198 protein-coding genes, 1 tRNA gene and 2 pseudogenes (1 of these 201 running past the window's edge) are annotated in these 230,686 nt (G+C 59.8%); 97 read left to right on the forward strand and 104 right to left on the reverse strand.

Annotated features, from left to right (window positions below):
- Nucleotides 1–339 precede the first annotated feature (339 nt).
- The 3 genes from zapE to CKW11_RS01115 all read left to right on the forward strand — a co-directional run bounded on the left by zapE (nucleotide 340) and on the right by CKW11_RS01115 (nucleotide 2,736).
- On the forward strand, nucleotides 340–1,458 hold the full coding sequence (gene zapE / locus CKW11_RS01105; protein ID WP_095135664.1) for a cell division protein ZapE: 1,119 nt from the start codon (nucleotides 340–342) through the stop codon (nucleotides 1,456–1,458).
- A gap of 17 nt (nucleotides 1,459–1,475) precedes the next feature.
- Nucleotides 1,476–2,057, forward strand: coding sequence for a DinB family protein (locus CKW11_RS01110; protein ID WP_095135666.1), 582 nt, complete (start codon nucleotides 1,476–1,478; stop codon nucleotides 2,055–2,057).
- 181 nt (nucleotides 2,058–2,238) lie between these two features.
- Complete coding sequence (locus tag CKW11_RS01115; RefSeq protein ID WP_095136747.1) at nucleotides 2,239–2,736, forward strand: GNAT family N-acetyltransferase; 498 nt, start codon at nucleotides 2,239–2,241, stop codon at nucleotides 2,734–2,736.
- A gap of 84 nt (nucleotides 2,737–2,820) precedes the next feature.
- Here the strand turns inward: CKW11_RS01115 and CKW11_RS01120 are convergent, their stop codons facing one another.
- Both CKW11_RS01120 and CKW11_RS01125 read right to left on the reverse strand, forming a co-directional pair.
- On the reverse strand, nucleotides 2,821–3,030 hold the full coding sequence (locus tag CKW11_RS01120; RefSeq protein WP_095135668.1) for a hypothetical protein: 210 nt from the start codon (nucleotides 3,028–3,030) through the stop codon (nucleotides 2,821–2,823).
- A gap of 205 nt (nucleotides 3,031–3,235) precedes the next feature.
- The gene (locus CKW11_RS01125) at nucleotides 3,236–5,482 is read right to left on the reverse strand and encodes a TonB-dependent siderophore receptor (protein WP_095135670.1); all 2,247 of its coding nucleotides are present in this window, start codon (nucleotides 5,480–5,482) and stop codon (nucleotides 3,236–3,238) included.
- Between CKW11_RS01125 and CKW11_RS28545 the strand changes: the two genes are divergently transcribed.
- Nucleotides 5,469–5,639, forward strand: a complete 171-nt coding sequence (locus CKW11_RS28545; RefSeq protein WP_159974156.1) for a hypothetical protein — start codon at nucleotides 5,469–5,471, stop codon at nucleotides 5,637–5,639. The two genes, CKW11_RS01125 and CKW11_RS28545, sit on opposite strands and share 14 nt — an antisense overlap.
- Before the next feature lie 40 nt (nucleotides 5,640–5,679).
- Complete coding sequence (gene gorA, locus CKW11_RS01130; RefSeq protein ID WP_095135672.1) at nucleotides 5,680–7,038, forward strand: glutathione-disulfide reductase; 1,359 nt, start codon at nucleotides 5,680–5,682, stop codon at nucleotides 7,036–7,038.
- On the opposite strand, the gene CKW11_RS01135 is transcribed toward gorA, so the two are convergent.
- Nucleotides 7,035–8,051 (reverse strand): DNA-binding protein, encoded by a 1,017-nt coding sequence (locus CKW11_RS01135; protein ID WP_041067144.1) that lies wholly within the window; start codon nucleotides 8,049–8,051, stop codon nucleotides 7,035–7,037. The genes gorA and CKW11_RS01135 overlap by 4 nt on opposite strands.
- Before the next feature lie 177 nt (nucleotides 8,052–8,228).
- On the opposite strand from CKW11_RS01135, the gene CKW11_RS01140 reads away from it, so the two are divergent.
- From CKW11_RS01140 to CKW11_RS27405, 4 genes are all read left to right on the forward strand, one after another.
- A complete protein-coding gene (locus CKW11_RS01140) occupies nucleotides 8,229–9,167 on the forward strand; it encodes a site-specific integrase (RefSeq protein ID WP_095135674.1) in 939 nt (312 codons plus the stop codon).
- Nucleotides 9,168–9,301: 134 nt separating this feature from the next.
- Nucleotides 9,302–9,865, forward strand: a complete 564-nt coding sequence (gene ahpC / locus CKW11_RS01145; protein WP_003224621.1) for an alkyl hydroperoxide reductase subunit C — start codon at nucleotides 9,302–9,304, stop codon at nucleotides 9,863–9,865.
- A gap of 132 nt (nucleotides 9,866–9,997) precedes the next feature.
- Nucleotides 9,998–11,560: an alkyl hydroperoxide reductase subunit F gene (gene ahpF, locus CKW11_RS01150; protein ID WP_095135676.1), complete on the forward strand. Its 1,563-nt coding sequence runs from the start codon at nucleotides 9,998–10,000 to the stop codon at nucleotides 11,558–11,560.
- A 16-nt stretch (nucleotides 11,561–11,576) separates the two neighbouring features.
- Nucleotides 11,577–11,759, forward strand: coding sequence for a hypothetical protein (locus tag CKW11_RS27405; RefSeq protein ID WP_143499875.1), 183 nt, complete (start codon nucleotides 11,577–11,579; stop codon nucleotides 11,757–11,759).
- Here the strand turns inward: CKW11_RS27405 and gloA are convergent.
- Nucleotides 11,737–12,258, reverse strand: a complete 522-nt coding sequence (gene gloA, locus CKW11_RS01155) for a lactoylglutathione lyase (RefSeq protein WP_007963339.1) — start codon at nucleotides 12,256–12,258, stop codon at nucleotides 11,737–11,739. The two genes, CKW11_RS27405 and gloA, sit on opposite strands and share 23 nt — an antisense overlap.
- 139 nt (nucleotides 12,259–12,397) lie before the next feature.
- Between gloA and CKW11_RS01160 the strand changes: the two genes are divergently transcribed.
- Nucleotides 12,398–12,916 (forward strand): DUF4946 domain-containing protein, encoded by a 519-nt coding sequence (locus CKW11_RS01160; protein WP_095136748.1) that lies wholly within the window; start codon nucleotides 12,398–12,400, stop codon nucleotides 12,914–12,916.
- A gap of 218 nt (nucleotides 12,917–13,134) precedes the next feature.
- Here CKW11_RS01160 and CKW11_RS01165 read toward each other — a convergent pair whose 3' ends face one another.
- The 3 genes from CKW11_RS01165 to CKW11_RS01175 form a co-directional block, all read right to left on the reverse strand.
- Entirely contained in the window at nucleotides 13,135–13,500 is a 366-nt protein-coding gene (locus CKW11_RS01165) for a histone-like nucleoid-structuring protein, MvaT/MvaU family (protein WP_095135678.1), read from the reverse strand.
- A gap of 234 nt (nucleotides 13,501–13,734) precedes the next feature.
- The gene (locus CKW11_RS01170; RefSeq protein ID WP_095135680.1) at nucleotides 13,735–15,270 is read right to left on the reverse strand and encodes an EAL domain-containing protein; all 1,536 of its coding nucleotides are present in this window, start codon (nucleotides 15,268–15,270) and stop codon (nucleotides 13,735–13,737) included.
- A 115-nt stretch (nucleotides 15,271–15,385) separates the two neighbouring features.
- Nucleotides 15,386–16,258, reverse strand: coding sequence for a LysR family transcriptional regulator (locus CKW11_RS01175; RefSeq protein ID WP_095135682.1), 873 nt, complete (start codon nucleotides 16,256–16,258; stop codon nucleotides 15,386–15,388).
- A 78-nt stretch (nucleotides 16,259–16,336) separates the two neighbouring features.
- Between CKW11_RS01175 and CKW11_RS01180 the strand changes: the two genes are divergently transcribed.
- Together CKW11_RS01180 and hppD are read left to right on the forward strand one after the other, a co-directional pair.
- Nucleotides 16,337–17,284 carry a DMT family transporter gene (locus tag CKW11_RS01180; RefSeq protein ID WP_095135684.1) on the forward strand — a complete coding sequence of 316 codons (948 nt, stop codon included), beginning with the start codon at nucleotides 16,337–16,339 and terminating at the stop codon, nucleotides 17,282–17,284.
- 245 nt (nucleotides 17,285–17,529) lie between these two features.
- On the forward strand, nucleotides 17,530–18,606 hold the full coding sequence (hppD, locus tag CKW11_RS01185) for a 4-hydroxyphenylpyruvate dioxygenase (RefSeq protein ID WP_095135686.1): 1,077 nt from the start codon (nucleotides 17,530–17,532) through the stop codon (nucleotides 18,604–18,606).
- Between the two features lie 177 nt (nucleotides 18,607–18,783).
- On the opposite strand, the gene rarD is transcribed toward hppD, so the two are convergent.
- The 4 genes from rarD to CKW11_RS01205 form a co-directional block, all read right to left on the reverse strand.
- Nucleotides 18,784–19,665 (reverse strand): EamA family transporter RarD, encoded by an 882-nt coding sequence (gene rarD, locus CKW11_RS01190; RefSeq protein ID WP_095135688.1) that lies wholly within the window; start codon nucleotides 19,663–19,665, stop codon nucleotides 18,784–18,786.
- A 273-nt stretch (nucleotides 19,666–19,938) separates the two neighbouring features.
- Nucleotides 19,939–20,952, reverse strand: a complete 1,014-nt coding sequence (locus CKW11_RS01195) for an aldo/keto reductase (protein ID WP_095135690.1) — start codon at nucleotides 20,950–20,952, stop codon at nucleotides 19,939–19,941.
- A gap of 68 nt (nucleotides 20,953–21,020) precedes the next feature.
- Nucleotides 21,021–21,920: a LysR family transcriptional regulator gene (locus tag CKW11_RS01200; RefSeq protein WP_095135691.1), complete on the reverse strand. Its 900-nt coding sequence runs from the start codon at nucleotides 21,918–21,920 to the stop codon at nucleotides 21,021–21,023.
- A 177-nt stretch (nucleotides 21,921–22,097) separates the two neighbouring features.
- Nucleotides 22,098–23,408, reverse strand: coding sequence for an MFS transporter (locus CKW11_RS01205; RefSeq protein WP_095135693.1), 1,311 nt, complete (start codon nucleotides 23,406–23,408; stop codon nucleotides 22,098–22,100).
- Nucleotides 23,409–23,580: 172 nt separating this feature from the next.
- Between CKW11_RS01205 and CKW11_RS01210 the strand changes: the two genes are divergently transcribed.
- The 3 genes from CKW11_RS01210 to CKW11_RS01220 all read left to right on the forward strand — a co-directional run bounded on the left by CKW11_RS01210 (nucleotide 23,581) and on the right by CKW11_RS01220 (nucleotide 28,037).
- Nucleotides 23,581–24,699 (forward strand): sugar diacid recognition domain-containing protein, encoded by a 1,119-nt coding sequence (locus tag CKW11_RS01210; RefSeq protein ID WP_095135695.1) that lies wholly within the window; start codon nucleotides 23,581–23,583, stop codon nucleotides 24,697–24,699.
- Between the two features lie 215 nt (nucleotides 24,700–24,914).
- Nucleotides 24,915–26,057, forward strand: a complete 1,143-nt coding sequence (locus tag CKW11_RS01215) for a glycerate kinase (RefSeq protein ID WP_095135697.1) — start codon at nucleotides 24,915–24,917, stop codon at nucleotides 26,055–26,057.
- A 354-nt stretch (nucleotides 26,058–26,411) separates the two neighbouring features.
- On the forward strand, nucleotides 26,412–28,037 hold the full coding sequence (locus CKW11_RS01220) for a methyl-accepting chemotaxis protein (RefSeq protein ID WP_095135699.1): 1,626 nt from the start codon (nucleotides 26,412–26,414) through the stop codon (nucleotides 28,035–28,037).
- Between the two features lie 68 nt (nucleotides 28,038–28,105).
- Here CKW11_RS01220 and CKW11_RS01225 read toward each other — a convergent pair whose 3' ends face one another.
- Nucleotides 28,106–28,840 (reverse strand): hypothetical protein, encoded by a 735-nt coding sequence (locus CKW11_RS01225; RefSeq protein WP_095135701.1) that lies wholly within the window; start codon nucleotides 28,838–28,840, stop codon nucleotides 28,106–28,108.
- Nucleotides 28,841–29,072: 232 nt separating this feature from the next.
- Between CKW11_RS01225 and CKW11_RS01230 the strand changes: the two genes are divergently transcribed.
- Nucleotides 29,073–30,260, forward strand: a complete 1,188-nt coding sequence (locus CKW11_RS01230; protein ID WP_095135703.1) for a pyridoxal phosphate-dependent aminotransferase — start codon at nucleotides 29,073–29,075, stop codon at nucleotides 30,258–30,260.
- A gap of 64 nt (nucleotides 30,261–30,324) precedes the next feature.
- Here CKW11_RS01230 and CKW11_RS28550 read toward each other — a convergent pair whose 3' ends face one another.
- From CKW11_RS28550 to CKW11_RS01240, 3 genes are all read right to left on the reverse strand, one after another.
- Nucleotides 30,325–30,495 carry a hypothetical protein gene (locus CKW11_RS28550; RefSeq protein ID WP_159974157.1) on the reverse strand — a complete coding sequence of 57 codons (171 nt, stop codon included), beginning with the start codon at nucleotides 30,493–30,495 and terminating at the stop codon, nucleotides 30,325–30,327.
- Nucleotides 30,495–31,787 carry an OprD family porin gene (locus CKW11_RS01235; protein ID WP_095135705.1) on the reverse strand — a complete coding sequence of 431 codons (1,293 nt, stop codon included), beginning with the start codon at nucleotides 31,785–31,787 and terminating at the stop codon, nucleotides 30,495–30,497. The genes CKW11_RS28550 and CKW11_RS01235 overlap by 1 nt, the downstream gene beginning before the upstream one ends.
- A gap of 199 nt (nucleotides 31,788–31,986) precedes the next feature.
- On the reverse strand, nucleotides 31,987–33,369 hold the full coding sequence (locus CKW11_RS01240) for an aspartate aminotransferase family protein (protein ID WP_095135707.1): 1,383 nt from the start codon (nucleotides 33,367–33,369) through the stop codon (nucleotides 31,987–31,989).
- Nucleotides 33,370–33,528: 159 nt separating this feature from the next.
- On the opposite strand from CKW11_RS01240, the gene CKW11_RS01245 reads away from it, so the two are divergent.
- Complete coding sequence (locus CKW11_RS01245; protein WP_095135709.1) at nucleotides 33,529–34,134, forward strand: TetR/AcrR family transcriptional regulator; 606 nt, start codon at nucleotides 33,529–33,531, stop codon at nucleotides 34,132–34,134.
- A gap of 99 nt (nucleotides 34,135–34,233) precedes the next feature.
- On the opposite strand, the gene CKW11_RS01250 is transcribed toward CKW11_RS01245, so the two are convergent.
- Nucleotides 34,234–34,905, reverse strand: a complete 672-nt coding sequence (locus CKW11_RS01250) for a DUF3313 domain-containing protein (RefSeq protein ID WP_095135711.1) — start codon at nucleotides 34,903–34,905, stop codon at nucleotides 34,234–34,236.
- 35 nt (nucleotides 34,906–34,940) lie between these two features.
- A complete protein-coding gene (locus CKW11_RS01255; protein WP_095135713.1) occupies nucleotides 34,941–35,264 on the reverse strand; it encodes a hypothetical protein in 324 nt (107 codons plus the stop codon).
- 164 nt (nucleotides 35,265–35,428) lie between these two features.
- On the opposite strand from CKW11_RS01255, the gene CKW11_RS01260 reads away from it, so the two are divergent.
- The 5 genes from CKW11_RS01260 (at nucleotide 35,429) to CKW11_RS01280 (ending at nucleotide 40,834) form a co-directional block, all read left to right on the forward strand.
- On the forward strand, nucleotides 35,429–36,139 hold the full coding sequence (locus CKW11_RS01260) for a response regulator (RefSeq protein ID WP_027614282.1): 711 nt from the start codon (nucleotides 35,429–35,431) through the stop codon (nucleotides 36,137–36,139).
- On the forward strand, nucleotides 36,136–37,464 hold the full coding sequence (locus CKW11_RS01265; RefSeq protein ID WP_095135715.1) for an ATP-binding protein: 1,329 nt from the start codon (nucleotides 36,136–36,138) through the stop codon (nucleotides 37,462–37,464). Before CKW11_RS01260 ends, CKW11_RS01265 begins: the two co-directional genes overlap by 4 nt.
- A 141-nt stretch (nucleotides 37,465–37,605) precedes the next feature.
- Complete coding sequence (locus CKW11_RS01270) at nucleotides 37,606–38,895, forward strand: FAD-binding oxidoreductase (protein ID WP_095135716.1); 1,290 nt, start codon at nucleotides 37,606–37,608, stop codon at nucleotides 38,893–38,895.
- Nucleotides 38,896–38,908: 13 nt separating this feature from the next.
- Nucleotides 38,909–39,466 (forward strand): helix-turn-helix domain-containing protein, encoded by a 558-nt coding sequence (locus CKW11_RS01275; RefSeq protein WP_095135718.1) that lies wholly within the window; start codon nucleotides 38,909–38,911, stop codon nucleotides 39,464–39,466.
- 21 nt (nucleotides 39,467–39,487) lie between these two features.
- Entirely contained in the window at nucleotides 39,488–40,834 is a 1,347-nt protein-coding gene (locus tag CKW11_RS01280; protein WP_095135720.1) for a glutamine synthetase family protein, read from the forward strand.
- On the opposite strand, the gene CKW11_RS28555 is transcribed toward CKW11_RS01280, so the two are convergent.
- Together CKW11_RS28555 and CKW11_RS01285 are read right to left on the reverse strand one after the other, a co-directional pair.
- Nucleotides 40,835–41,077, reverse strand: a complete 243-nt coding sequence (locus tag CKW11_RS28555; protein WP_159974158.1) for a hypothetical protein — start codon at nucleotides 41,075–41,077, stop codon at nucleotides 40,835–40,837. It abuts the gene before it with no gap.
- Between the two features lie 83 nt (nucleotides 41,078–41,160).
- Nucleotides 41,161–41,529, reverse strand: a complete 369-nt coding sequence (locus tag CKW11_RS01285) for a hypothetical protein (RefSeq protein ID WP_095135722.1) — start codon at nucleotides 41,527–41,529, stop codon at nucleotides 41,161–41,163.
- 235 nt (nucleotides 41,530–41,764) lie between these two features.
- Between CKW11_RS01285 and CKW11_RS01290 the strand changes: the two genes are divergently transcribed.
- On the forward strand, nucleotides 41,765–42,133 hold the full coding sequence (locus CKW11_RS01290; RefSeq protein WP_095135724.1) for a hypothetical protein: 369 nt from the start codon (nucleotides 41,765–41,767) through the stop codon (nucleotides 42,131–42,133).
- Between the two features lie 98 nt (nucleotides 42,134–42,231).
- Here CKW11_RS01290 and CKW11_RS28730 read toward each other — a convergent pair whose 3' ends face one another.
- The 4 genes from CKW11_RS28730 to CKW11_RS01310 all read right to left on the reverse strand — a co-directional run bounded on the left by CKW11_RS28730 (nucleotide 42,232) and on the right by CKW11_RS01310 (nucleotide 43,936).
- Complete coding sequence (locus tag CKW11_RS28730; protein ID WP_095135726.1) at nucleotides 42,232–42,483, reverse strand: hypothetical protein; 252 nt, start codon at nucleotides 42,481–42,483, stop codon at nucleotides 42,232–42,234.
- 103 nt (nucleotides 42,484–42,586) lie between these two features.
- Nucleotides 42,587–42,898, reverse strand: a complete 312-nt coding sequence (locus CKW11_RS01300; RefSeq protein WP_095135728.1) for a hypothetical protein — start codon at nucleotides 42,896–42,898, stop codon at nucleotides 42,587–42,589.
- Nucleotides 42,899–43,076: 178 nt separating this feature from the next.
- A complete protein-coding gene (locus tag CKW11_RS01305; RefSeq protein ID WP_095135730.1) occupies nucleotides 43,077–43,535 on the reverse strand; it encodes a hypothetical protein in 459 nt (152 codons plus the stop codon).
- 32 nt (nucleotides 43,536–43,567) lie between these two features.
- Nucleotides 43,568–43,936, reverse strand: coding sequence for an antibiotic biosynthesis monooxygenase (locus tag CKW11_RS01310; protein WP_095135732.1), 369 nt, complete (start codon nucleotides 43,934–43,936; stop codon nucleotides 43,568–43,570).
- A gap of 97 nt (nucleotides 43,937–44,033) precedes the next feature.
- On the opposite strand from CKW11_RS01310, the gene CKW11_RS01315 reads away from it, so the two are divergent.
- Complete coding sequence (locus tag CKW11_RS01315; protein WP_095135735.1) at nucleotides 44,034–44,498, forward strand: MarR family winged helix-turn-helix transcriptional regulator; 465 nt, start codon at nucleotides 44,034–44,036, stop codon at nucleotides 44,496–44,498.
- A 159-nt stretch (nucleotides 44,499–44,657) separates the two neighbouring features.
- Here CKW11_RS01315 and CKW11_RS01320 read toward each other — a convergent pair whose 3' ends face one another.
- Both CKW11_RS01320 and CKW11_RS01325 read right to left on the reverse strand, forming a co-directional pair.
- Nucleotides 44,658–45,089 (reverse strand): VOC family protein, encoded by a 432-nt coding sequence (locus tag CKW11_RS01320; protein ID WP_095135737.1) that lies wholly within the window; start codon nucleotides 45,087–45,089, stop codon nucleotides 44,658–44,660.
- A 179-nt stretch (nucleotides 45,090–45,268) separates the two neighbouring features.
- Entirely contained in the window at nucleotides 45,269–46,186 is a 918-nt protein-coding gene (locus tag CKW11_RS01325; RefSeq protein ID WP_095135739.1) for a LysR family transcriptional regulator, read from the reverse strand.
- Nucleotides 46,187–46,365: 179 nt separating this feature from the next.
- On the opposite strand from CKW11_RS01325, the gene CKW11_RS01330 reads away from it, so the two are divergent.
- The gene (locus CKW11_RS01330) at nucleotides 46,366–47,013 is read left to right on the forward strand and encodes a hydrolase (RefSeq protein WP_095135741.1); all 648 of its coding nucleotides are present in this window, start codon (nucleotides 46,366–46,368) and stop codon (nucleotides 47,011–47,013) included.
- Nucleotides 47,014–47,140: 127 nt separating this feature from the next.
- Here CKW11_RS01330 and CKW11_RS01335 read toward each other — a convergent pair whose 3' ends face one another.
- On the reverse strand, nucleotides 47,141–49,762 hold the full coding sequence (locus CKW11_RS01335; protein ID WP_095135743.1) for an EAL domain-containing protein: 2,622 nt from the start codon (nucleotides 49,760–49,762) through the stop codon (nucleotides 47,141–47,143).
- 351 nt (nucleotides 49,763–50,113) lie between these two features.
- Here CKW11_RS01335 and CKW11_RS01340 point away from each other — a divergent pair, with 351 nt between their 5' ends.
- Complete coding sequence (locus CKW11_RS01340; RefSeq protein ID WP_095135745.1) at nucleotides 50,114–50,833, forward strand: DUF1353 domain-containing protein; 720 nt, start codon at nucleotides 50,114–50,116, stop codon at nucleotides 50,831–50,833.
- Between the two features lie 139 nt (nucleotides 50,834–50,972).
- Here CKW11_RS01340 and CKW11_RS01345 read toward each other — a convergent pair whose 3' ends face one another.
- Nucleotides 50,973–54,224, reverse strand: coding sequence for an ATP-binding protein (locus CKW11_RS01345; RefSeq protein WP_095135747.1), 3,252 nt, complete (start codon nucleotides 54,222–54,224; stop codon nucleotides 50,973–50,975).
- 109 nt (nucleotides 54,225–54,333) lie between these two features.
- Nucleotides 54,334–54,927: a hypothetical protein gene (locus tag CKW11_RS01350; RefSeq protein WP_095135749.1), complete on the reverse strand. Its 594-nt coding sequence runs from the start codon at nucleotides 54,925–54,927 to the stop codon at nucleotides 54,334–54,336.
- A gap of 303 nt (nucleotides 54,928–55,230) precedes the next feature.
- Here CKW11_RS01350 and CKW11_RS01355 point away from each other — a divergent pair, with 303 nt between their 5' ends.
- Nucleotides 55,231–57,090, forward strand: a complete 1,860-nt coding sequence (locus CKW11_RS01355) for an ABC transporter ATP-binding protein (RefSeq protein ID WP_095135751.1) — start codon at nucleotides 55,231–55,233, stop codon at nucleotides 57,088–57,090.
- Between the two features lie 60 nt (nucleotides 57,091–57,150).
- On the opposite strand, the gene CKW11_RS01360 is transcribed toward CKW11_RS01355, so the two are convergent.
- Together CKW11_RS01360 and gabP are read right to left on the reverse strand one after the other, a co-directional pair.
- Nucleotides 57,151–58,242 carry a GlxA family transcriptional regulator gene (locus CKW11_RS01360; protein ID WP_095135753.1) on the reverse strand — a complete coding sequence of 364 codons (1,092 nt, stop codon included), beginning with the start codon at nucleotides 58,240–58,242 and terminating at the stop codon, nucleotides 57,151–57,153.
- Between the two features lie 87 nt (nucleotides 58,243–58,329).
- Complete coding sequence (gene gabP, locus CKW11_RS01365; protein WP_047597273.1) at nucleotides 58,330–59,730, reverse strand: GABA permease; 1,401 nt, start codon at nucleotides 59,728–59,730, stop codon at nucleotides 58,330–58,332.
- Between the two features lie 413 nt (nucleotides 59,731–60,143).
- On the opposite strand from gabP, the gene CKW11_RS01370 reads away from it, so the two are divergent.
- Entirely contained in the window at nucleotides 60,144–60,623 is a 480-nt protein-coding gene (locus CKW11_RS01370) for a GNAT family N-acetyltransferase (RefSeq protein ID WP_095135755.1), read from the forward strand.
- Nucleotides 60,624–60,637: 14 nt separating this feature from the next.
- Here CKW11_RS01370 and CKW11_RS01375 read toward each other — a convergent pair whose 3' ends face one another.
- The gene (locus CKW11_RS01375) at nucleotides 60,638–61,540 is read right to left on the reverse strand and encodes a LysR family transcriptional regulator (protein ID WP_177439962.1); all 903 of its coding nucleotides are present in this window, start codon (nucleotides 61,538–61,540) and stop codon (nucleotides 60,638–60,640) included.
- Between the two features lie 122 nt (nucleotides 61,541–61,662).
- Between CKW11_RS01375 and CKW11_RS01380 the strand changes: the two genes are divergently transcribed.
- The gene (locus CKW11_RS01380) at nucleotides 61,663–63,093 is read left to right on the forward strand and encodes an aldehyde dehydrogenase family protein (protein WP_095135759.1); all 1,431 of its coding nucleotides are present in this window, start codon (nucleotides 61,663–61,665) and stop codon (nucleotides 63,091–63,093) included.
- Between the two features lie 70 nt (nucleotides 63,094–63,163).
- Here CKW11_RS01380 and CKW11_RS01385 read toward each other — a convergent pair whose 3' ends face one another.
- The gene (locus CKW11_RS01385; RefSeq protein ID WP_095135761.1) at nucleotides 63,164–64,213 is read right to left on the reverse strand and encodes a 3-oxoacyl-[acyl-carrier-protein] synthase III C-terminal domain-containing protein; all 1,050 of its coding nucleotides are present in this window, start codon (nucleotides 64,211–64,213) and stop codon (nucleotides 63,164–63,166) included.
- A 455-nt stretch (nucleotides 64,214–64,668) separates the two neighbouring features.
- Between CKW11_RS01385 and CKW11_RS01390 the strand changes: the two genes are divergently transcribed.
- Complete coding sequence (locus tag CKW11_RS01390) at nucleotides 64,669–65,340, forward strand: lipopolysaccharide kinase InaA family protein (RefSeq protein WP_095135763.1); 672 nt, start codon at nucleotides 64,669–64,671, stop codon at nucleotides 65,338–65,340.
- Nucleotides 65,341–65,530: 190 nt separating this feature from the next.
- Here CKW11_RS01390 and CKW11_RS01395 read toward each other — a convergent pair whose 3' ends face one another.
- On the reverse strand, nucleotides 65,531–66,487 hold the full coding sequence (locus CKW11_RS01395; RefSeq protein WP_095135765.1) for a LysR family transcriptional regulator: 957 nt from the start codon (nucleotides 66,485–66,487) through the stop codon (nucleotides 65,531–65,533).
- A 42-nt stretch (nucleotides 66,488–66,529) separates the two neighbouring features.
- Here CKW11_RS01395 and CKW11_RS01400 point away from each other — a divergent pair, with 42 nt between their 5' ends.
- Together CKW11_RS01400 and CKW11_RS01405 are read left to right on the forward strand one after the other, a co-directional pair.
- Entirely contained in the window at nucleotides 66,530–66,961 is a 432-nt protein-coding gene (locus tag CKW11_RS01400) for a GFA family protein (RefSeq protein ID WP_095135767.1), read from the forward strand.
- Between the two features lie 243 nt (nucleotides 66,962–67,204).
- The gene (locus CKW11_RS01405) at nucleotides 67,205–67,447 is read left to right on the forward strand and encodes a hypothetical protein (RefSeq protein ID WP_007967139.1); all 243 of its coding nucleotides are present in this window, start codon (nucleotides 67,205–67,207) and stop codon (nucleotides 67,445–67,447) included.
- A gap of 50 nt (nucleotides 67,448–67,497) precedes the next feature.
- Here the strand turns inward: CKW11_RS01405 and CKW11_RS01410 are convergent, their stop codons facing one another.
- The 4 genes from CKW11_RS01410 to CKW11_RS01425 all read right to left on the reverse strand — a co-directional run bounded on the left by CKW11_RS01410 (nucleotide 67,498) and on the right by CKW11_RS01425 (nucleotide 73,583).
- The gene (locus tag CKW11_RS01410; protein ID WP_095135769.1) at nucleotides 67,498–68,400 is read right to left on the reverse strand and encodes a bestrophin family protein; all 903 of its coding nucleotides are present in this window, start codon (nucleotides 68,398–68,400) and stop codon (nucleotides 67,498–67,500) included.
- A 161-nt stretch (nucleotides 68,401–68,561) separates the two neighbouring features.
- Complete coding sequence (locus tag CKW11_RS01415) at nucleotides 68,562–69,848, reverse strand: carbohydrate porin (RefSeq protein ID WP_095135771.1); 1,287 nt, start codon at nucleotides 69,846–69,848, stop codon at nucleotides 68,562–68,564.
- Between the two features lie 105 nt (nucleotides 69,849–69,953).
- Nucleotides 69,954–72,359, reverse strand: coding sequence for a glucose/quinate/shikimate family membrane-bound PQQ-dependent dehydrogenase (locus CKW11_RS01420; RefSeq protein WP_095135783.1), 2,406 nt, complete (start codon nucleotides 72,357–72,359; stop codon nucleotides 69,954–69,956).
- A 354-nt stretch (nucleotides 72,360–72,713) separates the two neighbouring features.
- Nucleotides 72,714–73,583 carry a LysR family transcriptional regulator gene (locus tag CKW11_RS01425; protein WP_095135785.1) on the reverse strand — a complete coding sequence of 290 codons (870 nt, stop codon included), beginning with the start codon at nucleotides 73,581–73,583 and terminating at the stop codon, nucleotides 72,714–72,716.
- A gap of 148 nt (nucleotides 73,584–73,731) precedes the next feature.
- Between CKW11_RS01425 and CKW11_RS01430 the strand changes: the two genes are divergently transcribed.
- Entirely contained in the window at nucleotides 73,732–74,715 is a 984-nt protein-coding gene (locus CKW11_RS01430) for a hypothetical protein (RefSeq protein WP_095135787.1), read from the forward strand.
- Nucleotides 74,716–74,771: 56 nt separating this feature from the next.
- Complete coding sequence (locus CKW11_RS01435) at nucleotides 74,772–75,539, forward strand: TSUP family transporter (protein ID WP_095135790.1); 768 nt, start codon at nucleotides 74,772–74,774, stop codon at nucleotides 75,537–75,539.
- Nucleotides 75,540–75,589: 50 nt separating this feature from the next.
- Here the strand turns inward: CKW11_RS01435 and CKW11_RS01440 are convergent, their stop codons facing one another.
- The 9 genes from CKW11_RS01440 to CKW11_RS01480 form a co-directional block, all read right to left on the reverse strand.
- Nucleotides 75,590–76,033, reverse strand: a complete 444-nt coding sequence (locus CKW11_RS01440) for a TspO/MBR family protein (protein ID WP_095136749.1) — start codon at nucleotides 76,031–76,033, stop codon at nucleotides 75,590–75,592.
- A gap of 59 nt (nucleotides 76,034–76,092) precedes the next feature.
- Entirely contained in the window at nucleotides 76,093–78,282 is a 2,190-nt protein-coding gene (locus tag CKW11_RS01445; protein ID WP_095135792.1) for a hybrid sensor histidine kinase/response regulator, read from the reverse strand.
- A gap of 157 nt (nucleotides 78,283–78,439) precedes the next feature.
- On the reverse strand, nucleotides 78,440–79,978 hold the full coding sequence (locus CKW11_RS01450; RefSeq protein ID WP_095135793.1) for a cryptochrome/photolyase family protein: 1,539 nt from the start codon (nucleotides 79,976–79,978) through the stop codon (nucleotides 78,440–78,442).
- 14 nt (nucleotides 79,979–79,992) lie between these two features.
- On the reverse strand, nucleotides 79,993–80,298 hold the full coding sequence (locus CKW11_RS01455) for a DUF6482 family protein (protein WP_095135795.1): 306 nt from the start codon (nucleotides 80,296–80,298) through the stop codon (nucleotides 79,993–79,995).
- 14 nt (nucleotides 80,299–80,312) lie between these two features.
- Nucleotides 80,313–81,023 carry an SDR family NAD(P)-dependent oxidoreductase gene (locus CKW11_RS01460; RefSeq protein ID WP_095135796.1) on the reverse strand — a complete coding sequence of 237 codons (711 nt, stop codon included), beginning with the start codon at nucleotides 81,021–81,023 and terminating at the stop codon, nucleotides 80,313–80,315.
- A complete protein-coding gene (locus CKW11_RS01465; RefSeq protein WP_095135797.1) occupies nucleotides 81,020–81,562 on the reverse strand; it encodes a DUF3833 domain-containing protein in 543 nt (180 codons plus the stop codon). The genes CKW11_RS01460 and CKW11_RS01465 overlap by 4 nt, the downstream gene beginning before the upstream one ends.
- Nucleotides 81,563–81,669: 107 nt before the next feature.
- Nucleotides 81,670–82,230 (reverse strand): GTP cyclohydrolase I FolE, encoded by a 561-nt coding sequence (folE, locus tag CKW11_RS01470; RefSeq protein ID WP_027611787.1) that lies wholly within the window; start codon nucleotides 82,228–82,230, stop codon nucleotides 81,670–81,672.
- A gap of 241 nt (nucleotides 82,231–82,471) precedes the next feature.
- A complete protein-coding gene (locus tag CKW11_RS01475) occupies nucleotides 82,472–83,596 on the reverse strand; it encodes an alkene reductase (RefSeq protein WP_095135798.1) in 1,125 nt (374 codons plus the stop codon).
- 95 nt (nucleotides 83,597–83,691) lie between these two features.
- Nucleotides 83,692–84,369 carry a type 1 glutamine amidotransferase domain-containing protein gene (locus CKW11_RS01480; protein ID WP_095135799.1) on the reverse strand — a complete coding sequence of 226 codons (678 nt, stop codon included), beginning with the start codon at nucleotides 84,367–84,369 and terminating at the stop codon, nucleotides 83,692–83,694.
- A 196-nt stretch (nucleotides 84,370–84,565) separates the two neighbouring features.
- Between CKW11_RS01480 and CKW11_RS01485 the strand changes: the two genes are divergently transcribed.
- The 3 genes from CKW11_RS01485 to CKW11_RS01495 all read left to right on the forward strand — a co-directional run bounded on the left by CKW11_RS01485 (nucleotide 84,566) and on the right by CKW11_RS01495 (nucleotide 86,279).
- Entirely contained in the window at nucleotides 84,566–85,150 is a 585-nt protein-coding gene (locus CKW11_RS01485; RefSeq protein ID WP_095136750.1) for a TetR/AcrR family transcriptional regulator, read from the forward strand.
- Between the two features lie 43 nt (nucleotides 85,151–85,193).
- Nucleotides 85,194–85,886 (forward strand): DUF695 domain-containing protein, encoded by a 693-nt coding sequence (locus CKW11_RS01490; protein ID WP_256582007.1) that lies wholly within the window; start codon nucleotides 85,194–85,196, stop codon nucleotides 85,884–85,886.
- 144 nt (nucleotides 85,887–86,030) lie between these two features.
- The gene (locus tag CKW11_RS01495) at nucleotides 86,031–86,279 is read left to right on the forward strand and encodes a CsbD family protein (protein WP_095135801.1); all 249 of its coding nucleotides are present in this window, start codon (nucleotides 86,031–86,033) and stop codon (nucleotides 86,277–86,279) included.
- Between the two features lie 180 nt (nucleotides 86,280–86,459).
- Here the strand turns inward: CKW11_RS01495 and CKW11_RS01500 are convergent, their stop codons facing one another.
- Nucleotides 86,460–87,383 (reverse strand): LysR family transcriptional regulator, encoded by a 924-nt coding sequence (locus CKW11_RS01500; RefSeq protein ID WP_095135805.1) that lies wholly within the window; start codon nucleotides 87,381–87,383, stop codon nucleotides 86,460–86,462.
- A gap of 201 nt (nucleotides 87,384–87,584) precedes the next feature.
- Between CKW11_RS01500 and CKW11_RS01505 the strand changes: the two genes are divergently transcribed.
- Both CKW11_RS01505 and CKW11_RS01510 read left to right on the forward strand, forming a co-directional pair.
- On the forward strand, nucleotides 87,585–87,797 hold the full coding sequence (locus tag CKW11_RS01505; protein ID WP_095135811.1) for a 4-oxalocrotonate tautomerase family protein: 213 nt from the start codon (nucleotides 87,585–87,587) through the stop codon (nucleotides 87,795–87,797).
- 59 nt (nucleotides 87,798–87,856) lie between these two features.
- Nucleotides 87,857–88,570, forward strand: a complete 714-nt coding sequence (locus tag CKW11_RS01510; RefSeq protein WP_095135813.1) for an SDR family NAD(P)-dependent oxidoreductase — start codon at nucleotides 87,857–87,859, stop codon at nucleotides 88,568–88,570.
- Between the two features lie 62 nt (nucleotides 88,571–88,632).
- Here the strand turns inward: CKW11_RS01510 and CKW11_RS01515 are convergent, their stop codons facing one another.
- The gene (locus CKW11_RS01515; RefSeq protein ID WP_095135815.1) at nucleotides 88,633–89,292 is read right to left on the reverse strand and encodes a carbonic anhydrase; all 660 of its coding nucleotides are present in this window, start codon (nucleotides 89,290–89,292) and stop codon (nucleotides 88,633–88,635) included.
- 324 nt (nucleotides 89,293–89,616) lie between these two features.
- Here CKW11_RS01515 and CKW11_RS01520 point away from each other — a divergent pair, with 324 nt between their 5' ends.
- The 4 genes from CKW11_RS01520 to CKW11_RS01535 all read left to right on the forward strand — a co-directional run bounded on the left by CKW11_RS01520 (nucleotide 89,617) and on the right by CKW11_RS01535 (nucleotide 93,292).
- On the forward strand, nucleotides 89,617–90,228 hold the full coding sequence (locus tag CKW11_RS01520; protein WP_095135817.1) for a dTMP kinase: 612 nt from the start codon (nucleotides 89,617–89,619) through the stop codon (nucleotides 90,226–90,228).
- A gap of 238 nt (nucleotides 90,229–90,466) precedes the next feature.
- Nucleotides 90,467–91,909, forward strand: coding sequence for an ATPase domain-containing protein (locus tag CKW11_RS01525; protein ID WP_166495927.1), 1,443 nt, complete (start codon nucleotides 90,467–90,469; stop codon nucleotides 91,907–91,909).
- A gap of 23 nt (nucleotides 91,910–91,932) precedes the next feature.
- On the forward strand, nucleotides 91,933–92,295 hold the full coding sequence (locus tag CKW11_RS01530) for a response regulator (protein WP_095135820.1): 363 nt from the start codon (nucleotides 91,933–91,935) through the stop codon (nucleotides 92,293–92,295).
- 241 nt (nucleotides 92,296–92,536) lie between these two features.
- Nucleotides 92,537–93,292 (forward strand): DUF4239 domain-containing protein, encoded by a 756-nt coding sequence (locus tag CKW11_RS01535; RefSeq protein WP_095135822.1) that lies wholly within the window; start codon nucleotides 92,537–92,539, stop codon nucleotides 93,290–93,292.
- Nucleotides 93,293–93,379: 87 nt separating this feature from the next.
- On the opposite strand, the gene CKW11_RS01540 is transcribed toward CKW11_RS01535, so the two are convergent.
- From CKW11_RS01540 to CKW11_RS01575, 8 genes and pseudogenes are all read right to left on the reverse strand, one after another.
- Nucleotides 93,380–94,192 carry a DUF1206 domain-containing protein gene (locus CKW11_RS01540; RefSeq protein ID WP_095135824.1) on the reverse strand — a complete coding sequence of 271 codons (813 nt, stop codon included), beginning with the start codon at nucleotides 94,190–94,192 and terminating at the stop codon, nucleotides 93,380–93,382.
- Between the two features lie 111 nt (nucleotides 94,193–94,303).
- Complete coding sequence (locus CKW11_RS01545; RefSeq protein WP_317255353.1) at nucleotides 94,304–94,837, reverse strand: SH3 domain-containing protein; 534 nt, start codon at nucleotides 94,835–94,837, stop codon at nucleotides 94,304–94,306.
- 196 nt (nucleotides 94,838–95,033) lie between these two features.
- Nucleotides 95,034–95,365, reverse strand: a pseudogene (locus CKW11_RS01550) (NAD-dependent dehydratase); the annotation flags it as partial.
- A 202-nt stretch (nucleotides 95,366–95,567) separates the two neighbouring features.
- Nucleotides 95,568–96,083, reverse strand: a complete 516-nt coding sequence (locus tag CKW11_RS01555) for a cupin domain-containing protein (RefSeq protein WP_095135826.1) — start codon at nucleotides 96,081–96,083, stop codon at nucleotides 95,568–95,570.
- Nucleotides 96,084–96,217: 134 nt separating this feature from the next.
- Nucleotides 96,218–98,620 carry a TonB-dependent receptor gene (locus CKW11_RS01560; protein ID WP_095135828.1) on the reverse strand — a complete coding sequence of 801 codons (2,403 nt, stop codon included), beginning with the start codon at nucleotides 98,618–98,620 and terminating at the stop codon, nucleotides 96,218–96,220.
- 67 nt (nucleotides 98,621–98,687) lie between these two features.
- Nucleotides 98,688–99,650 (reverse strand): FecR domain-containing protein, encoded by a 963-nt coding sequence (locus tag CKW11_RS01565; RefSeq protein ID WP_095135830.1) that lies wholly within the window; start codon nucleotides 99,648–99,650, stop codon nucleotides 98,688–98,690.
- A complete protein-coding gene (locus CKW11_RS01570; RefSeq protein WP_095135832.1) occupies nucleotides 99,650–100,159 on the reverse strand; it encodes a sigma-70 family RNA polymerase sigma factor in 510 nt (169 codons plus the stop codon). The genes CKW11_RS01565 and CKW11_RS01570 overlap by 1 nt, the downstream gene beginning before the upstream one ends.
- 94 nt (nucleotides 100,160–100,253) lie before the next feature.
- Complete coding sequence (locus tag CKW11_RS01575) at nucleotides 100,254–101,150, reverse strand: helix-turn-helix domain-containing protein (protein WP_095135834.1); 897 nt, start codon at nucleotides 101,148–101,150, stop codon at nucleotides 100,254–100,256.
- A 161-nt stretch (nucleotides 101,151–101,311) separates the two neighbouring features.
- Between CKW11_RS01575 and CKW11_RS01580 the strand changes: the two genes are divergently transcribed.
- The 6 genes from CKW11_RS01580 (at nucleotide 101,312) to arnT (CKW11_RS01605) (ending at nucleotide 109,476) form a co-directional block, all read left to right on the forward strand.
- Complete coding sequence (locus CKW11_RS01580) at nucleotides 101,312–102,670, forward strand: glutamine synthetase family protein (protein WP_095135836.1); 1,359 nt, start codon at nucleotides 101,312–101,314, stop codon at nucleotides 102,668–102,670.
- Nucleotides 102,671–102,850: 180 nt separating this feature from the next.
- Nucleotides 102,851–103,939, forward strand: a complete 1,089-nt coding sequence (locus CKW11_RS01585; protein ID WP_095135838.1) for a polyamine ABC transporter substrate-binding protein — start codon at nucleotides 102,851–102,853, stop codon at nucleotides 103,937–103,939.
- Nucleotides 103,936–105,237, forward strand: coding sequence for an FAD-binding oxidoreductase (locus tag CKW11_RS01590; RefSeq protein WP_095135840.1), 1,302 nt, complete (start codon nucleotides 103,936–103,938; stop codon nucleotides 105,235–105,237). Before CKW11_RS01585 ends, CKW11_RS01590 begins: the two co-directional genes overlap by 4 nt.
- Before the next feature lie 215 nt (nucleotides 105,238–105,452).
- Entirely contained in the window at nucleotides 105,453–107,108 is a 1,656-nt protein-coding gene (locus CKW11_RS01595) for an intermembrane transport protein PqiB (protein ID WP_095135842.1), read from the forward strand.
- Between the two features lie 16 nt (nucleotides 107,109–107,124).
- Nucleotides 107,125–107,676, forward strand: a complete 552-nt coding sequence (locus CKW11_RS01600; protein ID WP_095135844.1) for a membrane integrity-associated transporter subunit PqiC — start codon at nucleotides 107,125–107,127, stop codon at nucleotides 107,674–107,676.
- A gap of 99 nt (nucleotides 107,677–107,775) precedes the next feature.
- A complete protein-coding gene (gene arnT / locus CKW11_RS01605) occupies nucleotides 107,776–109,476 on the forward strand; it encodes a lipid IV(A) 4-amino-4-deoxy-L-arabinosyltransferase (RefSeq protein WP_095135846.1) in 1,701 nt (566 codons plus the stop codon).
- Between the two features lie 12 nt (nucleotides 109,477–109,488).
- Here the strand turns inward: arnT (CKW11_RS01605) and xerC are convergent, their stop codons facing one another.
- Nucleotides 109,489–110,379: a tyrosine recombinase XerC gene (gene xerC / locus CKW11_RS01610; protein WP_095135848.1), complete on the reverse strand. Its 891-nt coding sequence runs from the start codon at nucleotides 110,377–110,379 to the stop codon at nucleotides 109,489–109,491.
- A gap of 435 nt (nucleotides 110,380–110,814) precedes the next feature.
- Here xerC and arnB point away from each other — a divergent pair, with 435 nt between their 5' ends.
- From arnB to CKW11_RS01680, 14 genes are all read left to right on the forward strand, one after another.
- Nucleotides 110,815–111,963: a UDP-4-amino-4-deoxy-L-arabinose aminotransferase gene (gene arnB, locus CKW11_RS01615; protein WP_095135850.1), complete on the forward strand. Its 1,149-nt coding sequence runs from the start codon at nucleotides 110,815–110,817 to the stop codon at nucleotides 111,961–111,963.
- On the forward strand, nucleotides 111,960–112,985 hold the full coding sequence (arnC, locus tag CKW11_RS01620; RefSeq protein WP_095135852.1) for an undecaprenyl-phosphate 4-deoxy-4-formamido-L-arabinose transferase: 1,026 nt from the start codon (nucleotides 111,960–111,962) through the stop codon (nucleotides 112,983–112,985). The genes arnB and arnC overlap by 4 nt, the downstream gene beginning before the upstream one ends.
- On the forward strand, nucleotides 112,982–114,973 hold the full coding sequence (arnA, locus tag CKW11_RS01625; protein WP_095135854.1) for a bifunctional UDP-4-amino-4-deoxy-L-arabinose formyltransferase/UDP-glucuronic acid oxidase ArnA: 1,992 nt from the start codon (nucleotides 112,982–112,984) through the stop codon (nucleotides 114,971–114,973). The genes arnC and arnA overlap by 4 nt, the downstream gene beginning before the upstream one ends.
- Nucleotides 114,973–115,857, forward strand: a complete 885-nt coding sequence (gene arnD / locus CKW11_RS01630) for a 4-deoxy-4-formamido-L-arabinose-phosphoundecaprenol deformylase (protein ID WP_095135855.1) — start codon at nucleotides 114,973–114,975, stop codon at nucleotides 115,855–115,857. Before arnA ends, arnD begins: the two co-directional genes overlap by 1 nt.
- Nucleotides 115,854–117,503 (forward strand): lipid IV(A) 4-amino-4-deoxy-L-arabinosyltransferase, encoded by a 1,650-nt coding sequence (arnT, locus tag CKW11_RS01635; RefSeq protein WP_095135857.1) that lies wholly within the window; start codon nucleotides 115,854–115,856, stop codon nucleotides 117,501–117,503. Before arnD ends, arnT (CKW11_RS01635) begins: the two co-directional genes overlap by 4 nt.
- Nucleotides 117,500–117,844: a 4-amino-4-deoxy-L-arabinose-phosphoundecaprenol flippase subunit ArnE gene (gene arnE / locus CKW11_RS01640; RefSeq protein ID WP_095135859.1), complete on the forward strand. Its 345-nt coding sequence runs from the start codon at nucleotides 117,500–117,502 to the stop codon at nucleotides 117,842–117,844. Before arnT (CKW11_RS01635) ends, arnE begins: the two co-directional genes overlap by 4 nt.
- Nucleotides 117,841–118,254 carry a 4-amino-4-deoxy-L-arabinose-phosphoundecaprenol flippase subunit ArnF gene (gene arnF / locus CKW11_RS01645; protein WP_095135862.1) on the forward strand — a complete coding sequence of 138 codons (414 nt, stop codon included), beginning with the start codon at nucleotides 117,841–117,843 and terminating at the stop codon, nucleotides 118,252–118,254. Before arnE ends, arnF begins: the two co-directional genes overlap by 4 nt.
- Nucleotides 118,251–119,630, forward strand: coding sequence for a UDP-glucose/GDP-mannose dehydrogenase family protein (locus CKW11_RS01650; RefSeq protein ID WP_095135864.1), 1,380 nt, complete (start codon nucleotides 118,251–118,253; stop codon nucleotides 119,628–119,630). The genes arnF and CKW11_RS01650 overlap by 4 nt, the downstream gene beginning before the upstream one ends.
- Nucleotides 119,627–121,225: a glycosyltransferase family 39 protein gene (locus CKW11_RS01655; RefSeq protein ID WP_095135866.1), complete on the forward strand. Its 1,599-nt coding sequence runs from the start codon at nucleotides 119,627–119,629 to the stop codon at nucleotides 121,223–121,225. Before CKW11_RS01650 ends, CKW11_RS01655 begins: the two co-directional genes overlap by 4 nt.
- 80 nt (nucleotides 121,226–121,305) lie before the next feature.
- A complete protein-coding gene (locus tag CKW11_RS01660; protein ID WP_095135868.1) occupies nucleotides 121,306–121,824 on the forward strand; it encodes a GNAT family N-acetyltransferase in 519 nt (172 codons plus the stop codon).
- 142 nt (nucleotides 121,825–121,966) lie between these two features.
- The gene (locus tag CKW11_RS01665; protein ID WP_095135870.1) at nucleotides 121,967–123,145 is read left to right on the forward strand and encodes an MFS transporter; all 1,179 of its coding nucleotides are present in this window, start codon (nucleotides 121,967–121,969) and stop codon (nucleotides 123,143–123,145) included.
- A 154-nt stretch (nucleotides 123,146–123,299) separates the two neighbouring features.
- A complete protein-coding gene (locus tag CKW11_RS01670) occupies nucleotides 123,300–123,986 on the forward strand; it encodes an HPP family protein (RefSeq protein ID WP_095135872.1) in 687 nt (228 codons plus the stop codon).
- A gap of 237 nt (nucleotides 123,987–124,223) precedes the next feature.
- On the forward strand, nucleotides 124,224–125,330 hold the full coding sequence (locus CKW11_RS01675) for an enoyl-CoA hydratase/isomerase family protein (protein WP_095135874.1): 1,107 nt from the start codon (nucleotides 124,224–124,226) through the stop codon (nucleotides 125,328–125,330).
- Between the two features lie 3 nt (nucleotides 125,331–125,333).
- The gene (locus tag CKW11_RS01680; protein ID WP_095135876.1) at nucleotides 125,334–126,485 is read left to right on the forward strand and encodes an acyl-CoA dehydrogenase family protein; all 1,152 of its coding nucleotides are present in this window, start codon (nucleotides 125,334–125,336) and stop codon (nucleotides 126,483–126,485) included.
- 117 nt (nucleotides 126,486–126,602) lie between these two features.
- On the opposite strand, the gene CKW11_RS01685 is transcribed toward CKW11_RS01680, so the two are convergent.
- From CKW11_RS01685 to CKW11_RS01710, 6 genes are all read right to left on the reverse strand, one after another.
- A complete protein-coding gene (locus tag CKW11_RS01685) occupies nucleotides 126,603–127,376 on the reverse strand; it encodes an enoyl-CoA hydratase (protein WP_095135878.1) in 774 nt (257 codons plus the stop codon).
- A 133-nt stretch (nucleotides 127,377–127,509) separates the two neighbouring features.
- On the reverse strand, nucleotides 127,510–128,637 hold the full coding sequence (locus CKW11_RS01690) for an acyl-CoA dehydrogenase (RefSeq protein WP_095135880.1): 1,128 nt from the start codon (nucleotides 128,635–128,637) through the stop codon (nucleotides 127,510–127,512).
- Nucleotides 128,638–128,777: 140 nt separating this feature from the next.
- Nucleotides 128,778–129,971 (reverse strand): acetyl-CoA C-acyltransferase, encoded by a 1,194-nt coding sequence (locus CKW11_RS01695; RefSeq protein WP_095135882.1) that lies wholly within the window; start codon nucleotides 129,969–129,971, stop codon nucleotides 128,778–128,780.
- A gap of 12 nt (nucleotides 129,972–129,983) precedes the next feature.
- Nucleotides 129,984–130,745 carry an SDR family NAD(P)-dependent oxidoreductase gene (locus tag CKW11_RS01700; RefSeq protein WP_095135884.1) on the reverse strand — a complete coding sequence of 254 codons (762 nt, stop codon included), beginning with the start codon at nucleotides 130,743–130,745 and terminating at the stop codon, nucleotides 129,984–129,986.
- Nucleotides 130,746–130,760: 15 nt separating this feature from the next.
- A complete protein-coding gene (locus tag CKW11_RS01705) occupies nucleotides 130,761–132,425 on the reverse strand; it encodes an AMP-binding protein (RefSeq protein ID WP_095135886.1) in 1,665 nt (554 codons plus the stop codon).
- A gap of 600 nt (nucleotides 132,426–133,025) precedes the next feature.
- Complete coding sequence (locus CKW11_RS01710; protein WP_095135888.1) at nucleotides 133,026–134,042, reverse strand: AraC family transcriptional regulator; 1,017 nt, start codon at nucleotides 134,040–134,042, stop codon at nucleotides 133,026–133,028.
- Between the two features lie 294 nt (nucleotides 134,043–134,336).
- On the opposite strand from CKW11_RS01710, the gene efeU reads away from it, so the two are divergent.
- The 4 genes from efeU to efeO (CKW11_RS01730) are packed head-to-tail and all read left to right on the forward strand — an operon-like array spanning nucleotide 134,337 to nucleotide 138,577.
- Nucleotides 134,337–135,191 (forward strand): iron uptake transporter permease EfeU, encoded by an 855-nt coding sequence (gene efeU / locus CKW11_RS01715; RefSeq protein WP_095135890.1) that lies wholly within the window; start codon nucleotides 134,337–134,339, stop codon nucleotides 135,189–135,191.
- 8 nt (nucleotides 135,192–135,199) lie between these two features.
- Nucleotides 135,200–136,399 (forward strand): iron uptake system protein EfeO, encoded by a 1,200-nt coding sequence (gene efeO / locus CKW11_RS01720; RefSeq protein WP_095135892.1) that lies wholly within the window; start codon nucleotides 135,200–135,202, stop codon nucleotides 136,397–136,399.
- 17 nt (nucleotides 136,400–136,416) lie between these two features.
- Complete coding sequence (efeB, locus tag CKW11_RS01725; RefSeq protein WP_095135894.1) at nucleotides 136,417–137,727, forward strand: iron uptake transporter deferrochelatase/peroxidase subunit; 1,311 nt, start codon at nucleotides 136,417–136,419, stop codon at nucleotides 137,725–137,727.
- A 25-nt stretch (nucleotides 137,728–137,752) separates the two neighbouring features.
- Nucleotides 137,753–138,577: an iron uptake system protein EfeO gene (efeO, locus tag CKW11_RS01730; protein WP_095135896.1), complete on the forward strand. Its 825-nt coding sequence runs from the start codon at nucleotides 137,753–137,755 to the stop codon at nucleotides 138,575–138,577.
- Between the two features lie 123 nt (nucleotides 138,578–138,700).
- On the opposite strand, the gene pssA is transcribed toward efeO (CKW11_RS01730), so the two are convergent.
- Nucleotides 138,701–140,044 carry a CDP-diacylglycerol--serine O-phosphatidyltransferase gene (pssA, locus tag CKW11_RS01735; protein WP_095135898.1) on the reverse strand — a complete coding sequence of 448 codons (1,344 nt, stop codon included), beginning with the start codon at nucleotides 140,042–140,044 and terminating at the stop codon, nucleotides 138,701–138,703.
- Between the two features lie 217 nt (nucleotides 140,045–140,261).
- Between pssA and CKW11_RS01740 the strand changes: the two genes are divergently transcribed.
- Both CKW11_RS01740 and CKW11_RS01745 read left to right on the forward strand, forming a co-directional pair.
- Nucleotides 140,262–140,825 carry a TetR/AcrR family transcriptional regulator gene (locus tag CKW11_RS01740; protein WP_047602358.1) on the forward strand — a complete coding sequence of 188 codons (564 nt, stop codon included), beginning with the start codon at nucleotides 140,262–140,264 and terminating at the stop codon, nucleotides 140,823–140,825.
- Nucleotides 140,826–140,881: 56 nt separating this feature from the next.
- Nucleotides 140,882–141,361 carry a nuclear transport factor 2 family protein gene (locus tag CKW11_RS01745; RefSeq protein WP_007963424.1) on the forward strand — a complete coding sequence of 160 codons (480 nt, stop codon included), beginning with the start codon at nucleotides 140,882–140,884 and terminating at the stop codon, nucleotides 141,359–141,361.
- A 123-nt stretch (nucleotides 141,362–141,484) separates the two neighbouring features.
- On the opposite strand, the gene sfnG is transcribed toward CKW11_RS01745, so the two are convergent.
- Complete coding sequence (gene sfnG / locus CKW11_RS01750) at nucleotides 141,485–142,567, reverse strand: dimethylsulfone monooxygenase SfnG (protein WP_095135900.1); 1,083 nt, start codon at nucleotides 142,565–142,567, stop codon at nucleotides 141,485–141,487.
- 334 nt (nucleotides 142,568–142,901) lie between these two features.
- On the opposite strand from sfnG, the gene CKW11_RS01755 reads away from it, so the two are divergent.
- Nucleotides 142,902–143,681, forward strand: coding sequence for a TSUP family transporter (locus CKW11_RS01755; protein WP_007951261.1), 780 nt, complete (start codon nucleotides 142,902–142,904; stop codon nucleotides 143,679–143,681).
- Here the strand turns inward: CKW11_RS01755 and nudC are convergent.
- From nudC to CKW11_RS01770, 3 genes are all read right to left on the reverse strand, one after another.
- Complete coding sequence (gene nudC, locus CKW11_RS01760) at nucleotides 143,649–144,479, reverse strand: NAD(+) diphosphatase (RefSeq protein ID WP_095135902.1); 831 nt, start codon at nucleotides 144,477–144,479, stop codon at nucleotides 143,649–143,651. The genes CKW11_RS01755 and nudC overlap by 33 nt on opposite strands.
- Nucleotides 144,480–144,485: 6 nt before the next feature.
- Nucleotides 144,486–145,298: a crotonase/enoyl-CoA hydratase family protein gene (locus tag CKW11_RS01765; RefSeq protein WP_047602349.1), complete on the reverse strand. Its 813-nt coding sequence runs from the start codon at nucleotides 145,296–145,298 to the stop codon at nucleotides 144,486–144,488.
- A 235-nt stretch (nucleotides 145,299–145,533) separates the two neighbouring features.
- Nucleotides 145,534–146,307, reverse strand: coding sequence for a class I SAM-dependent methyltransferase (locus CKW11_RS01770; protein ID WP_095135904.1), 774 nt, complete (start codon nucleotides 146,305–146,307; stop codon nucleotides 145,534–145,536).
- Nucleotides 146,308–146,482: 175 nt separating this feature from the next.
- On the opposite strand from CKW11_RS01770, the gene CKW11_RS28560 reads away from it, so the two are divergent.
- From CKW11_RS28560 to pncA, 4 genes are all read left to right on the forward strand, one after another.
- Nucleotides 146,483–146,632: a hypothetical protein gene (locus tag CKW11_RS28560; protein ID WP_159974159.1), complete on the forward strand. Its 150-nt coding sequence runs from the start codon at nucleotides 146,483–146,485 to the stop codon at nucleotides 146,630–146,632.
- Between the two features lie 63 nt (nucleotides 146,633–146,695).
- On the forward strand, nucleotides 146,696–147,166 hold the full coding sequence (locus CKW11_RS01775; RefSeq protein ID WP_371917860.1) for a sigma-70 family RNA polymerase sigma factor: 471 nt from the start codon (nucleotides 146,696–146,698) through the stop codon (nucleotides 147,164–147,166).
- The gene (locus CKW11_RS01780; protein ID WP_095135908.1) at nucleotides 147,163–147,921 is read left to right on the forward strand and encodes a transcriptional regulator; all 759 of its coding nucleotides are present in this window, start codon (nucleotides 147,163–147,165) and stop codon (nucleotides 147,919–147,921) included. Before CKW11_RS01775 ends, CKW11_RS01780 begins: the two co-directional genes overlap by 4 nt.
- Nucleotides 147,922–147,970: 49 nt before the next feature.
- Nucleotides 147,971–148,597 carry a bifunctional nicotinamidase/pyrazinamidase gene (gene pncA, locus CKW11_RS01785; RefSeq protein ID WP_095135910.1) on the forward strand — a complete coding sequence of 209 codons (627 nt, stop codon included), beginning with the start codon at nucleotides 147,971–147,973 and terminating at the stop codon, nucleotides 148,595–148,597.
- A gap of 112 nt (nucleotides 148,598–148,709) precedes the next feature.
- Here the strand turns inward: pncA and CKW11_RS01790 are convergent, their stop codons facing one another.
- Entirely contained in the window at nucleotides 148,710–150,011 is a 1,302-nt protein-coding gene (locus tag CKW11_RS01790) for an ATP-binding protein (RefSeq protein WP_095135912.1), read from the reverse strand.
- A gap of 4 nt (nucleotides 150,012–150,015) precedes the next feature.
- Entirely contained in the window at nucleotides 150,016–150,717 is a 702-nt protein-coding gene (locus CKW11_RS01795; RefSeq protein ID WP_047602328.1) for a response regulator transcription factor, read from the reverse strand.
- Between the two features lie 275 nt (nucleotides 150,718–150,992).
- On the opposite strand from CKW11_RS01795, the gene CKW11_RS01800 reads away from it, so the two are divergent.
- The 8 genes and pseudogenes from CKW11_RS01800 to CKW11_RS01835 all read left to right on the forward strand — a co-directional run bounded on the left by CKW11_RS01800 (nucleotide 150,993) and on the right by CKW11_RS01835 (nucleotide 161,597).
- On the forward strand, nucleotides 150,993–152,150 hold the full coding sequence (locus CKW11_RS01800) for an efflux RND transporter periplasmic adaptor subunit (protein WP_095135914.1): 1,158 nt from the start codon (nucleotides 150,993–150,995) through the stop codon (nucleotides 152,148–152,150).
- Between the two features lie 15 nt (nucleotides 152,151–152,165).
- Entirely contained in the window at nucleotides 152,166–155,264 is a 3,099-nt protein-coding gene (locus CKW11_RS01805) for an efflux RND transporter permease subunit (protein WP_095135916.1), read from the forward strand.
- A 176-nt stretch (nucleotides 155,265–155,440) separates the two neighbouring features.
- A complete protein-coding gene (locus tag CKW11_RS01810; RefSeq protein ID WP_095135918.1) occupies nucleotides 155,441–156,082 on the forward strand; it encodes a DUF1345 domain-containing protein in 642 nt (213 codons plus the stop codon).
- Nucleotides 156,083–156,247: 165 nt separating this feature from the next.
- On the forward strand, nucleotides 156,248–157,273 hold the full coding sequence (locus CKW11_RS01815; protein WP_095136753.1) for a LacI family DNA-binding transcriptional regulator: 1,026 nt from the start codon (nucleotides 156,248–156,250) through the stop codon (nucleotides 157,271–157,273).
- A gap of 154 nt (nucleotides 157,274–157,427) precedes the next feature.
- On the forward strand, nucleotides 157,428–158,210 hold the full coding sequence (locus CKW11_RS01820; protein ID WP_095135920.1) for a sugar phosphate isomerase/epimerase: 783 nt from the start codon (nucleotides 157,428–157,430) through the stop codon (nucleotides 158,208–158,210).
- Entirely contained in the window at nucleotides 158,203–159,210 is a 1,008-nt protein-coding gene (locus CKW11_RS01825; protein WP_095135922.1) for a sugar kinase, read from the forward strand. Before CKW11_RS01820 ends, CKW11_RS01825 begins: the two co-directional genes overlap by 8 nt.
- A 96-nt stretch (nucleotides 159,211–159,306) precedes the next feature.
- Nucleotides 159,307–160,598 (forward strand): annotated as a pseudogene (locus CKW11_RS01830) (MFS transporter); the annotation flags it as partial.
- Between the two features lie 21 nt (nucleotides 160,599–160,619).
- Nucleotides 160,620–161,597 (forward strand): D-glycerate dehydrogenase, encoded by a 978-nt coding sequence (locus CKW11_RS01835; RefSeq protein WP_095135926.1) that lies wholly within the window; start codon nucleotides 160,620–160,622, stop codon nucleotides 161,595–161,597.
- A 206-nt stretch (nucleotides 161,598–161,803) separates the two neighbouring features.
- On the opposite strand, the gene CKW11_RS01840 is transcribed toward CKW11_RS01835, so the two are convergent.
- The 7 genes from CKW11_RS01840 to fdnG form a co-directional block, all read right to left on the reverse strand.
- A tRNA-Sec gene (locus CKW11_RS01840) sits at nucleotides 161,804–161,899 on the reverse strand.
- Between the two features lie 7 nt (nucleotides 161,900–161,906).
- Complete coding sequence (gene selB, locus CKW11_RS01845) at nucleotides 161,907–163,823, reverse strand: selenocysteine-specific translation elongation factor (protein ID WP_095135928.1); 1,917 nt, start codon at nucleotides 163,821–163,823, stop codon at nucleotides 161,907–161,909.
- On the reverse strand, nucleotides 163,820–165,232 hold the full coding sequence (selA, locus tag CKW11_RS01850) for an L-seryl-tRNA(Sec) selenium transferase (protein WP_095135930.1): 1,413 nt from the start codon (nucleotides 165,230–165,232) through the stop codon (nucleotides 163,820–163,822). The genes selB and selA overlap by 4 nt, the downstream gene beginning before the upstream one ends.
- Before the next feature lie 189 nt (nucleotides 165,233–165,421).
- Nucleotides 165,422–166,348, reverse strand: a complete 927-nt coding sequence (fdhE, locus tag CKW11_RS01855; RefSeq protein ID WP_095135932.1) for a formate dehydrogenase accessory protein FdhE — start codon at nucleotides 166,346–166,348, stop codon at nucleotides 165,422–165,424.
- A gap of 3 nt (nucleotides 166,349–166,351) precedes the next feature.
- On the reverse strand, nucleotides 166,352–167,017 hold the full coding sequence (locus tag CKW11_RS01860) for a formate dehydrogenase subunit gamma (protein ID WP_095135934.1): 666 nt from the start codon (nucleotides 167,015–167,017) through the stop codon (nucleotides 166,352–166,354).
- Entirely contained in the window at nucleotides 167,014–167,949 is a 936-nt protein-coding gene (gene fdxH, locus CKW11_RS01865; RefSeq protein ID WP_095135936.1) for a formate dehydrogenase subunit beta, read from the reverse strand. Before fdxH ends, CKW11_RS01860 begins: the two co-directional genes overlap by 4 nt.
- Nucleotides 167,950–171,015 (reverse strand): formate dehydrogenase-N subunit alpha, encoded by a 3,066-nt coding sequence (gene fdnG, locus CKW11_RS01870; RefSeq protein ID WP_143499879.1) that lies wholly within the window; start codon nucleotides 171,013–171,015, stop codon nucleotides 167,950–167,952.
- 301 nt (nucleotides 171,016–171,316) lie between these two features.
- On the opposite strand from fdnG, the gene CKW11_RS01880 reads away from it, so the two are divergent.
- The 5 genes from CKW11_RS01880 to CKW11_RS01900 all read left to right on the forward strand — a co-directional run bounded on the left by CKW11_RS01880 (nucleotide 171,317) and on the right by CKW11_RS01900 (nucleotide 176,109).
- Nucleotides 171,317–172,471 carry a MalY/PatB family protein gene (locus CKW11_RS01880; RefSeq protein WP_095135942.1) on the forward strand — a complete coding sequence of 385 codons (1,155 nt, stop codon included), beginning with the start codon at nucleotides 171,317–171,319 and terminating at the stop codon, nucleotides 172,469–172,471.
- A gap of 217 nt (nucleotides 172,472–172,688) precedes the next feature.
- Complete coding sequence (locus CKW11_RS01885; RefSeq protein WP_095135944.1) at nucleotides 172,689–173,546, forward strand: glucose 1-dehydrogenase; 858 nt, start codon at nucleotides 172,689–172,691, stop codon at nucleotides 173,544–173,546.
- Between the two features lie 87 nt (nucleotides 173,547–173,633).
- Nucleotides 173,634–174,245, forward strand: coding sequence for a Yip1 family protein (locus CKW11_RS01890; protein WP_095135946.1), 612 nt, complete (start codon nucleotides 173,634–173,636; stop codon nucleotides 174,243–174,245).
- Between the two features lie 36 nt (nucleotides 174,246–174,281).
- Complete coding sequence (locus CKW11_RS01895; RefSeq protein WP_095135948.1) at nucleotides 174,282–175,625, forward strand: sodium:proton antiporter; 1,344 nt, start codon at nucleotides 174,282–174,284, stop codon at nucleotides 175,623–175,625.
- A gap of 187 nt (nucleotides 175,626–175,812) precedes the next feature.
- Entirely contained in the window at nucleotides 175,813–176,109 is a 297-nt protein-coding gene (locus CKW11_RS01900) for a hypothetical protein (protein WP_007967009.1), read from the forward strand.
- A gap of 54 nt (nucleotides 176,110–176,163) precedes the next feature.
- Here the strand turns inward: CKW11_RS01900 and CKW11_RS01905 are convergent, their stop codons facing one another.
- The 4 genes from CKW11_RS01905 to CKW11_RS01920 all read right to left on the reverse strand — a co-directional run bounded on the left by CKW11_RS01905 (nucleotide 176,164) and on the right by CKW11_RS01920 (nucleotide 182,706).
- Nucleotides 176,164–176,700, reverse strand: coding sequence for a hypothetical protein (locus CKW11_RS01905; protein WP_047597231.1), 537 nt, complete (start codon nucleotides 176,698–176,700; stop codon nucleotides 176,164–176,166).
- 66 nt (nucleotides 176,701–176,766) lie between these two features.
- The gene (locus CKW11_RS01910; protein ID WP_095136754.1) at nucleotides 176,767–178,689 is read right to left on the reverse strand and encodes a PAS domain-containing sensor histidine kinase; all 1,923 of its coding nucleotides are present in this window, start codon (nucleotides 178,687–178,689) and stop codon (nucleotides 176,767–176,769) included.
- 76 nt (nucleotides 178,690–178,765) lie between these two features.
- Nucleotides 178,766–181,057 carry an ATP-dependent DNA helicase gene (locus CKW11_RS01915; RefSeq protein ID WP_095135950.1) on the reverse strand — a complete coding sequence of 764 codons (2,292 nt, stop codon included), beginning with the start codon at nucleotides 181,055–181,057 and terminating at the stop codon, nucleotides 178,766–178,768.
- Nucleotides 181,054–182,706 (reverse strand): VRR-NUC domain-containing protein, encoded by a 1,653-nt coding sequence (locus CKW11_RS01920; RefSeq protein WP_095135952.1) that lies wholly within the window; start codon nucleotides 182,704–182,706, stop codon nucleotides 181,054–181,056. Before CKW11_RS01920 ends, CKW11_RS01915 begins: the two co-directional genes overlap by 4 nt.
- 205 nt (nucleotides 182,707–182,911) lie before the next feature.
- Between CKW11_RS01920 and CKW11_RS01925 the strand changes: the two genes are divergently transcribed.
- Complete coding sequence (locus CKW11_RS01925) at nucleotides 182,912–183,136, forward strand: YgdI/YgdR family lipoprotein (protein WP_041064149.1); 225 nt, start codon at nucleotides 182,912–182,914, stop codon at nucleotides 183,134–183,136.
- 121 nt (nucleotides 183,137–183,257) lie between these two features.
- Here the strand turns inward: CKW11_RS01925 and CKW11_RS01930 are convergent, their stop codons facing one another.
- From CKW11_RS01930 to CKW11_RS01995, 14 genes are all read right to left on the reverse strand, one after another.
- Nucleotides 183,258–183,632: a hypothetical protein gene (locus tag CKW11_RS01930; protein WP_095135954.1), complete on the reverse strand. Its 375-nt coding sequence runs from the start codon at nucleotides 183,630–183,632 to the stop codon at nucleotides 183,258–183,260.
- A gap of 237 nt (nucleotides 183,633–183,869) precedes the next feature.
- Nucleotides 183,870–185,723 (reverse strand): polyurethanase, encoded by a 1,854-nt coding sequence (locus tag CKW11_RS01935; RefSeq protein WP_095135956.1) that lies wholly within the window; start codon nucleotides 185,721–185,723, stop codon nucleotides 183,870–183,872.
- Between the two features lie 216 nt (nucleotides 185,724–185,939).
- Nucleotides 185,940–187,628, reverse strand: coding sequence for a polyurethanase (locus CKW11_RS01940; RefSeq protein WP_095135958.1), 1,689 nt, complete (start codon nucleotides 187,626–187,628; stop codon nucleotides 185,940–185,942).
- 56 nt (nucleotides 187,629–187,684) lie between these two features.
- A complete protein-coding gene (locus tag CKW11_RS01945) occupies nucleotides 187,685–190,771 on the reverse strand; it encodes an autotransporter serine protease (RefSeq protein WP_095135960.1) in 3,087 nt (1,028 codons plus the stop codon).
- 302 nt (nucleotides 190,772–191,073) lie between these two features.
- Nucleotides 191,074–194,025 (reverse strand): autotransporter serine protease, encoded by a 2,952-nt coding sequence (locus CKW11_RS01950; protein ID WP_095135962.1) that lies wholly within the window; start codon nucleotides 194,023–194,025, stop codon nucleotides 191,074–191,076.
- 189 nt (nucleotides 194,026–194,214) lie between these two features.
- Nucleotides 194,215–195,585, reverse strand: coding sequence for a TolC family outer membrane protein (locus tag CKW11_RS01955; RefSeq protein ID WP_095135964.1), 1,371 nt, complete (start codon nucleotides 195,583–195,585; stop codon nucleotides 194,215–194,217).
- A 2-nt stretch (nucleotides 195,586–195,587) separates the two neighbouring features.
- The gene (locus CKW11_RS01960; RefSeq protein ID WP_095135966.1) at nucleotides 195,588–196,937 is read right to left on the reverse strand and encodes an HlyD family type I secretion periplasmic adaptor subunit; all 1,350 of its coding nucleotides are present in this window, start codon (nucleotides 196,935–196,937) and stop codon (nucleotides 195,588–195,590) included.
- Nucleotides 196,934–198,709, reverse strand: coding sequence for a type I secretion system permease/ATPase (locus CKW11_RS01965; RefSeq protein WP_095135968.1), 1,776 nt, complete (start codon nucleotides 198,707–198,709; stop codon nucleotides 196,934–196,936). Before CKW11_RS01965 ends, CKW11_RS01960 begins: the two co-directional genes overlap by 4 nt.
- Nucleotides 198,710–198,881: 172 nt before the next feature.
- Complete coding sequence (locus CKW11_RS01970) at nucleotides 198,882–199,304, reverse strand: AprI/Inh family metalloprotease inhibitor (RefSeq protein WP_159974162.1); 423 nt, start codon at nucleotides 199,302–199,304, stop codon at nucleotides 198,882–198,884.
- 92 nt (nucleotides 199,305–199,396) lie between these two features.
- Nucleotides 199,397–200,863 (reverse strand): serralysin family metalloprotease, encoded by a 1,467-nt coding sequence (locus CKW11_RS01975; protein WP_095135970.1) that lies wholly within the window; start codon nucleotides 200,861–200,863, stop codon nucleotides 199,397–199,399.
- A 462-nt stretch (nucleotides 200,864–201,325) separates the two neighbouring features.
- Entirely contained in the window at nucleotides 201,326–202,411 is a 1,086-nt protein-coding gene (locus tag CKW11_RS01980; protein ID WP_095135972.1) for a polyamine ABC transporter substrate-binding protein, read from the reverse strand.
- Between the two features lie 56 nt (nucleotides 202,412–202,467).
- Nucleotides 202,468–202,812, reverse strand: coding sequence for a cupin domain-containing protein (locus CKW11_RS01985; RefSeq protein ID WP_095135974.1), 345 nt, complete (start codon nucleotides 202,810–202,812; stop codon nucleotides 202,468–202,470).
- 31 nt (nucleotides 202,813–202,843) lie between these two features.
- Complete coding sequence (locus CKW11_RS01990; RefSeq protein WP_095135976.1) at nucleotides 202,844–204,250, reverse strand: FAD-binding oxidoreductase; 1,407 nt, start codon at nucleotides 204,248–204,250, stop codon at nucleotides 202,844–202,846.
- Between the two features lie 52 nt (nucleotides 204,251–204,302).
- A complete protein-coding gene (locus CKW11_RS01995; protein ID WP_095135978.1) occupies nucleotides 204,303–205,118 on the reverse strand; it encodes a nuclear transport factor 2 family protein in 816 nt (271 codons plus the stop codon).
- Between the two features lie 263 nt (nucleotides 205,119–205,381).
- Between CKW11_RS01995 and CKW11_RS02000 the strand changes: the two genes are divergently transcribed.
- Nucleotides 205,382–205,654 carry a DUF1652 domain-containing protein gene (locus CKW11_RS02000; RefSeq protein WP_095135980.1) on the forward strand — a complete coding sequence of 91 codons (273 nt, stop codon included), beginning with the start codon at nucleotides 205,382–205,384 and terminating at the stop codon, nucleotides 205,652–205,654.
- Nucleotides 205,655–205,712: 58 nt separating this feature from the next.
- Here the strand turns inward: CKW11_RS02000 and CKW11_RS02005 are convergent, their stop codons facing one another.
- A complete protein-coding gene (locus tag CKW11_RS02005) occupies nucleotides 205,713–208,187 on the reverse strand; it encodes a UvrD-helicase domain-containing protein (protein WP_095135982.1) in 2,475 nt (824 codons plus the stop codon).
- A gap of 279 nt (nucleotides 208,188–208,466) precedes the next feature.
- Between CKW11_RS02005 and CKW11_RS02010 the strand changes: the two genes are divergently transcribed.
- The gene (locus tag CKW11_RS02010) at nucleotides 208,467–209,162 is read left to right on the forward strand and encodes a pirin family protein (RefSeq protein WP_095135984.1); all 696 of its coding nucleotides are present in this window, start codon (nucleotides 208,467–208,469) and stop codon (nucleotides 209,160–209,162) included.
- Nucleotides 209,163–209,336: 174 nt separating this feature from the next.
- Here CKW11_RS02010 and pgm read toward each other — a convergent pair whose 3' ends face one another.
- The 4 genes from pgm to CKW11_RS02030 form a co-directional block, all read right to left on the reverse strand.
- On the reverse strand, nucleotides 209,337–210,983 hold the full coding sequence (gene pgm / locus CKW11_RS02015; protein ID WP_095135986.1) for a phosphoglucomutase (alpha-D-glucose-1,6-bisphosphate-dependent): 1,647 nt from the start codon (nucleotides 210,981–210,983) through the stop codon (nucleotides 209,337–209,339).
- 96 nt (nucleotides 210,984–211,079) lie between these two features.
- The gene (locus tag CKW11_RS02020; protein WP_095135988.1) at nucleotides 211,080–212,480 is read right to left on the reverse strand and encodes a PLP-dependent aminotransferase family protein; all 1,401 of its coding nucleotides are present in this window, start codon (nucleotides 212,478–212,480) and stop codon (nucleotides 211,080–211,082) included.
- A gap of 48 nt (nucleotides 212,481–212,528) precedes the next feature.
- On the reverse strand, nucleotides 212,529–213,998 hold the full coding sequence (locus tag CKW11_RS02025) for a hypothetical protein (RefSeq protein ID WP_095135990.1): 1,470 nt from the start codon (nucleotides 213,996–213,998) through the stop codon (nucleotides 212,529–212,531).
- A 547-nt stretch (nucleotides 213,999–214,545) separates the two neighbouring features.
- Complete coding sequence (locus CKW11_RS02030) at nucleotides 214,546–215,568, reverse strand: zinc-dependent alcohol dehydrogenase family protein (RefSeq protein WP_095135992.1); 1,023 nt, start codon at nucleotides 215,566–215,568, stop codon at nucleotides 214,546–214,548.
- A 269-nt stretch (nucleotides 215,569–215,837) separates the two neighbouring features.
- On the opposite strand from CKW11_RS02030, the gene CKW11_RS02035 reads away from it, so the two are divergent.
- Nucleotides 215,838–216,767: a LysR family transcriptional regulator gene (locus CKW11_RS02035; RefSeq protein WP_095135994.1), complete on the forward strand. Its 930-nt coding sequence runs from the start codon at nucleotides 215,838–215,840 to the stop codon at nucleotides 216,765–216,767.
- A 16-nt stretch (nucleotides 216,768–216,783) separates the two neighbouring features.
- On the opposite strand, the gene CKW11_RS02040 is transcribed toward CKW11_RS02035, so the two are convergent.
- Nucleotides 216,784–217,962, reverse strand: a complete 1,179-nt coding sequence (locus CKW11_RS02040) for a sugar transporter (protein ID WP_095135996.1) — start codon at nucleotides 217,960–217,962, stop codon at nucleotides 216,784–216,786.
- 400 nt (nucleotides 217,963–218,362) lie between these two features.
- Between CKW11_RS02040 and mexE the strand changes: the two genes are divergently transcribed.
- From mexE to CKW11_RS02055, 3 genes are read left to right on the forward strand one after another with little or no spacing between them, the layout of a single operon-like run.
- Nucleotides 218,363–219,616, forward strand: a complete 1,254-nt coding sequence (mexE, locus tag CKW11_RS02045) for a multidrug efflux RND transporter periplasmic adaptor subunit MexE (protein WP_095135998.1) — start codon at nucleotides 218,363–218,365, stop codon at nucleotides 219,614–219,616.
- 15 nt (nucleotides 219,617–219,631) lie between these two features.
- A complete protein-coding gene (locus CKW11_RS02050; RefSeq protein WP_095136000.1) occupies nucleotides 219,632–222,823 on the forward strand; it encodes an efflux RND transporter permease subunit in 3,192 nt (1,063 codons plus the stop codon).
- Complete coding sequence (locus CKW11_RS02055) at nucleotides 222,820–224,241, forward strand: efflux transporter outer membrane subunit (protein WP_095136002.1); 1,422 nt, start codon at nucleotides 222,820–222,822, stop codon at nucleotides 224,239–224,241. The genes CKW11_RS02050 and CKW11_RS02055 overlap by 4 nt, the downstream gene beginning before the upstream one ends.
- A 58-nt stretch (nucleotides 224,242–224,299) precedes the next feature.
- On the opposite strand, the gene CKW11_RS02060 is transcribed toward CKW11_RS02055, so the two are convergent.
- Genes CKW11_RS02060 through CKW11_RS02070 form a run of 3 tightly spaced genes read right to left on the reverse strand, consistent with a single transcriptional unit; the run spans nucleotide 224,300 to nucleotide 227,610 of the window.
- A complete protein-coding gene (locus CKW11_RS02060) occupies nucleotides 224,300–225,280 on the reverse strand; it encodes an HlyD family secretion protein (protein ID WP_095136004.1) in 981 nt (326 codons plus the stop codon).
- 4 nt (nucleotides 225,281–225,284) lie between these two features.
- A complete protein-coding gene (locus CKW11_RS02065) occupies nucleotides 225,285–225,485 on the reverse strand; it encodes a DUF1656 domain-containing protein (protein ID WP_016774855.1) in 201 nt (66 codons plus the stop codon).
- Nucleotides 225,475–227,610, reverse strand: a complete 2,136-nt coding sequence (locus CKW11_RS02070) for an FUSC family protein (RefSeq protein WP_095136006.1) — start codon at nucleotides 227,608–227,610, stop codon at nucleotides 225,475–225,477. The genes CKW11_RS02065 and CKW11_RS02070 overlap by 11 nt, the downstream gene beginning before the upstream one ends.
- Nucleotides 227,611–227,782: 172 nt before the next feature.
- On the opposite strand from CKW11_RS02070, the gene CKW11_RS02075 reads away from it, so the two are divergent.
- The 3 genes from CKW11_RS02075 to CKW11_RS02085 form a co-directional block, all read left to right on the forward strand.
- The gene (locus CKW11_RS02075; RefSeq protein WP_095136008.1) at nucleotides 227,783–228,838 is read left to right on the forward strand and encodes a tetratricopeptide repeat protein; all 1,056 of its coding nucleotides are present in this window, start codon (nucleotides 227,783–227,785) and stop codon (nucleotides 228,836–228,838) included.
- A 141-nt stretch (nucleotides 228,839–228,979) separates the two neighbouring features.
- Complete coding sequence (locus tag CKW11_RS02080; RefSeq protein ID WP_095136010.1) at nucleotides 228,980–230,482, forward strand: ATPase domain-containing protein; 1,503 nt, start codon at nucleotides 228,980–228,982, stop codon at nucleotides 230,480–230,482.
- Nucleotides 230,479–230,686, forward strand: partial view of an ATP-binding protein gene (locus tag CKW11_RS02085; RefSeq protein ID WP_095136012.1) — the beginning only. It continues 1,463 nt past the right edge of the window; 208 of the gene's 1,671 nt are visible here — the first part of the coding sequence; the start codon lies at nucleotides 230,479–230,481; its stop codon lies beyond the right edge, outside the window. The genes CKW11_RS02080 and CKW11_RS02085 overlap by 4 nt, the downstream gene beginning before the upstream one ends.

Raw genomic sequence — 230,686 nt, forward strand, 5'->3', positions numbered from 1 at the left:
GATGATGTTGGCTGACTTGACGCCTTCGCGAGCAAGCCCGCTCCCACAGGAGGTTGTATTCCAGGCAGTTGCTGCACGCTGTTTTGAGGTCGCGAGATATACAGTCGATCTTTGCCCCCCACAAAACCCATGTGGGAGTGGGCTTGCTCACGAAAGCGGTGTGTCATTCAACGATGATGTTGGCTGACTTGACGCCTTCGCGAGCAAGCCCGCTCCCACAGGAGGTTGTATTCCAGGCAGTTGCTGCACGCTGTTTTGAGGTCGCGAGATATACAGTCGATCTTTGCCCCCCACAAAAGGGCACCTGTTTTTCAGGGACATCGTGGCATACTGCCGCGCATGACTTTCGACTCCCCCCTTAGCGCCTGGCAACACGCGATCGAGCACAAGGGTTTCATCCAGGATGAAGCCCAGGAGCACGCGGTCTGGGCTTTGCAAAAGTGCCATGAAGCCTTGCACACCGGTGCCCGTTCGGTCACTGGCGTGTACTTGTGGGGCCCGGTGGGGCGCGGCAAGACCTGGTTGATGGATCAGTTCTATCAGAGCCTGCGGGTACCGGCCCGACGGCAGCACTTTCATCATTTCATGGGGTGGGTGCACCAGCGCTCGTTCCAGTTGACCGGGATCGCCGATCCGCTGCGGGCGCTGGCCAAAGAGCTGGCGGCGGAAGTGCGGGTGCTGTGTTTCGATGAGTTGTTCGTCAATGACATCGGCGACGCGATCATCCTCGGTCGGCTGTTTCAGGTGATGTTCGACGAAGGCGTGGTGGTGGTCTGCACCTCCAACTTGCCGCCGGATGAACTGTATGCCGATGGCTTCAACCGCGACCGGTTTGTCCCGGCGATTGCCGCGATCAAGGCGCATATGCAAGTGGTGGCGGTGAACGGCGCCGAGGATCATCGCCTGCATCCGGGCGCGGGTCTGCAGCGGTATTTTGTCGCGACGCCGCGGCAGGACAGTGCGCTGCAGCAAGTGTTCCAGTCGCTCAGCGCCGGGCAACCCGCCAGCGCGGAGCCGGTGCCCGTCGGCCATCGCCTATTGAACGTGGTGCAGGCCAGCGAATCGGTGCTCTGGTGCCGCTACGCCGATCTCTGCGAGCAACCGTTTGCCGCGATGGACTTCATCGCACTGTGCGACAGCTATCGGTCTATTCTGTTGAGCGACGTGCCGAACCTCAGCGCGCAGAAACGCGAAGGGCGCATCGCTCGCGGCACGGAGGACGGCTCGGCGCAGGTGGTGGCCGGCGACCGTGAGTTGCCGCAACTGTCGGTGCACGACGACGGCGTGCGTCGCTTTATTGCCTTGGTCGACGAGTGCTACGACCGTAAAGTCCCGCTGTACATTGAGGCGCAGGTGCCGATGAACGCGCTGTACACCGAGGGTTATCTGGAGTTCCCGTTCCGGCGTACCCTCAGCCGTTTGCAGGAGATGCAGCTGCAGCGTTTTGCCGAATCCTGAGCGAAGAGGGCGCGAGTATGAGCCAACCGCTGTCGCATCATTTACTGACCATGGCCTACCAGAACGCGTGGGCCAATCATCGCCTGGGCAAAGCCTGGAATCAGCTCGACGCCACTGAGCTGGCGGCGCCGCGAACGAGCTTTTTTCCGAGCATTCGCCTCACCCTCAATCACATCCTGACGTGCGACTGGTTCTACGTCGATGCACTGGAACGCGAGTTGCGCGGTGACGAGCCGCATCCCGACTGCTATGTGTTTTTCAACCATGACGAGCCATTTACCGAGGCCGCAGCACTGGGTGACGAGCAGGCGCATGTGGATCGGCGCTTGATCGCCTACTGCGAACAACTGCGCGATGCCGATCTGGGGCGGATCGTCACCATCGCCCGGGAAACGCCGCAGCATGACAGTCGCTTGCGTATGCTTTCGCACCTGTTCGAGCATCAGATCCATCACCGGGGGCAGGTGCATGCGATGCTCAGCGCGACCTCGGTAAAACCGCCGCAACTGGATGAGTTTTTCTGCGTCGGCGAGAGCGGGTTGCGTGCTCAGGATTTTGCCGAGTTGGGCTGGACGGAAGAGCTGATCTGGGGGCGTTGATGTTTGAAAGTCAAAAGATCGCAGCCTGCGGCAGCTCCTACAAGTATTGTGGCGTCGCCTGAAAACAGTGATCCGACGATCTTTTGAATTCTCGGGTTGTGGCCCGCAACATCCTCGCGGTAAGGTCGAGCAGCCTTTCAGGTGCGCACCTTGCTCGCCGGGGCCATGATCGGGGATGGAAATGGATTCCGCAGAAATTCTTGTGCTGCAAGCCAGTTACAGCAATCCAGTGCATGCCGAGGCCATCGGCATCGTGCTCAATCACTACGCAGAAGATCCCATGGGCGGCGGCCATTCGCTTGACCCCGAGCTGCTGCGCCGCCTGCCTGAAGAACTGGCCCGCAGGCCTCACGCGTTCAGCGTGCTGGCGTTCGTCGGTGGTGAGCCGGCGGGGCTGGTGAACTGCTTTGAAGGCTTCTCGACGTTTGCCTGCAAGCCGCTGGTCAACGTCCATGACGTCGCGGTGATTTCGAAATTTCGCGGCCTCGGCCTGAGCCAGAAAATGCTGCGCAAGGTCGAGGAGATTTCCCGCCAGCGCGGCTGCTGCAAGATCACCCTGGAAGTGCTCGAAGGCAACGAGGTGGCACAGAACTCCTACCGCAAGTTCGGCTTCGCCCCCGGCATGTTCGACCCGGAACATGGCCGCATGCTGTTCTGGATCAAGGATCTGCAGGCATAAAAAAAGGCGCCCCGGACAGGGCGCCCAACTGTCGTCTCCGAGGCCAGAGCGGAGCCATCGGAGGTCCATCGGTTGCTCGGTGAATCAGTTGCGATAAGTCTCGGTGACTTGCGCGGTCTGATCGTCCGGAACCTTCAGTTCCGTGGCTTTGCTGTCGGTCGGCTGTTCGCTTGGCGCTTGATGGACCGGGAAGTTGTCGTAGTAATGCCGCATGCGTTCGGCGCCGCCCTCGGCAAAGGCGCTGGCGGAACCGAGGGCGAGGAGCCCGGCGAGAATGATGGTAGTGGTTTTCATGGTGCCTCCTACTGAAAAACGTGGGAGCCGTTCGTCCATGAAGCAGATCTCGGGGCACAGTGTCCCGTCGGGGAATTAACTCGGGGTTAACAGCAGTGGTGAGGGGATTGGTGACGCATTGCGCGTCACCTTGCGAGTGGGGCCGCTTCGCGACCCATCGGGGATGAATCCCCTCACTACAGGGGTTTTGTTTGAACCGGTGCGCTCAGAGTTTCCAGTCCAGGCTCAGCGTCACTGTGCGCGGGTCGCCCCAGTACACGCCGTTGTAGAAGCCGACGTTGTCGTAATACTTCTTGTCGAACAGGTTATCGACGTTCAGCGATGCCGATAGATGCCTGTCGAATTCATAGCGCGACATCAGCTTGACCACGGTGTAGGCCTCTTGATTGATCCGCGACCGCTCGGTGATGATCCTGCCGTTGGCGCCGCGCCCGACCGGGCGGTTGGCCGCGCCGTAGACATCGCTCTGCCAGTTCACCGCGCCACCGACGGTCAGTGCGTGCCAGTTGCCCGGCAGGCGATAGGCCGTGGACAGCCGCAGCATGTTCAGTGGTTGAGCGGTGTTGCTGCGCTGTTTTGCGCCGTCGACTGAGTGGGTGTAGGTGTAGCCGGCGGTCATGTTCCAGCCGCTGAGAATTTCGCCGGACACTTCGGCCTCGAAGCCATTGACCTTGTTACCCTTGCCGCCGGACTTGAAAAACTCCTCGCCGCTCACCGGGTCGGGCGGTACCGAGTTGTCGCGCTCGGCGACGTTGTCCTGCTTGCTCCAGAACACTGCCGTCGCCAGGTTCAGGCGTTCGTCGAGCAGGCTGCCCTTGAGCCCGACTTCGTAGTTGCTGCCAACCACCGGATCGAGGTAATTGCGGTTGCTGTCGCGGCTACTCTGCGGTTTGAAAATGTCGGTGTAGCTGGCGTAAACCGTGTACTCCGGCGTCAGGTCGTAAAGCAGGCCGGCGTAGGGTGTCCAGATATCATTCTGGCGTTGATGGGTAGCATCGGTGCTGGTCAGTTTTTGCTGCGCGTCATAGTAGTAATCGGTGCTGGATTCGTCCCAGCTGCCATAGCGGCTGCCGAGTACCGCATGCAGCTCATCAGTCAGGCTCAGACGTGTCGCGAGATAACCGGCTTTCTGCCGGGTGATGCCTCGCGCGCCCGGCAGGCTGGTGACAGTGTCGGCGAATTTGCCGATATCGCCCATGTATTTCCAGTCGCGGATCTTGCTGTAGTCGGCGGCTTGCGCAGCGTTGAAAGCATGGGGCGAAGTCGAGCGGTTTTCCGCCTCGCCATAGCCGAACATCATCTCGTGTTCGCGGCCGAACAACTGGTACGGCCCTGACAGGTTGAAGTCGTAGACGGCCATTTTCTGCGTGCCGAGCATGTGTCCCATGTAGGCCGTCATGCCGCTGCGGTCGTCTTCGGGATAACCGGCGCCGCCGTAATAGACCTTGCCGTCGGTATCGCTTTCGCGGTGGGTGTAGGCGGCCTTCAGCTTCCAGCCGTAACCCAGTTGCTGGTCAAGGGTGACGAACGCGGTCTTGTCCTTCAGCGGCCAGGAACTCCAGGACGTCGCCATGTTCGTCGACCGCCCGAGGCCGGCCTTGCTGCCGTCGGCGTTCCAGTACGGCACGGTGCCCCAGGAGGTGCCCTGAACCTGCTTGTCCTGATAGTCGTAGCCGACGGCAAGCACGGTGGAGTCGGTCAGGTCAGCTTCGAGAATGCCGTAGCCGACCTCGCGTTGCAGCGCGTATTTGTCGCGGAACGACTGGCTGTCGCGATAGGCCAGCACCGTGCGCCCGCGCAGCCGACCATCGAAGGCCAGCGGCCCGCCGACATCGACATAGCTGTAGTAATTGTCGTAACTGCCACCGCTGACCCCGGCCAGGGCTTGCCACTGAGCAGTCGGGCGTTTGCGCACCATGTTGATCGTCGCTGAAGGATCGCCGGCACCTGTGGTCAGGCCGGTAGCGCCGCGTACGACTTCGATGCGATCGTAGATGATGGTGTCCGAATCCGACTTCATGCGCCCGAAGGTATTGAGCATCCCGTCGATCTGGAAATTGTTGATCGGGTAGCCACGCGCCGAATAGCTGACCCGATCCGAATCGTTGTGCTGCACGACGATGCCGGTGGTCTGGCGCATGGCTTCGGATAATGTACCGAGCTTGAAATCATCCATTTGCTGGCGCGTGACCACCGACACCGATTGCGGGGTTTCCTTGATCGACAGGTTCAGCCGCGTCGCGGTGCTCATCGCGCCAGTGGTGTAGGAATCAGTGTTTTCGGTGTTGAGGCCGAGGCCTTCGGCGCTGACACTGGTGGCGCCCAGTTCCAGCGCCTGGGCGGCGGATTGTGGCGCTGTTTCAGGATCGGTTTCAGCCAGCAGATCGGGACTCAACGCCATGCTGAACAAGCCGACAGTCAGGGTCATGGAACGGGTAATGGGCGCGAACATCGCAGCCGACTCCTTGTCTTCGAGGGAAAAAATCCGTTGGTTCAAAGACGAGGTGCAGGCCGGCGATTTAGTCGCAAACAAGAAATATTATTATTTGGAGATGTTTCCCGACTTCGCCGAGACGGGCGAAAAGCTTCTCACGGCGCTTGCCCAATAGACGGCGGCGGGTATGCTGTTGGCCTGCCGAGGAGATAGCAATGGCCTACGATTTTGACCTTTATGTGATTGGTGCCGGTTCCGGCGGTGTACGTGCAGCGCGCTTCGCCGCCGGTTTCGGTGCGAAAGTGGCGGTGGCCGAGAGCCGTTACCTGGGCGGCACCTGCGTCAACGTCGGCTGCGTGCCGAAGAAACTGCTGGTGTACGGCGCGCATTTCGCCGAAGACTTCGAACAGTCGTCCGGTTTCGGCTGGAGTCTGGGCGAAGCGAATTTCGACTGGGCGACCCTGATTGCCAACAAGGATCGCGAGATCAATCGCCTCAACGGCATTTATCGCAACCTGCTGGTCAACAGTGGTGTGACCCTGCACGAAGCCCACGCGAAGATCGTCGGCCCACACGAGGTCGAGGTCAACGGTGAGCGCTTTACTGCGAAAAATATTCTGATCGCCACCGGTGGCTGGCCGCAGATTCCGGAAATTCCGGGGCACGAACACGCGATCAGCTCCAATCAGGCGTTCTTCCTCAAAGAGCTGCCGAAACGGGTGCTGGTGGTCGGTGGTGGTTACATCGCGGTCGAGTTCGCCGGGATTTTCCATGGCCTGGGCGCGAACACCACGCTGCTGTATCGCGGTGATCTGTTCCTGCGTGGTTTCGATGGCTCGGTGCGCAAGCATCTGCAGGAAGAACTGACCAAGCGCGGCATGGATCTGCAGTTCAACGCCGACATCGCGCGCATCGACAAACAGCCAGACGGCAGCCTCAAGGCAACCCTCAAGGATGGCCGCGTGCTGGAAGCCGACTGCGTGTTCTACGCCACAGGCCGGCGTCCGATGCTGGACAACCTGGGGCTGGAAAACACCGATGTGCAGCTCACCGACAAGGGCTTCATCAAGGTCGACGAGCAATACCAGACCAGCGAACCGTCGATTCTGGCGCTGGGTGATGTGATCGGTCGGGTGCAACTGACGCCAGTGGCACTGGCCGAAGGCATGGCGGTGGCGCGGCGCTTGTTCAAGCCTGAGCAATACCGTCCGGTGGATTACAAGATGATCCCGACGGCAGTGTTCAGTCTGCCGAATATCGGCACTGTCGGCCTGACTGAAGAGGAAGCGCGGGAGGCGGGTCACGAGGTGGTGATTTACGAGAGCCGCTTCCGCCCGATGAAGCTGACGCTGACCGAATGCCAGGAGAAAACCCTGATGAAGCTGGTGGTCGACGGCAAGACCGACAAAGTCCTCGGTTGCCACATGGTCGGTCCAGACGCGGGGGAGATCGTTCAGGGGCTGGCGATCGCGCTGAAGGCTGGCGCGACCAAGCATGACTTCGACGACACGATCGGGGTGCACCCGACGGCCGCCGAAGAGTTCGTGACCATGCGTACGCCGGTCGGCGCTTAAGCGTCCTTCGCTTTGGCTGTGTCTGGCGCTGCCGCAACGGTAGCCGCCAGACGCAGGCTGTCTTCGAGGCTGGCCTGAGTCTTGGTCAGTTCCTTTTCCAGTGACTGATTGAGCTGCCGCTGTTCGTCGGCATCCTGTTTCAGCGTCTGACTTTCCAGCAGGGCCACGCGCAGGCGTTCCTGGAGGAGGGTGCGTTCGTTGTCGACGCGAGTCGCTTGTTCCAGCAACTGATCCTGACGCTGGTTGCTGTGCTTGAGCTGATCCTGCATCAGACTCAGCTCGCGCTGAGTGCCGCGGTTTTCCGTGAGCAGGCGTTCGTTGTCGCGATGCAACTGAGTGATCTCGTCCTGACGCACCAGTGCACTTTGTTGCGCCTGGCGCAATTCCATCTGCAACTGCTGCAGCTGTCCTTCGTGACGGGCCTGTTCCTGCTCGCGCTGCTCTTTGGTGGCGTTGCGGTAATGCTCAAGCGCATCGCGGGCGTGCAGGTGTTTCTCTTCCAGCGAGCGGATCTGCTCGTCCTTGTCCTGCAGGCGCAACTCGAAATCGGCAAGCGCCTGATTGAGTCCGGCGTTGCGGGTTTGTTCGGTCTGCAGCATCGAACGGGTTTCTTTCAGCGCCTCGGATTCCTTGGCCAGCGCCGCGCCTTGAATGTCGTGCTGTTGTTCCAGTTGCTCAAGTGCCTGGCGCACCTGCTTGAGTTCCGCTTCCAGGGTTTCGCGCTGCTCTTCGAACTGCTCGCGCGCTTGTTCGATCGGCTCTTGCGCCTGTTCTTTCAGGCGCTGGGCGAGACGCGAGACCAGTGCGGTCAGCTCGTCATTGATCGGTTCTGCGGACGCTTCGACCGGTTGGCTGCCGTCATCCAGCTCTTTCAGATAGCGATGGATCGTGGTTTTCGAACCGGTGTTGCCCAGTTCGATGCGTACTGCATCGATGCTGGGGTGTTCGCCTCGGGCCAGAATCGCTGCGCGCGCGATCTGCACCACTGCTTTGTTTACGCCACCACGGGCCATGTGAACTCCTACCATTACGTACTGTGGTACATGCCACTAAAGTACGCAGTGTACCACGCTGAAAATAAAGTTAAATGCTTGAATAATCACAGGCGGGATATACTGGTATTACCCAATGTCAGACCCCTGAATCGGTTTTTTCATCCAGCAATCAGTACGCCTGCGAGAACATTGCCCATGAGCGAGATCGATCGCTACCTGCAAGCCGCCACCCGTGACAACACCCGCCGCAGCTATCGCTCGGCGATCGAACATTTCGAAGTGAAGTGGGGCGGCTTCCTGCCAGCGACCGCCGACAGCGTGGCGCGGTATCTGGTCGAGCATGCCGGCGTGCTGTCGATCAACACGCTGAAACTGCGGCTGTCAGCGCTGGCGCAGTGGCACAACAGTCAGGGTTTTGCCGATCCGACCAAGGCGCCGGTGGTGCGCAAAGTATTTAAAGGCATTCGCGCACTGCATCCGGCGCAGGAAAAACAGGCCGAACCGTTGCAATTGCACGATCTGCAGCAAGTGGTCGACTGGCTGGAGCAGGAAGCCAGTAGCGCCAGGCAGAATCAGGATCGTCCGCAGTTGCTCAAGGCCTATCGCGATCGGGCGCTGATTCTGCTGGGCTTCTGGCGGGGCTTCCGCAGTGACGAGTTGTGCCGTCTGCAGATCGAGCATGTGCAAGCGCACTCCGGCAGCGGCATCACCCTCTACCTGCCGCGCAGCAAGGGCGATCGCGACAATCTCGGGCAGACGTATCAGGCGCCGGCGCTGCTCAAGCTGTGCCCGGTGCAGGCTTATATCGACTGGATCACCGAGGCAGCGCTGGTGCGCGGCCCGGTGTTTCGCGGCGTTGACCGCTGGGGCCATCTGAGCGAGGAGGGCTTGCACGCCAACAGCATCATTCCGCTGCTGCGTCAGGCGCTGGAGCGCGCCGGCATCCCGGCCGAGCGTTACACCAGCCATTCCCTGCGCCGCGGCTTCGCTACCTGGGCGCACCAAAGCGGTTGGGATCTGAAATCACTGATGAGTTACGTCGGCTGGAAGGATATGAAGTCAGCCATGCGCTATGTTGAAGCCAGCCCCTTTCACGGGATGGCTCGGATTACGGATAAACCGGCTTCGTCGTAGATGGTTTTCTTCTATTAATAGAGTCTGCTAATAGCGAAAACAAATCAGCAGCATCAGGTTTGCCAATGAGCCATCCGTCGAGTGAGTGGGTAGGATTCACCCATCGAATTCACAACCCTGACGGAGAGTCATCAATGCCTATCATCAACAGCCAAGTAAAACCGTTCAAAGCTACCGCGTTCAAAAACGGCGACTTCGTACAAGTCTCGGACGCTGACCTGAAAGGCAAATGGTCCGTAGTGTTCTTCTACCCAGCCGACTTCACTTTCGTGTGCCCAACCGAGCTGGAAGACCTGGCCGATAACTACGCTGCGTTCCAGAAACTGGGCGTGGAAATCTACAGCGTTTCGACCGACACCCACTTTGCCCACGCTGCCTGGCACAACACTTCGCCAGCCATCGGCAAAATCGAATACACCATGATCGGCGACCCGACCCACGTCATCTCCCGCAACTTCGACGTGCTGATCGAAGAAGCTGGCCTGGCTGACCGTGGCACCTTCGTGATCAACCCTGAAGGCCAGATCAAAATCGTTGAACTGAACGATGGCGGCGTTGGCCGTGACGCTTCCGAGCTGCTGCGCAAGATCAAGGCTGCTCAGTACGTTGCTGCTCACCCAGGCGAAGTTTGCCCAGCCAAGTGGAAAGAAGGCGAGGCTACTCTGGCTCCGTCCCTGGACCTGGTCGGCAAGATCTGAGTCTGTGAGACACGCAACACAGGGCGGGACTCCGCACCTACTTCAGTAAGCTGCACCGCCCATTGAAAAAGCCCGGGCGAGATTCGCTCGGGCTTTTTTTCGCCTCGAATAAAGACACAGGAGATCGCCCGTATGTTGGACGCCAATCTTAAAGCCCAGTTGAAATCGTACCTGGAACGGGTCACCCAGCCGATCGAGATCGTTGCTTCCCTCGACGACGGTGCGAAATCCCGGGAAATGCTTGACCTGCTCAAAGACGTTGCCAGTCTTTCGAGCCAAATTACTTTGATCGACAGCGGCACCGATGCCCGCAAGCCGTCGTTCTCGATCAATCGCCCAGGTGCAGACATCAGCCTGCGTTTCGCCGGCATCCCGATGGGCCATGAATTCACATCGTTGGTGCTGGCCCTGTTGCAAGTCGGCGGCCACCCATCGAAAGCCAGTGCCGACGTGATCGAACAGATCCGCTCGCTCAAAGGTGAGTTCAGCTTCGAAACCTACTTCTCGCTGTCGTGCCAGAACTGCCCGGACGTGGTCCAGGCGTTGAACCTGATGGCGGTGCTGAATCCGAATATCCGTCACGTCGCCATCGACGGCGCGCTGTTCCAGGACGAAGTCAACGATCGCAAGATCATGGCCGTACCGAGCATCTACCTCAACGGTGAAAACTTCGGTCAGGGTCGCATGGGCCTGGAAGAAATCCTCGCCAAACTCGATACCGGCGCCATCGAGCGTCAGGCCGAGAAAATCAGCGCGAAAGAAGCTTTTGACGTGCTGGTGGTCGGCGGTGGCCCGGCCGGTGCTTCGGCTGCGATTTATGCGGCACGTAAGGGCATCCGCACCGGTGTTGCGGCTGAGCGCTTCGGCGGTCAGGTGCTGGACACCATGGCCATCGAAAACTTCATTTCCGTGCAGGAAACCGAAGGCCCGAAACTGGCCACGGCGCTGGAAGAACACGTCAAGCAGTACGACGTCGATATCATGAACCTGCAGCGCGCCGACAAGCTGATTCCCGGCAAGAATGGCGAGTTGCACGAAGTCCATTTCGCCAGCGGTGCGACCCTGAAAGCCAAGAGCGTGATCCTGGCGACCGGCGCACGCTGGCGTGAAATGAACGTGCCGGGCGAACAGGAATACCGTAACAAGGGCGTGGCGTACTGTCCGCACTGCGACGGTCCGCTGTTCAAAGGCAAGCGCGTGGCGGTGATCGGTGGCGGTAACTCCGGCGTGGAAGCGGCCATCGACCTGGCCGGTATCGTTTCCCACGTGACGCTGCTGGAGTTCGACGTGCAACTGCGTGCCGACGCGGTACTGCAACGCAAACTGCACAGCCTGCCGAACGTCACCGTGATCACCAGTGCGCAAACCACTGAAGTCACTGGCAACGGCGAGAAGGTCAACGGCCTGCGCTACAAGGATCGCAATACTGACGAACTGCGTAGCGTCGAACTGGAAGGGATTTTCGTGCAGATCGGTCTGCTGCCGAACACCGACTGGCTCAAGGGCTCCATCGAGCTGTCGCCGCGCGGTGAAATCATCGTCGACAACCGTGGCGAGACGTCGATCCCGGGGATCTTCGCGGCCGGTGACGTCACCACTGTGCCGTACAAGCAGATCGTGATTGCAGTGGGCGAGGGCGCCAAGGCTTCCCTCAGCGCGTTCGATCACTTGATCCGCACTTCGGCGCCGGCGTAAAACGGCAGTCGCTGAAATGAAAAAACCCATGAGCGATCATGGGTTTTTTTATGCCTGCCACAATCCAATTGTAGGAGTGAGCCTGCTCGCGATGGCGGCTGCACATTCAAAACATCATGGCCTGACACACCGCTATCGCGAGCAGGCTCACTCCTACAGAAGAAATTTGCAGTCAGTTACAGCGGCGCAGGCTGAATGATTTCAACCCAGTAGCCATCCGGGTCCTTGATGAACGCCAGGCTTTTCATGCGGCCATCGGTCAGGCGCTTCTGGAAATCACAGCCCAGCTCTTCAAAACGTGCGCACGCGGCAACGATGTCCGGCACCGAGATGCAGATATGACCGAACCCGCGCGGGTCGGTATTGCCGTTGTGGTAGGCGAAGTCGGCGTCGTTTTCGGTGCCGTGGTTGTGGGTCAGTTCCAGAATGCCGGGAATCGACTTCATCCACTCGGTGCGGGCAGCGGCGTCGGCCGGGATCTGTGCCTTGTCGACCAGCGCGAGGAAGTACAGGCTGAATTCGGCTTCCGGGAAATCACGCTTCTCGACCAGCGAGAAGCCCAGTACGCGGGTGTAGAAGTCCAGCGATTTGGTGATGTCCTTCACACGCAGCATGGTGTGGTTGAAGACGAAGTTGCGGGTTGCGCTGTCTGGAGTGGCGGTGACGCCAGGGAAAGTGTTCAGTTCGTGCAGGCTCATAGGCCCTCCGTAACAATGGGGCGAGTGAATGGGCGCAATGATACGCATGCGGGGCGACATCGCCAAACCGAATGCGCGGCTTGCTCTGTGGGCTGCCGGGCCTCAGACTTTGCTGCTCAATCTGCGAGTGCCTCTGGTAATGATCCGACCGTTCAAAGCGCTGTTCGTTTGCCTTTTCTCATCGCTGCTTGCCGTTCCGGCGCTGGCGGATCAGCCCAGTATCACCTGGCCTGCAGGCTGGGAAGTGGAGGCGCTGCCTGATCAAGCCCCTCAGGTTTCGCGCCAGCGCGCGGTGAAAAACGATGCTGACGGCAATCAGGTGATGGTGATGGAGTTGACCATGAGCCAGGTTGAGGCAGGACATCAGGTCAATGTGCGGGGTGTCCTGCTGGAAATGCGCAAGTCTATTCAGAAAGACTTCTTCCAGGGCGGCTATCAAAGTGTTTGCAACAAGGTCCACCCGGCGACGCTCGGCTCTTTGGCTGCGCTGGAAACCACCTGCACGATCACTGAAAACGGCCGACATGTGTTGTCGCAAACATTGGTCGCAGCGGCCTCGGCGGGTAAGGCTTATGTACTTTCCTGCGCGGGTCGGGCGGAGGTTTATAAGGCCAGCACTGACGAAATAGAAGCGGTGAGAAACAGCTTGAAACTTTAAGTGGCTGTTCGCTCTCTGGCAGGATTAGATACCCGAAGGAATTAAGCACAAAGTTTAGCAGCGGTTACAGCTGCAACATCCCGGCGCAAATTGTTTGGCCTCACGTCTTGTGGGTGTTAAAGCGAATTGATAACTAGCGCGGGGGAAATCGTTGCTTTTGTTAGATATTGTCGAAAAAAAAGCCCTGCATACAGCAGGGCTTGTTTATTGACGCAAGATTAACCGCGCAACCAGGAATCGACGGTGGCAGCACCGTACTGTTCCTTCCAGGCTTTCAGGCCGCGGTGGTTGCCGCCCTTGGTTTCGATCAGTTCACCGGTGTGCGGGTTGTGATAGACCTTGACCACGCGAGCGCGGCGGGTTTTCGGTGCGGCAGATACTTGCAGGCCGGACTTGGACGGGTTCGGATCGAGGATGGCGATGATATCTTTCAGGCCTTTGCCATAGGTTTTCATCAGCCCCTGGAGCTTTTCTTCGAATTCGATTTCTTTCTTGAGCCCGGCATCGTTCTTCAGCGATTCCAACTGCTTGAGCTGTTCCTGAAGGGCCTTTTCAGCTGCACGAAATTCAGCGAGTCTGGACAATATCTTTACTCCAATAGTGTGTTTGGCTGATACCAACCGCAAACAAAGCTATAAGCCAAGAGCCTTGAAGCGACTCGGTGATAATGGCTCACCTGCCAATCTTGCACAGGCTGAAAAAATTGTAGTAGTTAATGCGCCAAGAGTAAATCCTGATCTTGTCGTCATGTAACAACAGTGGTGTTTTGTATCAATTTGGTGCGTCCGGTCGCAGCGCCGGGCTTAATTTATTTTTAGTTAATGGTGACTTAATGCATCGATGAAGTCGGCGCCGGGCATGGGTTTTCCGAACAGATAGCCCTGCAGGAAGTTGACGTGGTGTGCGGTCAGATAGTCAGCCTGTGCCGGAGTTTCTACACCTTCGGCAACAATACCCAGATCGAGCTTGGCGGAGAGTTCGATAATCGTGTCCAGAATATGCCGCGACAGCGCATCAATGCCGATCATCGCGACGAAACTCTGGTCGATCTTGAGAAAATCGACATTGAATGTCCGCAGGTAGCCCAGGCTTGAATGGCCGGTACCGAAGTCGTCGATGGCGATCATCACCCCCAGCGTGTGCAACTGCTCGAACAACTGGTGCGTGATATCGGTTGGTTCAATCAGCTCGCGCTCGGTCAGCTCCAGCACCAGGTTGATACTGCCGGGGGCAAATACGGCGAGAAACTTGCGACAGTCTTCGACCAGTTGCAGATCCTGGCAGTGGCTGGCGGTGATGTTGATGCCGATGTGGAACGGTTTGTCGAAGTCCGCCGACAATGGACCGAGCAGGGCGGCAGTCTGCTGCATCAGCGAACGGGTCATGGGCACGATCAGGCCTGAATGTTCGGCAAACGGAATGAACAGGTCCGGACGCACCAGACCTTCCTTGGGGTGATTCCAGCGCATCAGCACTTCAGCACCGGACCATTTCCGGCTGTCGCCATGCACCACCGGCTGGAAGTAGGGAATGAATTCGCCCGCCTCCAGCGCGCGCAGCATTTCATGGCTGGGCGAGGTGGCGCGCCGTTGCAGGACGTGGGCGATAGCGCCCGCAATTACCCCGAAAAACATCAGCAGGCTGAACAGCGGCGGGTATTCGCCGGCCATGTAGCGCCACGTCTGCCCCTGCGGGAAGCCGGCACTGACACTGAAGGCATAGCGCGAAGACGCGAGCATGCTTTGCGCCACCGGCAACGGCGGCAGGGCGCCCTGATGCACTTTGCCATCGGCGGACAGCCAGTTATCGCCGACTTGCAACAACAGCAGCGTCTGCCGGCCGATCAGTCGCAGGATGTTGCTCAGGTGATAACCATCGAGGGTGGTCAGCGCGCCACCGCGACCTTCGCTGAGCCGATACACCAGCAGCGCGGTGTTGGGCGTGACGGGGTTGCCATTCATCAACCACAGTTTGCCCTGCGCATAGTCGCCCGGGTTCACGGCCTCCTTGAACTCCCCGAACAGCGAGCTGCAATAGAGGTTGTTGTCCCACACCAGATTGGTCGAGCGCACAAAAGGTCGACGCGTCACCTGTTCACGCAAGGCCAGTTTCACGCTGTCGCAGGGCTGGCCAGCCAATGGCAACAATTCGCTGGCGGCCTGGGCGGTGTTGTCGAGCATCAGTTCAAACTGGCGCAACGCCTCCTCGGCAGTATTTTGTGTGCTCTGTTGCAAAGCGCGTCCGGCTTGCAGATACAGAATCCCGCCGCCTAGCAGGACGGGCAAAACACCACAAAGCAGGCTCACAAAAATGCGTACGCTGCGTTTGCGGCGGGGTCTGACGGTCAAGGGCATTGGCGCATCCTGTCGCGATGGGGTGGAACTCTCGAATGCAGGCCTGGCAACGGCGCACCGGTGAAAAACAGCGAAGTCAGAAGGGATGATAGATGGCCGTTGGCGCTTGTGCCGCTCACGGCTGGTTGATCTGCGTGGCGAGTTCGATAAATGCCCGCGTGGCGGGCGAAGCCTGACGCTGATCGAGGACAGCGAGGCCGATCAGGCGTTGTACCGCCGGCAACAGCGGTTTCCTCAGGTAACGCGGCGCTGGATCGTCCGGCAATGAGCCTTCGGCGACGACGGTGATGGCATCGCCCCGGCTGACGACGTCCAGCGTACTGAGCAATTGCGAGCAGCGGTAGCGAATGTTCGGTTGCAGGCGCGCGGCAGTGAACAGACGTGAAACCAGTTCCGATGACCCGGCCTCGGTCAGCACAAAGGGGTCGGCACTCAAATCCCGGAGGCTCAGCGCCGCACGTGCGGCCAATGGGTGATCGAGCGGGAGCAGGGCAACCATCTGGTCTTCGACCAGAGCAAAAGTATCGAAGCGCTCCTCGGGCAACACCACAAAACCGACGTCGATTCGCCGCTCCTCCAGCCACTGCAGCACCTGCCGATCCGGTCCCTCATCAATGTGCACTTCAATGCCCGGATGCACTTCGCGATAGCGCTGCAGAATCTTCGGCAGCAACTTGATCGATGACGTCGGGCCGAATGAGCCGATACGCAACGTGCCGGTTTTCATGCCTCGCGCATCGGCCGCTTCCTGGCGCAGGGTGTTGGCCAGACCGAGCATGGCCCGTGCGCGCTGCAGCAGTTGCTCGCCGATGTCGGTGAGCTCCACCTGCGACTGGTGCCGCCGCAACAACTCCACGCCCAACTCCTGTTCCAGCGATTTCATCGCGTGGGATATCGCCGACTGCGAAATCCCCAGACGATGGGCGGCGAGGGTAAATCCGCGCAGTTCGGCGACCAGCGAGAAGATCTCCAGTTGCGTGAGGGTCATGAGTGTTTGCTCATTTTACGATGAGAGGGCATGAGGGGGATGATACGCCATCCTTCAACTTCTTTCGTTTGGAACATCATGCGCAACCTTGAGCAAACCCACCTAACGGCCTCCGACCGGCCGGTTTACCTGACGCTGGCAGCGGTTACCATGATTTGGGGCGGGACCTTTGTCGCCGGGCGTTTTCTGGCGGGCAGCCTCAGCCCGTTGTTCGCCGCCAGCCTGCGCTTTCTGCTCGCCAGCGTGGCGTTGCTCGGGTTTCTGTGGATAGCGCGTATCCCGTTGGCACGACCGACACCCGGGCAATGGCTGCAACTGACGTTGCTCGGGTTCTTCGGGATTTTCTTCTACAACCTGTGCTTCTTTTATGGTCTGCGGTACATCAACGCTTCACGGGCTTCGTTGATTGTCGCGTTGAACCCGGCCGTGATCGGTCTGGCCTCGTGGTTGTTGTTCAAGGAGCGCCTGGGTCGGGCGAAAGTCGCCGGTATCGCGATCTGCATCACGGGCGCCGGCCTGGTGATTGTCAGCCGTGACCCGCGACTACTTGCCGTGACACCCGATACGTGGATCGGTGATCTGTTGATTTTTGGCTGCGTGTTGAGCTGGGGTGTTTACTCGCTGTTTTCCCGGGGGCTGAACCAATCCATCGGCCCGCTGCAGACCGTGACCTTTTCCGTGTTGATCGGCAGCGCGATGCTGTGGACGCTGGCAATGTTGCGTGGCGAGGTCAGCGGAGCAGCCTTGATCAACCTCGGCACGGCACAATGGCTGAGTCTGATTTACCTCGGCGTGTTCGGCTCGGCGCTGGCCTACATCGGCTACTACAACGGCATTCGCAAAATCGGCGCGACCCGATCCGGCGTGTTCATTGCCCTGAATCCGCTGACCGCGGTGGTGCTCGGCGCGCTGCTGCTCGGCGAGCAACTGACGTTGAGCATGTACCTGGGCGGCGGGTTGGTGCTGACCGGGATTTACCTGTGCAACAAACCCCTTGCACCGATGCGAAAAAGGCGGATTTTATAGAGAGGGCAGACAACCCTATTTACGCTGTGTAGAATCCGGTTACGCATACAATAATAAACGTCTTCTGGCAGCAGAAGCCTCGCCCGCAAGAGCCTTGGGTCGACAATGAAGATATTCGGGTTTCAACTGATCTACGGTGACTTCCTCGCCCGCAGTGTGCGAGGCATCTCCTGCGCACCTCCCGCCGGTCTCAGCATTACTGACAACTAACTCTGGTTAATTGATAAGAATGATGAGGCGTCACCATGACCGATTTATACGAAAACCCAATGGGCCTGATGGGCTTTGAGTTCATCGAGTTCGCATCGCCGACTCCTGGCACCCTGGAGCCGATCTTCGAGATCATGGGCTTCACCAAAGTCGCGACCCACCGTTCCAAGAACGTGCACCTGTATCGCCAGGGCGCGATCAATCTGATCCTAAACAACGAACCCAACAGCGTCGCCTCGTACTTCGCCGCCGAGCATGGCCCGTCGGTGTGCGGCATGGCGTTCCGCGTCAAGGATTCGCAGAAAGCCTACAACCGTGCCCTGGAACTCGGCGCCCAGCCGATCCACATCGAAACCGGCCCGATGGAGCTGAACCTGCCGGCGATCAAAGGCATTGGCGGTGCGCCGCTGTACCTGATCGACCGTTTCGGCGAAGGCAGCTCGATCTACGACATCGACTTCGTGTTCATCGAAGGCGTTGACCGCAACCCGGTCGGTGCCGGCCTGAAGATCATCGATCACCTGACCCACAACGTGTACCGCGGCCGCATGGCCTACTGGGCCAACTTCTACGAGAAGCTGTTCAACTTCCGCGAGATCCGCTACTTCGACATCAAGGGTGAATACACCGGCCTGACCTCGAAAGCGATGACCGCACCGGACGGCATGATCCGCATCCCGCTGAACGAAGAGTCGTCCAAGGGCGCCGGGCAGATCGAAGAATTCCTGATGCAGTTCAACGGCGAAGGCATCCAGCACGTGGCGTTTCTCACCGACGACCTGGTCAAGACCTGGGATCAGTTGAAGAAGATCGGCATGCGCTTCATGACCGCGCCGCCGGACACCTACTACGAGATGCTCGAAGGCCGTCTGCCGAACCACGGCGAGCCGGTTGATCAACTGCAATCGCGTGGCATTCTGCTCGACGGCTCGTCGAACCCGGACGACAAGCGCCTGCTGCTGCAGATCTTCTCGGAAACCCTGATGGGCCCGGTGTTCTTCGAATTCATCCAGCGTAAAGGCGATGATGGTTTCGGCGAGGGCAACTTCAAGGCCCTGTTCGAATCGATCGAGCGTGATCAGGTGCGTCGTGGTGTGCTTGCGACTGAGTAATCCGCCACCAGAATGAAAAAATCCCGGCTTGCAGTCATGCACAGCCGGGATTTTTTTGCGTCAGCAAAACTGTGGGAGCGGGCTTGCTCGCGAATTCGGTCTTTGGTTCAAGGTCTTTGTTGACTGAACTGACGCTTTCGCGAGCAAGCCCGCTCCCACAGTTGTTTTGTGGTGCGATTAAGGGCGGCGTTGCCGCATCAGGTGCTTGAAGCCTTCGAAGACCAACACCACCACCGCCAGCCAGATCGGAATGTACGTCAGCCACTCACCCGCCTTGATGCTTTCACCGAGCAACAGCGCCACGCCGAGCAGCAATACCGGCTCGACATAGCTGAGCAGACCAAACAGGCTGAACGGCAGCAAGCGGCTGGCAATGATGTACACCACCAGCGCCGAAGCACTGATCAGACCGAGCAGCGGAATCAGCCAGAGCAAGCCCGGGTACTGATCGAACACGCCAAAGCCTTGCTCACCACCGCGCACGAACCAGTACGCCACCGGCAGCATCAAGGTCATGTCGACCCACAGACCGCCCAGGTTGTCGGTCTTCAGGCGTTTGCGCAGTACGAAATACAGCGGATACCCGACCACGACCACCAGGGTCGCCCAGGAAAACCCGCCGACCCGATACAGCTCGTTGGCCACGCCGAGAATGGCAAAGAACACCGCGATTTTCTGCAGGTACGACAGGCTGTCGCCGTACACGATGCGTCCGGTCAATACCATCGCCAGCGGCAGCAGGAAATAACCCAGCGACACGTCGAGGCTGTAGCCGTTGAGCGGCGCCCACATGAACAGCCACAACTGCACGCCGAGCAATGCCGCCGAAACGATCAGGCCGCCGATCAGCTTTGGGGTGCCGGCCACGCGGCGCAGCAACTCCAGCACTCTCCGCCATTCCCCCGACACCAGCATGAACACGGTCATGCACGGCACGGTCAGCAGCATCCGCCAGCCAAAGATTTCCACGCCGCTCAATGGGGTGAGCAGCGAGGTGTAGTAATACATGACGGCAAACAGCACCGAGGCTGAAACCGATAGAGCGATACCTTTAGACAAACTGTCCTCGCGGGTGGGTGATCAAACAGGGCGCGCAGGATACGTGGTTTTTGTGCTGAATATTGGCCGAGTGATCAATATTTCCCACATCTTGAAGATAAGCACAAAACCTGTGGGCGTGATTGAGTTCGCGAAGAAGGGGCAGACTCCAAATTTTTAGTGACGGAGCCAACGCTTTCGCGAGCAAGCTCGCTCCCACAGTGTATTGGTGTCGAATACAAGGTTTGTATCCGGCGACAATCTCTTGTGGGAGCGGCCTTGCTCGCGAAGCTTTCAGGCCGAACGCGGTTTACGGCCCGACACAAAATGGCTCACATCGTTGAATCCCGGTGTCGAAGCATGCCCCGGTGTCACCAGCGAGTCGATAAACGCTTCATCCTCCGCCGTGATCTGCACCGCCTGCGCCTTGGTGTAAGCGTCCCACTGCTGTTCGGTACGCGGCCCGACAATCGCCGAGGTCACCGCGCTGTTGTTCAGCACCCAGGCAATCGCGAACTCGACAATCCCGACCCCACGGCCTTGGGTGTACTGCTGGATCTGCTGGGCGATGCGCAGCGATTCCACCCGCCATTCGGTTTCCAGAATGCGTTTGTCCTGACGCCCGGCGCGGCTGTTGGCGTCCGGCGCCGCATCCGGTGCGTACTTGCCGCTGAGCACGCCGCGAGCCAGCGGGCTGTAAGGCACCACACCGAGGCCATAGGTTTGCGCGGCACTGATCTGCTCGGTTTCGGCCTGACGGTTGACGATGTTGTACAGCGGCTGGCTGATCACCGGACGGTCGACTCCGAGCTTGTCAGCGATACGAATCACCTCGGCAATCCGCCAGCCGCGATAGTTCGACAGGCCCCAGTAACGGATCTTGCCCTGGCGAATCAGGTCGCCGATCGCCGACACGCTGACTTCCAGTGGCGTGTTGTGGTCTTCGCGGTGCAGGTAATAGATGTCGAGATAGTCGGTGCCAATACGGCTCAGGCTGGCCTCCAGACCATTGAAGATGTGCTTGCGGCTCAGCCCGCTGCGGTTCGGCACACCGTCCACCGGGCCGAAACCGACCTTGGTCGCCAGCACCCACTCATGCCGATTGCGGGCTATCGCCTCGCCGACGATCTCTTCCGAGCGGCCGTTGGTGTACACGTCGGCGGTGTCGATGAAATTGATGCCCTGATCCCAGGCCTTGTCGATGATGCGTAGCGAATCCTCGGCGCTGGTCTGCTCGCCAAACATCATCGTGCCGAGGGTGAGGGTGGACACCTGCAACCCCGAGTGCCCCAGTGTGCGATAGCTCATGCCGAAATCCTTTTATCGGAGGGAAAACTCCAATCAAATACCAGAAGCATCCGACGCCGCAAAGTGAATTATCGGCTCAGCGCTGCGCAACGAGTCTGCAAAAACGCCTGCAACACCCGAACGCGTTCGGACACCTGCACCCGATGCGGACACAGCAGATTGAACGGCACGCTCTCGCCATGCCAGTCATCGAACAGTGTCAGCAGGCGCCCGGCGCGAACGTCTTCGGCGACGTCCAGCCAGGCTTTGTAGGCGATGCCATGCCCGGCCAGCGCCCAGCGCCGTGCGACTTCGCCGTCATCGCTGAAGTAGTTGCCATGGACTTCAACTTCCAGCGTTTCGTCCTCGCGACTGAAACGCCAGGTGTTGTAGGGCCGACCATTGCGCAGGTAGAGCAGGGCGCTGTGTTCGCGCAGTTCGCCGGGATGTTGCGGTGTGCCATGGCGATCCAGATAGTCCGGACTGGCGCAGGCAACACGGCGATGTTCGGGCAGAATCGGTATCGCCACCAATGTCGAATCACTGGGCACGCCAAAACGCAGAGCGACGTCCACGGTTTCGCGGAACAGATCGGCGTGGCGATCGTTGAGCAACAGTTGCAGCTGAATATTCGGGTGTTCACGTTTGAAGTCGTCCAGCCACGGCAACAACACGTTGCGCCCGAAGTCCGAGGGCGCGGCCAGTTGCAGCACACCGTTGAGCCCTTCGCCGTGTTGCCTGAGCGCTTGTTCACCTTCGGCCAGTGCGCCGAGGGCAATGCGCACACTGTCGAGATAGCGCCGACCTTCTTCGGTCAGGCGCATGCTGCGGGTGGAGCGCGCGAGCAAGCGGGTACCGAGACGGGTTTCCAGCCTCTTCAGTGCAATGCTGGCAGCGGCCGGCGTCAGTTCCAGCGCGCGGGCAGCGGCGGAGATACTGCCGGAGTCGGCGACGCGGGCGAAGATCTCCAGATCGAGAATCGAGCTCATTGGTAAAAATCCTTTAAAGATCAGTGCGTTTTTGCGGGATTTTTCCGTGATTGGCAAGCACGGGCGCGGCAATCAATGAGCAAAAAAAGAACGCAGCCTGCGGCAGCTCCTACAGGGAAACGCGTATTTGCGTGTAGGAGCTGCCGCAGGCTGCGATCTTTTGATCTTGAAGCGTGATTAAGCCCGCAGCGTCCGCGTCATGCGCAACGCCAGCAAGCTGCCGCCGACAATCACACCGGCCAGCAGATACAACGCCGCATCGGTCGAACCGGTGCTGTCCTTGACCCAACCCACCAGGTACGGGCTGAGGAAACCGGCCATCTGCCCCATCGAGTTGATCAACGCCAGACCACCGGCCGCGGCACCCGCTCTCAACAGGGCGGTCGGCACCGGCCAGAACATCGGCAGACCGGTCAGTGCGCCCATGGTGGCGATGGTCAGGCCGAGGATGGCGATGGCCGGGTTGGCGGCGAAGTTCACCGCAATCAGCAGACCGAGCGCGCCCATCAGCATTGGCACAACTAAATGCCAGCGACGTTCTTTGCGCAAGTCCGCCGAACGCCCGACCAGCAGCATGAATACCGCCGCCAGCAGATACGGAATCGCGCTCAGCCAGCCGATCACCAGGTTGTCGCTGAAGCCGAGGTTCTTGATGATCGACGGCAGCCAGAAGTTGATCGCGTACACGCCGCTCTGGATGCAGAAGTAGATCAGGCCGAAGGCCCAGATCGCCGGGTTCTTGAACACCGCGAGCAGCGAGTCCGAGGTGGTTTTCGGTTTGTTCGCCAGGTCTTCGGCCTGATCCGCCTCAAGCACCGCGCGCTCGTGCGGGCTCAGCCACTTGGCATTGGCGAAGCTGTCGCTAAGCAGGAAATAGGCGAGGGCACCGAGGATCACGGTCGGAATGCCTTGCAGCAGGAACATCCATTGCCAGCCGGCCAGTCCACCTTGCCCGGCGGCGAAGTGATTGAGGATCCAGCCGGAGAACGGGCTGCCAAGCAGGCCCGAGACCGGAATTGCCGACATGAACAGTGCCATGATCCGTCCACGGCGGAACGTCGGGAACCACTGCGAGAGATACAGCACCACACCGGGGAAGAACCCGGCTTCGGCGGCGCCGGTGAACAGGCGCAGGGTGTAGAACTGAGTCGGGGTGGTGACGAACAACAGGCAGGTCGACAACGTGCCCCAGGTGATCATCATCAGCGCGATCCAGCGGCGCGGGCCGAATCTGGTCAGGGCCAGATTGCTCGGCACGCCACACAGCACGTAGCCGATGAAGAAGATCCCGGCACCGAGGCCGTACACGGTTTCACTGAACTTCAATGCGTCGAGCATCTGCAGTTTAGCGAAGCCAACGTTGACCCGGTCGAGGTAGTTGAACAGGTAGCAGATGAAGATGAAGGGGATCAAACGCAGGGTGATGCGTTTGTAGACGGCGTCTTTACCGTCATCGATGGTCTGGGTAGCTGCGGCGCTCTGCGACATAGCGGCTCTCTCTTTATTATGATTTTTTGCGATGCACAGGTTAACGTTGATCGCCGTGAGAGTCTCGGCCACCTGTGGCCGGATTGTCTTTGTGCCTGAGCACAGGGTTTGCCGCCAGACCCTGTGCGGGTGAACAACCGTCCGCCGCCGTTGCTTAAGGATTTTGCCGATCATGTTCGAACTCGATCACGACCTCGCTCAGGATATCGTCGACCGGGCCATGGCCATTTTGCCCTACAACGTCAATGTCATGGACAGCCAGGGCCTGATCCTTGGCAGTGGCGAGCCGGAGCGTATCAACACCCGTCACGAAGGCGCGCAACTGGTGCTGGCCAACGGGCGGGTGGTGGAGATCGACGCGCAAACCGCGGTGCATTTGAAGGGCGTGCAGCCGGGGATCAACCTGCCGCTGCTGCTCGATCAACGCCTGATCGGCGTGCTTGGCATTACCGGCGAACCGGAGCAACTGCGCACCTACGCCGAACTGGTGCGCATGACCGCGGAAATGCTCGTCGGCCAGCGCAATCAACAGGCCGAGCAGCAATGGCGGCGCCAGCGTTGCGATGACCTGCTGGCGTTGCTGTTGAGCGAAGCCGGGGATTCGCCGCGACTGGTCGATGAGGCGCAGCAATTGGGTCTCAAACCGCAATTGACCCGGGTGCCGTATCTGTTCGAACTCGGTCTGGAACATGGGCCGGGGCAAACCGTCGAGGCCTTGAGCGCCTGGTTGACTTCGCGCTACCCGGACAGCTGGTGCGTCAGTTCGGCCAAGTCATCGCTGCTGTGGTGCCGGCCCGCAAGTCAGACGGTTGAGCATGATCGTTTGCTGGAAAAGCTTGATGGCCTCGGCTGGAACATTCTGCGCATCGCCGTCGGCGGGCAGGCGGATGGCCTGGCCGGTTTACGCCGCTGTTATCGGCGCGTCGGCGATCTGCTCGCCTATGGCCGGGATGTGCTGCCGCAGTCGCGACTGCTGACGCTCAATCGTTATCGCCTGCCGGTGATGCTCTGGCGCCATCGCAACGATGATGCGCTGGATGAACTGCTCAAGCCGTTGCGCAAAGTCATCGCCAAGGACGGCAATGGCCAGTTGCTCGCGACCCTGCGCAGTTGGTGTGAACACGATGGGCAGAGCCAGGCGTGCGCCGATGCGCTGGGCATTCATCGCAACAGCCTGCGTTATCGGATGGAGCGGATTGCCGAGTTGAGCGGGGTAGATCCGCTGAAGCTCGACGGGATGCTGGCGCTATATCTCGGGGTGCAATTGCTGCCGCAGATTGATCCGGGCTGATCGGGTGTTTTCACCGACGCCTTCGCGAGCAAGCTCGCTCCCACATTTGAAATGCATTCCTCTGTGGGAGCGAGCTTGCTCGCGAAAGCGTCGGTACATTCGACATAGGCTTTTGTAGAAATGAACAACAATCGCCAATCCCGCTTGTGCAGCGGACAGGCGTCAATGCGCAGGCCGACTGGCAGCATGATGAGCATTGGAACTGGAGAATTCGCATGAAGATCGTCATCGCCCCCGATTCGTTCAAGGACAGCCTGAGTGCTCAAGGCGTTGCCGAGGCTATTGCCTTGGGGCTGGCGCAAGTCTGGCCGCACGCGACGCTGGTCAAATGCCCGATGGCCGACGGCGGCGAGGGCACGGTGGAGTCGATTCTTGCCGCTTGCGAGGGCGAACTGCGCCGCACCCGAGTGCGCGGGCCGCTGGGTGCGCCGGTCGACGCCGCGTGGGGCTGGCTGCCGCACAACCACACCGCGATCATCGAAATGGCCGAGGCCAGTGGTTTGCAATTGGTGCCTACGGGGCAGCGCGATGCCTGCATCACCAGCACCTTCGGCACTGGCGAGCTGATTCGCGCCGCGCTGGATGCCGGCGCGCAACGGGTGATTCTGGCGATTGGCGGCAGCGCCACCAACGATGGCGGTGCCGGTGCGATGCAGGCGCTCGGGGTGAAATTGCTCGATGCGCAGGGGCAGGCGCTGGTGCCGGGTGGTCTTGCCTTGGCGCAATTGGCCCGTCTTGATCTGAGTGATCTGGATTCGCGTCTGGCCCAGGTACGCTTCGACATCGCCGCCGACGTCAACAATCCGCTGTGTGGCCCGCATGGCGCCTCGGCGATTTTCGGCCCGCAAAAGGGCGCGTCAGCTGCACAGGTGCAGCAACTGGATCAGGCGCTGGAGCACTTCGCCGGGCTCTGCGCGCAAGCGTTGGGCAAGGACGTTCGCGATGAGCCGGGTAGTGGTGCGGCAGGTGGCCTGGGTTTTGCGGCGAAGGCGTTTCTTGGCGCGCAATTTCAGGCTGGCGTCGAAGTGGTTGCCGAGCTGGTGGGCCTGGCCGAAGCCGTCAACGGCGCCGATCTGGTGATCACCGGCGAAGGGCGTTTCGACGCGCAGACCTTGCGCGGCAAGACTCCGTTCGGCGTGGCGCGGATCGCCAGGCAGCACGGTGTGCCAGTGATCGTCATCGCCGGGACTTTGGGCGAGGGCTATCAGGAGCTTTACGGCCACGGCATCGACGCGGCATTCGCCGTCACCAGCGGCCCGATGACCCTGGAACAGGCGTGTGCCGAAGCGCCGCGCTTGTTGCGCGAACGGGCGACGGACATCGCCCGGGTCTGGCAGATGGCTAAACTCAATAGCTGACGCCCTGAAGATGTTGTGGCGAGGGAGCTTGCTCCCGCTCGGCTGCGCAGCAGTCGTCAATCCGGCTGATGCGGTGAGACTTATGATACGTGGTGGCAGGTTATAGGGCCGCTTCGCAGCCCAGCGGGAGCAAGCTCCCTCGCCACAGAAGTAGGCCAAGCTTCACGGTGTTTCAGTGGTGAAACACCTTGAAAAATACTTGAGATTTGCACGAAACCTTCCTGAAGAGCCGCCGATACAGAGATCAGGCGCACACAGATTCCCTCGAACAGTGACGCCGTACTGGCCCCGCCCCCCAAGGGCCAGTGATGACGGCAAGGACGCTCGCAGCTACCTCTATCCGAGAGTCCAACCATGTCCTTGCGTAACCTGAATATCGCGCCCCGTGCCTTCCTCGGTTTTGCCTTTATCGCCTTGTTGGTGATTGTCCTTGGTGTGTTCGCCGTCAACCGCATGTCGACCATCCGCCAGGCCTCCCTCGACATGGATACCAACCAACTGCCCAGCGTCACTTACCTTGGTGTGGTGACGGAAAACGTTCTGCGCCTGCGGATTCTGTCGTTCCGGATTCTGGTCAACCGCGACCCGGCAGGTCTGCAAGAAGCGCAAACGCGCATCGGCGTGCTGGTGGACAAGGTGCGCAGGGCTCAGGCCAGTTACGCCGCGTTGCCGGCAGAGAGCGAAGAGCGTGCGTTGTATCAGACGTTCGCGACCACGCTCGACAACTACCTGCAAGCGCAAAACCAGATGATGGAGCTGTCGCGTCAGGACAAGGTCGACGAGATGCGTACGTTGATCAACACGCGGATCAAGGACGGCACCGACCAGATGGGCGAACAGCTCAACAAGCTCATCGCCATCAACGCGGCGGGGGCGAAAGTCGCCTCCACTCAGGCCGGCGAGTATTACGACAGCGCCATTACCGGTATCGTGATCGTCGCTGTGGTGGCGGCACTCGCCACCGTACTGCTGGCCCTGCTGCTGACTCGCAGCATCGTCACCCCGTTGAACCGTGCGGTACTGGCAGCGCAAACCATCGCCGGCGGCAACTTGACCCAGTCCATCGAAGTCGACGGCAAGGACGAAGCCACACAGCTGTTGCAAGCGCTGGCGACGATGCAGACCAACCTGCGTCAAACCATCGAACAGATCGCCGGTTCCGCCACTCAGTTGGGCGCGGCTGCCGAAGAGCTGAGCGCGGTCACCGAAGAAGCCTCCCGTGGCCTGCAACAGCAGAACAACGAGATCGAACAAGCCGCCACCGCCGTCAACGAAATGACCGCCGCCGTGGAAGAAGTCGCACGTAACGCGGTGTCGACGTCCGAAGCCTCGAACCAGTCGACCCAGGCCGCCCGCGAAGGTCGCGATCAAGTGGTGAAAACCGTCGACGCGATCCAGACCATGACCCATGACGTGCAGAGCACCGCGCAAATGATCGAAGGCCTCGCTGCGCAGGGTCGTGACATCGGCAAGGTGCTCGATGTGATCCGCGCTATCGCCGAACAGACCAACCTGCTGGCCCTCAACGCGGCGATCGAAGCGGCGCGTGCCGGTGAGGCCGGACGCGGATTTGCGGTGGTGGCGGACGAAGTGCGTGCCTTGGCACATCGCACCGCGCAATCGACTCAAGAAATCGAAAAAATGGTCGCCGGTATTCAGAACGGCACCGGCGAAGCGGTTTCGTCGATGCAGCAAAGCAACCAGCGTACCCAAACCACCCTGGAAATGGCCCGCGCTGCCGGCGTGGCGCTGGAGCAGATCACCCAATCGATCCATCAGATCAACGAACGCAACCTGGTGATCGCCAGTGCCTCGGAAGAACAGGCGCAGGTCTCGCGTGAGGTCGACCGCAACCTGGTCAACATCCGTGATCTGGCCACGCAGTCCGCCGCCGGGGCCAACCAGACCAGCGCTGCGACCCATGAACTGTCGCGTCTGGCGGTGGATTTGAATGCAATGGTGGCGCGGTTTGTGATTTGAGAAATACGCAGTTGCCTGAAGTGGGACGAACCAGATGAGTGTTCGGCCCACCTCGAAGAGTCAGCGCTTCAAGACAGGTCCACTTTGACTTGCTTAAACGAAGATTGTTGCCCAAGGTTTCCTGCACGATCGCGCAGCCTGTAAAACGCGAACATCGTGCCGGAGCCTATCTCACGGATAATCGCGCCACTCAGTTTGATAACGGTAGGTGAAGTTGCGTCATGCACCGTTTTAATGATGACTGGCTCCGCCGCAAGTGAGCCAAAGTGAAATTCGATGCTGTCGCAGGCTCGCTGCTGCATATAGGTGGCAATGGTTACCAGAACTTCATCATTGTTGGCGGCGAGATACTGCTGGGTGATCCCCTCAATGTCGATTTCTGGTGGAAATTGCGGAGGTTCTCCCGGATTGCCGAAGTTGGGAGCCGTTAGATCGACCGTAATCGGCGTGCTCGCGGCCATGGCTTCATTCCCGCCAATATTGACGATATATGAAACCTCGTGCTCGCCTTCCTGTGCCAGGTAGGTCTCAGGAATATGGGCCGCAAATGGGAAAAGCGCCGGGTCGATGGGTGTCGTAAAAGGATAGTCCGCCACCGGTTTCTCATTTAACAACAGCGTCAACAGTACTTGCACTGGCACTGGTTCAGGAGGTGAACACTGCCAGTCTGGAATCAACACCTTTAGTGGCGATACCAATGCACTCAATGGCAACAGGTTAACCTGACTGCCAGGGAAATCGGGTAGCGCATCGGGGATTTCCGGTGCGTCCAATAAGAGGATTTTTTCATTCAGATTCGTCATCGTTTCAACACTCCGTCGTTTCGATTAGAGGGGGCCGCAGTTGTTTCCTCATGTTGATTAAGCGAGCGTTTGTGAAGTGAGTCTACTGTCAGCTCTGACAGGTAGTCAGCGGTCTGCTAATCGACCACAGTACGAAGTTCTTCTTTAAATTCATCCAAAGGACAAAGCGGCTGGCGCGGTTTGTGATTTGACCTAGGGTGAAGGCTGGAGACCGCGCAATCAGGAGACGTGCATGCGCTATTCAGCCTTGACCCAACGCATCGCCGGGGACGGAGCCGCTGCCTGGCAGATTCATGACCGAGCGCTGGAGCTGCGCGCCGAGGGGGTCGATATCCTGCTGCTGAGCGTGGGCGATCCGGATTTCGACACGCCGTTGCCGATCATCCACGGCGCCATCGACAGTCTGCTGGCCGGCGATACGCATTATTCCGACGTGCGCGGACGTTTGGCGCTGCGCAAGCTGATCGCCGCCCGCCATCAGCGGCGCAGCGGTCAGGTGGTGGATGCCGAGCACGTGATCGTACTGCCCGGCGCGCAATGTGCGGTGTATTCGGTCGCGCAATGCCTGCTGGATCCGGGTGACGAAGTGATCGTCGCCGAGCCGATGTACGTGACCTATGAAGGTGTGTTCGGTGCCTGTGGTGCCACGGTGGTGCCGGTGCCTGTGAAGCCGGAGAACGGTTTTCGCGTTGATCCCGCCGATGTTGCCGCGCGGATCACGCCGAAGACCCGCGCGATGTTGCTCAACAGTCCCAATAATCCTTCCGGCGCGAGTCTGTCCCTGCTGATCTGGCAAGAGCTGGCGGCGCTGTGCGTGCGTCACGATCTGTGGCTGATCAGTGACGAGGTTTACAGCGATTTGCTCTACGAGGGCGAACACATCAGTCCGGCGAGTCTGCCGGGCATGGCCGAACGCACGGCGACCATCAACAGCCTGTCGAAATCCCACGCCATGACCGGCTGGCGCATTGGCTGGTCGATCGGGCCAAAAGCCTTGGCTGAGCATCTGGTGAATCTGTCGTTGAGCATGTTGTTTGGCCTTCCGGACTTCGTGCAGAAAGCCGCGCAAGTGGCGCTGGAAAGTGATCTGCCGCAGGTGACGCAGATGCGCGAGGAATACCGTTTGCGCCGCGATCTGGTCTGCGAGCGCTTGCGCGGCTGCCCGGGGCTGCAACCGATTCGCCCGGATGGCGGGATGTTCGTGATGGTCGATGTGCGCCAGACCGGGTTAGGCGCGCAGGCGTTTGCCGAGCGCCTGCTGGAAGGTTACGGGGTTTCGGTACTGGCCGGTGAGGCATTTGGGCCGAGCGCGGCGGGGCATATTCGCATCGGATTGGTGCTGGATCGGGTGCAATTGGCAGATGCCTGTGCGCGGATTGCGTTGTGTGCGGTGCAGCTGTTGCAGGCGCGCAGTGCCTGAGAGATGGGTGTTGTTTGAGCCGGCCTTTTCGCGAGCAAGCCCGCTCCCACAAGGGACTGGGTTTTCAGGCGGGCGAGTCGAGGTTGTCGAGGGCGCGGTTGCCGGTCAGTTCGCCGAGCATCACGACTTGCTGAGTGCCTAGCAGGGTCTCGCTGTCGGCGGCGTCGTGAAGTTTTTTGAGTCGATGGATTCGTAGGGCGACGTCGGGTCTGAGTCCGGGTTTAATCACGGCCATCAGAACCCCAGCGGGTACTGAATCACCACATAAATCCGGTCGATATCATCTCCGGCCTGCACCTCGTTGGCCCGGTGCGAGACGTGCGACAACTGCACCGACAGATCCTTCGCCGCACCCGACTGCACGATGTATTTCAGATCAATATCCCGTTCCCAATGTTTGCCGTCTGCGCCTTGCTGCGGCTGATAGTCACCAGTTTCGGCATCGAACGGGTTGTACGCGCCGCCCTTGGGCGCGTGAGTGCCGTCGATGTGGTCGCCGGAGACGTAGCGGGTCATGAACGTCAGGCCAGGGATGCCGAGAGCGCCGAGGTCGAGGTCGTAGCGTGCTTGCCAGGAGCGTTCGCCGGCGCCGTTGAAGTCGGCGTATTTGATCGAGTTGGCGAGATAGATCGAGTCGCCACCCACGAAGTCGAACGGTGTGTCGCCGTTGATGCGTTGCCAGCCGAGCATGACCGCGTGCGGGCCGAAACTGTACTTGCCGGACAGGCTGAACGCGGTGTTGTCGATCGCCCCGGCTAGCGCGCGACCGGTATCGCGGGTGTGGTAGAGGTTGGCGTCGAGCAACAGGCCGGACTGTTTGAAATGCAGATTGGCGTAGTACTGATGCCAAGTGTCAGTCAGGTCTGAGGCGTAAAGCGATCCTCCCACCGGACTGTCGCAGAACAGATCGGCGCCGAAAAAACTGATTCCGCCGGCCTCGGTGTTGGCGCCGTAACCATAAAAGTCGCCGCGGCCTGAGGAGCTGTCCTGATTCTTGAATGCGGTGAAGCGGCCGGCCGTGAAGTTAACGTTGTCGATTTCTTGGCTGTTGAGCAGCAGGCCCGTGGCGTATTCCGGTTGCAGGCGTTTGTCCGAGGTGTCGAGCACCGGCGTTTCCACGGTCATCTCGCCGAACGCGAGGATGGTGCGCGAAACTTTCAGTTTGAACGCGCCGCCCGCGCTGGAGTAATTCGGTTCACTGCGACCACTGCTGTCGACCGGCAACAGCCCCGTGCCGGAATGTCCTTTGCCGCCATCGAGTTTCAGGCCGAGAAAGGCGTGGGCATCGATGCCGAGTCCGACAGTGCCCGGCGTGTAGCCAGAGGTGAACGTGCCGATAAAACCCTGGGCCCATTCCTGTTTATAGTTCTTGCCGGAGGGAGAGAGCGAGCGGTAGTCGTTGCTCAGGAAGAAGTTGCGGCTGAGCACTTCGGTTTTGGCGTCGTTGAAGAAGTCGCTGGCGAAAACAGTATCGGTCGCTGCGCACAGCAGGGCCAACAGTGCAAAGCGTGGTGTCGAGGGAGCCATCGTGAGTGACCGACAATCAGGGAAAGTCTCCGATGATGGGCACGATCAACCGGGCTGGATTGAGCTGATGTGCTGAGTTCAAGGCATACCTGATTCCGTTGTAGGCCTTCGCCTGCTCGCGATAGCGTTCGATCAGTTTAGATCGATGTTAATGACACACCGCTATCGCGAGCAGGCGAAGGCCTACAAGGGTTATGCGTTACAGCACGCCATACTCGCGAGCCGTGCGATCCACGGCGATTCGTGTTTTGTCGACCAGTTCATCCAGCTCCGCCCGCGTGGCGATCAGCGCCGGGGCCATGATCATCCGGCCCAGCGTCGAACGAATGATCAAGCCTTCTTCAAAGCCAATGGTGCGGCAGCGCCAAGCGATGTCGTTCTCGTTGGCGAAACGCTTGCGGGTGGTTTTGTCCTCGGCGAACTGCAACGCCGCCACCAGCCCGACGCCTTGGATCTCGCCCACCAGCGGATGGTTGCCGAACACTTCGCGCAGGCAGTTCTGCAAGTACGGGCCGGTGTCGTTTTTCACCTGGGTGACCACGCCCTCATCGCGTAGCGCCTTGAGGTTGGCAATCGCCACCGCAGCCGCCACCGGGTGCCCGGAGTAGGTCAGGCCGTGAGCAAACACGCCGCCTTTTTCCACCAGCGCCTCGGCCATGCGTCGCGACAGGATCAACCCGCCCATGGGGATGTAGCCGGAGGTCAGGCCTTTGGCGATGGACAGGGTGTCCGGTTCAAAACCGAAGGCCTGGTGCGCGAACCATTCGCCGGTGCGACCGAAACCGCCGATGACTTCGTCGGCGCACAGCAGCACATCATATTTGCGGCAGATGCGCTGGATTTCCGGCCAGTAAGTGGCGGGCGGAATGATCATGCCGCCGGCACCCTGGAACGGTTCGGCGACGAACGCGGCGACCTTGTCGGCGCCCAGTTCGAGGATCTTGTCTTCCAGTTGCCGAGCCGCCTGCAGGCCGAATTCTTCCGGGCTGAGGTTGCCTTCGTGGGCGAACCAGTACGGTTCGTCGATGTGCGCGACGTCAGGGATGGTGCCGCCCATTTCGTGCATGAATTTCATGCCTCCCAGCGCCGTCGCGGCCAGGGTCGAGCCGTGGTAGCCGTTCCAGCGGCCGATCATGATTTTCTTTCCGGGCTGGCCCATCACCTGCCAGAACTTGCGCACGGTACGGATCAGCACTTCGTTGGCTTCCGAGCCGGAGTTGGTGTAGATCGCGTGACTGTAGTGCTGGGGCAGCAGGCTGAACAGCAGCTCGGAGAGCTCGATCACCTGCGGGTGAGTGGTGTGGAAGAACATGTTGTAGTAGGGCAGTTGTTGCAGCTGCGCAGAGGCAGCGGCGGCCAGATCCTTGCGTCCGTAACCGAGGTTGGTGCACCACAGGCCGGACATGCCGTCCAGGTAGCGATTGCCGTCGTTGTCCCACAGCGCCAGGCGATCACCGCTGACCATCACCCGCGGGCCTTCCTCGTTGAGGGCCTTCTGATCGACGAACGCGTGAATGTGGTGGGCGGCGTCGGCGGCCTGGTAATCGCGGGTGCTGCGGGTCGGATCGAATTCGGCGGACATGGCGGTTCTCCAGAGAAACGGGGCAAGTGGGTGCGCGTTCATTCCAGCGGTGCACGGTTAATATTTGTCACTTAAAAATATTTTTGTAAAGAAAATATTTGTCGGAGAAAAAAGAAATCCGTAGGCTGACGCCGATCAGCAAGACAGGACATCAGCACCATGAGCGGGCTCAGAGAACGGCAAAAGGAACAGCGCAGAGAAGTCATCGCGCAGGCAGCGCTGGAGTTGTTCAAGACCAACGGTTTTGCGGCCACCACGCTGGAACAGATCGCGGTCCAGGCTGGGGTTTCCGCGCCGACGGTGGTCAATTATTTCGGTGGCAAACAGGAGATTCTGCTGGCCTTGCTCAAACAGCCGGACGAGCAGGCGATGCGCGAGGCGCGGGCCAATCTGGATGACGACAGCGATCCGCTGGAGGCGTTGTGCGAGTTCGAAGGCTTGATGACCGACTATCAACTGCAAGCGATGCCGGCCTCGTTGTGGCGTGAACTGGCGCCGTTTCTGCTCACGGGTGAACTGGCTCAGGCGTTGAGTCCGTGGAATGCGGCGGTGATCGAAGAGACCAAGGCGCTGCTCGGGCATTTTCAGGCGCAGGGCAAGGTGCGGGCGACGGTAGATCTGGACGTGGCGGCGACGTTGTTCAACCAGTACGCGAACATGGCGTTTATTCGGCTGGCCACCCAGGAAGTGCCGGACCGGCCTGCGCATGCCTCGCACATGCGCGGGGTGTTGCAGCTGTTGTGTCACGGCATGCTGGAGGGGTGAGCCTGGGGCACTGGCCTTGAGGCCTCATGACTTGCTTTGTCCAGGCACCGGCTCTTCATTGGCCTAGTCAATCAACCGTCCGCCGCTGCTTGCGCTGCGTCACCTGCGAATCGCCGCGTACGACTTGCCCAGATCACTCGCCCAACCATCCAGCACGCCTTTGACGTCATCGGCGGTCAGCACCTGTTGGTCGTTTTCCAGCGGCAGCCCGATGCCCTTGCGTACGACTTCGGCGACCACTTCGCCGGTTGAGCCGTCTTCGAACGAGACTTCGGTGGTGATTTCACTGTCCTGGTCACGGATGCCGCTGGCGGTGCTCACGCCAGCGGCAACCAGGGTCACCGGGAGCCATTCATAAAAGCGCAGGCCCTGGGTGCTGGCGGCGACGCGGGTGATCGCCGGTCTGACGGTCAGGGTGTTCGGGCCGGGTTGCGATACCAGGTGCATGACCTTGCCCAGTTCCAGCCTGAGCGCGGCGTCGTAGTAGTCGGTGACGCCGGACAGTGTGCTCAGCGGGATCCGCTCGGTTGGCGCGGCGCTGGGGTAGAACTGGCTGGGCGCCAGATAGGCCTGGGTGTAACGCCCCCGCGCCAGCGCCGGGCTGACCCAACCCAGTACCGTCTGCCCCGATGGCGACTGGCGCTCGCTGAGCACACTGTAATCGTGCAGAAATCCGGTGTACTTCTGCGGTTCGACGGTTTTGCTGCTGCAGGCCGACAGGCTGAGGGACGCGGTACACAGCACCGACATCAAGCAATGGCTTCTGATCATGCGAATCCTCGTTTTGCGCTTTTGCTCCGCGTCGTTCAAGCGCGGGCAGTGATTGGGGAGGAGAGCGGCGGGGTGTTGTCCGAGCACTCGATGTGCAACTGGCCGTGGCTCATGATCCATTGGATGAGGTCGGCGGTCGGAATCGAATGCACGTACTCCACCCATTGCGAATCGCTGGGGCCGTACTGCTCGAAATAGCGACGCAGGACGATACGGCTTTGGTCATCTGACAGGCCCAGGCAAAACTCCTGGAACAACAGCGGCGTATCCTGCTCAGGCGCGCTGGTGCGCTGGCTGAGAATCAACGGATAGCGGGCGTCGTGGCCCTCGGCGGTATAACGGTTGTGCAATGCGCTCATTGAAGGCCCCCCGGTTTCGATGGCGTGCAGGGTGCCTGAGGGGTTTTGCCGCAGAATGTCCGCTTGATGTCCGGGACGACGGAATGTTGCTCGATTGAAATATATGACCCGCCCGCCAGAATAGTTTTAGATGCGTTCTTTTTTGGCCTGAGGATCCTGTGCCCGTGAGCAGACTGCTGATCGTCGACGATGACGTGGAAATTCTCGCCCTGCTGAAGAAGTTCTTCGTCCAACACGCCTACGAGGTCGATGTCGCCGCCGACGGCGCAGCGATGTGGGCGGCGATTGCCCAGCAGCGCCCGGACACGATCATTCTCGACCTGATGCTGCCCGGCGAGGGTGGCCTGAGCCTGTGTCAGAAAGTCCGGGCGCAAATGGGCATTCCGATCATCATGCTGACCGCCATGGGCGAGTTGAGCGACCGGATTGTCGGCCTCGAACTGGGCGCCGATGACTACGTGACCAAACCGTTCGCCCCGCGTGAACTGCTGGCCCGCCTGCGTGCCGTGCAGCGTCGCGCCGGTGAGCAGGTCAGTCCTGCGAGTGAACCGTCGCGGCCGGTGATCGCCTTCGCCGGTTGGCATCTGGATATCACTTGTCGCGAGCTGCGCTCCCCGGAAAACGTGATGATTCCGCTGTCCGGCGGCGAGTTTGATCTGCTGGTGGTGTTTCTCGAACACCCGCAGCGCATCCTCACCCGTGAGCAACTGATCGACCTGTCTCGCGGTCAGGGCCACGACGCCTTTGATCGCAGCATCGACGTGCAGGTCAGCCGCCTGCGGCGCAAGATCGAGCCGGACAGCAAACGCCCTGACCTGATCCGCACCGTGCGCAACGGCGGTTATATGTTCACCGCCAAGGTCACGCGTTCATGATCCGTCGATTCCTGCGCCGTGATCCGCTGAGTCGACGGATCGCGCTGACCATCGTCGCGGCCATGCTCGCTTCGCTGGCGCTCAATTTTTTGTTCGTGGAGGTTGCCGGAACCTGGGCGCGACCACCGATTGAACGCACCGGGCTGCTGGAGCAGATCGCGGCCACCGTAAAGGTGATCGAGGCTGCACCGGCGCCTTTACGCCCGAATCTGGCGCACGCGGCAACCGGCCCGACGCAGGAGGTGACGTGGAGTGCGCAACGCGACGAACTCGGATTGCCAGCGGGAGGTACGCAGCTCGTCGCCAACAAGACGTCGGGGTTGCATCAGTTGTTGGGCGATGAGCGAGACATTCGGGTGTTCAATCCCGCTGACTGGCCAAGCGACAGCCCGTTGGGCCGCTATGCGGCGCTGATTCAACTGCCGGATGCCAGTTGGTTGCTGTTCTCTTCGCCCGAACGTTCCTGGGGCCTGGACATCGGCACGCGCATCGCAATCATCATCGCCCTCGGCCTGATCGCCACCGTGCTGGTGGCCTGGCTGGCCACGCAGCAACTGGCCAAACCACTGCAACGCTTTGCCAGCGCCGCCCGGCGTTTTGGCGGTGATCTGCGTGCGCCGCCGATCAAAGTCGAAGGCCCGGACGAGATCCGCCAGGCGATCATCGCCTTCAACACCATGCAGGCGCAGATTCAGCACTACATCAGCGAGCGCACGCACATGCTCGCGTCGATTTCCCACGACTTGCGCGCACCGCTGACCCGCATGCGCCTGCGCAGCGAGTTCATGGAGGACTTTGATCATCAGGGCAAACTGATCCGCGACATCGAGGAAATGCAGTCGATGATCAACGCGGCACTGGCGTTCTTTCGGGAAGACACTCAGCCGGAGCAAAGCACCGCGTTCGACCTGTCGGAATTACTGCAGACGATCATCGACGACTATCGCGACCAGAACATCGCCATCGACTTCCACGGCCCGGCGCATCTGGTCTACGAGGGCCGGCCGCTGGGGATCAAGCGCGTGATCGTCAACCTGCTGGAAAATGCCGAAAAGTACGCGCAGCAGCCGGCCATTGCCCTGAGCAGCGACGGTTACAGCGTCTGCATCGACGTCAGCGACAACGGGCCGGGAATTCCCGAAGCGTCGTTGCAGCGGGTGTTCGATCCGTTTTTTCGCCTGGAAACCTCGCGCAACCGGGAAACCGGTGGCGTCGGGCTCGGGCTGTCGGCGGCGCGGGCGATCGTGCGCGAGCAGGGCGGCGAACTGACGTTGAGCAATCGCAGCGGCGGTGGTTTGCTGGCTCGGGTTGAACTGCCGCTGTAGCACCTCAAGCCTGAGGTGCGAGACATCCAGCTGTTACGGCGGCCCTGATAACGGGTGAAAAACACTTTGCTGCTTGTCGCTATGAAATTTGTTCTGTAGATTTTCATGAAATTATAAGAAATAAATTTCATGAGGCCGCGAATGTTTCAGCAATCCCAGCAGCATGTTGCCAGCTATTACGCCCACAGTTGCGCCGATATTCTCAGCACACGGCCGGCGCTGGAAGGTGCGCACGACGCTGAAGTGGTGATCATCGGTGCTGGTTTCAGCGGGCTGCACACCGCGCTGCGTCTGGCATTGGCCGGCAAGCGCGTCACCGTGCTCGAAGCCAGTCGGGTGGCGTGGGCCGCGTCCGGGCGTAATGGCGGGCAGGCGATTTTGGGCTGGTCGTGCGACATGCCGCCGCTGGAAGCCGCGCTCGGATATGAGCGCGCCCGGCGTCTGTGGGACGGCATGCGTTGGGCCGCGCAGGAGCTGCGTGAATTGCCCGGGCGGCATGGTTTCGATTGCGACTATCGCCCCGGCCATTTGTGGACTTCGGTGATGCCGCGTCGAGTCCGCCTGCTGACTGAGTGGCAACACGAGGCCAGCCACAAATGGGGCTACGACGGTCTGCAGTTCATCCCCCGTGAAGACCTGCCGCAATGGGTCGCCAGCGAACGCTATCAGGCCGGCCTCTTTGACGCCGAAGGCGCGCACCTCAATCCGTTGAAACTCGCGCTCGGGCTGGCCGCCGCCATCGAACGTGCCGGCGGGCGTATTCATGAGCAAAGCAAAGCGTTGAGTTATCAGCAGGAGGGCGACGGTTTCCGCGTCAATACCAAGCGCGGTTCGGTGAAGGCCGACGTGCTGGTGCTGGCCTGCAACGCCTATCTCGATCAGCTTGATCCGCAACTCTCCAGCTGCATCCTGCCGGTCGGTACTTATCAAGTCGCCACCGCGCCACTGACACCGGAGCAAGCCACTGCGCTGCTGCCGAGCAACGTCTGCGTGACCGACAACCAGTTCGTCCTCGATTACTTCCGTCGCACGCCGGACAACCGCTTGTTGTTCGGGGGCGGCTGCACCTATCTGGGCGGTATGCCCAAGGACATTGCGGCGGCGACCCGGCCGTTTCTTGAACGGGTGTTTCCGCAGCTCAAAGGTGTCGAGGTGGAATTCGCTTGGGGCGGGCATATCGATCTGACCGTGAACCGTACGCCGGATGTCGGCGGCGCGGGCAATCGTTATTGGCTTCAGGGTTATTCGGGGCACGGCGTGTTGCCGACGCTGGCCGCCGCCCGTGCGGTGTCCGAGGCTATTCTCGGCGAGGCGGATGAATTGGCGTTGTACCAGGGCCTGAGCAATGGTCGTTTCCCCGGCGGCAAGCACTTCGCAGCACCGCTGGAGGCCATCGGAAAGGCCTGGTATCGGCTGCGCGACAGCATTTGATGAGATTTTGACCATGAACAAGCAAGAAGAAATCGCCGCGCTGGCGATCCTGATCCACGATCTGCGCAAGCACAAGAAGTACACCCTCAAAGAGCTGGCCGACAAGATCGGTCGTTCGGTGGGTTTTCTCTCCCAGGTCGAGCGCGGCCTGTCGCGCCCGACCGTGGCCGACCTCACCGCGATCAGCGAAACCCTCGGCGTGCCGACCACCTATTTCTACAGTCTGCCCAAGCCCAAGGAGTTGCCGTGGGTCACCCGTCCTGACGAACGCCGCACGCTGTATTACGCCAACGGCATCACCGACATTCTGGTGTCGCCGCAGATGCGCGCCTCGTTCTCGATGCTCGAAAGTCATCTGGAACCGGGCGCGAGCAGTGGCGACCGGCACATGAGCGACAGCTCGGAGCAGGGCGGCTACGTGCTCGAAGGCGAACTGACCTTGTGGCTGGGCAACGACGACGAGCCGGTGACCTTAAAGGCCGGCGACAGCTTTCAATTCGACAGTCACACCCATTGCCGTTACGGCAACCTCACCGGGCAGCTCACCCGCGTGCTCTGGGTCTACACCTGACAACAACAAAGGATGAACACGATGGACGCTGTCTGCTCTGACCTGCTCGCCGAAGTGCGCGCGTTTCGCCAACGCTACCCCGAGGTGCGTTATGTCGACCTGATTTCCCTGGACATTCCGGGGCATTTTTACGGCAAGCGCTATCCGGTGGACATGCTCGAAAAAGTCGCGGCGGGCAGCGCACTGAAGCTGCCGCAGAACTGCGTGTTGCTCGGCGTGCAGGGCGGTCTGTTCAAGATTGGCGATTACTGCTTCAACGACGGCGACCCGGACGCCGTGCGCCGCTTAGTCCCGGGCACACTCAAGCCCGTGACCTGGGAAGCACAACCGCTGGGGCAGATGCTGATTACCTCCGACGGCACCGCCAAACCGATCGAATTCGAACCCCGCGAGGTGTTGGCAAAGGTACTCGACCGACTCGCGGGCAAAGGCATTCATCCGGTGGTGGCCTTCGAACTGGAGTTCTACCTGTTCGACAAAAAACTGCGCGACGGCCTGCCACAATTCCCTCGGGACGAACTGACCGACGATGCCGATGATCAGCCGAACATGCACATCGAGCGTCTGTCGCGTTTCGCTCCGGTGCTCGACGAAATGGTTGAAGCAACGCGAGCTCAGGGCATCGACGCCACGGTGATTACCGCCGAGTTGGGGCCTGGGCAGTTCGAGATCAATTTCGGCCATCTGGACGACGGCTTGCGCGCTGCGGACTGGGCGGCACTGTTCTGTCGCAGCACCCGTGGAGTCGCGCTCAAGCACGGCTATCGCGCCAGTTTCATGGCCAAGCCGTACGTGGAGCATCCGGGCAGCGGCATGCATGTCCACGTCAGCCTGTATGACGCGGCCGGCAACAACCTGCTGGCGGCCAATCACCAACAGCCGCTGCGCCACGCGGTGGCCGGGTGTCTGGATCTGCTGCCGCACAGCATGCCGATCTTCGCCCCGAACCAGAACGCCATGCGCCGCCTGAGCGGCACGGTGAACACCGCGACCAAGGCGAGCTGGGGTTACGAAGATCGTGACGCCTGCCTGCGCATCCCCGAATCGGACACGAAAAACCTGCGCATCGAATACCGTCTGGCCGGCGCCGACGCCAACCCGTATCTGGTGCTGGCGGCAATTCTGGTGGGCCTGGAACATGGTCTGGAATCAGGCAAGGAACCGATCCCGCCACTCAACGACGATCGCAACAGCGGCATCGATTTTCCGACGGAAATCCTCGACGCGGTGCGCGCCTTGCAGCATCAGCCACAACTGCGTGCGGGACTGGGTGCCGAGTTTGTCGACGTTTATTGCGAGAACAAACGTCAGGATCACCTGGCATTCATGCAGGAGATCAGTGCGCGGGAGTATCGCTGGTATTTGTGATCACTGGTTCAGCACACCACATGAATCGGGTGCAGGGGCCGCGATGACCGGATGGAATTCAGTACCGGTGAATTCCATCCGGTCATCAAAATTGATGATCGAGCCACGAGGGATTTTGAAAACCGGACGTGAAGATGGCGAAAGAACGGCTTCGAATGACGTCTGGAGAAAATCCAACGCCATCCCTTGAAATGTCTGCGCTGAGTTGGAAATAGTTGACTTTGGCTGGCAGCTATCGGCCAAAAGCAGTCGTTCACGGGAGACAGCTATCGACCCACAGCAGTAATCTGAACCGCATTGATCTAAAGCAATGCCTCCTGCCCATTCTAAAATCGTGATGGCAGTTGATTTCCGGCCTGGGCATCCGAAAAGACCTCATCTGGATCTGCCTGACACCAATATCTGAAAAGTAGGCGAGGCTCGATATTTCCGAAATATTGATCCACGATGCTCTCGGGGCGCACGACCAATTTAGGTTCTGGCCATTGCTGGGCTAAAACACCTAATGGTTTGCCAGATGAATAAACAACCCAAGTGGCCTTGCCTCCACTGATACGAGGTAGGTAGTCCATATCTTGTATCACTTCGATCAAGGTGCGCAGTGTTGCTGATTGATCGAGTGTGATCGATATTGCATGACTTTCCAGATCATCTCCCGCATGAACGCTATCTCGATCAATGGCAACTACCAACATGACTGCTCCTTTTAGTGGTGTGCTTTCACCAGATCGATCAGCGTAGAGACATCAGCGGCTAGCTGTCGAGTGCGCTTCTAGCCGAAACCTGCCGTACCAGGCTACCGCTTTCGGCCAGAAGCGGTCATTCCACCTGCCTGCCAAATTAGAGCGCGTTAGACCTCGGTGCGCGCGCTCGCAGTGCGTCGTAAGCGTGCGACTACACTCTGTGTAGTGAGCACCTTAAGGACAGCACATGGACATCACCATTCAGCGCAAGAAAGGAATGTTTGACAGCGCCTATGGCCACGCTATCCCGCTGGCAATTTTGTTTGATGGAACATTCGTGGGCCGCCTGGAAACGGGTGAAACATTATCTTTGAACCTTCCGGACGCTTGCGGGACGTTGCAAGTCGGTATGCTTGACCCCAGAAACTCGCCTTACATTGGAAGCGCGTCTGGTGAGGTCATATCGACCAGCAATGCACAGAGGGTTACCCCCGGACAAGCCGTTCAGTCTTTTTCGGTAAAGACTCGGAAATGGGTGTTCTTTGACGTGCTGGGTTTGGCGGGCTCAGCGCCGTTCAACCGCTGGGTACTGGCGCTTGAGACAGATCAACTTTAGGAAGCTTCTGACAGGCGTCAATCGGCCAATAGCTGCCTCTCATTTCAGCAGCAATGGGCAGGTGAAGACTGCATCTTATGACTGAGTATTGGTTCAATTCAGAGGGGGCATTTCTTCATTGAGAGCCGTAGTCGCTGCCATTCATTCCAGCAGTCTTCGGCAACTAAGTCCCGGAAACCACGTTCGTTCTCCATATCCAGGGCGACGTCGAATGGAACTGCAACACACGTCGCGTGATCACGGATTTTGAGTGCCTCGGACTCTGTAAGTGGGAAGCCTTTGTTCGTTTCGGCGCTTTGCAAAGCCACCGAAAGCGCCGGAATGAATACAACGCAAAGCTGTTCCGTCATCTGTTGCTTGCCTCAATTGTGCGAGAAGGCCGAAAGATTACGCTCGTTGCTTAATCACGGTTATTGGCCAGAAGCTGCCTCCCAGGAAGCTAACGCTGAGTGGTCACTCGTCAAACAAGGTCCAGCCATGGCAAATGCTGGCAAAGTCTTTTGCCGTAAAAAATAATGTCAGTTCCTTTGGGTCAAATTCTTTGTAGAGCCAATTTCCAGAAATCGGTCCTCTCTTTATCACGTATTCCAAGCGGTATTTTTGAACAGGTCCAAAACTGAAGGAGCGTGAATTCAACTCAAACCTGTCACCTCTGTTGAGCGCCCATAGCTTTTCAACAAGGCAGTCATCAAGCACCACCTCTCCCGCTACCTCAACGAGATACTTTGAATGAAGTTTCTGTTGAAGCCTAACGCTTCTGGCCATACATCAACCTACCTGTGAAAAATCCGAGCATCGGCGCAATAATACTTGAACACGATGATGACCGCTTTGGGTTGAAAAAAAGTTGGCCTTGGGCGTCCGCTTCTGGCAGATAGCTGCCGGTCTCGAATGGGAGATTTCGGCCCAGCTTTTCAAGATAATACGGAAGCAAGTATCCAACTTACTGCCTGTGAGGTTCGACCCGCATCAGTCGGCCGCTGAGGCGCAGGCCGTCACGCATATTCAGCCCCATTAATGCGATATTGGTGGCCCCTGCGATCAGTTCGATTACCTGTACGAAGTAAAAACGCGTATCGAAGCTCCCCGCTGACGCCCATTGGTTGAGCACAATGGCGCACGGCATCAGAACCAACAGACCATTGGCGGCAATGAATGGCATGCGTTTCTTCTTCAAAGCGATCAGTCGACCTTGTCGTTTCCGACTCATTAACACTCCACTTGCACCGGTCGCAATGATTGCCGGTACCAGTATCCAAAGCCCGGGACTCACGATCAGCTGCTTATGTGAGGCTATCGAGTGACGGGATCCGATAACCTCAACACAAATGGTCGACAGAAAGAAGGTGGCGATGCACAGCAGTGCCAGTGTGCTGAAGATCAAATGTAATCGTTTGAGCATTTATCTAATACCGTGGGACAGTTGGTTAATAATCAGGCCGTGCAGATATTCGACACAGCTACCTTGGTAAACAAATGCGGCATGGCCAAGGCGCTTGAGGGATACCGACTCAGGGCGTTGGCGAACTCCGGATGATTGAAAGCATCGCGAAACCGCTCTACCGATTCCCATACGGCGTAATTCAAGAACATGTTGCTGCCACCGATGGCCTGATGGAGCTGCGTGGAGATGAAACCGGCACGTTGCTTCATCCAGTTGGCATCCAGTTCCCACGCGCAAAGCAGGTCAGGTATATCGTCTGCGTCGACAGTGAAGAGGTTGATCAATACCACAGGAGCTTCGCTGCACTGCAGCTGTTGAGTGATGGGAACGATCGGATCAAGGGGGCGAATAGAAAGCATGGCGGCCTCTACATTGTAATCATGATGACAGTTTGGGTTTCACGCTCCAAACCTACTGCGTTTGACAATATGGTGTCAACGTGGAAGGATTCACGCCATGCAAAAGACAAACTACACACCCGCAGGGCGCGCCACGAGCGATCTGGTTCTTGAAATCTTTAGAGCAAGCGCGCGCCTGCTTACTGCAGGCGATCGACTCGTCGCAGAGCTAGGTCTGACAAGCGCCCGCTGGCAACTCCTGGGTACGATTGTGTACGCCGAACGAGCACAACCGGTTTCATGGATTGCTCGCGACATGGGGGCAAATCGGCAAAATGTTCAGCGGATCGTCAACGATCTGGTGAAGGAAGGGCTGCTTGAGTTTCAACCCAACCCACATCACCGCAGGGCGCAGCTGGTTGTCCTGACTGAAGCTGGGAGAAAGGCATTCGATCTGGCGATGCAGCTACAAACGCCTTGGATTAATGAGCTGGCGGAGGGATTGGACATGGAGTCTATCCAGACTGCCCATCAGGTTCTAAAGCACCTGCGCAATAGGCTTGAGGAGGACCCGGCCGAATGACCTGGCCAGCGTCAGCATCATCCAGCTACTCAAAAGTTCAGGCAACAAAAGACTGGGCCAGGTTGTAAACGGTGGTTCGTGGACGTCCGCTTCTAGCCGATTGCTGCCTGGTGTGAGGGGTTGCACCGGTCCGAAGCTGACGGACGGCCTGGCTCAGTTTCAGATTGGGCAAGCCGGTCTCTCCCCCAACCGCTCTACCAACCTTACGAGATAACCGTCGGGATCCTGGACGATGAATTCGCGCTGGCCTATTTCTACATTGTCAGCCCGATACCAGGTGTCTTTGCATTCTCGATAAAGTGGACATCCAGCCTCATCAAGTTTTCGGATGACGGGTGCGACAGCCTCAACATCAATCTGTAAGTTGATGCCTCTTCCAAACGGCTTGGCCAACGGCGCAGTCAGCCACTGCCCCGCGTCGGAATCAATCTGCTCAAGCATTACTTGAGCACCGTTCAAATCAAGATAAGCAAATCCATCTTCCGGGCGTTGATAAGCGACTTTGTACCCCAGACAAGAAACCCAAAAAGCCAGGCTGCTATCCAGGTTGGTGACCATTAACTCCGGAACCAGTTTGTTACGTTTGAACATGAGATGACTTCCGTTTCAAAAGGCTCGTTTTTGCGGACGGGCAGGTTCTGCACTGATGGCTTCGATACCACGACGGGATCGTGGCGAGCGCGATGATGCACGCTCGGGTGGGAATTATCGAGTCGCGTTGACCGGAAGCTGCCCGACGCGAACGTCTGTCTCTTTCGCTTAACCCAACCTCACGCCAGCGCATCATCCTGATGTGACAGCGGTGGCACCGCCAGGTGTGGCGTTTCGCCGAAGAACTCGATCAGCAGTTCAGTGAGCACACGAATTTTGCGCGCAGGATGCGGACCCGGCGGCCGGATGATGTAGGCACCGGCCGGAGGGGGAGGATGGTTTGTCATGATCGGCACCAGTGCGCCGGATGCCACGTGTTCATGGGTGAGGCAGTCGGGCAGGTAGGCGACACCGAGGCCTGCGGTCGCGGCGGCGACCAGGGCGATACCGTTGTCGGCCTTGAAGCGGCCTTGCGGACGGACCGTGATGACTTTGTCGCCATCCATGAATTGCCAGGCTTCGGTGCCCTGCATGAGCGCCTGATGGGCAATCAGTTCATCCGGCGCCTGGGGTTCTCCATGCGCGTTGATGTAGGCGGGGCTCGCGACGAGCTTGGTGTAGACCGGGCCAATCCGTCTGGCGATCAGATTGGAGTCCTGCATATAGCCCACCCGGATGGCGCAATCGTACCCCTCGGCAATGAGGTCAACGAAGCGATCGCTGTAACAGGTCTGGATGTGCAGCTGCGGATGCCGACGCGCCATTTCTGCCAGCATCGGGGCGAAGTGACTCTGGCCGAAGGACAGCGGCACCGCCACGCGCAAGCGGCCGCGGAGGGCGCCGGCGGGCAGGATCGTTTCCTTGGCGATGTCGATCTCAGTGCAAACCCTGGCGGCGTAGTCCCGGAACGTCGCACCGGCCTCGGTAAGCGCCGCCCCGCGAGTGGAGCGTGCCAGCAGTTGCACACCCAATTCGGTTTCAAGCCGAGCCAGGCGGCGGCTGACGATCGATTTCGACACGCCAAGACGCAGGGCAGCCTGCGAAATGCCCCCGGCATCAGCCACTTCCACGAAGGTCTGCAGTTCTTCGATATCCACTCTTGCGTTCCTCTTTTCGCGACACAGCACGTCGCGCAATGCTACTACTGCGTCGAACATGGGAACAGCACAATGGATTTTCCGGGCATGGCGTCATTCGCATGTGTCTCGGAATCCATCACCCGCACAGGCTCCGGCCTGATTCACAAACGTGCGTCACCCATGAAAAGGATTTACCAATGGCAAGCGAGACTCTCCGCAACCCCCATACCGATCAGCTACTGACCCCGGAAAATTCGGCATTGATCATCATCGATTATCAGCCGGTTCAGGTTTCTTCGATCCGCTCGATGCCGCGTGATGAACTCGTCTTCAACATAACCAGCGTCGCGAAGGCGGCGGTCAACTACAACCTTCCGATCATCCACTCGACAGTCAATGTCGCGACCGGCCGCAACAAGCCGCCGATTCAGGAGCTGCAAAAGGTAATCGGCCATCTGCCGACCTATGACCGCACATCGATCAACAGTTGGGAGGACACGCAATTCAAGCAGGCCGTCAAGGCGCTCGGGCGCAAGAAGCTGATCATGACTGCACTCTGGACCGAAGCGTGCCTGACATTCCCGGTGCTCGACGCGATTCAGGAAGGTTATGACGTTTATGTGCCGGTCGATGCGGTCGGCGGCACATCGCTCGCCGCGCACGAAGCGGCGTTGCGCAGAATGGAACAGGCGGGCGCGAAGCTCATCAGCCGCGTGCAAATGTACTGCGAACTACAGCGCGACTGGGCGCGAGAAGTGACCGTGCCGGGCTTTCTGGGCGTATTCAAGAACTTTGACGGGTTCAACGCTGAAAAAGCGCTGGAAGAGGCGGACAAGAAGGCCTGATTAGCGGGCAGGGGATGAAGGTGTCGCTCGCGAAAGCGGGCGCCACCTGCCTTACGCGGCGGTTGGCGGCCAGCGTTACTCCAGTGCCAGCTGCTATCAGACAGCCCGGTCAGGGATGCCCAACCGGTTAAATGACACGCCCTTTCTTCGGTGATGGGTGAGTGGCAGGCTCGGCTCTGGCGCTTTTCAACAATTGCGCAAACGCCGTCTTGTCGATCGGTCGACTCATGAAATAGCCCTGCACCTCGTTGCATTGATCCTTGCCGAGAATCTCCAGTTGCTCCTCGGTTTCCACGCCTTCGGCTGTGACGGTCAGGCCCATGGCTTTGCCCAGACCGATGATCGCCTGGACCACGGCGCGATCGTTGGCGCCGTTACTGATCGAGGCGATGAAGCGTTTGTCGATCTTGATCCCGTCGAACGGGTAGGCGCGCAGGTAGCCGAGGGACGAATAGCCGGTGCCGAAGTCGTCCATGTTCAGGCGCACGCCAAGTTCCTTGAGCGCATTCATCGTGGCCAGCGCGCCGTCGGTGTCGACGAGCATCACGTTTTCAGTGATTTCCAGTTCCAGGCGACTGGCCGGGAAACGGGTCTGGATCAGCGCTTCGCGGACGTCTTCGACGACATCGCTGAGGGCAAATTGCGCCGGGGACAGATTGACCGAAAGCAGAATGTCCGACGGCCAGCTCAGTGCGGTTTCACAGGCTTCGCGCAATACCCAGCGCCCCAGCGCCACGATCAGGTCGGTCTGTTCCGCCAGGCCGATGAACAGGTCCGGCCCCAGCAGGCCCTTGGTCGGGTGTTGCCAGCGCACCAGCGCTTCGACCGAAACGATGTGCTTGCCGTCGACGGTGTAGCGCGGCTGGTAATGCAGGATGAATTCGTCGTTTTTCAGCGCACCGCGCAGATCGCTTTCCATTTGCCTGCGGGTCTGGATCTGGTCGTTCATGTGCGCTTCGAAATAGCACCAGGTGTTCTTGCCCTCGGACTTGGCCTGATACAGCGCGATGTCGGCGCAACGGATCAACTCGCTGGGCACGAAACCCTGGCGGCGGCTCAGGGCGATACCGATGCTTGCGCCGACGTGCAACGGGTGATGCTCGAAGACCATCGGTTGATGCAGGCTCTCGACCAGCCGGGTACAGAACCTGTCGACCTCTTGCCGAGTGTCCATGCCATTGAGCACCACGACGAACTCATCGCCGCCCAGGCGAGCGACGATATCGTGCTCACGGGTGCATTCGCGCAGGCGACTAGCGATTTCCTGCAACACCGCATCACCGGCCGGATGGCCGAGGGAGTCGTTGATCGGCTTGAAGTTGTCCAGGTCAATCACCAGCAGCGACAAAGGCGCGGCATGTTCCTTGAGCAACAACGCCTCATCCAGATAACGCGCTAACTGGTTGCGATTGGGCAGGCCGGTCAGGGCGTCGTGCATCGACAGGTGCTGGATCTGCGCATGGGCGGCGACTTCGTCGGTGATGTCGCTGGCAGTGCCGCGATAGCCGACTACGGTTTGCTTTTCGATAATCGGCCGCGCTGATAGCCGACAGTGGCGTTGCTGCCCGGCGTGATCGCGGTAGGTGCAGCGCAGGTCGCTGGCATTGCTGTCTTCGGTGAGTTTTTTCAGCCACAGCTCCAGCGGCGTGGTATCGCATGACACCAGTTGCCCGATGCCTTGCCCCAGCCACTCGGTTTGCGGGTAACCGGTCACCTCGCTGAAGCGCGCCGAGAGATAGGTCAAGCGCAACTGGTTGTCGACTTCCCAGATCCAGTCCGATGCCGCTTCGGCCACCGCGCGAAACCGCTCTTCACTGGCTTCAAGTGCATGGTTGGCCGCCTCCAGCGCCTGATTCGAGGTCTTCAACGTGCTGAAACTGTGGTCGACGTAGGTCGACGATCGCACGGCGTGACGCAGGAAATAGGCGGTCAACAGCATCAGCACGGCCAGCACGCTGCCGAGTGTTGGCAGCAATGACCACAACAGTTGCTGCCCGGGGCGCTTCAGATCCGCCGTCAAGCTGAAGCCGGTGCTGTCCAGCGGCACGCGTGGTTGCTCCCCGCTGAGCTGGTTATCCGGCATCAGGGTCAGGTTGTTCAGGCCATAGGCCACGCCAAGCGCTTGCAGTTTGGCCGGAGTCAGCTTGTCGACGAATACCAGCACCGACGTCTGTTGCGGATCGCTTACCGGACGCTCATCGTTGGGCAGAATGGCCGCTGCCGTGACCAGCGCCGGCCAGCCGTCGAACAGCGAGTAAGTGCTGACAGGCACGGTCAACTCGGACTGGTTTTGCACCTGCTCAATCAGCGACGCGGCAGGCACTGCGAGCCAGCGCGCGATGTCCGCGTCTTCCTGCTGTCCTTGCACCACGGCGTATTTTGTGCCCTGCCGATCCAGCACGAACACGCCGTCATAACCGTCAGTGGTGAACAAAGTTTTGCCAATGTTCTGTTGGGTGTACGCCCAGTCGGTATCGACCTGGGTATGCAGGTGCTCATAGGCGGTGGTCCAGTCGGCGTAACTGGTGATGTAGCTCTTTGAGGTGCTGATGCGGTTTTCCAGGGCGCGGGCCGTGTAGAAACGGTTTTGCTCGACATCCTCGCGATCCAGGCGAGCGGCAATGCTGAGCAAGGTGCCGATAGCGGCAATCACCCCGACGATAAACAGCGTGCCGACCGCAAACGCCAGGCGGCGGGTGATTGCACTTTGCTGAGGCGGAACCGGCGTGGCAGGAGCGAAACTGTCCATATGCTCGTCCTTGGTAGCTTGGGTTTGCTCATCTGGAACAGCGGCCTGGGCGCAATGTTCAATCTGCTGTTGGCGATTGCGCTGCGGCGGATTTCTATAGCGTAGTGAATGTGTGGGGATTTTGCCTTTGAGGCAACGCTACTGCGTTCTGAGCAACTGCGCCAACGCCTGCAGCTCAGCTTTCTCCACATCCGACACCAGCACGACACGAAACGCATATGGCCGGCCTGCCACGAGACCACATGGTGTATTCGCAGGAGAACTCAATGCAGAAACGTTGACTATCCTGGGTGAAGGGTGCAGCTGCTCACCGCCACGGGGTCGGCTTACATCGCATAAGGAGAGGCCGATATGCTTAGGACTGCCGTATTTTGGATGCTACTGATAGCTCACTTGAGCCCAGTCTGCGCGAGTCAGTTTACAGGTGAGCTGAAGTTACTTCCTGAGGGCTGTCAGTACACGAAGGAACGTAAGTGTCAGCTGGGATCAATGCTTACGTTCAAGTCGCCAGATGGACTGGTTTGGCAGACTGATATTTGGAAGGCGGGCAATCTGGAGTCTGGAACAACCGATGGCGCATCGATCCCGAAATGGGCTCAACCTATAATAGGTGATGCTTATGATCCGTCTTTCTTGAAGGCCGCAATTATTCACGACCACTATTGCTATAAAGAGAACCGGGTAAGGCCATGGCTTAAAACTCACAGAATGTTTTATTACGCCTTGATCGATCTGGGCATTGATAAGGTAAAAGCGAAAACGATGTATTTTGCTGTATTCACTTTCGGACCGCATTGGCGGGATGTTGTCGATGGGGAGAAATGCGGAGAAAACTGCATCAAAACCGTTGCCCCTTCCGGATTGGTTTCAGAAGAAAGCCAGCTGAATGCGCAAAGCTCGATTACAATCACCAATAATTTCAAAGCCGCTGTTGAGGCGGAGCCCGGCATGAGTCTCGAAGAAGTTGAAGCTTACGCTAAAGCAATCAAACCCAAGGATTTCTACATCGGGCAAGGAAGCACGTATGTCGCCAAAGGTGTGAATGATCCAAACCTGTTGCCGAAGTATTAGCTGGAATGGTTCCTGGTCACCCAACTGTTCAGCGCATTGCGAGCAGGATGCGCAGAGGTGGAAGCGATGGACAAGCAGTGCCCCTCGCCGATATCGGTCAAAGGGGCACATGCGTACGTCTGTATTTCGGAACAGGCTGTCAGGCGTTTAGCAAGGCAGCGCTGCAGACGGCCATCTCGCGATGGTCGGGCAGAAACTCCATGACATCACAAAAGAGTTTGCGCTGCTGCCAGTCATTGCGATCACCAATCACGTACAGCCGGCGTTTGGCCCGCGTGGCTGCGACATTGAGCAGATTGGGTTTTGAGACTGCCCATTCACGAGCACCAGCGTTTTCACTGCTGCCGCCCAGTACAAGAATGATCACCGCCGCCTCTTTGCCCTGCATCGTGTGAATGGTGCCGCGCACTATCCTGGCATGCAGGCGTTCCTTGAGCTGGTTGCGCACATCCTGAAACGGTGTAATGACGGCAATGCTGTCCAGCGGTACGCCGTCAGCTTTGAGCTGCGCCAGCAAACGCTCCAGTGCCTGACCCTCACTATCGACCCAGTTGCCGGAGGAGCGTCCACTTGCATGCACCCACCCGGTGAGTAAAGAGGCTGGTGTTTCCTTGGCAGGTGAGGGTGCAATTGTTCCGTAGACCATCGCACCGTCGTAAGCGATGCGGTTGGCCAGGTCGAACATCGGTCTGTCGCAGCGACGGTGAACGACCAAGGGCAGGCCAACCCAGCATTTTTTGTCCCTCGGTCCGGCCATGCGCCCCCAGGGCGTGGCTTCATCGGCAAGGGTCTGCGCGGACTGGCGGTTCGGTAGCCAGTGAGCGTCGACTTGATAACGGGTGCGCATGTGTTCGAGCACCGCATCGGAAACCGTGACGATCGGTTCCAGTTGCAGTGGATCTCCAACCAGTATCGCTCGGCGCGAGCGCCAGAGCGCACCCACGGCAGCCTGTGGTGTGGCCTGACCCGCCTCATCCACCAACAACCAGCCAATTTCGCCGCACCCGAGGCTGCCGAACGAGCGGGCGAAAGAGGCGAATGTACTGCTGAGCACCGGTACAACCATGAACAGCGAAGCCCACGCGGAGCGCACTACGGATTGAGAAACGCCACCATAACGACTGCCGGTCAGCGTGCTGGTGACGAAAGTCAGGTTGTAGCTCATGCGCGAGGCTTCAATCTGGAAGAACGTACGGTGCAATTTGAGTGCTTCGATGAAGACCTTCGCTCGGGCCTGACGCCAGCCTGCGACGATCCACGGCTCGGCCAGTTCTATTTCGCTGCCTCTACCGATTTGGCCATGTTCGAGCCAGAACAATAGATGATCGGCCTGCCCGGCCTGGGCAACGCCGCGTGCCTTGTCGACCTGTACGCACGCATGTCGTACGGCTTCGTCGATCTCCAGATCATCAGCGGCCAGTTGTCGATCGAGTTCGTTGAGTCGGCCAATGATGCGCTGCAGCTGGCGCTGGACGACATCGAACGCGTCCTTGGCCAAGGCATGTGTTCCCTCAAGCAACCGCTGTCGGGCAACCCAGATCCGATGAGCCCCCCACAGGCTGAACAGGTTGGCGAGAAAACCGGGTTTTTTTATCAGGTGTGATTCAAGCATCTGGAGTTCGCGTTGCAGTTGCTCGCGCGCAGGCGCGAGCTGCAGTGTTTCCAGCGTCGTTTGTTCCTTATCGAGTTCACTGCGCTGGACGCGACGGATCTGGAGCTGCTCCTGCATCTGTTTGACCCTGGCCCTGGCGCTGATTACTGCCTCAATCCGCGCCAGGATATCGCTAACATGGGCACGCAAAGTCTGTTCTGCATCCTTGACGTCGTTGTACCGCTTGACCGCGTCGCGCCAGAGACTGGCTTTTTCAGTGGAGGTGAACGTCTTCATCAACACAGCTTGTTCGGCCAGCCATTCGTGCATGCCCTTGGGCGGTGCCTTGGGTTCGTTGTCGTCCATCTCGCGGGGCGCATCCAATGGTCCGCCGTCGCAAGGGGCCTCATCCTGGCCCCGGATGTCGAGCGCTTCCGAGTCAGGAGTATCCGCGTCGTCTTTGGCCTTATCCGCTTCAGGCGGAATTTTCCCGTAGAAAAAACGGTCGACGAATTGAGTGCGTTTGGCTTTGCTGCCCAACGCCGCAGAAATCATCGCCCATGCAGGCTTCCCGCTGGTCAACTCGCCCAGTTCGCTGAAATACTCGGCGTCGGGCAACCAGGACGGATCGACCTTGTCCTTCTGGGGTAACTCAAGGGTTACGTTCTCGACGGCGCCATTGTTGGAGGAGGCGACTACCATCTCGAAACCGAACAGGCGCGGGTCGAGTTGATAGGCGTAGCGGTCGCGACCACCGTCGTTGGCGGTTTCACGACCATCCTTGATGAATGCCTCTGAGGCTCTATCCAATGAGGCCAGCACGTCGGCCCGCTGGGTGACTACCGCTGCGATCAGGTCGCGCAGCAGGGTCGTCTTGCCGGTTCCCGGCGGTCCGTTGACCCCCATGATGCCTGGGGCGTTGCTGAGGTTTTGCAGCAGACTGTTGATGGCCAGTTGCTGGGAATGCACCAACCCCAGATGTCGGTCAGCGGGCCAGCAGCCGGCTGAATAGCGCGAAGGGGACAGGCGATCGATCAGGCTCATATCGGCTTCGGGCTTGTCGAGGTGCAGTCGCTGGGTGGCGTCGTGATGGCTCAGGTAGCGGTCCAGTGGCGCGCTCGTTTCGCCTCGGGACAGGGCATCGGCCATATCGGCCAGGTCGCTGAGCAGGAAACTGTTTAGCGGGTCATCTTCCTGTTCCGGCTTGTTCGGGTTGATGGGGGCCGAGCGAAAGCGATGCCTGCGGGGCACGTCGCCAAAAAACTCTTCGAGTCCCAAGGTCTTGCGGATGTAATCAGTCAGGTATGCCAGATCGGCGGGCTGGACTACCCCACCCAGCATGCTTCTGGACTGTTCACGAAGGAAATCCTGGGTTTCCTCGAAACCGCGTGTCCAGTCCCTGTGATTGATGGCGCAACCGACGAACCATGCCTCGCTGGACAGCACCAGACTGTCGACCAGCATGAAGCCCTGATCGTTGAACTTGAGCGCGTACAGAGCGGAGACCCGTTGTTGTGGTTCCTTGTAGCCCTGATCTGCACCGTACAGTGCCGCTAACCGGCGGGAGACATCCAGGTTGCTGTAAAGGTGTGCGTAGAGCGTGTGACTCCATACGCGTTTTTTCGGTAGAGGTTGCCGGCTTAACGGGTTGGCTGGCATCCACGGCAGGATTTGCGCCGAAGTGGGCATGTCCTGAAAAAAAGGCTGGTAATCGCCATCACGCTTTTTCAGCTTGGGAACTGCCTGGGGTTGCAGCAGTTCGACAGCGTGCCAGTAACGCACGATATTTTGCGAATTCATTACTACGTCCTTGAAAGCCTTGGGCTTGTATTCCTGACAGGGAGGATATCAGGCATGGCGCATCGCTTCCGAGCGGGATGCGCGGAAGCGATGCTGATCATGGGTTGAATCACTTGCCCGAGGGATACCAGGTGGCGTAGTTGTGGGAGTAGTCCTCCTCCAGGTCGATCTCGTCATTGCGGATTCCGGGTACTACATCTCGCTCGCGATCGAAGGCGGGGTCCAACTCGCGTTCTGCCAGTTCCTGGACCACGTATGCCATACCCTGCCATTTGTAGCGCCAGGCTCGCAGTTGGGTGCGGGTTTCGATGACATAAACCGGCGCATCGAGGCGTTCGCGCAGGTTCGGAACACGGAAGGAAGCGTTCATAAGACTAGGGACGCGAACTTCCTGGCCACGCTTGTCCCAGCCGATCCAATGGCTGTAGAAGCGCATGCGGCGGTCTTTGTGAGCGATGAACTCGAAGTAGGCCTGACTGGATTTGGGCATGGCTCGGGCGCACGCCATTCGCATCAGCTTCGTATCGATTTTCCCAATGCGGTCATCGCTGAGCTTGGCCAGTGAGAGGAGAAAATGCTGATAGTTGTTGAAGCCGATTTCCTTGGCATGGAAATCCATACGTTCGGAATAGCTCCTTCCCTGAGGAGGGGAGCGACGGACAAGGTTCTTGAAGTTTTCGATGCAGCCGACTGATGCAGACATGACTTTCTCCACAGGCCTATATCGGTTGAACCGATACCCGCATTGCTGCTTGCTTGGCCTTTACTGGCGAAAATCCGGAAGAAGAATTAGAAGGGTGTTCCCCAACGCAGCAGGGTGCCTCCCGAGGCATGGCGCGATCCTAATTGGCCAATAACGAATCTGTCAACTTTTGCGCGGAAGGCTCTGTACCGGGCCTGTCAGGCAGCGAAAGGGTGTTGGTAAAACCTCAAGTCGTTCACAAATCCCCCCCCGACAACCCTTAGATGGCAGAATCTCCCTGACTTGAAAGTTCAGGAGAACATCATGCTTCGTGTGTTTGAACGAAGACTCGACCCTTTCCCGCCTGACGAGGTGCCACCGCCACCCAATGGTCTGGCTAAATTTCTCTGGGCCTGCACTCGCGGGGCTCGCGGGTACATTCTGGCGCTGGCGTTGCTCAGTGCCGCTGTATCGGTTTATGAAGCGTGGCTGTTTTCCTTCCTCGGCCAGGTCGTCGATCTGCTCTCCACGTGGCAGGCCGGCGGCGAAGCGGGGGTGCAGGAGAGCCGTGTGTTGTGGGGCATGGGCATTGTCATGGTGCTCAGTGTCGGGCTGGTCGCGTTGCGCACCATGGTCCAGCACCAGATTCTGGCGATTAACCTGCCGCTGCGCCTGCGCTGGGATTTCCATCGACTGATGCTGCGGCAAAGCCTTTCGTTTTTCTCCGACGAGTTCTCCGGCCGGGTCACGACCAAGGTGATGCAGACAGCACTCGCCGTGCGCGACGTGCTGTTCACCATGGTCGAGATCCTGCCGGGGATCGGCGTGTACTTCATCGCGATCATCGCCCTGGCTGGCGGTTTTGCGTTGAAGCTGATGCTGCCGTTTCTCGCCTGGGTTGTGCTGTTCGGCCTGGCCATGTGGTACTTCGTGCCGCGCTTGGGTAAGGTCGGCCAGGAGCAGGCCAATGCGCGGTCGATGATGACCGGGCGTATCGCCGATGCGTACACCAATATCACCACGGTGAAGCTGTTCTCCCACTCCAACCGCGAAGCACATTTTGCGCGGGCGGCGATGGAAGATTTCAAGCAGACCGGCTTTCGCCAGATGCGTCTGGTCAGCCTGTTCGAGATCGTCAATCAGGCGTTGGTGGTGGGGTTGATCATGTCCGCCGGGGGCTACGCCCTGTGGCTGTGGCATCAGGGCGATGTCGGCGCCGGTGCGGTGGCGGCGATTACCGCCATGGCCTTGCGGATCAATGGCATGTCGAACTGGATCATGTGGCAGATGACCTCGCTGTTCGAAAGCATCGGCACGGTTCAGGACGGCATGGCGACGTTGACCCAAGGCACCAAAGTGCAAGACGCACCGGATGCCGGCGTGCTGGTCACTTCCGGCGGCGCGGTGACGTTCGACAAGGTGAAGTTCAACTACGGTGGCGAGCGTCAGGTGCTCGATGGCCTGAGCCTGAGCATTCGACCGGGTGAGAAAATCGGTCTGGTAGGGCGCTCCGGTGCGGGCAAATCGACGCTGATCAACTTGCTGCTGCGCTTCTATGACGTCGACAGCGGCGAGATTCGTATCGACGGCCAGAACATTGCGCACGTGACTCAGGACAGCCTGCGCAGCGCGATCGGTATGGTCACTCAGGACACCTCGCTGCTGCACCGCTCGATTCGCGACAACATCGCCTACGGCCGGCCCGATGCCACCGACGATCAGATCCGCCGCGCCGCTGCCAACGCTCAGGCTGATGAGTTCATCAGCCAACTCAGCGACCGTCAGGGCCATACCGGCTACGACACCCTGGTGGGTGAACGCGGGATCAAACTCTCCGGCGGCCAGCGGCAACGGGTGGCGATCGCCCGGGTGATGCTGAAGAACGCGCCGATCCTGCTGCTGGACGAAGCCACCAGCGCGCTGGACTCGGAAGTCGAAGTGGCGATTCAGGAAAGCCTCGATGAGATGATGCAGGGCAAAACCGTAATCGCGATCGCGCATCGACTGTCGACGATTGCGGCGATGGATCGGCTGATTGTCATGGATGACGGGCGCATCATCGAGCAGGGCACCCATTCGGAGTTGCTTGAGAAGAACGGCGTGTATGCGCGGCTGTGGGCGCATCAGAGTGGCGGGTTTCTTGGGGAAGACAAAGGCGTGGTGGAGGCTTTGGATCAGGCGTAAATGGGCAGGGCGCATGGCCGGGGCATCTTGGGTGTCCCCGGCCGATTTGCCTCGGTTTGGTCAAGCCAGATCGGCACTCGCCATCATTCGAAGACTGGCAAACGTCGATTCGTTTCTCGCCTGATCAAGCGTTGTCAGTGTGTTGATCGATGACGGCGGCGTTACCCGTTTACGACTCATTGCAGAACCTGAACGCTCGTCGCTCGGCGGCACCCCAAACTGCTCGCGATAGCATTTTGAGAAATGCGGTGTGGAGGCAAAACCGCAGATATACGCGAGTTCCACGATCGACAGCGAGGTTTGCTTGAGCAGTTGTCGCGCGCGAATCAGCCGCAACCTCAAGTAGTAGCGTGACGGCGTGCATTGCAGGTATTTCTGAAACAGCCGCTCCAACTGTCGGCGTGACAGATCGACGTACTCGGCAAGGTTGTCCAGCTCGATCGGCTCCTCAAGATTGGCCTCCATCAACGCAATGACTTCTTGCAGCTTGGGTTGATGCGTCCCGACCACATGCTTGAGTGGTACGCGTTGATGGTCCTGCTCGTTGCGGATGCGCTCGTATACAAACATCTCGGAGATGGCGGCGGACAATTCACGACCGTGATCACGGGCGATCAGATGCAGCATCATGTCCAGCGGCGCTGTTCCTCCGGAACTGGTAAAGCGGTTGCGGTCGAGAGTGAAGAGGCTGGTGCTGACGTTTACGCGCGGAAAAGCTTCCTGCATGGCCGCCAGAAATTCCCAATGCACGCTGCACTCATAGCCATCGAGCAATCCGGCTTTGGCGAGTGCCCAACTGCCGGTGCATACGCCACCCAAGCGTCTGGATTGGCGCGCCAGGGCTTGCAGCCAAGTGGTGTGCTCACGGGTGATCGCGCTCTGAATACCGACCCCGCCGCAGACAATCACCGTGTCCGCCACGCCGGGGTTGTTCCACGAGGCGTCCGGCGTGATCGGGACTCCGTCGCTGGCCCAAACAGCCGCATCATTGGCGCTGAAGGTATGCCAGCGATACAGCGTTCGCCCCGACAACTGATTGGCCATGCGCAGCGGTTCGACGGCGGATGCCAGCGACATGAGGGTGAATTTATCCAACAGCAGAAACCCGACGGATTGGGTCGTACCGTCGGCCACGGAGGGGGTCGATGACATCGTGTCCTCACAGGAATCGGTCTGAGATGCAGGCGTCGGTCATTCCCTTGGTCTTCGCCAAGGGAATATCAGCTTCGGCGTGAGCGCCTAGCCCACCGACGTTGCGCGTGCCGCCGGGGCAGGGTGACGCGACGTCATCAGGCCGATAAAGGAGATTGCTAGCGCCAGGCCAATGGTGGTGGTGACTTCGGTGCGGTGCTGCGGGGTGATCATCATGACCGCCAGCGCCGCGCAGATGAAGCCGATCACCAGCCACGTCAGCCATGGAAACAGCCACATGCGGAAGGTCAGCTCGACCTTGCGCTGTTGCAATATCCGCCGCATGCGCAGCTGCGACACCGCAATGGCGAGGTACACCAGAAGGGCAATCGCCCCGGAACTGGCCAGCAGGAACTCGAACAGCCCGGCGGGCATGAAGTAGCTCCACACGGTGATCGACGCCCCCAACACAGTGCTGGCGATCACGGCAGCCCGTGGCACACCGGCCGCGGAAGTCGCCTTCAGCGCTTTCGGTGCATCGCCGCGACGACCCAGCGAGTACAGCATGCGCGAGGCAATGTAGATCGAGGAGTTCATGCAACTGGCCACGGCGATCAGCACGACGACGTCGACCATGAACTTGGCGTTTGGAATATTCATGATTTCCAGGGCGCGCTGATACGAGCCCACCGAAGCCAGCAACGGGTCATTCCAGGGCACCACGGAAATCACCACGAAGATCGACAGCAGGTAGAACACGCCGATGCGCCAGATCACCGAGCGGGTGGCCTTGGCAATGTTCTGCGCCGGGTTATTCGATTCGGCGGCTGCGATGGTCACCGCTTCCGTACCGATGAAGCTGAACATGATCGTGATGAAAGCACCGACCACCGCCGACAAGCCGTTGGGCGCGAATCCGCCGTGCTCGGCCATCAGGCCGCTCAAGCCGCTGACTTCGCGGTCGGGCACCCAGCCCATCAACACGGCAAAGCCGACCCCGATGAAGCCGATGATCGCCACAACCTTGGCCATGGCGAACCAGAACTCGAACTCACCGTACTTGGACACGCTGAACAGGTTGGTCACCACCAGCGCAATGATCGATCCCAACGCGAACAGCCAGGCATCGACCTGCGGAAACCATTGGTGCAGCACATGCCCGGCCGCCAGTGCCTCGATCGGAATCACCAACACCCAGAACCACCAGTACAGCCAACCGATAGTGAAACCGGCCCAGCGGCCGATGGCCTGGTCGGCATAGGTGGAGAACGAACCGGTGTCCGGGTTGGCCACCGCCATCTCGCCGAGCATGCGCATGACCAGCACGACAAGCAGACCTGAAAACAGATAGGCGAGAAGCACCGCAGGCCCTGCTGCGGCAATCGCGTGTCCTGAACCGACGAACAAACCGGCGCCGATAATCCCGGCGATGGACAACATTGTGACGTGACGAGGCTTGAAGCCCTGCGCCAATTGGCTACTCGAATCCATGGAGTTCGGGCTGATCATCGGTATTTTTATTCTCTGCTGATCGACATTTAAGCAATTGAACGGGCACACGATCGGTCACCATCGTTGCCTGCTGAACTCCCGAGAGAAGCCCGTCCAACCGCCGCAGTTCTTATCAACCCCATGATCTGACCGGGATTGTTTTGATAGGAAGACACGGCACCTTAGCCGGCCTTGTCGCTGATTCAGTAGCCTGATTGCGCCATGATCGTGTCTGATATCGACATGTGAAATACCATGAGGTGGTATTGGAGACCTGTCGGTCACGCACGGCTCTGGCAATCAAAATCCAGATTGACCCAGTCATGTTCGTTTTTGAGAGGGGTGCCTGAATTCGACGGTGAAGCCAAACTGGGTCCCACAAGTCAGGCTCTCTATACTGGCCTTCCAGGATGGTAAATAGAGCACAACCTATGCCCGTCGCACCTAATCAAAATTCCCCAGTCATTTTGGTCCCGGCTCAACCAAGCGACCTGGAAAATCTTGTAGCCATTCGAATTGAGGCCATGCGCGAAAGTCTGGAGCGTGTCGGGCGATTTGATCCGGTGCGTGCGCGAGAGCGGTTTCTTGGCGGTTTTGACGCTCGCAACACACGCTATATCGAGGTATCTGGAGAGAGAGTTGGTTTTGTAGTGGTCAAGTATCACCACAATGAACTCTTGCTCGACCACTTGTATGTGAGACCGAGCGCGCAAGGATCAGGTGTAGGGGCTGCTGTTCTCACTCAGATTTTCAAAGAGGCGGATGCGGCTGCGCTCCCTGTTAAAGTTGGCGCTCTCAAAGAAAGCGCTTCGAATCGCTTTTATACCCGCCATGGCTTCCAATTCACCGAAAGCAGTGAATTCGACAATTATTATGTTCGTCAGAGTGTTCCGGCGAATGGCCCGGCTTAGTGGGCAAAACAGGATCAAATCACAGTTGGCCGCAACTCCTGCGCCAGTTCAATCAATGCGCGTAACCGCGCGGGCACGAAGCGATGGCCCGAGTAGTAAAGCCTCAGTCCGCCAAATGATGGGCACCACGGCATCAACACCGGCAGCAGGGCGCCGCTCGCCAGCTCTTCCTGGATGAACCATTCGGAAATGAAACCAATGCCAAGGCCCAACAACACGGCCTGTTTGATTGCCAGCATTTCGTTGGAGGCGAAGCTCACCGGCAGATCCATCTGCAGCTTTTGGCCATCGCGCTCCAATTCCCACTGGTAGAGGCCACCATGGGCCATGCGCATGCCGATGCTCCGGTGGGTGAGCAGATCTCGCGGATGTTCGGGCACGCCCTGGCGTTCGAGGTACTCGGGCGTTGCGACCACAAGCATCCGAATGTCACCTGACAGTGCCACGGCAATCATGTCTTGCGGCACGGACTCCGCCAGGCGAATCCCGGCGTCGAAGCCGCCGGCGATGATGTCGACCATGCTTGATTCGCTGACGATGTCGATACGTACGTCGGGATAGCGTTGAGCGTACTGCTTCAATAGCGGATCCAGCAGCAGGTAGGCCGCGCCATGCGGTGCATTGATGCGCAATGTGCCGCTGGGCTCGTCGGGGCCGACGCTGGCTTCTTCGCCGGCACTTTTGATCTGTGCCAACGCAGGTGCGATGCGTGCCACATAGCGTTGGCCGATGTCGGTGAGGGCAACGCTGCGCGTGGAGCGATTGAACAGCCGCACTTTCAGGCGCGCTTCCAGACCGGCCACCGCGTTGCTAGCGGCAGTAGTGGACATGCCCAGTTCCTGTGCAGCGCCGCGAAAACTGCTGCGCCGCGCCACGGCCAGTACCACTTCCAGCTCGGTCATTCCTGTTCTGTGCATGGATCGTCCTGAATATAAGGATGCTTCATCAGCCAAAGGATGGCTTATCGGAATAATGCGCCCTTCTTAGACTTCATCACAGAGGCCCGATTCAGACGAGTCGTTTTGAGCGAGGAGTCGCCATGCAACGCATTGAACATATCTATATCAACGGCGAGTTCGTTCTTCCACACGGTCAGGAATGGTTCGACCTTCATAACCCGAGCACCGAGGAAGTCATCGGTCAGGTTCGGCTGGGCGATGCACTGGACGCACAGCGTGCGATCGCAGCCGCCAAGGTTGCATTCCCGGCGTGGGCCCGCACTGGCCGGGAGGAGCGCATTGCGGCACTGCACCGCATGCACCGGGCTGTGGCGGCAAAGGAGGAAGAGCTGCTGGAAGCCATCGTCACGGAATACGGTGCACCTGCGGCTCGCGCGCGCTCGATGGCGACTTATCCGGCCGACGTGATTGCGCAGGCAATCGAAGCTCTGGAGGCGTTCGATTTCGAGGAACAGGTCGGCATGGCCAGGGTCATTCTGACGCCCGTGGGGGTGGCCGGTCTGATCACGCCATGGAACAGCAATGCGGGCTTCATCTGCAACAAGCTGGCCACCGCGCTGGCGACAGGCTGCACCGCCGTCATCAAGCCTAGCGAGATGAGCGCGTTGCAGACGCAGGTCGTGGTCAGTGCGTTGCACGAAGCGGGGCTGCCACCGGGTGTATTCAATGTCGTCAACGGACGGGGTGATGTGGTTGGCGAGGCGATCGCCGGTCATCCCGACGTTGCCAAAATCTCGTTTACGGGATCGTCCGCTGTCGGTAAGCATCTCGTCAGAACCGGTGCCGACACCATGAAGCGTGTGACGCTGGAACTCGGCGGCAAGTCGCCCACCGTGGTGCTTGATGATACTGATCTGCAGGCGGTCATGCCGATGGTGCTGCAAGCCGGATTTCTCAACAGCGGTCAGGCGTGCATCGCGGGCACTCGTATCCTTGTGCCGCGCGGCCGGCTGGCAGAGTTTGAGCGGATTGCGAGGGAGGGCGTCTCACAGATCCGATCGGGCGATCCGCGTAACACCGACACTGATATCGGTCCGATGGTGAGCCAGAAACAATGGGAACGGGTGCAGCGCTACATCCGTATCGGCCAGGAAGAAGGCGCAAGGTTGCTGGCGGGTGGCGAAGGTCGCCCGGAAGGCTTGCATGCCGGATGGTTTGTGAAACCCACGATCTTCACTGATGCCAACAACCGGATGCGCCTCGCTCGTGAGGAAATCTTCGGGCCCGTATTGGCGATCATCCCCTACGAGGATGATGCCGATGCGATCAGCATTGCCAACGATACGGACTATGGGCTGAGCGCCCTGGTACTGGGAAATAGCGCTGAACGTTGTATGAACGTAGCCCGTCAGATCAATGCGGGACGCGTGCTCATCAACACCCTGACCCACGAACCGCTTGCCCCCTTCGGTGGATTCAAACATTCAGGCCTTGGGCGCGAAATGGGCAAGTGGGGGATGAGCGCGTATTTGGAGCCGAAGACGTTGATCAGCCATGACACGTTGAAATGACTGGGTCAGATTCCTGTTGCCAACAGGTTCGAGCAACTTGCCGCCTCACGACGGCAAGTTGCTTCAGGCCTTACAAGGTAAACGACAGCGCGGAGAAAACCATCCCGCCACTGCCTGCCCAGCCCATGCAAAACTGGCCGTTCTCGGCTTCGCCTCGACTCATGGCATCGAAGATGCCGTAGGGGATGGACGCGGTAATGATGTTGCCGGTCTTATGCCCGACGTGGTGCAGTTTGTGATCAATACCGATCAGTTGCCCAATGTGCTCCCACATCTTTGGCGAACCGGTATGAATAAACACTTTATGAACATCTGCTGCAGAGATGTTCTGCAGATTGAAGACTTTGATCGCTTCATTGCGACCATCTTCATGCAAGGCTGCCGCGTAGGAGTTGAATTGATACTGCCCGCCGGTCGGTGAAATACGGGGAATATCCTCCTCATTGCAGAACAGTTTCCAATCCGGCAGGGAGATGGTCGACAAGTCACTCAAGTCCGGCCGGTTGATGTACGAGAACTTGAAGTTGCCGGGGGCCTCATGACTGAGGATGGTGACCGTGACGGCTTCGCCAATGGTAAAACTCGGGAACTTGTAAGCCAGTTCCGCCGACGACTGCAAAGAGAAGTTCTTGGGCATCACCGGCCCGCCAGCAGACATGCCAAACTCCATATTGACGATTGCCGCATAGCGAATCTCGCCGGCCTGCATTTTGCTGTTGATGACATCCATGGCGGTCACCCAGCCATTGCAGGCGTCCACCACATCAAAGTTTCTGCAGCTCAGGCCCAGCGCCTTGGCGATGAACGTACTGTTGGCGGGTTCGATAAACCCGCGAGTGACGTTCGGATAGATCAACAGATCCAGATCGGCTTTGTCGATATTGGCCTGAGCGAGCGCCGAGTTGAATGCAGTCTCCATCAATTGCATTGGCGTTTCGTTGGCACCCAGCCAATGACGCGTTCCGCTGCCACTTTTTTCAAGCAACTTGCTGATGGTCTTCAATGTTTTCGGCAAGTCTTCCTGGAAGGTATCTTTAGAGTGTTCCTCGACCAGGTTTATAACGTCCTGATTGCTGACAATGCGTGACGGGAGAATCCCGGACAGCCCAACTATTTTCATATGACTTCCTTGTTGAAAGTATGCATCCGTGGGCAATGGCTGCGGATGAGCAAACCCTTACTCATCCCTGTAAGGAGCCACTGGCGGCAATACTTTTAGCACAAAGAAAACGCGGATCAAGGACGTTGCTCGTTATTTGCCTCAATCGAATTGAATCATGACCTGGGTCAATTTAACGGCTTTCAAGTTAATCGAAAAAACAGTCGGGCGGACCCTCGCGACGCGGTTGGCATCTGTGTTTGATGTCGTCAGCTATCGGCGAAAAGGACACACCAGAAGGGATAAACACCCCTCAATAGCCAATTTTCGTCACGTGGTTGCGTAAAAGCCCCAAGCTGGCCCTAAAATCCTCGAAAACCGAGGGAACTATTAACGTCCACCAACAGACTGAGCTGCTGGTGCGACCCTCATGCAAACGTCGCACGAAACGATTTCTACAATAAATGGAGCGCGCAATGGGCAGGGCAGGCGATGAGTTTGATTTCTGGTGGGGTACGTCTGGATCGTGGGTTGAACCGCCGAATGTGCGCCGAAGCGGTACCAGCGGTGTCCAGCTGGTTGTTCAAGGTGGCAAGACGTTTTTCGTCAAGCGTCAGACCGGCCATTTGTTCCGCAGTCTCCGTTACCCCACTGGCCGACCCACCGCATTGCGTGAAGGCGTTGCCCTTTCAAGACTCGAAGAGCTGGGCGTGAATGCGCCGAGACCGGTATTTTATGGCGCGAGAAAAGTCGCCGGCGTATGGCAGGGTGTCTTGGTTACCAAAGATCTGGGCGGCTTCATCGATCTGGATACTTGGTATAGCCAGGGCGCTGCAAGCCTGTTGACCACAGAGCAACATTTGCGACTTTTTGAGCGTTTGGCGCAAATGCTGGCACGGATGCACTCGGGCAGATGGCAGCACGGTTGCATGCGTTCCAAACACGTCTTTATCAAGGCGTCGATTACCGACACAGACTTCGATTTCGAACTGGCGCTGCTTGACCTGGAGAAATCTCGCGGTCGGGCTACGGCAATGGGTGCGGCGCGTCACGACATTCCGCAACTCAGACGGCATTCTTTCTGGGATGAATCGCAGTGGCAGCATTTTCTTGCGTGCTATGAGCAAGCCAGTGGTAGAACCCTGTAGGTAGGTGTGCATTCCGCCGGGGCCTTACCGACCTGTTGGCGGATTGTTAAACAGCCACAAGCCATTGGTACACGGCGGGGGCAGCCCCCCAAATTGAACGTCAACTAATGGCTGAAGCGGACGTTTGACTTCATCCACTGACGTACCCTCATTACCAGCGGATCAAACAGCGGACGCTCAAACACTTCCCTCAATGGTCGTTCGAGCGCAGATAGTGATGCAGTTCCTCACCTATCACTTCGAACGCCTTGGCGATCCGCTTGATTTTGCGCAAGTCACTGTGCATCGCGATCCACACTTCGACCTCGAAGCCGAAGCTGTCTGGCAATACGTGAATCAGCCCATGGCTTCTGGCGATAGGTATCGGGCAAAGACCGAAGCCCAATCCCGCTTTCAATGCAGCCAGTTGCGCAAGGTGATGATCCGTGGCAATCGCGAAATGCTGATCAGCTTCACACAGCCCGGCGTCGACCAAGCGACGCAAGTCGGCTGAGCGACGGTCTGGCCCGATCAGCGGCCGCTGGCGCAGCGACGTCAGGCTGACGGGATCACCATAACGCTCCAGGCACTCGGCACTGGCATGGACGCCGATCCGCAAGCTGCCGACCCGCCGCACCACGATATCAGCCTCCATCGGACGCATCAGGCGTACGGCTATATCCGACTCCAGCCTGGCGATGTCTTCCAGTGCGTCGCCGATGCTCAGTTCGAGCTTCAACCCAGGATGGTTGTAATGGAAGTTCCGCAGTAAAGCGGGCAACACCTCAACCCCCAGCAGCTCGCCACAGGTCAGCCGCACCGTGCCGTGGTCCACTGACGTTTCAGCGCTGGCCGCCCGGTTGAAGGCTTGCGCGGCGAGGTCCATGGCTTCGACATGATCGATGAGGCGCTGCGCCCCACTCGTAGGTGTCAGGCCTGAGGGCGTGCGGGTGAACAGGCTCAAGCCGAGTGTCTGCTCAAGATGATCGAGGCGTCGGCGCGCGGTGGCCTGCGCAATCCCCAGCAACTTCGAAGCACCGCTCAGGCTGCCGGAGCGCAGCACCGCAAGGAACACCTGCTGGCTTTCCCATTCAAGACCGCTCATACATTCTTGACCAACAGTTGCTCCTTTTTTGCTCTTCTGCTCGGGCGAGTGAAAAGGGATCATGCGCGCCGAACTTATCCGGGCGTCATTGTAAGGAGTCAACGCATGAGATTCACCGGTCAATGTCTGTGTGGGCACGTCAGTATCGAAATCGAGGCGCAGCAACTGCCACCGCTGTATGCCTGTCATTGTCTGAACTGTCAGCGTTGGAGCGGCAGCGCGTTCGGCCTGCATATGCTATGCGCGGCTTCGGCAGTGCAGGTGACGGGCGAAACAGCGACCTTTGCACACGAGCACCAAGGGCATACCTCCACGCAATATGCCTGCGGCGAGTGCCATACCCGACTGTTCAACGAGACCAGCGCCGCGCCCGGCATGCGTGTGGTGCGGGGCGGCGTATTGGAAGGTTCGGAGCGCTTCACGCCGGTCGCGCATATCTGGACGCGCCGCAAGCAACCCTGGCTGGTTCTGCCGCAAGGCGTTGCACAATGGGAGGAGAGCCCGACGCCCCAGGCGTTTGCCAGCGCACTCGGGTAAAGGAGCGTACTCCTGAAAAATCCGGAACAAAGGGGCAGATTTTTCAGAGTACCAAGGTGGCTTAACAATGTCCGTTATCAATAGTCTGCGGACGTAATCGAACGTCCGCCTTTGGCTTTCGCCAAGTCGCTCGATCGAGTCAAATAATCTGAACCCCGACCGAACGCCCACGCCTAACGATCAGCTTGTGTTCATTCGCACAGGCCCGGTGCCAATACCGGCACATTCCGAGAGGTGGTCAACGTGGCTAAAGACGAGAAGAAAAGTAAAAAAGACGATGCTTCGAAAGCCAGCAAGGACTTGAAAGACAAAAAGTCTTCGCCGGAAAAGAAATCAGCGGCAGCTTCGGCGCTTTCCAAGTCCTCCGACAAGAAAGACAAGAAGAAAGACGCCGAACCGAAAAAGTCAGCCAAAAAAGCCGATAGCAAGCCGGAAAAGGCCAAGGACTCAAAGAAGGCTGACAAGCCGGCGAAAAAGAAGAAGTAATACCTGCAACTGGCCAGGGCTTTACGCCCTGGCATCCCTCAGATCGTTGTTCAAGCGGTTTCTTCAACCCTGTGCACATCCCCCAACGAATCACGCTGCATCGACTGCAGGTTTTTCTCGATGGTTTCGCACAGGGTTTCCATCTGGATCTGGTGCTCGCTGTGGCGAAACGGGCTTTGCAGGTCAGTACCGATGCGTTCGATGGCCAGCAGCATGAAGCCCACCACCGTCGAGGCCAGCGGGGTGAACCAACCCAGCGACTCCACCAGGCCCACCGGCACAATCAGGCAGAACAGCGAGATAAACAGGCGTGGGAAGTACACGTAAGGGTAGGGCAGCGGGGTATTGGCGATCCGCTCCATCCCGCCCTGGCTATTGGACAGATCGACCATCGTCGATTCCAGCCGTGCCAGACGAATACTGTCCAGGCGCCCGGCCTTGTATTCCCGGGCCAGCAACGCCGCGGAACCGGTGAGGATGTCGTTGGCAAAGTTGTTGGTGGTGCCGCTGCGGGCGAATTCATCCGCCGGGATGAACGCGCGGACTTCCTCCGGGCAAGGCTGACCTTGCAGATGCGCCGCGAGGCAATTGACGTAGGCCACATGGCGGCGCAACAGCGTCGCCTTCACCGGGTTCACTTCGTTGTCGGGATCATCCAGCAGCGTCAGCACCTGCCGGGCAAAGCTGCGCGAGCTGTTGATCATCATGCCCCACAGGGTGCGCGCCTCCCACCAACGGTTGTAGGCGCTGCTGTTGCGGAAACTGATCAGCACCACCAGAGCAGAACCGAGCAAAGTCAGAGGCATCAGCGGCAGGTTGATCTTGGCGTTGAGGAACAACATGAAGTCGACGGTGACGGCAATGTCCCAGAGCAACAGCCAGAACAGCGACCAGCCCACGTAACCCATGGTCTTGATGATCAAGCGGTATTTTTTGACGATGGTGGCTTTCAAACGGAAACCTCGTGGCGAGCGGTAAGCGTTAACGCCCTAGCTCCGACGCTGGTTTGGGGGTAAAGGTTCGGTGTCGAGTGAGCATCTTGGTTACGACAATTTTCAGGCAACAAAAAACCCGGTCATTACGCCGGGTTTTTTATTGCCTGCAGCCTGAAGACTCAGAGCGAGGCTTTCACCTGCAAGCCAAACACCAACGCATTGTCGATGTCCTGCCCGGAAAACGCGCCCGGTTCGATGATGTATTGCATGTTCGGGCGCAACGTCAGCCACGGCGTGGCCTGGTAGCCGTAGCCGAGTTCGATCAACTGCTCGCCACTGTCCAGGTTCGGGAACTGCGTACCGTTGGCCATGGCGGCGTCCTGTTGCACGTCGCGGCTGCGCGGGTTAGGCACGGCGCGGCCGTAGCCCAGAGCAACGGTGTCGCGCGGGCGACCTTCGAACGGTTTGTACAGCACCAGTCCGGTGCCGTACCACTTGCTGAATGGCGAAGCCGCTTCGCTGGCCGCCGAGTATTGGCCGAACGCATGCAGGCTGCGCCCCTCGGACGTTGGCGAACTCCATACGGCTTGATCGATCAGCAAGTAGTGACCGCCACGGCCGGAGACTTCTTTGTCGCTGCCGATGCGTTTCACGTCGGAGCTGTCGTAGTAGTAACCCAGCTTGTATTCGCCGGGCAATGGGCCCGCGTGCTTGTACACCAGCTCGATCGGCACCACGGTGCCGGTGGTGTGTTTCGGGCCCAGATGCCAGGCGCGGCTGGAGTTGCCGTTGCTTTCCGGGTCGACGTTGAACGCCGCTACGCGCAGTTGCCATGACGGCGACAAGTCGTACTTCACCCGCACACCCAGGTGCGCGTTGGGATAGTTGGTCCAGCCACTGCCGCCGGACATGTTCAGCGGATGGCCGCAGAAACCGGCGTTCATGAAGTTGCACAGAATGCCGCTGTCCAGACCACCGAGGTCGTTGCCCATGGCCATGTAACCCAGCTTCACGTTGAGCGCTGGAGTGAACAGGCTGCGCTCGTAGCTGAGTTCGGTCAGGCGGGTGTAGAGACCACCGTAGTTTTCCTGGATCGGCAGGCGGTTGCCAACCAGGTCTTCCGAGGCGCTGTTGCCGCGGCGGTCGTTGATGGTGAGCTGAACCTTGCCGGCGTTCTCTACGCCATACAGCTTGCTCAGGTCGAACTGGGCACCGAGCTTGATGTTCTGCGAGTAACGGCCGGAGCGATGCAGGCCGCCATCGGCGTTGTAAGCCATTTCACCGGTGTAATCGCCGGTGAATTTGATGCCGTCCTGGTCCATCTGGTGGCGCAGACCGCCCCAATCGCCGGTCAGGGTGTTGCGGGTCAACAGGTTTGAATCGGTATCGGCGTAGGCGGGCAGGGTGGTGCAGGTCAGGCCCAACAGCACGCCGTTGACCCAGCCGTTACGAGTAAAACCAAACATGGAGATCTTCCTGCTCAAAGCTGTAGCGATATCGGAAAGCGGCGCGGCACCCTCAGGTGCCGCGCGCAAAAAAGAAGCGCCCGTGTTCAGCACGGGCGCTGCGGCTTACGGCAAGGCGTAGGCCATCACGTAGTCGCCGCGATCGGTCGACTGACGTGCACCACCGGCGGTAACGACGATGTACTGCTTGCCGGTCTTCGGCGACACGTAGGTCATCGGGCCGCCCTGACTGCCAACCGGCAGGCGCGCTTTCCACACCTCTTCACCGTTACCGCTGTTGAAGGCGCGCAGGTAGAAGTCCTGGGTGCCGGCGATAAAGATCAGGCCACCCTGGGTCGACAGGGTGCCGCCGAGGGTTGGCAGACCGATCTTGATCGGCAAGTGCATGCGGATGCCCAGCGGACCGGTGTCTTCAACGGTGCCGACCGGAACCTGCCAGGCAACTTTCTGAGTCTTCATGTCGATCGCAGTCAGCGTACCGAACGGCGGAGCCTGGCAAGGAATGCCGGCCACCGACAGGAAGCGGTTTTTGTTCACCGCGTAAGGCGTGCCTTTGAGCGGTACCGCGCCCATGCCGGTGTTCAACGCTTCGCCACCGGAGGAGGCCTGAGCCTTGTTCTGCGACGGGATCATCTGAATCCACAGACCCAGGCGCATGTCGTTGACGAAGATGAAGCCGTGCACCGGGTCAGTGGAGATGCTGCCCCAGTTCATGCCGCCCAGCGAACCCGGGAAGCTCAGCGATTTGTCGGTACCCGGCGCGGTGTACAGGCCGTCGTAACGCATCGATTTGAAATCGATCCGGCACAGCAACTGGTCGTACGGGGTGGCGCCCCACATGTCCGACTCAGTCAGATGCTGCGCACCGATCTGTGGCATGCCCACCGATTTTGGCTGGGTTGGCGAGTACGGTTCGTTCGGGATGTTCGCGGCTTTGACCGGGACTTCTTTAACCTCGGTCAACGGTTTGCCGGTGGCGCGATCAAGCACGTAGATCTGCCCGGCCTTGGTGCCGATGACCAGCGCCGGAACGCTTTTGCCGTCCTTGGTGAAGTCGATCAGGCTCGGCTGCATTGGCAGGTCGAAGTCCCAGAGATCGTTGTGCACGGTCTGGAACACCCAGCGTTCATCACCGGTGGTGGCGTCCAGCGCGAGGATCGAGGCACCGTAGGTGTGATCGAGTTTGCTGCGCTCGACACCATAGATGTCGGTGGACGAGCTGCCCATCGGCAGGAACACGGTGTTGGTCGCCGGATCGTAGGACATCGGCGCCCAGCTGTTCGGCGTGCTGCGCACATACGTGCTGCCGTCGGCCGGTGCCTGTTTGTCCTGCGGGTTGCCCGGGTCGAACGCCCAGCGCATGGCGCCGGTGATCACGTCGAAACCACGGATCACGCCGCCCGGCATGTCGGTTTGTACGTTGTCGGCCACACGACCGCCGACCACCACAGTGGTACCGGCCATCAGCGGCGCGGAGGAGAGCTGGTAGTAGCTGTCCGGCACGTCACCGAGGCCGGCCTTCAGATCAACCTGACCGTTGTTGCCGAAACCCTGACAGAACTCGCCGGTGTCGGCATCGACCGCGATCAGGCGGGCGTCGATGGTGTTGGTCAGCAGACGGCGCTGGCAGTTGGCGGCCGGTGCCGGTTTGGCTTCGATGATGCTCGAATTGCTTGGCTGAGCGATGCTCTTGGTCGCATCGAAGTAGGCCATGCCACGGCAACGCTGCCAGACTTTCGACTGGGCGTTGATCGCGTTCTTCCACAGCTCTTTGCCGGTGTCGGCATCCAGCGCGATCAGGTTGTTGTGCGGGGTGCAGATGAACACTTTGTTGCCGATCTGCAACGGGGTGAGCTGGTCTTCGGCACCGTTGCCATCGCTCTCGGCGACGTCACCGGTGTGGTAGGTCCACGCCACTTTCAGCTTGTCGACGTTGTTGCGGTTGATCTGGTCCAGCGCAGCAAAGCGGCTGCCGCCTTCGGTATTGCCGTAGTGCGCCCAGTCTTTTTGCGCCTTGTCTGGCTCAACCGGGGTCAGGCCCGGGCCAGTGCCGGTGGCAGCGACGGTCGGGTGCGCAACGAACATGTTGCCGGCAGCCACCGCCAGCCCTACGGCCAGGACAGCGGCAACGCCGTAAGCGCCACGACCCGGCACGCCACCGTTGGCACGCTTGAGCAGCGGGTAGACCAGCGTCACCGCCAGACCCACGGCGCTGAACATGAACAGGCGCGAGAACACCGGCCAGAACACCAGCCCGGCATCGCTCACCGCCCAGATCGCTGTCCCGACCAGAAATGCTGCGAACAGCCAGGCGCCGGCCGTCTTGAAGCGAGCAATCAGCAGACCGGATACGGCCATCACCAGACCACCCACGAGGAAGTACCACGACCCTCCCAGGCTGACCAGCTTCACTCCGCCAGCCGCAAGTGCCAGGCCGAGCAGGGCGATGATCACCCCCAGCCCGACCAGAATGAATTTTGATATGCCCGAGAGGCGTTGACTCTGCTTCACGTTGAATGTCCCGTTGAAATGAGGCGTGCATTATATAGATAGGTAACTACCTAGTTAAATCACTAATTCAGCATGAAGCATAGATCACCGTGCCTGTGCGGGTTTGCGAGCAGGCACCAGCGCTCGCGGGACGGACAAGGACTGGTCTTGCGTCAGCTAAAGTCGCGCTTTCGTCTGGATAAATGGGATTTTTGACAGGTGGGGAGGGTGAGTCGAAAAGCGCGATTTCGAAATGCCAGCCATCAACCGACATACGGGTGCACCCTTTTCGGCTGCGCAAGGACGATGCTCAGTAAGGTCAACGCGCCGCGCGCGCACTGAATTCAATGAGCATGCCGTACTGCAGACATGACCTCAGACGTTCTTGAATTCCTCTACGAGCAGCTCCGCAAATTTCTCTTTTGCTCGATGAGGCCCGCTGTTTTTATTCCCTATAAAATAATTTTGTATTGGGAGGAGGTCGTCAAATACATATCCGCTTATGTCACCAATCCGCCGAAACTGTTCAAATACGCCTCTGGGAACTAACGAAACACCCGCTTTGGAGCTGACGCAACCGAGAATGGTGCCATAGCTGGCGATGCTGGTAATGGAACCAGAGACATCGTGCGCGTCCAGCCAGGTTTCCAGCGCTCTTCTATAAGGACAGCCTTCAGGCCACATGAATATGTCCGTGCCACTCAGGTCTTGCGGTTTATGCATTTGCCCCGCGGCTGAAGAGGCAATCAATACCAGCTCTTCCTTGTAGATTTCGATACTCTCGATATCCGGATGATCCTGATTGACGGCAATGATGGCACCGTCCAGTTTATGATCAACCACATCATTCAATAACTGCGACCAGTCACCCGTGCCGAACTGCATTTGCACAGACGGATAGAGTTGATGAAACTTTGAGAGCAGCTTGGGCAGTCTGCCAGTGGCCGATGACTCTATTGCCCCGATCTTCAAGAGTCCTGACGGCGCCGCCGCAGGATCGAGCGCTCTTTGTGACTCTTGGCATAAAGACAGTATTTTGTTTGCGTAGCCGAGAAATAATCTACCGGAAGGGCTGATAACAAGTCCCCGGCCTTTCCTGATAAATAATGGAACACCGAGCTCCTTCTCTAGAAGTTTGATTCTATTGGTAATGTTTGATGGGACGCAGTGCAGTAGTTCAGATGCGCGAATGATACTTCCGTGATCCGCGACCGCCTTGAACATAGTAAGTTGAGAAAGCTCCATGCTATTGCTCACTTATAATGAATGGTTTGATCATTATAATTCACTTGTCGCCACCCATCAAGTGACATACTGTTCAAGGCCTGATTTGATTATGGACGTTTAAATCAGGGGACCAACTCGACATATCTTTAGGGAGAAGGATAAGCTCATGAACTCAACCATGTTGCAGAGTCGCCTTGACGCGTTTGACAGTTACAGGTCTATGCAAGAGTTTGGTGAGGTTTTTATTGATGCGCTGCCAAAGCACATAAAAAATCTGAAAATACCGGGTCGAGTCATATTGCAAAATCAGCGCAGACAGCCAGTAATGGCAAATGTCACGCACATTGCTGATATTCAGGATTCCATGCTGGAGGTGCTCAATCATTCCATTACCCAGGAAGCCCAACGCCATGCGGAGAACGCGTTCAAAGCGTTTCTTCAAACAGACACAGTGAGTTCAGCTGTTCTGAAATTTTTTAACGGATGGAATGAAACGCATAAAACCACTAGCCTGGTCTCTGCAAAGATAATTATGCGGCTTTCAGCAGATGCAATGTCCGTACCTGCTGAAAAACAAATTGAATATCTCAATGTAATGGCACATATGCATGAAGTTGCAAAAGACGACTTCGGGCTCGGACACCCAGGGCATGACGGTATGTACGAATACATGACTTCGGCTTTTGCCGCGACTGCCTGGGTTGAAAGTCAATACAAGGTTCGGGAGTGCAATGAGTTTTCAGACTTCCTTTACAATACGGGCATCGCAGAGCATAAGTCAGCTCTGAACTCGCTTGAGCACAAAAGCTCAATTATGGATGCGATGATGGTTTCTATTGCTTCTGAACTCTGGAATGGTCGTGAGTATAACTTCATCGCTCAGTACATTGAGGGCAAGTTGCTTGAAGTCAATCCTTTGTTGAGAAACAATGTGCATGCACTACGTAACGCCAAAGGTTACGTGATGGGCCACTCGGGGGAAGTCGAAAACAAACATGGCCTGCATGCTTTGGCCGCAGCGCAAGCGTATGGCCGAACGATGGATCTACCCTTTAAACTCGGCCGCCTGAAAGGCATCATGCTCAACTACAATGAGCGCGTAGGCAGAGCTTTCGAGGCCATGTACCGAAATCTGAATACGGAAAAATAGCTTAGAGGATGTTGTGATGCTTTACGGAGAATTACAGTTCCGAAAGGATCCCCTGAATGGATTTTGAACAGGCGTTGTTCGCCTTGGGTTTTTTTGCTTTCTGCGGTGGTTTGATAGATGCGGCGGTCGGTGGTGGCGGGCTTGTACAGCTGCCAGCACTTCTACATGCCCTGCCTCAGTATAGTTTGGCCACTGTTTTTGGAACCAATAAGCTGGCGGTTCTGGCGGGCAACCTTTCTTCGATATACAGCTATACCAAAAGAATAAAAATCGTCTGGAAATTGATGCTGCCTACCATGCTTTCAGCATTTGTTTTTGCGTTTCTTGGTGCGTTTTCCGTTTCAATTGTTCCAAAGAAAATCATGGAGTTTGTAGTTTTTTTTATTTTGATAGCCATGGCCATATATACCTTTGCGGAAAAAAGATTAGGCCTGGTCAGCACTGACTTTCATTGCGGAACAAAAGAAATTGCCTGGGGCATTTTTTTTGGTGGCTTGATCGGGTTTTATGACGGCGTCTTCGGTCCGGGCAGCGGTAGCCTACTGTTATTCATCTTCGTCAAATACTTTGGTTTTGATTTTTTGAACGCATCCGCCTCTGCAAAACTGGTCAATCTGGGCACCTTCAGCGCAGCACTCCTGTTTTTTGTGCCAACCGGAAATGTACTGTGGGCTGTAGGTGGAGTCGTAGCGCTGTGCAACATCGCCGGTTCCCTCACCGGAGTATTTCTGGCACTGCGTTACGGAAGTGGCTTTATTCGGATCTTTTTCCTGATTCTGCTGGTTTTTCTGATTGGCAGAATGGGGCTGTCTCTATTTTCATAGATCAAAACGAGCCCCTTCGACACTTGAAAATCACTGGACGTCAGTCTTGCTCACCTTGGGTTATTGCGCAGAATCGAGAAATTCAACGCGGCCGCCACACACAACCAGGCCAGATAAGGAAACAGGATCAACCCGGTGATCAAATCCAGGCGCAACGCCATAAAAACCATCACCGCGACCACCAGCCACAACATCACAAGGATGACCATGGCAGCTGCCACCTGATGCGCGCCGAAGAACACCGGCGTCCACAACGTGTTCAGCGCAATCTGCGCCGCCCACAGCGCCAGTACCGTCTGACTGCCAGGAATCAGGCTCAAGCGGTAACCGGCCCAGGCCAGCAATAGATAGATTATTGTCCAGGCCACCGGAAACGCCCAATTGGGTGGAGTAAATCCGGGTTTGTTCAGCCCTTCGTACCATGGCCCCGGTTTGAAAATCACCCCGGTAGTCGCCGCAGCGCCGCACGCGATCAGAAAAATCAGAAACGTCACCATTTATCACTCCTTGGCCGCAGCCACTCTCTCTGGGATTACAGCGCCGCAACGGTCGCTCATTCGTATTTCACCGCCATCAGGTCGCTGACCCGCGCCACCAGCGTGTCGACGGCAAACGGCTTGGTCAGCACCTGCATGTCCGGCCCCAATTGACCGGCACCAATCACCGCGTTTTCCGCATATCCGGTAATGAACAGGGTCTTCAGATTCTGGCGGATTTCCCGGCCGGCATCGGCCAGTTGCCGACCGTTCATGCCTCCCGGCAAGCCGACGTCGGTGATCAGCAAGTCGATGTGAATGTCCGAGCGCAACATCTTCAGCCCGACCACACTGTCAGCGGCCTCTATCAAGGTGTAGCCGAGATCGCCGAGCACGTCAGTCAGCAGTGCTCGCACCGTAGGCTCGTCGTCCACCACCAGAATCGTCTCGCCAGACTTGGGCAAGGCTGCCGGCGTGTTGTCCTTGTCATCCTGATTCGGCACGGGCTCGCCATGGTAGCGCGGCAGATAAATGCACATCTCGGTGCCCTGACCGACCTGCGAATGCACGCGCACCTGGCCACCGGACTGCTTGGCGAAACCGTAGATCATCGACAACCCCAACCCCGTGCCCTGGCCCAGCGGTTTGGTGGTGAAGAACGGATCGAAGGCCTTGGCGATCACATCGGCGGTCATGCCGGTGCCGGTATCGGTCACGCACAGGCACAGGTATTCGCCCTCTGGCATGTCCAGCGTGCGCGCCGTCTCGCAGTCCAGCGCACGGTTGGCCGTCTCGATGGTGATGCGCCCGCCGTCCGGCATCGCATCGCGAGCGTTGATGCACAGGTTGAGCAGGGCATTCTCCAATTGGCTGGCATCCACCAGCGTTGGCCAGAGCCCCGGCGCGCCGAGGGTTTCCAGGACGATGCTGGGGCCGACCGTACGCTGGATCAGCTCGGTCATCCCGGTCATCAGCGTGTTGACATCGGTTGGTCGTGGATCGAGGGTCTGGCGTCTGGAGAACGCCAGCAGGCGGTGGGTCAGGGCGGCGGCGCGCTTGACCGCGCCCTGGGCGGTCACCATGTATTTGTCGACCTCGTTCAGCCGGCCCTGACTTATGCGCGCGCCCATCAACTCCAGCGCGCCGGAAATGCCGGCCAGCAAATTGTTGAAGTCATGCGCCAGGCCTCCGGTCAGTTGGCCGACGGCTTCCATTTTCTGCGACTGACGCAGTTTCTCTTCGGCCTGCATCAACTCTGCGGTGCGCGATGACACGCGCTGCTCCAGCGTATCGTTGAGCGCGCGCAACGCGGCGATGGCGCGGTCGCGCTCCGCTTCGACATTGCGCCGTTCCTCGACATCGATCAGCACGCCGGGAAAGCGCAACGGCGTTCCATCATCGGCACACTCAACACGGCCGTTGGCCTCGATCCACTGGTATTTGCCGTCGGCGCGGCGCACACGGTACTGGTGGGAGTAGGCGCCACCGCGGCCGATGGCTTCGTTGATCGCGGTGGTCAGTCCATCCTGGTCCTCGGGGTGCACGCTCACCATCACCTGTTCGAGGCTGAGCCCTTCGCGGCCCAGCGCCGGGTCGAGCTCAAACACCCGGGCGAACGCTTCGTCCACGGCGAAACGATCGGTGGGCAGGTCCCAGTGCCAGGTGCCAATGATCGCCCCGGCGGCGAGCGCCAGTTGCACGCGCTCGACGTTCTCCCGCGCAATGGCCTCGCTGGCTCGCAAGCGCTCCTCGGCGTCGCGCCGCTCGGTGACGTCGTTGAACAGAATGGCGATCTGCCGGTCAGCCGGATCGCCGACACGCACCGCGCGTACGTCGAACCAGCGTTCGAAGGTGTTGGCGTAGCTCTCGAAGTTCGCCGGCTCTCCGGTCTTGGCCACGTGGCCATAGGTTTCGAACCAGAATCTTTCCAGATTGGGCGCGAACTCGGTCACCCATTTGCCGCGCAGGTTGACCCCGCACTGGTGTTCGAACGCCGGGTTGGCTTCGACGAAGTAATAGTCGACGGGCTTATCCTCGGCGTCGAATTTGACCTTGACGATGGCGAACGCCGACTCGATGGTTTCCAGAATGGTGATGAAGCGAGCCTCGCTGCGTGCGAGCGCATCCCGACTGGCTTGCAGTTGCGCCGCCATGTCGCGATCGAGGTCAACGACCTGTGTGTCGACCTGAGGGCACTGAAGCGCCGCGCGCAATCGCCTTACCTCTGACTCAAGCGCTTCGCGGCTAAGGTGTTCAAGGGTATCCATGGGACCTGCTTATTGAATTTTCAGGGTCTGGCTTCATACAGCGCGTAGGCACACACGAGCAGTGAAAGTTGCGCTCGCAAGGGATTCGACCGCCAATCATCCGTTGACCGGGCGCGCTGTGCTTAAGTTTCACCACCCGCGCAAGCGAGCGTTCATTTCAGATCGATTCGCCGTTATCCAGACGCGCCAACAGGTTCTGCCCGCGTTGCCACAGCGCCTCCTGTTTGGCTTGCGGCATGCGGTCGAGGTTCTTGTACATCATCGCCATGCGCTGATTGCCGCGCAGTTGCTCACCGTGGCGCATTAGAAAGTGCCAGTACAACGAATTGAACGGGCAGGCATTGTCCGCCGTACTTTCGCTGACCTTGTAGGCACAACCTCGGCAGTAGTCGGACATGCGATTGATGTATTGGCCACTGGCGCAATAAGGTTTGGAACCGAGATAGCCGCCATCGGCATGCATGACCATGCCCAGCGTGTTGGGCAGCTCGACCCAGTCAAAGGCATCCATGTAGATCGCCAGATACCACTCGCAGATCTGGCTCGGCGCGATGCCGGCGAGCAGGGCAAAATTGCCGGTGACCATCAGCCGCTGGATGTGATGCGCGTAGGCGTGCTGCAGACTCTGGCCGATGGCCTGGCGCATGCAGTTCATTTGCGTAGCACCGGTCCAGTAGAACTCGGGCAGTGGTCGGCTGTTGCCGAATGCGTTGCCCAGTGCGTAGTCCGGCATTTTCAGCCAGTACACGCCGCGCACATATTCCCGCCAGCCGATCAGTTGCCGAATGAAGCCTTCGGCAGCATTCAGGGCAATCCTGCCGGCCCAATAAGCCGACTCGACGTCGCTGCACAACTGCCGCAAATCCAGCAGGCCTATATTGAGCGCAGCGCTGATGCGCGCATGAAACAGGAACGGTTCGTCACTGGCCATGGCGTCCTGATAGTCGCCGAATCCTGCCAGGCCATAATCCAGAAAATATTCCCATAGCGCTTGCGCGTCGGCGTGGGTGACCGGGTAGTTGAAGTCGTCGAGTGCACCGTAATGCTGACTGAAGCGCGCCTTCACCAGATCCAGCACTTCGCCGGTGATCGCGTCATTACTGAAACGGATCGGGTAGGGGGCTTTCACGCCTTTGGGCAGGGCCTTGCGATTCTCGGCATCGAAATTCCACGCGCCGCCCACCGGCGTGCCGTCGCCATTGAGCAGCAAGCGACTCTTGCGGCGCATCTCGCGATAGAAAAACTCCATGCGCAACTGCTTTTTGCCGGCAGCCCAGGCGGCGAACTCGGCGCGACTGCACAGAAAACGCGTATCGGCGTGCCAATGGATGGGCAGGCCACAGTCCCTGATCGATTGCTCCAGACGCCAGTCCCCGCATTCGGTGACGTGCACTTCCTCGGCGTGCAACCGCTGTTGCCAGCGGCGTAACTCCCCCGGTACCGAGCCGCTGTTGTGCGGATCATCCAGGGTCACGTATTCGACGCTGACTCCTTGGTCTCGCAGTGCCTCGGCGAAATGGCGCATGGCACTGAAGATCAGGGCAATCTTTTGCGGATGGTGCGGCACATGGCTGGCTTCTTCCATGACCTCGACCAGCAGCACAGTGTCGCGCTCGCTATCGAGCGTCTGCAATGAAGCCAGATCGAAGGACAACTGATCGCCCAGCACCAGGCACAACCGACGTTTCTGGTTCATTCACAGCATCCGTTTCATAGCGGTGTGGCCAACGAAAACGGAATCCGCAGCTCTTCGACGGGCCCGGTATCACGCCCGCACATTTCATCGTGCACGCATTGCTGCACCAGCACGCAGGGGAATGCCGGCACGGTCTGCAGCAAGTCACGCAGATGGGTGATCGAGCGCAGGTGCATCGGTTTGGCCGCGTCGTCGAGCAAGGTGAACTGGCCGTGATCCAGGCGGATGCGGGCCAGATAAAAACCACCTTCGAGTGACAGCAGCTCCAGCTCACGTATTTCGCTGTTGGCCGCACGTTCGGTCAGGGTTTGCAGATTCATGCTTCACTCCTTGCCTACCAGGGCAGGCGTTGTCCATCGTAGGCAAAGAACTGGCCGCTGTCGGCCGGGGTCAATTGGTCAATCAGGTTGAGTAACTGGTCAGCGGCAACGTCTGCCGGACGGGCGCTGGAAGCCCCGCGAAAAGGTTGCGACAAACCCGACACGACCGTGCCCGGGTGCAGACTCAGCAAGCGGCTTTGCGGGCGGGTGCGCGCCAGTTCGATCGCCGCGGTCTTGATCAGCATGTTCAGCGCAGCCTTGGAGGCGCGGTAGGCGTACCAGCCGCCCAAACGGTTGTCGCCAATGCTTCCGACCTTGGCCGAGAGCATCGCCATCGCCCCTTGGGGATCGAGCAGCGGCAGAAAATGCCGCAACACCATTGCCGGTCCCAGCGTGTTGACTTGAAACACTGCCTGCAGCGCATCCGCCTCGATCGCGCTGTAGCTCTTTTCTGGCTTGATCCGCTCACGATGCAGCAGACCCGCAGCGTGCACGATCAACTGATAGGGCGCTTCTGCGGCCAATTCGGTGGCGGCGCTGGCGATGGTTTCCGGTTGCTCCAGATCCAGCGCCGGAACGGTACGACGCCCCAGCTCACGAACCCCGGCACAGCGCGGATCCTGACTGAGCTGCTGGCAAAACGCGCGACCGATAGCACCACTGGCACCAATCACCAGTGCGCGATAACCGTTGCCCAGGGAAGCCATGCTGAACGGGCTGCTCATTGGTTTTCTCCCGCGCCCTGGCGACGGAAGAACAAGGTCACCTGGCCAACTTCAACCCCGAGCTTGGACATGCTGGTGCGATTGATCAGCGTGTCCTCGTCCATCTGGTACATCCAGTCGTCCATGCTCATTTCATAGGTCGTGCCGTCGACCGGCAGATTCAGGCGATAACGCCAGTGCAGCGCATTGCCAGCGACCTGACCTGTGGCGACACCCACCACATCACCCGCACGCCCGCTCCAGCGCCCCTGGCCCTCGGGCGTCAGGGTCCAGACGCGGCGTTGGCGCGTGCCGTCGCTGTACAGGAAGTGCTCATCGAGAATCAGGTTGTCGCCTTCACGATGGCTGACGATGTTGACCTCAAAGCGCTTGACCACTTCCCCGGAGCGCTTTTGAAACATCCCCCAGGCTTTCACGGGTTTGCTGAAAAAGCGCTGCAGATCCAGCGCCGGTTGCTGATCGGCATAGTGGCTGACATCCACGCTGCCGCAGCTCGCAACGCCGAGTACCAGAGCCAGTAAGAGCACAAATCGGGCCATTGCCGTTCTCCCTGAGTGCACAGGTATGGGGGGTGAGATTAGGAGTATCGTGCTTGTACAGTGGGGTTGCTGTGTACAGGTTTATCGCACCTGTCGAAGATCGGAAATCAACTTCGCCGCCCGATCAGTTGCAGAAACTCCTGACGCGTCGTGGAGCTGTCGCGAAAAGCACCGAGCATCACCGAGGAGGTCATGATCGAATTCTGCTTTTCGACGCCGCGCATCATCATGCACATGTGCCGGGCTTCAATGACCACGGCCACGCCGGCGGCATCGGTGATCTGCTGGATCGCCTCGGCGATTTGCCGGGTGAGGTTTTCCTGGATCTGCAGACGCCGGGCGAACATGTCCACCACGCGCGCCACTTTCGACAGTCCCAGCACTCTGCCGGTGGGGATGTACGCCACGTGCGCCTTGCCGATGAAAGGCAGCATGTGGTGCTCACACAAGGAATAGAGCTCGATGTCACTGACGATGACCATCTCATCGCTTTGCGATTCGAACAGGGCACCGTTGGTGACGTCTTCCAGGCTCATCGAGTAGCCGTTGCACAGATACTGCATTGCTTTGGCCGCACGTTTGGGCGTGTCGAGCAGACCTTCGCGCTCGGGGTTTTCACCGACGCCGACAAGAATTTCACGGTAATGGCTGGCTAGTAGTGGGTTCATTCAGAGTGCTCGCGGCAGTGCTGTGCGTGAGGGCCAATCCATAGCGGAAGAGTTGTACGCAGACAAGTGCTTTGTATAGGTTTTATTCAAGATAGGCTGAAAAAATTCAACTGACAATCAATCGGCAACTTTTTTTGTGCGGATGCGAGAACCTCGCGGCGCAGCGCGCGAGGTTGCGGGTGTAGCGGGGGAGAGGAGGAAGCGCTCCCGGTGAGTGGGAGCGCTGTGCGAAATCGCGGAATTATTCGCTGTAGGTCGGGTAATCCACGTAGCCTTCGGCATTGCCGCCGTAAACCGTTGCGGGGTTCAGCGGATTGAGCGGCCAGTCATTGGCGATGCGCGCCGGCAGGTCCGGGTTGGCCATGAACGGACGGCCGAAAGCCACCAGATCCGCCAGTCCCGATTCAAGTAATTGCGCACCGGATTCTGCGTTGTAGCGTCCGGCGTAGATGATCGCGCCACTGAAGGTATCGCGCACCGCACGGCGGAAGGTTTGCGGCATCACAGGCGCGTCGTCCCAGTCCGCTTCAGCGATGGACAGGTAGGCAATGCCCACATCCTCAAGCACCTTGATCGCTTCGATGTAAGTGGTATGCGGGTCTTCCTCGACCATGCCCAGATAGGTGCGCGCCTCATCGGTGGTGGTGAATAGCGGCGCGAAACGCACGCCGACTTTCTCCTTGCCGATGCACTCGGCGACACCCGACACCACTTCGCGCAGAAAACGCAGGCGGTTGTGCAGCGAGCCACCGTACTGATCGGTGCGCACGTTGCTGTGGGCCGAAATGAACTGGTTCACCAGATAGCCGTTGGCGCAGTGCAGTTCGATTCCGTCGAAGCCGGCGTCCATCGCATTGCGCGCCGCCTGTATATAGAGCTGAACCAGTTCCTGGACTTCATCGGTGCTCAGCGCTCGCGGCGCGGATGGCGTAACCAGCTCGCCGGCGCCCGGCGCAGTTTCGATGAACACGCTGACCCGCTCGGTGGCGATGGCGGACGCTGAAACCGGGGCCGCCCCATCGGGTTGCAGCGCGGTGTGGGACACACGGCCGACGTGCCAGAGTTGGGCGAATATCACGCCGCCCTTTGCATGAACCGTTTCGGTGACTGTGCGCCATCCGGCAATTTGTTCAGGGGTGTGAATGCCGGGAGTCCAGGCGTAGCCCTGACCGCGAGGCTCGATCTGCGTGCCTTCGGTGACCAGCAGACCGGCGCCGGCGCGTTGCTGGTAATACTCGGCCATCAATGCGTTGGCGACATTGCCCGGTTGTGTGCTGCGCTGGCGGGTGAGGGGCGGCAGGACGATGCGGTTCTTCAGGGTGTGCAGGCCCAGTTTGACGGGGGTGAAGTAAGGGCTGTTTTTCATGTGATTCCTGTTTTGGCCTTATTAGACCAGTCGACTAGCAATGCGGTAAAAAAACACCGTGCGGGATGCGCACGGTGTCTGGAGCGGTGGAGGGCTCAGGCCAACAGCTTCAGCAGTTTTTCGGCGACGGCTGCCGAGCTGGCAGGGTTTTGACCCGTCACCAGTTGGCCATCGGTCACCACGTGAACCTGCCAGTCAGCCACTTTGGAGTAACGCCCGCCGAGCCGCTGGAATTCATCTTCGATCAGGAACGGCACGACATCGGTCAGACCAACGGCGGCTTCTTCAGCATTGGTGAAACCGGTGACGTCTCGGCCTTGAATCAACGGTTTGCCATCGGCAGCCACCACGTGACGCAGAACGCCCGGCGCATGGCAGACGAAACCGTGAGGTTTGTTGCTGCGGTCGAAGGCTTCGATCAACGCGATCGAGTGTTGGTCTTCGGCCAGATCCCACAGCGGGCCATGGCCACCGGGATAAAACACGGCATCGAAATCCTCAGCGCTGACATCCGCCAGGCGCCCGGTATTGGCCAGTGCCTGTTGGGCTGCAGGGTCCTTGCGGAAGCGGTCGGTTTCAGCGGTTTGCGCATCGGGCTCATCGCTTTTCGGATCGAGCGGTGGCTGGCCGCCGGCCGGCGATACCAGAGTGATCTGCGCGCCGGCATCCTTGAAGGCGTAGTAGGGGGCCGCGAACTCTTCGAGCCAGAAGCCGGTTTTCTTGCCGGTGTTGCCAAGCTGATCGTGGGAAGTCAGAACCATCAAGATTTTCATAGAGCGCCCTGTATTGGTCTGGTGTCCTCGACGGGTTCGTCTGCGACACCTCGGAAGGAGTGACGGGCACAGAATAGATTCATATTAGACCGGTCGTCTAGTAAATTTTTACGCCCGTGTTTCCAAGCCATCACTGTGGCAAACTCCTGCTCATCAGAAATATACGACTGGTCTAATGTTTGGTATTTTGCGCCCCATGAAACCGACCTACGACGATACCCGCCAACACCTGCTCGACACCGGCCACCGCATGATGGCCGAAAAGGGCTTCACCAGCGTTGGCCTGAGCGAGATCCTGCAGACCGCCGGTGTGCCCAAGGGCTCGTTCTATCACTACTTCAAATCCAAGGAACTCTACGGCCAGGCGCTGCTGGAGGACTATTTTGTCGGCTATCTCGCGGACATGGAGCGACGCCTGACCCTGCCCGGCCTCAGTGCCTATGAGCGGCTGATGGATTACTGGCAGGGCTGGCAGAACCGTTGCACCCTGGAAGGCCATGGCGATGAATGCCTGGTGGTGAAGTTGAGCGCGGAAGTCGCCGACCTGTCCGAGTCGATGCGCCTCACTCTGCGCGACGGCGCCGAGCGCATCGTTACGCGAATTACGACGTGCCTGGAAGAAGGGCAGCTGGATAAAAGTTTGCCGCAGACTGACGCTCGGCAACTGGCAGAAACCCTGTACCAACTTTGGTTGGGTGCCAGTCTGTTGAACAAACTGCAGCGCACGGGGCAGTCGTTGCAGACGTCGATGGTGATGACCAAACAGCTTTTGCAAAGCTGAGGACACCCACAACCCTTTCTCCCGACCCGCCAAGGAAGCGTCAATGGGCGTGCGACATACTCCTTTTTTTCACATGCCAACAGGTTGCATCTTGGCATTGGCCGGCGTGCTTCTCAGCGGCTGCTCCAGCCACACGTTGCCCCGACCGGTCGAGCGCGACCCTTGCCTCGACGCAGGCCCGGTAAACAGTGTCGGTTACGATCACTGTGTGGCTGAGCGGGATCGCCAAAGGAAGGAAGCACTTGAAGCGCTGCTTGACGATGACCCGGCTCATCTGCAGCACTTGCAAATCATCGAAATGCCCGAGAGCAAGTACCAATCTTCTGATTTCCCGGATACGCCCATCCCCATGTCCTACAGGGGAGTGGATTCGATTTCGCTGGCTGAAAAGCAAGCGCTGCCGTTCAAAGCCCGGATAGTCTGGAAATATTCTTCATCGAGTCTTCAGCCGCAGCGCCGAGACGTCCTGCAGATGGAGAAAATGCAGGTGCTGATCATGGCGGCGGTGCAGGAAAACGGGCTGGCGAAGTGGGTATGCACGGCCACCGGTGGGCAACAGCGGGAGTGGATCTTCTATACGCAAAGCGATGAGGCTTTCATCACCAAGGTACGAGCCACTCTGGCGCAGACCGGTCCATACCCCGTCGAGTTGAAGGTACAGAGGGACGCGGCGCCCAGCGTCGGGAGGCAACCAGCACAGGACATCCGTGTCACCCCTAAATTGTGTATGGAATGAAGCGCGTGCCGCGGGCGCGGCGATTACCTTTTTGAGCACCACTGACGAGCGGCAGCCATAAAAAGTGGAACTCCAACTCACAGCCACCAGTCAACTTTTCTGTCGAGACTCAGAGCTTCCCACTTACACGAAGGTTTATGAATCATGAAGAGTGAACAGGTAGAAGGCGTAGCGGAAAAGTTGGCTGGCAAGGCGCAGAGCGCGGTCGGGAAACTGATGGGTGATTCGAAGATGGAAGCTGAAGGTGCCGGACATCAGGCAGCTGGACAGCTGACTAAATCCTACGGCGATGCACTGGATAACGTGTCGACCTTCGTCAAAGAAAAACCGATAGCTGCACTCGCGATAGGTGCTGCGGCATTGATCCTGATAAACCGAATTTTTCGTCGCTGAGTGAGTGACCGGGTTTTTCACCAGACGTTGAAAGACAGGAAAATTGAATTAAAGGAAAGGGCCCTTAGGGGCTCTTTTTTTTAACCGGCCTTTCATGGACGTTATGGATTCAACGACAGACCGCCGAATGCGCGGGAATGCAGCGTTGCTCTCACTGATATTTGATGATGCTCTGGAGGGTCAGTTCGCCGCCCAATCGGCTCGATACTGCAACAGGAAGTCGACGAATGCCCGAACCCGCTGAGGAACATAGCGGCCATGGGGGTAGAGCAGGGTGTAGGGCCTGGAGCGTCCATTGTAGGGCTGGAGTACCTCGACGAGGCTGCCATCGGCCAGTTCGCGCTCGACAATGAATCTGTAAGTCTGGAACAGACCCGCACTGTGTTTGGCCAGGGTAACGCCACCCAGCACATCATCCGAGCAGCAATAGCTGCCCTCAGTGAAGATCTCCCGGTGTTTGCCCTCGACGTCGAACAGCCATGAGATGCGTCGACCGCTGCTGGGCAGTTCAAATTGAATGCACTCGTGAGCGACGAGGTCATCCAGTGTCGTTGGTGTGCCGGCCTTGCTCAGGTATTCAGGTGTTGCGACCACGACCAATTGTGCGTCTTCGAGCAACCGCGCAATCAGGGTCGAGTCCGGTTGAGCGCGGACCCGAATCGCCAGGTCATAGCCCTCCGCCACAAAATCGATATTTCGGTTACCCAAGTGGATATCTACGGTGACGTCTGGATAAAGCGCTCGAAACTTCGGCAGAAGCGGCAAGATCCGGTGATGCCCATAGGTGGTCGGAAGACTGACACGCAGCCGCCCTGAAGGCTTCGATTGAGCGCCCATGACTTCTTGCTGCGCTTCCACCAATTGAGTCAGGGCTTGTCGGCATTGTTCGTAGAACACCCGTCCCGGTTCAGTCATCCGGATGCTGCGCGTGGTTCTCACGAACAGGCGTGATCCCAAACGCTCCTCAAGACGCAAAATCGATCGGCTTACTGCCGCAGGCGTCACACCGGCGACCTGCGCGGCTGCGGTAAAACTGCCGGTTTCCGAGGCGAGGCAAAACAGCTCGATGCTGCCTAACTGCAGGTCATCAAAATGGCGCTTCATATTAATCACACCGGGTCTTCGCGAAGTGCCCGAAAGCATACCGATGTCGATGATGCAGTGGCGAGGGCCGCGGATCGATTCATTACACCGCGTCACAAATGAAGTAACCGCACCCGCATTTATTCATTGAAGGCAACCTCCTAGAGTTCACTCCACTTGCCGCCTCCTCATGCCGATGAGGCGCGAACTGGAGACTCTCCCGTGCCTTTCATCAGCGTTCGTATCACCCGCGACGGCGTTACCAAAGAACAGAAAGCCCAGGTCATCGCCGAGATCACCAAAACCATGCAGACGGTGCTCAACAAGGATCCGCACCTGACGCACATCGTGATCGAGGAAGTCGATACCGATAACTGGGGCTACGCAGGAATAACCACTACCGAGTACCGCCAGTCGCTGGTGGAGCCCAAGTAATGACGCCATCAGGCTCGTCTGTGTGTGAAACCCCTTTCGTAAACTATTGAGGAATTATCATGAGCCATTCAAAAAAAGTCGTTGTGGTCACTGGCGCATCCCAGGGGCTGGGCGCAGGCATCGTCGAAGGTTTTCGCAAACTCGGCTATCAAGTGGTGGCGACTTCGCGCTCCATCAAACTGTCAGCGGATCCGGACATCCTGACCGTCGCCGGCGACATTGCCGATCCGGCGACTGCCGAGAAAATCATCCGCGAAGGCGTAGCGCGTTTCGGCCGCATTGACACGTTGGTGAACAACGCCGGGATCTTTCTCGCCAAACCGTTCACGGCCTATACCCGCGAAGAGTATGTAAATACCGTAGCCACCAACATGGGCAGCTTCTTCCACATGTCGCAGCAGGCGATTGCCCAGATGGAGAAACAAGGTGAGGGCGGGCATGTGGTCAGCATCACCACATCGCTGGTCGATCATGCCATCGATGGGGTGCCGTCGGTGTTGGCGTCGCTGACCAAAGGTGGTATGAACGCCGCCACCAAATCTCTGGCGATCGAATACGCCAAGCGCGGCATCCGCGTTAACGCCGTATCGCCCGGGATCATCAAGACCCCGATGCATGGCGAGGAAAGCCACGCCGCTCTGGGCAGCCTGCATCCGGTCGGACACATGGGCGAGGTGCAAGACATCGTCGCAGCGGTGTTGTACCTGGACAGCGCCAACTTCGTCACCGGTGAAATTCTGCATGTCGACGGCGGCCAAAGCGCCGGTCACTGATGAAGACAGCGAGTCGACAAGAAGCCGCCACAGGCGGCTTCTGCCTTACTTATCTGTCGCCATCACATCTGTTTGCCGTTACGCGCAGCGATCGCAACGGTGGTCGGCGAATCAGCCAGTGACACGAATTTGCGGGTCGCGCCATCCAGAGCATCGATGCATCCCGCCTCGATGTCGTAGACCCAGCCGTGCAGATTCATCCGTCCCTGCTCAAGCGCCAGGGCCACCGATGGATGCGTCCGCAGATTCGCCAGTTGCGCGATCACGTTTTCCCGCACCAGACCATCAAGCTTGGCGCGGGGGGTGTCGAACTCATGTGCTGCGTTAATCGCTTTCGCGGCGTCCGAGTGACGTAGCCAGTTAGCGACCGCCGGAAGATGATCCAGACACGTGCAGCGTGAAATCGCGCCCATCGCCCCGCAGTCCGAGTGGCCGCAGATCACGATGTCCTGAACCCCAAGCACGGCGACCGCATACTCGACGGTGGCCGAGACGCCACCCGGTTCAGGGCCGTAAGACGGCACAATGTTGCCGGCGTTACGAATCACGAACAGTTCGCCCGGCTCGCGCTGCGTAAGGAGTTCCGGCACCACACGGCTGTCCGAGCAGGTGACGAACAACGCCTTTGGATTCTGTTCTGTCGCGAGCTGCTTGAACAGCTCGACGCGTTGCGGATAAACCTCGCGCTGAAAGCGCAGAAAGCCGTCAATAATGTCCTGCATGAAGTCCTCCAAACCCGAATAGCAAATGTGGGCACGAGCACTCTATATGCCTTCGCGCCGCTGTGGTCGGCATTATTGCAGGAGTTGCAGGTATTGGCTGTACTCGATGTCTGCAACATGAAGCTGATGACAGCCGGGCGCTTGGGAAAATAGCGGGGCGGCCGGGTGAGGGCAGGGCCATGCCATTGGAAATGGCAGTTCAGCCACTGGAATGCCCAATATGCGGTTACAGTGGTTCTCCATGTCTGTTTTCGCGCAGCTGTACCAAGCGGTACCCGCGAACGTACAGAGGCAGAAAACCGCAAATCCATCGTTATGTGAACAATGAATCGTCCGCTGTTTGTTTCTCTGGATGGGCCCAAAGGCACCGGCAAAACCACGCTGTTGGAGTCCGTTACGAAGGTACTGAGGGCCGGCAACAGGAAAGTCATCCGGCTCTGCGAGAGAAAAAGCGATCCTTTCCGGGGTGAAACCATGGCCCTGATCAACACGCTTGCCAGAAATCCTTCTCAGGATCTGGAATGGGCTGTGTGCCAGCGCCTGGCTGATAGTCGGCGCTGGATTTCCCGAAACGTGCTGACGGAGCAGCCGCTGGACAGCATTATCCTGATTGATCGCTGGTATCCGTCGGATGCAGCGTTTCGCCGAACCATCCCGTTTGCCGAGATTCTCCAGTTGAACCTGGATCGAGACGTGCGAGTGCCGGACCTGCATGTCGGCGTCGTCACCGATCCCAATACTTCATGGGCAAGGGCTGCAACAAGATCGCGAGGATTGGGCGGCACTGTGATTCAGAAGTACGCAGAGCATGTGGCGTGTACGGAGATGTTCGAGCAAGCGGTCAAGGAGCACGGTTGGGTTCTGTGCCGTAATGAGGGAGCGGTTGACGACGCTACGATGCAGGTGGTTTCTGAGATTTATAGGGTGCTGGGGTGATTGTTGGAATGAAGACAGGCGTTGGTTACTTGCTGCCCTAAACACCGCTCAGCCGTAGTTGATATCCAGGATGAATAGCGATCACAGCAAGATGCGTTTAGTCCTGCCTGTCAGCACTTTTCTTTACAGCCTGACAATGAAAAGACGCGTATTTATCAAGGTGTGAATGGCTCTCAGGAAAAAATGGCGTTAGCATTCGAGTCACTGCATATTACAGTTCGTTTCGGATCAGGGTCGCATTGTGGAAAAGCTAAAACGCCTCGAAAGCGGAATTGAAGGGCTCGACGCTCTGCTCAAGGGCGGATTGGTAGCAGGCTCTTCATACATAATCCAAGGGCGCCCAGGGTCTGGAAAAACGATCCTCGCCAACCAGCTTGGGTTCCATCATGCGAGCAACGGAGGCCGGGTTCTGGTCGCGACGTTACTCGCCGAGTCACACGACCGTCTTTTTCAATTCCTTTCTACTCTGAGCTTTTTCGACGCTTCCAAAGTAGGCGCCGAAATTCAGTTTGTCAGCGCGTTTGACACTCTGGAAAACGAAGGACTGGACGAGGTGGTGAAACTGCTTCGACGAGAGATAAGCCGCCAGAAAGCCACAGTGATGGTGGTAGATGGCTTGCTCAATGCGCGCTCAAAAGCCGATTCGCATATCGATACCAAGAAATTCATTTCAGAACTGCAAGGGCACGCTGCTTTTGCTGGTTGCACGGTGCTGTTTCTCACTAGCTCCCGCCTCGACGATGGCAGTCCTGAGCACACCATGGTTGATGGTGTGATTGAGATGGGCGAGGAGCTATACGGCACTCGTTCAGTACGTCGAATTCAGCTTCGTAAAACACGCGGAAGCCCAGCAATGACAGGTCTTCACGAGTGTGAAATTACCGAAAATGGCTTGGTGGTTTACCCGCGACTAGAAAGTCTCTACAGTCACCCATCCTCTCCCGACAGCGCGGATATGACGCGTATCCCCAGTGGTATTGAATCACTGGACGACATTTTAGGCGGAGGTCTGCACAGTTCCAGTGTGTCTCTCGTAATAGGCCCCTCCGGGATTGGTAAAACTACCCTTGGCCTCAAATTTCTGGCTGAGTCGACTGTGGAAGCTCCTGGCCTGCATTTTGGTTTCTACGAAAGCCCGCAACGATTGCGACTCAAAGGCCAATCGCTGGGTATTGATATCAAAGGCATGGAAGACAGGGGCGCCCTCTGCATCGCTTGGCAGCCTACAACTGAAGGCCTGCTGGATGGTCTAGGGGCACGACTTCTGAAGATCGTCGAGGAGAAGGGCATCAAGCGCCTGTTCATCGATAGTCTTAGCGGTATGACACGAGTTTCGACAAATCCGGCGCGGATCACTGACTTCTTCAGTGCCCTGATGAACGAGCTGCGATCCAGAGGGGTTACGGTATTTGCCTCTTGGGAAATGCGCGATCTGTTCGGCTCCGAGGTAAGTGCACCAAACTCTGACCTGTCCAGCATCGTCGACAACCTGATGCTGATGCGATTCTCTGAGAATTACTCTGAACTAAGCAGAACGCTTTCCATTCTTAAAGTAAGAGACAGCTCTTACGATCCCTCACGATTTGAGGTCGTCATCCGTGATCATGATGTTTTCCTGAAAAAGGCTTCAAGACATGAACCTTCAGTCCCCACTGAGTCATCGCCCGGTTCAAGATCTTAAACCTTTGTGCGGGTTGAATTAACATGACCACCATTCTGGTCGTCGACGACGAGTATTTGATCGCTGACATCCTAAGCTTTGCGCTGGAGGATGAGGGGTTCATGGTGGTGACGGCCAGCAACGGTCGAAAAGGGCTCGAGGTACTCGAGAGAGAACGGCCTGCCTTGATCATCACCGACTTTATGATGCCGGTGATGGACGGCCTGGAATTCGCCACAGCCGTTCGTGCTCTCCCTTCCGCTAATCAATTGCCGATCATCTTGATGAGCGGTGCTCAGGCACACATCGGTATGCAGAGATCGGATCTGTTTGATGCAGTATTGGCGAAGCCATTCAATATCGACCTGATCATTGCCGAGGTTAAGAAGCTCTTGGCGGCTGAGTAGTGGCTGCTCCATCTATATACCCAGATCAGCCTCAAGCCTGGCGAATACCTGGCTGCTGGTAATATCTGCAATAGCTGGAGCTTTTCGACGTTCGGCCAATACCTGCTAATGACCAGCGAAGAATTCCATTCCAATATTGTGGTCACTCCCAAAGTCAGCTATGCATAAGTCGAGCAAGATCCTGCGAGCCGTCGACTGACAATGCTTACAGACTTGAATCAATCGGTCAGAGCACTAATGCATGAATTCACTCTGGATCGCACTGGTCATTTTCGGGTGCCTGGTTGCAGCGTCGCTTCTCATGATGCACTGGTACCCAAGACTGGCAGCCCATCATAGGGATGACGACACCAACACCGTCATTCGCTTGGTAGCCAACATTTTTGTGGTCATGACATCGCTGGTGTTCGGCCTGATGATTAATTCTGCCAAAAATACCTTCGAATCCATTGATGCGAACTTCCATGGGTATGCAACCAGCCTGATCATTTTTGACCGGACGCTACGTGGCTACGGAGAAGCTACACAAGACACGAGGAATCGCCTGATTACTTACCTCGAGCGAGCTATCGAAAACCCGTACCGAGGTGACGAAGCACTGCAGCATCGCAACAGTGAGGCGGCTAAATACTTGGATGACATCGGCAAGTCGTTAACCGGTATCAAGCCCCCGGATCGCTTCCATGAAACGATGCTTCAGGATATCCGTCAGCAATATCACTCGCTTATCGAGCAACGCTGGAGGATTGTCGAGCAGTCGGAGGGAGCGATTCCGGGCCCTTTGATCGGAATGCTGGCCGCCTGGTTGACACTCATCTTCGCTAGTTTTGGTTATCGCGCACCACGAAACTCGATGGTAATTGGAATGTTCATAATCTCGGCATTGCTCATCGCAGCTTCTGTTTACCTTGTATTGGACATGGATGTTCCTTTCCACGGCCCTATCCAGATATCCGACGAGCCCCTGCGCAGGGCGCTTGCCGTAATGCAGCTCTAGGCGGTTTGTTGCGTTAGCCCATTCGCCTGCCACGCCATGCCGACGTGATTGCAAAGTTCAGAACTTCGCCTTTTGAAATGCGGTAACCTACGGCCTCGATACTCCCGGCACATCCATATTGATCTTGCGCCAGAAAGCCTCAGAGAAACTGTAAGCCGAGAAGGCAATCAGACCTAGGGCCATCACAATCAAAATCAGCCATCCAGCGGGTAGATTCTGAAGAGCGTCGAGCGCTTCTTTCATACCAGGTGGATCCATAGCCTGATAAGTGGAACCGCTAATTGCCAGAAGTAAGGCAATTTCTATAAACACAACTCCACGGGCTATTAGACCGAACCGAGACACTGGCCGGACGTACTGCATGACGTCCTCGTCGGCCTCGAAATATTTCTCGAACGACGCCTTCCATCCTTTGATGATGTGAGCAATTCCAACACCAAGCGGAATGACAGCGATCAGGTACACCAACAAATTCGAGTGATCCCACGACAGAAGATGCGCTAGCCAGTCTTTAGTCTGCCCTCCGGAATCCCCCGACCTTCTGATACCGCTAACGAGTAGACCGACTGCAAAAAACGCCAGAGCAGCGTTGACCAAACCTCCGGCAAACAGACCAGTGCGAATCACCACTCCTTTGATTTCTTTGCCGTGATGATCGACATCTCGCGTAGCTTGCAAGACACGCCAAGCCGAAAATGCGAGCAGACCTGCCACCACAAGGCCAACTAGAAAATATCCGAATGGCTGGCTTAGTAAAGCTTCCAGGCTCTTGTGGCTGTCCTTTGGTTTTGTCGAATCAAGTGCTGCCAGCAGCGCGAAGATGCCGATGATCAAATAAAGCACTCCTCGAGCGGCGTATCCTCCCCGAGCGAGTATTACAAGGCTATGTTGCGCAGACATTGAATCTATTCCCGAGAGTAGTACAAAGCAGACCGCGATCGCTGGGAGGGGTTCGATACCAAATCGAAGACGCACTGACCGGATCTTGAATGTACTGCCCCCAACAATCGCTTAAACACCGTAACGCTTATTGCCATCTGAAGTGATGCAGTACCGACCGCCTCGTGGCCCGATACAAATGTGTCCCGAAGAACAAGGGCAGGAGGATCCGTATTCTGGAGTCTGTCTCCGGATTGGTTGTACTGGCGAAGGCGACTGTTTCGGTTTAGAGGCGGTGTAGCAATTCGATCCGGTACAAAGGCTTTTGGAAGAAAGCCACTTTGCAGGTTGGCCATCGACGCTTATGCGCACCCAATCATCCCGTTTTTCGAATACCTGAACCTTGGCTCCCCGGCTCAACTTGGAGATTACTTTTCCGCCTGGTTGATCTCGGATATTTAGCTTGTCTGTGCTTACGTATTGATCAACTAAGGGGGCAGGTGGCGGTGATGGAACCGAGCTGAATGAGACCAGAGTATTCGGAGGGGGAGTGGGGCTCGGTTGCACCTGAACGGGAGGCGTATCTTTTTTGCCTATTGCCCAAAGGACAGCGAAAAGAATAAGAAGTGGGACAAACCATGACTGAGATTTCTTGCGCATTTCCATTGTTCTCGCTCAGAAAGCATTGCCCAGCCTGTCCTTATGACCAACCCGGCTTCATAAACCTATTGCGAGCTTAGCCAGGCTTCCATTTTCTGCAGCCCTCCTAGCTATAAAAGCTTGAGTTTTGCCCAAGTAAGTATCAAGCAATCGCTGTATTTCTTACTGGACGGGAGCCACTCAGCTATCAGTTTGGAACAACCTAGGGTATCAAGCGCATCACACGTAGTTTGTCGAACACGTCGAAAAATGCCTGATCGCTCGCCTGATAGGCAGTGAAGCCCATGGCTCGGCTTTTCGATATATCCGTGACAACTTCGATGGGGCGACCGAGCTCTGCATCTGTGTGCCATGGGGACACCAGACGATCGATATCGGATTCTTTCAAACCGTGTTCCGCAACCATTTGCGTCCATATTGCTTGGTCGTTATCCATCTGCTTCTCAAGCGGTGAAAGCTGATCAACGCAGGATAATCGGCAGCAGGCAGAACGAAGTAGTCGGCAATTCGACTCCACATCCATTTCCAGCGAAAGGTGATTCGCATGTTCAGTTCTGAGCACAAGACAGTCGTTGGGTACAGAAGGCGCGCAGCGTAATACATCGTTTAACATAATATACATTACACGTAACAAGATATTTCAGGATTTGCCCGGTTGCGCGCCAGATTTCAATCCAGCGTATTCCCCCAAAACCTGACTTTTCAAAACCGCGGCCTTGCCTGAAATTGGCGACCTTCAATCAGCATCCCGCGTCAGCTTTTCAATCAGCGTGCGATGCTGTGGAAATCGCGCAATCAGTTTGCGTCGATCACCCATCTCCATGTCGGCAAAATCGAATCCCGGCGACACCGCTTCGCTGATCAATCCAAATCCGTGCTCACCCTCAAGCAGTCGCGAAGCTTTCCAGATTCCACCAGGCACGTGCATTTGCAAATGCTGGCCTGCAAGAACGTTGCTACCCATCACCAGCGTTCGTAACTCACCATCACTGAGGATCATGCTGTACTCGACAGGATCGCCCAGATGGTAGAAATGCAGGATGTCCGATTGGTTGAAATGAAATTGACCCACCGGCGAATCTTCAGTCAGCAAGTAATAGATCGAGGTCATCAGGTAGCGTGGGCCACTGGCGGTTTGCAGCATGGCGCGCTGATCTGCTTGAAGAGTCCTGCGAAAATAGCCGCCCTCGACATGAGGCTGCAGATCCAATGCCGCAATCAAATCCATGACGCTTGTTTTCCCTCGATTCATGGCCCACTCCATTGATTTAAGGATAGATGCGGCGATAGCTCTACTAAACGGCTATTTAGTGGAGTTAACAGTAGATCGGCGGATTTATAAGCAAATACCCTTCTTTTGAGCACCTGTTTATTCAAGAAGACCATTCAGAAATCCACCGTTGCCGATAGCAGATAAGTCCTTGGCGTCGAAAGCGTCAACCCGGGTTCGCTGTCATCTGATGCGCCTGCCGAACTCCAGTAGCGTTTATCCAATACGTTCTCGACATTGGCGCGTACGGTGATGGTCTTGTCGTCCAGTTTAAAGGCGTAGCGCGTCCCCACGTCGAATCGCTCCCATGAGTCGATTTCCTTCTGGTTGGACTGATCCAGATACTGCGAACTCGAATAGATTCCGCGCCCTGTCAGCGTCAGCCCTTGCACACTTGGGACATCCCACTCTGCGCCGAGATTGACGTTGTATTTGGGGGTCGCGGGTGCGCGGTTCCCGTCAAAGGTTCCATTGGTGGTCTGGGTCAGTTCGCTGTCGATGTACATCAGGCCGCCGAGCAATCGAAACCCTTTGTATGGCTCGCCGAACACACTCAACTCCACCCCGTCGTTCTGTCGTTTGCCGTTCGGGCCAAAGACTCGTGTCGTGGCGTTGGTTTCGTACGCAGGCTGTTTGATCCGAAACACGGACGCTGTCAGCGCATACGAACCCGCGTCATATTTGGCCCCGACTTCGACTTGTCGGCTGATAAAAGGCGGGAAGATTTCATCCTCGTTGACCGACGTCGATGGCGCGATTTTCCCCTGGCTGAGGCCTTCCATGTAGTTGGCGTAGAGCGATAGCTTGTCCGTCGCCTTGAACAGAATGCCGCCGGATGGCGAAAGCTTTTCTTCGTCATAGGCTGTGTCGCCCTTCACATCATCGCTCCAGTCGTCGACTTGAACCCTTTGCCAACGGGCGCCGAGGGTCAGCAACAGGCGATCATCGAAGAGACCCAGCGTATCGGACAGTGCGACGCCGCTGAAGCGGTTTTCCGTGTAGACCCTAGCGTCGTAGCGTGTTGGCGTGCGCGGTTTTGCGGTTTCCACCGGGTCATACAGATTGCTGCGCCCTGCCGCATACCGCGCGCCGCCATTTTCGAAATCCATGTAGAAGTAGCTGGCCGCCAGGTTGACCTCGTGGCTGACCGGCCCGGTATGGAACCAGTTGCGTACACCCGCCGTGGCGGTCCGGACATTTTCGTCACGGGTGAAATCCCGCGGTTGAACACTGAAGTCGCCGGCGTCGTTGGTCACCGACACCGCATGCCGAAGGAAATCGTGGTTACTTTTACGGGCGCCGACGCCGCCATACAACATGACCGAATCGCTGACGTCGAACTCGCCATTGAGCGTGCCAAACGTATCCTTGGTTCGCGCCTGGCTCCAGGGTTGCGCGTAGTTGTCGCGCACATCATCTGCATCAGGAACTTTAGCGTTTGCACCGACCTGCACACGTTCTTGCGGCGCATCGGTATCGCGCTCGGTATGACCGATATCGGTAGAAAGTCGCAGGCGCTCACCGCGAAAATCCAGGCCCAGCACGGCCATGTCGCGATCGACGCTCTGGTGATCCCATTCGGTGTCACCCGATTGTTTGACGCCGTTGAAACGCAGGCCGAACTGGTTGTCCTCACCAAAGCGACGGCCGATGTCGACGGCGCCGCCGAGCTGATTGTTCGAGGCGTAACTGGCCGTCAGCGACGTATTCGGCTGATCGCCGGCACGCTTGGGCACCACGTTGATCCCCCCTCCTACACTGCCCCGCGGCGAAATCCCGTTGATGAGTTGGCTCGGGCCCTTGAGGATGTCGACGCGATCGGCCATTTCCATGTCGATCGTGTAAGTCGGCAAGACACCGTAGAGGCCGTTATAGGCCACGTCGCTGTTGAACAGACTGAAACCGCGGATGGTGAATTGCTCATAACGTCCGCCTGCCGGGTTGGTCGCACGAACCGAAGGGTCGTTGGCGATCAGATCTCCTAAAGTGCGAGCCTGCTGGTTTTTCACCGTTTCGCTGGTGTAGGTGGTCATGCTGAACGGGGTCTCCATGAAATCCCTGGAACCCAGCAGCCCTTGCGAGCCTCGGCGCGCCACCTGGCCACCGGCAAAAACCTCGGAATCCGTGCTCCCCGTCGATCCAAGAATCGAAGTGGGCGCCAGTTCCAGGCTGCCGCCGTCCGGCGCCGGAATGACTGTGTAAGCACGTTCGCCCGCCGGTTGCAGCTGTAGACCGGAGCCCAGCAACAACCGGGTGAAGCCCTCCTCCACGCCGAACTCACCCGACAAACCATTGCTGTTGCGCCCGCTGACCAGTGCAGGATCTACCGACAGATTGACCCCGGCCAGTCCGGCAAAACGGGTCAGCGCAGCACCCAGGCTGCCGGCAGGCACCTGATAAGCGCGGCGGTCGGGGCTTTCCGCCCAACTGCAGGGGATCAACAGGGGGTTGGCACTCAGGCTCAACAAAAGGCTCAACTGCAACAACGGACGTAAACGACCTGGGAATACTGCAGGCATAGGAAAAAGCTCTCGATTTGGTTCACTTGCCTGGAATGACCAGCGAGGCGAAAAAAAGGGACAGGTCTCAAGCTGTTTTTTTAGACTGAGAGGGATTTCGCGGAACGAGAGAGACCCAAAAGCGCGAGCGCTTCTGCACGTCGATCGGCAGGCTGGCCGCCAACAGTGAGAGCACTTGATCGGTGTTATCCAAACGAAAACTGCCGGTGATACGCAGCGCCTCCAGCTCCGGGTCCCAGCGCAGCACGCCTGGGCGATAACGGCTCAATTCGCGCAGAAAATCCCCCAGCGGCTGGTTTTGCGCCATCAATACACCGTCGCGCCAGCTCGGCATCGAGGCGTCAAACGCTCGGACAGCACCCGCGCCAGACGCCTGCAGCCTGATCTGCTGGCCCTGATTGAGGATCAGCGCCGGCCCACTTGACGGTTGCAACTGCACCGAGCCACGGACCACCGACACATTGCAGTCACGCTCATTGAGACGCACGCAAATCTCACTGTGACTGACGATGATCCGCCCGTACGGCACATTGATGATCAGGGCTGAGCCGCCTGGCACGTCGAGCGCCATCTCGCCACGCACCAGTGTCAGCTGACCGGCAGTAAGATCCACATTGACGGCGCTGTCAGTGTTCAGCTGCAACGCACTGCCATCCGCGAGCCGCAATCGCTTATGTTCACCAGTGCTGGTGTGCAAATCCGCGCGCCAGACATCCAGCGGCAGTTGCCGACTGATCAGCCAGGCCGCCGGCACCAGTGCCGCGATGCCGAGCGCGCGTTTCAGCGCGGCCCGACGCGCAGGATCCGGACGATCCAGCGTAGCCATGGCCAACGCAGAAGGCAGTGCGGAAAACCGTTCGCGCAAGCGCTGGATTTTCTGCCAAGCGTGTTCATGCCGGCTATCGCTGTTACGCCAGGCCTGCAATTGCGCATGATCGTCAGCGCCCGCTTCGCCGGACTCAATCAACGCCAGCCATTGCGCGGCGGCGCGGGCGACCTCGCGGGCTTCATCACTGGGGGCAACGCGCATCAAAGTTCCACCAGCAGACAATGCTCGTAGGCCTGCGCCATATAACGTTTGACGGTGCGTTCGGACACCTGCAAGCGCTCGGCGATTTCGCGGTAACCGAGGCCTTCAAGCTGACTCCACAAAAACGCCCGGCGCACTGCTCGGGGCAAACCATCGAGTAACTCATCCAGTGCTTGCAGGGTCTCCAGCAGCAGCCAACGCTGCTCGGGCGACGGCACGCACTCCTCCGGCAGTTGCGCGAGGGCTTCGAGGTAGGCTTTTTCCAGACTGCGGCGGCTGTAGAAGTTGCTCAACAGGCGTTTGCCCACGGTCAGCAGATAAGCGCGGGGCTCACGCATGTCGGCAATCGGTTGCGCGCTGCACAGCACACGTAAGAAGGTGTCCTGGCTCAGATCCGCCGCATCCCACGCATTGCCCATGCGTCGACGCAGCCAGGTTTCCAGCCAGCCCCGGTGATCGCGGTACAGCGCGTGCAGGCTCTGCTCCGATGGCGTGGCGGCTTCAATCATCTCGGGAGACCCTGCGCGAAGTTAGATTCAAATGAGACTGATTCTATTTAACTTCGCTCGGGACACAAGATCTTTTTGCCCGTTACTGCAATCTCTAGCGTTTCAGCGTCTCGCTCGGCAGCTCTTTGAACAGCGCCCGATAACTGCTGGAAAACCGCCCCAGATGCCAGAACGACCAGTGCATCGCCACCTCGGCCACGGTGGTTTCGGTAGGCCGGCGCTTGAGCAATTCGCGGTGTGCACTGTTCAGCCGGCGCAGGCGCAACCAGTGACTCGGGGTCATCCCGGTGTAGGCCTTGAATGCCTGCTGCAATTGTCGCAACGGCACCCCTGCGACCTTCGACAGTTCGAGCAGATTGACGGTGTCTTCCGGCGAATCCGCTGCCCACTCCCCTACTCGCTTCATGATCATCCGTTCTTCGCTACGCCGCTGTAATCCGCCGCGATCAAGACGGGTGTGTGCGTTGTCGAGGATGAACAGGCAGTCTTCAAGTAACTGTTGAGTCAGTGAGTCTTTATCAAACGGATCAACAGCTTGCGACAACTTCGTGAGAGTTGAGCTTAACCAGCGACTGAACAAGGCGTTCTGCCCGCAGTTAAGCGGTGCCATGAACAATCCTTCAAGTCGCGCCACCTCCAGACCGTGTTGACGGACGAATTCCGGGCCGAACACCACGGCGATTTCCTGGTAGTTCTCCGGGGTGATCCAGATGTTGCGGCTGTCTTCGTTGAGCAGATACAGCGCGTTATCGCTGCGATCGAAACAGAACGCCAAGGCACCCGACGGCGCGCTGAATGTCTGCTCGACGCGGGTGTTCATCTGTTCTTCGTAGACCTGCACGCCCTCCAGATCCAGATAGCGGATCTGCCCGGCGAAATGGCCGGGAGACATCTGCTGGTAATGCTGGACCCAACCCGGCGTGGCGCGGATTTGTTCGGTGACATCAGCGGTATTGAAAGCCTGAACCTGAAGCGGATTACACGTTGTCATGGGAGACCTTGCGCACTCTTTTGGTGCGCTTTGGTGCTGCTTAAAGTGGATAGATGGAACGGCAAGGCACGCCCAAGATAGTCGCCAACGCGCCACAGGGGAAGGGGCGGAAGATGAAACCCGCCCTCCCCGGCGTCTATAAAACCAATAACGAGGTCTTTATGAATGCCCCTTTCGATCAGCTGTTCACGTGGCTGAAAGATCACAAGATTACCGAAGTTGAATGTGTGGTCAGCGACCTGACCGGCATTGCCCGCGGCAAGATCGCACCGACCAACAAGTTCCTGCATGAGCGAGGCATGCGCCTGCCGGAAAGTGTGCTGCTGCAAACGGTAACCGGGGATTTTGTCGACGACGACATCTACTACGACCTGCTCGACCCGGCCGACATCGACATGGTCTGCAAACCGGTGAGCGACGCCGTGTATGTGATTCCATGGGCGATCGAGCCGACCGCCATCGTCATCCACGACACCTTCGACAAGTTCGGCAACCCGATCGAACTGTCGCCGCGCAACGTGCTGAAGAAAGTCCTGCAGCTGTACACCGACAAGGGCTGGAAGCCGATCGTGGCGCCGGAAATGGAGTTCTACCTGACCCAGCGCTGCGAAGATCCGGACCTGCCACTCAAGGCACCATTGGGGCGTTCGGGCCGGGCTGAAAGCGGCCGGCAGTCGTTCTCGATCGATGCCGCCAACGAATTCGATCCGCTGTTCGAAGACGTCTACGACTGGTGCGAGCTGCAAGGTCTGGATCTGGACACGCTGATCCATGAAGACGGCCCGGCGCAGATGGAAATCAACTTCCGCCACGGCGACGCACTGGATCTGGCCGACCAGATCACCGTGTTCAAACGCACCCTGCGCGAAGCGGCGCTCAAGCACAACGTCACCGCCACGTTCATGGCCAAACCGATTGGCGACGAGCCCGGCAGCGCCATGCACTTGCACCAGAGCGTGGTGGAGATCGCCACCGGCAAGCCGATCTTCGCCAATGCCGACGGCACGATGAGCGAGCTGTTCCGCCATCACATCGGCGGCCTGCAGAAGTACATACCGAAAGTGCTGCCGATGTTCGCGCCCAACGTCAACTCGTTCCGCCGCTTCCTGCCAGACACTTCGGCCCCGGTGAACGTCGAGTGGGGCGAAGAAAACCGCACCGTCGGCCTGCGAGTACCGACCTCCGGGCCGGAAGCCATGCGCGTGGAAAACCGCCTGCCGGGCGCCGATGCCAACCCGTATCTGGCGATCGCCGCGAGCCTGCTGTGTGGCTACATCGGCATGGTCGAAGGCATCGAACCGAGTGCCGCCGTCGAAGGCCGCGCCTACGAACGCCGCAACCTGCGCCTGCCGATCACCATCGAAGACGCGCTGACGCAAATGGAAGAGTGCGACACCGTTGCCCGATACCTGGGCAACAAGTTCGTGCGCGGCTACGTCGCGGTCAAACGCGCCGAGCATGAAAACTTCAAGCGCGTGATCAGCTCCTGGGAGCGCGAGTTCCTGCTGCTTAGCGTCTGATCCATCCCACAAAGCCCCTTCACCTCTGTGGGGTGGGCTTTTGTGGGAGGGGGCTTGGTCCCGAAAGCGGTCTGTCAGTCACAGAAATGTTGAATGTGCCGGCCTCTTCGGGAGCAAGCCCCCTCCCACAGGGATTAGCGAACCACCTGAAAAATCCAAAAAAATCGAAGAGGTGTCGATATGCGTTTATTGAAATCCATGGTTCCCGCCGCACTGGCGCTGTTGTGCAGCACCGCAGCACTGGCCCAGCCACAGGTCAGCGTCTACAACTGGACCGACTACATCGGTGAAACCACCCTCGCCGACTTCCAGGCCAAGACCGGGATCAAGGTGATCTACGACGTTTTCGACTCCAACGAAACCCTGGAAGGCAAACTCCTCGCCGGCCGTACCGGCTATGACGTGGTGGTGCCGTCTAACCACTTCCTCGCACGTCAGGTGAAGGCCGGCGCGTTCCTCAAACTCGATCGCGAGCAGTTGCCGAACTGGAAGAATCTCGACCCGAAACTGCTCGAATTGCTTGAGAAGAACGACCCGGGCAACCAGCATTCGGTCCCCTACCTGTGGGGCACCAACGGCATCGGCTACAACGTCGACAAGGTCAAGGCTGTGCTCGGCATCGATCACATCGATTCCTGGGCGGTGCTGTTCGAGCCGGAAAACCTGAAGAAACTCACCCAGTGCGGCGTGTCGATGATGGACTCGGCGGACGAAGTGTTCCCGGCGATCCTCAACTACATGGGCATGGACCCTCGCAGCGAGAACCCGGAAGACTATAAAAAGGCTGAAGCGAAACTGCTGAGCATCCGCCCGTACATCACCTATTTCCACTCCTCGAAATACGTTTCCGACCTGGCCAATGGCGACATCTGCGTAGCCTTCGGTTACTCCGGCGACGTGCTCCAGGCGGCCAACCGCGCCAAGGAAGCCAACAACGGGGTGAACATCGCCTATGCGATTCCCAAGGAAGGCGCCAACCTGTGGTTCGACCTGCTGGCAATCCCGGCCGACGCCAGCAACACCAAAGAAGCTCACGCCTTCATCAATTACCTGCTCGATCCGCAAGTGATCGCCAAGGTCAGCGCTTCGGTCGGTTACGCCAACCCGAACCCGGCTGCCAAGCAGTACATGGATCAGGCGCTGGTGAACAATCCCGAGGTCTATCCGTCGCAGGCCGTGCTGGACAAGCTCTACATCTCCTCTACCCCGCCACAGTCGATCATGCGTCTGATGACCCGGTCCTGGAGCAAAGTGAAGTCGAACAAATGAATCAGTACAGCGAAGAACACGCCCGCTCCTATTACGCAGCTTCGGCCCGGGCCAGCACGCCCTGGCCGGCACTCGACGCTGATCTCAGCGCCGATGTCTGCGTGATCGGCGGCGGGTTCACCGGGGTTAACACCGCGATTGAGCTGGCGCAGCGCGGGCTGTCGGTGGTGTTGATCGAAGCCCGGCGCATCGGCTGGGGCGCCAGCGGGCGCAATGGCGGTCAATTGATTCGCGGTATCGGACATGAGGTCGAAGGCTTTGCCCGTTACGTCGGCAATGACGGCGTGCGTTACTTGCAGCGCGCCGGCATCGACTCGGTGGAACTGGTGCGCCAGCGCATCACCGAGAACGCCATCGAGTGCGACCTGCGCTGGGGCTTCTGCGAGCTGGCCAACACCCCGGCGCAGTTCGCGGCGTTCAAGGACGAACAGGTCAGCCTCGACGAACTTGGCTATCAACATCAGACCCGCCTGGTCAGCCCGGAGCTGATCCGTCAGCAAGTGGTCAACGCCGACGGCTACGCGGGGGGGCTGATCGACATGGGCTCCGGCCATCTGCACCCGCTGGACCTGGTGCAGGGCGAAGCGCGTCTGGCGGCGTCCCTCGGTGTACGCATCTTTGAGCAAAGCCCGGTGCTGCAGATCATTCATGGCGAAACCGTTGAAGTGCGCTGCGCCACCGGCAGCGTGCGCGCCGGCAGTCTGGTGCTCGGTTGCAATGCGCATCTGGATGAACTCGAACAGCAACTCAGCGGTAAAGTACTGCCGGCCGGCAGTTACATCATCGCTACCGAACCGCTGTCCGAAGCACGTGCCGCGCAACTGATCCCGCACAACCTCGCGTTGTGCGACCAGAAAGTCGGCCTCGACTACTACCGGCTCTCGGCGGACCGACGCCTGCTGTTTGGCGGCGCCTGCCACTATTCTGGGCGCGATCCGGCGGACATCGCCGCCTACATGCGCCCGAAGATGCTCAAGGTCTTCCCGCAATTGGCGGACGTGCGCATCGACTATCAATGGGGCGGCAAGATCGGCATCACCGCCAACCGTTTCCCGCAGGTCGGCCGGCTCAAGCAGCAGCCGAACGTGTTCTACGCTCAGGGTTACTCCGGTCACGGCCTCAACGTCACCCATTGGTGCGCCAAGCTGCTGGGCGAAGCCATTCACGCCGGCCACAGTCAGGGCATGGACGTGTTCAGCGCCGTGCCGCACATGACCTTCCCCGGCGGCCCGGCCTTGCGTTCGCCGCTGCTGGCACTGGGTATGTTCTGGTATCGCCTGCGCGAAATCCTCGGCTAACGCTGCCCCCCTATGTAGGAGCTGCCGCAGGCTGCGATCTTTTGATCTTAAAAAATCAAAATCAAAAGATCGTCCGATCGCGGCCCGAGCCTGCGGCAGCTCCTACACAAATCCACATAAGCCCGTGAATTTGCTCTATCGCCAAGCACTTCTATATTGATGAAGTGCTTTTGCGTTCCTGACGCTCAGCATCCACCAAACCGAGGAGGACATGGATGAAGTCGTCAGCCGCCGATGAGCCACGAGCACCGGGTCAAGCGCCGATCAAGACGCGTCGCTTCGGTATTTCACTGGTGTGGATCGTGCCGATCGTCGCGGTTCTGGTCGGTATTTCGCTGGTGGTGCACAACCTGATGCAAGAAGGCCCGACCATCGTCGTCAACTTCAAGACCGGCAGTGGCCTGACCGCCAACAAGACCGAAGTCAAATACCGCAACGTGGTGATCGGTCAGGTGACGGATGTCGAGTTGAGCGGCGATCAGAAAAGCGTCGACGCCACCATCAAGCTGTCCAAACAGGCTGAAACCTTTACCCGCGAAGACTCGCAATTCTGGGTCGTGCGCCCGCGCATCGGCGCCGGTGGCGTTTCGGGCATCGACACCCTGCTCTCCGGCGACTACATCGGCGCCGATATCGGTCAGGCCGACAGCCGCGCCAAACGCTTCAAGGGCCTGGAGAATCCACCGCCGATCACCTACGGCGAACCGGGCAAGCGCTTCATGCTGCACGCCCCGGACCTGGGCTCGCTGGACATCGGTTCGCCGGTTTATTACCGCAAGATTCCAGTCGGCCAGGTCGTGACCTACACCCTCAATCCCGAGGGCAAGGGCGTGGACATCGAAGTGTTCATTCACTCGCCGAACGACGCGTTCGTCACCGAAAACACCCGGTTCTGGAACGCCAGCGGCATCGACATCAATGTCGGCGCCAACGGCTTTGCGGTGAAGACCGAATCGCTGTCCACCATGCTGGTCGGCGGCATTGCCTTCCGTGCGCCGGATTACAGCCCCAACGATGTAGCCGCTGCCGACGACAAGGACTTCGAGCTGTTCGCCGATCAGCAGACCGCCCTCGCCCCGCCCAACGGCAAGGCGCAATACATGGTGCTGCGTTTCGAACAGTCCTTGCGCGGGCTCAAGGTCGATGCGCCGGTGGAATTTCTCGGCATGGAGATCGGCCGGGTGGTCGGCATCAATCTGGATTTCGACGCGAAGAAACGCACCTTCCCGCTTAACGTCGGCATCGTCATTTACCCGCAGCGCCTGGGTCAGGCCTACAAAAAGATGCTCACCGAATTCAAGCACGATCCTAACGACGAAGCGGCCGGCATTCGTCTGCTCGGTACCTTCGTCGACAACGGCCTGCGCGCCCAGGCCCGCAGCGGCAACCTGCTGACCGGGCAGTTGTACATCGCGCTGGATTTCTTCCCGAAAGCCGAGAAAATCGCCTTCGACGCGACGGCCCGGCCGGTGGTCTTGCCAACCGTGCCCGGCAGCCTCGAACAGTTGCAGGAAAAACTCGAAGCGGTGGTCGACAAGCTCAACAAACTGCCGGTCGAGCGGATTGCCGGCAACCTCGACAGCAACCTCGTGGAGCTACGCAAAGGCCTGACCCAGTTCAACGCGAAAACCCTGCCGAGCGTGCAGACCACCCTGGCCGACGTCAGCAAGACCCTGCAGTCCGCCAGCTCGACCCTGGCCGAAGATTCGCCGCAGCGCGAGAAACTCACCGAGACCCTCGACGAACTCGGGCGCATGTCGCGTTCGCTGCGTGAGCTGTCGGATTATCTCGGCCGGCATCCGGAATCGCTGATTCGCGGTCGTCCCGATAACGCGGCGCCGCTGGATCTGAAAGGACCGCCACGCAATTGAGCACAGGAGCTACCCCATGGCTTTACCGCTGAAGATCACCGTGCTCGCTGCGTTCATGCTGCTTGGCGCCTGCCGCAGCGAGCCGATCAACTTTCACACCCTGACCCCGGTGCAACTGCCGCCGTCCCGGGCCGGCGCGCAGATTCCAATCGAGGGGATCAGCGTGCCGCCGCAGGTCGACCGTCCGCAAATCGTCATCCGTCAGGGCAACAACGGCCTGGCGATTCTGGAAACCCAGTGGTGGGGGGCGAGTCTGGCGGATGAGCTGCGCAGTGCCTTGAACGATCAACTGAGCAATACCGGCGGTCGCGGCAATGTCTCGGTGCGCATCGATGTGCAGCGGTTTGATTCGATACCCGGACAATACGGGCTGATCGACGTCAAATGGCGCCTGCGCCCGAGCGGTGCGGCGGACAATGCTCTGCTGACCTGCCATTCAACCTTGCAAACTCCGTCCGGCCCGAGCATCGACGACCTGGTGGCCGCGCAACAGAACAACGTCAAACGCCTGGCTGCCGTCATCAGTCAGGCGGCGGGCAACCCGCGCGGGTGTCCGCCAGCGTCCTGAACAGTTGACCGCCTCCCCCTGAACAGAGTGTTCAGCGACCATTCAAACAGACCATCGTAAAGTGGCTCGCGTCATCAACCATACGTTGCGCTGAATGAAATGTTGCGGTTCAAAGGTTTAGCACTGTGTGTCGGGTCAATACAGTCTTGTCTATTTAAGGCGATTCCCGGGCTGGTACTGGCTTTCGTGGTGTTTTATCTGCTGCCACTGATGAGCCACGGGCTTTGGATTCCCGATGAAACCCGTTATGGCCAGATCAGTCAGGAAATGCTCCTGAGCGGTAACTGGGTCGCTCCGCACTTCATGGGCATTCGCTACTTCGAAAAGCCGATTGCCGGTTACTGGATGATTGCCATCGGTCAGGCCATTTTCGGTGACAACCTGTTTGGTGTACGTATCGCCTCGGCGTTGAGTTCCGGGCTCAGCGTCTGGCTGGCGTATCTGCTGGCCCGCCGGCTGTGGAACAACCCGCGTACCAGCGCGACTTGCGCCTTGCTGTACATGAGTTTCGGCCTGATTGCCGGTCAGGCCGGATACGCGAACCTCGATCCGCAGTTCACCTTGTGGGTCAACCTGAGTATGGTCGCGGTGTGGTTTGCGATCGACAGCAAAACCCCACGTGCACGGCTCGGGAGTTGGACTCTGCTGGGCATCGCCTGCGGCATGGGGCTGATGACCAAGGGGTTTCTCGCCCTGCTGCTGCCAGTGCTGATCGCCCTGCCCTACATGATCTGGCAGCGTCGCTTCGGTGAACTGCTACGTTATGGGCCACTCGCGGTGCTGGTGGCCACGCTGATCAGCCTGCCGTGGGGGCTCGCTGTTCACTCTCGGGAAGCGGATTTCTGGCGTTTCTTCTTCTGGCACGAACACATTCGCCGTTTTTCCGCGGGTGAAGATGCCCAGCACGCCCGGCCATGGTGGTTCTACCTGCCGTTGTTGTTCGCCGCTACCCTGCCATGGGCAGTGCTGCTGCCGTCGACGCTGATGCGCACCTGGCGGGAAAAACGCGAGCCGAAAATCGCCTTCCTCGCCCTGTGGTTCCTGCTCCCGCTGGTATTCTTCAGCCTCAGCAGCGGCAAACTGCCGACCTACATCATGCCGTGCCTGCTGCCACTGGCGTTGTTGATGGGCCACACCTTGATCAACTGGCTCAATACGGGCGACGGCCGCGCCTTGCGCGCCAATGGCGTGACCAACACCCTGCTGGCAAGCGCGGCGCTGGTCGCGCTGCTGTATGTACAGGCAACCCGGGAGATCTACCAGAACAGCGAGATGTTCAGCCTGTCGCTGCTGTACATCGTGCTGGTCGGCTGGATCATCAGCAACGCCTTGCAAGTGCTGCGCCCGCTGACGCTGTGGGCGATGCCGGCGTTGGGCATCGGCCTGCTCGTCGCGTTGCTGCCGGCGGCGATGCCAGCGACCATCGTCAACAGCAAGATGCCGGATCAGTTCATTGCCGAGCATCAGCAGGCACTGAGCGAAACCAGCTCGTTGCTGAGTAACGACCTGGGCGCAGCCTCCGCGTTGTCATGGCGCTTGCGTCGCCCGCAGGTGGACCTGTTCAACACCGTCGGCGAACTCAAATACGGTCTCGATGACCCGGCCATGACGTCACGCAAGGTCAGCCTCGACGGCGTCAGCGAGTGGATGACCCAGGCGCGCAAAAAAGGCTCGGTGGGGGTGGTGATGCGCGTCAACAGCACCTCTGACGAGCAACAACTGGCGCTGCTGCCGGTCGATGGCCGGCACTGGCGGCGTGGCAACCTGGAAATCTTCATCTTTGCCCGGAGCCAACCATGACCGTCGAGTTGATCAGAGATCGAAACGATCCACCGCCCGCCGCCGCTCGTTGTCATCGCGCACATCGTAATTGGCGGTGGTCTGGATGTTGCTGTGATGCGCGAGTTTCTGCGCGATCGACAGGTCATGCTCCTCGATTACCCGAGTGATGAACGAACGACGGAAGTCGTGCGGCATGATCTTCACCCCGACCTGCGTGCCGCGCTGGCGAGCGATGTAGTAGATCGCGTGCTTGGTGATGCGCTCGCGGGTGATGTGGCTGCCACGGCGAATACGGTTGAACAGGAAGGCATCGTCGCTCTCGCCTTCTTTGAGCTGTGAACGGCGCAGTTCGAGCCACGCATCAAGTTTGCTGAACGCCCATGCCGGTGCATATTTGATCAACTGTTTGTTGCCTTTACCGGTGACGCACAGGCTGCGTTCCGTGAAGTCGACCTGATTCAAGTCCAGATCCACCGATTCCGACTTGCGCATACCGGTGCCGTACAGCAACGCAATGATTGCCGCATCACGCAGGCCCTGTGGGCGCGGGTCGGCGGCGCAGACTTCCATCAACTCGTGAATCAATGTGCGCTTGAGATTGCGCCCCTGAGACAACCGCGTGCCGGCAATGCCCTTTACCGAACGCATCTTTAAAAGATGTTCCTGAGTGATCAGGCTCATGCGCCAGGCCTCATTCATGACCCCGCGCACCGCATTCACATACAACGAAGAAGTGTTGGGTGCGTAGTTGTCTGCGCGTAATGCAGCGACCAGCGCTACAACATCTTCCGGTTGCAAGGCATGCCAGGGAATCTCCTCGACATTCATGTCTTCAAACCCCAGGCGATCGGCCGCGTCTTGCAGCACGTAGCGCATGGTCAGTTGGCTGGAAGGCGCCAAACGCGCGAGGTACAGGCTCATCGGGTTGGTTTTTGGTGCGTCGGGGTTTGCAGCAACTAAATCAATCAAACGTTAAACCTTAAGTAAAAAACGTACAGCACTACAACAACTAAAAAATGCAATGTACTTGAAGTAAAGAAGGTACTTGAACCGCACTGGCTGACTAAAAACCACGATGAACGGCAGAAGTCTGAACGGCGGCTGTATAAGTCACAGATAAACGATTCGCCCACCGGTTTTTCATATTCCTTTCACAAAAACCGGCATAGCCTTAGTTCCCATAGGTGCGGTACCGGCTATGCCCAACCTGCCGGGCAAATCGTGAAAAGTCAATCAATCGCCGACGTCATGCTTTTTGCCAAGTTATTGATGCAAGGTCAGTTTTCTGTGTCTGCGCTGAGGCTGGATCGAATAACTGCGTGAATCCATCCTTTATTTTCTTGTAATGAGGTGCCCATGAGTCAGGCGTTTCTCCCCTTCTCCCGCCCAAGTATTGGCGATGAGGAAATTGCCGCTGTCGAGCAAGTATTGCGCTCGGGCTGGATCACCACCGGGCCGAAAAACCAGGCACTCGAAGAGCAGTTTGCACAATACGTGGGTTGCAAACATGCGGTGGCCTTGTCTTCGGCCACCGGCGGTATGCATATCACGTTGCTGGCCCTGGGCATCGCCCCGGGCGACGAAGTCATCACCCCGTCGCAGACTTGGGTCTCGACTGCCAACATGATCTCCCTGCTGGGCGCCAAACCGGTGTTCGTCGATGTCGATCGCGACACGCTGATGACCGACGCCGCGCGCATCGAAGCGGCCATTACCCCTCGGACCAAGGCGATTATTCCGGTGCACTACGCCGGCGCCGCGTTCGATCTCGATCCGCTGTACGCCCTGGCTGACAAGCACGGCATCGCGGTCATCGAAGACGCCGCTCACGCTGCCGGCACTCGCTACAAGGGGCGTCATGTCGGTTCGCAAGGCACGGCGATTTTCTCCTTCCACGCGATCAAGAACATGACCTGTGCCGAAGGTGCGATGTTCGTCACCGACGACGAAGCCCTGGCCAGCCGTGTGCGCATGCTCAAGTTCCACGGTCTGGGCGTTGACGCCTATGACCGTCTGACCGGTGGCCGTAAACCGCAGGCGCAAGTCATGGAGCCGGGCTTCAAGTACAACCTGGCCGACATCAACGCCGCGATTGCCCTGGTGCAACTGCAACGCCTGGACGACATCAACGCCCGCCGCACCGAGCTGGCCGCCACCTATTTGCAAAAACTCGAAGGCCTGCCGGTGCAACCGCTGGCCCTGCCCGCCTATGCCCAGCAACACGCCTGGCACCTGTTCATCCTGCGCATCGACAACGAGCGCTGCGGCATGGACCGCGAAGCCTTCATGAAGGCGTTGCAGGATCAGGGCATCGGCACTGGCATCCATTTCATCGCCACCCACCTGCACACCTGGTATCGCCAGCGTGACCCCGACCTCTACCTGCCCGACACCGAATGGAACTCGGCGCGGCTGTGTTCGATTCCGCTGTTCCCCGACATGACCGGTCAAGACCTTGACCGGGTGGTCGGTGCCATCGCACAAACCCTGGAAAATCGCCTGTGAAACCTTATCCAATCCGTAGCGTGTCGATCGTCATCCCGATCTACAACGAACAGGAAAGCCTGCCCGAGCTGCTGCGTCGTACCGAGGCAGCCTGCCGCCAGTTGCATCACGATTTCGAAATCGTGCTGGTCGACGACGGCAGCCGAGACGAATCGGCAAACCTGCTCGAAGAAGCCGCCGGGCGTGAAAACAGTCCGTTCGTGGCGGTCATTCTCAACCGCAACTATGGTCAGCACGCCGCGATCATGGCTGGTTTCGAACAGTGCAAGGGCGACGTGGTGATCACCCTCGACGCCGACCTGCAGAACCCGCCGGAAGAAATTCCGCGGCTGGTGGCCGAGGCCGCAAAAGGTTACGACGTGGTCGGCACCGTGCGCGGCAACCGTCAGGATTCGGCCCTGCGCCGCTACCCGTCGAAGCTGATCAACCTCGCCGTGCAACGCTCCACGGGCGTTGCCATGAGCGACTACGGCTGCATGCTGCGCGCCTACCGCCGCACCATCATCGACGCGATGCTCGCCTGCCGGGAACGCAGCACGTTCATCCCGATTCTGGCCAACAGCTTCGCCCGTCACACCACCGAAATCGTTGTGGCCCACGCTGAGCGTGAACACGGCGACTCGAAATACAGCCCGATGCGTCTGATCAACCTGATGTTCGATCTGGTCACCTGCATGACCACCACCCCGTTGCGTCTGCTGAGCATCGTCGGCTTCGCCATGGCCGGGCTGGGCGTGCTGTTCGCGATTGCGCTGATCGCCCTGCGTCTGACCTTCGGTGCCGGTTGGGCCGGTGACGGCATGTTCGTGCTGTTCGCCGTGCTGTTCGTGTTTACCGGTGGCCAGTTCATCGGCATGGGCCTGCTGGGTGAATACCTGGGCCGCATGTACAGCGATGTGCGCGCCCGTCCACGTTTCTTCATTGAAAAGGTGTTGCGTAACCAACCGGCCCATCCGGCGCCTGCCATCACCGTTGATGGTCTTTCTTCTACTTCCTCTACTCCCGATCAGGTGCTCTCATGAGTGCAAAAACTGTTGTTTTCGCTTACCACGATATTGGTTGCACCGGCATTGAAGCCTTGCTCGACAGCGGCTATGACATTGCAGCCGTGTTCACTCACGCCGATGATCCGAAAGAGAACGCGTTCTACGCGTCGGTTGCACAACTGTGCGCCAACAAAGGCATCCCGGTGCACGCCCCGGAAGACGCCAACCACCCATTGTGGATCGAGCGCATCGCCAAGCTCGACCCGGACTATATTTTCTCCTTCTATTACCGCCACCTGCTGAGCGAGCCACTGCTGGCCCAGGCAAAAAAAGGCGCGTTCAACCTGCACGGCTCGCTGTTGCCACGCTATCGCGGTCGTGCTCCGGCGAACTGGGTGCTGGTCAACGGCGAAACCGAAACCGGCGTTACCCTGCACCGCATGGTCAAACGCGCTGACGCCGGCGCCATCGTTGCCCAGCATCGCGTTGCCATTGAGCGCAGCGACACTGGTCTGAGCCTGCACGGCAAATTGCGCACGGCTGCCAGCGACCTGCTGCGCGACATCCTGCCGAGCATGCTGCAAGGCAACATCACTGAAACCCCGCAGGACGAATCGCAAGCCACCGTGTTCGGTCGCCGCACCCCGGCAGACGGCAAACTGGTCTGGGCCAAACCCGCCGAAGAACTGTTCAACCTGGTGCGCGCCGTGACCCGCCCATACCCCGGCGCGTTCTGCGCCGTGGGCGAGCACAAACTGATCGTCTGGAGTGCAGAGGTTGTCGGGGGCAACGAAGGCCAGGCGCCGGGCCGCGTGATCAGCGTTGATCCGCTGCGCATTGCCTGCGGTCAGGATTCGCTGGTGATCAACGCCGGTCAGCGCAACGACAACGGTCTGTATCTGAGCGGCCCGCAACTGGCCAACGAACTGGGGCTGGTCGATGGCTCGCTGCTGCGCGGCGCTGAATCCGGTCGTGCGCCACGTCGCACTCGTGTGCTGATTCTGGGGGTCAACGGCTTCATCGGTAACCACTTGTCCGAGCGCCTGCTGCGTGACGATCGCTACGAAGTCTATGGCCTGGACATCGGCTCCGACGCCATCGACCGTCTGCGCAGCCACCCGCACTTCCACTTCGTCGAAGGCGACATCAGCATTCACTCCGAGTGGATCGAGTACCACATCAAAAAATGCGACGTGGTCCTGCCGCTGGTGGCCATCGCCACCCCGATCGAATACACCCGCAACCCGCTGCGCGTATTCGAACTGGACTTCGAAGAAAACCTGAAACTGGTGCGCTACTGCGTCAAGTACAACAAACGCGTGATCTTCCCGTCGACTTCGGAAGTCTATGGCATGTGCCAGGACAAGAACTTCGACGAAGACAGCTCGAACCTGATCGTCGGCCCGATCAACAAGCAGCGCTGGATCTACTCGGTCTCCAAGCAACTGCTGGACCGCGTGATCTGGGCTTACGGCGCCAAGGGCCTGAACTTCACCCTGTTCCGTCCGTTCAACTGGATGGGCCCGCGCCTGGACCGTCTGGATTCGGCGCGTATCGGCAGCTCCCGCGCCATCACCCAGTTGATCCTCAACCTGGTCGAAGGCACGCCGATCCGTCTGTTCGACGGCGGCGAGCAGAAGCGTTGCTTCACTGATATCGCTGACGGCGTCGAGGCACTGGCGCGCATCATCGATAACGACAACGACGTCTGCAACGGCCAGATCATCAACATCGGCAACCCGGACAACGAAGCCAGCATCCGTCAGTTGGGCGAAGAGCTGCTGCGTCAGTTCGAAGCGCACCCGCTGCGCCACAACTTCCCGCCGTTCGCCGGTTTCCGCGACGTGGAAAGCAAGGCGTTCTACGGTGCCGGTTACCAGGACGTCGAACACCGCAAGCCAAGCATTGCCAACGCCAAGCGCCTGTTGAACTGGGAGCCGGGCGTGGAAATGCGCGAGACCATCGGCAATACCCTGGATTTCTTCCTGCGTGAAGCCATGCTCGAAATCGCGGACAAGAAATAATGCAGGCAGGTCTTCGTATCGACGTCGACACCTACCGTGGCACCCGGGAAGGTGTGCCGCGGCTGCTGGAAATGCTCGACGAGGCGCAGGTCAAGGCAACGTTTTTCTTCAGTGTCGGCCCGGACAACATGGGCCGGCATCTGTGGCGCCTGATCCGCCCGCAGTTCCTCTGGAAAATGCTGCGTTCCAACGCTGCCGGCCTGTACGGCTGGGACATTTTGCTGGCCGGCACCGCCTGGCCGGGCAAACCGATTGGCCGTGATCTCGGGCACCTGATGCGTCAGGCCCGGGACGCCGGTCACGAAGTCGGCCTGCACGCCTGGGATCACCATGGCTGGCAGGCCAACGCCGGACGCTGGAGCGACGCGCAACTGATCGAACAGATCCGGCGCGGCGTCGACACCTTGAGCGACATCCTCGGCGAAAAGATCCAGTGTTCGGCCGCCGCCGGTTGGCGTGCGGACGAGCGCGTGATCGAGGCCAAGCAGACTTTCGGCTTGCGCTACAACAGTGATTGCCGTGGGCAGAGCCTGTTCCGTCCGCTGCTGGCGGACGGCACGCCGGGCACCCCGCAGATTCCGGTGGATCTGCCGACCTTCGACGAAGTCGTCGGCCCGCGCGTGGCAGCGAAGGACTTCAACGCCTTCATCCTCGACCGGTTCCGGCCGCAAGCACTCAACGTCTACACCATTCATGCCGAAGTCGAAGGGATTCTGATGGCTCAGGATTTTCGTCAATTGCTGGCCGATGCACGCCAGCGCCACATTGACTTCCAGCCCTTGGGCGACTTGTTGCCCGAGTATTTCAATACCTTGCCCGTGGGCCGTGTACAGCGTGGCGCGCTCGAAGGCCGTGAAGGCTGGCTGGGAGTGCAAGGCGCATGACCAGACGCTGGGCACTGCCGTTGTTGGTCGGTTTCTGTCTGCTGGCCTATCTGTTGCCGTTGAGCACCCATGGCCTGTGGATCCCCGACGAAACCCGTTACGCACAGATCAGCCAGGACATGCTGCTCAGTGGCAATTGGGTCTCGCCGTATTTCATGGGCCTGCGTTATTTCGAGAAACCGATTGCCGGCTACTGGATGATCGCCCTCGGCCAGGAATTGTTCGGGCAGAACCTGTTCGGCGTGCGCTTCGCCTCGGCCCTCAGCACGGCTTTGAGTGTGCTGCTGGCCTACCTGATTGCGCGCAGGCTGTGGAACGACACGCGCAAGAGCTTCGTCTGCGCCCTGCTCTACATGAGCTTCACGGTGGTTGCCGGTCAGGCCGGGTACGCCAACCTTGATCCGCAGTTCACCTTTTGGGTCAACCTGAGTCTGGTGGCGCTGTGGTTTGCGCTCGACAGCAAAAGCACCGCGCAGCGCCTGGGGGCCTGGGCGATATTGGGGCTGGCCTGCGGCATGGGTTTCCTGACCAAGGGGTTTCTCGCCTGGTTGCTGCCGGTGTTGATCGCGTTGCCGTGGATGCTCTGGCACAAACGCTGGCGCGAACTGCTGATGTTCGGCCCGGTGGCAGTCGCCATCGCGCTTATCGTCAGCCTGCCGTGGGTACTGGCGGTGCATGCACAGGAACCGGATTACTGGCGGTTCTTCTTCTGGCACGAACACATTCGGCGCTTTGCCGGTGACGATGCACAGCACGATGCGCCGTGGTGGTTCTACCTGCCACTGCTGGTGGCGTTCTGTCTGCCGTGGGTGGGCCTGCTGCCGACCACGTTCAGGCAAGCCTGGCAAACCCGGGCCGAGCCGAAGATGGTCTTCCTGCTGTTGTGGCTGCTGCTGCCGCTGGTTTTTTTCAGCCTGAGCAACGGCAAGCTGCCGACCTACATCCTGCCGTGCCTGTTACCGATGGCGTTGCTGCTGGGCAATGCGCTGGCCGATCGCTTGCGTCTGGAGCAAGGTCGGGCGCTGGCGATCAATGGCTTGCTGAACCTGCTGCTGGGTGTGCTCACGCTGATTGCACTGGTTTACCTGCAATTGAACAAACCGGTGTACGACCACGAACTGCACAGCCTGGTGTTGGTGTTCATCGCCCTGATCGGCTGGATCATCGCCAACCTGGCGCAAGCGTTCCTGCCGCTGCAATGCTGGGCGGCACCGGCGCTGGGCAGCCTGTTGCTGGTGGGGATCCTGCCGGCCGCATTGCCCGAGTCGGTGGTGGCCAACAAAACCCCGGATCAGTTCATCCGGCAGCACGTCACCGAGCTGTCCGGCGCCACGCATCTGCTGAGCAATGATCTGGGCGCCGCAGCGGCACTGGCCTGGCGCATGAAAGACCCGCAGGTCGCGCTGTACAACACGGTCGGCGAGCTCAAGTACGGTCTTTCCTACCCGCAAGGCGCTGCACGCCGAATCACCAAGGACACCGTTCAACAATGGGTACGTGACGCGCGCCGCAGCGGCTCGGTGGGTGTGCTGATGCGCGTCAAGGGACAGGGCGAACTCGAAGAGCTGGACCTGTTGCCCAAGGACGGTACCCGTTACGAGTCGGGCAATCTGGTGATCATGGTGCTGCCGGAGGATCCGGCATGAGCTGGTTTTTGTTACTGACGGCGTGCCTGCTGACCTGCCTGGGGCAAGTAGCGCAGAAATTCGCCGTGGAGAGCTGGCGCGGCGTCGCTTCATCGTGGGCCGACAAACTGCGTTCGCCGTGGTTGTGGCTGGCGCTGGTTTCGCTCGGCGCCGGGCTGCTGGTCTGGCTGCTGGTGTTGCAACGCCTTGAAGTGGGCATCGCTTACCCGATGCTCAGCCTCAATTTCGTGCTGATTACCCTGATCGCCCGCTTCATCTTTCGCGAACCCATCGACCGTCGGCATTGGCTGGGCGTGGCGCTGGTGATCGGCGGCGTGGTTCTGCTGGGGCAACCGTCATGAACCAGGCGCAAGGTATCGGTTTCGCTCTCGCCAGCGTGGGGCTGGTCAGCAGCGCACAACTGGGCATGCGCTGGAGCATGACGCGCCTGCCGCAGCCGGAACAATGGCTGGCGGCGCTGAGCGCCGGCCGTGTCGATCTGTCGGCATTGGCCGTGGTTGTGGCCGCGATTTTCGCCTACGCCCTGTCGATGCTCTGCTGGCTCGCGGCATTGCGCGATCTGCCGTTGGGGCGGGCCTATGCGCTGTTGAGCATCAGCTACGCGCTGGTGTACCTGCTGGCGGCCAGTCTGCCGCTGTTCAACGAATCGTTCAGTTTCACCAAGTCGCTGGGCGTGGCACTGGTCATGCTCGGGGTCATCACTATTAACACTCGTCCCTCTCGTGCGCCCGAACTCAGGAGTGCTCCATGAAAATCACAGTTTTTGGTAGCGGTTATGTCGGTCTGGTGCAGGCCGCCGTGTTGGCCGAAGTCGGTCACGACGTCGTGTGCATGGACATCGATCAGAAGAAAGTCGACCTGCTGCGTCAGGGGCACGTCAGCATCTTCGAACCGGGCCTGTCGAGCCTGGTGCGCGAAGGCCTGGACTCCGGTCGCCTGCATTTCACGTGCGATGAAAAACTCGCCGTGCAGCACGGTCGCGTCGCCTTCATCGCCGTGGGGACGCCGTCTACCGAGAATGGCTCGGCTGATCTGAAATATGTGCTGTCGGTGGGCGACGCCGTGGCGCGGCATCGGGAACAGCCGCTGATTCTGGTGGAGAAATCCACCGTGCCGGTCGGCACCGGCGACACCCTGCGTGCACACATTCAGGCCGCGCTGGACAAGGCCGGTCGAGCGTTGCGGTTCGATATCGTCTCCAACCCGGAATTCCTCAAGGAAGGTTCGGCGGTGGCCGATTGTCGTCGTCCCGACCGCATCGTCATCGGCTGTGAAGGTGACGACGTGCAAGACGTGATGCGTGATCTGTACTCGCCGTTCAACCGCAACCATGACCGCATCATGTTCATGGATCTGCGCAGCGCCGAGCTGACCAAATACGCCGCCAACTGCATGCTCGCAACCAAGATCAGCTTCATCAACCAGATCGCCGAACTGGCCGAGCACCTTGGGGCCGACATCGAGTCGGTGCGTCAGGGTATCGGTGCCGACTCGCGCATCGGCTATCACTTCATCTACCCGGGTTGCGGCTACGGCGGGTCGTGCTTCCCCAAAGACATGCGTGCGCTGATTCACAGCGCCGAGCAGGCGCACTGCTCCAGCGACCTGCTGCAAGCGGTCGAGGCGATCAACGAGCGGCAGAAGCACAAGTTGTTCGACCGCATCAATGCGTTCTACCAGGGTGACCTGCGCGGCAGAACCTTCGCCCTGTGGGGCCTGGCCTTCAAGCCGAACACCGACGACATGCGTGATGCACCAAGTCGCGTACTGCTCGAATCGCTGTTCGCCGCCGGTGCCCATGTTCGTGCGTTTGACCCGGAAGCCATGCAGGAAACCCAGCATCTGTACCTGAACGAAGAGAAACTGATGCTGATGGGCACCCCTGAATCGGTGCTGGCCGGTGCCGATGCGCTGATCATCTGCACCGAATGGCAGCAGTTCAAGGCACCGGATTTCGACCTGATCCAGCAACGCCTGAAAGCCCCGGTAATCTTCGACGGGCGCAACCTGTACGACGCCGAGCGTCTGGCGCGCAATGGCTTCCAATACTTCCCGATCGGCCGTGGTGATTCACGCAAACTGCCAATGCCGCTGCAGCAGTGGTCTGACAAAGCGAAAGTCGCTTGATCAGCTTGTCGCCTGTCATCCGCCGGCAGTCCCTGATCGCAGGGCTGCTGGCACTGCTGCTGTTTATCGCCGGGGTTTACGGGCAGGCGCCCGTTGGCTTCGATTCACGTTTCGTACTGTTTGCCCAAGAGATGTTACGACACGGGCCAACGGTATTCCCGACCACTTACGGTGAGCCGTACGCCGACTATTCGGCGCTCTCGACCCTGTTCATCTGGTTGTTGGCGTTGCCCTTCGGCGCGATCAACACTCTGACAGCATGGCTGCCGAGCGCCATTGCCGGCGGTGTGATCGTGACGTTGATGTACCGCTTGCTGGCGGTGCATTCGCAGCGCTGGGCACTGATCAGCATTGCGTTGCTGATGCTCACCAGCACCTTTGTCACCGAAGTGCGCGCGGTGTCACAAGACCTGATGCTGGCTGCCGTGGCGCTGTCGGTGTTTTACCTGGGCTACGCACACGACCACTTCGGTTCGCGCCGGCGCTGGCCGCTGATCTTCGTCCTGTTGTTGCTGGGCTTCGGGATTCGCGGGCCCATCGGTCTGGTGGTGCCAACCGGCATGCTCTGCAGTTACTACTTGCTCAATCGCGAGTGGCAACGCTTGTTGGTGTTCGGTGTGCTGGCGACGATCCTGCTCGCCGCGTGCGTCGGCCTGCTGCTGTGGCTGGCCCGGCGCAGTGGTGGCGAAGCGTTCCTGCAGGACGTGATCCGCATGCAATTCATGGGGCGCATGGACGGCAGTGAAGGCGTCAGCGGCTCGCTGTATTACTTCACCAGTTCCATGGGCAACTACGCGCTGGCGTATCCGCTGGCGATCCTGGCGCTGGCCGCGACCTGGCTGAGCAAACCGCATCAGCGCGGGCCGGCCTTGCGTCTGGTGCAGTACTGCGCGGCCGCCGGGCTGATCGTCATGGTCGGCTTGTCGATTCCACAGGCAAAGAAGGCGCGTTATCTGCTGCCGATGTTGCCGATGGCGGCGATCATCGCCGCGTATCCGTTCCAGGTGCTGCATGGGCGGGTGTTCCGCGTATTGCGTGGGATGATTCAAGGCATCTGGCTGGTGACACCGGGACTGTTGATGGTGGCCCTGCTGGTTGCCAGGCGCCGCTTTCCCGAGCAACTCGACGGCATCACTGTGGTACTGATCGTACTTGGTGTTGTGCAATTGCTCGCGTTGTCGCGACTGATGATCCCGCGCTGGCGAGCCGAAATGTTGGCGCTGTGCGCGGTGCTGGCGTTGTGGACGGTGTATGTCGCAGTGTTCGAACCGGTAGAGCGACGCCTGTACGACACGCAGACCTTCAGCCGCGCTGCCTTCGCGCAGGTGCAACAGCACCCGGCACCGCTGGTGCTGCACGGCATGGGCAAAGACGCCAAGGCGATCAAGTTCATGGTCAACGTCGAGCAGGATCTGCAACCGCAGTTCACCGAAATGGTGCAGCAACTCGAAGCCCTCAAGGGCCCGGCCTGGCTGATGATGGACAGCAAGGACCTGCAATCGCTGCAAGGTACTTCGCTGGCTGGCCTGCAACCGGTGCTGAGGGGGCGTTTCGACAACAACGATTACGTGCTGTTGTATCTGAAGCCCTTGTAGGAACTGATTGAGGCTGCGATCTTTTGCGCTTTCAGGAAAAAGATCGCAGCCTGCGGCAGCTCCTACAGGGACTTTTTACCATGAGTTTTGTTGTACGCCGGGCGCGGCAGAGTGATGCCGCCGCCCTCCCCGCCATCGAGCGCTCGGCTGCCGAACTGTTTCGCACAGATCCGACCCTCGCCTGGCTTGCCGACACCGACGTGGCCAGTGCCGCGCAACATCGTCAGGCCATCGACACTGCCCATGTCTGGGTCGCCGAAAACACCTCGGCGCAACTCGCCGGATTTATCCGCGCGCAGGATGTTGGCAAGCAACTGCACATTGAAGAGCTGTCGGTCAGCCTCGCGTTTCAGGGTCAGGGCGTGGGCCGGCAACTGGTGCTGGCCGCGATTGAACATGCCCGCCGTCAACAAATGCGCGCCGTGACCCTGACCACGTTTTGTGACGTGCCGTGGAATGCGCCGTTTTATCAGCGGATGGGGTTTGTCGTGATCGCACCGGGTGAGCAGGAAACGCACTTGCTCGATGCTCTGCAGAAAGAGATCGAGCATGGCTTTGCTGCCGAGCGACGCTGCGCCATGCGCCTGAGATTGCCCTGACAGGACAAATCCCTTGTAGGAGTGAGCCTGCTCGCGATAGCGTCCTGTCAGTCAACTGCGTTGGCGCCTGACACTCGGTATTCGCGAGCAGGCTCGCTCACAAAAGGTTTCTCATCATAAAAATAAGGACATTTGCACCGCCGTGGCCACCTACTCCCGCCTGATCCGCCGACTGATGATCACCTCGCTGAGCATCGTCATCAGCCGTGCCCTGATCAGTCCTCTGCTGACCCTGTTCCTCAGCAACAAACTGGGCCTCAACCCGCAGGATGTCGGTCTGCTGTTGGGCATCGCCGTGTTCAGCGCCACGCTGTTTTCGCTGTACGGCGGCTACATCATCGATCGTCTCGACAAGCGCCAGCTGTTGATCCTGACCATGCTCTCCAGCGGTGTCGGCCTGATGCTGCTGACCTTTGCGCAGAATCTGTACCTGGTCACGCTGGTTCTGATCATCAGTGAAACGGCGTCGGCGCTGTTCCTGATCTGTTCCAAAGCGATGCTCAGTGAAAACCTGCCGGTCGGCCAGCGGGTCAAGGCGTTTTCGCTGAACTACACGCTGACCAACATTGGCTACGCCGTTGGCCCGATGATCGGCGTGGTGATTGCCGGGGTTCAACCTTCTGCGCCGTTTATCGTCGCGGGGCTGATTGCCGCTGGCAGTGTTTTCCTGCTGTTGGGCGTCTCTCGTGAGGCCAGTCCGGTTGCGCCGGGCAGCCCGCCGCAGAGTTTCCTGAACACCCTGATCATCCTGAAAAACGACCGCACGATGATTCTGTTCACCCTCGGTTGCCTGCTCAGCACTCTGGTTCACGGGCGCTTCACCCTGTACCTGTCGCAATACCTGCTGGCGACTCACACCCAGCAACAAACCCTCGACACCATGGCCGCCCTGCTCGCCTGCAACGCGATCACGGTGATCCTGCTGCAATACCAGATTGGGCGCTTTCTCAAGCGCGAGCACCTGCGGTTCTGGATTGCCGGCGGCACCGCGCTGTTCATCGTCGGCCTGATCGGCTTCAGTCTGGCCGACAGTCTGGTCGGCTGGTGCGTGGCGATGTTCATCTTCACCCTCGGCGAGATGATCATTTACCCGGCGGATTTCCTCTTCGTCGACACCCTTGCACCCGAAGAGCTGCGCGGCAGTTACTACGGCGCGCAGAACCTCGCGGCGCTGGGCGGCGCGCTGAGCCCGGTGATGTGCGGGTTCCTGCTGATGCACACGCCGGCACCGAGCATGTTCTATGCCTTGAGCGCCCTGGCCGCGCTGGGTGGGTACTTGTGTTTTGTCAGTGGACGCCGCGTGGCGACAATTCAAAAATAATGCACTGAAACTGCATTTATATGAATTTGTCAGCATCGAATTTGCCCGGCACACTGTGCGCGTTCCTCCCCCAATAGTTGGAACGCTTCGAGGACTTTCCGAAACGGACAAGTCCTTTTTTTTGCCCCGAATTTACCGCAAGGACCCGATTCACATGCTCGCTCGCTGGTTGCCTGCCGCCATCAACACCCGCCCCACCGAATGGAGCCGCGCCGCGATCGGCATGGCCTTGGGCACTTTGTTCAGCGTCTGGGCGTGCAGTCAGGTGTTCGGTATCGAGGTCGCGTACCACCTGATCGGGCCGTTGGGCGCCTCGGCGGTGCTGCTGTTCGCCGTGTCCTCCGGCGCACTCGCGCAACCGTGGTCGATCATCGGCGGCTACCTGTGCGCCAGCGTTGTCGCACTGTTGGTGGCCCACGTGTTGGGCCGAACCCTCGGCAGCGCCTGCCTCGCGGCGGGCATGGCACTGATTCTGATGTGCTGGCTGCGTTGCCTGCATCCACCGGCCGGCGCCCTGGCGCTGACGCTGGTACTGGCCGATCCGGCCACCATCGCCATGGACTGGAAAGCCATGGAACCGGTGATGCTCGCCGCCGCCTGCATGCTGCTCAGCGCCCTGGCCTACAACAACCTGACGCGCATCCGCTACCCGAAACGCGCGGCCGAGCCAGCACCGGCACTGGTGCCGGTGGATAGCCAGGCAATTACCGCTGAGGATTTGAAACTGGCACTGGCGGACATGGAAGCGTTTATCGACGTCACTCCCGAAGACCTTGAACAACTGATCCACGCCAGCGAACTGCACGCCAAGCGCCGTAGCATCGGTGAAGTTTTCTCCTGACACCCAACACTCCCTGTAGGAGCTGTCGAGTGCAACGAGGCTGCGATCTTTTCAAGATCAAAAGATCGCAGCCTTCGGCAGCTCCTACACCAACACCCAGCGATTTTTTCTTAAGGCAAAAACGCAAACTCCCCCTGCACATATCCCGGTTGTACACGGCAAATTTGCACTGTTACGATCCGTCAACGCTCGCGCGCGAGCTTCTCGAATAAAGACAATAAAAGCAGGGAGTTAGTGATGACTGCTCAGGCTTCATCCCCGCGGACGCCGTCCATGGATGCCACGCAAAACGAAGTGCTGGCCGAGGTTCGCAATCACATCGGTCACCTGACCCTCAACCGCCCCGCCGGTCTCAATGCCATCACCCTCGACATGGTTCGTCAGTTGCAGCAGCAACTCGATGCCTGGGCGACTGACACCAACGTGCGTGCCGTTGTTTTGCGCGGTGCCGGTGAAAAGGCTTTTTGTGCCGGTGGCGATATCCGTTCGCTGTACGACAGCTTCAAAAGCGGCGACACGCTGCACGAAGATTTCTTCGTCGAGGAATACGCCCTCGACCTGACGCTTCATCATTACCGCAAACCGGTGCTGGCCTTGATGGACGGTTTCGTCCTCGGCGGCGGCATGGGCCTGGTGCAGGGTGCGGATCTGCGGGTGGTCACCGAAAAGAGCCGGCTGGCGATGCCGGAAGTGGCGATCGGTTATTTCCCCGATGTCGGCGGCAGCTATTTCCTCTCGCGGATTCCCGGTGAACTGGGGATCTATCTGGGCGTCAGCGGCGTGCAGATTCGTGCGGCCGACGCGTTGTACTGCGGGCTGGCCGACTGGTTTGTCGACAGCAGCCAACTGCCGAGCCTCGACGATCAACTCGACCACCTGGAATGGCGCGATACGCCGCTCAAGGATCTGCAGGGCCTGTTGGTGAAAAACGGCGTGCAAACCCTCGCCGATGCACCGCTGAAGAAACTGCGTCCGGCCATCGACCATTTCTTCGCCCTGCCGGACGTGCCGAGCATCGTCGAGCAACTGCGCGCGGTCACCGTCGCCGACAGCCATGAGTGGGCGACCACCACTGCTGATCTGCTGCAGACCCGCTCACCGCTGGCAATGGCCGTGACCCTGGAAATGCTCCGGCGCGGTCGCCAACTGAGCCTGGAACACTGCTTCGCCCTCGAACTGCATCTGGATCGTCAGTGGTTCGAGCGCGGCGACCTGATCGAGGGCGTGCGCGCCCTGCTGATCGACAAAGACAAGACCCCACGCTGGAACCCGCCGACCCTCGCCGCGCTGGACGCCGGGCATGTCGCGAGTTTTTTCCACGGTTTCACTGAGAGCGGGAGCTGAGCCATGCACGATCTCGAACTGACTGAAGAACAAGTGATGATCCGCGACATGGCCCGGGACTTCGCCCGTGGCGAAATCGCGCCGCATGCGCAAGCCTGGGAAAAGGCCGGCTGGATCGACGACGCGCTGGTGGCAAAAATGGGCGAACTCGGCCTGCTGGGCATGGTGGTGCCCGAAGAATGGGGCGGCACCTATGTCGACTACGTAGCCTATGCGCTGGCGGTGGAAGAAATCTCTGCCGGCGACGGCGCCACCGGTGCGTTCATGAGCATCCACAATTCGGTGGGCTGCGGCCCTGTCATGAATTACGGCAGCGAAGAACAGAAAAAGACCTGGCTGGCCGACCTCGCCAGTGGGCAGACAATTGGCTGCTTCTGCCTGACCGAACCGCAGGCCGGCTCCGAAGCGCACAACCTGCGCACCCGCGCCGAACTGCGCGACGGCCAGTGGCTGATCAACGGCGCCAAGCAATTCGTCAGTAATGGCAAACGGGCGAAACTGGCGATCGTGTTTGCAGTGACCGATCCGGATCTGGGCAAGAAAGGCATTTCCGCGTTCCTCGTACCGACCGACACCCCGGGGTTCATCGTTGATCGCACCGAACACAAAATGGGCATCCGCGCCTCCGATACCTGCGCAGTGACCCTGAACAACTGCAGCATTCCCGAGGCCAATCTGCTCGGCGAGCGCGGCAAGGGTCTGGCGATTGCGCTGTCCAACCTCGAAGGCGGCCGCATCGGCATCGCCGCGCAGGCCTTGGGCATCGCCCGGGCAGCGTTTGAAGCGGCGCTGGTGTATTCCCGCGATCGCATCCAGTTCGGCAAGCCGATCAACGAACACCAGAGCATCGCCAATCTGCTGGCCGACATGCACATGCAAATCAACGCGGCGCGCTTGATGATCCTGCACGCGGCGCGCCTGCGCACAGCGGGCAAACCCTGCCTGTCGGAGGCGTCACAGGCCAAGCTGTTCGCCTCGGAGATGGCCGAGAAAGTCTGCTCCTCGGCGATTCAGATTCATGGCGGGTATGGGTATCTGGAGGACTATCCGGTCGAGAAGTACTACCGCGATGCGCGGATTACCCAGATCTACGAAGGTTCGAGCGAGATTCAGCGGATGGTGATTGCGCGGGAGCTGAAGAACTACCAACTGTAAAAGCATCGCGAGCAGGCTCACTCCTACAGGGTCTTCGGGTGCACACCCAATCCGGGGTCACCGCAATTCCACTGTAGGAGTGAGCCTGCTCGCGATGAGGTCAGCTCAAATGCTGCTTTACTTGCCCTGAAACTCCGGCGCACGCTTGGCGACAAACGCCGCCATGCCTTCCTTCTGATCCTGCGTGGCGAACGCCGCATGGAACACCCGGCGCTCGAAGCGCACGCCTTCAGTCAGGTTGACCTCAAAGGCACGGTTGACGCTTTCCTTGATCATCATCGCAATCGGCAACGATTTGCTGGCGATCACCGCGGCGACCTTCAGCGCCTCGTCGAGCAGTTCATCACTCGGCACGATCCGCGCGACGATGCCGCAGCGCTCAGCCTCCACCGCATCGATCATCCGCCCGCTGAGGCACATTTCCATGGCCTTGGCTTTGCCCACGGCGCGGGTCAGGCGCTGGGTGCCGCCCATGCCCGGGAGCACGCCGAGGTTGATTTCCGGTTGGCCGAATTTGGCGTTGTCGCCGGCGAGGATGAAGTCGCACATCAGCGCCAGTTCGCAGCCGCCGCCAAGGGCGAAGCCGTTGACCGCAGCAATGATCGGCTTACGGCGGTTGGCCACACGGTCGCTGTCGCTGAACAGATCATCCATGTAGATCTGCGGGTAGGTCAGTTCGGCCATTTCCTTGATGTCGGCGCCGGCGGCGAAGGCTTTCTTCGAACCGGTGATGACGATGCAACCGATGTTCACATCAGCCTCCAGCGCATCCAGGGCGTGGTTCACTTCGCTGACCAGTTGCGCGTTCAGGGCGTTCAGCGCCTGTGGGCGATTGAGGGTGATCAGGCCGACGCGGCCGTGGTTTTCCAGCAGAATCGTTTCGTAGCTCATACATGACTCCTGAATTTGTACCCTGTAGGCGCTGCCGCAGGTTCGGGCCGCGTTCGGACGATCTTTTGCTTTTGATTGTTAAAAACAAGATCAAAAGATCGCAGCCTGCGGCAGCTCCTACACAGGTTTGGGTTTAAAGGTTTCGTGAGATGACCATGCGCTGAATGTCGCTGGTGCCTTCGTAGATCTGGCAGACGCGCACGTCGCGGTAGATGCGTTCCAGCGGGAAGTCGTTGAGGTAACCGTAACCGCCCAGCGTCTGCAACGCCATCGAGCAAACCTTCTCGGCCATTTCCGAAGCGAACAGCTTGGCCATCGAGGCCTCGACCAGTGCCGGTTGACCGCTGTCACGCAGGGCCGCGGCGTAATGCACCATTTGCCGGGCGACGGCGATCTGCGTGGCCATGTCGGCGAGGCGGAATGCGACAGCCTGGTGTTCGATGATCGGCTTGCCAAAAGTGTCGCGCTCGCGGGCGTAATCGCGAGCGGCTTCGAACGCAGCGCGGGCCATACCCACCGCTTGCGAAGCGATGCCGACGCGCCCGCCTTCAAGGTTGGCCAGGGCGATCTTGTAGCCCTCGCCCTCTTCGCCCAAGCGGTTGGCGACCGGCACTTTGACGTCTTCAAACAGAATCTGGCAGGTGTCCGACGCATGCTGGCCGAGCTTGTCTTCGACCCGCGCGACTTTGTAGCCCGGCGAATCGGTGGGCACGATAAACGCCGTGATGCCGCGCTTGCCGGCACTCGGATCGGTCACCGCAAACACGATCACGATCCCGGCGTTCTGCCCGGAAGTGATGAACTGTTTGCAGCCGTTGAGTACGTAATGATCACCTTCCAGACGGGCGCGGGTTTTCAGGCTGCTGGCGTCGGAACCTGCCTGCGGTTCGGTCAAGGCGAAGGCGCCGAGCATGGCGCCGCTGGCCAAAGGTTTGAGGAAGCGTTCGCGCTGGTCGTCGTTGCCGAACTTGAGGATCGGCACGCAGCCCACCGAGTTGTGCACGCTCATGATGGTCGAGCAGGCGCCATCGCCGGCGGCGATTTCTTCCAGGGCCATGGCGTACGCCAGGTAGCCGGTGTCACAGCCGCCCCACTGCTCCGGCACCAGCATGCCGAAAAAGCCCAGTTCGGCCATTTCGCCGATGGCTTCCTTGGGGAAACGATGCTCGCGATCCCACTCGGCGGCGAACGGTTTCAGCCGTTCCTCGGCGAACTGCCGGGCCATGTCGCGGATCTGGTTTTGGTCTTCGTTGGGAATCATGGTGAATCCTTAAATTCAAGTCGACCCGCTTTCCCTTGTAGGAGTGAGCCTGCTCGCGATAGCGGTGGGTCATATAAATCAGTGTTGACTGACACGACGCCATCGCGAGCAGGCTCACTCCTACAAAGGGATTGCGTGAATCAATAAACGCATTCCACGGCCATGGCCGTGGCTTCACCGCCGCCGATACAGATCGCCGCAATCCCGCGCTTCAGGTTTTTCTGGCGCAGGGCCGAGAGCAAGGTCACCAGAATCCGCGCACCGGAGGCTCCGATCGGGTGGCCCAGCGCGCAGGCGCCGCCGTGCACGTTGAGCTTGTCGTGGGGGATTTCCAGATGGGTCATCGCCGCCATCGCCACCACGGCGAACGCCTCGTTGATTTCAAACAGATCGACCTCGTTCAACGCCCAACCGGTCTTCTTCACCAGCTTCTTGATCGCGCCAATCGGCGCCACCGGGAACAGGCCCGGGGTGTCGGCAAACGCCGCGTGACCGTGAATCACCGCCAGTGGTTTCAGACCGAGTTTCTGTGCTTGCGACTGGCGCATCAGCACCAGCGCCGCAGCGCCGTCGGAGATCGAGCTGGAGTTGGCCGCAGTCACCGTGCCGCCTTCGCGGAACGCCGGTTTCAGCGAGGCGACCTTGTCCAGCTTGGCTTTCGGCGGCTGCTCGTCGTTGCTGATCAGCACCTGCTCCTTGCCGACGGTCACGGTCAGCGGAACGATCTCGGCCTTGAAGCTGCCGTCCTTGATCGCCTGCTGGGCGCGGGTGGTCGAAGCGATGGCAAAGGCATCCTGGGCTTCGCGGCTGAAGTCGTTGGTTTCGGCGCAGTCTTCGGCGAAGGTGCCCATCAGCCGGCCCTTGTCGTAGGCGTCTTCGAGGCCGTCGAGGAACATCGAATCGAGCACCCGGCCATGGCCCATGCGGTAACCGGCGCGGGCACGATCCAGCAGATATGGCGAGTTGGACATGCTTTCCATGCCGCCGGCGATCACCACGTCGGCGCTGCCGGCCAGCAGCATGTCGTGGGCGAGAATGGTGGTTTCCATACCCGAGCCGCACATCTTGTTGACCGTGGTGCAGCGCGTCGATTTATCCAGCCCGGCGCCCAAAGCTGCCTGCCGCGCCGGCGCCTGACCGAGGCCGGCGGGTAATACGCAACCGAACAACACTTCATCGACCGCATCGCTGGCGACACCGGCGCGCTCAACCGCAGCCTTGATCGCGGCGGCGCCGAGTTGCGGCGCGGTGAGGCTTTTCAGTTCGCCCTGGAAACCGCCCATTGGGGTGCGGACGGCGCTGACGATAACAATCGGATCGTTGGAAATAGTCATGACAATTCCTCCTTACTTGGCGGCCATGCGCAAGGCGCCGTCGAGACGGATCACCTCACCGTTGAGCATGCTGTTTTCGATGATATGCCGAACCAGCGCGGCGTACTCGGCAGGTTTCCCAAGACGCGGCGGGAACGGGACGCCGGCGGCCAGCGACTCGCGCACTTCCGGGGTCATCCCGGCCATCATCGGCGTTTCGAAAATGCCCGGGGCAATGGTCATCACGCGGATGCCGAAGCGCGCCAGTTCACGGGCGGCTGGCAGGGTCAGACTGGCGATCGCGCCTTTGGAGGCGGAATACGCGGCCTGGCCGATCTGGCCGTCGAACGCCGCGACCGAGGCGGTGTTGATGATCACCCCGCGCTCACCGTCGGCGTCGGCTTCGCTCTCGGCGATGGCCGCCGCGGCCAGACGCAGCATGTTGAAGCTGCCGATCAGGTTGACGTTGATCACCTGGGCAAAACTCGACAGCGCATGCGGGCCGTTCTTGCCGAGGATCTTTTCGCCGCGGACGATGCCGGCGCAGTTGACCAGGCCGTTGAGGCTGCCAAAGGCTTTCACCGTCGCCTGCACCGCCGCTTCGGCAGCGGCTTCATTGCTGATATCGGCCACCACACTTTGCGCGCCAAGGCGCTGGGCCTGAGCGGCTACCGCTTCGGCGTTCATGTCCACCAGCATCACTTTGGCGCCGGCACTGACCAGCAATTCAGCGCTGGCCGCACCCAGGCCGGAGGCGCCGCCGGTGACGATAAAAACCTTGTTCTCGATCTGCATGACTGACTTCCTGATTCAAGCTGAAACGTGGTGCGCCGCGGCCTCTTGAGCCTTGGCGATTTCCTGGTTGCGCAAGATAAAGCGCTGCAATTTGCCGCTTGGGGTTTTCGGCAATTCGCTGACAAATTCGATTTCACGCGGGTACGAATGCGCGGCCAGACGTTTGCGCACGTGTTGCCGCAACTCCTCGGCCAGCGCCGGTTCGGCGCGGTATTGCGGGTTGAGCACGACGAAGGCCTTGACCAGCTCGGTGCGCTCCGGATCAGGCTTGCCGACCACGGCCGCTTCGACCACCGCCGGGTGCTCGATCAGCGCGCTCTCGACGTCGAACGGGCCGACGCGGTAGCCAGAGGTGGTGATCACGTCATCACTGCGGCCGACGAAGCTGATGCTGCCGTCCGGGTTCCACTCCACGGTGTCGCCGCTGAGGTAGTAATTGCCGACGAAAGCTTTGGTCGGTACGCCTTCGTAGCCGCCGAACCAGCACATCGGCGACTGGGTGCGGTCGATGGCGAGGATGCCCGGCTGGCCGACGCCGAGTTCGTTGTACTGCTCGTCGAGCACCACGATGCGATGGCCCGGCGAGGCGAAACCGGCGGCGCCGAGGTGGATCGGATGCTGCAGGCCGTGGTGGTTGCACAGAACCATGCCCAGTTCGGTCTGCCCGTAGTGGTCGTGAATCACCACGCCGAGGTTGTCGGCGAACCAGCGGATCACTTCCGGGTTGAGCGGCTCGCCAGCGCTGCTGACGATGCGCAGCTTGCCCTTGATCGACTTGGCGAACTCGTTGCCGCCGGCAATCAACAGGCGATACGCGGTCGGCGAGCCAGTGAGGTTGGTGATGCCGTATTTGTTGATCACCCGACAGGTGCTTTCAAGGGTGAACGGGCCATCGTAAAAGGTGATCGGATGTCCCATCGCCATCGGCCCGGTGACGCCGAAATAGATGCCGTAGGCCCAGCCCGGATCGGCGACGTTCCAGAACGAATCTTCGGGGCGCAGATCCACCGCGTCGCGGGTGTAACTCTGGAACGCGACGATCGCCTTGAGCGGCACAGACAGTGCTTTTGACGGGCCGGTGGTCCCCGAGGTGAACATCAGCAGGAACGGGTCTTCGCCCGTCAGTAATACCGGTTCGCAGACGCTGGAATGATTAGGCAGCTCGGCCCAGAAACTGAAATCGCCACGGACGATGCCCTGGCCCTTGGCGCCGCCGACGGTAACGATGGTCGGGCATTCGCTGACTTCGGCGAGTTTCGACCGGTTGACCGCGTCGGTGACCACCACTTTGGCGCCGGAACTATTCAGGCGATGTTCGATGGCCTTGGGGCCGAACGCGGTGAATAACGGTTGATACACCGCGCCGATGCGCCAGGTGGCGAATACGGTGATGAGCAATTCGATGTTGCGTGGCAGCAGGCCGGCGACCTTGTCGCCCTTCTGCACGCCTTGTTCGAGAAGGAAATTGGCGAAACGCGCGGCTTGGTCTTGCAGCTCGCTGAAGGTGTACGTGGCGCTGGCGCCGTCGCGGCCCTCCCAGAACAACGCAATGCGCCCCGGCAACGCGTGGCGGTCGCAACATTCGACGCAGGCGTTGAGCGCCTCGAGCGTGCCGCTGAGCGCAGCGTCCACGGTGTGCTGATAGTTGAACTGTTCGGTGGCAGACAGGTAATCGCGCATTGCCAGAATCCCTCGGTGTTTTTATTAGGCTGGGAACCGTAAACAACACAGGGATAGTCGCGCTGCGGCGGCGAGGCGGCAATGGTCAAAGCCATCAAAGTGGCTGACTGGTTTGGCCAAGGTTCGCGAGATGTACAGGCTGGACTGACGCCTTCGGGAGCAAGCCCCCTCCCACAGGAGATTGCATTTCACAATGAGGGATCAGCCACAAAAGCAAGGGAGGCTGCAATCACAGAAGGGATGCATTTCAAATGGAAGGCCACCTGGGTAAGCCAGGCAGGCTGCAAATCACAGGAACAATGCATTTCAAATGGTGGGCCACCTGGGCAAGCCAAGCAGGCTGCAAATCACAGGAACAATGCATTTCAAATGGAGGCCCCCCTGGGCAAGCCAAGCAGGCTGCACATCACAGGAACAATGCATTTCAAATGGAGGCCCCCTGGGTAAGCCAAGTAGGCTGCAAATCACAGGAACAATGCATTTCAAATGGTGGGCCACCTGGGCAAGCCAGGCAGGCTGAAAATTACAGGAACAATGCATTTCAAATGTGGGAGGGGGCTTGCTCCCGAAGAGGCCTGATCAGGCTACAAACAGTCCGGATCAGACCGCTTCGTTGAGGATCAGCGTGCGGTAATGCCCAGGATTGGACCCCGACCACTTGCGAAACGCCTTGTAGAACGAACTCGCATCGGCAAACCCCAGCCGTGTCGCGATCTCGACGAAGCTGATCGACGGCTCCGCCAGCCAGGTGATCGCCAATTCCTTGCGCACGCTGTCCTTGAGGCCCTGATAGGTCTGCCCTTCCTCGGACAAACGCCGGCGCAGGGTCGAGGCGGACATGCACAGCTGTTGCGCCAGAGCCTCGGTCTCCGGCCACTGTTCGGCGGGTAGCTGCCGCAGATCCTGTTTGATCCGGCTGGCCAGGCTTTCCGGGTCGCGGTATTTCACCAGAATGTTCGCCGGCGCATGGGCCAGAAAGCGTTTCAGTTCTTCGGCCGTACGCTTGATCGGCAGATCGAGGCAGTCAGCAGCAAAGATCATCCGCGTGCGCGGACGCTCGAAGCGCAGGTTTTCCGAGAACATCACCCGGTAGTCGTCGCAGAAATCCGGCTCGGCGCAGCGCAGCTCGATCGCCAGAATCGGGATCCGCCGCCCCGCCAGCCAGCAGGCCACGCCGTGGACGATCATCCAGTAGGTGAAATAGGTAAACGCCCGACGCGGTTCGGGGTCGTCTTCGAGCAGGACGATTTCCGCCAGACTTTGCTGATGCGCCAATTGCGCGGGCATTTTTTCCAGCATCAAGGAAAGAAAATTCAGGCCCATGCTCAGGCCGGCGGCCAGGGTCGGTTGCGCCATGGCGCTTCGACAAAGGAACTCAAGGCTGCCGGACTTGAGCTTGCGTGGATCCATGCCGAAGAACTCGTCATCGCCACGCCGGGCCAGCAAGCGCCAGAGTTTCGCGTATTGCGAGGCCGGCACCCGGCCGTGTTCGCTGTGCAGCAGGCCCGGAGCAATCCCGACCTTGTTCAAGACTTCATCCGTGGCCACGCCCGGGGCACAACTTTGCAGCAGCGCTTCACGCACCAGTTGCACGGCGATGGTGTCTTTTTCCGACATGGAGCGAGGCAGACCTTGTTGTTTTGGAGTGACCGGCATCTTAACGCAGGATGCGAATTCAACACGAATCCCCTGTGGGAGCGGGCTTGCTCGCGAAGGCGGCGTGTCAGTCGATAAGGATGTTGCTGACACATCGCCTTCGCGAGCAAGCCCGCTCCCACAGTTGGAGATGAGCAAGGCAAAGATAGGTACCGTTCAGCTTGTGTTCAGGTAAATGTCAACCATCCCCATTTGGGAATGAGTGTCATTATGTTACAACTTAGCCACCTATCTAAATCACTTGTGGTTGCCTGAATGCTCGTTCCCTTTCTGATCATGCTGCGCGAAGGCATTGAAGCTGCGCTGATCGTTGGCATCATCGCCAGCTACCTGCAACAAACCGGACGTGGCCAATGGATGCCGGCGGTGTGGATCGGTGTGTTTCTTGCCGCTGCGCTGGCGTTGCTGGTCGGAGGCGGTCTGGAACTGATCAGCGCCGAATTCCCTCAGAAACAGCAGGAATTGTTCGAAGGCATTGTCGGTCTGGTCGCGGTGGGCATTCTCAGCTCGATGGTGTTCTGGATGCGCAAGGTCGCGCGTTCGATCAAGCATTCGTTGCAGGCCTCGCTGGATCACGCCCTGACCTCGTCAAAGCATCAGGTAATCGCGCTGATCGCCATGGTGTTCTTCGCCGTGGCCCGCGAAGGCCTGGAAACCGTGTTCTTCCTGCTCGCCGTGTTCCAGCAGAGCGAAGGCCCGGGCGCGCCGATCGGTGCCCTGCTCGGCCTGGTGCTGGCAATCGTCGTCGGTTTCCTCATCTACAGCGGCAGCATGCGCCTGAACCTGTCGGCGTTCTTCAAGTGGACCGGGCTGTTCATTCTGGTGGTCGCCGCCGGGATCCTCGCCAATTCGGTGCAAGCCCTGCATGAAGCCGGCGTGTGGAACCACCTGCAAACCGTGCTGTTCGACTTCAGCGCGACGCTGCCGATGGACGGCCCGCTCGGTTCGGTGCTGGCCGGCATGTTCGGTTATCAGGATGCGCCGACCGTCAGCACCCTCGGTGCGTACCTGATCTATCTGGTGCTGGCGCTGGTGATGTTTTTCTACCCCGCCGCGCCGGCTTCCAGCGCTGACGCAGCCGGCAAATCGTCTTCCGTTTCCAGCCAATAAGGGCCCCCATGTCAAAGCCTAATACTCCCCAGGCCTCGCCTCCCCGCGCCTTGCGTTGGGCGGTGGCCGGTTCGGTGGTCGTGATGATCGCCGCCGGTGGCCTGTTCTACTACGCCTCGAAAATGGCCGCGGCCAAGCGTCAGCACAACCATGATGAAGTGGTGGTCAACATCAACGCGCACAGCTGCGAGCCGAATGAGCTGACAGTTCCCGCCGGCCGCGCCAGTTTCCGCATCGTCAACCGTTCCGACCGGGCGGTGGAGTGGGAAATTCTCGACGGTGTGCTGGTGGTCGAAGAACGCGAAAACATCGCCCCGGGCCTGAGCCAGGTGATCAACGCCAACCTGCAACCCGGCGACTACGCGATCACTTGCGGTCTGCTGAGCAACCCGCGTGGCGTGCTGCACGTAACGCCAACTGCGGCTTCCGACGCTGCCGCCAAGGCCAAGCCGTCGATGGTCACTTTCGTCGGGCCGCTGTCGGAGTTTCGCGTGTATCTGGCGACGCAGGGCAGCGCGCTGATCAAAGCCGTGACCGCGTTGAATCAGGCAATTACCAGCGGCGACCTGGCCCAGGCGCAAGCGCTGTACCTGCCGGCGCGTGCCGCTTACCAGCGTCTGGCGCCTGCCGCGCAACGGCTGGCGGAACTGGACAACAGCATCAATGCCCGCGCCGATTACTTCGAAAAACGCGAGCAGGATCCAGCCTTCGTCGGCTTCCACCGCGTCGAATATGCACTGTTCCAGCAACGCAGCCTCGACGGCTTGAACCCGGTCGCCGAGCGCCTGCTGGCCGACGTCACCACGCTCAAGCAACAACTGCTGGCCCAATCGCTGCCGCCGGAACAACTGGTGAGCATCGTGGTGCGCAACCTCAACACCCTGGCCGACGTGCGCGCCGCCAGCGGTGAAGAGGAACGCTACAGCCACGCCGACCTCAATGGCTTCGCCAGCAACCTGGAAACCGCGCACAAAGTGGTCGAGCTGCTGCGGCCGATGCTGAGCAAGTCGGCGCCGGATCTGCTGCCGAAAATCGACGCGGCGCTGAGTGATTTCGACAGCGTACTGAACAGCTTCAAGGTCAAGGACGGCTACGCCACTTACGACACGGTCAGTGGCGAACAACGCAAACAGATCGCCGACAAGGCTCAGGCCCTGGCTGACGCTCTGGATGGCATCGATCCCGCCCTTGGCCTCTCCGGCCTGTAAGCAGAAGACGAATACCGATGAAAGAATTGCAAAACCTCGATCTGCAACGTCGCCGCCTGCTGATGGGCATGGGTGTCGCCGGTGTCGCACTGGCCGGTTCCGCCCTGAGCTGCCCGGCCATGGCGGCGGCCCCGGCGCAAGTCACCGAAGCGCCGAGCAGCGACAAAACCGAAGACCGCCACGACTTCCACGGCGTGCACCAGACCGGCATCGTCACCCCGCGTCCGGCGTCCGGCATGTTCGTATCGTTCGACGTGCTGGCCAGTGATCGCGAAGACCTTGAGCGGCTGTTCCGCACCCTCAACGAGCGCATCGCGTTCCTGATGAAGGGCGGCCCGGTGGCGCAGATCGACCCGAAACTGCCGCCGCCAGATTCCGGCATCCTCGGCCCGGTGGTGACTCCGGACAACCTGACCATCACCGTCTCGGTAGGCGAATCGCTGTTCGACGAGCGCTTCGGTCTGGCCGCCGCCAAACCGAAGCGCCTGCAACGCATGGTCGGCTTCCCCAACGATGCGCTGGAGGCCGATTGCTGCCACGGCGACTTGAGCCTGCAATTCTGCTCGAACACCGCCGACACCAACATTCACGCCCTGCGCGACATCGTCAAGAACCTGCCAGACCTGCTGCTGGTGCGCTGGAAACAGGAAGGCAGCGTGCCGCCGCAAGCTCCGGCGAAACCGGGGGTGCCGGCGCAATCGGCGCGCAACTTCCTCGGTTTCCGCGACGGCTCGGCCAACCCCGACTCCAACGACGCCAAGGCGATGGACAAGATTGTCTGGGTGCAACCGGGCAGCGATGAGCCGGCCTGGGCCGCGCACGGCAGCTATCAAGCGGTGCGGATCATCCGCAATTTCGTCGAGCGTTGGGATCGCACACCGTTGCAGGAACAGGAAAGCATCATCGGTCGGGTCAAGACCACGGGCGCACCGATGGGCGCACCGATGGGCGCGCAGCATGAGACCGAAGTCCCGGATTACAGCAAAGACCCGGAAGGCAAACTGACCAAGCTCGACGCGCACATTCGCCTGGCCAACCCGCGCACCGCCGCGAGCCAGGCCAACCTGATCCTGCGCCGGCCGTTCAACTACTCCAACGGCGTCAACAAGAACGGCCAGCTCGACATGGGCCTGCTGTTCATCTGCTATCAGGCCGATCTGGAAAAAGGCTTCATCACCGTGCAGACCCGGCTCAACGGCGAGCCGCTTGAGGAATACCTCAAACCGGTCGGCGGCGGTTACTTCTTCACCCTTCCGGGTGTCACCGGCGACAAGGATTTCATCGGTCGCTCGCTGCTCAACGCCACCCAACCCAAAACAGCTGCCTAACCATAAAAAACCTCGGAGCCGCTCCATGAAAAAGTCGCCACTCGCGTTACTGCTGACCCTCGGTTTGCTCAACACCCCGCTGTCGGCGTTCGCCGCGACGGCGCCACTGGATCTGGTCGGCCCGGTGTCGGACTACAAGATCTACGTCACCGAGCAACTGGATGAACTGGGCAGCCACACCCAACAATTCACCGATGCAGTGAAGAAAGGTGATCTGGCCACTGCGCAAAAGCTCTACGCCCCGACCCGCGTCTACTATGAGTCGATCGAGCCGATTGCCGAGCTGTTCAGTGACCTCGATGCGTCCATCGACTCCCGCGTCGACGACCATGAAAAAGGTGTGAAGGCGGAAGACTTCACCGGTTTCCATCGCATCGAATACTCGCTGTTCTCGGAGAAAAGCACCGAAGGCCTGACGGCCCTGGCGGACAAGCTCGATAGCGACGTGAAAGACCTGCAGACCCGCGTCGCCGGCCTGACCTTCCCGCCGGAGAAAGTCGTCGGTGGTGCTGCTGCACTGCTGGAAGAGGTTGCCGCGACCAAGATCTCCGGTGAGGAAGACCGCTACAGCCACACTGACCTTTATGACTTCCAGGGCAACATCGACGGCGCGAAGAAAATCGTCGACCTGTTCCGTCCGCAGATCGAGAAGCAGGACAAGGCGTTCGTTGCCAAAGTCGACAAGAACTTCGCCACTGTGGACAAAATCCTCGCCAAGTACCAGACCAAGGATGGTGGTTTCGAGACGTATGACAAGGTGAAGGATAACGACCGCAAGGCGCTGGTTGGCCCGGTCAACACTTTGGCTGAAGATCTTTCCACGTTGCGTGGCAAGCTCGGTCTGAACTGATTGATGTAGAGGCCTTAAGTGCCCCATCGCGAGCAGGCTCACTCCTACAGTTGGAATGCATTCCCCTGTAGGAGTGAGCCTGCTCGCGATAGCGGTTTTAACCGCACCGAATAATCTGAAGGTTTACAAAATCCTGTAGAGCAACCGCTCGATCCGCACCCGGCTCACGCGCTTGAGAAACTTCGCCACCCCCGCCGGGTACTCCGGCAAGGTCTCCAGGTTCTGGAAGCTGGCAATCCGCGTGGTGTTGCGGAAGATCTCTTGCTGCTCCTTCGCCCGTGGCTCAAGCCACTCGCCTTGCGGATCATCGATCAGCAGCGCGTTTTCCAGGTCGAGGCGGAACGCCCGTGGATTGAGGTTGTTGCCGGTCAGAAGCGTATAGCGCTGGTCGACCCACATGCCCTTGAGGTGATAGCTGTTGTCGCCGTCACGCCACAGGTGCAGGTTCAACTGGCCGCTGTCGATGTTGCGCTGATGGCGCTTGGCAAACCGCCGCAGGCTGATTTCGTACAGATACGGCAGTGCCGCAATCACCTTGAACGGCTCGCTCGGCGGAATGTAGAAATCGTTGGCCGTCTTGTCGCCGACCACGATGTCGATCTTCACCCCACGGGCCAGCGCACGGTTGATCTCGCGGATGATCGGCAGCGGCAGATTGAAGTATGGCGTGCAGATGGTCAGCTGCTGTTGCGCACTGGCGATCAGCTCGACAATCACCCGGTTCAACGGGTTGTTCTTGCCCACGCCCAGCAGCGGACTCACCGACAGGCCGCTGTGCGCCGTGCTGCCGGCACTGGTGTCGTACGCCGCATATTTGAGACGGCTGCGCAGGTCGCCGATGTCGTTGCGCAGGCTGCGGGTAGTCGGCAGATTCGGCAGGTCGAGGCGATGTACAGCCTTGGATTCGATCAGACCGTGCTTGACCAGATGATGCATCGAGTCGGCCAGTTCACGGCTGTGCAGCACGTGGTAACGATCGAACCGATACTTGTCGAACTTGTGCAGGTAGACGTTGTTCAGGCTCGCACCGCTGTAAATCACGCAGTCGTCGATCACGAAGCCTTTCAGATGCAGAACGCCGAACAGTTCGCGGGTCTGCACCGGTACGCCGTAGACCGGCACTTCGCTCTGGTGCGTGCGGGTCATTTCCTGGTACCACGCCGAGTTGCCTGGCTGTTTGCCGGCACCGATCAACCCGCGCTGGGCGCGCAGCCAGTCAACCACCACGACGATCTCCAGCTCCGGGCGCTTGAGCTTGGCGGCGTGCAAGGCATCGAGGATTTCCTGACCGGCCTCGTCGTGCTGCAGATACAGCGCAACGATGTAGATGCGCCGGGTCGCCTCGGCGATTTTCTCCAGCAGGCAACGACGGAACTCGGCGGCGCCGGACAGAATGGTCACGGCCTCGGGAGTCAGCGGAAAGCTGCGCAGTTTGGGCAGCAAAGAGCGTTTGAAAAGCAACGGCATAGGGCTCGCAATGGGTCGAATCCGAAGAACCCGAGAGCTTACACCATCAACCGGTTCGGGTCTTGTTACTGTCTGTAATGTCCCCTTCGCGAGCAAGCTCGCTCCCACAGTGGATCGCATTTCAAATGTGGGAGCGAGCTTGCTCGCGAAAGCTGTATGGCAGACACAAAAAAATAAGCGCTTGACCAAGGAGAACGATCGTTCTACTGTTAGCCACATGAACGAAATCACTGACACCTCGACCCGCGACATCATTCTGGATGTCACCGAAAAGTTGATCTACAAAAGTGGCATTGCGGCCACCGGCATGGATCTTCTGGTGAAAACCGCCGGCGTCTCCAGAAAAAGCATCTACCGCTACTTCGCCAACAAGGAGGAGCTGACCGTCGCCGCCCTGCAACGCCGCGATGTGCGCTGGATGCACTGGTACCGCAGCGCCGTCGATCAGGCCGAAACCCCGGCCGACCGCCTGCTCAACCTGTTTACCGTACTCAAGGGCTGGTTCGCCTCGGAAGGCTTCCGCGGCTGTGCCTTTATCAATACCAGTGGCGAGACCGGCGATCCTGAAGACCCGGTGCGCCAGGTCGCCAAAGACCACAAACAGAAGCTGCTCGACTACCTGTGCGAGCTGTGCACCGAACATGGCACCGAGGACCCGCAACGTCTGGCCAGACAGTTGCTGATCCTGATTGACGGCGCCATTACCGTAGCGCTTGTGATGGGTGATCACAGTGCCGCTGATAATGCGCAATGCATGGCGCGTAAGTTATTGGACCTGTAACGCCTTAAATAAGCCTCAACCGTTGTTTAATCGTTAATTAGATCGGGAGACTGACAATGTCGACTGCTGCCCAAGTGCGTCCACCGCTACCGCCATTCAATCGTGAATCGGCTATCGAAAAAGTACGTCTGGCCGAAGATGGCTGGAATTCCCGCGATCCCGAGAAGGTGTCGCTGGCCTACACCCTGGATACGAAATGGCGCAACCGCGCCGAGTTCGCCAACAACCGCGAAGAAGCCAAGGCCTTCCTGACCCGTAAATGGGCCAAGGAACTCGACTACCGCCTGATCAAGGAACTCTGGGCCTATTCGGACACGCGTATCGCCGTGCGCTACGCCTATGAATGGCGCGACGATTCGGGTAACTGGTTTCGTTCCTACGGCAATGAAAACTGGGAGTTCGATGAGCACGGGCTGATGTTCCAACGCTATGCCTGCATCAACGACATGCCGATCAAGGAAAGCGAGCGCAAGTTCCACTGGCCGCTGGGTCGGCGTCCGGATGATCATCCGGGGCTTTCCGATCTCGGTCTGTAAGCTCACATAGTTCCAATTGTAGGAGTGAGCCTGCTCGCGATAGCGGTGTGTCAGTCAACCTAAATATTGAATGTTCATACGCAATCGCGAGCAGGCTCACTCCTACAGGAGATTTGTTGGTGGTCAGGCTACTGCGGCAGTCCTTTCAGCCTCCAGTTCCCGCACCAGCGGCAACACCCGCTTGCCGAAATACTCCACCTCCTCTTGAAAGTGCAGAAACCCCGCCAGCACCAGATCCACTCCCACCGCTTTCAACGCCACAATCCGCTCGGCAATCTGCTGTGGCGTGCCGATCAGGTTGGTCTTGAAGCCATCGTTGTATTGCACCAGATCCTCGAAAGTCGATTTCGCCCAGTTGCCCTCACCTTCCGGCGACGCCCTGCCCGCTTGCTTCGCCGCATCGCCAAACGCGTTCACCGCCTCAGGGTCGGCCTGGTCGATGATCTGCGCCAGTACAGCGCGGGCCTCTTCTTCGGTGTCGCGGGCGATGACAAAGGCGTTGACGCCGATCTTCACCGAATGATTGTTGGCCGCCGCTTTGGCGCGGATGTCATCAACTTGCGCCTTGATTCCTTCGACGCTGTTGCCGTTGGTGAAATACCAGTCGGAGACTCGCGCCGCCATGTCTCGTGCCGCGCGGGAACTGCCGCCCTGAAAGATTTCCGGGCGGCCCAGCGGTTTCGGTTTGAGGGTGTAATTGTCGAAGCGGTAGAAGTCGCCGCGAAAGCTGAAGTTGTCCTTACTCCAGATCCCGCGCAGCGAGCGGATGAATTCTTCGGAGCGCCGGTAGCGCTCGTCGTGCTCCAGCCAATGTTCGCCGATGGCCTGGAATTCGCCCTTGAACCAGCCGCTGACGATGTTCACGGCGATCCGGCCGTTGGTGAGTTGATCGATGGTCGCCAGTTGCTTGGCTGCCAGCGCCGGCTGCCATGGCCCGGGCAGAATCGCCGCGATCACCTTGAGCTTGGTGGTAGCCGCCAGTAGCGCATGGCTGAACGCCACCGATTCGTGCTGAAACTCGGCGCCGTAACCGGCGGTAAAGCGGATCTGTGTCAGGGCATACTCGAACCCCGCCGCTTCGGCGAGTTGCGCCAGTTTGCGGTTGTAGTCGATGCCCCAGTCGGTGCGCTGCTCGATCTTGCTGACCACCAAGCCGCCACTGACGTTCGGCACCCAGTAGGCGAATTTCACGGCTTGCTTGCTCATTGGCGTGTCCTCGGGAGATTGGGAAGGTCAGTTGGGACAGAGCAGCAAGCGTGCCAGGGTTCAGGTACCCGGTTTTATCGGGCTTGAGACTGATGGAGTTGCATTGTTGGAGGGTGATTTGTTGTCGAGGTGTTGGGTGGGCAACAGTTGGGTTTTGAGTTGAAAGGGCTGACCCCATCGCGAGCAGGCTCACTCCTACAGGGGGAACGCATTTCAAATGTAGGAGTGAGCCTGCTCGCGATGAAGCTTTACGGGTCGCCGCAACACCTGGAAATGAGTAACATGTCAGCCCTTCCCCGCAGCCCTTCTGCGCCCTGCCGAATAAGCCGATTCCATGCCTTTCGAACTCAGCGTTGACCTCACTACCCTGGCCGTTCTGGCCCTCGTCGCTTTCATTGCCGGTTTCATCGACGCCATCGCTGGCGGCGGAGGTCTGTTGACCACCCCGGCGCTGCTCACTGCCGGCCTGCCACCTCACCTGGTGCTGGGCACCAACAAACTGAGTTCGACGTTCGGCTCGGCCACCGCCAGTTTCACTTTCTACCGCCGCAAACTGTTCCACCCTCGACAGTGGATGCACGCGATCGTCGGCACCCTGGTCGGTGCGCTCACTGGTGCTGTCGTCGCGCACTACCTGCCGGCGGAATGGCTGAACAAGATGCTGCCGGTGATCGTCTTCGCCTGTGGCCTGTATCTGTTGTTCGGCGGCACGCCAAAAGCGCCGCTGGACAGCGACGCCCCGATCAAGAAGAAATGGCAATCGACCCAAGGCTTCAGCCTCGGTTTCTACGACGGCGTGGCCGGCCCCGGCACGGGCGCGTTCTGGACCGTCAGCAGCCTGCTGCTCTACCCGATCGACCTGGTCAAGGCCAGCGGCGTGGCGCGCAGCATGAACTTCGTCAGCAACATCGCGGCGCTGTCGGTGTTCGTGTTTTCCGGGCAAGTGGACTGGATCATCGGCCTGAGCATGGGCCTGTCGGTGATGGTCGGCGCGTTCTTCGGGGCGCGCACCGCGATCAGCGGCGGCGCCAAGTTCATTCGTCCGGTATTCATCACCGTGGTACTGGGTTTGACCGTGCGCCTAGCCTGGCAACACTGGTTCAGCGTGGCCTAAACGGCGCGCCACGTAGACGTCGATCAGGTAACGGGCAATCGATTTTGACGCCGGCAACGGCGGCAGATCGTGCACGTTGAACCATTGGGCGTCTTCGATCTCGTCTTCCTGACAGACGATCTCGCCCCCGGCATATTCGGCATGGAAGCCGAGCATCATCGAATGCGGGAACGGCCAGCACTGGCTGCCCATGTACTGGATGTTCTTCACCTCAATGCTGACTTCCTCGCGCACCTCGCGAATCAGGCAGTCCTCCGCCGATTCGCCCGGCTCGGCGAAACCGGCCAGCGTGCTGTAGACCCCGGTGACGAAACGCGGTGAGCGCGCCAGCAGGATCTCGTCTCCGCGGGTGATCAGCACGATCATGCTCGGCGAAATCCGTGGATAGCTGCGCAAATCGCACGGCTGGCAATACATCGCCCGTTCGCGCGGCACCTGCGTCATCACCTGCCCACAGTTGCCGCAAAAGCGATGTTCACGCGCCCAGGTGCCGATCTGCGCGGCATAACCCAGCACTTTGTAGACGGTGTGATCGCCATCGAGCATGAACGCCCGCAGGCCTTTCCAGTTGCAGCCCGGCACGTCACTGGAACTGCGCAGCTCCAGCAGATACACCGGCTCGCCATCGAGATGGCCGATGCCGTGTTCGGCGAGGACTGACAGGTCCTGACGCTTGAGCCACTCCCGCGGGAACAGCGCGCCGTTGTCATCGAACAAAAAGCCTTCGGGGCTACGCGCCACGGCCCAGCCGCCGGGTTGATCGGTGTCCAGTACTGCAGTGGTCCAGCGAGCTGTCATGGTTTCTCAATCCAGAAATTCGGGTTTCTGTTTACTCATATGGGCGGCCATGGCCACGCGCAAGTCGGTGGATTGCAACATGGCGGCGTTCCAGGTGGCAACGTATTCGAGGCCGTCGTCGATGCGATGGTCGCGCATGTAGCTGATCATTTCCTTGGTGCCGGTGACCGCAATTGGCGATTTGCTGGCGATGTCGCGAGCAATGTCCATCACGCCTTCGAGCAGCAGATCCTTGTCAGCGTAAACGCGATTGACCAGGCCGATGCTGCGCGCTTCTTCTGCGCCGAAAGTACGCCCGGTGTAAGCCAGTTCACGCAGCATGCCGTCACCGATGATCCGTGGCAACCGTTGCAAAGTGCCAACATCGGCGGCCATGCCGATATCGATTTCCTTGATCGAAAATTGCGCATCTTCGGCGGCGTAGCGCATGTCGCAGGCGGCGATCAGGTCGATGGCGCCACCCAGGCAATAGCCTTGAATCGCCGCCAGCACCGGTTTGCGGCAGTTGTCGACGGCATTGAACGAGGCTTGCAGGGTGAGAATCTTGCGCCGCAGCAGGCGCGCGTTACGGCCGACGTCCTTGCCCAGTTCGTTGGCGACGCCGGCGAGCATCATCAGGTCGATGCCGGAGGAAAAGTGTTTGCCGTTGCCGCTCAGCACCACCACCCGCACTTCATCGGTGTCATCGATCCACTGGAAAATCTCGACGATCTCGCTCCAGAACGCGGCATTCATCGAGTTGATCTTTTCCGGACGATTGATCTGCACATGAGCGATGTTGTCGGCCAGTTCGACGCTGAAGGCGGTGTATTGAGTCATGGCAGTGATCCTTTACCGGGCAGAAAATGAGGCCCGAACTATAACAAGGCATCACGATGGCGGTTCGGCCAAATGCGGGACTGAATGAAATCGCCAGCAGGCTGGTTTCCACTTTTTGCATCGGATACAAAACCCTGTAGGAGCTGCCGAAGGCTGCGATCTTTTGACTTTGAAGATCAAAAGATCGCAGCCTGCGGCAGCTCCTACAGGGTTTTGTATGTGCAGCAAAAAATTCCTAACCGCTCTTCACCGCCACATACGCCGCTGTCACATAAGGCACCGTCAGCTCGTGTCGCCCACGCAACGCCGGTTCCGAGACAATCAGCGCGCGAATCTGCTCATCAACCTTGTCGCGCTGCGCCTGCGGCAATGCTGCAATGAAACTGGTGGAGCGCACCCGATTGAAAATCACGTCCTCGGGCGAGCCGGTGTGTCCGTGATGAAACTGCTGCAACTGCAGCGCCCCGAACGCCGGATGCGGAAACGCTTCGCGCCATTGACCGGTGTAGTAACGCGGCGTGTCCCCCTCCAGCGCGTTGACGATTGCGTCGAGCTTCGGCACCCAACTGACCTGCGTATCGCGCAGGTTCCAGATCAGGCCAAGCTTGCCGCCGGGCTTGAGTACCCGGGCAATTTCGCTCAAGGATTCTGCGGTAGCGAACCAGTGAAACGCCTGGGCGCAGACCACCACGTCCACCGACGCGTCGGGCAATGGCAGATCGGTCGCGGTACCGCTCACGGCCAATACATCGGGCCAGGCAGCGGAGAGTTTTTCCAGCATCTGCGCCACCGGTTCCACAGCGATCACCTGCGCGTCGGTCGCCACCAGCCGTCCGGTGAACTTGCCGGTACCGGCGCCCAGATCGATGACAGTCTTGTGACTGTCCAGACCCAGCGTCTGCGTCAGCCACTGACTGACCTGCGGCGGATAATCGGGGCGGCCTTTGACGTAGGTATCGGCGGCAGTCTTGTAGCCGGCAGCAGCGGAGTGATGAACCTGATCTTTCATGGCAGTTCCTCATGTGTCAGCGCGGCAGCATGGCAAGGCGCTGGATGGACGGCTGGCATTGCTGAGCATAACGCCGGCATTTGCGCGTTCCTTGAACAGAGCCTGACAAAACAATGAATCAAATGCCGTACGGTGTTGTTCAAAGTGAAACATAACCCTCTGTGGAACCTTGCCCATGACTATCCGTTCCGTTATGTTCGCCGCCCCGTGGCGGCTGGTGACCGCGCTGTCTGCGTCGATGGCGTTTGCCAACGGTGATGAAAGCGCCGCCTGCGAGGAATACCAGGACCTGGCTGAAGCCATCAACGATTCATCGAAAACCTGACATAGATAAAGGAACGCCATCATCGTCAGCGATCAGGCATTCAGAGCGGAACTCGGACAGCATCTGGCGCGGCTGTGGCGCTACGGTTTGCTGCTGTCGCGCAATCGGCACGTGGCCGAGGATCTGGTGCAGGCCACGTGTGTGCGGGCGCTGGAACGTGCCGGCCAATATGTGGCCGGCACGCGCATGGATCGCTGGCTGCTGAGCATCCTGCATTCGATCTGGCTCAACGAAGTGCGCGTGCGTCGGGTGCGTCAGGGTGCGGGACAGGTTGATGCCGACGGGCAACTGGCCTTCGCGCAGACTCATGTGCTGGCGGCGCAGGTGATCCGTCGGGTCGATGCGTTGCCGGAAACCCAGCGTGAAACCGTGTACCTGGCGTATGTCGAAGGCTTGTCCTACCGCGACGTCGCCGAGATCCTGCAAGTGCCGATCGGCACGGTAATGAGCCGTCTGGCCACCGCGCGCCTGAAACTGGCCGAATACCCGCCGCTGCAAGCCGTGCCGCAAACCACCGGAGGTGACCGCTCATGAACAAGCCCTCCGACGAACAACTGACGGCTTACCTCGATAACGAGCTGGACCCGGCGTATCGCAGCCAGCTCGACAGCGCGATTGCCGACGACCCGTTGCTCAGCCTGCGCGTGCAATGGCTTGACCGCAGCAGCCTGCCGTACAAGGAAGCCTATGACGAACTGGCGCAACAGGCACCGCTGGAACGTTTGCAGGCGCGTCTTGATGCCATTCCCGCCTCTCAGCAGCCAGGCCTGAGCCGGCGCTGGTTCATCGGTGCCGCCGCCGCGAGTCTGCTGGCGGGCGGTGTGTTGGCCGATCGTCTGTTTCTCGCCTGGCAAACCCGGCAAACACATAACTGGCGTGCGCTGGTGGGTGACTACATGGCGCTGTATGTGTCGCACACTCTCGATCACCTGCCGAGCGACGAAGCCAGCCAGCGCGCGCAACTGCGTGCGGTGGATGCACGCTTGGGGCTGAATCTGTCGCCGGCGCTGGTGAGGTTGCCGGGCGCCGAACTCAAGCGTGCACAAATGCTCGAGTACGACGGCGTGCCGATTGCACAACTGACCTATCTCGATGCGAAACATGGGCCGCTGGCCTTGTGCGTGACCCGCTCCAACAGCGGCAGCCGGCCATTGGCGCACGAACGCCGACACGAGATGAACGTGGTGTACTGGACCGAAGGTGAACATGCCTGGATGCTGATCGGCCACAACCCGGCGCCGGCGCTGGAAGACCTGGCAAAACACCTGGTCGACAAGCTGGGCGCGTGAGTGCCGCTCCACTATGCTGAGCGGGTGATTATCCAAGGAGGAAGCCCCGATGCAGATTTCACCCCGCACCGCCCTGCTGGTCATTGACGTGCAGAACGACTTCATCCCCGGCGGCCAGTTGGCCGTGCCCGAAGGCGATCAGATCGTGCCGCTGATCAATCGCCTCGGTAGCCGGTTCAAACAGGTGGTGATTGCCCAGGACTGGCACCCGAGCGGCCACGCGTCCTTCGCCTCAAGCCACCCCGGACGCCAGCCTTACGAGGTGATTCAGTTACCCTACGGCGAGCAGGTACTCTGGCCGGAGCATTGTGTGCAAGGCACATCCGGTGCCGAGTTTCACCCCGGGCTGGATCTGCCGCACGCGCAGCTGATCATCCGCAAGGGCTGCAATCCGGACATCGACAGCTATTCGGCATTTCTCGAAGCAGACCGGCACACCACCACCGGCCTGGCCGGTTATCTGAAGGAGCGCGGTATCGACACGGTGTACATGGTCGGTCTGGCGCTGGACTTCTGTGTGATGTTCTCGGCGCTGGATGCGCGGGCGGCGGGGTTCAATGCGTTCGTGGTGCTGGACGCCTGTCGTGCCATTGACAGGGATGGATCACTGGCAGCGGCGATGGAGCGGATGCAGACGGCCGGGGTTGGCTTGATTCAATCAAACCAACTCCTCTGACCAACACAAATCCCTGTGGGAGCGGGCTTGCTCGCGAAGGCGGAGTGTCAGTCGACATAAGTTAATCTGACACACCGCTTTCGCGAGCAAGCCCGCTCCCACAGGTTTCGGGTCAAGTCATGTCAGGCAACCACAACCTGAACCGCGCCCCACCCAACGGCGAACTTTCCACCGTCAGCGTCCCGCCCTGCGCCTCCAGCGCCCGACGGCTGATGGCCAGGCCCAGACCAAAGCCGCCGGTAGCCCGATCACGACTGCGATCAAGTCGATAAAACGGTTCGAAAATCCGCTCCCGCTCGTCATCCGGGATGCCAATGCCATCGTCGTCGACCCAGATCTCGCAACCATCGGGGCTGACCTGCACACCAATCTGAATGCGTTTTTCGCAATAGCGCATGGCATTGCGCAGCAGGTTCTGAATCGCCCGGGCGGTCAGGCGCGGATCCAGCGTGAAGCGTTCGAGCTGACCGTGCAGCAGCACGTCGATAACGATGTCCGGTGAGTCCAGCTCTTCATCGACACTGCCCAGAATGCTGTCGATGAACTCATCCAGCGAAACCTCGACCTGCTCCGGCAACTGCGCCGGGTTCTGCAAACGGCTGTAAGACAGCAGTTCCAGCACCAGCTCATCCAGTTCCCGAATGTGTGCGACCAGCCCTTGCAGGCGCTCGCGACTGGTCACCGGCAAGTCATCGGACAGCGCCAGGGCCAGACCGAAGTCCAGACGGGTCAGCGGCGTGCGCAATTCGTGGGACACCGCATTGAGCAGGTCGCGCTGCTGATTGAGCAGATCCTCGATGTCGCCAGCCATGGTGTCGAACACGTTAGCCAGGCTGCCGATGTTGGAACTGGCCGGAATCTGTGTGCGCTCGTTCAGATGCCCCTTGCCGAAGCGTTCGGCGGCGCCCTTGAGGCGCTCCAGATCGCGCCAGTGCGGACGAATCCACAGCAGCAGGCAGGCGAGCATGCTCGCGCCGATCAGCACGTTGATGCTCCAGTACAACAGATTGACGTCCAGCGGATCCGGCGGAACCACCATTTGCACAGCGACGTCATCGTTCAGTGGGGTGACCGCCAAGGTGCGCCACCCCCAATCGCCGATACGCACCACGTTTTCCCCGGCGCGCAAACGCGCCTGCTCGGCGGCGGTGAACCCGGCGTCGTCGATGCGCGCCAGGACGATGTGGAGCGGCTGGAAGTCCTTGTCCATCGACTGCGCCAACGCTGGCCACTGCTCCTGCGGCACCGCGTGAAACTGTCGGGTGATCAGCGATTGCAGGCCGCGCGAATAGTCGAGGTTGTAGGTGATGAAGCGCTCGCGGAATGCCATGACCACCAGATCCGGCACCAGATAGATCGCCGCGCTGTAGGAGACGATCGTCACCAGATACAGACGAAAGAGGATTCTGAACATCAGCTCAGCATTCCCATTCGGAACGGCTGAACAGGTAACCCTTGCCCCACACGGTCTTGATCTTGCGCGCCTCGCCCGCATGGTCGTCAAACTTGCGCCGCAGCTTGGAAATCGCCACGTCCACCGAACGATCGGTGCCATTGAACTCGATGCCGCGCAGACGCTGCAGGATCTGGTCGCGGCTCAGCACTTCCCCGGCATGCCGGGCCAGCACCACCAGCAAATTGTATTCGCCGCTGGACAGCTCCACCGGTTGCTCACGCCAGGTCACGGTGCGCTCGGACAAGTCGATGCACAGATTGCCCATCACGATCCGGTCATTGACCGTCATCGGTTCACCGAGGCTGCTACGCCGCAACAAAGTACGCACCCGGGCCAGCAGAACCCGTGGCTCGCAGGGTTTGGTGACGTAATCGTCGGCGCCCATTTCCAGTCCGAGTACCTGATCGTGACTGTCGTCGCGGGCGGTCAGCATCAGGATCGGCAGCGTCGCCGAATCCGCCCGCAGCAAGCGGCAGACCTGCAAGCCATCGAGGCCGGGCAGCATCAGGTCGAGGATCACCAGATCCGGCGGATTGATCCGCGCCCGTTCACGCACATGGTCGCCACGCCCGATCACGCAGACGGAATAGCCGTTGCGCTCCAGGTAGCTGGAAATCAGTTCGGCGAGGGCGGTGTCGTCTTCGACCAGGAGGATGTTGGGCATGGGGTGTTCCAGGAAAGTGCTGTGGCGACTGTTTGGGCCTCATCGCGAGCAGGCTCATTCCTACAAGGTTCGTGTCTGGCACAGTTCCAATGTAGGAGTGAGCCTGCTCGCGATGGCGGTTTATCTGTCGCAATAAATTTCAAGGCGTAAAGGATATACGGCCTCGCCCGTCCCTGAGTAAAACCCTTACACAATTTCACACAGCGCCTACAAAGCTTCACCGCTACCCTCGGCGTCTGGCCTTAGGATGCGGGCTTCAATATTGGGGGTGGTACATGTCGAAAAATCTGCTGGCCGGGCTCGGCCTGATCGCCGTTGCGCTGTTGCTGAGCGCCTGTGATTCGTCCTCGAAGGCCGAAGAAGAAGCGCCGCCAGCCACCGTGCGCATCGAGACCATCGAGGCCCGCCCCCTGTCGATCAGCAGCGAACTGAGCGGGCGTATCGCCGCGCCACGCATCGCCGAAGTGCGCGCCCGGGTGGCCGGCGTGGTACTGCAACGGACCTTCCGTGAAGGCAGCGACGTGAAAAAGGGCGACGTGCTGTTTCGCATCGACCCGGCGCCGTTCAAGGCTGACCTGGACAGCGCCGAAGCCGCGCTGCGCAAGGCCGAGGCCAATGCCTTCCAGGCCAGGCTGCAGGAGCAACGCTACGCACAGTTGATCGATGACAAGGCCATCAGCGCTCAGGATTACGACAACGCCCGTGCCAATGCCCGGCAAACCGCCGCCGACGTGGCAGCCAATAAAGCTGCGGTAGAACGGGCGAAGCTGAACCTCGGCTACGCCACCGTCACCGCGCCGATTTCCGGGCGTGTCGGTCGTGCTCTGGTCACCGAAGGCGCACTGGTCGGGCAGAATGAAACCACGCCGCTGGCGCTGATCCAGCAGCTCAACCCGATCTACGCCGACCTCACCCAGTCGACCCGTGAGCTCAATGAGCTGCGCCGCGCGTTCCGTTCCGGGCAGTTGCAGGAAGTCGGTCAGGATCAGGTCAAGGCCACGCTGATTCAGGATGACGGCAGCCTCTACCCGTTACCGGGCAAATTGCTGTTCAGCGACATCACGGTCGATCCGGGCACCGGCCAGATCATTCTGCGCAGCGAGTTCCCCAATCCTGACCTCGACCTGCTGCCGGGCAGCTTCATCCGCGTACGTCTGCAACAAGCCACCGTACAGAACGGCATCACCGTGCCGCAACGTGCGGTACAGCGTGACAGCGCGGGTATGGCCCAAGTGCTGACTGTCGACGAGCAAATGCGCGTGGCCCAGCAGCCAGTGCAACTGGGCGCGGTGCAGAGCGATCGCTGGATCGTCAGCGGTGGCCTCAAGCCCGGCGACCGCATTGTCATTGAAGGCCTGCAGCACGCCCGTCCCGGCGAAAAAGTGCAGATCGACGACACCCCTCTTCCACTTGCCCAGACCTCTGGTCAGTAAGCAGGACGCTTTTATATGCCGCAGTTCTTTATCGATCGCCCGGTGTTCGCCTGGGTTGTCGCCCTGTTCATCCTGTTGGCCGGTGCGCTGGCCATCCCGCAATTGCCGGTGGCGCAGTACCCCGACGTTGCCCCTCCGCAGATCGAAATCTACGCCGTCTACCCCGGTGCCTCGGCGCAGACCGTCGATGAAAGCGTGGTCAGCCTGATCGAGGAAGAGCTCAACGGCGCCGATCATCTGCTGTACTTCGAATCGCAAAGCAGCCTCGGCAGTGCGACGATCAAAGCGACGTTCCAGCCGGGCACCAACCCGGAGCTGGCCCAGGTCGATGTGCAGAACCGCCTCAAAGTGGTCGAGTCACGCTTGCCGCAAGCAGTGAACCAGCAGGGTTTGCAGGTGGAGAAAGTCTCTGCCGGCTTCCTGCTGCTGATCACCCTGACCTCCAGCGACGGCAAGCTCGATGACGTGGCGCTCAGTGATTACCTGGCGCGCAACGTGATGAACGAGATCAAACGCATCGACGGTGTCGGCAAGGCGCAGCTGTATGGCGCCGAACGCGCGATGCGGATCTGGATCGATCCGCAGAAGCTGATCGGTTTCAACCTGACCCCGGCCGATGTCAACGCCGCCATCGTCGCGCAGAACGCCCAGGTGTCGGCGGGTAGCATTGGCGACTTGCCCAATCCGTCCTCGCAGGAAATCACCGCGACCATTCTGGTCAAGGGTCAGTTGTCGACGCCAGAAGAGTTCGCCGACATCGTGCTCAAGGCCAATCCTGACGGCTCCACCGTGCGCATCGGCGATGTGGCGCGGGTCGAAGTAGGCAGTCAGGAATACCAGTTCGGCACGCGCCTGAACGGCAAGCCGTCCACCGCCGTCGGCGTGCAACTGGCGCCGGGGGCCAATGCCTTGGCGACCGCCACTTTGATCCGGGCGAAGATGGACGAGCTGTCGCGCTATTTCCCGGCCGGTGTCGAATACAAGATTCCGTACGACACCTCGCCGTTCGTCAAAGTCTCGATCACCAAAGTGGTTTACACCTTGGGCGAGGCGATGCTGCTGGTGTTTGCGGTGATGTTCCTGTTCCTGCAGAACATCCGCTACACGCTGATCCCGACGCTGGTAGTGCCGGTGGCCCTGATGGGCACCTTCGCCACCATGCTCGCACTGGGCTTTTCGATCAACGTGCTGACCATGTTCGGCATGGTGCTGGCGATCGGCATTCTGGTGGACGACGCCATCGTCGTGGTGGAAAACGTCGAGCGCATCATGGCCACTGAAGGACTGTCGCCGAAAGAGGCGACGCGCAAGGCGATGAAGCAGATTACCGGGGCGATCATCGGCATTACCCTGGTGCTGGTGGCGGTGTTCATCCCGATGGCATTCATGCAGGGTTCGGTGGGGGTGATTTACCGGCAGTTCTCGCTGTCGATGGCGACCTCGATCCTGTTCTCGGCGTTCCTGGCCCTGACTCTGACGCCTGCACTGTGCGCCACGCTGCTCAAGCCGATCGCCAAGGGCGAGCACCACGAGAAAAGCGGATTCTTCGGCTGGTTCAACCGCCGCTTCGAGCAACTGACCGATCGTTATCAAGGCTGGGTCGGTTACGCGCTGAAGCGCAGCGGGCGTTATCTGCTGATCTACGGCGTGCTGCTGATCGGCATGGGGTTGTGCTTTGCGCGTCTGCCCTCCTCGTTCCTGCCGGTCGAGGATCAGGGTTACACCATCACTGATATTCAGTTGCCGCCGGGTGCGAGCAAGAACCGTACGGTGCAGGTGGTCGAACAGATCGAAGCGCACAACGCCAGTGAACCGGGGGTGGGCGACAGCACGGTGATTCTCGGCTTCAGCTTCTCCGGTAGCGGGCAGAATGCGGCGCTGGCGTTTACCACCCTCAAGGACTGGTCGGAACGCGGCAGCGACGACTCGGCTACTTCGATTGCCGACCGCGCCAACATTGCCCTGAGCCAGATCAAGGACGCCATCGCGTTCGCGGTGTTGCCGCCACCGGTTGACGGCCTCGGTACGTCGAGCGGTTTCGAATTCCGTCTGCAGGATCGCGGCGGCCTCGGTCACGCGACATTGATGCAGGCGCGCACCGAACTGCTCGCCGCCGCCGAGAAAAGCCCGGTGCTGATGAACGTGCGCGAAAGCGCGCTGGCCGAAGCGCCGCAGGTGCAACTGGAGGTAGACCGCAAGCAGGCCAATGCGCTGGGCGTGTCGTTCGCTGATATCGGCAGCGTGCTGTCCACCGCCGTGGGTTCTTCCTACATCAACGACTTCCCCAATCAGGGGCGCATGCAGCGGGTGGTGGTCCAGGCCGAAGGCGATCAGCGCAGTCAGGTTGATGACCTGCTGAAAATGCACGTGCGCAATAACGCCGGGCACATGGTGCCGCTGTCGGCGTTCGTCCAGGCGAAATGGACGCAAGGCCCGGCACAACTGACCCGATACAACGGTTACCCGGCGATTGCGATTTCCGGCGAACCGTCGCCCGGGCACAGCACCGGTGAAGCGATGGCGGAGATTGAACGTCTGGTCGCCCAAGGGCCGAAGGGTCTGGGTCAGGAATGGACCGGGCTGTCGTTGCAGGAACGGTTGTCCGGCAGTCAAGCGCCGATCTTGCTCGGTCTGTCGTTGCTGATCGTGTTCCTGTGTCTGGCGGCGCTGTACGAGAGCTGGTCGATTCCGACTTCGGTGCTGCTGGTGGTGCCGCTGGGTGTGCTCGGCGCAGTGCTGGCGGTGACCTTGCGCGGCATGCCCAACGATGTGTTCTTCAAGGTCGGGCTGATTACCATCATCGGTCTGTCGGCGAAAAACGCGATCCTGATCATCGAGTTCGCCAAGAGCCTGTATGACGAGGGTCACGATTTGATCGATGCGACGTTGCAAGCCGCGCGCCTGCGTCTGCGGCCGATTGTCATGACTTCGCTGGCGTTCATCCTCGGCGTAGTGCCGCTGGCCATCGCCACTGGCGCCAGTTCGGCGAGCCAGCAAGCCATCGGCACCGGAGTGATCGGCGGCATGATCACGGCGACGCTGGCGGTGATCTTCGTGCCATTGTTCTTTGTAGTAGTGATGAAGCTCGTACAACGCTTCAGCAAACACCACTGATCCCTGTGGGAGCGGGCTTGCTCGCGAAGGCGTCGTGTCAGTCAATACTGATGTAGCTGACACACCGCTTTCGCGAGCAAGCCCGCTCCCACAAAGTCATTCGAACAGTCACGTCAGTGGTCATCCCGGACGTCGCTGGGCTAAGGTGTAAAGACATCCTGGCCCATCGAGTCCCCATGCGTTTTCTCGCCCGCACCCACCCTCGCCTGTCCGCTGCCGCTCTGGTTGGCCTTGCCACTGGCCTGCTGATCCCTGCCGACTCCATCGTCAGCAAAATCCTCATCGGCTGGAATGCCGGCGTCTGGACTTACCTGATCCTGATGTTCTGGCTGGCCACTCGGGCCAAGGCACCGGACGTCAAACGCATCGCCGTCGTTGAAGACGAGAACGCCGGACTGGTGCTGTTCGTGGTGTGTATCGCAGCGTTGGCAAGCCTGGCCGCCATCACCCTGGAACTGGCCGGCACCAAGGATCTGGATACCCATCGCAAACTTCTGCATTACGCGTTCACCGCCGTCACCGTGGTGGGTTCGTGGCTGGTGATCGGGGTGATCTTCTGTGTGCACTATGCGCGCCTGTTTTACACCTGGGACGGCAAGGAACCGGCCTTGCGTTTTGCCGAAGGCCTGACCACGCCCAATTACTGGGACTTTCTGTATTTCTCGTTCACCATCGGCGTGGCGGTGCAGACTGCCGATGTCGGCGTTGCTACTCGCGATATTCGCAAGATCGTGTTGGCGCAATCGTTGATTGGATTTGTGTTCAATACGGCGATTCTGGGGTTTTCGATCAATATTGCTGCCGGCCTGTTTGGCTGAGCTTTGCGCAGATACTTCTGTAACGCTGAGCACCGCCCGTCGGCGCCAAGTTGAAGTACCACGCGCATTCACTTGACGGAGCGTCGGCTTCTGGTGTTTCCTGAAACCGGTTTCAGCGCCATCGCGGCGCACGAAACGAATAAATCCAATAATAGGTTTCAGACCATGAACGACTTCTCCGCCGCCCAGCGCAGCCGCGTGACCATGCTTGATGTTGCCGAACGCGCCGGCGTGTCCAAGGCCAGCGTCTCGCGCTTTATCGGCGACGACCGCGCCCTGCTCTCCGATGCCATCGCCTCGCGTATCGAGCAGGCGATCAGCGAGCTGGGTTATCGCCCGAACCAGATGGCCCGTGGCCTCAAACGTGGGCGCACCCGCCTGATCGGCATGCTGGTGGCCGATATCCGCAACCCTTATTCGATTGCCGTGATGCACGGGGTGGAAACCGCCTGCCGTGCGCACGGCTACAGCCTGGTGGTGTGCAACACCGACCGTGATGACGAACAGGAACGCCAGCACCTGGCGCTGTTGCGCTCGTACAACATCGAAGGGCTGATCGTGAACACCCTTGGCCACCACCGTGACGAACTCCACGAACTGCACCGGGAAATGCCGCTGGTGCTGGTGGATCGCAAGGTCGATGGCCTCGACAGCGACATGCTCGGGCTGAACAACCCGCAGGCGGTCGAGATGGCCCTGACGCACCTTGAGCAGCGCGGCTATCGCGATGTGTTGCTGGTGACTGAGCCTTTTGACGGCACCAGTTCGCGGATCGAGCGGGTCAGCAGTTTTCAGCAGCAGATGGCCCAGCGTTCCGGGCTGACCGGGGCGGTGCTGGAAACCGGCGCAGAACTTGCCACTCAACTTCAGCACTTCTTGAAGCAACCGGCGAATGGGCCGAAAGCGCTGTTCTGCGCCAATGGCGTGGCAGCGTTGGCCTGCACCCTCGCCTTGCGCGAAATCGGTTGCCGATTGTTCGAGGATGTCGGGCTGATTGCCCTGGATGATCTGGATTGGTACCCGTTGGTCGGCAGCGGGATTACCGCCCTCGCTCAGCCCACAGCCGAGATTGGCGCGCGGGCGTTTGAGTGTTTGCTCAAGCGTTTGCGGGGGGATGTCGAGGTAGCGCGCAGAGTGGATTTTGCGCCGGTGCTGGTTGAGCGCGGGTCTACCCGAGGATCTTTGCGGTGACTGTTATGGCGCCATCGCGAGCAGGCTCACTCCTACAGGGGGAGCGCATTCCAAATGTAGGAGTGAGCCTGCTCGCGATGGCGCCCGAACGCCCGACGAAGATCAATCAGATTTTTTTGAACAAAAATGAAACCGGTTTCAGAGGTAGATAACAATGAATAAACCTGCCGTTTCCATCAGCCTGTCCAGCTACGGCGCCGAGCTTGTGCGCCAACGCGGGCAGGACTTCTTCATCGATGTGCTGGCCGCTGCCGGCGCTGATCGCATCGAGTGGCGCGAAGAGTTGCTGACCCGCGAAGTGCCCGAGCAACTGCACGCCGCCGCCCGGGCGCAGGGCCTGCAAAGCATTTATTCGTCGCCCAGCGAACTGTGGCTCGCCGGTCAGGCGCGGCCCAATCCCGAGTTGATCAGCGCCCTGCAACATGCAGAGGCGTTTGGCTCGAAATGGCTGAAGGTCTCGCTCGGTTACTTCACCGACAACTGTGATTTGCAGGTGCTGAAACAACTGCTGGGCAACAGTCCGGTGCAGTTGCTGGTGGAAAACGATCAGACCTTGCATGGCGGCCGCATCGAGCCGTTCCAGCGTTTTTTCGCGGCGGTCGAGCAGCATGATTTGCCGATCAAGATGACCTTCGACATCGGCAACTGGCAGTGGCAGGACCAGTCCGCCGCCAACGCCGCGCGCCTGCTCGGACGCCACGTCGGCTACGTGCATTGCAAAGCGGTAGCGCGCCGCGCCGACGGCAAACTGGTCGCCGTGCCACCGGCCGTCAGCGACCTGCATTTGTGGGAACAACTGCTGCGGCACATGGCCCAAGGCGTCATGCGTGCCGCCGAATACCCATTGCAGGGCGATGACCTGGTGGCACTGACTACCGAGCACGTCGCCGCCCTCGCCTGCCTCGGCCAATCGCGTCTGGAGCCTGCCCATGTCTGACATCGATATTCTGTCGTTCGGCGAAACCATGGCGATGCTGGTCGCCGAGCAGACCGGTGATCTGGCTGCGGTCGAGCACTTTCACAAACGCATTGCCGGCGCCGACAGCAACGTGGCGATCGGCTTGTCGCGCCTGGGTTTCAATGTGGCGTGGCTGAGCCGGGTCGGCAGCGATTCCCTCGGACGGTTTGTGGTCGAGACCTTGATCAAGGAAGGTCTGGATTGCAGCCATGTCGCGGTCGATCACCAGCACCCGACCGGTTTCCAGTTCAAGTCGCGTAACGACGACGGCAGCGACCCGCAAGTCGAGTATTTCCGCCGTGGCTCGGCGGCGAGTCATTTGTCCGTGCAGTCGATCAGCGACACCTTGCTCGGCGCCCGTCACCTGCACGCCACCGGAATTCCGCCGGCGCTGTCGGCAACCGCCCGGGAAATGTCGTTCGAGCTGATGACACGCATGCGCCATGCCGGGCGCAGCGTGTCGTTCGACCCCAACTTGCGCCCGAGCCTGTGGGCCTCTGAGCAAGAAATGATCCGCGAGATCAACCGCCTCGCCGCCCTCGCCCATTGGGTGCTGCCGGGGTTGAGCGAAGGACGGCTGCTGACCGGGTTCGAAGATCCGGCGGACATCGCCGCGTTTTATCTCGATCAGGGTGCCGAAGCCGTAGCGATCAAGCTTGGGCCACAGGGTGCCTATTACCGCACGCAACTGGATCAGGGGTTTGTCGCCGGGGTGCCGGTGGCCAACGTGGTCGACACCGTGGGTGCGGGTGATGGCTTTGCGGTCGGCATGATCAGTGCCCTGCTTGAGCATCAGAGTTTTGCCGAGGCGGTGCAACGCGCGAACTGGATTGGCAGTCGGGCGGTGCAGAGTCGCGGGGACATGGAGGGGTTGCCGACCCGGCCCGAACTCGTCGCTGAATTCGAGGCCGCTGATCGCGAGCAGGCTCACTCCTACATTGGATCTCCGCCAGTCACAGCTGCAGCGGCAAACACATAACCCTTGTAGGAGTGAGCCTGCTCGCGATGAGGCCCGCTCAGACAACCAATTCATTGAACCTGCTGCGACAAAAACAACAAGCTCAGGAGCAACACCATGAAAACCGCAACCCTCGCCGCCCGCCGCTGGTGGTACATCATGCCCATCGTGTTCATCACCTACAGCCTGGCGTATCTGGATCGCGCCAACTACGGCTTCGCCGCCGCGTCCGGTATGGCCGCGGACCTGATGATCACCCCGGGCCTGTCTTCATTGCTCGGTGCGCTGTTCTTCCTCGGCTACTTTTTCTTCCAGGTGCCGGGGGCGATCTACGCGCAAAAGCACAGCGTGAAAAAGCTGATCTTCTTCAGCCTGATTTTCTGGGGCGGCCTCGCCACCCTGACCGGGGTGGTGTCCAACGCTTACTGGCTGATCGTGATCCGCTTCATGCTCGGCGTGGTCGAAGCCGCAGTGATGCCGGCGATGCTGGTCTACCTGTGCCACTGGTTCACCCGTGCCGAGCGCTCGCGAGCCAACACCTTTCTGATCCTCGGCAACCCGGTAACGATGCTGTGGATGTCGGTGGTTTCGGGCTATCTGGTGCAGCACTTCAGCTGGCGCTGGATGTTCATCATCGAAGGTTTGCCGGCGGTGCTCTGGGCGTTTATCTGGTGGAAACTGGCCGACGATCGTCCCGCTCATGCCAAGTGGTTGAGCGAGCAGGAAAAGCATGACCTGGAAAGCGCCCTTGCCGCCGAACAGGTCGGGATCAAAGCGGTGAAGAACTACGCCGAAGCCTTCCGTTCGCCAAAGGTGATCATTCTGGCGCTGCAGTTTTTCTGCTGGAGCATCGGCGTCTACGGCTTCGTGCTGTGGCTGCCGTCGATCCTCAAGGCCGGTGCACAAATGGACATGATCGAGGCCGGCTGGCTGTCGGCGCTGCCGTATCTGGCGGCGGTGATTGGCATGCTCGCGGTGTCGTGGGGCTCGGACAAACTGCAGAAGCGCAAACGCTTCGTCTGGCCGCCACTGCTGATCGCCTCCGTCGCGTTCTACGGTTCCTACGCCCTGGGCGCGGAACATTTCTGGTGGTCTTACACGCTGCTGGTGATCGCCGGCGCCTGCATGTACGCGCCTTACGGGCCGTTCTTCGCCATCGTTCCGGAGATCCTTCCGGCCAACGTTGCCGGCGGCGCGATGGCGCTGATCAACAGCATGGGCGCGCTGGGCTCGTTCGGCGGCTCGTATCTGGTCGGCTATCTGAACAGCTCCACCGGTTCGCCCGGTGCTTCGTACTTGCTGATGAGCGGCGCGTTGCTGCTGTCGGTGGTGCTGACGATTTTTCTCAAGCCCGGCGCCAGTGATCGCGTCGTGGCCAAAGCCGTAGTCACGCGTCCCGTGCCGGCGCATTCCTGAAGAGATTTTTGCTCATGAAAAAGCAAGTCGTGCTGTACAAGAAACTCTCGCCGGCGCTGATGTCGCGTCTGCAGCAACAGTGTGAAGTGACGCTGATCGAAAGCCTCGACGCCGACGGCTTGATGAAACTGCGCGACGCCCTGCCCGGCGCGCACGGTTTGCTCGGCGCCAGCCTGAAACTCGACGCCGCGCTGCTCGATCTGGCGCCACAACTTGAGGCGATTGCCAGCGTCTCGGTGGGTGTCGACAACTATGACATCGACTACCTGACCCGGCGCAAGATCCTCCTCAGCAACACCCCGGACGTGCTCACCGAAACCACCGCCGACACCGGTTTCGCCCTGATCCTCGCCACCGCCCGGCGCGTGGTCGAGCTGGCGAATATGGTGCGCAGTGGCCAATGGCATCGCAACATAGGCCCGACGCATTTCGGCACCGATGTGCACAGCAAGACCCTGGGCATCATCGGCATGGGCCGCATCGGCGAGGCGTTGGCCCAGCGTGGACATTTCGGTTTTGGCATGCCGGTGCTTTACCACAGTCAGTCGCGAAAACCGGCGGTCGAGGCGCGCTTTGACGCGCAGTACCGTAGCCTTGAGGCGCTACTGCAAGAGGCGGATTTCATCTGCCTGACCCTGCCGCTGACCGCGCAGACCGAAGGCCTGATCGGCGCCGAGCAGTTTGCGCTGATGCGCCCCGAGAGCATCTTCATCAATATCTCGCGGGGCAAAGTGGTGGATGAAGCGGCGCTGATCGACACGTTGCGCCATCAGCGGATTCGCGCAGCGGGGCTGGATGTGTTCGAGCGTGAACCGCTGAATCATGATTCGCCGTTGTTGCAGCTGAATAATGTGGTGGCAACGCCGCACATGGGTTCGGCGACGCATGAGACGCGGGAGGCGATGGCCAGGTGTGCGGTGGACAATCTGCTGGCGGCTCTGGCTGGGGAGAAGCCGGTGAATCTGGTGAATCCGTCGGCTTGGCAGGGCTGAAAAATGCGCTGAATGGCAGATTGCATTCGCGAGCAAGCCCGCTCCCACAGGGTTCGGTGTGTACAGAAAATTTGTGTGCAACCCCCATCCACTGTGGGAGCGGGCTTGCTCGCGAAGGCGGACGACCAGTCGACATAGATGTTGAATGACATACCGCTTTCGCGAGCAAGCTCGCTCCCACAGGGGATTGGGTAAAGTTGCGTAATTGGCGGAAGGCAGCCGGAGTCGAACCTGCCCGGGAACGGATGCCGTCCCCAACCGGGTTTGAAGCCCGGCCGCGCCACCGGGCGCGATTGCCTTCCTTTGAACTCAGGGTGCGTCGGCACTGGCCAGCGCGTTGTCGTGGCGGATCATCCGGGATTCGCCGATGCGCCGGGTCAGGCCGAGGCGGTCGAAGTATTCCAGGTACTGAATACAGCGTTTGCGTCCCAAGCCTAGCGCATCCCGGAAGGTTGTCACCTGGATCGACGGATTTTCCTGTGCCAGTTGCAACAGAATGTCGGCCATACGCCGCAGTTGCCCGTCAGGCAGAAACAGATCGCGCACCACTTGGTGCATCAGCCCCAGGCGCGCCAGTTTGCGCAGCAGCAGGCGCACCACGGCATCTTCCGTACCGAGCACTGTGGCGACGGCGCGCACCCACGGCGGATCAAACCCGGCCTGTTCGAACAGCGGTTGCATGCGCTGCCACAGGGTTTGGTCTTCAGCATTCAAACGCACCTGATGATCCGGCAGATGCAACCACGGCCCGCTGGCGTTGATCGATCCGGCGGCGCGCAGTTCTTCCAGCAGGCTGCCAAAGGTCGAGCGCTCCAGCGCCAGACCACTGAAGCGTCGCAGGCGATCGCGATCCGGTCCCATCTGGTCCGGTTCCAGCTCGTGCAATTTCGCCAACTGCTGCAACAGGGTGAACTTCAACTGACCCCAGCGCTGCACGTTGAACAGCACCGGCCCTTGGCGGGTGTCGATCAAGCGCACGTTGGCCGGTAGTGCCCAGTGTTCACGCGGGCGATTGAACTGACGCTCCAGACGCTGCGGATCGAGGCCGCCAGCGCTGTGGTCGAGCAGCAGCGGCAGCGCCTGTTCAAGACTGTCGCCGCTGACCAGCGCCTGCAGTTGTGCCAGCCGGTCCGGGCTGCGGCGTTGTCGGGCCGGGGCGAACGGGTCGAGCACCTGACCGCCACCGAGGGTGCGTTGCGCGCTCTGGTCACGCAGGATCAGGCGATCGCCCTTCACCGCGTGGACCGGGGCGTTGATCAGCAATTGCGCGAACATGCGCTGACCGGGGCTCAAGCGCGAACCTTCGAGCAACGCCACACGGGCGATGACGTCCTGAGTGCCGAGATGTACATGCACCGGGTGAAAATGTTCGAACGTGCGCTCGCCGGGCAGCAGTTGAAACTCGATATCGAGCCGTTGCGTCGGTGCGTGCAGCCACTCCGCCACCAGCCATTGGCCGCGATGGATCTGCTCCAGGGTCAATCGATCGCCACTGATATTCAGTGCCACCCGTTGCCCGGCGAAGGCCTGTTCGGCGGGCTGATTTTGCGCGTGCAGGCCTCGCACCCGCACCGATTTTCCGGACGGCCCGAGGACCAGTTTGTCCCCGACAGAAACCGTCCCCGACAATGCCGTGCCAGTCACCACAATCCCGGCGCCCGCCACACTGAATGCGCGGTCGATGGCCAGGCGAAAACCACCATCGCGACTGCGCTCATGCACTTCACGTTGAATCTGCAGCAATGTCTGGTGCAGTTCATCGACACCCTGCCCGGTCACGCTCGACACGGTCAGCGTCGGCGCATCGGCGAATGGCCCGGCTTCGAGCAAATCCAGAACCTGGCGCTGCACCTCTTCTACCCTGCCCGCTTCAACCCGATCGCATTTGGTGATCGCTACCAGCGCCCGGGGAATGCCCAGCAACTGGACAATCGCCAGATGCTCGCGGGTCTGCGGCATCACCCCGTCGTCCGCCGCCACCACCAGCAACACCAGATCGATGCCCTGCGCACCGGCGAGCATGTTGTGGGTGAACTTCTCGTGGCCCGGCACATCGATGAACCCGGTCAGCCCGGCACCGGCTTCCAGTTCCGCGTAGAGATAACCGAGGTCGATGGTCATCCCGCGCTCGCGCTCCTGCGGGCGGCGGTCGCCGGCTTGCCCGGTCAGCGCTTGCAGCAGCGAAGTCTTGCCGTGGTCGATGTGCCCGGCGGTGCCGACGATCACGACTCGACCTGCAACTGCGGCAACTGCGCCAGCCACGCCGGTTCATCGTCGAGCTGCCGCAGATCGAGCCACAGCGCATCGTCGTCAATGCGCCCGAGCACCGGGATCGGCAACTGGCGCAATGCCGCTTCCAGATTCAGCAGACAACGCCCGCGCATGCGTTTCGACACCTGCGGGCGCAGACACAGCGCCGCACTCGGCAACCGCGCCACCGGTTGGCTGCCGCTGCCGATCATGCCCAAGGTCTGCACGGCGCTGACCTGCCAGGGTTCGCCCAAGGCTTCAGCCATCGCCGGTTGCAAACGGCAAGCCTGGCCGAGGATGTCGGCTTGCGGGCGAGTCAGCAGGCGCAAACTCGGCAGACGTTCGGCGAGACGATCCGGATCGCGATACAGGCCCAGCACTGCCTCCAGCGCCGCCAGGGTCAACTTGTCGACCCGCAAGGCGCGCTTCAACGGATTCTTCTTGATCTTCGCGATCAGCTCTTTGCGCCCGACAATCAACCCGGCCTGCGGCCCGCCGAGCAATTTGTCGCCGCTGAAGGTGACGATGTCCGCGCCATCAAGCAGCGCCTGCCTTACCGTCGGTTCCGCTGGCAGCCCCCAACGGGTCAAGTCCAGCAGACTGCCGCTGCCCAGATCCTCCAGCAGCGGCAAGCCGTGCCGATGGGCCAGCTCGGCCAGTTCGGCGGTGGGCACCCGGGCGGTAAAGCCTTCGATGCTGTAGTTGCTCGCATGCACGCGCATGATCAAGCCGCTGCGCGGGCTGATCGCCGCTTCGTAGTCGCGGGCGTGGGTACGGTTGGTGGTGCCGACTTCGTGCAGACGCACACCGGCGCGGGCCATGATGTCGGGAATGCGGAACGCGCCGCCGATCTCGATCAGCTCGCCACGGGAAATGATGCCTTCCTTGCGCGCACCAAGGCTGTTCAGGGTCAGGAGCACCGCAGCGGCATTGTTGTTGACCACGGTGACGGCTTCAGCGCCGGTCAGTTCGCGGATCAGGCCTTCGATCAGCTCATCGCGATCACCGCGTTTGCCACTGGCCAGATCGAATTCCAGATTAAGCGGATAACGTGCGGCCATCTGCACCGCGTCGATGGCTTCGTCCGGCAGCAAGGCGCGGCCCAGATTGGTGTGCAGCACCGTGCCGGTCAGGTTGAACACCCGCCGCACGTTGCTGCGCTGTTGCTGCGCCAGACGCTCGCCAACCCGCCCGGCGAGCACGTCGGGGCTGATTTCGACGGCTGACAATTGGCCGTTCAACACGCTGAAACGCAACTCATCAAGCAACTGACGCAAACTGGCCAGCAACGACTCACGCCCGTAACGCTCGGCCAACAGCAGGCAGGCCGGGTGACGCAACAAACCATCAATGGAAGGCAACCGCAGGGCAACGCTCGAAGACATCAGCCACTCCCGAAAACAAGACTCTCCGGCATAACCTGACGCAACGCGTCTAAATACAGCACACCGGCCCCCAATTGTGGGAGCGGGCTTGCTCGCGAATGCGGTGAGTCGTCACAAATAATCTGACTGACACGGCCCCTTCGGGAGCAAGCCCCTCTCACAAGTTTTTCAGGAGTGTAGACGCTCTGGTCATTCGTCTCCCGGCGCCAGCAACAGATTCGGTGCCAGACGCTGATAACCGTCCTGCGCCAGACGCATGTCTAGCAGCAGGCTGGTGAGGTCAGCCGACAACGCTTCGCCTTCGGCATCGTTCTCCAGATAGACCAGTTTCAGGTAGCTGTTGCAGCCCGGGCAAACCTCCGCCCGAATCGGCGCCTGATTGGCCGCATGCCGATCATCCTCAAGACTCAGGTAATCCAGGCCTTTGCTCGACTCGCAATACACGCACTTGACCCGCACCACGTGCCATTCGCAGGCGCACAACGAACACACCAGATAGCGCAGACCGTTGTGTTTGCCACGATGGCGGATCACCCCGGCCATCGCTGGCGAACCGCAACCCGGGCACTGGCTGAGACTGTCGCCGGGTTTCAGTTGCAGGTTCGGGGCGCTGAGCAGCCAATGGCTCCACGCCGCTTGCAGGCCAGCGCCGAGAAACGGCACCAGCGCCGCCGGCACCATTGAATACTGGCCGCTGACCAGCGCCACGGCCCACGCACGCAACTGCCCGGCGCTGGCGCCGCGTAATGTGGCGAGCGCTTCGACTACGGCGGGTTGATCGGGCGCCACATAACGTTGCAACAAAGCACCCAGATAAGCCTGCCAGCCCTCTTCGCGCACCAATGTGTCGGCGGCGAACGGCGGTAAGCCATGTTGCTGACAGGCTTCGATCCTTTGCTGATCAAACGGTGCCGTCAGCGGTGGATCGTCGAAAACCTGCTGCTGAGCCCGGCACAATCCGGCGATCAGACGCAGGTAATCGGCCAGCGGATGCCCCTGAGCCAATTGCTCCAGACGCTGGGCGCGCAAGGTGAAAAGGTTGTTCGGTGGCAGGTGCAGAAACGGCGGCGAGCTGGCCGCCGCTTCGATTTCCCCGGGTTCAAGAATGGTTGCCAAAGGTCAGCCCTTTTTGGTGATCGGTCGCTCCGGCACGTCCGGATTGCGTTCATCGCGGGTGATCTCGCGATACCAGAGTTCGTGGTGTTTCCTCGCCCAGGCGCGGCTGACCCAGCCATGCAGCATCGCGTCCACCGAGCCCTTGATCCACAGGCCCGCGTAGATGTGAATGATGATGCTCAGCACCAGAATGAACCCGGCCAGCGCATGCAACAGCATCGCCCAGCGAATCACGGTGATGCCGAAATACGCACTGAACCAGGCGCGCCAGATCACGAGCCCGGTAAACAGCAACCCGAGCATGCACAGCAGTAAAGTCCAGAACAGCAGCTTTTGCCCAGCGTTGTACTTGCCCACTGGCGGTACGCTTTCTTCGTCGTTGACCAACACCCGATCAATGCGGCGCATCCACTTGCCGTCGTTGCTTATGAAGAAGTTGGCCCGCCAGAAACTCAGCACCAGACCGAGGAACAACACTAACATCGCTATTCCCATGTACGGATGCAGAATCCGCGTCCACGGCCCGCCGCCGAACAGGTTGGTCAGCCAGAACATCGATGGATGAAACAACGCCAGTCCCGACAGCCCGGCCATGAAGAACAGAATCGCCACCAGCCAGTGATTGGTGCGCTGGTTGGCGGTGTAGCGCAGGATCGTCTTGTTGCTCATGGCCGGTCCTCCCCACGTGGATCGAAGGTGTGCACCGCCGGGTCGACAACATGCACCGAAGTATCCGGCGGCGTCGGATGTTCATCTTCCTCGACGCGATTCGGCCCGATACGCACGTAATGGAAGAACCCGGCCAGCACCGCCGCGCCCATCGCCAGCAGGCCCAAGGGTTTGCTGATGCCTTTCCACAAGCCCACCAGCGGACTGATGGCCGGCGCCTCCGGCAACCCGGCGTAGATCTTCGGCGTGTCGGCGTGGTGCAACACGTACATCACGTGGGTGCCGCCGACGCCTTCCGGGTCGTACAGACCGGCGTTGTCGAAGCCACGGCTTTTTAAATCGACGATGCGTTCGGCGGCATGTTCCTTCATGTCTTCCTTGGTGCCGAAGACGATGGCCCCGGTCGGACAGGTTTTCACGCAGGCCGGCTCCAGCCCTACCGCGACGCGGTCGGAACACAAGGTGCATTTGTAGGCCTTGTGATCCTTCTGCGAGATGCGCGGAATGTTGAACGGGCAACCGGTGATGCAGTAACCGCAGCCGATGCAGTGATCCTGATCGAAATCGACGATGCCGTTGGCGTGCTTGATGATCGCCCCGGGACTCGGGCATGCCGCCAGGCAACCCGGCTCGGCACAATGCATGCAGCCGTCCTTGCGGATCAGCCACTCGAGGTTGCCGGCGTCGGTTTCGTGTTCGGTGAAACGCATCAAGGTCCAGGTTTCTGCGCTCAGATCCTGCGGGTTGTCGTAGGTGCCGTGGTTGTGGCCGACCTCGTCGCGCAGCTCGTTCCATTCCGAGCAGGCGACCTGGCAGGCCTTGCAGCCAATGCATTTGGTGGTGTCGATCAGCTTGGCCACCGCCTCCTGATTCCTCACCGAAGGCGGCACCGTGGTGGTGGCCGAGCGGGCAATGATGTCTTGGCTGGCCATTTACAGTTTCTCCACGTTGACCAGGAATGACTTGGATTCCGGGGTCTGTGTGTTGCCATCGCCGAGGAACGGCACCAGGGTGTTGGTCAGGTAACCGTGGCGCGTCTGACCGGTGAATCCCCAGTGCAGCGGGATGCCGATCTGATGCACCACCTGGCCGTTGACCTGCAGCGGCCGGATGCGTTTGGTCACCACCGCCACCGCCTCGATGAACCCGCGCTTGCAACTGACCCGCACCCGATCTCCCGCCGCAATGCCTTTCTCCTTCGCCAACACTTCGCCGATCTCGACGAACTGCTCGGGCTGGGCAATCGCATTCAACTTGCAATGCTTGCTCCAGAAGTGGAAGTGCTCGGTCAACCGGTAACTGGTGCCGGCGTACGGGAAATCCTTGGCTTCGCCGAGGCTTTCCCAGACCGAATCGAAGATCCGCGCCGCCGGATTGCTGATGGCTTTCTTGTTTTGCGGGTGCAGCGGGTTGATGCCGATCGGCGTTTCGAACGGCTCGTAGTGCTCGGGGAATGGCCCTTCGTTCATCTTGTCGACGGCGAAGAACCGCGCCACGCCTTCCGGGTTCATGATGAACGGGTTCATCCCGGCTTCCGGCGGCACATCGGCCTTGTAGTCCGGCACATCGGTGCCGCCCCAGGCCTTGCCGTTCCACCATACGAGGCGCTTTTTCGGATCCCACGGTTTGCCGGCGACGTCCGCCGAAGCGCGGTTGTAGAGGATCCGCCGGTTGGCCGGCCACGCCCAGGCCCAGCCCTGATGCTGATGCATGCCATACGGGTCGGCATTGTCACGTCGGGCCATCTGGTTACCGGCCTCGGTCCAACTGCCGGCGAAGATCCAGCAACCGGACGCGGTGCTGCCGTCATCCTTGAGCAGACCGAACCCGGCCAGTTGCGAACCGGCTTTGACCACCACGCCGCTGGCATCGGTGAAGTCGGCCATGGCGCTACCGTTGATTTCCTTGGCCAGCTCCTCCGGCGATGGCTCGTCGGGGATCTTGTACGGCCACGACAGGTTCAGCAGTGGATCGGGGAACTTGCCGCCCTCGGCCTGATAACGCTTGCGCAGACGCAGGAACAGTTCGCTCATGATGCGAATGTCGGTCTGCGCTTCGCCGGGGCCATCTGCGCCTTTCCAGTGCCATTGCAGCCAGCGACTGCTGTTGACCAGCGAGCCGTCCTCCTCGGCAAAGCAAGTGGTCGGCAGGCGAATCACTTCGGTCTGGATCTCGGCGCTTTTCACATCGTTGTACGGCCCGACGTTCTGCCAGAACTCCGAGGTTTCGGTGGCCAGCGGATCCATTACCACCAGCCATTTGAGCTTGGCCAGTGCGCCCATCACCCGGTTTTTGTCCGGCAGCGCAGCGATCGGATTGAAGCCTTGGCAGAAGTAGCCGTTGACCTTGCCCTGGCTCATCAGGTCGAACATCTTCAGGACGTCGTAATTCGGGATATCCAGTTTCGGCAGGTAATCGTAATTCCAGTTGTTCTCCAGCGTGGCGTTGGCGCCGTACCAGGACTTCATCAGGCTGACGTGGAATTTGCTGTAGTTCTGCCAGTAGGACAGTTGCCCCGGACGCAATGGCACTTGTGTGCGTTTTTTAATGAACGCGGGGTAGTCCTGCTCGGCGTCACTGCCCAAAGTCAGATAGCCCGGCAACGCGTTGGACAACAACCCGAGGTCGGTCAGGCCCTGAATGTTCGAGTGCCCACGCAAGGCATTGACACCGCCGCCGGGCATGCCGACGTTACCCAGCAGCAGTTGCACCATCGCCGCGCTGCGAATGATCTGCGCGCCGATCGAGTGTTGCGTCCAGCCGAGCGCATACAGGATGGTCATGGTCTTGCCCGGCGTGGAGCACGTGGCAATCTCATCCCAGATTTTCTGCATGGCATCGACCGGCATCCCACAGATCTGGCTCGCCAGTTCAATGTTGTAGCGGCTGTAATGCTGCTTCATCAATTGATAGACGCAGCGCGGATCCTGCAGGGTCGGGTCGACTTTGACGAAGCCGTCCTCGCCCAGCTCGTAACCCCAGCCGGATTTGTCGGTGTAGCTGCGTTTGGCCGCGTCATAGCCGCTGAAGATGCCGTCCTCAAAGCCATAACCGGCTTTGACGATGAACGAGACGTCGGTGTAGTTGCGCACGTATTCGTGCTGGATCTTGTCCTGAGTCAGCAGGTAATTGATCAATCCGCCCATGAAGGCGATGTCGGTACCGGTGCGGATCGGCGCGTAATAGTCGGCCACCGAAGCGGTCCGGGTAAAACGCGGGTCGACCACGATCAGCCGGGCAGCGTTATGCGCCTTGGCCTCGGTCACCCATTTGAAGCCGCAGGGATGCGCTTCTGCTGCGTTGCCACCCATCACCAGGATCAGATTCGCGTTGGCGATATCGGTCCAGGTGTTGGTCATGGCTCCACGGCCGTACGTCGGGGCAAGACTTGCCACCGTCGGGCCGTGTCAGACACGCGCCTGGTTATCGAACCCCAGCATGCCAAGACTGCGAATCACCTTCTGGGTGATGTAACCGGCTTCGTTGGACGCTGCCGACGCGGCGAGGAACCCGGTGGTCAGCCAGCGATTCACCGTTTGCCCGCTGTCGTTCTTCTCGATGAAGTTGGCGTCACGGTCGGCCTTCATCAGGTCGGCGATGCGATCCAGCGCCTCGTCCCAACTGATGCGGGTCCATTCGCTGCTGCCGGGTTTGCGCGTTTGCGGATACTGCAAGCGGCCCGGGCTGTGAATGAAGTCCAGCAGGCCCGCGCCTTTCGGGCACAGGGTGCCGCGGTTGACCGGGTGGTCGGCGTCGCCCTCGATGTGAATGATATTTTGCGCGACGTTCTTCGAGGTATCGCCCTGGCTGTACATGATCAACCCGCAACCGACCGAGCAATACGGGCAGGTGTTGCGGGTTTCATGGGTGTGGGCAAGCTTGAAGTGGCGCACCTGCTCGGCGAAGGCCTGCGTCGGGGCCATGCCCAACGCGCCCAGGCTAGAGCCTGCAAGGCCGATACCGGCGACCTTGAAGAATTGACGACGGCTGAGATCCATCGTGCACTCCTGATCAGGTGGAACCCGGTACTTGAGCCGGGCTTTTTCTGGACAAACACGGTTACGGCAGAATGCCTGCCGGCTTTTTCACTGTAGACAATGACCACACACTCTGTGTGAAAACCGACCGTCGGCCGTTTGTCGGCTAACCCCATTCCTCCTGTAGGAGCTGCCGCAGGCTGCGATCTTTTGATTTTGGTTTTTTAAAACAAGATCAAAAGATCGCAGCCTTCGGCAGCTCCTACAGGGGTTCCGGGTTTATCATGACGCCCATGAACAACCCGCCTTCACGAGACCGCGCATGACTTTCGATTTTGATCAGGTATTCGACCGCCACCACACCGGCAGCACCAAGTGGAGCCGCTACCCGGCCGATGTGTTGCCGATGTGGGTCGCTGATATGGATTTCGCCGCGCCGCCGGTCATCATCGAGGCACTGCAGCAACGCCTGTTGCACCCCCTGGTGGGCTACAGCGTGGCGCAGGACAACCTGCGTGAAGCCATCGTCGCCGACCTGTGGAGCAAGTTCGCCTGGAAGGTGAAGCCGCAGGAGCTGATCTTCCTGCCGGGTGTTGAATCCGGTTTCAACATGGCTTTGAAAGCGCTGGTGCAGCCGCAGCAGAATGTTGTGGTGCAGGTGCCGAACTACCCGCCGCTGCGGCATGCACCGGGGCATTGGGGGCTGAACAAGGTCGAGCTGGAATTCGTCGCCCAGGCCGATGGCACTTATGCCACCCCACTGGAGAACCTGCGCGAATCGCTGAACGGTGGCGGCGCCCTGCTCCTGAGCAACCCGCACAACCCGATCGGCAAGGTGTTTGCCCGTGAGGAGCTGCAAGCCGTGGCCGACATCTGTGCGGCGCAGGACGCCTGGATCATCTCCGACGAGATCCACGCCGAGCTGTGCTTCGACGGCCGCGTGCACATTCCGACCGCATCTCTCAGCCCGGAAATCGCCAAACGTACGATCACCCTGATGTCGGCGAGCAAGGCCTACAACATCGCCGGCCTCAAGACCTCGTTCATGATCATCCAGGACGCCGCCCTGCGCGAGCGCGTCAACCACGCCCGTTGCGGCATGGTCGACAGCGTCAACCCGCTGGGCATGGAAGCCACCCGCGTCGCCTACAGCGAAGGTGCGCCGTGGCTGGCCGAACTGAAAACCTATCTGCAGGCCAACCGCGACTGGCTGGTGGATGCGGTGCGCAGCCGCTTGCCGGGCGTGACGATCAATGTGCCGCAGGGAACCTATCTGGCGTGGCTCGATTGCTCGGCGCTGGACCTGGACAATCCGCAGCAGTTCTTTCTTGAGCAGGCCAAAGTCGGCCTGAGCGCCGGGCTGGATTTTGGTGATCAGCACCAACAGTTCGTGCGCCTGAACTTCGGCTGCCCGCGGTCGTTGCTGGAAGAGGGCATCCGCCGCATGGAGCGAGCCCTGACCCAGCGCAATACCTGAATCCACAGTAGATCCCCCTGTGGGAGCGAGCTTGCTCGCGAATGCGGTGGTTCAGTCAACATTGATGTCGGCTGACACTCCGCCTTCGCGAGCAAGCTCGCTCCCACAGGGACATGCATTGTCATCGCCAAAAAATCCAGCGCAAATCCGATCGAACTCACGGCAAACCGTCCGGGTCAACCACCCATACTTGCCCTGAGAACCTCGGAGATTTGTGATGACCGACTATCCAAAACCACCCTTCCCCGCACAAGCCCAAGCCGTCCCCGGTGCGCAAAGCAAAATGCAGCCTTACCCCGATTGCGGCGAGCAAAGCTACGTCGGCTCCGGGCGGCTGGCCGGCAAGATTGCGCTGATCACCGGCGCCGACAGCGGCATTGGCCGCGCCGTGGCGATCGCCTTCGCCCGCGAAGGCGCAGATGTGGTGGTGGCCTATCTCAATGAGCATGACGATGCCAAAGAGACCGCGCGCTGGGTCGAACAGGCGGGCCGCCAGTGCCTGCTGCTGTCCGGCGACCTCGCGCACAAGGCCCATTGTCAGGAACTGGTGGACAAGACCGTCGAACGCTTCGGGCGTATCGACATTCTGGTGAACAACGCCGCGTTCCAGATGACCCACGAGACCTTCGAAGAAATCCCCGACGAAGAATGGGTGATGACCTTCGACGTCAACATCACGGCGATTTTCCGGTTGTGCCAGGCAGCGATCAAACACATGCGTCCCGGTGCCTCGATCATCAACACCAGCTCGGTCAACTCGGACATGCCCAAACCGACCCTGCTCGCCTACGCCACCACCAAGGGCGCGATCGCCAACTTCACCGGCGGTCTGGCGCAGATCCTCGGGCCGAAAGAGATCCGCGTGAACTGCGTGGCCCCCGGGCCGATCTGGACGCCACTGATCGTCTCGACCATGCCCGATGAAGAAGTGCAGAACTTCGGCGGCAACACCCCGCTCGGCCGCCCGGGGCAACCGGTGGAAGTGGCGCCGATTTACGTGCTGCTGGCCTCCGATGAAGCCAGTTACATCACCGGGCAGCGCTATGGCGTGACCGGCGGCAAGCCGATGCTCTGAGCGGCGCGAGAAAAACTGAACCTGGCGGCATGACGTCCCTCCATACCTTTAAGAGCCCCAACCGGTCCGCAGGATCAGGAGGTCGTCATGTCCGCCCCGCTCATCAAACTCTTCACCCAGCCCAACTTCGTCTGGACTGACATCCGCCGCGAAGAAGAGGCCCATCCCCGCCACTATCTGGCACATCTGCTACTACTGGCGTTGATTCCCGCCGTGTGCCTGTTCCTCGGTACCACCTATGTCGGCTGGAGTCTGGCAGCCGGCGAGACCGTACGTTTGAGCACGGCCAGTGCACTGCAACTGAGCATTCTGCTGTATGTGGCGATTGTCGCCGGGGTCGCGATTATCGGCGGGTTTATCCGCTGGATGTCACGGACGTTCGACGCACGCCCCACGCTTAACCAGTGCATCGGTTTCGCCGCCTATACCGTGACGCCGTTCTTCGTCGCGGGGATCGCCGGTCTCTATCCGAGCCGCTGGCTGGCGATTCTGGTGCTGGGTGCCGCGTCGGTGTATTCGACGTTCCTGCTGTTCGTCGGCCTGCCGACGTTCATGCATGAACGCAAGGAACAGGGCCTGCTGTACTCGGCCTGCGTCTGGGGCGTCGGCCTGCTGGTGATGGTGACCATTTTGGTGTCGATGATTCTGCTGTGGTTCAACGTGCTCTCGCCCGAGTACCTGCGAACTACCGTTGGTTAACCCGGTGCCAACGCTGTCGTCGATGGGCGACCGGAGATGAGCTTTGTCGTGTGGGTCGCGGTGCTGGGCGCCGTGTTGCTGACCCTTGCACTGACCTCGTCATACCTGCGCTGGATGCCGGTCACCACGTCGGCGGTGTGCCTGCTGCTGGGGATCGGCATCGGCCCCAGCGGTCTGGACTTGCTGAAGCTTTCACTGGAAAACGCCTCGGTGTGGATGGAGCACCTCACGGAAGTGGCGGTGCTGTTTTCGCTGTTTGTCTGCGGGCTGAAGTTGCGTCTGCCCCTGCGCGACAAGCGTTGGCGGATTGCCTTCGGGCTGGCAGGCCCGGTGATGGTGCTGACCATTGCCGGGGTCAGTATATTGCTGCATTGGGGCCTGCAATTGCCTTGGGGGCCGTCGCTGTTGATCGGGGCGATGCTGGCGCCGACCGACCCGGTACTGGCCGCGCTGGTGCAGGTCAACGATGCACGGGATGTTGACAGTGTGCGCTTCGGTCTGTCCGGTGAAGCCGGGCTCAACGACGGTATCGCTTTTCCGTTCGTGATTCTCGGCTTGCTGCTGTTGCAGGCCGATGCGCAACCCGGTGCCTTGACCGATTGGGTGCTGCACGGTTTGCTCTGGGCGGTGCCGGTGGGTTTGCTGACCGGTTACTGGATGGGTCGCGGCATCGGTCGATTGACCCTGTCGCTGCGCATCCGCAACGACGACAGCACCCTGAGCCCGAACGACTATCTGGCGCTGTCGCTGATTGCCCTGGCCTATGTCGGCGCAGATGCGATTGGCGGTTACGGTTTTCTGTCGGTATTCGCCGCCGGCCTCGGCTTGCGCCAGGAAGAAGTCAAATCCACCGGCGCCAGCCAGCCGCCGGCCGAACATCTGGTGCAACCGGTGGTGGGCCATCAGAACATCGAACCGCAGGACGCGGTGCACGGTGATACCGAACGACTGGAAAGCAGCCAGGTCGCCGCCGGCATCATGATGGGCGACATGCTCTCGTTCGGCGGTCTGGTGGAACGAGCCATGGAAGTGTTTCTGGTGACCCTGCTCGGCGTGGTGCTGGTACCGCATTGGGACTGGCGGGCATTGGTGATCGGCGCAGTGCTGTTCTGCGTGGTGCGTCCGCTCTGCGTCGCGCTGATGCCATGGGGCAGCTTGCTCGACGGTGATCAGCGCCTGTTGATCGGCTGGTTTGGCATTCGCGGGATCGGCAGCCTGTTCTATCTGTTTTATGCCTTGAACCACGGGCTGAGTCCTTCAGTCGCGACGTTGTGCACCAACATCACCCTGTCAGTGGTGGCATTGAGCATTTTGCTGCATGGCATCAGCACCCAGCCGCTGCTGGCGCGCTACGAACAACGGCAAAAACGAAAAAACTGATTTTTCAGACGGGAATCACTTGGGTAATTCATCGAAGTTTTTTCTGAAAATAAATGGATCCCTCGACCAAAGCGGACAGTCACAAGCATAACCCCTCGCTGGAAGCACTCGGCGGGGTCCGGCAGGTTCGGTTCCCCTGCGGCTTGCAGCCCATGAAAAGGAATCTTTGGATAACAAGGTCACGGTCATGAAAGAATGCTCGACTCCTGCACAAATCAAGGCCTGCAGGGCTTTGGCCCTGGAACGCAATCGTCAATTGTTCGAAGACGCCCACGCCCTCAACCGAGCGGCTTACGAGCTGCTGGAAGCGGATAATCTGGACCTCGAACAGTTTGAGCACTATCGAGCACTGCGCCGCAAAGCCGATGCGAAGTTCGAAGAAGCCATCGATCACTTGTGCGTCCTCAACGAAGACTTCCCGCCGATTCCGATGTCGCCGCATCACTCGCAGGAACTGCGTCGGCAGCTTGAAACCGTCGAATAAAGCGCGCAAGAAAAAGCCCGGCAGCGATGTCCGGGCTTTTTCTTTGGGCGGCGTTCAGCCCCCTGGGTTGGTTACCTGAATGAACACCGCGTAAGCCCCGAGCAGGATCCAGAACGTGGCGAAAATCCAGGGCGTGCGCACCGAAAACAACAGCGACTTGCGATAGCCCTTGTGGCTCGACTCCATTTCACTGAACAGCGGCGACTCGTCGTAAGCCATGCCCATGATCGGCTCGCTGCGCAACAACTCGCTCTGCTTGTAGTGCCAGTGATCGATGATGTCGTACGCCGCACGAATCCCCGGCCAGGCGTTGAGCGAACTGAGTAGCCCAAGCAGTGCGAGAAACGGCGGCACCACCAGCGTGAACAGCTTGCCCCACTCAGGGTTGAGGTTGGCCATGCACGAAGCGAAGGCAATCACCAGAAACGACTGCGCCGCCAGATAGGCGTCGGTGCGATTGGCGAGGATGCTGGTTTCGTACTGGATTTCCTTGCGATAGAAATCCAGCCGCTCCTTGGGAGAGCCGAACATCTTGGCGTCGTGTTCGGTCAGGTGCTCTTCAGCGCTGGGCTGAGTCAGTATGCGAGGCAAGGGACGCGCACTCCATGGCGGGGAAACCTTTTAGAAGGCCCTCGCCACGGACAAGTTCAGGCGGATTCATTTCATCGACTGCGCGATGATTTCTACCAGGTTGAGCTGAGTAAACGGCTTGGGCAGACGCGGCAGTTGCGCGGCAAAGCCTTCAAGACGCTCGGCGTAACCGGTGGCCAGAATAATCGGCAGATCCGGCTTGAGCAGGCGCACCGCATGCGCCAGTTGCGCGCCGCTCATCTGCGGCATGGCCATGTCGGTGATCATCAGATCGATGACTTCACCCTGCTCGAACAACGCCAGCGCCCTGGCACCGGACGTGGCGCTGATGACACGATGGCCAAGGTCTTCGAGCAGCAGCGTGGTGCTGGTCATCACCAGCGAATCGTCGTCCACCACCAACACACTGAGGCGTGGCACGGTGAGCGGTTCGCTGCCCGGCTGCACCGTTGGGGATCGTGCACCATGCGCCGCTACCGGTAACCAGAGTTCTGCTGCCGTGCCCTGCCCCTTCTCGCTCTTGAGAATAAAACGGCCACCGAGCTGCTCGATGAAACCATGCACCATCGACAGCCCCAGCCCGGTGCCTTTGCCCAGGCCTTTGGTGGTAAAAAACGGATCCCGGGCCGAGGCCAGCGTGTGCTCGTCCATACCTTCGCCGGTGTCGAGCAGACTCAGGCAGACATAACGTCCCGCTGCCATGGTCGAGTGGCTCTGTTCAAGGACGACTTCCGCCCGGGCGCTGATCACCACTTTGCCGCCATCGGGCATGGCGTCGCGGGCATTGGTCGCCAGATTGAGCACCGCCAGCTCCAGTTGGTTGGTATCGGCCAGCACCGGTTCCAACCCTTCGGGCAGCGAGGTTTCGATGCTGATTCCCGGCCCCAGCGAACTGCGCAGCAGCCCGGTAATGCCTTGCACCAGTTGCGCGATATCGACCGGTTCGGTCTTGAGCTCCTGACGTCGGGCAAACGCCAGCATGCGTTGGGTCAGCGATACGCCGCGCAGCGCACCTTGTGTGGCATTTTCCAGCAGGCGATTGAGTTTCGGGTTGTCACCCACGCGCTTGCGCACAATTTCAAGGTTGCCGAGGATCACTGTCAGCAGGTTATTGAAGTCATGGGCGATGCCGCCGCTGAGCTGACCGATAGCCTGCATCTTCTGCGCCTGGAACAGTGCCTCACGGGTCTTTTCCAGCGCCACTTGCGACTCATGGGCTTCGGTGACGTCGCGGGTAATCTTGGCAAACCCGAGCAGCGTGCCGGTTTCGCCGCGAATGGCATCGACCACCACGTGGGCCAGAAACCGCGTGCCATCCTTGCGCATGCGCCAGCTCTTGTTCTCGAAACGGCCCTCACGGGTGGCAATCTCCAGTGCCCGTTGCGGTTCGCCGGCCACACGGTCTTCCGGGGTGTAGAAAATCGAAAAATGCTGGCCGATGATTTCTTCCGGCTTGTACCCCTTGATCCGCTGGGCGCCCTGATTCCAGTTGCTCACACGACCTTCGGGGCTGAGCATGTAGATCGCATAATCGGTTACACCCTGCACCAGCAGACGAAACTGCTGCTCGCTTTGCTTGAGGGTTTCTTCGGCCATCTTGCGGTCGGTCAGGTCACGGGTGATCTTGGCGTAGCCGAGCAGTTTGCCGTTGGGATCGATGATCGGATCGATGACCACGTGGCACCAGAAGCTGGTGCCATCCTTGCGCACCCGCCAGCCTTCGCCTTCGAACCGTCCTTCGTGCAGCGCTGTGTCGAGCGCGCGTTGCGGCAGGCCCGCCGCACGATCATCGGCGGTATAGAAGCGCGAGAAATGCTCGCCGAGAATCTCCGCCTCTTCGTAGCCCTTGAAGCGTTTCGCGCCGGAGTTCCAGCTGGTGATGATGCCGTCCGGATCGATCATGTAAATCGCATAATCGACCACCGCATCGATCAGCAGACGGAAACGCATCTCCTCGATCGCGGCAGTTTTGCTCGGGTTGTCACTCATCAGGTTCACCGCTGGTTTTCGTTAGTGCAAGTATGCGGCAATCCGGCGCCATGGGAAGGTGCAAACGCGCGTCAATTCACGACGTGATCAAAGTGCTCGCTGCACACGAGTCTGTACCGAGCGACCACCAGCGTGGCAGCAGTTGCTGAATGCGCGGTTCGGCGAAGCGGTCATCGATCAGCATTACCACGCCACGATCTTCACGGGTGCGGATCACCCGCCCGGCGGCCTGCACCACTTTCTGCACGCCCGGATACAGATAGGTGTAGTCGTAACCGGCGCCGAAAATCGCCGCCATGCGCCGCTTCAACTGCTCGTTGATCGGGTTGAGCTGGGCCAGCCCCAGGGTCGCAATGAACGCGCCGATCAGCCGTGCTCCGGGCAGGTCAATGCCCTCGCCGAACGCACCGCCCAACACGGCGAAGCCGATGCCCTGGCTGTCGGCGGTGAACTGGTCGAGAAAGGCCTGCCGCTGTCCTTCGGCCATGCCCCGGGATTGCTGCCACAGGTTTATCTGCGGATGGCGTTCAGCGAGCAGCGTCAGCACTTGTTGCAGGTAATCGAAGCTGCTGAAGAACGCCAGGTAATTGCCCGGGCGCTCGCTGAACTGGCGGGCGATCAGCTCGACGATCGGCTCCAGCGACGCCTGCCGATGATTGAAGCGCGTGGAAATCCGGCTGACGATCTGCACCTGCAGCTGTTCGGCACTGAACGGTGATTCGACATCGATCCACACCGTGTCGGCGGGTGTGCCGAGCAGATCGGCGTAATAGCGCCGCGGGCTTAGCGTCGCCGAGAACAACACGCTGCTGCGCGCCGCTTTCAGGCGCGGGCCGATGAACGCCGCCGGCACCACGTTGCGCAGGCACAACTGCGACAGCGGCCGCTTGCGCTCGAGGTCGCGCTTGCTGATGTCGAACAGGTAATGCTCGTCAAACAGCTCCGCCACCCGGCCGAACTGCAGCATGTCGAAATAGAAGGTTTGCAGCGCGCTGTCGAGCCCCTGCGGATGATCATTGAGGTAGTCACCGATGGCCGCGCTGCACAGGGACACCGCTTGCAGCAGTTTCTCCGGGGCCTTGTCGTAGGCCTGATATGGCGCCAGTTGCGGCTGATGCAGCGCGTTCCACTCGCGATTGACCCGTTGCAGGGATTTTTTCAGCACCTCGGGGGCCGTCTTGCGCACACTGGCCAGCGCGCCCTGGTCGAGACTGGCGCTGTACATCGAACGCCCGCGCTCGACCAGGTTGTGCGCTTCATCGGCCAGCACCGCGACTTTCCACTGATTGAGCTGGGCCAGACCGAACAGCAGCGCACTGAAATCGAAGTAATAGTTGTAGTCCGCCACCACCACGTCGGCCCAGCGGGCCATTTCCTGGCTCAAGTAATACGGGCACACCGTGTGCTGACGGGCCACTTCGCGCATCGCCGCCTGATCGAGCAGATTGATCCGGCTCGCCGCTTGGCGGGCGGCGGGCAGGCGATCATAGAAGCCCTGGGCCAACGGACAGGATTCACCGTGACAGGCTTTGTCCGGGTGTTCGCAGGCCTTGTCGCGGGCGACCATCTCCAGCACCCGCAGCGGCAGGTTTTGCGATTGATCGAATAGCACCTGACTGGCATCCAGCGCCAGCTTGCGCCCCGGGGTCTTGGCGGTCAGGAAGAACACCTTGTCCAGTTGCTGTGGCGCCAGCGCCTTGAGCATCGGGAATAGCGTGCCGAGGGTTTTACCGATCCCGGTGGGCGCCTGGGCCATCAGGCAACGGCCGGTGCTGACCGCTTTGAACACCGATTCGGCCAGATGTCGCTGGCCGGGGCGAAAGTCGGCGTGAGGAAAGCTCAATTGCTGCGCGGCCAGATTGCGCGCCTCGCGGTGGGCCATTTCCTGCTCGGCCCAGTTCAGGAACAACCGGCATTGCTGTTCGAAAAAGGCCTGCAAGGCGGGTGCATTGAAGGACTCGACCAGACAGGTTTCCTTTTCGCTGACGATGTCGAAATACACCAGTGCCAGATTGATCTGCTCAAGTTCAAGCTTGCGGCACATCAGCCAGCCGTAGATCTTCGCCTGCGCCCAATGCAGCTGCCGATGGTTGGCCGGTTGCTTGCTGAGGTCGCCGCGATAGGTTTTGACTTCTTCCAGACAGTTCTGCGCCGGGTCGTAGCCGTCCGCCCTGCCCCTGACTTTCAATTGCAGAAACTCGCCTTCCAGCGCCACTTCGCTCTGGTACTTGTCGCTGCGCCGCGAGGCCACAGTGCGATGCCCGAGCATGCCTTCGAGGGCTGTCGGCGATGGGGTAAACCGCAGGTCGAGGTCGCCGGTCTTGGCGGTGAACTCGCACAGCGCACGCACCGCAATGCTGTAGCTCAAGCGCTCTGCTCCGCCCATTGCACGTAGCACACGGCGACCGGCATCTGGTGTTGGTGACAGAACTCCAGCCAGCGCAGCTGGTTGTCCTGCAAGCGGTCACCGGGGCCTTTGACTTCGATCATCCGGTAGGTCTTGTGCTGCGGCCAGAACTGGATCAGATCGGGCATACCGGCGCGGTTGGCCTTGATGTCGAGCAGCAGCCGATTGAACCAGTGCTTGAGGTGTTCGGCCGGCAAGCACGCCAACGCCTGTTCCAGCAATTGCTCGTTCAACGCGCCCCAGAACACGAACGGTGACTGCACGCCCCATTTGGCGATGAAGCGCTCACGAATGGTCTCGGTGTAACGGCCGTCGTCGAGTTGGTCGAGACAGGCCTGGAACAGTTCGGCCCGGCGTTGCTGAAAGTCTTCGTTGAGCAGGTCCACCGGCCCGCGCTGGAACGGATGAAAGAACGCCCCCGGCAACGGCGCAAAAATCGCCGGCCAGCACAGCAGGCCGAACAGCGAGTTGATCAGGCTGTTCTCGACGTAATGCACCGGGCCGCTGTCTTCGTGCAGATGCGCCTGCACGTAGAACTCCACCGACAATCCCGGATCAGTGCGCGGCAGTTGCAGATCAAGGCGCTCGACCGGGCGTGGCGTTGCCCGTTTGAGCGGTGGCCCGCCGAGTTTGCGGCGCAGCCGTGGCAGCATCCGTTGCAGGCTCTGCTGTTCGGCGGCGCTTTCCGGCGCCTGTTCGGCGAGGCTGGCGAGCTCCAGCGCCAGTGCGTATTCGCCGCAGCGCTCCAGCACGCGGATCATTCGCTGACGAGCGCCGGGGTAGGCACAGTTGCGGTAAATACTCAGGGCCAGGGCAAACTCGGCGATGCGCTCGCAATACTGGCCGATCTGGAACAGCACCTTGCCGCGCCGCCGTTGCAGCCACGGGTTGTCGAACTGCAACGCGCTGACCTGCTCGACGATGATCTCCAACGGCTCACCGGCCTCGAAGCGTTGCTGGCACTGATGCAGGAACAGACAGGCGTCAACGTCTTCACGGCTGCGCAGGCCACGGGAGTCAGCGCAGAACTCGACTTTTTCGTAGGTAAAGATCCCGAGGTCGGCGAGGACGAATTCCGACCAGTCCTGGTACAGGTTGCCGAAGAACATCAGACGCAGGCGGTCGCACAGGTCCATGATGGTCAGGCTGAGCAAGCGGTCGCCGAGCGTCGGAGCCCAATCGCAGAGGCTGCGCGACTCGCTGAATTGCTCGGCGAGCACCGGCAGCCAGTCGTCCTTGCGGCCCTTGGGTTGCTCGATAAAGCTGCCGAACGCCTGCAGCAGTTCAGCCTTGAGCAACACGTCGAACACTTCGGCCACGCTCAACAGAGCCTGATCGTCGAGCCAGCCGTGACTGAGCAACGGCTGCGCGGCAGCGCTGATGTCCCCGATTTCCGGGTAATTGAGTTTGCCGAGGCGGAAATGCACGCCCTTGCGCATTATCATGCGCACCAGCAAACCCTGCGAAGTGCGTGGCAAGGCCTTGAAGTCGCGGATAAAGCCGTGCTCGGATTCGCTCATCACATCGGCATAGCGAAGCTCAAGCCAATCAAGCACTTGCCGAAAGTTGTTGAGGTAATAAAACGGATCGTCGAGCGGGTTGGCAGTCACGGGAATTCAGGGCCATGGCGAGCGAATACTGGTTATGCGTACAGATACCAGCTCTGCCCTGTTTCCTGCAAACGGAAAAAGATCAGTGGCAGCGGCAATCGGGATTTTTTCAGGGTGCCATAGAACTTTTCCCGGTTCGACGGCACCAACCGCGTTAGAGACCGGATACGGTCAATTGATATGGAATGAGGTATTTGAGGTGGGTATGAACATCAAGACTCTGGGTCTTCCCCTGGCGGTAGCAGCCTTCCTGGCATTGGGCGGCTGCTCGACACCGACGGTGGTGACCTTGCAGAACGGCACTCAGTATTTGACCAAGGACATGCCGAAAACCAAGAACAAGGACGGGTTCTACGAGTTCGAGGATATTTCCGGAACCAAGGTGAAGGTCCGCTCTGACGAAGTCGCGACGGTCCGCAAGGAAGACTGACCACCCGATAACCCTGTAGGAGCTGCCGAAGGCTGCGATCTTTTGACTTTGTTTTTCAAGATCAAAATCAAAAGATCGCAGCCTGCGGCAGCTCCTACAGGGGAAGTGTCATCCGCCTGGGTTATTCGAAAGCAGGCAAACCCACAATGCTGTTGTCACAGCTGAAATAATGCTCGCCCCGCCGCGCCAGCTCGGCTTGCAGACGCCGGCAGCGCTCCAGATCCTGTTGGGTCATGCGGTCGATGCTCAGGTTACCGGTGGCTTGCGCCTGTTTGTCGTCACCCCGCCGAAACGTCACGAACGGCTGTTCGGGCTGGATCTGAAACAGGCTTTTCTCTTCGACCGGCTCGGCTGCTTCGGTCTTCGCCGGTTTCGGCAATTGGTCACTGCTGATGCCATAGCGGCTCAGAATCGAGGTTTGAGGCAGATCGGCCCAGGCATTGGCCGATAACAGCGCCAGTCCGACAATCCCGACATACCCCTTGAACCTTTTCACGTGTGCATCTCCTGTACTCAATGGCGGCTGGCTATAGAACGTGTGTGCACGTGCTGGCTTTAGGCCGCTTCTGCTGTTTGCAGAGCTTTTGAGTCAGGGTGTGGCTGTTGAGTCACTTTTGATACCAGGTTGTGGCGAGGGAGCTTGCTCCCGCTTGAGCGCGTAGCGCTCACAAAATCTTCAGGGCCGCTTCGCGACCCAGCGGGAGCAAGCTCCTCGCCACCGGTTACGGATGCATCAGGCGATCACAATTCCATCGGCACTGAGGCTATTCAGCGCCACCCCAACCAGCGTCACCGAATCACCACCAAACTTCAGCACCGTGTCCTGCCCCACCATCGAGGCATGCGCGCGGAAGTCATCATTGGGCAATACACCCTGCACGCCAAGGAACACCAGTTTGTCGTTGGCCGTAAAGCCAACCACCCGGTCCTGACCGAACGCGCCATTGAACAGGAACGTATCCGCCCCGCCCCCGGACTCCATCAGGTCATTGCCGGCGCCACCGACAAACACGTCGTTGCCCGCGCCGCCGATCAAGTGGTCGTTGCCATCCAGGCCAAACAACCAGTCACCGCTGGCATTTGCCTTGAGCGTGTCGGCGCCGCTGGTGCCTTTGACGCTGGACTCATACTGCGTGACGTTGCTGCCGACCTTCAAGCCGCTGGCCGTGACGCTGTGGGTCACGTCGTCCTTGAACAGCCCCCAAAGAAAACCCGGCTCCTTGGTGACGATGCTGCCGATGTCGCGGGTGATGCTGATCCCGCCGTTGGCATCGCGCACGTACAGGTTGCCGGCGCCGTCGTTGGCGAAGTCGAAAGTGTTCACCGATTTCTGCAAGTCGAGGGTGTTGTTGCCGGCGCCACCGAGAATCACGTTGTAGCCGCCACCGTCACGGAACGTGTCGTTGCCGGCGCGACCTTCCAGATAGTCATTGCCGCTGCCGCCCTGGATCAGGTCGTTGCTGTCGCTACCAATGATGAAGGTGCTGCCCTTGTGGGTTTCGGCGTTGCGGTTGAGGTCCTGCACCCAGGTGTTGGCCCGCGCCGGATCCGACAGGTTGGCGACGATGATCGTCGAGTCCTTGCTGGTCAGGTCGTAGAACTTCGACTCGATGATGCGGTTCATGCCGTCGCCGTAAGCGGTCGGCAGGTGCGAGATCCAGGTCGGTATGTTGAGGATGGAAAACGGCAGCAGATTCCACGCGGTCGAGGCGTAGTGATCGTTGAAGCTGACGATGTTGTCGGTGGCCGATTCCTTGGGTGCGTCGTGCACGCCAACCGAGGCGCCGGTAAAGGTCGAACCGTCGAGGGCGCGGAACACCGGATCGTTTTCGTAACCGACGTTGAGCACTTTGTCGGTGCTGCTCTGGGTCGGCGAAGCGTAGGCGATGTAGTTGGAATCGGCGAAGAATCCGCCCCACTTGCCGCCGCTCAGATCGGCCATGCTGTTGACCGCCAGCCCACCGAGACTGTGGCCGCTGACCAGCACATCCTTGCCGCTGAGGCCGTTGGCCTTGGCGAACGCCACTACATCGTTGAGCAGATTGCCGAATGCTTCGCCGACGTAGTTCTTGGCGTAGTCCTTGGGACCGAAGGCTGCCAGCAGATCGTTGATCACGTCGCCGATGGAGTCGATGATCAGGTTTTCCCGAGGGCCGCTGGTGCCGCGAAAGGCGATACCGATTTCGGTGAGATGGCCCTGAGCGTCGTACTTACCGAGGATCTCGACCTGAGCGGTGGTGTAACCGGCCTTCTCGCCGAAGAAGGTTCCGCGCGCGTCGGTCTTGCCGTCGTAGCCCAGCTGCGAGGCGGTGATTGGTGTCCAGCCAGCCTTTTTCACGGCGTCGAGGGCGAGTTTTTCCGAATCGGGGTTCCACGGAATCCCGGGAATCACCCCTTGCGAATCAGTACCGCCGAGCAGCGCGGTGACCAACGTGGCGGGCAGGCCGAGACCGAAACCGTTGTGCTGATAACCGGCGGCAAAACCGTTATCGAGGTTGTGATAGGAATACAGCGTGATCGCCATGGCATCGCTGAACAGCGCCTTGGAATCGGCTGTGCCGAAGTTCTTGTAGTCATACACACCCATTGCTATTGCCTCTCTTTTGTTGGAATTGTCAGAGATAGCTCACAGCCAGGGCGCCCCTCACGGGCACGCCCCGGAGCATTTCAGTACTACTTGCATTGCTTTTAACTGTAGGAGTGAGCCTGCTCGCGATGAGACCGTGTCAGGCAACATGGATGGAGACTGACTCACCGCGATCGCGAGCAGGCTCACTCCTACAGGGTTTGTCTTAACAAGGAGCTAGGCGAAAACGAACGCCGAGTCCGACAGGTTAGCCACTCCCACCCCGACCAGGGTCACGGCATAGTCGCCAATCTTCAGCACGGTATCAGCCCCTGACTGCGCAGCATGCTGCTTGTAGTCGTAGCCCTGCCCCGCGCCTTCGACGCCCATGAACACCAGTTTGTCGCTGCCCTGATAACCATTGATCGCGTCGAAACCGAACGCGCCGCTGAACAGGAAGGTGTTATTGCCACCCACTGCCGTCATCACGTCATTGCCGGCGCCGCCGACGAAAGTCACATGGCCCTTGTCGCTGATCAGTTTGTCATCGCCACCCAGCCCGAACAGCCAGTCACCGTCGGCGCTGGCGTGCAGCGCATTGCCGTACGCATCGCCGTTGAGCGAATGGGTGTACTGGGTCAGTTCGCTGCCATTGGTCAAGCCCTTGGCCGTGACGCCCCAGGTGATTTCCTTGCTGCCCCACCACGACCCCGACTCCTTGCTCACCAGCGCGCCGATGTCGCGGGTCATGCTGATGCCGCCGTAGGCATCGCGCACGTACAGCGTGCCGTCACCGTCATTGGCGAAGCTGAAGTTCTGCAGCGGTTTCTGCAGCTCGAAGGTGTTGTGGCCCTGGCCACCGAGGAGGATGTTGAAACCACCGTCATCGCGGAACCGGTCATCGCCGCCCAGGCCTTCGAGGAAGTCGTTACCCGCCCCGCCCTTGAGCCAGTCGTTGCTGTGGGTGCCGATGATGAAGGTGCTGCCGGTGTGCGGCTCGCCGCTACGCCCCAGATCCTCGACCCAGGTCTTGCCCCGGGAAGCTTCTTCCAGGTTGGAAACGATGAGGGTCGAGTCCTTGTGCGTCAGGTTGTAGAACTTCGAGTCGATCACCCGGTTCAAGCCATCGGCATACCCGAGCGAGCTGTGGGCCGACCAGTTCAGCGGATTGACGATGCTGAACGGCACCAGGTTCTGCGCGGTGGACGCATAGTTGTCGGTAAAATTGACGATGTTGTCGGTGGTCGACTCATGCGGCCCGTCGTGCTTGCCCAGCGACCCGCTGCTGAACGTGGTGCCGTCCAGCGCGCGGAACACCGGATCGTTTTCGTAACCGATGTTCAGCACGTTGTTGCCGGTGCTGCTCTGGGTCGGCGAGGCGAACGCGATGTAGTTGGCGTCCTTGAAGAACCCGTTCCAATTACTGCCGCTCAACTCGGCCACGCTGTTGACCCCAAGGCCACCAAGGCTATGGCCGCTGAACAACACGTCCTTGGCGGCGATGCCGTTGGCCATGGCGAATGCAGCGACAGCCTTGAGCAGGTTGTCGAAGGCGTTTTTCGCGTAGTTGCTCGCATAATCCGATGGCCCGATGGCGGCCAGCAGGTTGTTCTTCATGTCGCCGAAAGTATCGCTGTAACCCAGCCCGCCGGTGCCGCGAAAGGCCACGCCGAGGCCGATCAGCTTGCCGCCGGCGTCGTACTTGCCGAGCACTTCGGCCTCGGCGCTGGTGAAGCCATCCTTCTCGCCGAAGAACGTACCTTGCGCGCCGACCTTGCCCTGATAGCCCAACGCCGTGGCGCTGAGCGGTTTCCAGGCGGTGGCCGGCAACGGCTGGCCGGTTGGCGTGTAGGCATACAGCGTCAGTGCGATGGCATCGCTGTACAACGCTTTGCCGTCGGCATTTTTATAATCGAACAATCCCATGTTGTACTCTCTCTTCCTTCAAAACCGGCAGCCCGCGAGGGACTGCCGGCACGCTTTTAGAACTGCCAGTCGAGGGTCAGACCCACACCGTGGTCTTTCTCGTTGTTACCGATCAGTCCGTTGTAATCCAGGTTGACCCGGACATCGCGATTGAGCGCCAGCCCGGCGCGCACGCCGACCACGGCTGCATCACGATCCATCGACACACTCTGTACGGTGAACGCGCTGTTGCCATTGGCGAAGGCCAGGTGGCTGTCAGCATCGACATTGCTCAGGTTGTGCTGCCAGCCGAGGGTCGCGCCCAGTTCCAGCTGACGTTTGTCCGACAGCGCGAAGCTGCGCTTGGCGCGCACGCCAAGGGTCGACAGCACCACATCGCGGTTGTCTTCGCCGCTCTTGAGCGCCGCAGCATCACCCTTTTCGGTGAAGCTCTCGGTGTTCAAGTGCACGTATGACAGATTGGCGAACGGCTCCAGGTTCATCGGTTGCAGACGCAGATCGTAAGCCGCTTCGGTGAACACCTGAGTGGTCGCCGCATCGTGCTTGGTTTTCTCTTTGCCATTGACGCCCGCGAACTGCAGATCACGCTTCACGTCCACGCGATGCCAGCTATACGCCGCACCGGCGGTCAGACGCAGCGCATCGACCTGATGCCCGAGGTACGCGCCCAAATGGTAGCTGTCGACCGAGGCCGAAGAATGCGTACCGCCGCCCATATTCAAAGAACTGTCGCTATAACCGGTAACGAAACCCAGACGGGTATCTTCAGCAATCAGGCCGTCGACACCGGCCAGCAGGCCGCCGATGGAGCTGTTGGAGTCGGCGTTTTCGTGGCCGCCATCGCTCTTGCCCCACGACCCCAGCACCTTGACCCAGGCATTGCTGCGATCGTCAGTCGGTGCGTCGGCATTGAACAGGTCACGCTCGCGCAGACGCTCGCCCACTGCCTCACGCAGGTAGCGGCTGTCGTTGATCAGCATCGTGCTTATGGCCGGGTGAATCTCGCCGGACAGTTGCTGGAAGGCTTGTTGCGCCGACGCCGCGTTCGGCGACAACAGCAGGGTTTCGAACAGCGCATTGCCCGCGCCCAGCCCTTCGGCAGCCGCACCAACCGCACGCTGGTTCGGCGTCAGACCGACACTGGCGAACGACGCGCCGTTGCGCCCGACGTCCAGTTGCACACCGCTCGCCGAGTACACCAGGGTGCCGCCGAGAAACGCGTAGTTCGGCAGCACTTGCCCGAACTGGCCTTGAATGCCACCGGCCGCTTGCAGGATGTTGAACTGCGAACCCAGCAGGCTCTGCACTTCGGTGGTGCTGAGCAGGGTCGGGCTGTTTTCCAGCGACAGACTGACCGTGGCGCCATCGATCACCGCTTTGCCACCGGCAACGATCTGGTCGCTGCTGGTCGGTGAAACCTCTACCGCGTAGGTCGAACCGCGCTCGAAGGTCACGTCACCGGCCACGTTCAGCGTGCCGATCGAGTTGCCCGGCGCGACGGTACCACCGCTTTTCGCAGTCAGCGCGCCGATGCGGCCGTTACCACCAAGGATGCCGCTGTCGTTGACCGTGACTGCCGAAGCCAGCGCCCCATTGATCGCCAGACGCCCCTGATTGACCAGGGTCGGGCCGCTGTAGGTGTTGTTGCCGGTCAGCACCAGTGTGCCGATGCCCTGCTTGGTCAGGCCGCCGTGACCGGAAATGTCGTTGCGCCAGGTATCGAGGCCGCAGGTGATGTCGTTGCACACGCGCTCGGTGGGTTTGCCCTTGTCGAGGATCGCGCCGATGCCCGGCAGGTCCGCGACGAACTGCCCGGAACCGTAGGCTCCCTGGATGCGGAATTCTTCCGGGATGTCCTGCTCGGTGACGAACATCGACGGGCCATCAATGCCTTTGCGCAGGTTGATCATGCCCCAGCCGTACAAGGCGTCGATGCCCGGTGCGCCGAGGTCGGTGGCGGTGGTACGCAGTACCGTGGCGACCTGATCGCCAGTCATGTACGGGAAGCGTTCCATCAGCACCGCCATCGAGCCGGCCACGTGCGGCGCGGCCATCGAGGTGCCGTTGTAGTTTTTGTAGGCGGTGGTCAGGTTGTCAGCGTTGGTACCTTCGATAATCGAACTGAAGATTTTCGTGCCCGGCGCCGAGACGCAGAGACTCGCGGTGTAGCCGCAGCGCGAGGAGAACGTACTCATGATGTACGGGTTGGCGCTGGCCTGATCCGGGTTCTGCTGCAACGCGGCGACGGTGATCCAGTTCGGCGCGATGTCCGGCACGAAGTAGCCGAGGCCGGCGATGGCGTCCGGGTTGTTCAGGTTGTAATCGTTACCGGCAGCGAAGATCGTCACGATACCGCTGCGGGCGGCGGCAATCGCACCGTCGTAGGCTCCGCCGGGCTTGGTGCCGAGCAGTGTGCGGATCTCGTTGAACTGCACTTGCGCGTCGTTGACGGTGAAGTGCGGATACGCCGGGTCGCGGCCACCGAGGTCGAATCGGTCAGTGATGCCGATGCCCCAGCTGTTGTTGATGATCCGCGCGCCACTGGCGATCAGCGCATCCCAGCCAGCCTTGTACACCGCACCGTCGTTGCCACGGACAATGCCGTCTTCCGGGCCCGGGTCGCCGTTATCCGCGCTGATGATCTGCGCACCGAACGCCACGCCGTGCATCGGCCCGCCATCGCGGCTACCGGCAGCGATGCCACCGACGTGGGTACCGTGGGCGCCGAGCTTGCCGTCGGAGCCGACCGAAGGTGAACCGTCATAACGGAACGCATCGCCGGCTTTGACCGGGATATACGGGTCGGTGTATTCGCGGATCCCGCTGGTGACCAGGGTGATGACTTTATTGGTGCCGGAGAACTCCGGGTGTGCGGCGTACACCGGCTGGTCGAAGATCCCCAGTTTTACGCCTTTACCGGTGTAACCGGCGGCGTAGGCGTGATCCGCGCCGATGGCGCCCAGGCCCCAGTCAGCCTTGAATTCGGCACTGCGCCAACTGGCGGGATCGCCGCTGCGGCCGCTTTCCACATAAGGCGCCGCGTGCGCGGAGCCCCAAGTGGCCAGTGCGCAGAGTACGGCGCAATTGAGGGTTTTCATGGCGAAGCGACCGCCCGTTTGCGCGGGGGTTTTGTTGTTATTCATCCAGCGACCTTCCTTAGTGTTGTTGCGAAAAAACCGTCTACCAGGCCCACACCTGGGCCTGGGAAATAACGCTTGTGGCGAGGGGATTTATCCCCGATCGACTGCGCAGCAGTCGCACACCCGGACGACTATCGGGGCCGCTTCGCGTCCCATCGGGGATGAATCCCCTCACCACAGGTGTGTGCTCACATCCCCCTGTAGGAGCTGCCGCAGGCTGCGATCTTTTGATCTTGTTGTTAAAAAATCAAAGTCAAAAGATCGCAGCCTTCGGCAGCTCCTACAGGGGATGTATTCACCCTCCGTCAGAACTGCCAGTTCAGGCTCAGCCCCACGCCGTGGCTCTTCTCGCGGTTGGCCAGTTGCCCGTTGTAATCGAGGTTGACCCGCACGTCCTTGCTCAATGCCAGGCTGGCTTGCACGCCGACCAGCGCCGCGTCACGCACCAGTGCCGAACTCTCGACCGTGTACGGAGTGCTGCCGCTGGCGAAGCGCAGATGCTGTTCGGCGTCGATGTCGCTCAGGCTGTGCTGCCAGCCGAGGTGGCCGCTGACGTCCAGTGCCTGTTGCGCCGACAAATTGAAGCGCTTGACCGCGCGCACACCGAGCGTACTCAGCACCGCATCACGCTGGTCGCCAGCGCTTTTCAGCGCCGCCGCGTCGCCCTTTTCGGTGAAGCCGTCAGTGTCCAGATGCACATAAGCGAGGTTGGCGAACGGTTCCAGCGCCAACGGCTGCAGGTTCAGCCGGTAAGCCGCTTCGCCGAAGACCTGCGTGGTGGCCGCATCGACCTTGGCTTTCTGTTTGGCGCTGACGTCGCCGTATTGCAGATCGCGCTTCACATCGGCGCGATGCCAGCTGTAGGCCGCGCCGGTGCTCAGGCGCCAGGCGCCGATGTCATGACCGGCGTAAGCGCCGAGGTGATAGCTGTCGACCTTGGCCGACGAGTGCGTGTCCGAGCCCATGTTCAGCGAGCTGTCGCTGTAACCGGTGACCAGACCGATGCGGGTCTGCTCGTCCAGTGCGCCGTCGACGCCGGCGAGCAAACCGCCGATCGAGGTGCTGTAGCGCGAGGTGTAGTTACCGGAGTTGGTCGAACCCCAGGCGCCGAGGGCCTTGATCCAGCCATTGCTTTGCGTGGCATTTACATCGTGCAGACGTTCGCCGACCGCGTCGCGCAACTGGCGACTGTCATTGATCAGCATCGAGCCGAGGGCCGGGTAGATTTCGCCGCTCAATTGCTGGAAGGCTTGCTGCGCCGATGCAGCAGACGCCGACAGCAGCAGGCTTTCGTACACCGAATTGCCGGCGCCCAAGCCTTCGACCGCACTCGCCACCGCACGCTGATTCGGGGTTTGCCCGACGCTGGCGAACGAGGTCGCATTGCGCTGGATGTCCAGTTGAATGGCATTGGCCGCGTAGTCGAGGTTGCCACCGATAAACAGGTAATCCGGCAGCACCGCGCCGAACTGGCCTTGAATGCCACCGGCCGCTTGCAGAATGTCGTACGAATGGCCGAGCAGGCTGCGGGTTTCAGTGGTGCTGAGCAGGGTCGGACTGTTTTCCAGCGACAGGCTGACCGTGGCACCGTTGATGCTCGCGGTGCCGCCGGCAACGATGCGGTCGCTGCTGGTCGGCGACAGCTCGACCGCGTAGGTCGAGCCTGGGGCGAAGGTCACGTCACCGGCCACGTTCAAGGTGCCGATGGAGTTGCCCGGCGCTACGCGGCCGCCGCTGTTGGCGAGCAACGAGGCGATCCGCCCGGAACCGCCGAGGGTGCCGCTGTCGTTGACGGTCACCGCCGAGGCCAGCGAGCCGTTGACGCTCAACAAGCCGCCATTGACCGTGGTCGGGCCACGGAAAGTGTTGTCGCCGGTCAGCAGCAAGCGCCCTGCCCCGGACTTGATCAGGCTGCCCTGATAGACCCGCGTCGCCGCTGCGGCATCACGCGCCATGCCCACCGCGTAGTCAGTCTGATCCTGCTGACTGGCGCCGGCCGCAATGCCGTTCTGCCAGCCCTTGTCCTGCAGGGTTTGCTGCCAAGCGCTGTGTTCGGCGAGGTCTTCGCGCTGACGCTGAATCAGCGCCTTGTCGGAGATGTCATTGCTCCACACATCGCTCTGCCCGGCGGCCAGATTGGCATCGAACGCGCCGAGCAATTGCCCCGGCCCGCGCATCGCCCGATCGAGGTTGGCCACGCCCCAGCCGACCCGTTCGGTCGGCGCATCGGTGACCGCGCCGTCGAGTTGCGTGGCGGTGGTCAGCAGCACTTCAAGCGCTTGCTGGTTGTTCATGTACGGGTAGCGTTCCATCACCAGCGCCAGGGCCCCGGTGGCGTGCGGCGCGGCCATCGAGGTGCCGGACTTGATCGCGTACCCGCCGTCCGGAATGGTGCTGTCGATCTTCGCCCCCGGTGTGGTGATGCACCAGTATTTGGCGATGCCGCACTGGTTGTACTTCTGCTGATTGCTCTGATCCAGCCCGGAAACTGCCAGCCAGTGGCCTTCGAGGTCCGGCTGAAAGTACGGCAGCGCCGAGCGCACGCTGGCGTTCGGGTAGCCGCTGTTGCCGGCGCTGAACACGTTGATCACGCCACGGCGCGAGACATCCGCCGCCGCGTCGAGCCAGGTGCCCTGATTCCAGTGCTGAGCGTACGCGGCGTGCAGATCGGCCAGGGTGCGATAGCTGACATCCGGCGGCTGGCTGCCCCAACTGTTGTTGATCGCGCGCACACCGGCATCGGCCAGAGCGTCGTATACCGCTTTGAAATAACGCGGATCGGGTTTCGGGCCGAACAGGAAGCTGTCGTTGTTGTTGGTGTTGCCGACGTAGATCTGCGCGTTGTACGCCACGCCGTGCATGCCGTTGCCGTCACGGCTCGCGCCCATGGTGCCGACCACATGAGTGCCGTGGGAATCGTTGTTGGGATTGAGGGTGCCGTTGACGATGAACAGCGAGCCATCGACGTAACTGCCGGAGGCCAGCACCGGGTGATAGCGCTCGCTGGCGAACTCGGGATGGGCGGCGTCGAAACCGGAATCGAGGGCGCCGATTTTCACGCCTTTACCGGTGATCCCGGCGGCGTAAGCCTGATCGGCCTGCATCCGCGCCAGGCCCCAGTCGCGCTGGAATTCGGCGCTGCGCCAACTGGCCGGATCGCCGGGCTTGCCGGTTTCAAGGTACTGCGCATTGGCTTGCGCGATGGAAACTGCGAGCAACAGGCTGCCGACCGCTGCCGGCTTGATGCGTACTTCCATGTTCACCACTCACTTTTCTTATGTTTTTGTTATGACCCGGTTCGCCGGGCGAGCACTTCTTGAACTATCGAGCGAGTCTATTTGTGGCGAGGGAGCTTGCTCCCGCTGGCTGCGCAGCAGCTCAAATCTGGTGAGCGCTACGCACTCAAGCGGGAGCAAGCTCCCTCGCCACAGGTTCGGTGCCAAGCATTAACGCGAGTTGCTTTTCGGACCTTGTCCGAACGCCTCATCCACCCGTGCCAGATCCTGTTCGTTCAATGTCCCCGCGTAGTAATGCAGCTTGGTCCAGGCCATCAAATAGTCGTAGCGCGCCTGGGCCAGATCGCGGCGGGTGGTAAACAGTTGTTGTTCTGCGTTCAGCGCATCGAGGTTAGTCCGCTCGCCGCCGAGAATGCTTTGCTTGGTCGACACCACCAGCGCTTCAGCCGAAGCCAGAGCCTTCTGGTAGGCGCGCAGTTTGTTGACCCCCGACAGGCAGGCGCTGAACTGGCGGCGCAGTTCGATCAAGGTTTCGCGGGTCTTGCCATCCAGTTCGTATTCCGCCTGCTCCATGGTGCGGCTGGCCTGACGGGTCGAGGCCGACACCCCGCCACCGGCATACAGCGGAACGTTGACTTCAAAGCCGATGGTGTTGGTGTCATAGCGCTGGTTATAGGTGTTGCCGCTGTCCGATTCAGTCTTGCGGATCGACGCATAGGCACTGACTTTCGGCAGGTGCCCGGCGCGGTTGCGCTCGACTTCGTACTTGGCCACCTCCACCGCTTGGCGTTGCGACGCCAGATTGGGGTTGTTGCTGATCGCCAGCTCATGCCAGGTGTCGTAGTTGGCCGGCATCAGCGCGAAGGTCTGGAAATTCTGATCCAGTGGCGCCAGCTCGCTGATATCCACCGTCTGCACGCCGACCAGCGCCCCCAGTTCACGCAGCGCGGCGTCCTGCTCATTGCGTGCCTCGATCTCTTCGGCGGTCGCCAGTTCATAGCGCGACTCGGCTTCCAGAATGTCGGTGCGCGTGCCCTCGCCCTGTTTGAACATGTGCTCGTTCTGCTGGAACTGCTGCTCGTAAGCCTTCTTCTTGGCTTGGGCGATGTCGATCTGATCTTGGGCGAACAAGGCTTTGGTGTAGTTGTCCAGCACCCGCACCAGCAGCTCCTGACTCTTGCCGCGAAACGCTTCGTCGGCAAACAGCGACTGCGCCACGCCTTTGCGATACGCCGCGTAGGCTTCGTAGTCGAGCAACGGTTGCTGCAAGGTCAGGGTCGAGCCGTAACTGTTGTAGTTGCGATCTTCGGTCAGGTTGCCGCGATTGGTCAGTTGCGTGGCCTTCGAGGTGTTGTGACCGCGGTTGTAGTTGTAACCCAGTCTCGGCAACAGCCCGGCACGGCCGATGATGCGGTTTTCCAGGCCCGCGTCGCGCTCCTTGATCGCGCCGAGGAACACCGGATCGTTGCGCAATGCCTGTTCGTAGACCTCGAATGGCCCCATGGCCGCCAGCGCGCTGTTTCCTGCGAGCAGCGCGCACGCTGCTCCCAACATCGAAAGCTTATTCATACAGCCGAACATCCTTATTCTTCAGTCAATGCAGAGCCAGCGCGATCGAGCAATGGTTTGAACAGGTAGTTGAGCAGTGAGCGTTCGCCCGTGCGCACGAACATTTCCGCCGGCATACCGGGCTTGATCACCAGGCCCTGGAGTTTCTCCATCGCCTGATCACTGACGCTGCTGCGCAACACGTAGTACGGCACGCCGGTTTTCTCATCGACCATCTGGTCGGCGGAAATCAGGCTGACCTCACCCGGTACACGCGGGGTCTTGCTCTGGTTGAACGCGGTGAACAGGATATCGACCGGCAGATGCGTGCCGACCTTGTCGATCAGGTTGATCGGCAAGTGCCCCTCGACTTCCAGGGTGGTGCCTTGCGGGACGATCTCCAGCAGGGTTTCGCCCTGACGCACCACCGCGCCTTCGGTGTGCACGCCAAGGTTGACCGCCACGCCGTCGGCGGTGGCGAGGATCTCGCTGTGTTGCAGGTCGAAACCGGCCGAGGTCAGTTGCTCGGACAGGGTCACGCTTTTCAGCTGAGCGTCGGCCAGTTGCGTGCGTACTTCCTTCTGGTACTCCTCGCCATGCTGTTGCAGTTTCAGGCGCGATTCGAGGATGCCCTGCTCCACCCGGCCGCTTTCACCGGTGTTCTCGGCCAGTTGCTGTTGCACTTGCGACAGCTGCCGCTGGTATTCCATCAAACGGTTGCGCGGGATGTAGCCGTTGTCCGCCAGCGGCTGCAGGTTGCTCAGTTGCTGTTGCAGCGAATCGGCCTGGGCATTGAGGTCGGTACGGGCGCGGCGCATGCCCGCCAATTGCGCGGTGGCACCTTCGATGCTGGCGCGCAGCCCGGCCTGCTCGCGGTAGAACGCTTCGCGGCGGCTGCTGAACAGTTGACGCTGACCTTCCAGCACCAGGGCCAGACGCGGGTCCGGGTCATTGCTCAGTTCCGCAGGAAAGGTGATCTCTTTGCGGTTGTCACGCTCGGCCTGCCAGCGCGCGAGGCTGGCCCAGGCCATGCGGTATTGCGCCTGCAACGACTGCACGTCGGCGGCCACCTGGGTCTGATCGAGACGGAACAGCGGCTGGCCCTGTTTGACGATCTCGCCTTCGCGCACCAGGATCCGGCTGACCACGCCGCTGCTCATCGACTGCACAGCCTTGCGCTTGCCCGAGACCACCACGGTGCCCTGCACCGGGATCCCTTGATCCAGCGGCGCCAGTGCGGCCCAGGTGAAAAAACTGCCAGCGCCGACGATGGCCAGAATCCAGCCCATGCGCGCGAAGAATTTCGCATCGCGCTCCGGGCGCTCGGTGACGTACGCGTGTTCCATGCTCGCTTCGTTTTCAGTGTTCATGCTGGCGCTGCTCATACACCCGAATTCCTTGTCGTGGGCTGGTACTGCCGGCTCATGCTGAGCCCGCCCGGTGCCTGCGCAGATTTTTCCCGTTGTTGTTCCTGGGCGCCGGACAGCGCCTTGAGGACTTCCTGACTGGCGCCGAACGCCTGCAAGCGGCCATCGTTGAGTACCAGCAGCTTGTCCGCCTGAGCCAGAACCGAAGAGCGATGCGTCACCAGCACCACCGTGGTGCCCTTGGCCTTGAGCTGAGCGATGGCGCTGGCCAGCGCGGCTTCACCGACCGTGTCGAGGTTGGAATTCGGCTCATCGAGCACCACCAGGCTCGGATCGCCATACATCGCACGGGCCAGGGCCACACGCTGCTTCTGACCGCCGGACAGGCCACTGCCGTCCTCGCCCAGTTGCGTGTCGTAGCCTTGCGGCAGGCGCAGGATCATTTCGTGCACGCCGGCCTGTTGCGCGGCGGCCACGACTTTTTCCGGATTGGCTTCGCTGAAACGGGCGATGTTCTCGGCGATGCTGCCGCTGAACAGTTCGATGTCTTGTGGCAGATAGCCTATGTACGGGCCGAGCTCGTCGCGGTTCCAGCGATGGATGTCCGCACCGTCCAGGCGCACCGTGCCGCCGAGGGTCGGCCACACGCCGACCAGCACACGGGCCAGGGTTGACTTGCCGGAACCGGAGGCACCGAGCACGCCGAGCACTTCGCCGGCGCCCAGATTGAAATTGATCATCTGCAGGGTTGCCGCGCGCTGCCCCGGAGGGCCGGCACTGACTTGCTCGAAAGTGATCTGGCCTTTCGGCGCCGGCAGCGCCATTGCGTCGTCACTCGGTGGGAACGCCTGCAGCAAGGAGTCCAGACGACGGTAGGCCAGTTTCGCCCCGCTCCACTGTTTCCATACGGCGATCAACTGATCGATCGGGCTCAGCACGCGGCCCATCAGGATCGAGCCGGCAATCATCATCCCGGCGGTCATGTCGCCCTTGATCACAAGCAACGCACCGAGGCCCAGCACCAGCGATTGCAGGCACAGACGCAGGGTCTTGCTGATCGAGCTGATCACCGCACCGGTGTCGCTGGCCTGATTCTGCAGGCCGAGGAACCGCGAGTGCACACCGAACCAGCGCTTGCGCAGCGCGCCGAGCATGCCCATGGCCTGAATGGTTTCGGCGTTGTGCAGGTGACTGGTCGCCAGTTGGCTGGATTTCTGCGAGTAACCGGCGGCTTCGCCCAGCGGTTTTTTGGTCATGTATTCATTGAGGCACGCCAGCGCAATCAGCAACAGCGCACCGGCGGTGGCGAGCACGCCCAGCCAGACGTTGAACAGGTAGATGACAAACAGATAGACCGGGAACCACGGCGCATCGAAAAACGCGAACAGGGCCGGCCCGGTGACGAATTGGCGAATGTGGGTCAGGTCGCCCAGCGATTGCCCGGCGTTGCCCTCGCCCTTGAACAGGTTGCGCTCGAACGCCGCCTGATACACCCGCAGGTTGAAGCGGCGCTCCAGTTGGCTGCCGATGCGGATCACGATGAAGCTGCGGATCACTTCCAGCATGCCGATGAAGGCAAAGAAGCCGACCACCATCAACGACAGCATCGCCAGCGTCGTTTCGTTCTGCGAAGACAGTACGCGGTCGTAGACCTGCAGCATATAAATGGAGGGCACCAGCATCAGCACGTTAATCAGTGCGGTAAAGCACCCGACGCTGATCAGAATGCTTTTATAGTCACCCAAAGCCTTGAACAAGGGAGCGGTGGCTGGGGCCTTCGCCATCTTCATTGATTCTTCCTGAAATGATAGATCCCGCCAGACTTCGGCGAGCGCTCAATTAATGTTCCGCCTACCTGCGAAAGATGTTTTGCAAGTACCCGCTTACAATTCAACAACAACTGCAACGATCACTTATAACGTTCAAGCACTGCCATATATTCAATCTGGATTAGTTGAGCGTTTATTTCGTCGCGCGTTCGAGTGTAACAATCAGGCCTGACTTCAAAGTGCTGGAATAGAGCCCGTCACGTTGTCGGCTGAAAAACACGATTCTTGAACCTTCCGTGCCGGTGATCGATATTCCGTCGGGTTCCGGAAACCAGCCGATGGGCGACTCGTTCAGCCATGCGCCAAGGCACTCGGCGCCCTTGCCGACGGTCTGGTTGGCTTGCAGTTCGAGGGCACAGGTGTTCGAGGGTTTATCCTGCAGCTTTTGCGCTTCGGGCGCGTCATTTTTAGCGCTCAACGTCGCCTGCCATTGCCCGGCGAAAACCGATGGATCTTCAAGTCTGAGGCTGCTTGCCATGGTTGTTTCTCCAGAAATCATGATCAGCGCCGCCGAAAGCCACGCCATTGCCTTGTAGGTAAAAACTTTACAGATCATCAGAAAATTCGCTCCGGCACCTAGCCTTGCCCAGCAATCCACACGATGCAAGCAAAGAAAGCGACGCATCGAGCGCCGCTTTCCCGTTTACATCACGCCACGATGTCGCTGGTCGCTGCCTGGCCCACGGTGCTGACCTGGAAGTCCGCCACACCATGCCCGGAGAAATCCACCGACAACAGGCTGTTGCCGCCCGACGACGTCAGGATCGCGTCGCCGGCCGAACCGGTGAAGCTGCTTACAAAGTGCAGGCCGGAACCGTTGGTGATACCGGTCAGATCGATTTTGTCCAGACCGCTGACGAAATCGAGGATCTGATCAATCGCACCTGGCTTGGAGTCGGAACTGGCCGCGAACACGAAGGTGTCCGAACCAGCGCCGCCCCACAGCTTGTCCGCACCACCGGCGCCGTAGAGGATGTCGTTGCCGGCACCGCCCTTCAGCTCGTTGGACGCACTGTTACCGATCAGCAGGTCGTTGCCCGAACCACCAATGGCGTTCTCGATGGTCACGCCCTTGGCGATGGACACGTTACCGATCATGCCCCCTACGTCGGAGAACGAAGCTGCATTGAGGTTGATCTTCTGGTTCTGGGTGAAACCCGAGAAGTCGAAGGTGTCCTTGCCACCCGCGTCCCACACCGAGAACACCAGCTTGTCGCTCGACGACGAGGCGCTGAGGAAATCGCGACCGGCGTTGGAGTTGAAGCCGTAGGTGGTGTCACCGGTACGGGTATTCATGTTGGCGCCGTAGAGTTTCTGGATCGCGGCAATGTCGTCCATCAGCGGGCCGGAGGAATAGGCTTCCACACCGCCCTTGCTGAAGTTCTGACTGGTATTGCTTTCGCTCCAGTAGCTCATGACGCTGTAGCCGCGGGTGTCTTGCCCGTAGGTGGCGTCATTGTAGGTTGGGTTGCCGTTGCCGGCGTTGTAGTCCCCCGGGTGCGCCAGGCCAAGGGTGTGGCCGATTTCATGGGTCAGGGTCTGACGACCGTAGTTGTTCAGATCCGGGGTCTTGTTCTGCGTATAACCGCTGTTGATCAAGTACCACGAAGTGCCGTCGTAACCCGGACCGGTACCCGGCAGGTAGGCGAACGCTGCTGCGCCGTCCACGCCACCGCTGTAGTTGGCGAAGGTCATGTGGCCGTCACCGCCGGTGGCTTTCTCGGTGAAGGTGACGTTGGCCACGTCGGCCCAGGATTGCATGGCGAGCACGGCCTGGGTTTTCTGTTGATTACTGAACTGACTGAACCCTGTGATCCCGTGCTTGTTCATCGTGCTGGACGATACCGAAGTCAGGAACGTGTAGGTGAGTTCGATCTTGCCGCTGCCATCCTTGTCCTGATAGGCAGCGCCGTCACGCAGCAACTGGGTTGCGGCCTGGTCGACGGAAAAGGAGGGTTTGCCATTGACCGTGAGGTTGCCGCCACGGTCGTACTGGTGGCTGAAGCTATTGATCTGGTTCCAGGCGGAGCTGGTTGCCGCCAGAGCCTGCACTGCGCCTACCGGCACGAATGTGTCTGCAGTGATATCAATAGCGTTAGCTTTTACTTTCGACATAAACACACTTCCTTGTTTAGCAATGGAACAGTTTTTGTCAGATAGCGACGATCCCTGGCGAGATCGTCCTATCACTCGCCCAATGAAGGCGTAAGAAACCTGACACAATTTGAAATCTGTCGTCTAGCATTTTTTTGAGATCAAATTGCACTGTTGCGTAAAACTGCCGTAAACAAAGCCTGCGAGGTCGAAAGATTGTTCTAACGGGTTGATCCCCGTCCAATTGTCTGACGATTTTCTATTTAAATATTAAATATTGGTAAGTTGTTTTTTGTTGGGGGCGTCTCACTTTCCCGCACTCTATTAGTGCGATGCCAGTGTATTGATATCAACTAAATCAGCAGTGCTAAAACACTTGTGGGAGCGGGCTTGCTCGCGAATGCAGGTTATCTGCCAACCTGTTTGCTGACTGATCGAACGCATTCGCGAGCAAGCCCGCTCCCACAGGGGGGGTGATGTGGTTTAGCTACCGGTGCGGATCTTGTTCCACACCCGCGTGCGGATCCGGTCGATGTTCAGCGGCATCGCCTCAAGCGCAAACAGCTTGCCCATCATCTCCGGGCTCGGATAGACCTTGGTGTCATTCTTGATTGCCGGATCGATCAGGCTGTCGGCCTGTTCGTTGCCGTTTGCGTAGTGCACCGAGTTGCTGATATCAGCCATCACTTCCGGGCGCAGCAGGTAATTCATGAACGCATAGCCGGCCTTCTCGTCCGGTGCGTCATTGGGCATGGCAACCATGTCGAACCAGATAGCCGCGCCTTCCTTGGGAATCGCGTAACCGATTTCGATACCGTTCTTCGCCTCTTTGGCGCGGCTCTCGGCTTGCAGAATATCCCCGGAGAAACCCACGGCCACACAGATGTCACCATTGGCCAGATCACTGGTGTACTTCGATGAGTGGAAATAGCTGACGTACGGCCGCACTTTCATCAGCAACGCTTCGGCCTTCTTGTAGTCATCGGGATTCTTGCTGTGGTGCGGCAGCCCCAGGTAGTTGAGCGCCGCTGGCAGCAATTCCGGACCGTTGTCGAGGATCGCCACGCCGCATTTCTGCAACTTTTGCATGTATTCGGGTTTGAAGATCAGATCCCACGAATCCACCGGGGCGTCGTCACCCAGCACTGCTTTGATCTTGGCGACGTTGTAACCGATGCCGGTGCTGCCCCACAGATACGGAAAGCCGTGTTCGTTGCCCGGATCGTTGGTTTGCAGCGCCTTGAGCAATACCGGGTTGAGGTTCTTCCAGTTCGGCAACTGGCTCTTGTCGAGCTTTTTCAGCGCCCCGCCCTGAATCTGCCGCGCCATGAAGTGGTTGGACGGAAACACCACGTCGTAACCAGAGTTGCCAGTCATCAACTTGCCGTCGAGGGTTTCGTTGCTGTCGTAGACGTCATAGGTGACGCCGATGCCCGTCTCTTTCTGAAAGTTTTTTGTCGTATCCGGCGCGATGTAGCTGGACCAGTTGTAGACCTTGACCGTCTCGGCGGCATGGCTGATCGAGGCGGCCAGCAGCAGCGGCGCCAGGGCGAGGGTTTTCTGGATCATGGGGTCGATTCCTGTAGAGACTATTGTTGTTGGCAGGCAATCAAAGGATCAAACAATCAGAAAATCAGCACGTAGCTCTTGCGCACGGTCTCCTGGATATCCCAGATGCCGAGCGTATTGGCCGGCAACATCAGTGCGTCGCCACCTTGTATGTGCAGGGTTTCGCCGCCGTCGTCCGGGGTGAACGTGCAACGGCCGGAGATGAAGTGGCAGAACTCCTGCGCGGTGATCTGCCGGCGCCAGCGCCCCGGGGTGCATTCCCAGACGCCGGTTTCAACGCCGTCGTCGCGCTCGACACTGGTGGTCGAGGCAATGGCGATCGGCTCACCGAGTGGCACGGCCACCGGGTTGGACTCATCCAGTTGCAGGCTGGCGGTGTTCTTGAACTGCGTAATGCTCATGGTGGGACCTGTCGTGTGAAGAAAACGGCGTTTAATGCATGAAACCTTCCATGAAGCCCGCCACCTGGCTGGCCAGCTTGCGCCGCCACGGCGCGGTGGCCGGGTTGGCCAGGGTCTGATCTTCGTGGACGAAGCTTTTGATGATCGCGTTGTAACCGAGCCAGCGGCACGGCTCCGGTTCCCAGGCGCGCAGCGCGTGAATCCCGCCGTCCGGCAGCACCCACGGCTGATGCACCAGTTCGGTGTCGCGCTCGAGAATCAGATCGGCCAGTGTGCGGCCGCCAAGATTGCTGGCACCCACACCCTCGCCGCCATAACCGCCGGAGAGCGCGATGCCATTGGCACGATCACAGAGCATGTGCGGCTTGAAATGCCGGGACATACCGAGGTTGCCGCCCCAGGCATGGGTGATCTGCACGTTTTTCAGCTGCGGGAACAGCTCGCCGAACAGATAGCGGCGCAGCTCGACTTCGTCGCGGGTCAGATCGAAGTTATGGCGCAGCTTGCCGGCGAACTGGTAACCGCCGCGGGCGCCGAAGATCAGGCGATTGTCGGCACTGCGCTGGCCATAAGTGACCTGACGGCTGAACTCGCTGAAGGCCTGGCCACGGTTGAGGCCGATTTCATCCCAGGTCGCCGCCGACAACGGCTCGGTGGCAACAATCAGGCTTTGCACCGGCAACTGATAGCGACCCAGCGGCGGTAGCGTTACCGAGTAACCCTCGACGGCCGGCACAATCCAGCGACTGCGCACACTGGCCCTGGCCGTGCGCAAACTGCCGGACTGCCAATGGGTGACCGGGCTGTTTTCATAGATTTTCACCCCCATGTTTTGCACGGTACGCGCCAGACCGCGCACCAGTTTCGCCGGGTGAATGGTCGCCACGTGCGGCGCATAGATGCCGCCATAGGGTTTCGCCACGCGAATCTGTTGCGCCAGTTGCTCGGGGTTCAGCCAACGGTAATCGCTGTCGGTCAGGCCTTGGGCGTGCAGTTTGTCGAGGTATTCGCGCAGGCTGGTTTCCTGCTCCGGGTAGCGGGCGGCGCAATACAGCACCCCGCCTTTGCGGTAATCGCAGTCGATGCCCTCACGTTCGAGGACAACTTCCACCTCATCGGGGATGCTGTGCAGCAGATCAAACGATGCGCGGCGTTGTTGTGGCGAGAGACCGGCGAGCAGCCGATCCTCGCCCAGCAGATTGCCCATCAGCCAGCCGCCATTGCGCCCGGACGCACCGAAACCGGCGGTTTGCGCCTCGACGATGGCGATATCGAGACCGGGGGCGAGTTTTTTCAGGTAGTACGCGGTCCACAGCCCGGTGTAACCGGCGCCGATGATGGCTACGTCGACATCCAGATCCTGCTCAAGCGTCGGCCGCGCGATCAGCGGCTCGTCGAGTTGATCCATCCACAAACTGATAGTGCGCCACGCCGGCATGCAAGACTCCGCCACTGAAAACCTTCGATGGCGTCGATCCTAGTGCGTGACTTCAATCACTGTCTTGCGCGCGTGCCCGCAAAGAAATTTGTTTGGCGTAGGCCTTCGGTGACAGGCCGGTGTGTTGGCGAAAACAACTGTAGAACGCTGACAGCGAGTTGAACCCGGCGGCAAACGCCAGTTCGTCGATACGCAGCGGCGGCGCGGCGTGGTCCAGCGACTTGAGCAAGTGCTGCAGGCGGGCCTGATTGACGTAGCGATAGAAGCTCTGGCCGAGCACCTGATTGAGCAGGTATGAAATCTGATTGCGGCTGTACCCGCACTCTTTTGCCACCCGTTGCAGGTCCAGTTCCGGATCGAGGTACGGCTGCTGCCGCTCAAAATACTGCTGCAGATCCTCGGCCATGAAACTGATCTGGCGCGGCGACAACCCCAGGCGACTCACCGCCGGGCGCTGACTGGGTGCGACAGCGCCGTTGGTTTGCGTGCGGACCAGCGAGGCGTATTCGTTGACCCGCCAGATTAGGCCGTCCTTGACCGTGATTGCTTCGCTGGAACGGAACGACACCAGCCCGTCGCCACCGCGCAAAGTCACTTCGTATTGAATGAACGCGGTGTTGCCATCCACGCGTATCCGGTCGCAATGCTCGAGCGCTTCGTCGGATTCTCGCGGCATGCTCACGCGCACGTACTCACGCAACTCGTCGAGGCCGAGGACCCGGTTCTGGAAGAAATCGTTGTATTGGACGTCCGGGTGATACAGCGCCATGACGCTGTCCAAATCGCGGTGTTTCCAGCTCAGGTGATAGCGCATGACCGTAGCGGCCGTGGCCGGAGTCTGTTCTGGGCCGTCATCGTCGGCGTGCATAAAGGTCTCGGCGCAAAAGAACCGAGCTTGCCCAAGTTCGCCAAAACGATCAACGAGCAAACGGTAGTGGCCATTTGGCGATGAGTGATCACAGCGTGACTTACATCAAAAAATGCGTAGCAATCGCAAAATGAACTGAAAAATCTCACGGAAAATTCACATGCGGGTGCTACTTTTAACGTCATTGAACGGTTGAGCCAATGAAGGTTCTTCCCACCTAACGTGAGCAAAAGGAAGCGCTCGATGAAGAAGGCGGGCAACACATGAATAAAGGTTCCAGCAAAGTCACGTTCCCCAATGCGTGCCAGCTGATGCGCTGGCACTTTCATCCCATGGGTTTTGAAGCGACGATGGATGCGCCGGGCAGCATGATTGCCCGACTGTTTGATCGGGCCAGCGGCGAAACCTTGATCGCCATCGCCGGCATTCCTTGTGCGACAGTGATGAACGCGGCCGATGTCGAGCGCATCATCGAGGCTGTGGAAGACGAACTGGAGGCCTTCATTCCTCCGGAATCTCTCAAGAGTTATGCATAAACTATTGTTTTATATAAAAAAGCCCGCCAATTCAGGCGGGCTTTTTTGTGCGTGTGTATTAGGCGTTTTGCGGCTGTTTCCGGTGATCGGCGAAGAACGCCTTGCCTTGGACAACCCGATCGGACGCCCTTGGCATGTTCACGGCCTGAGTATCCTGCGGCTCGACGTACCAGTAGCAATGGCTAACCGCCCGGGTGATCCCCACGTAGGCCAGCCGCAGAATCTCGTCCTTCTGCGCCGTGTCATAAGGCTCGCTGTCGCCAGCCTTGCCCAGGCCGGCCATGCGGTAGACCTGATTCTTGTACGGCGAGCTGGTCAGGTGCTGGCAATCCCCGAGCAGGAACACCGCATCCGCCTGCAGCCCCTTGGCGCTGTGGTAAGTCAGCTGTTTCAGCCGTTGCGCTTCGTAAGGCAAGCTCGAATCAACATTAACTACAGGCTGAATATGTTGCTCTATCAATAACTTATCGCTGCTTTTTCGATAGAGCATCAAGATCGAATCACCACGATTGTAATGTTCAGCCAAGCGCTGCCCCAGGGCCTGGTCATCACGCTCCAGCACGTTGACCGGCTGCGCAGGCTTGGGTGCGCCGCTGGCCTTGGCCTTCTTGCCGGGGATTGCCGGTGCGGCACGGACGATGTGTTCGGCAGCGTCGATGATGTGTTGATGGCTGCGGTAGTTGTCGCTGAGCATCACCCGCGTAGTGCTCGGTGACAGGAATTCCTTGTTGAACTCCATGAAGTAACTCGGCGAACTGCCGCGCCAGCCGTAGATCGACTGCCAATCGTCGCCGACGCAGAGCAATGATGAGCGCTGCGCGCCCCGCCCGACATGCATGGCCGGACCGCGACTGCGGATTTCCGCGAGGCTGGCGCGGATCCACGAGACGATCTGCGGCGATACGTCCTGAAACTCGTCGATCATCAGGTGCGACATGGGCCGCAGCAGCTCATCGCTGAGTAACCTGAGGTTCTCCGGCGAATGTTCGCTGAACAGCGCGAACATTCGGTTGTAAGTCATCACCGGCGGCTTCTGATCAAGCAGATGATCTTCCAGTGCGCGCCAGAACAGGCTCAGCGCCTCGAAGAAAAACCGGTCAGGGTCGTCCTTGACAAAACTCATGCGGCCGACCGCATCCGGCACATCCAGCCCAAGGTTTTCGATGAAGCCGGCCGCCGCGACAAAACAATCGAGCAGCGGCGCCGAGACCAGCTCACCTTTGACCTTGTAGTCGAAGCCTGGACCGGCGCTCGCGTCGCCGGCCAAGGTCGACAATACTCGCTTTGAGGCCTCATAACTATCCAACCAAATCAATGGCTTACGACAGAAAGCTTGAAACAGGGTGCGCTTGACGGCCCACTCGGCGCGTACGCTGAGCTTGGCGTTGGGCCGGCAAATCTGCGGGTTTTCCCGGGGATCGAAGCCGAGCACCACCCAGGCATCGAGGCTGGGAATGTAGCCGTGGCAGTGAAAGGTCGAACCGTTGATCTCGAACGTCTGCCGGCTGGGCTCGATGCCCTTGATCGGCCAGGCACCGGCGCGAAACCACAGGTCTTCGATGGCATCACACAGTTCTTCGTCGCGCTTGGCCGCCAGTTCGGTCACCGCCACGCGTTTCTGCACGTCCGGGTGATCGCGCTCAAGTTCCTTGAGCTGCAAGGCAGCTTTGGCCAGCGGTTGAATCAACTGGCGGAAGCGTTCGTCATGATTGAAGAAGCGGTGATAGCAGGCGTTGAGCTGCTGGCGCTGGGCATCATTGATTCGCAGATCGAACGGGTTGCTGTCGACCTCCTCGTCAGCGCCTTGTGGCCGATTGCTGAGATTTTCAAAGGCCTGCAAGCGTTCGAACCCCGGCAGGCTGCGTACCATCGGCAAAATGCGTGAGTGAAAGGTGCGCACCAGTTCTCGCGCCTGTTTCAGGCTCAAGGGCTGGCCCCAGAGCGCAAACATCTCGATCAGCTTATTGATGAAATCCTTGCGCGACTCACGGGTGAACGTGACCACGGTCATCGAATCCAGCTCAAAGCCCAGATAATGCGTGAGCAGCAGAATACGTAGAACCAGGGTGGTCGACTTGCCTGCCCCCGCCCCGGCGATCACCGAGGTCGAGGGGGTGTCACTGAAAATCATCTTCCATTGCGCAGCGCTTGGCTGGGCATGTTCGGGCAGCAGGCGTGCCACGTCAGCCTTCATGCGTTTCTTCAGCTCAGCGGTGAGCGGCAGGCGCCAGTCGTCGAATAGATGATTATCGACGCTCGGCGGACGATGCTCGCTGCTGCGACTGTCACGAATCAACAGCACTTGCCGGCCTTCTTCCAGGCCTTCGAGTTTCCCCTCCTTGAAGCCGTACTCAACGCCAGCGGTGTGACCGCTGCGAAAACCGTCAGCCTGACCGTGCAGCCACGACGCACGGTGTTGAGCGCGCAAGCGTGTCAGGCCATGGCCGAAGAAACGCGCGGCCAGACGCTTGAACCATGGCATTTCGGCCAGTGGACGGAGTTCGGGAGGCAGATCGGGAGTGTGTTGCGCCACGCTGAGGGGCTCCAGTGTGTGAGGCTGTTGGGGGCTATGGTGGCTTTATTTGCTCATGAGTTCTAGCGAAATGCTTACAGCTCATTGGTTTAGGCGATGAACTGAAAGTTGCGTGAGATTGTTTCGAGCCGGTTTTCCATCAACGGATTCGATGAGAATGCCGCACTTTTTACGCTTTTTCTCGATGATGGCCTGATGGATGATGCCCGTCATTAACCGACGGTCTCGCTTCGTGGCTCTGGCGTTACGCCCCATGACGAACCTTTTCAGGAGACGATCATGCTTGAACTCAGACCTTTCAATACGCTGGGCGGCGCTCACCACGGCTGGCTGGATGCCCATCACCACTTTTCGTTCGCCGAATACTACGACCCGCAGCGCATGAACTGGGGCAATCTGCGGGTGTGGAACGATGACGTGATCGCCGCCGGCACCGGATTCCCGCTGCACCCGCACCGCGACATGGAAATCATCACTTACGTGCGTGAAGGTGCGATTACCCACCAGGACAACCTTGGCAACAAGGGCCGTACTGAAGCAGGCGACGTGCAGGTCATGAGCGCCGGCACCGGCATCGCACACAGCGAATACAACCTGGAAGACAAAGAGACCCGAATCTTTCAGATCTGGATTCTGCCCACGGAAACCGGCGCGCCACCATCATGGGGCGCCAAACCCTTCCCCAAAGGCCAACGCGAGGGTTTCGTGACACTCGCCAGCGGCAAAGACGGTGACGATCAGAGCCTGCGCATTCGCGGCGATGCGCGGTTGGTCGCGGCCAACCTCAAGGCCGGCGAAACCGCTGAATATCAGCTGGATGCGGGACGCCGAGCCTATCTGGTACCCGCCACCGGTCTGATTGAAGTCAATGGCTTGCGCGCGCAAGCTCGAGACGGTGTTGCGGTTCAACAGGAAACCCTGCTGACCGTAACGGCACTCGAAGACAGCGAAATCGTGCTGGTGGATCTGGCTTGATCGCCTGATTCGCAGGCAAAAAAAGGGCGACCATTACAGTCGCCCTTTTGTTGTAGCGAGGGGATTCATCCCCGATAGGCCGCAAAGCGGCCTCTTTTTTTAATGGAGCGGACGGCTACGCAGTCCATCGGGGATAAATCCCCTCACCACAGAAAGAACTCACCTCGCTGGAGATCACTTGGTGCTGATAGCACCATCCACCAGGGTTTGCGCTTCGGCCACCAACTGCTTGAGGTGGTCGTCGCCAATGAAGCTTTCGGCGTAGATCTTGTAGATGTCTTCGGTGCCGGAAGGACGTGCGGCGAACCAGCCATTTTCGGTCATCACCTTCAAACCGCCGATGGCCTGATCGTTGCCCGGCGCATGGCTGAGAATGCTCTGAATCTTCTCGCCTGCCAGCTCGGTCGACGTCACTTGCTCCGGCGACAGTTTGCTCAACAGCGCTTTCTGCTCAGGGTTGGCCTTGGCGTCTACGCGCACCGAGAACGGTTCGCCCAGTTCATCGGTCAGTGCGCGATAAGCCTGGCTTGGGTCACGCCCAGTACGAGCAGTCATTTCCGCCGCCAGTAGGGCCGGAATCAGGCCGTCCTTGTCGGTGCTCCAGACGCGGCCATCCTTGCGCAGGAACGAAGCGCCAGCACTCTCCTCGCCACCGAAACCCAGAGAGCCGTCGAACAGGCCATCGGCAAACCATTTGAAACCGACCGGCACTTCGTACAGACGACGTCCCAGACGCTTGGCCACGCGATCGATCAGGCCACTGCTGACCACGGTTTTACCCACAGCCGCATCGGCGCGCCATTGCGGACGGTTCTGGAACAGATAGTCGATGGACACCGCCAGATAGTTGTTCGGTGCCAGCAGACCACCCGACGGGGTGACGATGCCGTGACGATCGTGATCCGGGTCGCAGGCGAAGGCTACGTCGTAACGTTCCTTGAGACCGATCAAACCTTGCATGGCATGGCTGGACGATGGGTCCATGCGGATCTGACCGTCCCAATCGACGGTCATGAAACGGAAAGTCGGATCGACCTGCTTGTTCACCACGTCCAGATCAAGACGGTAATGCTCGGCAATCGCCGACCAGTAGCGCACCCCTGCTCCGCCCAACGGATCTACACCCAGACGCAGCTTGGCGTCGCGAATGGCATCGAAGTCGATCACATTGATCAGGTCGGCGACGTAAGTGTTCAAGTAGTCGTGACGGTGGGTGGTGCTGGCCTTGAGCGCCTGTTCGTAGCTGATGCGTTTGACGCCTGCCAATTTGTTCGCCAGCAGCTCGTTGGCCTTGGCCTCGATCCACTTGGTGATGTGGGTATCGGCCGGACCGCCGTTGGTAGGGTTGTATTTGTAGCCGCCGCTTTGTGGCGGGTTGTGCGAGGGCGTAATCACGATGCCGTCGGCCAGCCCCGAAGTACGGCCACGGTTATAGCAGAGGATCGCGTGCGATACCGCCGGAGTCGGCGTGTACTCGTCACCTTCGGCAATCATCACGGTCACGCCATTGGCCGCCAGCACTTCCAGCGCACTCGCCCCGGCCGGGGTAGACAGCGCGTGAGTGTCAATACCGACAAACAACGGGCCAGTGATACCCTGCGCTTCGCGGTACAGGCAGATCGCCTGGCTGATCGCCAGGACGTGCCACTCATTGAAACTCAGGTCGAAGGAGCTGCCGCGGTGCCCGGAAGTACCAAACGCCACACGCTGGGTGGCAATCGAAGCGTCCGGTTGGCCGGTGTAATAAGCCGTTACCAGTCGCGGGATGTCGACCAACAATTCTGCCGGTGCCGGTTTGCCCGCAAAAGGACTGATAGTCATGCAAAACCTCTGAGATAGAGTGGTTCAGGAAATACAGCGCAGTTTACTGGCAGTTCGACCACAGCGCGACGGGATCTATCCGACAGATTTCAACGTTCATTCCAGCGGCGCCAAGCGCAATGCATCACCCAGCCTGTCGAGCGCTCCACCCAAGCCGCTCTCGCCATGATCCAGCAGGCTCAAGCGCAGATGCCGACGGTGCAATCCCTGCAAGCTGAACAGCTCGCCGGGCGCGATCAGTACCTGTTGCCTGAGCAGGCGCTGAAACACATCGCGCATGTCCAGCGGCCGCCGTGCCCGCACCCAGACCGTCGCCCCGCCATGTGGTTCGACAATCTGTAGCGCATCGCCCAGACGCTCGCGCAACAAGTGGATCATCGGGGTGCGCCGCTCCTTGAGGAGCCGGCGAAGCACGTGCAGATGCTGATCGACCCGACCGTTTCCATACAGACGAGCGATGGCCTTCTGGCGCACGGGCGATAACCGGAACGAGCGCATCAGAAAATGCCGCTGCATTTCGTTCTTCCACTGGCGCGACAACACGTACCCGTAGGGAGCTTCGAGACCGATGAATTTCTCGAACGTGGAGAAGATCAGCAGTCGGTCAGGATCCAGATGATCACGCAAACGCTCAGCGCCGGTTGCCTCACCCAGTTCACCGTAGCAGTCGTTTTCCAGCACCCAGGTGCCGTGCTCGCCAAGCAAGCCGGCAATCGTGTTGCGGTTATCCGCAGGAACCGGTGTACCGCGCGGCATGCACAGGCCCGAGGACAGCAGAATCAGGCGCACATCTTCGGTCTTGAGCAGTGTTTCCAGCCGTTGCGGCTCCAGCCCGCCACAGGCCTGCAACGGCAGTTCGATTACACGCACCTCTGCCGCCTGCAGCAACCGCAGTATCACCCAGTCACAGGGCGACTCGACCAGTATGGTCGTGTGCCTGAGCTGCAGAACGGCCACCAGGATCTCCAGCACCCCGCGCATATCCGCGCCGATGTAAACATCCTCGGCGTGCCAGCATTGCTTCGGCGAGGTGGTATAGCGGGCCGCCAGAACGGTGCGCAACTCCAGCTCACCACAGGGTTGGTCGAGCAACGGCGGCTGGCGGGGATACTGGCGCAGCAGTTCACGCTCCAACAACAGCAATGGACTGTCCAGTGATTGCAGCGAAACCGGATCATCCGCATTCAACAATCGCATGCCCGGCTGCCGCGCGTTGACATAGAGCGATTCGAGCAGATCATTGCTCATGGCGGGTGGCCTCAGCCCCGCAACCGCCCTGGCGTAATACCCGGACTTGGCCACCGAATAGATCCGCCCTTCCTTTTCGAGCAACGAATAGGCGTATTGAATGGTCGAGATCGACACGTTCAAGCGATCTGCCAACTGACGCAGCGATGGCAGCCTTGCATTGCCATCGCCAGCCGACTCGGCCATCAAGCGCGTCAGGTAACGGTAGACCGCCTGGTAGGCAAAACCGGATTCCCGTGCAGCCTTCATGAGACGGATACCATAACCGACGGTGCGCCGAAGGATCGCTCGCTCACCTCATCGTTCCGCCGACCGATCACCCACGCCGGCGCCATCGAGACCTGCCGCGTCGAGTGCCGCCTCCAGTGCTTGCCGGGGCGCACCATGCGCTGGCAAGGGTTCCATGGCGTAGAGGCGACAGATGAGCCGGACCGGCAACCCGCTGACGTCCACCATCCACTGCAGCACCTGCTCCGGGCCGTGCAACCCCTGCATGGCCCGATGCAAATCAGGCAGCGCCACCAACATGCCGGGATGACAACTGCGCAGGAACCGCTCGAGCCCGGCTCCACGCTCGATGAACGGCGTGAACAGCAGGCATACCCACTGCGCTTCGTTAAGACCGTAAGTCTGCTGTAGCCAGTTCGCCGCCGCTTCGCGCAGCTCTTCAGTGGTCTGCCGTTGCCCCAGTCTTGCGATCATCTGCTCGCAGACCGGTTCCGGCACCCGCTGCATCTGCATATTCGCCAGCATGCGCTGGACATGCTCCGAGAACCCCGCTTCATAGCTGCGGCCGCTGATGAATTCGGCTTCCAGACCGCGTAAATGGGCCTCGATCAAAGGGTCGGCATATTCACCCTCACCCAGGTGAAACATCCCTTCCTCTGCTTCGAACCCCAGAAACTCGCTCAAGAGCGGCCAGCGTTCTTCAAGATTGCCGACCGCCATGTCATGAATGTCGACAAATGTCGTACGACGACATGACTCGAAGCCCCCCTCGGGGCGCCAGCATTGCCGCTCCGATTCGGGGTAAAAACCGCGATACAAATCCCCTCCCAAGCCGTCGAGCAAGGCGAACAGCTCATCGAAGGTCCCGGAATTGGACTTCAGCGCGCCGATACCGGCTTTCTGCACGGCCCGGTCGAGGTCTTCGACAAACTGCTTCTGGCGACGCGGCGATTCGCTGGCGAGCCAGGCATCGACGCCGTTACCCCAGCGCGCAATCTGGCCATAAAATTCGGCCCAGGCCAGGCAGGCGTCGTCCCGCCACTCAAGCTTCTCGCCCCTGGCACGTCGATGCCCCATCAGCAGCAGATTGGTGCGATGGGCATCCGCACTGTCCTTTTCGAGTGGTGCCAGAGGATTGAACGGCAACACTTGTCGATGTTCCACCATCAGCAACTCGACACGGGGATCGTCATACAGAAACAAGGCAGCGAAGCTGCGGTGCAGGTTGTTCAGCGCCGCCGCCCCCGCTCCGCTGCGGCGCAAGGTGGCGACACGCAACTGGAACGTGGCGGGTGCGCGGCCGGCGATACTCAACTGGGCGGCGCGCAGCAGCGCCAGCATGTAGCAACTGTCGCGGGTACCGGATGGCGTCACCATGACCTTGTATTCACCCATGCGCTCCATTCCGCCGGCGGCGACCACCAGCCGCTGGATCAGCAACTGCAGCGCTGTGCGCTCGGCTCTGGAAAAGAAACTCAGCAGGCGTTGCAACACTTGCTGGTAGACATAGTTCATTGCCTGATCATGGATCGTGCTCATCAGTACTTTACCCGGCGTAAAAAATTCATATCGCGCATCAGCGATGATGCTGGCGCAATAAATTCATCAATAAGTAATAGACGATCAAATACTAACACTTATGATTTTGAAGTTATTTGAAACACTTGCTGCGAAGAAGCCTGCAATCCTGCTGCCTCAGGTGACGTAAACCCCCGCCGCCATTGAGTTTTTTCTGAACTCAAAATATCTGAGGAAACTTCTTACAGCGTCCCACGAACATTGAGTACAACAAAAGCAGAACGACAATAGGAAATACCCTACAGTCATTAAACAAAATCCGGCATATCGCCCACGAGAGGAAACTTTAAACGCGCAACAAAAAACAGAATGCACAGACATGGCTCATTCCTTGAGATGAAAGTAATCATTCAATTATCAGGGCTTATATGGCGATTAGAAGATACAGATGGCAGACAAAAACCGGTTCAGATGCACAACCGGCCACGCATCATGCTTGGTCTGTCTGATGATTTGCGAGGGGTAAAACGCAAGAGTCCGTGGGGCCACGGACTCTATTCGGAGGGAGTTACGCGGGTTTGACCTGCAGGGCGACCCGTTCACGACAAGGGCATTCATCCATGTAGCGGTGCGCTTCGACGAACTCGTTGAACGGAAAAACCCGTGTCTTCAACGGCAGCAGCACGCGGTCGGCCGTCAACTGGTTGATATCACGCAGGGCGCGCTGCAAGGCGACGTGGTCCTGAGTAATGCCCAGCTCGGGTTTACCGGTGAAATTGCCGATGCAGTGTACGAAGAACTGGATGTTCTTCTGGAACGCCGCGCAGGCCGGGAATGGTGTCTGGTTACCGCCCTGCAGACCATACAGGACAAGGCTGCCACGCGGTGCGAGCACATCGCCGAGCAACGACATCTGCGGACCGCCCAGACCGTCGAACACCACATCGACGCCACGGTTGTCGGTGATCTTGTTGATTCGCATCAACAAGTCTTCTTCCTCGGTGACGATGACTTTCTCGGCACCCAGCGACAGCAGGTATTCACGCTCATCAGCGGTTTTTGTCGCGGCAATCACCCGCACACCCATGGCCTTGCCCAACTGGACAAAGGACGGACCGGCGCAATGGCTGGCGTCAGTGACCAGAGCAAACTGCCCTGGTTTGACCCGCGCCAGATCGGCATAGGCGAAATAGGCGATCAACAACGGCGTGTAATGCACGCTGGCCTCGACCGGACTGAGCACATCCGGATAACGGGTCAGCGCGGTGCGTGGCAGCACGATCTGCTCACCATACACCGGGTAGTCGTTCGGGCTTTCGGCCGGAAAACTGGCCACCTTGTCGCCGACCGACAGATCGTCCACACCGTCACCGACGGCGGTGACCACACCGGCCATTTCATGGCCGAGACCGGACGGCAGGCGTGCCTGGGACGAGGCCAGGTTCTGACGCCAGAGAATGTCGTACCAGCTGATGCCGATCGCCTCGACACGCACCTGCACTTCGCCAGGACCTGGCTGAGCGGCCGCATGCTCTTCGCATTTGAGCACCTCGGCCGGACCAAACTTGTGAAAACGGATCGTGCGGGACATCGCAAACCTCGTCAAAGTAACCTCTAATGCCCTGAACTCTATCTGGGCTTTTGACCCAAGACTATCAGTGGCTATTAATAGTCGACATGCCTGTCATTGATTCCGCAGTATGAACGGCATTGGCAAAATCGATGAAAAAATGCCGCAATCGGCCCGGTAAAGCTGAATTTAGCGGTGCAGAGTACCAGCCTTTCCCCGTAATATTCATGCCGGCCATTGTTCTCATATGGTCGCTCTCGTCAAGCTTGATGACTCTGCCAGGACTCCAGATGAATCGTAATGACCTGCGTCGTGTCGACCTGAACCTGTTGATCGTATTCGAAACATTGATGCACGAACGCAGCGTGACCCGCGCCGCCGAGAAGCTGTTTCTCGGCCAGCCGGCGATCAGTGCGGCGCTCTCGCGCCTGCGCAGCCTGTTCGATGACCCGCTGTTCGTGCGCACCGGACGCAGCATGGAACCGTCCGCCCGCGCGGTGGAGATCTTTGCCCTGCTCTCGCCGGCACTCGACTCGATCTCCACTGCCGTCAGCCGTGCCGCCGAATTCGACCCGGCCACCAGCACCTCGGTGTTTCGCATCGGCCTGTCCGACGACGTCGAATTCGCCCTGCTGCCGATGCTGCTCAAACGCCTGCGCGCCGAAGCACCGGGCATCGTCCTCGTCGTGCGTCGGGTCAACTACATATTGATGCCAAGCCTGCTGGCCTCCGGCGAAATCTCCATCGGCGTCAGCTACACCACCGACCTGCCAGCCAACGCCAAGCGCAAGGTACTGCGCCGCAGCCAGCCAAAACTGCTGCGCGCCGACACCGTGCCCGGCCCGCTCAGTCTGGATGACTACTGCGCGCGTCCGCATGCACTGGTGTCGTTCGCCGGTGACCTCAGTGGTTTTATTGATGAAGAGCTGGAGAAACTCGGGCGTAAGCGCCATGTGGTGCTGGCCGTGCCGCAGTTCAACGGTTTGAGTACGCTCCTCGCCGGCACCGACATCGTCGCGACCGTACCGGATTACACGGCGGAGGCGCTGACGGCTGCGGGCGGTGTGCGCGCGGAAGATCCGCCATTGCCGACACGTACGTTTGAGCTGCACATGGCTTGGCGTGGATCGCAGGATAATGATCCGGGGGAGCGTTGGTTGCGGTCGCGGATTCAGATGTTCTTTGGCGATCCGGACAGCCTCGAGCTGCCTGCACATTAAGCAGGCAGCCAAACATTCAAATCCCGGCCCGGCTGTTGCGATAAATCGACACGCAGTAAAACGCCAGCGCCGATGCCGCCAGCATCCCGCCAACCCCCCCGACATAAGCAAAACCAAACTGACTGCCCACCCAACTGCCCACCAGTGCCCCGCCGCCGATACCGATGTTGTAGATCCCGGAAAACAGCGCCATCGCCACATCGGTGGCGTCCGGCGCCAGTACCAGGACTTTCGACTGCAACGCCAGCCCGAAGCCCATGATCGCCATGCCCCAGAACACACTCAGCACGCCGAGGTATGAGACGTTGCCGCTCAACGGCAACAGCAAAGCCAGGCACAAGGCGAGCACCGATACGCAGATGATCAGAAAGCGCTGCGGGTTATAGCTGTGCAGGTAGCTGAACAGCAGCGAGCCGAAAATACCGGCGCCGCCGAATAACAACAGCAGCAGCGTCACCACCTCACCGCTCATGTTGGCCACGGTCAGTACGAACGGCTCGATGTAGCTGTAGGCGGTGAACTGTGCCGTCACTACCAGCGCCGTCAGGACATAAACGGCCACCAGCGCCGGTCGCTTGAGCAATATCGGCAGACTCTTGAGCGAGCCCGAGTTCTGGCTGGGCAGCAGCGGCAGCACCTTCGCCAGACAGAACACCAGCGCTGCCGCAAAGCCTGCAATCACGAGAAAGGTCGTGCGCCAGCCCATGGCCTCGCCCAGCAAGCGGCCAAGGGGAATGCCCAGCACCATCGCCAGCGAAGTACCCGTAGCCAGCAAGCCCAAGGCTTGAACCTGTTTGCCCGGGGGTGCCAGGCGCACGGCCAAAGACGCGGTGATCGACCAGAACAACGCATGCGACAGCGCCACACCGATCCGGCTCACCAGCAGTACACCGAAGCTGGTCGCCAGACTCGACAGAATGTGACTGGCGATAAACATTCCGAACAGCACGATCAGCAGTTTCCGCCGCTCGACGTTGCGTGTCAGGAGCATGATCGGCAGCGATGTCAGGGACACCACCCACGCATAGATGGTCAACATCAGGCCGACCTGCGCGGTCGACATGTCGAAGCTGCTGCCGATCGAACTCAACAGGCCGACCGGGACAAACTCGGTGGTGTTGAACACAAACGCGGCCAATGCCAGGGCAATCACTGCGTACCAGTTGCCGTTGTTTGTCGCCGTAGAATCACTCATTAAAAGTCGTTTTACTCGTTGATGATCGTGCGTGTTTTGTACGCAGCGATCTGTGTCCATTTGTCGGTTTCTGGTCCACCGATTGCCGAATGTGTCGACGTTCAGGGGGACGTTGGATCAGATGGACAAGCCACATGATCCTGTCCTGTGCGGCCATTTATTGGCTTGGGGAGTTCGTTTTGTACTCCCGCCGATTCAACCCTTGCGGATTCTTGCTCGCTCCGCAACAAACATTTGTCATCAAACCAATTGATAGCACCCTAACGAAAGGTGCATGCTAGAGGGCTCGAATCGGTCTTATATCATTCCGAATGATAGTTACCTTTGCTTCATTCGATTCGTGCCATCACACCCCGCCGAGCATCATCCGCCCATCTTCAATACATTGGCGGATGATTCCATGGAACAGTCACTCAAACATTTGCGCTTCCCCTTGGCCATGTTGGCCATGCTGGTGATGAGCGCCTGCGGCAAGACTCCGGAGACTGCCGCCACTATGCCCGCTGCCAAAGTCAGCGTGGCCAAGGTGCTGGAACAACCGGTCAACGAGTGGGACGAATTCACCGGACGCCTCGAAGCGCCGGAAACCGTTGAAATCCGTCCGCGAGTCTCCGGCCAGATCGACGACGTCGCCTTCACCGAAGGCGCACTGGTGAAGAAAGGCGACCTGCTGTTCCAGATCGATCCGCGTCCTTTCCAGGCTGAGGTTCGCCGCCTCGAAGCCTTGGTCGCCCAAGCCCGCGCCACCGCCACCCGTAGTGAAAACGAGGCCGGTCGTGGCGAACGTCTGCGTGCCAGCAATGCGATCTCCGCCGAACTGGCCGACTCGCGTACCAGCGCTGCCCAGGAAGCCCGCGCCGCCGTTGGCGCCCTGCAGGCGCAACTGGATCTGGCCAAGCTGAACTTGAGCTTCACCCGCGTTACCGCGCCAATCAGCGGTCGCGTCAGCCGTGCGGAAATCACCGCCGGTAACTTGGTGACCGCCGACACCACCGCGCTGACCAGCGTGGTCTCCACCGACAAGGTCTACGCCTACTTCGACGCCGACGAGCGTGTGTTCCTCAAATACACCCAACTCGCCCGCAACGGCCAACGTGGCGCCACCACCCCGGTTTACATGGGCCTGTCCAATGAAGACGGCAACCCGCACCTCGGTCAGATGAACTTCGTCGACAACCAGGTCAACCCGAAAACCGGCACCATCCGTGGTCGCGCGGTGTTCGACAACAGCGACGGCAGCTACACCCCGGGCCTGTATGCACGGCTGAAACTGGTCGGCAGCGGCACCTACAACGCCATGCTGATCAACGACGAAGCGGTCGGTACCGACCTCGGCAAGAAGTTCGTGCTGGTGATGGATGCGGACAACAAGACCGCTTACCGCGCCGTCGAACTGGGACCGAAGATCGAAGGCCTGCGCATTGTGCGCAGCGGTCTGAACAAGGACGACACGATCATCGTCAAGGGGCTGCAGCGGGTACGTCCGGGTTCGCCGGTAACGCCTGAAGTGATCCCGATGGCCAGCGAGCAGACCATTGCCGCTCTGGCTCAACAACGTCAAGCGCTGGAAGCCAGCAACCTGCCCAAAGTCGCGCACGCCAAAGGTGCACAGGGTACGGCTGTGAAGCTGGCCGCTACGACCCCACGCGGTTAAGGGACGACAACTCCGATGAATTTTTCCCAATTCTTCATTTCACGGCCGATCTTCGCAGCGGTGCTCTCGCTGTTGATCCTGATCGCCGGTGCGATCTCGCTGTTCCAGCTGCCGATCAGCGAATACCCGGAAGTCGTGCCACCGACCGTGGTGGTGCGTGCCAACTTCCCGGGCGCCAACCCAAAAGTCATCGGTGAAACCGTGGCCGCTCCGCTGGAGCAGGCCATCACCGGCGTCGAGAACATGCTGTACATGTCCTCGCAGTCCACCGCTGACGGCAAGATCACCCTGACCATCACCTTCGCCCTGGGCACTGACCTGGACAACGCGCAGGTGCAGGTGCAAAACCGGGTGACCCGGACCGAGCCGAAACTTCCCGAGGAAGTGACGCGCATCGGTATCACCGTCGACAAGGCCTCGCCCGACCTGACCATGGTTGTGCACTTGACCTCGCCGGACAAACGCTACGACATGCTCTACCTGTCCAACTACGCGATACTCAACATCAAGGATGAGCTCGCTCGTCTGAACGGTGTTGGTGACGTGCAGCTGTTCGGTATGGGCGACTACTCGCTGCGGGTCTGGCTCGATCCGAACAAGACTGCTTCGCGCAACCTGACCGCCACCGACGTGGTGACCGCCATTCGTGAGCAGAACCGTCAGGTGGCGGCCGGTCAACTCGGTGCGCCCCCTGCGCCGAATGCCCAGAGCTTCCAGCTGTCGGTCAACACCCAGGGCCGTCTGGTCAGCGAGGAAGAATTCGAGAACATCGTCATTCGCGCAGGCGACAACGGTGAAATCACTCGCCTCAAAGACATTGCGCGCGTTGAACTGGGCTCCAGCCAATACGCGCTGCGTTCGTTGCTGGACAACCAGCCGGCGGTGGCGATCCCGATCTTCCAGCGCCCAGGCTCCAATGCCATCGACATCTCGAACGATGTTCGCAGCAAGATGGACGAGTTGAAGAAAAACTTCCCGCAAGGCATGGACTACAGCATCGTATATGACCCGACGATCTTCGTGCGCGGCTCGATCGAGGCGGTTGTTCACACCCTCTTCGAAGCACTGATCCTCGTGGTGCTGGTGGTGATCCTGTTCCTGCAGACCTGGCGCGCCTCGATCATTCCGCTGGTGGCGGTGCCGGTATCGTTGATCGGTACGTTTGCAGTCATGCACCTGTTCGGCTTCTCGCTCAACGCCCTGTCGCTGTTCGGCCTGGTACTGGCGATCGGTATCGTGGTCGACGACGCCATCGTGGTGGTGGAGAACGTCGAGCGCAACATTGAACTGGGGCTCAATCCGTTCGATGCGACCAAGAAGGCCATGGGTGAAGTGACCGGCCCGATCATTGCAACAGCGCTCGTGCTGTGTGCGGTGTTCGTACCCGCCGCGTTCATCTCGGGCCTGACCGGTCAGTTCTACAAGCAGTTCGCTTTGACCATCGCCATCTCCACGGTGATCTCGGCCTTTAACTCGCTGACCCTGTCTCCAGCACTGGCCGCCGTATTGCTCAAGGGTCACGACGCGCCGAAAGACCGGTTCTCGCGGGTTCTGGACAAGATCTTCGGTGGCTGGCTGTTCCGTCCGTTCAACCGCTTCTTTGACAAGGCCAGTCATGGCTACGTCGGTACCGTTCGCCGGGTCATCCGTGGCAGCGGCATCGCCCTCTTCCTGTACGCAGGTCTGATGGTGTTGACGTTCTTCGGTTTCTCCAACACCCCGACCGGTTTCGTGCCCGGCCAGGACAAGCAATACCTGGTCGCTTTCGCGCAACTGCCGGACGCCGCGAGCCTGGATCGCACCGAAGAGGTGATCAAGCGGATGTCCGATCTGGCGCTAAAACAGCCGGGCGTGGAAAGCGCCGTAGCGTTCCCTGGCCTGTCGATCAACGGCTTCACCAACAGCCCGAACGCCGGCATCGTGTTCGTGACCCTGAAACCGTTCGACGAGCGTAAAGACCCGAGCATGTCCGCCGGTGCCATCGCCGGGGCCTTGAACGGTCAGTACGCGAACATTCAGGAAGCGTACATGGCGATCTTCCCGCCGCCGCCGGTACAAGGTCTGGGCACCATCGGTGGTTTCCGCCTGCAAATCGAAGACCGGGGCAACCTGGGCTACGACGAGCTGTACAAGGAAACCATGAACATTATTGCAAAGAGCCACAACGTGCCGGAACTGGCCGGGCTGTTCACCAGCTACACGGTAAACGTGCCGCAGGTCGATGCCGCCATCGACCGCGAGAAAGCCAAGACCCACGGCGTGGCCGTCAGCGACATCTTCGACACCCTGCAGATTTACCTGGGTTCGCTGTATGCCAACGACTTCAACCGTTTCGGACGCACCTATCAGGTCAACGTTCAGGCTGAACAACAGTTCCGTCTCGAATCCGACCAGATCGGTCAGCTGAAAGTGCGCAACAACAAGGGCGAAATGATCCCGCTGGCGACCTTCATCAAGGTCAGCGATACGTCGGGCCCGGATCGCGTGATGCACTACAACGGCTTCATCACCGCAGAAATCAACGGCGCGGCAGCCCCCGGCTACAGCTCCGGCCAGGCCGAGAAAGCCATCGAAAAACTGCTGAAAGATGAACTGCCGAACGGCATGACCTACGAGTGGACCGACCTGACCTACCAGCAGATTCTGTCCGGCAACACTGCACTGTTCGTGTTCCCGCTCTGCGTATTGCTGGCGTTCCTGGTACTCGCCGCGCAGTACGAAAGCTGGAGCCTGCCACTGGCGGTGATCCTGATCGTACCGATGACCCTGCTGTCGGCCATCACAGGCGTGATCATCTCCGGCGGCGACAACAACATCTTTACCCAGATCGGCCTGATCGTACTGGTGGGCCTGGCGTGCAAGAACGCGATTCTGATCGTCGAATTCGCCAAGGATAAACAGCTGGAAGGTCTCGATCCGCTGGCTGCGGTACTGGAAGCCTGCCGTCTGCGTCTGCGGCCGATCCTGATGACCTCCTTCGCGTTCATCATGGGTGTGGTGCCACTGGTGTTCTCCAGCGGTGCCGGTGCCGAGATGCGGCATGCCATGGGTGTGGCGGTGTTCTCCGGGATGCTTGGGGTGACCTTCTTCGGTCTGTTGCTGACGCCAGTTTTCTACGTGTTGATCCGTAATTTCGTCGAGCGTGGCGAAGCCCGCAAAGCGGCCAAGGCGCAATCACTTCAAAAGCCACTGGAGGCGCACCAATGAGTCTGAAAGTCTTCCTGCCGAGTCTGCTGGTGCTGGCGTTGAGCGCCTGCGCTGTAGGCCCCGACTACAAGACCCCAGCCACGGAGGCGGCCAACATCACGGCCGCCACCGACGGCGCCGCCGGGCAAAAGAACTTCGACCGTTCGAAATTCGAAGGCATCTGGTGGCAGCAATTCGATGATCCGACCCTCAACCAGTTGGTGACGCAATCGCTGCAAGGCAACCGTGAACTGCGCGTGGCGTTCGCCCGCTGGAAAGCCGCCCGGGCGATCCGCGACGACGCCAGCAACGATGCGATGCCGACCATCACCAGCCGCGCCAGCAGTGATCTGGCCAAGGGACAAATCCCTGGCCAGACCACCAACCGGGTCAACAGCGAACGCTACGATCTGGGCCTGGACATGGCCTGGGAACTCGATCTGTTCGGGCGTATCCAGCGCAATCTGGAAGCCAGCGACGCCGACCAGCAGGCGGCCGAGGCCGATCTGTACCAACTGCAAGTCACCATGATTGCCGAACTGGTGGACGCCTACGGTCAACTGCGCGGTGCGCAATTGCGCGAGAAGATCGCCGTGGCCAACCTGGAAAACCAGCAGGAGTCACGCAAGATCACCATCAGCCTGCGTGATGCCGGCGTCGGTGATCAGCTCGACGTCGAACGTGCCGATGCGCGTCTGGCCTCGGTCGAAGCCAGCGTGCCGCAATTGCAGGCGGAACAGGTTCGGCAGAAAAACCGCATCGCCACTCTGCTGGGCGAGCGTCCGGACAAACTGACCGTGGATCTGAGCCCGAAAGACTTGCCGGCGATTGCCAAGGCCTTGCCGATCGGTGATCCGGGTGAGCTGCTGCAACGCCGTCCGGACATCCTCAGCGCCGAACGCCAACTGGCTTCGGCCACCGCGCGGATCGGCGTGGCGAAAGCTGACCTGTTCCCGCGGGTCAGCCTCAGCGGCTTCCTCGGCTGGACGGCCGGGCGCGGTTCGCAGATCGGTTCTTCGGCGGCCAATGCCTGGGCACTCGGCCCGAGCATCACTTGGGCAGCGTTCGATCTGGGCAGCGTGCGCGCCCGCTTGCGCGGTGCCGATGCGGATGCCGAAGGCGCTCTGGCGACCTACGAGCAACAAGTGCTGCTGGCGCTGGAAGAATCGGAAAACGCTTTCAGCGATTACGGCAAACGTCAGCAACGGCTGATCTCGCTGATTCGCCAGAGTGAATCGAGCCGCAAGGCTGCCGATCTCGCGGAAATCCGTTACCGCGAAGGCACCACCGATTTCCTCGTGCTGCTCGACGCCCAGCGTGAACGCCTGAATGCCGAAGACACTCAGGCCCAGGCCGAAGTCGATCTGTATCGCGGCATCGTCGCGATCTACAAGGCCCTGGGTGGTGGCTGGCAGCCGGAGACGGTCGCCAGTAAGTAATAGTTGTTAAAGAGCTCCTTTGGTTGGCCGCAACCAACCAATTTTTTTGCCCCGCGTATCATTCGGTCGCGGGGTTTTTTTTGGCCTGATGGTTTTGCGCTTCCAGAACAGTGACAGTGGCTGTCGTACCGGCCCTTAATCGATTCTTGCCGGCATAGTCGCCATCAATGCCGATGCGCACCGGCACCCGCTGCGCCAGCTTTACCCAGGTGTAACTCGGATTGATATTGGCCAGCAGTCGGCCACCCGTGGCGTTTTCCCGGTCGGCGATGGCAAAGGCGATGCTCTGGACCGTGCCACCAAAGGTTTCCCCGCTCATCAACTGCACGCGCACGCGGTTCCCCTCCTCGATTCGCGGCAATTTGGTCTCTTCAAAGTAACCGCTGACGTAGAACGAATCGCTGTCGACCAGTGCCAACAGTGCGCCACCCGCCACCGCGTAATCACCCTGGCGGGTCAGCAGATTAGTGACGTAGCCGCTGACTGGCGATTCGACACGAGTACGCTGCAAGTCCAGCTCCGCCTGAGTCAGTGCAGCAATCGCCAATTGCACATTGGCCTCGGCCAGCCCGAGATTGGCCTGATTGCGCAACAGATCAGCCTGAGCCACCGCCACATCGGTATTGGACTTCTCCCATTCTTCCCCGGAAATTGCAAAACCCTGCTTGAGCGTACGCCGGCGCCGCTCTTCGCTCTGGCGTTGTTTGAGCAACGCTTCACTGGCGACGATGGATGCCTGTGATTGTCCCAGCGTCGCCTTCGCCACCTCTACCGAACGCCGCGCGTGCTCGACTGCCAGGCTGTAGCGCGCCGGATCGATCTCCATGAGCAATTGCCCCTTGTCGACATGCTGGTTGTCCTGCACCACGAGGCTGACGATACGCCCGGAAACATCGGCTGATAGCGTCACCACATCCGCCCTCACCCGCGCATCCCGCGTCCAAGGCGCACGGGTGTAATGCTCCCAGGCAAACCAGCCAAGCACGATGGCCAGCAACACCACCGCTAATGTCGTTGTTCGAGCGAGTAGCACTTTCAAGGCATCAGGCTCCCATCAGCAAAATCAGCGTGGCACAAACGCATGCATACAAGGCGCCCTCAAACAGCGCCTCGTGCCAGACCAGTCGCAACACCCCGAGACGTCGCAAACACCAGTCCAGGAGCATAAATATCGGTATCGCCAGCAATAAGGCCTGGGCAATGGGTGGCAGATAAACGCCGCCAATTTCGAAATCAATGGGCAAGGGCCGGCTCTCCTTCCGAGACGTTACGGTGCAGGTATTCGCCGTGGCGTGTCAGGAAAGACACAACGATCAACAGCGCCACGCGCATGCGAAACACCGACCACAAATGTTCGTGGCTGGCGACGTGCAGCTCGTCGAGTTCATCACCCAATACCTGGAGCGAGGTCAACAACGCTTTGAATTGCACGTCCTGGCGCCCGGCCACAAAACGGCCGGTCTTGCGCAGGGTCGAAGCCAATTGCTGGCTGAGCGCGTCCGTCAGCAGCGCATTGTTCTGTGCCTGCTGCCGGAGTTGATGCATTGCTACGCCCAATGCGACGCACGCCAGGCTGATTTCATAGAGCTGCTGCATGGCGCGGTCGTTCGCGGCCGGCAGCAAGCCAAGCATGCTGGTCAGTCGGTCGACCATACGGCTCTCGAAAGCGAATTGCTGTTCATCGGTGGCGGGTTTTTTGGTCAGTTCATAGACCTGCTCACGCGCCTCTTTATAAAAGCGGCGAATGCGCAATGCAGGGCGGAACGGGAAAATCCATGCGTAGACAATCAAAGCGAGCATCGCCGCGCTGACATAGGCGCCAGCGAATTCAAACCATTGAATCGCAGTGTTCTGTCCGGTGCCGACATTCTGTGGGCCGAGCAGGAGGAAACTCGACAATCCAAGCCCCATGCCAATGCCCGCGGTCGTCGGGCTCGCCAAACCGACAGCGATCACGTACAGCAGCGGTGCCAGCATCAACGCCAATGGCTCGAAATCACTGACGGTCGGCACCAGCATGAATTGATAGAACGCCGAGACCACCAGTGCCAGTCCCAACCCGCGCGCGTAACTCTGCGCGGCCATCAGCGGTCGCGGGAATGTCGCCATCAGCGAACAGAGAATCCCCACCAGAATCATCCCGCCCCGCGCGCCATCCCAGGCGGTTTCGATCCAGATCAACCCGGCCGCCAGCAATGCGGTAAAGGCGCGGATGGCGTTCATTGAAGCCAGTGTGAAATCAAGATGCAGCGGGCTGGCCTGACCGCGATACAGACAACTGGCTTCGCGCCCTTCCTGAATGGCATCACTCAACTCCAGAATCTGCGCCAGTTGCTGCAACAGCCGCGCCTGCTCCCAGCGCAACGCCCACGCCAGCGAGCGCAGGGTAGCGCTCATGTCTTCGGTCAGTTTTTCGGCCTCATACGCCAAGGCTTCAAACTGCTGCTGCAGCGTGATGAACTGATGCCGCCGCTCGGCGGGCAGCGCCCGACCCAGTTGCGCCAACTGGTCGAGAAGCGCGAGTTCTTCTGCACGCAAGCGCTTTACGTCCAGAGGAAGATCGCCCTCCCAACGTTCGGTGAGCAATTCGCGCTGATGACGTAATGCAGTCAAACGCGACGTCAGCAACATCAGTTGATTACCCAACAGCAGCACCAGATTGTCGGCACCGCGCAACCGTGGGGCATCGAAATACAGATGGCGGCGCAACCCTTCGAGCGCGCTGATTTCACCGAGCAACTGCATCTGACGGCGCTGAAAGTCGGCTTCACTTTCTTCTGTGCGAATCACCGCAGCGGAGTGACTGGCAGCCAGTTTGATCACCTGATCGACCTTGGCGAAGTAACCTTTGGCAACTGCTTCCGGACGCGCAGTGAGCAGGCTGACCACGCAGACGCACGCTACGGCCAGCAAGGTTTCGGTAACGCGGGTGACAGCCAGCAGAAAGGTGCCGTCCTGGTCGGGAATGGCCAGCAAGGCCACCACCACGGCGGTATAACCACTGAGCACAAACGCCTGAGAACTGGTGTAGCGCAGCAATGTACCGCCCGCGGTGCAGAGCGCCAGCCACAGTGCCAGCGTTGTGATGAACGGAAGCGGCGCCTGCGGGAATATCGCCATGATCAACACCGCCACTGCAGCACCCAGCGTGGTGCCGATCACCTGACCGAAACTACGCGCCAGCGCCATGCCGGCCAACGGCTGGCTGACAATCACGACGGCCATGATCGACCACTTGGGTTGGTCGAGATCGAACAAAAACGCCAGATACAGCGTCAATAGCCCGGCGGCAATGGTGCGCAGGGCAAACAGCAGGACAGCCTGACCGGGATGGATCACGACCTGGAAATAATTGCGCAGGGCTTGCATGGGGGCTCTCATCGAAGCGACTCCTGCAAGCGTAGACTCTGCTTCGAATGCCTGATGGACAACTGAATCGACAGATGTTGTAGGGCGATTCGCATGCACGGGGTTTGACTCACGGCCGTCGCTGGTCGAAGCTTGCCGTTCTGCTATAGAACGCCCGTTCACGGAAATCTGCATGCCTCAGTCCCGCCGCTACCTGCTCATCAGCCTTGGCCTTGTGCTGCTCGTCGTCATTGCCTGGTTAACCCTGCGCTCCACCGCCCCGGTGGTGCCAGAAGCGATCAAGCGCGGCTACAGTGAAGCCCTTACGGCGGCGCGCGCCGGTCAGCCGGGAGCCGCGCGGCAGTTGTATCAGCAACTGGGGCGCCCGGATCTGTCGGTCAAGCGCATTGTCTGGCTGCTGGCCGAGCTGCCCAACTATCCAAGCCCGCAAGCGCTGAAACTGGCCGACGCCCATCTGCAGAACGAAGCCCCCGAAGTACGGCTGGCGGCAATCCAGAGTGTGGTCGGACTGGTGCCCGGCGGACAACGCAGTCTGCTGCTCGGACCGATGCTCGACGATGAGGATCAAAGCGTACGGTTCGCCGCGATCAATGCCCTGCTCGGCCTGACGCCGGATCAACTGGGACTGTATTTCGCCCCGCTGCAGCAAGCCATCGATGGCTGGGAACAGGTGCTCAAGGGTCAACCGCAAAGCGCCGCCACCTATGCGCAACTGGCGCGCCTGTATCTGCACAACGCCGAACTCAAACAGGCGCAGCAGGCGCTGGACAACACGCTGCGTCTGGAACCGGGCAATCTGCCGGCGCTGGTGATGCAGATCGATGTCCTCGACCGTCAGGGTCAGAGCGACGCCGCGCGCCAGTTGCTCGCCAAACAGTTGCAGGCGCAACCGGATTCCGCCTACCTGCAACACGCGCTCGGGCTGTGGCTGTTGCACCATGACCAGCGTGAGTTCGCCCTGCTCGGCTTGTCCAAAGCGGTGGAACTTGAGCCGGACAACAAGGATTATCGCTACGACCTCGCCACCACCCTGCACGCGGCCGAGGAGCTGGAAGCGGCGCAAAAGCAGTTGCAGGAAGTCGTCCAGCGCCACCCCGCCGACCGTAAGGCGCGGGTGCTGCTGATCAACTACTGGAAGGAAAGCGGCCAGTTGCAGAATGTGCAGATTCTGCTCGCGCAACTGGAACAGATGAACCCTGATGACCCGGCGTTGCAGCAGGGACTTTGAGCCTTTACCCGTTAATTCAATGACACTTTGATATCGAAACCTCGGAACCAGTCATGACTGCAAGCGGTCAAGTAATCAGGTAGAGCACAACGGCTGATACAGCCTGCTGCCTCGATTCCCCTAGTCATGAGAGGGCATTCTTTGTCTACGTCCAACGAGTTGATCAGTGCAAAAGCCGCCACCGGCATCGTCGGCCTGGATGACATCCTCGCCGGCGGCTTGTCCCGAGGGCATGTGTTTTTGCTCGAAGGTGAACCCGGTACAGGCAAAACTACCGTCGCGTTGCATTTCCTGATGGCGGGCGCCCGTGCCGGCGAACGCTGTCTGTACATCACACTGTCGGAAACCGAGCGTGAATTGCGTCAAGGCGCGGCGTCCCACGGTTGGGAGCTGAACGAGAACATTGAAATCTTCGAGCTGACGCCGCCCGAAAGCCTGCTCAACGCCGAGCATCAGCAAAGCCTGCTGTACTCCTCCGACCTGGAACTGGGCGAAGCCACCAAGCAGATTTTCGAAGTGGTCGAGCGCTTCAAGCCGACCCGCGTGGTGCTCGACAGCCTGTCGGAGATCCGCCTGCTGGCGCAGAGTTCGCTGCGCTACCGCCGGCAGATTCTGGCGATCAAACATTACTTCGTGCGTTACGACGCCACCGTCCTGCTGCTTGACGACCTGACCACCGAGTCGCTCGACAAGACTGTGCACAGCGTGGCCCACGGGGTGATCCGCCTCGAAGAACTGACGCCCAATTATGGTGCCGAGCGCCGCCGCGTGCGCATCGTCAAGTACCGCGGCCAGAAATACCGTGGTGGTTACCACGACTTCACGATCATGGGCGACGGCGTCCATGTGTTCCCGCGACTGGTGGCTGCCGAACACCGCAGCGACTACCCGCGCCTGCAACTGAGCAGCGGGATTCAGGAAATGGATTCCTTGCTCGGTGGCGGGGTCGAAACCGGCTCCAGCACGTTGATTCTTGGCCCGGCCGGTACCGGCAAATCGCTGATTTCGATGATCTTCGCCGCTGCCGCAGTGGCGCGGGGCGAAAAAGCCGCGCTGTTCATCTTCGATGAAGAGCTGGGCCTGCTGTTCGAGCGCATGAAAAACATCGGCATCGACCTCAAGGCCCTGCAAGCCACCGGCAACCTGCTGATCGATCAGGTGGACGCCGCCGAACTGTCCCCCGGCGAGTTCTCGCATCGGGTGCGTCGCTGTGTTGATGAGCGCAACATCAAGACCGTGGTGATCGACAGTATCAACGGCTATCAGGCTGCGATGCCGGAAGAAAACGCGCTGGTGCTGCACATGCATGAGCTGCTGCTGTATCTGAACCGCAAGGGTGCGGCGACTTTCATGACGGTAGCCCAGCATGGCCTGGTCGGCGACATGCAGGCGCCGGTCGACATCACTTACCTGGCGGACACGGTGATCCTGCTGCGCTACTTCGAAGCCATCGGCAAGGTTCGCCGGGCCATTTCCATTATCAAGAAACGCACTGGCAGCCACGAATCGACCATCCGTGAATACCGCATTTCGGGCCAGGGCATGACCATCGGCGAACCGCTGGAAGCGTTTCAGGGCGTGCTGCGTGGCGTGCCGACTTACCTCGGCGCGAGCAATCCGCTGTTGCGGGAAGAAACCTTGTGACAGCTTCCGTATCACTGTCGGAACGGGCGCTGATCCTGGCGCCCATGGGCCGGGACAGCCAAGTGGCGCTGATGATCCTCAATGAGGCGGGTTACGCCGGGGTCATCACCCCGGATCTGGGCGCGCTGTGCGCAGAACTGGAGCCTGGCGCCGGACTCTTGTTGATTGCCACCGAAGCCCTGCGCGGCCCTGAACTGGAAACGC

It is taken from the genome of Pseudomonas sp. Irchel s3a10 (assembly GCF_900187525.1).
Taxonomy (GTDB): domain Bacteria; phylum Pseudomonadota; class Gammaproteobacteria; order Pseudomonadales; family Pseudomonadaceae; genus Aquipseudomonas; species Aquipseudomonas koreensis_G.

Excerpts from the sequence above, each read along its gene's own strand:
- CKW11_RS01790 (WP_095135912.1), bottom strand. The coding sequence starts at position 150,011 with ATGTTCAGAATCCTCTTTCGTCTGTATCTGGTGACGATCGTCTCCTAC.
- CKW11_RS01265 (WP_095135715.1), top strand. The coding sequence starts at position 36,136 with ATGATCCGTCGATTCCTGCGCCGTGATCCGCTGAGTCGACGGATCGCG.
- CKW11_RS01555 (WP_095135826.1), bottom strand. The coding sequence starts at position 96,083 with ATGAATCGAGGGAAAACAAGCGTCATGGATTTGATTGCGGCATTGGAT.
- efeU (WP_095135890.1), top strand. The coding sequence starts at position 134,337 with ATGCTCGTTCCCTTTCTGATCATGCTGCGCGAAGGCATTGAAGCTGCG.
- CKW11_RS01935 (WP_095135956.1), bottom strand. The coding sequence starts at position 185,723 with ATGGGTGTGTATGACTACAAGAACTTCGGCACAGCCGATTCCAAGGCG.
- arnT (WP_095135846.1), top strand. The coding sequence starts at position 107,776 with ATGTTGCGGTTCAAAGGTTTAGCACTGTGTGTCGGGTCAATACAGTCT.
- CKW11_RS01685 (WP_095135878.1), bottom strand. The coding sequence starts at position 127,376 with ATGAGCTACGAAACGATTCTGCTGGAAAACCACGGCCGCGTCGGCCTG.
- CKW11_RS01585 (WP_095135838.1), top strand. The coding sequence starts at position 102,851 with ATGCGTTTATTGAAATCCATGGTTCCCGCCGCACTGGCGCTGTTGTGC.
- CKW11_RS01385 (WP_095135761.1), bottom strand. The coding sequence starts at position 64,213 with ATGAAAATAGTTGGGCTGTCCGGGATTCTCCCGTCACGCATTGTCAGC.
- CKW11_RS01300 (WP_095135728.1), bottom strand. The coding sequence starts at position 42,898 with ATGGCCAGAAGCGTTAGGCTTCAACAGAAACTTCATTCAAAGTATCTC.
- efeB (WP_095135894.1), top strand. The coding sequence starts at position 136,417 with ATGAAAGAATTGCAAAACCTCGATCTGCAACGTCGCCGCCTGCTGATG.
- CKW11_RS01305 (WP_095135730.1), bottom strand. The coding sequence starts at position 43,535 with ATGCTCAAACGATTACATTTGATCTTCAGCACACTGGCACTGCTGTGC.
- CKW11_RS01450 (WP_095135793.1), bottom strand. The coding sequence starts at position 79,978 with ATGAACCAGAAACGTCGGTTGTGCCTGGTGCTGGGCGATCAGTTGTCC.
- CKW11_RS01695 (WP_095135882.1), bottom strand. The coding sequence starts at position 129,971 with ATGACTATTTCCAACGATCCGATTGTTATCGTCAGCGCCGTCCGCACC.
- CKW11_RS28730 (WP_095135726.1), bottom strand. The coding sequence starts at position 42,483 with ATGACGGAACAGCTTTGCGTTGTATTCATTCCGGCGCTTTCGGTGGCT.
- CKW11_RS01135 (WP_041067144.1), bottom strand. The coding sequence starts at position 8,051 with ATGGCCCGTGGTGGCGTAAACAAAGCAGTGGTGCAGATCGCGCGCGCA.
- CKW11_RS01275 (WP_095135718.1), top strand. The coding sequence starts at position 38,909 with ATGAACAAGCAAGAAGAAATCGCCGCGCTGGCGATCCTGATCCACGAT.
- CKW11_RS01395 (WP_095135765.1), bottom strand. The coding sequence starts at position 66,487 with ATGATCCCTTTTCACTCGCCCGAGCAGAAGAGCAAAAAAGGAGCAACT.
- CKW11_RS01825 (WP_095135922.1), top strand. The coding sequence starts at position 158,203 with ATGTCTGACATCGATATTCTGTCGTTCGGCGAAACCATGGCGATGCTG.
- CKW11_RS01220 (WP_095135699.1), top strand. The coding sequence starts at position 26,412 with ATGTCCTTGCGTAACCTGAATATCGCGCCCCGTGCCTTCCTCGGTTTT.
- CKW11_RS01980 (WP_095135972.1), bottom strand. The coding sequence starts at position 202,411 with ATGATCCAGAAAACCCTCGCCCTGGCGCCGCTGCTGCTGGCCGCCTCG.
- CKW11_RS01590 (WP_095135840.1), top strand. The coding sequence starts at position 103,936 with ATGAATCAGTACAGCGAAGAACACGCCCGCTCCTATTACGCAGCTTCG.
- mexE (WP_095135998.1), top strand. The coding sequence starts at position 218,363 with ATGGAACAGTCACTCAAACATTTGCGCTTCCCCTTGGCCATGTTGGCC.
- CKW11_RS01335 (WP_095135743.1), bottom strand. The coding sequence starts at position 49,762 with ATGGACAGTTTCGCTCCTGCCACGCCGGTTCCGCCTCAGCAAAGTGCA.
- arnB (WP_095135850.1), top strand. The coding sequence starts at position 110,815 with ATGAGTCAGGCGTTTCTCCCCTTCTCCCGCCCAAGTATTGGCGATGAG.
- CKW11_RS01475 (WP_095135798.1), bottom strand. The coding sequence starts at position 83,596 with ATGAAAAACAGCCCTTACTTCACCCCCGTCAAACTGGGCCTGCACACC.
- CKW11_RS01740 (WP_047602358.1), top strand. The coding sequence starts at position 140,262 with ATGAACGAAATCACTGACACCTCGACCCGCGACATCATTCTGGATGTC.
- gorA (WP_095135672.1), top strand. The coding sequence starts at position 5,680 with ATGGCCTACGATTTTGACCTTTATGTGATTGGTGCCGGTTCCGGCGGT.
- CKW11_RS01210 (WP_095135695.1), top strand. The coding sequence starts at position 23,581 with ATGTTCGAACTCGATCACGACCTCGCTCAGGATATCGTCGACCGGGCC.
- CKW11_RS01400 (WP_095135767.1), top strand. The coding sequence starts at position 66,530 with ATGAGATTCACCGGTCAATGTCTGTGTGGGCACGTCAGTATCGAAATC.
- CKW11_RS01240 (WP_095135707.1), bottom strand. The coding sequence starts at position 33,369 with ATGTCCGCCGAATTCGATCCGACCCGCAGCACCCGCGATTACCAGGCC.
- CKW11_RS02040 (WP_095135996.1), bottom strand. The coding sequence starts at position 217,962 with ATGAGTGATTCTACGGCGACAAACAACGGCAACTGGTACGCAGTGATT.
- CKW11_RS01340 (WP_095135745.1), top strand. The coding sequence starts at position 50,114 with ATGCTTAGGACTGCCGTATTTTGGATGCTACTGATAGCTCACTTGAGC.
- CKW11_RS01175 (WP_095135682.1), bottom strand. The coding sequence starts at position 16,258 with ATGACCCTCACGCAACTGGAGATCTTCTCGCTGGTCGCCGAACTGCGC.
- zapE (WP_095135664.1), top strand. The coding sequence starts at position 340 with ATGACTTTCGACTCCCCCCTTAGCGCCTGGCAACACGCGATCGAGCAC.
- CKW11_RS01600 (WP_095135844.1), top strand. The coding sequence starts at position 107,125 with ATGGCTTTACCGCTGAAGATCACCGTGCTCGCTGCGTTCATGCTGCTT.
- arnA (WP_095135854.1), top strand. The coding sequence starts at position 112,982 with ATGAGTGCAAAAACTGTTGTTTTCGCTTACCACGATATTGGTTGCACC.
- CKW11_RS01330 (WP_095135741.1), top strand. The coding sequence starts at position 46,366 with ATGGCAAGCGAGACTCTCCGCAACCCCCATACCGATCAGCTACTGACC.
- CKW11_RS01345 (WP_095135747.1), bottom strand. The coding sequence starts at position 54,224 with ATGAATTCGCAAAATATCGTGCGTTACTGGCACGCTGTCGAACTGCTG.
- CKW11_RS01755 (WP_007951261.1), top strand. The coding sequence starts at position 142,902 with ATGCCTTTCGAACTCAGCGTTGACCTCACTACCCTGGCCGTTCTGGCC.
- CKW11_RS01885 (WP_095135944.1), top strand. The coding sequence starts at position 172,689 with ATGACCGACTATCCAAAACCACCCTTCCCCGCACAAGCCCAAGCCGTC.
- CKW11_RS01860 (WP_095135934.1), bottom strand. The coding sequence starts at position 167,017 with ATGAGCAACAAGACGATCCTGCGCTACACCGCCAACCAGCGCACCAAT.
- CKW11_RS01205 (WP_095135693.1), bottom strand. The coding sequence starts at position 23,408 with ATGTCGCAGAGCGCCGCAGCTACCCAGACCATCGATGACGGTAAAGAC.
- CKW11_RS01990 (WP_095135976.1), bottom strand. The coding sequence starts at position 204,250 with ATGCCGGCGTGGCGCACTATCAGTTTGTGGATGGATCAACTCGACGAG.
- CKW11_RS01215 (WP_095135697.1), top strand. The coding sequence starts at position 24,915 with ATGAAGATCGTCATCGCCCCCGATTCGTTCAAGGACAGCCTGAGTGCT.
- CKW11_RS01995 (WP_095135978.1), bottom strand. The coding sequence starts at position 205,118 with ATGCACGCCGACGATGACGGCCCAGAACAGACTCCGGCCACGGCCGCT.
- CKW11_RS01310 (WP_095135732.1), bottom strand. The coding sequence starts at position 43,936 with ATGCTTTCTATTCGCCCCCTTGATCCGATCGTTCCCATCACTCAACAG.
- CKW11_RS01530 (WP_095135820.1), top strand. The coding sequence starts at position 91,933 with ATGACCACCATTCTGGTCGTCGACGACGAGTATTTGATCGCTGACATC.
- CKW11_RS02010 (WP_095135984.1), top strand. The coding sequence starts at position 208,467 with ATGCTTGAACTCAGACCTTTCAATACGCTGGGCGGCGCTCACCACGGC.
- CKW11_RS02055 (WP_095136002.1), top strand. The coding sequence starts at position 222,820 with ATGAGTCTGAAAGTCTTCCTGCCGAGTCTGCTGGTGCTGGCGTTGAGC.
- CKW11_RS01910 (WP_095136754.1), bottom strand. The coding sequence starts at position 178,689 with ATGAGTGACAACCCGAGCAAAACTGCCGCGATCGAGGAGATGCGTTTC.
- CKW11_RS01745 (WP_007963424.1), top strand. The coding sequence starts at position 140,882 with ATGTCGACTGCTGCCCAAGTGCGTCCACCGCTACCGCCATTCAATCGT.
- CKW11_RS28545 (WP_159974156.1), top strand. The coding sequence starts at position 5,469 with ATGGGCGCGAACATCGCAGCCGACTCCTTGTCTTCGAGGGAAAAAATC.
- CKW11_RS02025 (WP_095135990.1), bottom strand. The coding sequence starts at position 213,998 with ATGAGCACGATCCATGATCAGGCAATGAACTATGTCTACCAGCAAGTG.
- CKW11_RS01660 (WP_095135868.1), top strand. The coding sequence starts at position 121,306 with ATGAGTTTTGTTGTACGCCGGGCGCGGCAGAGTGATGCCGCCGCCCTC.
- CKW11_RS02075 (WP_095136008.1), top strand. The coding sequence starts at position 227,783 with ATGCCTCAGTCCCGCCGCTACCTGCTCATCAGCCTTGGCCTTGTGCTG.
- arnT (WP_095135857.1), top strand. The coding sequence starts at position 115,854 with ATGACCAGACGCTGGGCACTGCCGTTGTTGGTCGGTTTCTGTCTGCTG.
- CKW11_RS01510 (WP_095135813.1), top strand. The coding sequence starts at position 87,857 with ATGAGCCATTCAAAAAAAGTCGTTGTGGTCACTGGCGCATCCCAGGGG.
- sfnG (WP_095135900.1), bottom strand. The coding sequence starts at position 142,567 with ATGAGCAAGCAAGCCGTGAAATTCGCCTACTGGGTGCCGAACGTCAGT.
- CKW11_RS01925 (WP_041064149.1), top strand. The coding sequence starts at position 182,912 with ATGAACATCAAGACTCTGGGTCTTCCCCTGGCGGTAGCAGCCTTCCTG.
- CKW11_RS01120 (WP_095135668.1), bottom strand. The coding sequence starts at position 3,030 with ATGAAAACCACTACCATCATTCTCGCCGGGCTCCTCGCCCTCGGTTCC.
- hppD (WP_095135686.1), top strand. The coding sequence starts at position 17,530 with ATGACCGATTTATACGAAAACCCAATGGGCCTGATGGGCTTTGAGTTC.
- CKW11_RS01250 (WP_095135711.1), bottom strand. The coding sequence starts at position 34,905 with ATGATCAGAAGCCATTGCTTGATGTCGGTGCTGTGTACCGCGTCCCTC.
- CKW11_RS01285 (WP_095135722.1), bottom strand. The coding sequence starts at position 41,529 with ATGTTGGTAGTTGCCATTGATCGAGATAGCGTTCATGCGGGAGATGAT.
- CKW11_RS01290 (WP_095135724.1), top strand. The coding sequence starts at position 41,765 with ATGGACATCACCATTCAGCGCAAGAAAGGAATGTTTGACAGCGCCTAT.
- CKW11_RS01675 (WP_095135874.1), top strand. The coding sequence starts at position 124,224 with ATGACTGCTCAGGCTTCATCCCCGCGGACGCCGTCCATGGATGCCACG.
- CKW11_RS01690 (WP_095135880.1), bottom strand. The coding sequence starts at position 128,637 with ATGATTCCCAACGAAGACCAAAACCAGATCCGCGACATGGCCCGGCAG.
- pncA (WP_095135910.1), top strand. The coding sequence starts at position 147,971 with ATGCAGATTTCACCCCGCACCGCCCTGCTGGTCATTGACGTGCAGAAC.
- CKW11_RS01895 (WP_095135948.1), top strand. The coding sequence starts at position 174,282 with ATGAGCTTTGTCGTGTGGGTCGCGGTGCTGGGCGCCGTGTTGCTGACC.
- efeO (WP_095135892.1), top strand. The coding sequence starts at position 135,200 with ATGTCAAAGCCTAATACTCCCCAGGCCTCGCCTCCCCGCGCCTTGCGT.
- arnE (WP_095135859.1), top strand. The coding sequence starts at position 117,500 with ATGAGCTGGTTTTTGTTACTGACGGCGTGCCTGCTGACCTGCCTGGGG.
- CKW11_RS01375 (WP_177439962.1), bottom strand. The coding sequence starts at position 61,540 with ATGCACAGAACAGGAATGACCGAGCTGGAAGTGGTACTGGCCGTGGCG.
- CKW11_RS02020 (WP_095135988.1), bottom strand. The coding sequence starts at position 212,480 with ATGAAGGCTGCACGGGAATCCGGTTTTGCCTACCAGGCGGTCTACCGT.
- CKW11_RS01965 (WP_095135968.1), bottom strand. The coding sequence starts at position 198,709 with ATGAAGATGGCGAAGGCCCCAGCCACCGCTCCCTTGTTCAAGGCTTTG.
- pssA (WP_095135898.1), bottom strand. The coding sequence starts at position 140,044 with ATGCCGTTGCTTTTCAAACGCTCTTTGCTGCCCAAACTGCGCAGCTTT.
- pgm (WP_095135986.1), bottom strand. The coding sequence starts at position 210,983 with ATGACTATCAGTCCTTTTGCGGGCAAACCGGCACCGGCAGAATTGTTG.
- CKW11_RS27405 (WP_143499875.1), top strand. The coding sequence starts at position 11,577 with ATGAAAAAACCCATGAGCGATCATGGGTTTTTTTATGCCTGCCACAAT.
- CKW11_RS01355 (WP_095135751.1), top strand. The coding sequence starts at position 55,231 with ATGCTTCGTGTGTTTGAACGAAGACTCGACCCTTTCCCGCCTGACGAG.
- CKW11_RS28560 (WP_159974159.1), top strand. The coding sequence starts at position 146,483 with ATGACTATCCGTTCCGTTATGTTCGCCGCCCCGTGGCGGCTGGTGACC.
- CKW11_RS01570 (WP_095135832.1), bottom strand. The coding sequence starts at position 100,159 with ATGATTGAAGCCGCCACGCCATCGGAGCAGAGCCTGCACGCGCTGTAC.
- CKW11_RS01545 (WP_317255353.1), bottom strand. The coding sequence starts at position 94,837 with ATGGAAATGCGCAAGAAATCTCAGTCATGGTTTGTCCCACTTCTTATT.
- CKW11_RS02035 (WP_095135994.1), top strand. The coding sequence starts at position 215,838 with ATGAATCGTAATGACCTGCGTCGTGTCGACCTGAACCTGTTGATCGTA.
- ahpF (WP_095135676.1), top strand. The coding sequence starts at position 9,998 with ATGTTGGACGCCAATCTTAAAGCCCAGTTGAAATCGTACCTGGAACGG.
- CKW11_RS01705 (WP_095135886.1), bottom strand. The coding sequence starts at position 132,425 with ATGCGCGATTACCTGTCTGCCACCGAACAGTTCAACTATCAGCACACC.
- CKW11_RS01320 (WP_095135737.1), bottom strand. The coding sequence starts at position 45,089 with ATGTTCAAACGTAACAAACTGGTTCCGGAGTTAATGGTCACCAACCTG.
- CKW11_RS01255 (WP_095135713.1), bottom strand. The coding sequence starts at position 35,264 with ATGAGCGCATTGCACAACCGTTATACCGCCGAGGGCCACGACGCCCGC.
- CKW11_RS01180 (WP_095135684.1), top strand. The coding sequence starts at position 16,337 with ATGCGCAACCTTGAGCAAACCCACCTAACGGCCTCCGACCGGCCGGTT.
- CKW11_RS01490 (WP_256582007.1), top strand. The coding sequence starts at position 85,194 with ATGGGCGTGCGACATACTCCTTTTTTTCACATGCCAACAGGTTGCATC.
- CKW11_RS01435 (WP_095135790.1), top strand. The coding sequence starts at position 74,772 with ATGGATTTTGAACAGGCGTTGTTCGCCTTGGGTTTTTTTGCTTTCTGC.
- CKW11_RS01245 (WP_095135709.1), top strand. The coding sequence starts at position 33,529 with ATGAGCGGGCTCAGAGAACGGCAAAAGGAACAGCGCAGAGAAGTCATC.
- CKW11_RS01975 (WP_095135970.1), bottom strand. The coding sequence starts at position 200,863 with ATGTCGAAAGTAAAAGCTAACGCTATTGATATCACTGCAGACACATTC.
- CKW11_RS01140 (WP_095135674.1), top strand. The coding sequence starts at position 8,229 with ATGAGCGAGATCGATCGCTACCTGCAAGCCGCCACCCGTGACAACACC.
- CKW11_RS01270 (WP_095135716.1), top strand. The coding sequence starts at position 37,606 with ATGTTTCAGCAATCCCAGCAGCATGTTGCCAGCTATTACGCCCACAGT.
- CKW11_RS01780 (WP_095135908.1), top strand. The coding sequence starts at position 147,163 with ATGAACAAGCCCTCCGACGAACAACTGACGGCTTACCTCGATAACGAG.
- CKW11_RS01805 (WP_095135916.1), top strand. The coding sequence starts at position 152,166 with ATGCCGCAGTTCTTTATCGATCGCCCGGTGTTCGCCTGGGTTGTCGCC.
- selA (WP_095135930.1), bottom strand. The coding sequence starts at position 165,232 with ATGTCTTCGAGCGTTGCCCTGCGGTTGCCTTCCATTGATGGTTTGTTG.
- nudC (WP_095135902.1), bottom strand. The coding sequence starts at position 144,479 with ATGACAGCTCGCTGGACCACTGCAGTACTGGACACCGATCAACCCGGC.
- CKW11_RS01280 (WP_095135720.1), top strand. The coding sequence starts at position 39,488 with ATGGACGCTGTCTGCTCTGACCTGCTCGCCGAAGTGCGCGCGTTTCGC.
- CKW11_RS01940 (WP_095135958.1), bottom strand. The coding sequence starts at position 187,628 with ATGGGATTGTTCGATTATAAAAATGCCGACGGCAAAGCGTTGTACAGC.
- CKW11_RS01565 (WP_095135830.1), bottom strand. The coding sequence starts at position 99,650 with ATGCGCGTTGCCCCCAGTGATGAAGCCCGCGAGGTCGCCCGCGCCGCC.
- CKW11_RS01110 (WP_095135666.1), top strand. The coding sequence starts at position 1,476 with ATGAGCCAACCGCTGTCGCATCATTTACTGACCATGGCCTACCAGAAC.
- CKW11_RS01670 (WP_095135872.1), top strand. The coding sequence starts at position 123,300 with ATGCTCGCTCGCTGGTTGCCTGCCGCCATCAACACCCGCCCCACCGAA.
- folE (WP_027611787.1), bottom strand. The coding sequence starts at position 82,230 with ATGAACCCACTACTAGCCAGCCATTACCGTGAAATTCTTGTCGGCGTC.
- CKW11_RS01815 (WP_095136753.1), top strand. The coding sequence starts at position 156,248 with ATGAACGACTTCTCCGCCGCCCAGCGCAGCCGCGTGACCATGCTTGAT.
- CKW11_RS01465 (WP_095135797.1), bottom strand. The coding sequence starts at position 81,562 with ATGGCCCGATTTGTGCTCTTACTGGCTCTGGTACTCGGCGTTGCGAGC.
- CKW11_RS01425 (WP_095135785.1), bottom strand. The coding sequence starts at position 73,583 with ATGGAGCTTTCTCAACTTACTATGTTCAAGGCGGTCGCGGATCACGGA.
- CKW11_RS01315 (WP_095135735.1), top strand. The coding sequence starts at position 44,034 with ATGCAAAAGACAAACTACACACCCGCAGGGCGCGCCACGAGCGATCTG.
- CKW11_RS01415 (WP_095135771.1), bottom strand. The coding sequence starts at position 69,848 with ATGTTTGGTTTTACTCGTAACGGCTGGGTCAACGGCGTGCTGTTGGGC.
- CKW11_RS01680 (WP_095135876.1), top strand. The coding sequence starts at position 125,334 with ATGCACGATCTCGAACTGACTGAAGAACAAGTGATGATCCGCGACATG.
- CKW11_RS01970 (WP_159974162.1), bottom strand. The coding sequence starts at position 199,304 with ATGATCTGTAAAGTTTTTACCTACAAGGCAATGGCGTGGCTTTCGGCG.
- CKW11_RS01500 (WP_095135805.1), bottom strand. The coding sequence starts at position 87,383 with ATGAAGCGCCATTTTGATGACCTGCAGTTAGGCAGCATCGAGCTGTTT.
- CKW11_RS01230 (WP_095135703.1), top strand. The coding sequence starts at position 29,073 with ATGCGCTATTCAGCCTTGACCCAACGCATCGCCGGGGACGGAGCCGCT.
- CKW11_RS01955 (WP_095135964.1), bottom strand. The coding sequence starts at position 195,585 with ATGTTCGGCTGTATGAATAAGCTTTCGATGTTGGGAGCAGCGTGCGCG.
- CKW11_RS01580 (WP_095135836.1), top strand. The coding sequence starts at position 101,312 with ATGAATGCCCCTTTCGATCAGCTGTTCACGTGGCTGAAAGATCACAAG.
- CKW11_RS01820 (WP_095135920.1), top strand. The coding sequence starts at position 157,428 with ATGAATAAACCTGCCGTTTCCATCAGCCTGTCCAGCTACGGCGCCGAG.
- CKW11_RS01710 (WP_095135888.1), bottom strand. The coding sequence starts at position 134,042 with ATGTCGGAAAAAGACACCATCGCCGTGCAACTGGTGCGTGAAGCGCTG.
- CKW11_RS02050 (WP_095136000.1), top strand. The coding sequence starts at position 219,632 with ATGAATTTTTCCCAATTCTTCATTTCACGGCCGATCTTCGCAGCGGTG.
- CKW11_RS01535 (WP_095135822.1), top strand. The coding sequence starts at position 92,537 with ATGAATTCACTCTGGATCGCACTGGTCATTTTCGGGTGCCTGGTTGCA.
- CKW11_RS28550 (WP_159974157.1), bottom strand. The coding sequence starts at position 30,495 with ATGGCCGTGATTAAACCCGGACTCAGACCCGACGTCGCCCTACGAATC.
- CKW11_RS01575 (WP_095135834.1), bottom strand. The coding sequence starts at position 101,150 with ATGACAACGTGTAATCCGCTTCAGGTTCAGGCTTTCAATACCGCTGAT.
- gloA (WP_007963339.1), bottom strand. The coding sequence starts at position 12,258 with ATGAGCCTGCACGAACTGAACACTTTCCCTGGCGTCACCGCCACTCCA.
- CKW11_RS01125 (WP_095135670.1), bottom strand. The coding sequence starts at position 5,482 with ATGTTCGCGCCCATTACCCGTTCCATGACCCTGACTGTCGGCTTGTTC.
- CKW11_RS01960 (WP_095135966.1), bottom strand. The coding sequence starts at position 196,937 with ATGAGCAGCGCCAGCATGAACACTGAAAACGAAGCGAGCATGGAACAC.
- CKW11_RS01115 (WP_095136747.1), top strand. The coding sequence starts at position 2,239 with ATGGATTCCGCAGAAATTCTTGTGCTGCAAGCCAGTTACAGCAATCCA.
- ahpC (WP_003224621.1), top strand. The coding sequence starts at position 9,302 with ATGCCTATCATCAACAGCCAAGTAAAACCGTTCAAAGCTACCGCGTTC.
- CKW11_RS01515 (WP_095135815.1), bottom strand. The coding sequence starts at position 89,292 with ATGCAGGACATTATTGACGGCTTTCTGCGCTTTCAGCGCGAGGTTTAT.
- CKW11_RS01485 (WP_095136750.1), top strand. The coding sequence starts at position 84,566 with ATGAAACCGACCTACGACGATACCCGCCAACACCTGCTCGACACCGGC.
- fdxH (WP_095135936.1), bottom strand. The coding sequence starts at position 167,949 with ATGGCCAGCCAAGACATCATTGCCCGCTCGGCCACCACCACGGTGCCG.
- CKW11_RS01810 (WP_095135918.1), top strand. The coding sequence starts at position 155,441 with ATGCGTTTTCTCGCCCGCACCCACCCTCGCCTGTCCGCTGCCGCTCTG.
- CKW11_RS01460 (WP_095135796.1), bottom strand. The coding sequence starts at position 81,023 with ATGAGCAGCCCGTTCAGCATGGCTTCCCTGGGCAACGGTTATCGCGCA.
- CKW11_RS01380 (WP_095135759.1), top strand. The coding sequence starts at position 61,663 with ATGCAACGCATTGAACATATCTATATCAACGGCGAGTTCGTTCTTCCA.
- CKW11_RS01430 (WP_095135787.1), top strand. The coding sequence starts at position 73,732 with ATGAACTCAACCATGTTGCAGAGTCGCCTTGACGCGTTTGACAGTTAC.
- CKW11_RS01650 (WP_095135864.1), top strand. The coding sequence starts at position 118,251 with ATGAAAATCACAGTTTTTGGTAGCGGTTATGTCGGTCTGGTGCAGGCC.
- CKW11_RS01390 (WP_095135763.1), top strand. The coding sequence starts at position 64,669 with ATGGGCAGGGCAGGCGATGAGTTTGATTTCTGGTGGGGTACGTCTGGA.
- CKW11_RS01765 (WP_047602349.1), bottom strand. The coding sequence starts at position 145,298 with ATGACTCAATACACCGCCTTCAGCGTCGAACTGGCCGACAACATCGCT.
- CKW11_RS01170 (WP_095135680.1), bottom strand. The coding sequence starts at position 15,270 with ATGCCCTTGACCGTCAGACCCCGCCGCAAACGCAGCGTACGCATTTTT.
- CKW11_RS01835 (WP_095135926.1), top strand. The coding sequence starts at position 160,620 with ATGAAAAAGCAAGTCGTGCTGTACAAGAAACTCTCGCCGGCGCTGATG.
- CKW11_RS02030 (WP_095135992.1), bottom strand. The coding sequence starts at position 215,568 with ATGTCCCGCACGATCCGTTTTCACAAGTTTGGTCCGGCCGAGGTGCTC.
- CKW11_RS01195 (WP_095135690.1), bottom strand. The coding sequence starts at position 20,952 with ATGAGCTATCGCACACTGGGGCACTCGGGGTTGCAGGTGTCCACCCTC.
- CKW11_RS01950 (WP_095135962.1), bottom strand. The coding sequence starts at position 194,025 with ATGGAAGTACGCATCAAGCCGGCAGCGGTCGGCAGCCTGTTGCTCGCA.
- CKW11_RS02070 (WP_095136006.1), bottom strand. The coding sequence starts at position 227,610 with ATGCAAGCCCTGCGCAATTATTTCCAGGTCGTGATCCATCCCGGTCAG.
- CKW11_RS01595 (WP_095135842.1), top strand. The coding sequence starts at position 105,453 with ATGAAGTCGTCAGCCGCCGATGAGCCACGAGCACCGGGTCAAGCGCCG.
- CKW11_RS01370 (WP_095135755.1), top strand. The coding sequence starts at position 60,144 with ATGCCCGTCGCACCTAATCAAAATTCCCCAGTCATTTTGGTCCCGGCT.
- CKW11_RS01160 (WP_095136748.1), top strand. The coding sequence starts at position 12,398 with ATGATCCGACCGTTCAAAGCGCTGTTCGTTTGCCTTTTCTCATCGCTG.
- CKW11_RS01495 (WP_095135801.1), top strand. The coding sequence starts at position 86,031 with ATGAAGAGTGAACAGGTAGAAGGCGTAGCGGAAAAGTTGGCTGGCAAG.
- CKW11_RS01200 (WP_095135691.1), bottom strand. The coding sequence starts at position 21,920 with ATGAGCTCGATTCTCGATCTGGAGATCTTCGCCCGCGTCGCCGACTCC.
- CKW11_RS01560 (WP_095135828.1), bottom strand. The coding sequence starts at position 98,620 with ATGCCTGCAGTATTCCCAGGTCGTTTACGTCCGTTGTTGCAGTTGAGC.
- arnD (WP_095135855.1), top strand. The coding sequence starts at position 114,973 with ATGCAGGCAGGTCTTCGTATCGACGTCGACACCTACCGTGGCACCCGG.
- CKW11_RS01700 (WP_095135884.1), bottom strand. The coding sequence starts at position 130,745 with ATGCAGATCGAGAACAAGGTTTTTATCGTCACCGGCGGCGCCTCCGGC.
- CKW11_RS01225 (WP_095135701.1), bottom strand. The coding sequence starts at position 28,840 with ATGACGAATCTGAATGAAAAAATCCTCTTATTGGACGCACCGGAAATC.
- CKW11_RS01455 (WP_095135795.1), bottom strand. The coding sequence starts at position 80,298 with ATGAATCTGCAAACCCTGACCGAACGTGCGGCCAACAGCGAAATACGT.
- CKW11_RS01445 (WP_095135792.1), bottom strand. The coding sequence starts at position 78,282 with ATGGATACCCTTGAACACCTTAGCCGCGAAGCGCTTGAGTCAGAGGTA.
- CKW11_RS01945 (WP_095135960.1), bottom strand. The coding sequence starts at position 190,771 with ATGAATAACAACAAAACCCCCGCGCAAACGGGCGGTCGCTTCGCCATG.
- CKW11_RS01540 (WP_095135824.1), bottom strand. The coding sequence starts at position 94,192 with ATGTCTGCGCAACATAGCCTTGTAATACTCGCTCGGGGAGGATACGCC.
- CKW11_RS01985 (WP_095135974.1), bottom strand. The coding sequence starts at position 202,812 with ATGAGCATTACGCAGTTCAAGAACACCGCCAGCCTGCAACTGGATGAG.
- CKW11_RS01350 (WP_095135749.1), bottom strand. The coding sequence starts at position 54,927 with ATGTCTGCATCAGTCGGCTGCATCGAAAACTTCAAGAACCTTGTCCGT.
- CKW11_RS01360 (WP_095135753.1), bottom strand. The coding sequence starts at position 58,242 with ATGTCATCGACCCCCTCCGTGGCCGACGGTACGACCCAATCCGTCGGG.
- CKW11_RS01520 (WP_095135817.1), top strand. The coding sequence starts at position 89,617 with ATGAATCGTCCGCTGTTTGTTTCTCTGGATGGGCCCAAAGGCACCGGC.
- CKW11_RS01880 (WP_095135942.1), top strand. The coding sequence starts at position 171,317 with ATGACTTTCGATTTTGATCAGGTATTCGACCGCCACCACACCGGCAGC.
- CKW11_RS01900 (WP_007967009.1), top strand. The coding sequence starts at position 175,813 with ATGAAAGAATGCTCGACTCCTGCACAAATCAAGGCCTGCAGGGCTTTG.
- xerC (WP_095135848.1), bottom strand. The coding sequence starts at position 110,379 with ATGAGCCTGTACCTCGCGCGTTTGGCGCCTTCCAGCCAACTGACCATG.
- CKW11_RS01770 (WP_095135904.1), bottom strand. The coding sequence starts at position 146,307 with ATGAAAGATCAGGTTCATCACTCCGCTGCTGCCGGCTACAAGACTGCC.
- CKW11_RS01235 (WP_095135705.1), bottom strand. The coding sequence starts at position 31,787 with ATGGCTCCCTCGACACCACGCTTTGCACTGTTGGCCCTGCTGTGCGCA.
- gabP (WP_047597273.1), bottom strand. The coding sequence starts at position 59,730 with ATGATCAGCCCGAACTCCATGGATTCGAGTAGCCAATTGGCGCAGGGC.
- arnF (WP_095135862.1), top strand. The coding sequence starts at position 117,841 with ATGAACCAGGCGCAAGGTATCGGTTTCGCTCTCGCCAGCGTGGGGCTG.
- CKW11_RS01795 (WP_047602328.1), bottom strand. The coding sequence starts at position 150,717 with ATGCCCAACATCCTCCTGGTCGAAGACGACACCGCCCTCGCCGAACTG.
- CKW11_RS01800 (WP_095135914.1), top strand. The coding sequence starts at position 150,993 with ATGTCGAAAAATCTGCTGGCCGGGCTCGGCCTGATCGCCGTTGCGCTG.
- efeO (WP_095135896.1), top strand. The coding sequence starts at position 137,753 with ATGAAAAAGTCGCCACTCGCGTTACTGCTGACCCTCGGTTTGCTCAAC.
- CKW11_RS01890 (WP_095135946.1), top strand. The coding sequence starts at position 173,634 with ATGTCCGCCCCGCTCATCAAACTCTTCACCCAGCCCAACTTCGTCTGG.
- CKW11_RS01480 (WP_095135799.1), bottom strand. The coding sequence starts at position 84,369 with ATGAAAATCTTGATGGTTCTGACTTCCCACGATCAGCTTGGCAACACC.
- CKW11_RS02000 (WP_095135980.1), top strand. The coding sequence starts at position 205,382 with ATGAATAAAGGTTCCAGCAAAGTCACGTTCCCCAATGCGTGCCAGCTG.